General features: G+C 67.3%; 193 protein-coding genes, 5 tRNA genes, 3 rRNA genes, 1 other RNA gene and 2 pseudogenes (2 of these 204 cut by a window edge). 119 read left to right on the top strand and 85 right to left on the bottom strand.

What is annotated here, in order from left to right:
- The 9 genes and pseudogenes from CKW34_RS00830 to CKW34_RS24415 form a co-directional block, all read left to right on the top strand.
- On the top strand, positions 1–357 hold the final stretch of the coding sequence (locus CKW34_RS00830; protein ID WP_059382091.1) for a thiolase family protein. The gene continues 837 nt to the left of window position 1, outside the view; the window shows 357 of its 1194 coding nt (coding positions 838–1194); the start codon falls outside the window, past its left edge; its stop codon occupies positions 355–357.
- A 46-nt stretch (positions 358–403) separates the two neighbouring features.
- Positions 404–1165 carry a 3-hydroxyacyl-CoA dehydrogenase gene (locus tag CKW34_RS00835; RefSeq protein WP_059382092.1) on the top strand — a complete coding sequence of 254 codons (762 nt, stop codon included), beginning with the start codon at positions 404–406 and terminating at the stop codon, positions 1163–1165.
- Between the two features lie 30 nt (positions 1166–1195).
- Entirely contained in the window at positions 1196–1849 is a 654-nt protein-coding gene (locus CKW34_RS00840; RefSeq protein ID WP_059382093.1) for a TetR/AcrR family transcriptional regulator, read from the top strand.
- Between the two features lie 38 nt (positions 1850–1887).
- Positions 1888–2871, top strand: a complete 984-nt coding sequence (locus CKW34_RS00845) for an NAD(P)H-dependent flavin oxidoreductase (RefSeq protein ID WP_059382094.1) — start codon at positions 1888–1890, stop codon at positions 2869–2871.
- Between the two features lie 8 nt (positions 2872–2879).
- Positions 2880–4037 (top strand): annotated as a pseudogene (locus CKW34_RS00850) (acyl-CoA dehydrogenase family protein).
- 23 nt (positions 4038–4060) lie between these two features.
- A complete protein-coding gene (locus tag CKW34_RS00855; protein WP_059382095.1) occupies positions 4061–4819 on the top strand; it encodes an SDR family NAD(P)-dependent oxidoreductase in 759 nt (252 codons plus the stop codon).
- 49 nt (positions 4820–4868) lie between these two features.
- Positions 4869–5267: an NUDIX hydrolase gene (locus CKW34_RS00860; protein ID WP_170318549.1), complete on the top strand. Its 399-nt coding sequence runs from the start codon at positions 4869–4871 to the stop codon at positions 5265–5267.
- An 87-nt stretch (positions 5268–5354) separates the two neighbouring features.
- Positions 5355–5642, top strand: a complete 288-nt coding sequence (locus tag CKW34_RS00865; protein WP_059382096.1) for a putative quinol monooxygenase — start codon at positions 5355–5357, stop codon at positions 5640–5642.
- 122 nt (positions 5643–5764) lie between these two features.
- Positions 5765–5926, top strand: coding sequence for a hypothetical protein (locus CKW34_RS24415; RefSeq protein WP_016933301.1), 162 nt, complete (start codon positions 5765–5767; stop codon positions 5924–5926).
- A 27-nt stretch (positions 5927–5953) separates the two neighbouring features.
- Here the strand turns inward: CKW34_RS24415 and CKW34_RS00870 are convergent, their stop codons facing one another.
- Both CKW34_RS00870 and CKW34_RS00875 read right to left on the bottom strand, forming a co-directional pair.
- Positions 5954–6292, bottom strand: coding sequence for a metallopeptidase family protein (locus CKW34_RS00870; protein WP_059382097.1), 339 nt, complete (start codon positions 6290–6292; stop codon positions 5954–5956).
- Positions 6293–6305: 13 nt separating this feature from the next.
- Entirely contained in the window at positions 6306–7364 is a 1059-nt protein-coding gene (locus CKW34_RS00875) for a septum formation family protein (RefSeq protein WP_059382098.1), read from the bottom strand.
- Positions 7365–7400: 36 nt separating this feature from the next.
- Here CKW34_RS00875 and CKW34_RS00880 point away from each other — a divergent pair, with 36 nt between their 5' ends.
- The 10 genes from CKW34_RS00880 to CKW34_RS00925 all read left to right on the top strand — a co-directional run bounded on the left by CKW34_RS00880 (position 7401) and on the right by CKW34_RS00925 (position 17353).
- Positions 7401–7793 carry an ankyrin repeat domain-containing protein gene (locus CKW34_RS00880; protein WP_059382099.1) on the top strand — a complete coding sequence of 131 codons (393 nt, stop codon included), beginning with the start codon at positions 7401–7403 and terminating at the stop codon, positions 7791–7793.
- An 11-nt stretch (positions 7794–7804) separates the two neighbouring features.
- Complete coding sequence (gene serS, locus CKW34_RS00885; RefSeq protein ID WP_059382100.1) at positions 7805–9067, top strand: serine--tRNA ligase; 1263 nt, start codon at positions 7805–7807, stop codon at positions 9065–9067.
- 225 nt (positions 9068–9292) lie between these two features.
- Positions 9293–10051, top strand: a complete 759-nt coding sequence (locus tag CKW34_RS00890; RefSeq protein WP_059382101.1) for an ABC transporter permease — start codon at positions 9293–9295, stop codon at positions 10049–10051.
- The gene (locus tag CKW34_RS00895; RefSeq protein WP_155418940.1) at positions 10036–10929 is read left to right on the top strand and encodes an ABC transporter permease; all 894 of its coding nucleotides are present in this window, start codon (positions 10036–10038) and stop codon (positions 10927–10929) included. The genes CKW34_RS00890 and CKW34_RS00895 overlap by 16 nt, the downstream gene beginning before the upstream one ends.
- A complete protein-coding gene (locus tag CKW34_RS00900) occupies positions 10926–11744 on the top strand; it encodes an ABC transporter ATP-binding protein (protein WP_059382103.1) in 819 nt (272 codons plus the stop codon). The genes CKW34_RS00895 and CKW34_RS00900 overlap by 4 nt, the downstream gene beginning before the upstream one ends.
- Before the next feature lie 79 nt (positions 11745–11823).
- Complete coding sequence (locus CKW34_RS00905; protein WP_157742097.1) at positions 11824–12807, top strand: ABC transporter substrate-binding protein; 984 nt, start codon at positions 11824–11826, stop codon at positions 12805–12807.
- Positions 12808–12854: 47 nt separating this feature from the next.
- Positions 12855–13874 carry a TauD/TfdA family dioxygenase gene (locus tag CKW34_RS00910; protein WP_197700687.1) on the top strand — a complete coding sequence of 340 codons (1020 nt, stop codon included), beginning with the start codon at positions 12855–12857 and terminating at the stop codon, positions 13872–13874.
- 223 nt (positions 13875–14097) lie between these two features.
- Complete coding sequence (locus tag CKW34_RS00915) at positions 14098–15327, top strand: MFS transporter (protein WP_059382106.1); 1230 nt, start codon at positions 14098–14100, stop codon at positions 15325–15327.
- Positions 15328–15440: 113 nt separating this feature from the next.
- A complete protein-coding gene (locus CKW34_RS00920; RefSeq protein ID WP_080968221.1) occupies positions 15441–16823 on the top strand; it encodes an aromatic ring-hydroxylating oxygenase subunit alpha in 1383 nt (460 codons plus the stop codon).
- Positions 16820–17353, top strand: a complete 534-nt coding sequence (locus CKW34_RS00925; RefSeq protein ID WP_080968222.1) for an aromatic-ring-hydroxylating dioxygenase subunit beta — start codon at positions 16820–16822, stop codon at positions 17351–17353. The genes CKW34_RS00920 and CKW34_RS00925 overlap by 4 nt, the downstream gene beginning before the upstream one ends.
- An 80-nt stretch (positions 17354–17433) precedes the next feature.
- Here CKW34_RS00925 and CKW34_RS00930 read toward each other — a convergent pair whose 3' ends face one another.
- On the bottom strand, positions 17434–18519 hold the full coding sequence (locus CKW34_RS00930; RefSeq protein WP_059382109.1) for an acetamidase/formamidase family protein: 1086 nt from the start codon (positions 18517–18519) through the stop codon (positions 17434–17436).
- Between the two features lie 291 nt (positions 18520–18810).
- On the opposite strand from CKW34_RS00930, the gene CKW34_RS00935 reads away from it, so the two are divergent.
- The 3 genes from CKW34_RS00935 to CKW34_RS00945 all read left to right on the top strand — a co-directional run bounded on the left by CKW34_RS00935 (position 18811) and on the right by CKW34_RS00945 (position 21637).
- Complete coding sequence (locus tag CKW34_RS00935; RefSeq protein WP_059382110.1) at positions 18811–19635, top strand: VOC family protein; 825 nt, start codon at positions 18811–18813, stop codon at positions 19633–19635.
- A 154-nt stretch (positions 19636–19789) separates the two neighbouring features.
- A complete protein-coding gene (locus CKW34_RS00940) occupies positions 19790–20893 on the top strand; it encodes a zinc-binding metallopeptidase family protein (RefSeq protein WP_155418941.1) in 1104 nt (367 codons plus the stop codon).
- A 3-nt stretch (positions 20894–20896) separates the two neighbouring features.
- Complete coding sequence (locus CKW34_RS00945; protein WP_059382112.1) at positions 20897–21637, top strand: IclR family transcriptional regulator; 741 nt, start codon at positions 20897–20899, stop codon at positions 21635–21637.
- 54 nt (positions 21638–21691) lie between these two features.
- Here the strand turns inward: CKW34_RS00945 and CKW34_RS00950 are convergent, their stop codons facing one another.
- Positions 21692–22696 (bottom strand): NAD(P)/FAD-dependent oxidoreductase, encoded by a 1005-nt coding sequence (locus CKW34_RS00950; RefSeq protein WP_059382113.1) that lies wholly within the window; start codon positions 22694–22696, stop codon positions 21692–21694.
- Complete coding sequence (fdxA, locus tag CKW34_RS00955; protein ID WP_059382114.1) at positions 22689–23003, bottom strand: ferredoxin; 315 nt, start codon at positions 23001–23003, stop codon at positions 22689–22691. Before fdxA (CKW34_RS00955) ends, CKW34_RS00950 begins: the two co-directional genes overlap by 8 nt.
- A 290-nt stretch (positions 23004–23293) precedes the next feature.
- Between fdxA (CKW34_RS00955) and wecB the strand changes: the two genes are divergently transcribed.
- Positions 23294–24451 carry a non-hydrolyzing UDP-N-acetylglucosamine 2-epimerase gene (gene wecB / locus CKW34_RS00960; RefSeq protein WP_059382115.1) on the top strand — a complete coding sequence of 386 codons (1158 nt, stop codon included), beginning with the start codon at positions 23294–23296 and terminating at the stop codon, positions 24449–24451.
- An 81-nt stretch (positions 24452–24532) separates the two neighbouring features.
- Here the strand turns inward: wecB and wecC are convergent, their stop codons facing one another.
- Both wecC and CKW34_RS00970 read right to left on the bottom strand, forming a co-directional pair.
- Positions 24533–25789: a UDP-N-acetyl-D-mannosamine dehydrogenase gene (gene wecC / locus CKW34_RS00965; protein WP_059382116.1), complete on the bottom strand. Its 1257-nt coding sequence runs from the start codon at positions 25787–25789 to the stop codon at positions 24533–24535.
- On the bottom strand, positions 25782–26342 hold the full coding sequence (locus tag CKW34_RS00970) for a WecB/TagA/CpsF family glycosyltransferase (protein ID WP_059382117.1): 561 nt from the start codon (positions 26340–26342) through the stop codon (positions 25782–25784). Before CKW34_RS00970 ends, wecC begins: the two co-directional genes overlap by 8 nt.
- Between CKW34_RS00970 and CKW34_RS00975 the strand changes: the two genes are divergently transcribed.
- From CKW34_RS00975 to CKW34_RS00990, 4 genes and pseudogenes are all read left to right on the top strand, one after another.
- Positions 26329–27612 (top strand): polysaccharide pyruvyl transferase family protein, encoded by a 1284-nt coding sequence (locus tag CKW34_RS00975; protein ID WP_080968224.1) that lies wholly within the window; start codon positions 26329–26331, stop codon positions 27610–27612. The two genes, CKW34_RS00970 and CKW34_RS00975, sit on opposite strands and share 14 nt — an antisense overlap.
- Before the next feature lie 129 nt (positions 27613–27741).
- Positions 27742–28635, top strand: a pseudogene (locus CKW34_RS00980) (oligosaccharide flippase family protein); the annotation flags it as partial.
- Positions 28636–29294: 659 nt separating this feature from the next.
- Positions 29295–30503: a GNAT family N-acetyltransferase gene (locus CKW34_RS00985; protein WP_157742098.1), complete on the top strand. Its 1209-nt coding sequence runs from the start codon at positions 29295–29297 to the stop codon at positions 30501–30503.
- Between the two features lie 2 nt (positions 30504–30505).
- Positions 30506–31852: a glutamate-1-semialdehyde 2,1-aminomutase gene (locus CKW34_RS00990; RefSeq protein WP_059382119.1), complete on the top strand. Its 1347-nt coding sequence runs from the start codon at positions 30506–30508 to the stop codon at positions 31850–31852.
- Positions 31853–31855: 3 nt separating this feature from the next.
- Here CKW34_RS00990 and CKW34_RS00995 read toward each other — a convergent pair whose 3' ends face one another.
- Positions 31856–32356, bottom strand: coding sequence for a PaaI family thioesterase (locus tag CKW34_RS00995; protein WP_016692611.1), 501 nt, complete (start codon positions 32354–32356; stop codon positions 31856–31858).
- 92 nt (positions 32357–32448) lie between these two features.
- Here CKW34_RS00995 and CKW34_RS01000 point away from each other — a divergent pair, with 92 nt between their 5' ends.
- Positions 32449–33651: an MFS transporter gene (locus tag CKW34_RS01000; protein ID WP_059382120.1), complete on the top strand. Its 1203-nt coding sequence runs from the start codon at positions 32449–32451 to the stop codon at positions 33649–33651.
- 14 nt (positions 33652–33665) lie between these two features.
- Here CKW34_RS01000 and CKW34_RS01005 read toward each other — a convergent pair whose 3' ends face one another.
- The gene (locus tag CKW34_RS01005) at positions 33666–35216 is read right to left on the bottom strand and encodes a Rieske 2Fe-2S domain-containing protein (RefSeq protein WP_059382121.1); all 1551 of its coding nucleotides are present in this window, start codon (positions 35214–35216) and stop codon (positions 33666–33668) included.
- A 52-nt stretch (positions 35217–35268) separates the two neighbouring features.
- Complete coding sequence (locus CKW34_RS01010; RefSeq protein ID WP_059382122.1) at positions 35269–36084, bottom strand: hypothetical protein; 816 nt, start codon at positions 36082–36084, stop codon at positions 35269–35271.
- 63 nt (positions 36085–36147) lie between these two features.
- Between CKW34_RS01010 and CKW34_RS01015 the strand changes: the two genes are divergently transcribed.
- Together CKW34_RS01015 and CKW34_RS01020 are read left to right on the top strand one after the other, a co-directional pair.
- Complete coding sequence (locus CKW34_RS01015; protein WP_059382123.1) at positions 36148–36963, top strand: lysophospholipid acyltransferase family protein; 816 nt, start codon at positions 36148–36150, stop codon at positions 36961–36963.
- Between the two features lie 55 nt (positions 36964–37018).
- Positions 37019–37855, top strand: a complete 837-nt coding sequence (locus CKW34_RS01020) for a Cof-type HAD-IIB family hydrolase (RefSeq protein WP_059382187.1) — start codon at positions 37019–37021, stop codon at positions 37853–37855.
- Positions 37856–37880: 25 nt separating this feature from the next.
- Here CKW34_RS01020 and CKW34_RS01025 read toward each other — a convergent pair whose 3' ends face one another.
- Positions 37881–39989, bottom strand: a complete 2109-nt coding sequence (locus CKW34_RS01025; protein WP_059382124.1) for an N-acetylmuramoyl-L-alanine amidase — start codon at positions 39987–39989, stop codon at positions 37881–37883.
- Between the two features lie 273 nt (positions 39990–40262).
- On the opposite strand from CKW34_RS01025, the gene CKW34_RS01030 reads away from it, so the two are divergent.
- The 14 genes from CKW34_RS01030 (at position 40263) to CKW34_RS01095 (ending at position 63628) form a co-directional block, all read left to right on the top strand.
- Complete coding sequence (locus tag CKW34_RS01030) at positions 40263–41822, top strand: SpoIID/LytB domain-containing protein (RefSeq protein ID WP_059382125.1); 1560 nt, start codon at positions 40263–40265, stop codon at positions 41820–41822.
- 141 nt (positions 41823–41963) lie between these two features.
- On the top strand, positions 41964–42716 hold the full coding sequence (locus CKW34_RS01035) for a MerR family transcriptional regulator (RefSeq protein WP_059382188.1): 753 nt from the start codon (positions 41964–41966) through the stop codon (positions 42714–42716).
- A gap of 72 nt (positions 42717–42788) precedes the next feature.
- Positions 42789–44009, top strand: a complete 1221-nt coding sequence (glf, locus tag CKW34_RS01040; RefSeq protein WP_059382126.1) for a UDP-galactopyranose mutase — start codon at positions 42789–42791, stop codon at positions 44007–44009.
- A gap of 50 nt (positions 44010–44059) precedes the next feature.
- Entirely contained in the window at positions 44060–45958 is a 1899-nt protein-coding gene (locus CKW34_RS01045) for a glycosyltransferase (protein WP_059382189.1), read from the top strand.
- Between the two features lie 103 nt (positions 45959–46061).
- Positions 46062–46553 (top strand): phosphatase PAP2 family protein, encoded by a 492-nt coding sequence (locus CKW34_RS01050; protein WP_026061215.1) that lies wholly within the window; start codon positions 46062–46064, stop codon positions 46551–46553.
- Positions 46550–47455 (top strand): decaprenyl-phosphate phosphoribosyltransferase, encoded by a 906-nt coding sequence (locus CKW34_RS01055; RefSeq protein WP_059382127.1) that lies wholly within the window; start codon positions 46550–46552, stop codon positions 47453–47455. The genes CKW34_RS01050 and CKW34_RS01055 overlap by 4 nt, the downstream gene beginning before the upstream one ends.
- A gap of 4 nt (positions 47456–47459) precedes the next feature.
- The gene (gene zomB, locus CKW34_RS01060; RefSeq protein WP_080968225.1) at positions 47460–49406 is read left to right on the top strand and encodes a flagellar motor control protein ZomB; all 1947 of its coding nucleotides are present in this window, start codon (positions 47460–47462) and stop codon (positions 49404–49406) included.
- Between the two features lie 267 nt (positions 49407–49673).
- A complete protein-coding gene (locus CKW34_RS01065; protein ID WP_059382129.1) occupies positions 49674–50684 on the top strand; it encodes an alpha/beta hydrolase in 1011 nt (336 codons plus the stop codon).
- Positions 50685–50942: 258 nt separating this feature from the next.
- Entirely contained in the window at positions 50943–52859 is a 1917-nt protein-coding gene (locus CKW34_RS01070) for an alpha/beta hydrolase-fold protein (protein ID WP_059382130.1), read from the top strand.
- Positions 52860–52993: 134 nt separating this feature from the next.
- Positions 52994–53548: a DUF732 domain-containing protein gene (locus CKW34_RS01075; RefSeq protein WP_059382131.1), complete on the top strand. Its 555-nt coding sequence runs from the start codon at positions 52994–52996 to the stop codon at positions 53546–53548.
- Between the two features lie 20 nt (positions 53549–53568).
- Positions 53569–54528 carry a cutinase family protein gene (locus CKW34_RS01080; RefSeq protein ID WP_059382132.1) on the top strand — a complete coding sequence of 320 codons (960 nt, stop codon included), beginning with the start codon at positions 53569–53571 and terminating at the stop codon, positions 54526–54528.
- A gap of 684 nt (positions 54529–55212) precedes the next feature.
- A complete protein-coding gene (gene fadD32 / locus CKW34_RS01085; protein ID WP_059382133.1) occupies positions 55213–57102 on the top strand; it encodes a long-chain-fatty-acid--AMP ligase FadD32 in 1890 nt (629 codons plus the stop codon).
- Between the two features lie 53 nt (positions 57103–57155).
- Positions 57156–62078, top strand: a complete 4923-nt coding sequence (gene pks13, locus CKW34_RS01090) for a polyketide synthase Pks13 (protein WP_095091998.1) — start codon at positions 57156–57158, stop codon at positions 62076–62078.
- An 8-nt stretch (positions 62079–62086) separates the two neighbouring features.
- Positions 62087–63628 (top strand): acyl-CoA carboxylase subunit beta, encoded by a 1542-nt coding sequence (locus CKW34_RS01095; RefSeq protein WP_016692631.1) that lies wholly within the window; start codon positions 62087–62089, stop codon positions 63626–63628.
- Positions 63629–63664: 36 nt separating this feature from the next.
- On the opposite strand, the gene CKW34_RS01100 is transcribed toward CKW34_RS01095, so the two are convergent.
- The 4 genes from CKW34_RS01100 to CKW34_RS01115 all read right to left on the bottom strand — a co-directional run bounded on the left by CKW34_RS01100 (position 63665) and on the right by CKW34_RS01115 (position 71500).
- Entirely contained in the window at positions 63665–64306 is a 642-nt protein-coding gene (locus tag CKW34_RS01100; RefSeq protein WP_059382135.1) for a TetR/AcrR family transcriptional regulator, read from the bottom strand.
- A 63-nt stretch (positions 64307–64369) separates the two neighbouring features.
- Positions 64370–64801, bottom strand: a complete 432-nt coding sequence (locus CKW34_RS01105; protein WP_059382136.1) for a hypothetical protein — start codon at positions 64799–64801, stop codon at positions 64370–64372.
- 49 nt (positions 64802–64850) lie between these two features.
- A complete protein-coding gene (locus CKW34_RS01110) occupies positions 64851–68159 on the bottom strand; it encodes an arabinosyltransferase domain-containing protein (protein ID WP_059382137.1) in 3309 nt (1102 codons plus the stop codon).
- A 44-nt stretch (positions 68160–68203) separates the two neighbouring features.
- The gene (locus CKW34_RS01115; RefSeq protein WP_059382138.1) at positions 68204–71500 is read right to left on the bottom strand and encodes an arabinosyltransferase domain-containing protein; all 3297 of its coding nucleotides are present in this window, start codon (positions 71498–71500) and stop codon (positions 68204–68206) included.
- Between the two features lie 131 nt (positions 71501–71631).
- Between CKW34_RS01115 and CKW34_RS01120 the strand changes: the two genes are divergently transcribed.
- Positions 71632–74409: an FAD-binding and (Fe-S)-binding domain-containing protein gene (locus tag CKW34_RS01120; RefSeq protein WP_059382139.1), complete on the top strand. Its 2778-nt coding sequence runs from the start codon at positions 71632–71634 to the stop codon at positions 74407–74409.
- On the opposite strand, the gene CKW34_RS01125 is transcribed toward CKW34_RS01120, so the two are convergent.
- On the bottom strand, positions 74395–75144 hold the full coding sequence (locus CKW34_RS01125; protein ID WP_059382140.1) for a helix-turn-helix domain-containing protein: 750 nt from the start codon (positions 75142–75144) through the stop codon (positions 74395–74397). The two genes, CKW34_RS01120 and CKW34_RS01125, sit on opposite strands and share 15 nt — an antisense overlap.
- A 138-nt stretch (positions 75145–75282) precedes the next feature.
- Here CKW34_RS01125 and CKW34_RS01130 point away from each other — a divergent pair, with 138 nt between their 5' ends.
- A complete protein-coding gene (locus CKW34_RS01130) occupies positions 75283–75651 on the top strand; it encodes a phosphopantetheine adenylyltransferase (RefSeq protein ID WP_143543535.1) in 369 nt (122 codons plus the stop codon).
- Positions 75652–75661: 10 nt separating this feature from the next.
- Here CKW34_RS01130 and CKW34_RS01135 read toward each other — a convergent pair whose 3' ends face one another.
- Genes CKW34_RS01135 through CKW34_RS01160 form a run of 6 tightly spaced genes read right to left on the bottom strand, consistent with a single transcriptional unit; the run spans position 75662 to position 79373 of the window.
- Positions 75662–76297 carry a hypothetical protein gene (locus CKW34_RS01135; protein WP_059382142.1) on the bottom strand — a complete coding sequence of 212 codons (636 nt, stop codon included), beginning with the start codon at positions 76295–76297 and terminating at the stop codon, positions 75662–75664.
- Between the two features lie 20 nt (positions 76298–76317).
- Positions 76318–76980 (bottom strand): hypothetical protein, encoded by a 663-nt coding sequence (locus CKW34_RS01140; RefSeq protein WP_226950040.1) that lies wholly within the window; start codon positions 76978–76980, stop codon positions 76318–76320.
- Entirely contained in the window at positions 76974–77633 is a 660-nt protein-coding gene (locus CKW34_RS01145) for a hypothetical protein (protein WP_059382144.1), read from the bottom strand. The genes CKW34_RS01140 and CKW34_RS01145 overlap by 7 nt, the downstream gene beginning before the upstream one ends.
- A gap of 8 nt (positions 77634–77641) precedes the next feature.
- A complete protein-coding gene (locus CKW34_RS01150) occupies positions 77642–78802 on the bottom strand; it encodes a hypothetical protein (protein WP_059382145.1) in 1161 nt (386 codons plus the stop codon).
- Entirely contained in the window at positions 78799–79074 is a 276-nt protein-coding gene (locus CKW34_RS01155) for a hypothetical protein (RefSeq protein WP_019290342.1), read from the bottom strand. Before CKW34_RS01155 ends, CKW34_RS01150 begins: the two co-directional genes overlap by 4 nt.
- Positions 79071–79373, bottom strand: a complete 303-nt coding sequence (locus CKW34_RS01160) for an SAV_915 family protein (RefSeq protein WP_019290341.1) — start codon at positions 79371–79373, stop codon at positions 79071–79073. The genes CKW34_RS01155 and CKW34_RS01160 overlap by 4 nt, the downstream gene beginning before the upstream one ends.
- Positions 79374–79501: 128 nt before the next feature.
- On the opposite strand from CKW34_RS01160, the gene CKW34_RS01165 reads away from it, so the two are divergent.
- Entirely contained in the window at positions 79502–79942 is a 441-nt protein-coding gene (locus tag CKW34_RS01165) for a DoxX family protein (protein ID WP_059382146.1), read from the top strand.
- Here CKW34_RS01165 and CKW34_RS01170 read toward each other — a convergent pair.
- Positions 79917–81845 carry an arabinofuranosyltransferase gene (locus tag CKW34_RS01170; RefSeq protein WP_197700688.1) on the bottom strand — a complete coding sequence of 643 codons (1929 nt, stop codon included), beginning with the start codon at positions 81843–81845 and terminating at the stop codon, positions 79917–79919. The two genes, CKW34_RS01165 and CKW34_RS01170, sit on opposite strands and share 26 nt — an antisense overlap.
- 157 nt (positions 81846–82002) lie before the next feature.
- On the opposite strand from CKW34_RS01170, the gene CKW34_RS01175 reads away from it, so the two are divergent.
- Positions 82003–82323, top strand: a complete 321-nt coding sequence (locus CKW34_RS01175; protein WP_143533355.1) for a hypothetical protein — start codon at positions 82003–82005, stop codon at positions 82321–82323.
- Between the two features lie 60 nt (positions 82324–82383).
- On the opposite strand, the gene CKW34_RS01180 is transcribed toward CKW34_RS01175, so the two are convergent.
- Positions 82384–83145, bottom strand: coding sequence for a decaprenylphospho-beta-D-erythro-pentofuranosid-2-ulose 2-reductase (locus CKW34_RS01180; RefSeq protein ID WP_059382149.1), 762 nt, complete (start codon positions 83143–83145; stop codon positions 82384–82386).
- The gene (locus CKW34_RS01185; protein WP_059382150.1) at positions 83145–84569 is read right to left on the bottom strand and encodes an FAD-binding oxidoreductase; all 1425 of its coding nucleotides are present in this window, start codon (positions 84567–84569) and stop codon (positions 83145–83147) included. Before CKW34_RS01185 ends, CKW34_RS01180 begins: the two co-directional genes overlap by 1 nt.
- Before the next feature lie 19 nt (positions 84570–84588).
- Between CKW34_RS01185 and CKW34_RS01190 the strand changes: the two genes are divergently transcribed.
- Complete coding sequence (locus CKW34_RS01190) at positions 84589–85122, top strand: GtrA family protein (RefSeq protein WP_226950042.1); 534 nt, start codon at positions 84589–84591, stop codon at positions 85120–85122.
- Positions 85123–85216: 94 nt separating this feature from the next.
- Complete coding sequence (locus CKW34_RS01195; protein WP_059382151.1) at positions 85217–86092, top strand: DUF559 domain-containing protein; 876 nt, start codon at positions 85217–85219, stop codon at positions 86090–86092.
- Positions 86093–86139: 47 nt separating this feature from the next.
- Here the strand turns inward: CKW34_RS01195 and CKW34_RS01200 are convergent, their stop codons facing one another.
- The 3 genes from CKW34_RS01200 to rfbA all read right to left on the bottom strand — a co-directional run bounded on the left by CKW34_RS01200 (position 86140) and on the right by rfbA (position 88133).
- Positions 86140–86583, bottom strand: coding sequence for a hypothetical protein (locus CKW34_RS01200; RefSeq protein ID WP_059382152.1), 444 nt, complete (start codon positions 86581–86583; stop codon positions 86140–86142).
- Positions 86584–86654: 71 nt separating this feature from the next.
- Positions 86655–87257, bottom strand: coding sequence for a dTDP-4-dehydrorhamnose 3,5-epimerase (gene rfbC / locus CKW34_RS01205; RefSeq protein ID WP_059382153.1), 603 nt, complete (start codon positions 87255–87257; stop codon positions 86655–86657).
- Positions 87258–88133, bottom strand: coding sequence for a glucose-1-phosphate thymidylyltransferase RfbA (rfbA, locus tag CKW34_RS01210; protein WP_059382154.1), 876 nt, complete (start codon positions 88131–88133; stop codon positions 87258–87260). It lies immediately after the preceding gene.
- A gap of 33 nt (positions 88134–88166) precedes the next feature.
- Here rfbA and rfbB point away from each other — a divergent pair, with 33 nt between their 5' ends.
- The 3 genes from rfbB to CKW34_RS01225 all read left to right on the top strand — a co-directional run bounded on the left by rfbB (position 88167) and on the right by CKW34_RS01225 (position 92731).
- On the top strand, positions 88167–89174 hold the full coding sequence (rfbB, locus tag CKW34_RS01215; RefSeq protein WP_059382155.1) for a dTDP-glucose 4,6-dehydratase: 1008 nt from the start codon (positions 88167–88169) through the stop codon (positions 89172–89174).
- Positions 89175–89317: 143 nt separating this feature from the next.
- The gene (locus CKW34_RS01220; protein WP_059382156.1) at positions 89318–91222 is read left to right on the top strand and encodes a glycosyltransferase; all 1905 of its coding nucleotides are present in this window, start codon (positions 89318–89320) and stop codon (positions 91220–91222) included.
- A gap of 24 nt (positions 91223–91246) precedes the next feature.
- On the top strand, positions 91247–92731 hold the full coding sequence (locus CKW34_RS01225; RefSeq protein ID WP_229582251.1) for a glycosyltransferase family 39 protein: 1485 nt from the start codon (positions 91247–91249) through the stop codon (positions 92729–92731).
- Here the strand turns inward: CKW34_RS01225 and wzm are convergent.
- The gene (gene wzm, locus CKW34_RS01230; RefSeq protein WP_006553471.1) at positions 92719–93567 is read right to left on the bottom strand and encodes a galactan export ABC transporter permease subunit Wzm/RfbD; all 849 of its coding nucleotides are present in this window, start codon (positions 93565–93567) and stop codon (positions 92719–92721) included. The two genes, CKW34_RS01225 and wzm, sit on opposite strands and share 13 nt — an antisense overlap.
- 130 nt (positions 93568–93697) lie before the next feature.
- On the bottom strand, positions 93698–94129 hold the full coding sequence (locus CKW34_RS01235) for a DUF2628 domain-containing protein (RefSeq protein WP_231921780.1): 432 nt from the start codon (positions 94127–94129) through the stop codon (positions 93698–93700).
- 360 nt (positions 94130–94489) lie between these two features.
- On the opposite strand from CKW34_RS01235, the gene CKW34_RS01240 reads away from it, so the two are divergent.
- The 5 genes from CKW34_RS01240 to CKW34_RS24880 all read left to right on the top strand — a co-directional run bounded on the left by CKW34_RS01240 (position 94490) and on the right by CKW34_RS24880 (position 100244).
- Complete coding sequence (locus CKW34_RS01240; protein WP_059382158.1) at positions 94490–96037, top strand: type I restriction-modification system subunit M; 1548 nt, start codon at positions 94490–94492, stop codon at positions 96035–96037.
- Positions 96034–97203, top strand: a complete 1170-nt coding sequence (locus CKW34_RS01245) for a restriction endonuclease subunit S (RefSeq protein ID WP_155418942.1) — start codon at positions 96034–96036, stop codon at positions 97201–97203. Before CKW34_RS01240 ends, CKW34_RS01245 begins: the two co-directional genes overlap by 4 nt.
- 94 nt (positions 97204–97297) lie before the next feature.
- Positions 97298–97891 carry a hypothetical protein gene (locus tag CKW34_RS01250; protein ID WP_059382160.1) on the top strand — a complete coding sequence of 198 codons (594 nt, stop codon included), beginning with the start codon at positions 97298–97300 and terminating at the stop codon, positions 97889–97891.
- Positions 97892–98615: 724 nt separating this feature from the next.
- Positions 98616–99791, top strand: a complete 1176-nt coding sequence (locus tag CKW34_RS01255) for an ATP-binding protein (RefSeq protein ID WP_059382161.1) — start codon at positions 98616–98618, stop codon at positions 99789–99791.
- A gap of 165 nt (positions 99792–99956) precedes the next feature.
- Entirely contained in the window at positions 99957–100244 is a 288-nt protein-coding gene (locus CKW34_RS24880) for a DUF4357 domain-containing protein (protein ID WP_370670848.1), read from the top strand.
- A 20-nt stretch (positions 100245–100264) separates the two neighbouring features.
- Here CKW34_RS24880 and CKW34_RS01265 read toward each other — a convergent pair whose 3' ends face one another.
- The 3 genes from CKW34_RS01265 to CKW34_RS01275 all read right to left on the bottom strand — a co-directional run bounded on the left by CKW34_RS01265 (position 100265) and on the right by CKW34_RS01275 (position 103321).
- Positions 100265–101293 (bottom strand): HNH endonuclease, encoded by a 1029-nt coding sequence (locus CKW34_RS01265; RefSeq protein WP_059382162.1) that lies wholly within the window; start codon positions 101291–101293, stop codon positions 100265–100267.
- A 26-nt stretch (positions 101294–101319) separates the two neighbouring features.
- A complete protein-coding gene (locus CKW34_RS01270; protein ID WP_155418943.1) occupies positions 101320–101907 on the bottom strand; it encodes a hypothetical protein in 588 nt (195 codons plus the stop codon).
- A 118-nt stretch (positions 101908–102025) separates the two neighbouring features.
- Positions 102026–103321, bottom strand: a complete 1296-nt coding sequence (locus CKW34_RS01275; RefSeq protein WP_059382164.1) for a Fic family protein — start codon at positions 103319–103321, stop codon at positions 102026–102028.
- A 204-nt stretch (positions 103322–103525) separates the two neighbouring features.
- Between CKW34_RS01275 and CKW34_RS01280 the strand changes: the two genes are divergently transcribed.
- The 3 genes from CKW34_RS01280 (at position 103526) to CKW34_RS01290 (ending at position 110963) form a co-directional block, all read left to right on the top strand.
- Positions 103526–106966, top strand: coding sequence for a DEAD/DEAH box helicase family protein (locus tag CKW34_RS01280; RefSeq protein WP_059382165.1), 3441 nt, complete (start codon positions 103526–103528; stop codon positions 106964–106966).
- Positions 106967–107003: 37 nt separating this feature from the next.
- On the top strand, positions 107004–108305 hold the full coding sequence (locus tag CKW34_RS01285; protein ID WP_095091999.1) for a TerD family protein: 1302 nt from the start codon (positions 107004–107006) through the stop codon (positions 108303–108305).
- Between the two features lie 153 nt (positions 108306–108458).
- Positions 108459–110963: a response regulator gene (locus tag CKW34_RS01290; protein WP_059382167.1), complete on the top strand. Its 2505-nt coding sequence runs from the start codon at positions 108459–108461 to the stop codon at positions 110961–110963.
- Between the two features lie 4 nt (positions 110964–110967).
- Here CKW34_RS01290 and CKW34_RS01295 read toward each other — a convergent pair whose 3' ends face one another.
- Positions 110968–112749, bottom strand: a complete 1782-nt coding sequence (locus tag CKW34_RS01295; RefSeq protein WP_059382168.1) for an AMP-dependent synthetase/ligase — start codon at positions 112747–112749, stop codon at positions 110968–110970.
- Positions 112750–112902: 153 nt separating this feature from the next.
- On the opposite strand from CKW34_RS01295, the gene CKW34_RS01300 reads away from it, so the two are divergent.
- Together CKW34_RS01300 and CKW34_RS01305 are read left to right on the top strand one after the other, a co-directional pair.
- Complete coding sequence (locus tag CKW34_RS01300; RefSeq protein ID WP_059382169.1) at positions 112903–115362, top strand: molybdopterin oxidoreductase family protein; 2460 nt, start codon at positions 112903–112905, stop codon at positions 115360–115362.
- On the top strand, positions 115359–115847 hold the full coding sequence (locus CKW34_RS01305; protein WP_059382170.1) for a hypothetical protein: 489 nt from the start codon (positions 115359–115361) through the stop codon (positions 115845–115847). The genes CKW34_RS01300 and CKW34_RS01305 overlap by 4 nt, the downstream gene beginning before the upstream one ends.
- A 12-nt stretch (positions 115848–115859) precedes the next feature.
- Here CKW34_RS01305 and glfT1 read toward each other — a convergent pair whose 3' ends face one another.
- From glfT1 to CKW34_RS01320, 3 genes are all read right to left on the bottom strand, one after another.
- Positions 115860–116750: a galactofuranosyltransferase GlfT1 gene (gene glfT1 / locus CKW34_RS01310; RefSeq protein WP_016692663.1), complete on the bottom strand. Its 891-nt coding sequence runs from the start codon at positions 116748–116750 to the stop codon at positions 115860–115862.
- The gene (wzt, locus tag CKW34_RS01315; RefSeq protein WP_095092000.1) at positions 116743–117594 is read right to left on the bottom strand and encodes a galactan export ABC transporter ATP-binding subunit Wzt/RfbE; all 852 of its coding nucleotides are present in this window, start codon (positions 117592–117594) and stop codon (positions 116743–116745) included. Before wzt ends, glfT1 begins: the two co-directional genes overlap by 8 nt.
- A 77-nt stretch (positions 117595–117671) precedes the next feature.
- The gene (locus CKW34_RS01320) at positions 117672–118256 is read right to left on the bottom strand and encodes a bacterial proteasome activator family protein (RefSeq protein ID WP_059382172.1); all 585 of its coding nucleotides are present in this window, start codon (positions 118254–118256) and stop codon (positions 117672–117674) included.
- Between the two features lie 147 nt (positions 118257–118403).
- Between CKW34_RS01320 and CKW34_RS01325 the strand changes: the two genes are divergently transcribed.
- Complete coding sequence (locus tag CKW34_RS01325; RefSeq protein WP_059382173.1) at positions 118404–119603, top strand: cysteine desulfurase-like protein; 1200 nt, start codon at positions 118404–118406, stop codon at positions 119601–119603.
- Here CKW34_RS01325 and CKW34_RS01330 read toward each other — a convergent pair.
- Positions 119600–120586, bottom strand: coding sequence for an NAD(P)H-quinone oxidoreductase (locus tag CKW34_RS01330; RefSeq protein ID WP_059382174.1), 987 nt, complete (start codon positions 120584–120586; stop codon positions 119600–119602). The genes CKW34_RS01325 and CKW34_RS01330 overlap by 4 nt on opposite strands.
- A 119-nt stretch (positions 120587–120705) precedes the next feature.
- Between CKW34_RS01330 and CKW34_RS01335 the strand changes: the two genes are divergently transcribed.
- Complete coding sequence (locus CKW34_RS01335; RefSeq protein WP_033097821.1) at positions 120706–121176, top strand: MarR family winged helix-turn-helix transcriptional regulator; 471 nt, start codon at positions 120706–120708, stop codon at positions 121174–121176.
- A 51-nt stretch (positions 121177–121227) separates the two neighbouring features.
- Positions 121228–121315, top strand: a tRNA-Ser gene (locus CKW34_RS01340).
- A 49-nt stretch (positions 121316–121364) separates the two neighbouring features.
- On the opposite strand, the gene CKW34_RS01345 is transcribed toward CKW34_RS01340, so the two are convergent.
- The 5 genes from CKW34_RS01345 to CKW34_RS01365 all read right to left on the bottom strand — a co-directional run bounded on the left by CKW34_RS01345 (position 121365) and on the right by CKW34_RS01365 (position 125149).
- Positions 121365–121865 (bottom strand): hypothetical protein, encoded by a 501-nt coding sequence (locus tag CKW34_RS01345; protein WP_231921781.1) that lies wholly within the window; start codon positions 121863–121865, stop codon positions 121365–121367.
- A gap of 63 nt (positions 121866–121928) precedes the next feature.
- Positions 121929–122672: an MBL fold metallo-hydrolase gene (locus CKW34_RS01350; protein WP_059382176.1), complete on the bottom strand. Its 744-nt coding sequence runs from the start codon at positions 122670–122672 to the stop codon at positions 121929–121931.
- Positions 122673–122702: 30 nt separating this feature from the next.
- Positions 122703–123101 (bottom strand): flavodoxin domain-containing protein, encoded by a 399-nt coding sequence (locus tag CKW34_RS01355; protein WP_059382177.1) that lies wholly within the window; start codon positions 123099–123101, stop codon positions 122703–122705.
- 99 nt (positions 123102–123200) lie between these two features.
- Complete coding sequence (locus tag CKW34_RS24215; RefSeq protein WP_155418944.1) at positions 123201–123830, bottom strand: hypothetical protein; 630 nt, start codon at positions 123828–123830, stop codon at positions 123201–123203.
- A 56-nt stretch (positions 123831–123886) separates the two neighbouring features.
- Positions 123887–125149 carry a helix-turn-helix domain-containing protein gene (locus CKW34_RS01365; RefSeq protein WP_059382179.1) on the bottom strand — a complete coding sequence of 421 codons (1263 nt, stop codon included), beginning with the start codon at positions 125147–125149 and terminating at the stop codon, positions 123887–123889.
- Positions 125150–125296: 147 nt separating this feature from the next.
- Here CKW34_RS01365 and CKW34_RS01370 point away from each other — a divergent pair, with 147 nt between their 5' ends.
- Together CKW34_RS01370 and CKW34_RS01375 are read left to right on the top strand one after the other, a co-directional pair.
- On the top strand, positions 125297–127138 hold the full coding sequence (locus tag CKW34_RS01370; RefSeq protein WP_059382180.1) for an NAD(P)/FAD-dependent oxidoreductase: 1842 nt from the start codon (positions 125297–125299) through the stop codon (positions 127136–127138).
- Between the two features lie 175 nt (positions 127139–127313).
- Positions 127314–128312 (top strand): alpha/beta hydrolase, encoded by a 999-nt coding sequence (locus tag CKW34_RS01375; protein WP_059382181.1) that lies wholly within the window; start codon positions 127314–127316, stop codon positions 128310–128312.
- 21 nt (positions 128313–128333) lie between these two features.
- On the opposite strand, the gene CKW34_RS01380 is transcribed toward CKW34_RS01375, so the two are convergent.
- Entirely contained in the window at positions 128334–130031 is a 1698-nt protein-coding gene (locus tag CKW34_RS01380) for a bifunctional metallophosphatase/5'-nucleotidase (RefSeq protein ID WP_064059813.1), read from the bottom strand.
- 98 nt (positions 130032–130129) lie between these two features.
- Positions 130130–131209, bottom strand: a complete 1080-nt coding sequence (gene hisC / locus CKW34_RS01385; RefSeq protein ID WP_059382193.1) for a histidinol-phosphate transaminase — start codon at positions 131207–131209, stop codon at positions 130130–130132.
- Positions 131210–131357: 148 nt separating this feature from the next.
- Here hisC and CKW34_RS01390 point away from each other — a divergent pair.
- The 3 genes from CKW34_RS01390 to CKW34_RS01400 all read left to right on the top strand — a co-directional run bounded on the left by CKW34_RS01390 (position 131358) and on the right by CKW34_RS01400 (position 132549).
- Positions 131358–131449: transfer RNA gene (locus CKW34_RS01390), tRNA-Ser, on the top strand.
- Between the two features lie 37 nt (positions 131450–131486).
- Positions 131487–131559 (top strand) — tRNA-Arg (locus CKW34_RS01395).
- Positions 131560–131730: 171 nt separating this feature from the next.
- Positions 131731–132549 (top strand): RelA/SpoT domain-containing protein, encoded by an 819-nt coding sequence (locus CKW34_RS01400; protein WP_155418945.1) that lies wholly within the window; start codon positions 131731–131733, stop codon positions 132547–132549.
- Positions 132550–132869: 320 nt separating this feature from the next.
- Here CKW34_RS01400 and CKW34_RS01410 read toward each other — a convergent pair whose 3' ends face one another.
- Positions 132870–133763, bottom strand: a complete 894-nt coding sequence (locus tag CKW34_RS01410) for a TIGR03619 family F420-dependent LLM class oxidoreductase (RefSeq protein WP_059382196.1) — start codon at positions 133761–133763, stop codon at positions 132870–132872.
- Positions 133764–134119: 356 nt separating this feature from the next.
- On the opposite strand from CKW34_RS01410, the gene CKW34_RS01415 reads away from it, so the two are divergent.
- Together CKW34_RS01415 and CKW34_RS01420 are read left to right on the top strand one after the other, a co-directional pair.
- A complete protein-coding gene (locus CKW34_RS01415; protein WP_059382197.1) occupies positions 134120–135352 on the top strand; it encodes an acyl-CoA dehydrogenase family protein in 1233 nt (410 codons plus the stop codon).
- A complete protein-coding gene (locus tag CKW34_RS01420; protein WP_059382198.1) occupies positions 135352–136500 on the top strand; it encodes an acyl-CoA dehydrogenase family protein in 1149 nt (382 codons plus the stop codon). Before CKW34_RS01415 ends, CKW34_RS01420 begins: the two co-directional genes overlap by 1 nt.
- Here CKW34_RS01420 and CKW34_RS01425 read toward each other — a convergent pair.
- Positions 136487–136981, bottom strand: a complete 495-nt coding sequence (locus CKW34_RS01425) for a very short patch repair endonuclease (protein WP_059382199.1) — start codon at positions 136979–136981, stop codon at positions 136487–136489. The two genes, CKW34_RS01420 and CKW34_RS01425, sit on opposite strands and share 14 nt — an antisense overlap.
- An 11-nt stretch (positions 136982–136992) precedes the next feature.
- Positions 136993–138138 carry a DNA cytosine methyltransferase gene (locus CKW34_RS01430; RefSeq protein WP_059382200.1) on the bottom strand — a complete coding sequence of 382 codons (1146 nt, stop codon included), beginning with the start codon at positions 138136–138138 and terminating at the stop codon, positions 136993–136995.
- 631 nt (positions 138139–138769) lie between these two features.
- Between CKW34_RS01430 and CKW34_RS01435 the strand changes: the two genes are divergently transcribed.
- The 3 genes from CKW34_RS01435 (at position 138770) to rrf (ending at position 143956) form a co-directional block, all read left to right on the top strand.
- Positions 138770–140291 (top strand): 16S ribosomal RNA (locus tag CKW34_RS01435).
- Between the two features lie 302 nt (positions 140292–140593).
- Positions 140594–143725: ribosomal RNA gene (locus tag CKW34_RS01440) — 23S ribosomal RNA — on the top strand.
- Positions 143726–143839: 114 nt separating this feature from the next.
- Positions 143840–143956: ribosomal RNA gene (rrf, locus tag CKW34_RS01445) — 5S ribosomal RNA — on the top strand.
- Together the 16S, 23S and 5S rRNA genes form the textbook arrangement of a ribosomal RNA operon.
- A 138-nt stretch (positions 143957–144094) precedes the next feature.
- Here the strand turns inward: rrf and CKW34_RS01450 are convergent.
- Positions 144095–145255 (bottom strand): GIY-YIG nuclease family protein, encoded by a 1161-nt coding sequence (locus CKW34_RS01450; protein WP_059383249.1) that lies wholly within the window; start codon positions 145253–145255, stop codon positions 144095–144097.
- 112 nt (positions 145256–145367) lie between these two features.
- Here CKW34_RS01450 and CKW34_RS01455 point away from each other — a divergent pair, with 112 nt between their 5' ends.
- A complete protein-coding gene (locus CKW34_RS01455; protein ID WP_059383248.1) occupies positions 145368–146387 on the top strand; it encodes a hypothetical protein in 1020 nt (339 codons plus the stop codon).
- A 170-nt stretch (positions 146388–146557) separates the two neighbouring features.
- Positions 146558–147073 (top strand): putative glycolipid-binding domain-containing protein, encoded by a 516-nt coding sequence (locus CKW34_RS01460; RefSeq protein WP_059383247.1) that lies wholly within the window; start codon positions 146558–146560, stop codon positions 147071–147073.
- Here the strand turns inward: CKW34_RS01460 and CKW34_RS01465 are convergent.
- Together CKW34_RS01465 and CKW34_RS01470 are read right to left on the bottom strand one after the other, a co-directional pair.
- Positions 147070–148416 (bottom strand): amidase, encoded by a 1347-nt coding sequence (locus CKW34_RS01465; protein WP_059383246.1) that lies wholly within the window; start codon positions 148414–148416, stop codon positions 147070–147072. The two genes, CKW34_RS01460 and CKW34_RS01465, sit on opposite strands and share 4 nt — an antisense overlap.
- Positions 148404–149366, bottom strand: a complete 963-nt coding sequence (locus CKW34_RS01470) for a prephenate dehydrogenase (RefSeq protein WP_059383256.1) — start codon at positions 149364–149366, stop codon at positions 148404–148406. The genes CKW34_RS01465 and CKW34_RS01470 overlap by 13 nt, the downstream gene beginning before the upstream one ends.
- 48 nt (positions 149367–149414) lie before the next feature.
- Here CKW34_RS01470 and CKW34_RS01475 point away from each other — a divergent pair, with 48 nt between their 5' ends.
- The 4 genes from CKW34_RS01475 to CKW34_RS01490 all read left to right on the top strand — a co-directional run bounded on the left by CKW34_RS01475 (position 149415) and on the right by CKW34_RS01490 (position 151646).
- Positions 149415–149975 (top strand): tRNA adenosine deaminase-associated protein, encoded by a 561-nt coding sequence (locus CKW34_RS01475; RefSeq protein WP_059383245.1) that lies wholly within the window; start codon positions 149415–149417, stop codon positions 149973–149975.
- Complete coding sequence (locus tag CKW34_RS01480; RefSeq protein WP_006552538.1) at positions 149976–150452, top strand: nucleoside deaminase; 477 nt, start codon at positions 149976–149978, stop codon at positions 150450–150452. It abuts the gene before it with no gap.
- Between the two features lie 46 nt (positions 150453–150498).
- Positions 150499–150589, top strand: a tRNA-Ser gene (locus CKW34_RS01485).
- Positions 150590–150842: 253 nt separating this feature from the next.
- Positions 150843–151646, top strand: coding sequence for an alpha/beta fold hydrolase (locus CKW34_RS01490; protein WP_059383244.1), 804 nt, complete (start codon positions 150843–150845; stop codon positions 151644–151646).
- Here the strand turns inward: CKW34_RS01490 and CKW34_RS01495 are convergent.
- Together CKW34_RS01495 and CKW34_RS01500 are read right to left on the bottom strand one after the other, a co-directional pair.
- Positions 151600–152145, bottom strand: a complete 546-nt coding sequence (locus CKW34_RS01495) for a hypothetical protein (RefSeq protein ID WP_059383243.1) — start codon at positions 152143–152145, stop codon at positions 151600–151602. The genes CKW34_RS01490 and CKW34_RS01495 overlap by 47 nt on opposite strands.
- Positions 152146–152287: 142 nt before the next feature.
- Positions 152288–153085 (bottom strand): SDR family oxidoreductase, encoded by a 798-nt coding sequence (locus tag CKW34_RS01500; protein ID WP_059383242.1) that lies wholly within the window; start codon positions 153083–153085, stop codon positions 152288–152290.
- Between the two features lie 60 nt (positions 153086–153145).
- On the opposite strand from CKW34_RS01500, the gene CKW34_RS01505 reads away from it, so the two are divergent.
- Positions 153146–153649, top strand: a complete 504-nt coding sequence (locus CKW34_RS01505) for a metallophosphoesterase family protein (RefSeq protein ID WP_059383241.1) — start codon at positions 153146–153148, stop codon at positions 153647–153649.
- A gap of 11 nt (positions 153650–153660) precedes the next feature.
- Here the strand turns inward: CKW34_RS01505 and CKW34_RS01510 are convergent, their stop codons facing one another.
- Entirely contained in the window at positions 153661–154287 is a 627-nt protein-coding gene (locus CKW34_RS01510; RefSeq protein WP_059383240.1) for a maleylpyruvate isomerase family mycothiol-dependent enzyme, read from the bottom strand.
- A 73-nt stretch (positions 154288–154360) separates the two neighbouring features.
- A complete protein-coding gene (locus CKW34_RS01515) occupies positions 154361–154903 on the bottom strand; it encodes a TetR/AcrR family transcriptional regulator (RefSeq protein ID WP_059383239.1) in 543 nt (180 codons plus the stop codon).
- A 119-nt stretch (positions 154904–155022) separates the two neighbouring features.
- Between CKW34_RS01515 and CKW34_RS01520 the strand changes: the two genes are divergently transcribed.
- Together CKW34_RS01520 and CKW34_RS01525 are read left to right on the top strand one after the other, a co-directional pair.
- Positions 155023–156564 (top strand): MFS transporter, encoded by a 1542-nt coding sequence (locus CKW34_RS01520; RefSeq protein ID WP_370670860.1) that lies wholly within the window; start codon positions 155023–155025, stop codon positions 156562–156564.
- Positions 156565–156607: 43 nt separating this feature from the next.
- Positions 156608–157294, top strand: coding sequence for a YceI family protein (locus tag CKW34_RS01525; protein WP_059383238.1), 687 nt, complete (start codon positions 156608–156610; stop codon positions 157292–157294).
- On the opposite strand, the gene CKW34_RS01530 is transcribed toward CKW34_RS01525, so the two are convergent.
- Entirely contained in the window at positions 157275–158222 is a 948-nt protein-coding gene (locus tag CKW34_RS01530; protein ID WP_059383237.1) for a sterol desaturase family protein, read from the bottom strand. The two genes, CKW34_RS01525 and CKW34_RS01530, sit on opposite strands and share 20 nt — an antisense overlap.
- A gap of 221 nt (positions 158223–158443) precedes the next feature.
- Here CKW34_RS01530 and CKW34_RS01535 point away from each other — a divergent pair, with 221 nt between their 5' ends.
- The 6 genes from CKW34_RS01535 to CKW34_RS01560 all read left to right on the top strand — a co-directional run bounded on the left by CKW34_RS01535 (position 158444) and on the right by CKW34_RS01560 (position 166899).
- A complete protein-coding gene (locus tag CKW34_RS01535) occupies positions 158444–158908 on the top strand; it encodes an RrF2 family transcriptional regulator (protein ID WP_059383236.1) in 465 nt (154 codons plus the stop codon).
- 96 nt (positions 158909–159004) lie between these two features.
- Positions 159005–159598, top strand: a complete 594-nt coding sequence (locus tag CKW34_RS01540) for an acyl-CoA-like ligand-binding transcription factor (protein WP_059383235.1) — start codon at positions 159005–159007, stop codon at positions 159596–159598.
- A 76-nt stretch (positions 159599–159674) separates the two neighbouring features.
- Positions 159675–162011 carry an MMPL family transporter gene (locus tag CKW34_RS01545; protein ID WP_059383234.1) on the top strand — a complete coding sequence of 779 codons (2337 nt, stop codon included), beginning with the start codon at positions 159675–159677 and terminating at the stop codon, positions 162009–162011.
- A 93-nt stretch (positions 162012–162104) separates the two neighbouring features.
- Entirely contained in the window at positions 162105–163832 is a 1728-nt protein-coding gene (locus CKW34_RS01550; protein WP_059383254.1) for an ABC transporter ATP-binding protein, read from the top strand.
- Positions 163829–165718 carry an ABC transporter ATP-binding protein gene (locus CKW34_RS01555; RefSeq protein WP_059383233.1) on the top strand — a complete coding sequence of 630 codons (1890 nt, stop codon included), beginning with the start codon at positions 163829–163831 and terminating at the stop codon, positions 165716–165718. The genes CKW34_RS01550 and CKW34_RS01555 overlap by 4 nt, the downstream gene beginning before the upstream one ends.
- A gap of 203 nt (positions 165719–165921) precedes the next feature.
- Entirely contained in the window at positions 165922–166899 is a 978-nt protein-coding gene (locus tag CKW34_RS01560; RefSeq protein WP_059383253.1) for a MarR family transcriptional regulator, read from the top strand.
- Between the two features lie 159 nt (positions 166900–167058).
- On the opposite strand, the gene CKW34_RS01565 is transcribed toward CKW34_RS01560, so the two are convergent.
- Together CKW34_RS01565 and CKW34_RS01570 are read right to left on the bottom strand one after the other, a co-directional pair.
- Positions 167059–167913, bottom strand: coding sequence for a fumarylacetoacetate hydrolase family protein (locus CKW34_RS01565; protein WP_059383232.1), 855 nt, complete (start codon positions 167911–167913; stop codon positions 167059–167061).
- A gap of 5 nt (positions 167914–167918) precedes the next feature.
- Positions 167919–168959 carry a cupin domain-containing protein gene (locus CKW34_RS01570; protein ID WP_059383252.1) on the bottom strand — a complete coding sequence of 347 codons (1041 nt, stop codon included), beginning with the start codon at positions 168957–168959 and terminating at the stop codon, positions 167919–167921.
- Between the two features lie 114 nt (positions 168960–169073).
- Here CKW34_RS01570 and CKW34_RS01575 point away from each other — a divergent pair, with 114 nt between their 5' ends.
- Positions 169074–169853, top strand: coding sequence for an IclR family transcriptional regulator (locus CKW34_RS01575; protein ID WP_059383231.1), 780 nt, complete (start codon positions 169074–169076; stop codon positions 169851–169853).
- Positions 169854–169897: 44 nt separating this feature from the next.
- On the opposite strand, the gene CKW34_RS01580 is transcribed toward CKW34_RS01575, so the two are convergent.
- Positions 169898–171115 (bottom strand): FAD-dependent monooxygenase, encoded by a 1218-nt coding sequence (locus CKW34_RS01580; RefSeq protein WP_059383230.1) that lies wholly within the window; start codon positions 171113–171115, stop codon positions 169898–169900.
- 315 nt (positions 171116–171430) lie between these two features.
- Here CKW34_RS01580 and CKW34_RS01585 point away from each other — a divergent pair, with 315 nt between their 5' ends.
- The 7 genes from CKW34_RS01585 (at position 171431) to CKW34_RS01615 (ending at position 179659) form a co-directional block, all read left to right on the top strand.
- Entirely contained in the window at positions 171431–172615 is a 1185-nt protein-coding gene (locus CKW34_RS01585) for an acyl-CoA dehydrogenase family protein (RefSeq protein WP_059383229.1), read from the top strand.
- A 10-nt stretch (positions 172616–172625) separates the two neighbouring features.
- A complete protein-coding gene (locus CKW34_RS01590; protein WP_059383228.1) occupies positions 172626–174059 on the top strand; it encodes an MmgE/PrpD family protein in 1434 nt (477 codons plus the stop codon).
- On the top strand, positions 174056–175222 hold the full coding sequence (locus tag CKW34_RS01595; RefSeq protein WP_059383227.1) for a beta/alpha barrel domain-containing protein: 1167 nt from the start codon (positions 174056–174058) through the stop codon (positions 175220–175222). The genes CKW34_RS01590 and CKW34_RS01595 overlap by 4 nt, the downstream gene beginning before the upstream one ends.
- Positions 175219–176454 (top strand): CaiB/BaiF CoA transferase family protein, encoded by a 1236-nt coding sequence (locus CKW34_RS01600; protein ID WP_059383226.1) that lies wholly within the window; start codon positions 175219–175221, stop codon positions 176452–176454. The genes CKW34_RS01595 and CKW34_RS01600 overlap by 4 nt, the downstream gene beginning before the upstream one ends.
- Before the next feature lie 26 nt (positions 176455–176480).
- Positions 176481–177314, top strand: coding sequence for an enoyl-CoA hydratase/isomerase family protein (locus CKW34_RS01605; protein WP_080968318.1), 834 nt, complete (start codon positions 176481–176483; stop codon positions 177312–177314).
- A gap of 34 nt (positions 177315–177348) precedes the next feature.
- On the top strand, positions 177349–178806 hold the full coding sequence (locus tag CKW34_RS01610) for an aldehyde dehydrogenase family protein (RefSeq protein ID WP_059383250.1): 1458 nt from the start codon (positions 177349–177351) through the stop codon (positions 178804–178806).
- Positions 178807–178903: 97 nt separating this feature from the next.
- Complete coding sequence (locus tag CKW34_RS01615) at positions 178904–179659, top strand: IclR family transcriptional regulator (RefSeq protein ID WP_059383225.1); 756 nt, start codon at positions 178904–178906, stop codon at positions 179657–179659.
- Between the two features lie 109 nt (positions 179660–179768).
- Here the strand turns inward: CKW34_RS01615 and CKW34_RS01620 are convergent, their stop codons facing one another.
- Entirely contained in the window at positions 179769–180686 is a 918-nt protein-coding gene (locus tag CKW34_RS01620; RefSeq protein WP_059383224.1) for a LysR family transcriptional regulator, read from the bottom strand.
- 140 nt (positions 180687–180826) lie between these two features.
- Here CKW34_RS01620 and mdlC point away from each other — a divergent pair, with 140 nt between their 5' ends.
- From mdlC to CKW34_RS01640, 4 genes are read left to right on the top strand one after another with little or no spacing between them, the layout of a single operon-like run.
- Positions 180827–182407, top strand: a complete 1581-nt coding sequence (mdlC, locus tag CKW34_RS01625; RefSeq protein WP_059383223.1) for a benzoylformate decarboxylase — start codon at positions 180827–180829, stop codon at positions 182405–182407.
- Between the two features lie 39 nt (positions 182408–182446).
- Positions 182447–183568: an ABC transporter ATP-binding protein gene (locus CKW34_RS01630; RefSeq protein WP_064059877.1), complete on the top strand. Its 1122-nt coding sequence runs from the start codon at positions 182447–182449 to the stop codon at positions 183566–183568.
- On the top strand, positions 183565–185373 hold the full coding sequence (locus CKW34_RS01635; RefSeq protein ID WP_080968315.1) for an ABC transporter permease: 1809 nt from the start codon (positions 183565–183567) through the stop codon (positions 185371–185373). Before CKW34_RS01630 ends, CKW34_RS01635 begins: the two co-directional genes overlap by 4 nt.
- A 31-nt stretch (positions 185374–185404) precedes the next feature.
- Positions 185405–186502, top strand: coding sequence for an ABC transporter substrate-binding protein (locus tag CKW34_RS01640; RefSeq protein WP_059383194.1), 1098 nt, complete (start codon positions 185405–185407; stop codon positions 186500–186502).
- 81 nt (positions 186503–186583) lie between these two features.
- On the opposite strand, the gene CKW34_RS01645 is transcribed toward CKW34_RS01640, so the two are convergent.
- A complete protein-coding gene (locus tag CKW34_RS01645; protein ID WP_059383193.1) occupies positions 186584–187465 on the bottom strand; it encodes a LysR family transcriptional regulator ArgP in 882 nt (293 codons plus the stop codon).
- Positions 187466–187537: 72 nt separating this feature from the next.
- On the opposite strand from CKW34_RS01645, the gene CKW34_RS01650 reads away from it, so the two are divergent.
- Entirely contained in the window at positions 187538–188140 is a 603-nt protein-coding gene (locus tag CKW34_RS01650) for a LysE/ArgO family amino acid transporter (RefSeq protein ID WP_059383192.1), read from the top strand.
- Between the two features lie 5 nt (positions 188141–188145).
- Here CKW34_RS01650 and CKW34_RS01655 read toward each other — a convergent pair whose 3' ends face one another.
- Together CKW34_RS01655 and CKW34_RS01660 are read right to left on the bottom strand one after the other, a co-directional pair.
- A complete protein-coding gene (locus CKW34_RS01655) occupies positions 188146–189012 on the bottom strand; it encodes a cation diffusion facilitator family transporter (protein ID WP_174479646.1) in 867 nt (288 codons plus the stop codon).
- Positions 189013–189047: 35 nt separating this feature from the next.
- Complete coding sequence (locus CKW34_RS01660; RefSeq protein WP_059383220.1) at positions 189048–189467, bottom strand: pyridoxamine 5'-phosphate oxidase family protein; 420 nt, start codon at positions 189465–189467, stop codon at positions 189048–189050.
- A gap of 148 nt (positions 189468–189615) precedes the next feature.
- Between CKW34_RS01660 and CKW34_RS01665 the strand changes: the two genes are divergently transcribed.
- From CKW34_RS01665 to tgt, 3 genes are all read left to right on the top strand, one after another.
- Positions 189616–192357, top strand: a complete 2742-nt coding sequence (locus CKW34_RS01665) for a calcium-translocating P-type ATPase, PMCA-type (RefSeq protein ID WP_059383219.1) — start codon at positions 189616–189618, stop codon at positions 192355–192357.
- Between the two features lie 162 nt (positions 192358–192519).
- Entirely contained in the window at positions 192520–193758 is a 1239-nt protein-coding gene (locus CKW34_RS01670) for an MFS transporter (protein WP_059383190.1), read from the top strand.
- Entirely contained in the window at positions 193755–195014 is a 1260-nt protein-coding gene (gene tgt / locus CKW34_RS01675) for a tRNA guanosine(34) transglycosylase Tgt (RefSeq protein ID WP_174479644.1), read from the top strand. The genes CKW34_RS01670 and tgt overlap by 4 nt, the downstream gene beginning before the upstream one ends.
- Positions 195015–195088: 74 nt before the next feature.
- Here the strand turns inward: tgt and CKW34_RS01680 are convergent, their stop codons facing one another.
- The 5 genes from CKW34_RS01680 to CKW34_RS01700 form a co-directional block, all read right to left on the bottom strand.
- Positions 195089–195820, bottom strand: a complete 732-nt coding sequence (locus tag CKW34_RS01680; RefSeq protein ID WP_059383189.1) for a queuosine precursor transporter — start codon at positions 195818–195820, stop codon at positions 195089–195091.
- A 125-nt stretch (positions 195821–195945) separates the two neighbouring features.
- Complete coding sequence (locus CKW34_RS01685) at positions 195946–196716, bottom strand: RDD family protein (protein WP_059383188.1); 771 nt, start codon at positions 196714–196716, stop codon at positions 195946–195948.
- A 108-nt stretch (positions 196717–196824) separates the two neighbouring features.
- Positions 196825–197769, bottom strand: coding sequence for a DUF2189 domain-containing protein (locus CKW34_RS01690; protein WP_059383187.1), 945 nt, complete (start codon positions 197767–197769; stop codon positions 196825–196827).
- Positions 197770–197855: 86 nt separating this feature from the next.
- Positions 197856–198788: a tRNA glutamyl-Q(34) synthetase GluQRS gene (gene gluQRS, locus CKW34_RS01695; protein WP_059383186.1), complete on the bottom strand. Its 933-nt coding sequence runs from the start codon at positions 198786–198788 to the stop codon at positions 197856–197858.
- A gap of 9 nt (positions 198789–198797) precedes the next feature.
- The gene (locus CKW34_RS01700; RefSeq protein ID WP_059383185.1) at positions 198798–199697 is read right to left on the bottom strand and encodes a LysR family transcriptional regulator; all 900 of its coding nucleotides are present in this window, start codon (positions 199695–199697) and stop codon (positions 198798–198800) included.
- Positions 199698–199820: 123 nt separating this feature from the next.
- On the opposite strand from CKW34_RS01700, the gene CKW34_RS01705 reads away from it, so the two are divergent.
- Together CKW34_RS01705 and CKW34_RS01710 are read left to right on the top strand one after the other, a co-directional pair.
- Positions 199821–201209, top strand: a complete 1389-nt coding sequence (locus CKW34_RS01705) for an MFS transporter (protein WP_059383184.1) — start codon at positions 199821–199823, stop codon at positions 201207–201209.
- On the top strand, positions 201206–201943 hold the full coding sequence (locus CKW34_RS01710; RefSeq protein ID WP_059383183.1) for a 3-hydroxybutyrate dehydrogenase: 738 nt from the start codon (positions 201206–201208) through the stop codon (positions 201941–201943). The genes CKW34_RS01705 and CKW34_RS01710 overlap by 4 nt, the downstream gene beginning before the upstream one ends.
- Positions 201944–201997: 54 nt before the next feature.
- On the opposite strand, the gene CKW34_RS01715 is transcribed toward CKW34_RS01710, so the two are convergent.
- The gene (locus tag CKW34_RS01715) at positions 201998–202582 is read right to left on the bottom strand and encodes a TetR/AcrR family transcriptional regulator (protein ID WP_059383182.1); all 585 of its coding nucleotides are present in this window, start codon (positions 202580–202582) and stop codon (positions 201998–202000) included.
- Between the two features lie 53 nt (positions 202583–202635).
- Positions 202636–203301, bottom strand: a complete 666-nt coding sequence (locus CKW34_RS01720; protein ID WP_059383181.1) for a YoaK family protein — start codon at positions 203299–203301, stop codon at positions 202636–202638.
- Between the two features lie 139 nt (positions 203302–203440).
- Between CKW34_RS01720 and CKW34_RS01725 the strand changes: the two genes are divergently transcribed.
- Positions 203441–204511: a GmrSD restriction endonuclease domain-containing protein gene (locus CKW34_RS01725; RefSeq protein ID WP_059383180.1), complete on the top strand. Its 1071-nt coding sequence runs from the start codon at positions 203441–203443 to the stop codon at positions 204509–204511.
- A 45-nt stretch (positions 204512–204556) separates the two neighbouring features.
- On the opposite strand, the gene CKW34_RS01730 is transcribed toward CKW34_RS01725, so the two are convergent.
- Together CKW34_RS01730 and CKW34_RS01735 are read right to left on the bottom strand one after the other, a co-directional pair.
- Complete coding sequence (locus CKW34_RS01730) at positions 204557–204820, bottom strand: hypothetical protein (protein ID WP_059383179.1); 264 nt, start codon at positions 204818–204820, stop codon at positions 204557–204559.
- Positions 204821–204905: 85 nt separating this feature from the next.
- Positions 204906–204993 (bottom strand) — tRNA-Ser (locus CKW34_RS01735).
- A gap of 117 nt (positions 204994–205110) precedes the next feature.
- Between CKW34_RS01735 and ffs the strand changes: the two genes are divergently transcribed.
- The 4 genes from ffs (at position 205111) to CKW34_RS01755 (ending at position 208901) form a co-directional block, all read left to right on the top strand.
- Positions 205111–205205, top strand: an RNA gene (gene ffs, locus CKW34_RS01740) — signal recognition particle sRNA small type.
- 47 nt (positions 205206–205252) lie between these two features.
- A complete protein-coding gene (locus CKW34_RS01745; RefSeq protein ID WP_059383178.1) occupies positions 205253–206545 on the top strand; it encodes an aminotransferase class I/II-fold pyridoxal phosphate-dependent enzyme in 1293 nt (430 codons plus the stop codon).
- Positions 206546–206926: 381 nt separating this feature from the next.
- Complete coding sequence (locus CKW34_RS01750; protein WP_231921783.1) at positions 206927–208285, top strand: hypothetical protein; 1359 nt, start codon at positions 206927–206929, stop codon at positions 208283–208285.
- Positions 208286–208307: 22 nt separating this feature from the next.
- Positions 208308–208901: an HhH-GPD-type base excision DNA repair protein gene (locus CKW34_RS01755; RefSeq protein ID WP_059383217.1), complete on the top strand. Its 594-nt coding sequence runs from the start codon at positions 208308–208310 to the stop codon at positions 208899–208901.
- Positions 208902–208911: 10 nt separating this feature from the next.
- Here the strand turns inward: CKW34_RS01755 and CKW34_RS01760 are convergent, their stop codons facing one another.
- Complete coding sequence (locus CKW34_RS01760; RefSeq protein ID WP_059383176.1) at positions 208912–209310, bottom strand: VOC family protein; 399 nt, start codon at positions 209308–209310, stop codon at positions 208912–208914.
- Between the two features lie 125 nt (positions 209311–209435).
- Between CKW34_RS01760 and CKW34_RS01765 the strand changes: the two genes are divergently transcribed.
- The 3 genes from CKW34_RS01765 (at position 209436) to CKW34_RS01775 (ending at position 213169) form a co-directional block, all read left to right on the top strand.
- Positions 209436–211616: a DNA polymerase III subunits gamma/tau gene (locus CKW34_RS01765; RefSeq protein ID WP_059383175.1), complete on the top strand. Its 2181-nt coding sequence runs from the start codon at positions 209436–209438 to the stop codon at positions 211614–211616.
- A 255-nt stretch (positions 211617–211871) separates the two neighbouring features.
- The gene (gene fdxA / locus CKW34_RS01770) at positions 211872–212195 is read left to right on the top strand and encodes a ferredoxin (RefSeq protein WP_059383174.1); all 324 of its coding nucleotides are present in this window, start codon (positions 211872–211874) and stop codon (positions 212193–212195) included.
- A complete protein-coding gene (locus tag CKW34_RS01775) occupies positions 212192–213169 on the top strand; it encodes an NAD(P)/FAD-dependent oxidoreductase (protein ID WP_059383173.1) in 978 nt (325 codons plus the stop codon). Before fdxA (CKW34_RS01770) ends, CKW34_RS01775 begins: the two co-directional genes overlap by 4 nt.
- A gap of 39 nt (positions 213170–213208) precedes the next feature.
- On the opposite strand, the gene CKW34_RS01780 is transcribed toward CKW34_RS01775, so the two are convergent.
- Genes CKW34_RS01780 through CKW34_RS01790 form a run of 3 tightly spaced genes read right to left on the bottom strand, consistent with a single transcriptional unit; the run spans position 213209 to position 216181 of the window.
- On the bottom strand, positions 213209–213985 hold the full coding sequence (locus tag CKW34_RS01780) for an IclR family transcriptional regulator (RefSeq protein WP_059383172.1): 777 nt from the start codon (positions 213983–213985) through the stop codon (positions 213209–213211).
- Entirely contained in the window at positions 213982–215307 is a 1326-nt protein-coding gene (locus tag CKW34_RS01785) for a zinc-binding metallopeptidase family protein (RefSeq protein ID WP_059383171.1), read from the bottom strand. The genes CKW34_RS01780 and CKW34_RS01785 overlap by 4 nt, the downstream gene beginning before the upstream one ends.
- A complete protein-coding gene (locus tag CKW34_RS01790; RefSeq protein ID WP_059383170.1) occupies positions 215285–216181 on the bottom strand; it encodes a VOC family protein in 897 nt (298 codons plus the stop codon). The genes CKW34_RS01785 and CKW34_RS01790 overlap by 23 nt, the downstream gene beginning before the upstream one ends.
- A 194-nt stretch (positions 216182–216375) precedes the next feature.
- On the opposite strand from CKW34_RS01790, the gene CKW34_RS01795 reads away from it, so the two are divergent.
- Positions 216376–217464 carry an acetamidase/formamidase family protein gene (locus CKW34_RS01795; RefSeq protein ID WP_059383169.1) on the top strand — a complete coding sequence of 363 codons (1089 nt, stop codon included), beginning with the start codon at positions 216376–216378 and terminating at the stop codon, positions 217462–217464.
- Between the two features lie 68 nt (positions 217465–217532).
- Here CKW34_RS01795 and CKW34_RS01800 read toward each other — a convergent pair whose 3' ends face one another.
- A complete protein-coding gene (locus CKW34_RS01800) occupies positions 217533–218981 on the bottom strand; it encodes an aldehyde dehydrogenase family protein (protein WP_059383168.1) in 1449 nt (482 codons plus the stop codon).
- 100 nt (positions 218982–219081) lie between these two features.
- On the opposite strand from CKW34_RS01800, the gene CKW34_RS24220 reads away from it, so the two are divergent.
- Complete coding sequence (locus tag CKW34_RS24220; RefSeq protein ID WP_064059878.1) at positions 219082–220170, top strand: NAD(P)-dependent alcohol dehydrogenase; 1089 nt, start codon at positions 219082–219084, stop codon at positions 220168–220170.
- A gap of 63 nt (positions 220171–220233) precedes the next feature.
- Here the strand turns inward: CKW34_RS24220 and CKW34_RS01815 are convergent, their stop codons facing one another.
- The 8 genes from CKW34_RS01815 to CKW34_RS01850 form a co-directional block, all read right to left on the bottom strand.
- Complete coding sequence (locus CKW34_RS01815) at positions 220234–222435, bottom strand: cytochrome P450/oxidoreductase (RefSeq protein ID WP_059383166.1); 2202 nt, start codon at positions 222433–222435, stop codon at positions 220234–220236.
- A gap of 45 nt (positions 222436–222480) precedes the next feature.
- Positions 222481–223548 carry a TauD/TfdA family dioxygenase gene (locus CKW34_RS01820; protein ID WP_059383165.1) on the bottom strand — a complete coding sequence of 356 codons (1068 nt, stop codon included), beginning with the start codon at positions 223546–223548 and terminating at the stop codon, positions 222481–222483.
- A 56-nt stretch (positions 223549–223604) separates the two neighbouring features.
- Positions 223605–224519, bottom strand: a complete 915-nt coding sequence (locus CKW34_RS01825) for an ABC transporter permease (protein ID WP_080968312.1) — start codon at positions 224517–224519, stop codon at positions 223605–223607.
- Positions 224516–225676 carry an ABC transporter permease gene (locus CKW34_RS01830; protein ID WP_064059879.1) on the bottom strand — a complete coding sequence of 387 codons (1161 nt, stop codon included), beginning with the start codon at positions 225674–225676 and terminating at the stop codon, positions 224516–224518. Before CKW34_RS01830 ends, CKW34_RS01825 begins: the two co-directional genes overlap by 4 nt.
- Positions 225673–227277, bottom strand: a complete 1605-nt coding sequence (locus CKW34_RS01835) for an ABC transporter ATP-binding protein (protein ID WP_080968311.1) — start codon at positions 227275–227277, stop codon at positions 225673–225675. Before CKW34_RS01835 ends, CKW34_RS01830 begins: the two co-directional genes overlap by 4 nt.
- Position 227278: 1 nt before the next feature.
- Positions 227279–228349, bottom strand: coding sequence for a BMP family ABC transporter substrate-binding protein (locus CKW34_RS01840; protein WP_197700689.1), 1071 nt, complete (start codon positions 228347–228349; stop codon positions 227279–227281).
- A gap of 108 nt (positions 228350–228457) precedes the next feature.
- Positions 228458–229159 (bottom strand): flavin reductase family protein, encoded by a 702-nt coding sequence (locus CKW34_RS01845; protein WP_059383162.1) that lies wholly within the window; start codon positions 229157–229159, stop codon positions 228458–228460.
- A gap of 207 nt (positions 229160–229366) precedes the next feature.
- Positions 229367–230686, bottom strand: the 3' portion of a protein-coding gene (locus CKW34_RS01850) for an NtaA/DmoA family FMN-dependent monooxygenase (protein ID WP_059383214.1). The gene runs 33 nt beyond the window's last position; only the last 1320 of its 1353 coding nucleotides appear in the window; the start codon falls outside the window, past its right edge; its stop codon occupies positions 229367–229369.

The following is a 230686-nucleotide window of genomic DNA, read 5'->3' on the forward strand; positions in this document are numbered from 1 at the left end:
TTCCACTCGTTCTCCGTCGCCGGCGACGACCCGGTCTTCATGCTCACCGCCCCGATCCCGGCCACGCAGAAGGTCCTCGCCCGCGCCGGTCTGGGCATCGACGACATCGACGCCTACGAGGTCAACGAGGCGTTCGCGCCCGTGCCGCTCGCCTGGGCCCACGAACTCGGTGCCGACCCGGCCAAGCTCAACCCGTGGGGCGGCGCGATCGCGCTCGGTCACGCGCTCGGCTCGTCGGGCACCCGACTGCTGTCGACCCTCGTCAACCACCTCGAGGCCACCGGTGGTCGCTACGGCCTGCAGACGATGTGCGAGGGCGCGGGCATGGCCAACGCCACCGTCATCGAACGTCTCTGAAGTCCTGAGAAATTCCGAACCGCAACAACTCTCGAAAGGGTAATCAATGATCGTCAACGACAGCGTCGCCGTCGTCACCGGTGGTGCCTCCGGCCTCGGTCTCGCCACCGTCAAGGCCCTGCTGAACGACGGCGCGCAGATCGTCATCATCGATCTGCCGTCGTCCAACGGTGAGACCATCGCCAAGGAGCTCGGCGACCGCGTCCGCTTCGTCGCCGCCGACGTCACCGACGAGGCTGCCGTCACCGAGGCCCTCGACGTGGCCGAGTCGCTCGGCCCGCTGCGCGTCGCGGTGAACTGCGCCGGCATCGGCAACGCGATCAAGACCGTGAGCAAGAAGGGTGCCTTCCCGCTCGACGCGTTCAAGAAGGTCGTCGACGTCAACCTCTTCGGCACGTTCAACGTCATCCGTCTCGCCGCCGAGCGCATCGCCAGGACCGAGCCGGTCGACGGCGAGCGTGGCGTCATCATCAACACCGCTTCCGTCGCAGCCTTCGACGGACAGATCGGCCAGGCCGCCTACTCGGCGTCCAAGGGTGGCGTCGTCGGCATGACCCTGCCGATCGCCCGCGACCTCGCGTCGCTGCTCATCCGCGTCGTCACCATCGCGCCGGGCCTGTTCAAGACCCCGCTGCTCGGCACGCTGCCGGAAGAGGCCCAGGCATCGCTCGGCGCGCAGGTTCCGCACCCGGCCCGCCTCGGCGATCCGTCCGAGTACGGCGCCCTCGCCGCACACATCGTCTCCAACCCGATGCTCAACGGCGAGGTCATCCGCCTCGACGGCGCGATCCGCATGGCTCCGCGCTGACCGAGCACCGACTGTGAGAGGAGGGGGTCGATGACCCCGGCACACGAGGCCGAGGAATCCGACACGCCGCGCGCGGACGTGCAGTCCGCGAACTGGCGGGAGTTCCAGCCTCTGGGGCTCGACCCCATCCTCGAACATGCCCTGGAAGCGTTCAGCGAGAACGGCTTCCACGGCACCACCGTGCGCGACCTGGCCCGCCGGGTCGGCGTGACGGTGCCAGCGCTGTACTACCACTACGAGAACAAGGAAGCCGTTCTCGTCACGCTGCTCGACGCCGCCGTCCTCGACCTCATCGACCGTGTCTCGGCGGCGGTCGCGGACGGCGGCGACGATCCGGTCGCCCGCTTCGTCAACGCCGTCGAGGCGATCGTGCTGAACATGACCCACCGCGCACAGCGTTCGGGCCTGGATTCCGAAGTGCGCCACATCTCCCCGGAGAACCGCCGGACCTACGCCGCGACCCGCAAGCGCCTCGAGCTGATGATGCTCGACCTGGTGCGCGAAGGCGTCGAACAGCAGGTGTTCGACGTCGACGACGTCGATGAGGCCGTGCGCGCTCTCCTCGGGATGTTCCAGTCCATCGTCCGCTGGTACCAGCTCGACGGTCCCCTCACGCCCGCTCAGGTCGCGCAGCGGTACATCGTGATCGCGCTGCGGGTCGTGGGCCATCACCCGACCGCCTGAGAGTCGTTCGAAACACCTCCACGCAAGGAGCTCATGTCGTGCTGACCACCGCTTTCACCGAAACCTTCGGCGTCCGACATCCCATCGTGCAGGGAGGGATGCAGTGGGTCGGCCGCGCCGAACTCGTCGCTGCGGTCGCCAACGCCGGCGCGCTCGGCATGATCACCGCTCTGACGCAGCCGACGCCCGAGGACCTCGCGAAGGAGATCGCCCGCACCCGCGAACTCACCGACCAGCCGTTCGGCGTCAACCTCACGATCCTGCCGGCGATCGACCCGCCGCCCTACGAGGAGTACCGCCAGGTCATCATCGACTCGGGCGTGAAGATCGTCGAGACGGCCGGATCGAATCCCGCACCGCACCTGCCCGACTTCCACGCCGCCGGGATCAAGGTGCTGCACAAGTGCACCAGCGTCCGGCACGCCGTCAAGGCGCAGGACATCGGTGTCGACGGCATCAGCATCGACGGCTTCGAATGCGCCGGGCACCCCGGTGAGGACGACGTCCCCGGCCTCGTGCTCATCGCCGCCGCGGCCGAGAAGATCACCATCCCGATGATCGCGTCCGGCGGTTTCGGTGACGGCCGCGGTCTCGTCGCGGCCCTCGCGCTCGGCGCCGACGGCATCAACATGGGCACCCGCTTCATGTGCACCGAGGAATCGCCGATCCACCGCACCATCAAGGAAGCCATCGTCGCGGCGAACGAGACCGACACCGAACTCATCTTCCGTCCGCTGCGCAACACCGCTCGTGTCGCGAGCAACACCGTCAGCCGCGAGGTCGTCGAGATCCTCGACCGCGGAGGGAAGTTCGAGGACGTGCGCGAACTCGTCGCCGGCGCCCGGGGTCGCCTCGTCTACGAGAACGGTGATCCCGAGGCCGGCATCTGGACCGTCGGCACCGTCCAGGGGATCATCCACGACATCCCCACCGCGGGGGAATTGGTCGAGCGCATCGTCGCCGACGCCGAGAGCCTCATCGCGGAGCGTCTGAGCGGCATGATGTCCCGCGTGAACGCCTAGGAGAAGCCATGAAACGCACCCACTTCGACGACGACCACGAGGCGTACCGGGAGACCGTGCGCGAGTTCCTCGCCCGCGAGATCGAACCGAACTACGAACGGTGGGAGGAGGAGCGCCTCGTCGACCGGTCGGCGTGGATCGCCGCGGGCAAATCCGGCATCGTCGGCCTCGGCGTGCCCGAGGAGTTCGGCGGTTCGGGCGTGACCGACTACCGCTTCCGGCACATCGTGCAGGAGGAGATCGCGCGGACCGGTACGACCTCCTTCGGTGCGGGACTCGCACTGCAGGACGACATCGCGATCCCGTACATCCTCCACCTCGGCACCGAGGAGCAGAAGGCGCGCTGGCTGCCGGCACTCGCCACCGGCGAACGAATCGGCGCGATCGCCATGACCGAGCCGGGCGCCGGATCCGACCTGCAGGGCGTGAAGACCACCGCCGTGCGCGACGGTGACGAGTGAGTGATCAACGGACAGAAGACTTTCATCACCAACGGAATCCACTCCGATCTCGTCATCGTGGTGTGCCGCACCGATCCGAGCGCGGGGTCGAAGGGCTTCTCGCTCATCGTCGTCGAGCGCGACACCCCCGGTTTCAGCAGGGGGCGCAAACTCCACAAGGTCGGTCTCGCTGCGCAGGACACCGCCGAGCTCGTCTTCGAGGACGCCCGCGTCCCCGCCGGGAACCTCCTCGGCACCGAGGGTCGCGGCTTCGTGCATCTGATGGAGAACCTGCCCCTCGAACGCATCGGTATCGCCGTCAGCGCGATCACCTCGGCGCGGGCCGCCTACGAGTGGACCGTGCAGTACGTCTTCGAGCGCAAGGCGTTCGGCAAGCCCATCGGCGACCTGCAGAACACCCGGTTCGCGCTCGCCGAGATGCTCACCGAGATCGAGATCACCGAGTCGCATGTCGATCGGTGCGTACTCGCGCTCAACGCGGGGGAGCTCACCCCTGTGGATGCGTCGAAGGCCAAGTGGTGGGCGACCGAACTGCAGAAGCGCGTCGTCGACCGCTGCGTGCAGCTGCACGGCGGGTACGGCTACATGATGGAGTACCCGATCGGGCGCGCCTACGTCGATTCGCGCATCCAGACGATCTACGGTGGCACCACCGAGATCATGAAGGAGATCATCGGCCGCGACATCGCCGCCGGGTACGCGTAATCGTTTCAGGGAAGAGGGATTCGATGTTCGACCTCACAGGCAGGCGCGCTCTCGTCACGGGTGGTTCCGCGGGGATCGGTCTCGGTATGGCCCGGGGCCTCGCCCGTGCCGGCGCCGACGTCACCCTGTGGGGCCGGAGCGAGGACAAGCTCGCGAAGGCCGCGGCCGACATCGGGAGGTTCGCCGGCCGCGTGGCAACCCGCGCGGTCGACGTCTCCGACGAGCAGGCCGTGACCGACGGTGTCGCGGCGCTCGTCGACGACTTCGGTGGGCTCGACATCGTGGTGGTCAACGCCGGCATCGGGTCGTCGCTGCAGAAGTTCCACGAGTCGACGACCGAGCGGTACCGCGCCGTCATGGCGACGAACGTCGACGGCGCGTTCTTCACGATGCGGGAGACCTCGCGTGTGCTCGTCGAGCAGGGCACCGGGGGTTCGATGATCGTCACGTCGAGCCTCGGTGCGCTGCAGGGCGCCGGACGCAACCAGCCGTACGCGGCGAGCAAGGCCGCGGTGCTCGCGCTCGCGAACGGCTGTGCCGTCGAGTTCGCGCGTCACCGGATCCGGGTCAACAGCGTGCTGCCGGGCTGGATCGCCACCGACATGACCGGTCCGCTGCAGGAATCCGACGTCTTCAACTCGAACGTCATCGGTCGCGTGCCGCTCGGCCGGTGGGGCACCCCGGAGGATTTCGAAGGCATCGCCGTCTATCTCGCGAGCGATGCGTCGTCCTTCCAGACCGGCAGCACGACGCTCATCGACGGTGGCTACAGCATGTTCTGACCGGTCCTAGGATGGTCCGGTGAACCAGCACCCCGCGATTCGTGACCGTGTGATCAGAGTGAGCGCCGTCGTTCTCCGCAACGCCGCCGGTGAGGTGCTCACCGTGCGGAAGCGGAACACGTCGCGGTTCATGCTGCCCGGAGGCAAGCCGGATCCGGGGGAGACCCCGGCCGAGACTGCCGTGCGCGAGTGCGCCGAGGAACTGGGTGCCGAACTGGATCTGTCGTCGCTGCGTCTCGTCGGGGTCTTCGACGCCGAGGCCGCCAACGAGCCCGGCTACCGGCTCGAAGGAACCGTCTACGAACACCCGCTCGTGGAGGTCGCCGGTGCCGCCGCGGAGATCGCGGAGACGCGCTGGCTCGACCCGGCGGCCCTACCGCTGCCCGACGATCTCGCGCCGCTGCTCGAGCACCACGTCCTTCCCGCTCTCGCGTCGGCCTCCCGATAATCCTGTTTCCACAGAGGTATTGCGCAGTTCTCACCCATGGGGAAATGTGGTGAGGGCAGTCACATCGCACATCACGGAAGGTCTCCCATGGCGCTCACCGCTCTGCTCGAACTCGAATTCAAGGCCGACTCCCTCGACGACGCGAAGAAGGTCATGACCCGCGTGCTCGACGAGACGCGACAGTTCGACGGATGCGACGGCATCGAGATCCTCGTGGATCAGAAGAACGAGGCCCGCTGGGTGGTCGTGGAGAAGTGGCGCTCGGCCGAGCACGACGCCGCCTACCGCAAGTTCCGCGCCGGCGAGGGCGCCATCACCGACCTCGGACCCCTCCTTGCGGGAGCGCCGAAGCTCGAGCACTTCACCACCCTCTGAGTCCCCACCGGAGCGCGGGCGGAGTCGGTCGTCACCCGGCGGAACGCGGGCGGTAGGGTGACCCCCGGGGCGGACGTGTGCCGTTTGCCTCGAAGTGACATCGACTGTGGAGGTAACCGGGCATGTTGGAACTCTTCGGCGTCATCGTCGTGTGGCTCACCGTGGCCGTCGTCGCTGTCGGAACCGTCATCATGTTCGTCGTTTCGACGCTCAGCCCGCACTTCGGTCAGCGCAAGGCCAAGGGACCTCGCCTCGACAAGGCGACCGCGGCCCGCAACAAGTAGCACCCGGTACCGATCGCGAAGAGCGCCTCAGCCCCAGCCCAGCTGGTGGAGGCGCTCTTCGTCGATTCCGAAATAGTGCGCGATCTCGTGGACGACGGTGACGAGCACCTCGTGCACGACGTCGTCGTCGTCCTCGCAGATGTCGAGGATCGCGTCGCGGTAGATCGTGATCGTGTCCGGTAGCGATCCCGCGTAGTGGCTGTCGCGCTCGGTCAGCGCGACGCCCTGATACAGACCCAGCAGATCCGGTTCTTCGTCGTGGCGCGGCTCGACGAGGACCACGACATTGTCGATCGCCCGCGCGAGTTCGCGGGGGATCTCGTCGAGTGCTTCCGAGACGAGCTCCTCGAAGTGCTCGTCCTCCATGTGTACCGGCACGTCACGACCCCGGCAGGGGAACTGCGCCCGGCAGCGGCGTCGGCAGCGACCGGCCTTCCGGCACGGGCGGCGGCGGCACGGGCGGCTGGCCGTCGATGAGGATGTCGCCCTTGGCGCTGCCGGTGATCGACGAGAAGCCGCCACCCTCGACCTGCTTGCCGATCGAGCAGTTCACCTTGCGGCTGCCGGCGAGCCAGCTGTCGTAGTCGAGGTTGTCCCAGAACAGTGTGAGGGTCTTGTTGCGCAGAGCCTCGGGGTCGCCGAGGTACTCGTTGACCAGGCGCGTGCAGGTCTCCTCGAGATAGCCGTCCTGGTCCTCGATGCTCGGCAGGCCGCCGGGGAACTGCCCACCGAGGTCGACGACCGCGACGACCTCGAAGGCGTGCGGCTTGGAACACTCCACCGGGTCGGCAGGGACACCGTTGTTGATGCCGATGCAGACACCGACGTCCCAGGCCCGCGACTGGTCCTGATCGGCGACCCGGCCCTTGATGGGCAGCAGGTTGCCGGTGGTCGACGAGAACTGCAGACCGCACCGCAGCGTGCGTTCGCCGGCCGCCCAGCCCGCCTCGCCGGGGTTGATGAGGCCGATGCTGAACTTGCCGTGCGGGTCGAACCGGCCGTCGAGATAGTCCATCGCGGCGGGTGCGCACTGCTCGTCGCGCAGCTCGGTGAAACGCGTGACCGACGGGAAGCGCGATCCCGGTCCCCATTCGGTGCCGGGATACAGGCTCAGGTCGATGTCGGCGACCACCTCGAACAGATGCGTCTCGGCGCAGTCGACCTTCGCGAGGTCGCTCGCGTCGAGAGCACTCCAGGTCAGGCAGTCGCCGGCGGTGGCGGTACCGAACGCTTCCCCCGCGACCGCGCCGGTCGTGCTGATGCCGGCGCCGGCGCTGTCGTCCCCACCGTCGGCGCCCTGGAACCCCGCGACGACGAACGTCGCGATCGCCGCCAGGACGGCACCGGCTGCGACGAGCACGAGGGCGCGTCGGGTCAACCGCGCCGAGGGCGGGCGCCGGTCGGGCTTGGGCTTGTTGTCTTCGGCCATCACTTCCATCATGCCTGTTCGAGTGGACGCAGGTAGTTTCGGCTCATGGCCGACGACCCGATCGATCCCGAGATTCTCGAGATCGCCAAGCAGACCTTCGACGCCGCCCGCCGGGGAGACGTCGAGACCCTCACCGCGTACGTCGATGCCGGGGTACCGGTGAACCTCACCAACGAGACCGGCGACACGCTGCTCATGCTGGCGTCCTACCACGGTCATGCCGAGGCCGTACAGGCCCTGGTCGAGCGGGGAGCCGACGTGAACCGGCTCAACGACCGCGGCCAGTCACCTCTCGCGGGGGCGGTCTTCAAGGGCGTCGAGGCGGTCGTGCGGGCACTCGCCGAGGCCGGTGCCGACCCGCGTCACGGGCACCCCACCGCGGAGGACACAGCGAAGATGTTCGGGCGCGACGACTACCTGGAACTCTGGCAGCGGTAGGCTTCGATTCCGTGATCGACCTCAAGTTCCTCCGCGAGAATCCCGACGCCGTCCGCGAGTCGCAGCGCATGCGGGGAGAGGACCCGGGCCTCGTCGACGTGCTGCTCGAGGCCGACGCCTCCCGTCGCGCCGCTGTCCTCGCCGGCGACAACGCACGCGCCGAGCAGAAGGCCCTGGGCAAGAAGGTCGGCAAGGCGTCCCCCGAGGAGCGCCCCGCGCTGCTCGACGGCGCCAAGGAGCTGGCCGCGAAGGTCAAGGAACTCGAGGCCGAGCAGCACGCCGCGCAGGAGGCCTTCGATCGCGCGCACCTCGCGATCTCCAACGTCGTGCAGGACGGCGTGCCCGCCGGCGGCGAGGACGACTTCGTCACGCTCGAGACCGTCGGCGAGCTGCCCACCTTCGACTTCGAACCCAAGGACCACCTCGCGCTCGGCGAGTCGCTCGGGCTCATCGACATGGAGCGCGGCGCCAAGGTCTCCGGTGCCCGGTTCTACTTCCTCACCGGCTACGGCGCGCTGCTCCAGCTGGGCCTGCTGCAGCTGGCCGCCCAGAAGGCCACCGCGAACGGGTTCACCATGATGATCCCGCCCGTGCTCGTGCGTCCCGAGGTGATGCAGGGCACCGGCTTCCTCGGCCAGCACGCCGACGAGGTGTACCGGCTCGAGGAGGACGACCTCTACCTTGTGGGCACCTCCGAGGTGCCGCTCGCGGGCTACCACTCGGGCGAGATCCTCGACCTGTCGAAGGGCCCGAAGCGCTACGCAGGCTGGTCGTCGTGCTTCCGTCGCGAGGCGGGCAGCTACGGCAAGGACACCCGCGGCATCATCCGCGTGCACCAGTTCGACAAGGTCGAGATGTTCGTCTACTGCCGCCCCGAGGAGGCCGCGGCGGAGCACGAGCGTCTGCTGGCCTGGGAGCGCGACATGCTCGCCGCCATCGACGTGCCGTACCGCGTCATCGACGTCGCGGCCGGCGATCTCGGGTCGTCGGCGTCCCGCAAGTTCGACTGCGAGGCCTGGGTGCCCACGCAGGAGCGCTACCGCGAGCTCACATCGACGTCGAACTGCACGACCTTCCAGGCGCGTCGCCTCAACATCCGGTACCGCGACGAGAACGGCAAGCCGCAGACCGCCGCGACCCTCAACGGCACGCTCGCGACCACCCGCTGGCTCGTGGCGCTGCTCGAGAACCACCAGCAGGCCGACGGTTCGGTGAAGGTGCCCGAGGCTCTCGTCCCGTTCGTGGGACGCGAGGTGCTCGAACCCGCCGGTTGATCTCCGCGTCGTAGAACGGCTCCCCGTCACGCCGGCTGTGGCGGGGAGCCGTACTCGTACGCCGACCCCTCTTGCGAAGGACCCGCGACTCCGCGGGTCCTCGTTTTTGTTTCGGACGCGAAAACAAGTCCCCTCTCGTATTACGAGATAGTGTCACGCATTGCAGATCGCCAGCTGCCGTCTTAGCTTCGAATCGACCAATCAGGATCGATCGGACGGAGTCGGATGCGCACACGATCGGTATCGATGCTTCTCGCCGTCGCCGGCACCGGAACCCTTCTCGTCGCCTGGGCTCTCGCTGTGGCAAGCGGTTTCGTGTCCCGCGACTCCGTTCCCTATCCGTGGGAAGTGGCATCCCGGATCCCCGGGCTCGTCACCGATTCCGAGTTCCTGACCGGCCTCGCCGACACGATCTGGTCGTGGTTCGCGGCACTCGTCCTCGCGTCCCTCGCCGCGATCGTCTGTGGAACCGTGATCGGCACCGTTCGCCGGCTCTCGGCACCCGCGATGATCGTGGTGGACGCATTCCGGTCCATCCCCGCCACCGCTCTCATTCCGATCGCCATCCTTCTCTTCGGCCTCGGAATCGAGATGAAGGTCGCGGTCGCCGGGTTCGCCACCTTCTGGATCGTGCTGATCAACACGGTGTACGGCGTCGCCACCGTCGAGCCGATGCGCCTGGACGCCGCTCGTTCGATGCGGTGGAGTTGGATGCGGACCCGGATGCTCGTCACCCTGCCGAGTGCGCTGCCCTCCATCGTCACCGGGATCCGTATCGCCTCGGGCACAACGCTCGTCGTGGTTCTCAGTACCGAGCTGCTCGGTGCGAAATCCGGGGTGGGGACGTTGCTCGTCCAGTACCAACAGGCCCTCCGCACGGACATCATGTTCGCGGGGACGTTGATCGTCGGAGTACTCGGTGTCGCTCTCTACTCGGCGGTGACCCACATCGAAAGGAAGGCCCTGACGTGGGTGTATCAGTGACCGACGTCGCCATCGTCCGCGGCGCGACCGATGCCCGGGACGCGAACATGTCCAGGACACGGCCACGCTTTCCGGCCGTGCGGATCCGGCGCGCGGTGAACTCGCTCGCCCGATTCTGGCTCCTCGCACTGGTTCTGATCCTGTGGGAGCTCGTGGCACAGGCGAGTTCGAATGTGTTCTTCCCGCCTCCGTCCCGAATCGCCGAACAGTTCGTCGACGACTGGCTCGCACCGACTCCGTCGACGGCCTTCCTCTCGGAGCACTTCTACGCCACAGCGATGGTCAGCCTGAAGCGTCTCGCCGCCGGCTGGGTGCTCGCGGCCGTGATCGGAATCGCCGTGGGTGTACTCCTCGCGCGCAGCACGGTCGCCGCTCGGATGTACGGCCCCGTGGTCCGATTCTGGCTCGCCGTCCCGAACGCGATCCTCATCCCGATCGCGGTGAAGGTATTCGGGGTCACGGACGCCATGAACATCTTCATGATCGCCTTCGGAACGGTGTGGCTGATCATCGTCAACACGGCCGATGGTGTGTCCACGGTGGACAGTTCGTATCTACGCAGCGCTCGGAGTCTCCATCTCGGTGGGGTGCAGTTGTACTCGAAGGTCGTCATCCCTGCGGCACTTCCGCGCATCACGGCCGGCCTGCGAGTCAGTATCGGCATCGGATTGATCCTCATGATTGTCTCCGAATTCTTCGCCACCACAGCAGGACTCGGGTACGAGGTGCAGCTGAGCCAGCAGACCTTCCAGTACACACGCATGTGGTCGGCCTTCGTCCTGATCGCCGTGATCGGACTCGCTACGAATGCCGCGTTCGCTGTGGTCGAGCGCCGAATTCTGCACTGGCAGAGACGAGAAGGGTTGAAAGAACAATGATCGAACTCGAAACACGGATCGATCCGACCGGACACCGCGGCATTGCGCTCGAGGCGATCAACCTCACGAAGTCGTACGGTGAGGGGGAGGCCCGCAAGCTCATCCTCGAACCGACCTCGCTGGTGCTGCACGAGAACGAGCTCGTCTCCATCGTGGGGCCCTCGGGCTGCGGCAAGTCCACACTCCTCATGATGGTGGCCGGACTGCTCGCGCCGACCGACGGTTCCGTCCTGGTGAACGACAAGGAGATCGACGGCCCGCCGATGGGACTGGCCGTCGTCTTCCAGGACTACAGCCGATCTCTGTTCCCTTGGATGACCGTGCGCAAGAACCTCAGGGCCGCCACCTACGCCTACGGTCTCTCCCGTGCGGAGACCGACAATCGGATCGATCATGCGTTGAAGGCCGTGGGTCTCCCCGGTACGGCCGACATGTATCCCTGGCAGATGTCCGGTGGCATGCAGCAGCGTGTTGCGATCGCCCGGGCGCTCGTGGTGGAACCGAAGGTCATGCTCATGGACGAGCCCTTCGCCGCCGTCGACGCCCAGACACGGGCGGATCTCGAGGACCTGGTGCTGCAGCTGCGGGACGAGTACGGCATGGCCGTCGCCTTCGTCACCCATGACATCGACGAGGCCGTCTACATCGGCGACCGTGTCGTCGTCCTGGCGGCGAACCCCGGTCGTATCGTCGCGGACATCGTCGTGGACCTTCCGTCCGAACGCGACCAGGTGGAGACCAAACAGCTGACCCGCTTCGCAGAGCTGCGCAGCGAGGTGTTCCGCATGGTGATGAGGCCGAGAGCCGACATCTGACGTCGCGAATCGCTCCGGTCGGCCGTCGATGTCGCCGCCGACCGTATCGCTTCTGCATTTCCTCGAACAGGAGAACCATATGCACATCCGCCCCCACCTGCTCGCGGGTACCGCCGCGCTATCCGTCTGCGCCGCGGTACTGACCGGATGTTCGAGCAACTCGGACGCAGCGGTCGTCGAGGCCGCGGAGAACGGCCTCGTGCCTCTGCGCGTCACCACTCTCGGACTCTGCAACGAGGCTCTGCCTTGGGGTGTCGAAGAGGGAGTGTTCGCCGACCATGGGATCGATCTCGAACTGATCAACGTCCAGAGCGGCGCCGCCGGAATCTCCGCTCTGCAGGCCGGTGAGGTCGATATCGCCTTCGTGAACTCGTACAGCGCCATGCAGGCAGTGGCGCAGGGGATCGATCTCGTCGTGGCATCGGGTGGCGATCAGTCCACCGACGACGCGAACGCCGTCGTGGTTCCCGCAGGGGCCGGGGTCACCGAGCCGAAGCAGCTCCAGGGGAAGAAGGTCGGCGTCAACCAGATCGGCGGACTGGGGCACATCCTCACACAGGCGTGGATCGAAGCGGATGCCGGGGAGGCGTCGACCGCCGAGTTCGTCGCCCTGCCTTTCCCCGACCTGCTGCCCGGTGTGGTCGCGGGCTCCGTCGACGGTGCGCAGGTGACGGCAGCGCAGGCGGTGGCCGGCGAATCGGACGGCACCACCGTGTCGCTCGGTAACCCCTTCTTCGACGGAATCGGCAGCATCCCCACCACCGTCTATGCCTCGACGGGGGCCTTCACGGACGCGAACGCCGACACCCTGGCGTCCTTCGCCGACGCGATGACGGAGCTCGCGGACCTCGCGAACGACCAGGCGAACGACGAACAACGGTGGGCGTACACCGCGGAGTTCTGCAAGTCCACACCCGAAACGCTCGCACAAACGCCCGAACCGGAGTTCGCCGGCCGGGTCGACATCGCGTCCTTCGAATCCCTCGTATCCCTGCTCGTCGCCCGTGACTCGCTCACGGAGATCGACCTCGACAGTTTCGTACCGGAAGGAGTTCGGCAGTGAGTCACGTTCTGAGTCCCGTCGAGGGTCCCGCAGCATGGAGAGGTGACGTGCTTGGGCAGACCGAAACCTGGATCCATCACTTCACGGAGGAGGAACTCGACGAACTGGAGACCGTCGGAAAGCGTTTCCTCCGTGACGATCCAGATCTCAGATTCGTCTCCCGCGAGGATTACCCGCTACCGGTCTGCTCCGAGACCATCGCCGCGTGGGGGAACGAGCTCGATCACGGGCGAGGCTTCCTGCTGGCGCGCGGTCTGCGGGTCCAGGAGTATTCGCATGCCCTGTCGGCCTCGATCTATTTTCTGCTCGGATTGTACCTGGGAACTCCGATGCGCCAGAACCAACTCGGAGATCTGATCGACCACATCCGGGCGACCTCGAACAAGACGCAGGACGATCCGACCTCGCTGAGTTCACGCATTCGCAGTCGGCTCGGCTACCACTCGGACTCGTCGGATGTCGTCGCTCTGATGTGCCTGCATCCGTCGATGGAGGGGGGTGCAAGCAGTCTGGTCAGCGGAATGACCATCTACAACGAAGTGCTCAGGGAGCGACCGGATCTGGCGCCACTGATGTTCGAGAAGTGGTACTGGGACTGGTACAAGCAGGACCACGATGCTCCCGCTCCCGTCTACGATTCGCCGATGTGCGCCTACGAGGACGGTGTCTTCAGTTTCTACGGGGGCAACCGGATCCTCTACACCGCCCAGGACTATCCCGAGGTCCCCCGGCTGACGCCGGAACAGATCGAACTGCTCGAACTGCTCGAGGACATCGCGGCCCGTCCCGGAATCGCTCTGCACATGGACTTTCGGCAGGGCGACATCCAGTGGTTGCTCAACTACTCGGCGCTGCATGCCCGTACGGATTTCGTCGATTTCCCGGAGCCTGACCGTCGCCGCCATCTCATGCGGTTGTGGTTGCAGCGCAAATCCGGTCGTCCCGTTCCGGAAGGCTTCGGACGACACGTCGTCCGCGCGAGGCATCATGTCGAGCCCGACGACGAGGTGACCGGCAAGTTCAGCATCCACTCCGCGTCCATCCAGCGGCACGACTGGGGGCTGTAGACCTCTCTTGCGAGAGTGTTCGACGATCGAGCGACGTCCGGCGTCGCGGTACCACAGGATCCGGTATCGCGACGCCGGACGTTTCTGCGTGCAGGCGGTATCGAATCCGTTGGTGCAATCCAACTTTCGACGTCGGTCTATCGCCGTGGCGGCCAGGTTAACTCTGGAAGACGACCCACCGTCACGATTGACATGATGCTGTCCCGCATACCAATATCGATCTATGGTGCAGGTCGATCTGCAGTCCTCTTCTTCCTCCGATCCGGAACTCCCGCGGTACCGCTGGGTCGTTCTCGCCACCGGAGTCTTCGCTCAGGCGTCGGCAGCGACGGTGCTCCAGGGCATGCCGAGTCTCGCTCCGGCCCTGCGTGCGCGATTCGGTTTGTCGTTGGCACAACTCGGCATGGTGCTCGCGGCGAGCACCGTCGGTCTGCTCATCGCCCTGGTGCCGTGGGGTGCGCTCGCGGATCGGATCGGTGAGCGACTGGTCATGACGCTCGGGCTCGTCGCGACGGGTGGTGCACTCGTCGCCGCGGCTGCCGCGCCGAGCGTCGTGGGACTGTGCGTCGCTCTGGTGGCGGCGGGAGCTGCCTGTGCGAGCGTCAACGCGGCCAGTGGCAGAGCGGTACTGATGTGGTTCTCGCAGGGGGAGCGCGGCCTGGCGATGGGGGCGAGGCAGACGGCGATACCCGTCGGTGCCGGCCTCGCCGCGCTCGGGCTTCCTGCAGCGGAACGCGCCTGGGGACTCGGTGGTGCGTTCCTCGCCGCAGCGGTGGCGGTACTCACGGGTGCGGTAGCGGCTGTGGTGTTCATCAGGGAACCCCGGGTGCACGAGACGGCGGTCGCGCGGTCCGGGCTGTCCGCCGATCCCGGTGGGACCCGCTCCGTGGCCTGGTTGTGTGCTGTGTCGCTACTGCTCGTGGTGCCGCAGCTCGCTGTCGTCTCCTTCATGGTCGTCTACCTCGTCGACGAGCATGCGATGGATCCCGCTACAGCGGCCGCGCTGCTCGCGCTGGTGCAGTTCGGCGGTGGTGCACTGAGGATCGGCCTGGGTGCATGGTCGGATCGTTCCGGCCGTCGTCTGCCTCCTCTGATGGTCGTCTCCGCGGTGACGAGTGCGCTGTTCGCCGTGCTCGCGGTGGGGGCATGGCTCGGCGGGCCGATAGTGGTCCCGATCCTGATGATCGCCGGCCTGGCCGGGGTCAGCTGGAACGGGTTGGCCTTCACCGCGGTGGGGGAGGCGGCCGACCCCCGCCGTATCGGACTCGTTCTCGGCATCCAGAACACCGCTGTCGCAGCCGGAATGGTCCTCACCCCGCCTGTTCTGGGCGCCGTCGTCGAATCGGCGGACTGGCCGTTCTCGTTCGTCGTGGCCGGAGTGGCGGCAGCGACGGCGGCGACGATCCTCGCCGTCCTGCTGCGTGTCGGTGCGCGGCCGAGGTTACATCTGTGAATCGAGTCCGTTAAACCCCTCGTCCCGTGTTGACGGTATCCCCTCGACTGAACGACCATCTCGTAGTACGAGATGTCATCTTGCAATGAACAGCAACGTGATTGGGAGCGCTCATGACTGCAATTCTGCCCGGGGTGGGTGCGGCCCCGGACGCCGACCGATTGGAGGTCGGCAATTCCCTCGTGGTCCAGGACTGGGAGGCCCTCACCTTCCGGGTCCACAGGCGCGCCTACCGGGACGAGGAGATCTTCGCGCGGGAGCGGGAGAAGATCTGGGGCCGGACCTGGCTGTACCTCGGTCACGAGAGCGAGATTCCCGAACCGGGAGACTTCAAGACCCGCAGCCTGGGTGGACGTCCCCTGATCTTCGTCCGTGACAGTCACGGTACCGTGCAGGCCTATCTGAATGCGTGTCCGCACCGTGGGACGATCCTCTGCCGGGAACCGGAAGGAAGAGCGAAGAACTTCCAATGCTTCTACCACGCCTGGACCTTCCGCAACTCCGGTGAACTCGCCGCGCTTCCGGACAAGGATGCCTATCCGCAGGACAGTGCATTCGTCGAATCGCTGTCGTTGAGGCGGGTTCCGCGTCTGGGTATCCACGAGGGCTTCGTCTTCGTCGCCTTCACCCAGGAGGTTCCCGACCTGCTCGACCATCTGGGCGCTGCAGCCGACTACATGTCGATGACAGCGTCCATCGGCCCGGAGGGCATGACGACACTGCCGGGCGTCCAGAAGTACAGCGTCAAGGGGAACTGGAAGCTCGCCGTCGAGAACGCCATGGATGGCTACCATTTCGCTCCGACGCACAACACCTTCGTCGGCTATCTCCGCGAAACGGGTTTCGCCGTCACCGATCACGACCAGCACGCTCACGATCTCGGTAACGGACACGGTCTGCTCGTCCTCACCGGCCACAACGGCCGGATCGGCATGGTCTGGGAACCCCGATTCGGAGATACGGAGAAGGAACGGATCGTCGGGAAGCGGGCGGAGATGGAAGCTCGCCTCGGAACGGAACGAGCCGCACAGGTCGCGGACGCGTCCAAGATCCTCTTCGTCTTCCCCAATCTGCTGCTCTTCGATCTGGAGGCATTGACCATCCGGCAACTCGAACCTGTGGGTCCAGGGCAGACCGACGTGCGGGCATGGCAGTTCGTCGAGATCGGGGAGCCCGACGAGGTGCGGGCGCTACGTCTGAAGACGATGGCCAGCTTCGTCGGCCCCGGTGGTCTCGCCACACCCGACGACATCGAGGCGTACGAGGCCGTCCAGCGCGGCATCGTCGCGACGGCGGACGTCTCCGCCTACGCCGAGTTCGGCGACAGTGATCTGGACTGGAGCGATATGTCGCGCGGTATGGCCGACGATCTCGAAGGCCCTTCGGGCCGCTCGGTCGACGAAGGCGCGATGCGCAGTTTCTGGCGCCACTGGAGCAGGCGCATCGGACCGGTCGCAAGCGTGGATGCCGGCAATGCGGAAGGAACCACGGCATGACTCTCATGGAAACGACTCCCGGAACTGCACAGTCATCCGACGCCGGCGCGCCTGTCGTATCGCGCGCCGAGGTGGAGGACTTCCTCATCGCCGAAGCCGCGCTTCTCGACGAGTGGAAGCTCGATCGGTGGCTCGAGTTGTTCGTACCGGGTGCGTCGATGCAGGTCCCCACGACCGATCAATGGGCATTGGGGCCCGACGCCGCAGGCTATTTCGTCGCGGACGACTGGGATCTGATCCAGGCGCGTGTCAAACGTCTCAAGAGCAGGAAGGCACACGCGGAGAACCCGCATTCGCGCACCACCCGGCTCGTCGGGAACGTGAGAGTGCTCGAGCAGTCGGGTGACGCCGTGCGTGTCGCAGCCAACTTCGTCATCCACAGGTTCCGCGACGGACACGGTTTCACCTATGCGGGTCGCTACGACCACACCTTGGAGGTCGGCGACTCGGGGCTGCGTTTCGTGCTCCGTCGTGCCGTCCTGACCAACGAGGCGATGGCTCCCGGCGCACGGCTCAGCTTCATCGTCTGATCCCGCCCGCACGAACCCGGCCGCACGGGCCGTCGACGACAACGGGGTTCCCGGAGACACATCTCCGGGAACCCCGTTGCTCACGTCCAGGCGGGGAAGTCCTTCTTCCGGATCAGGCAGTGCACTCCCTTGACGTCGTCGACGACCTGGCTCACGGCGAGGTCACCGGCGGCACTCAGATAGAGATACGCGACCGACGGCGGAACCTCCGCCACCTCACCGAGGATCCTGATGGCCTCACGGACGCACTTCTTCACCGCTTCGTCCAGATCCCGGTCCATGCCGATCGCGATCCAGTGCTCCGAGGTCTCACCGAACGGCCCGCTCAGAGCTCCTGTCGATGCGAATGCCTCGTCCGGTGTGAGAACGGTGAGCCGTACCGTCGTGCGCAGGGATGCCTCCAGCGCCGTCAGGGAGACCTCGCCGTTGCCCTGCGCGAAGTGCGGATCGCCCATGTAGTAGCCGGCGCCGTCGACCTGCACGGGAAGGTAGAGGGCGGAACCACCGGCGAGATCACGCACGTCCATGTTCCCTCCGTGCGCGCCCGGCGGGATCGTGTTCAGTGCTTCCTCGGTGGCGGCCGTGACACCGGACAATCCCATGAACGGCGCGATGGGGAACGAGGCGCTACCGCTGTTCCACTCCATGGTGGCCCGTGCGCTCGCGAGGTCGACGGTGCAGAACTGGCTGATGATCGGAACCGCTTCGCCGGTGGTGTCGTCGACGGGACGTTCTCCTGCGAGACAACCGAGACCGTGACGGCTGGACACGACCCCGTAGGGAACGCGCGGTGTCAGTTCGAGGTATTCGACCTTGAGGATGTCCCCGGGCTGCGCCCCTTCGACATGGACCGGACCGGTGACGACGTGAGGGCCGTCCGGGCCGCGGGTGTGGACCACATCGGATGCGGCGAGATCGACGAGATCCGTCAGCACGTCGTCGCGTGCGACGCCACGTTCGCCGAAGTAGGCCAGGGGATCACGCCCCTGGTCCTCCATGAGTCCCTCGTGGGAGATGGTGTCGAAGGTGACGGTCTCGCCGGAGGAGATGGTGAGGACGGGTTTGCGGGAGGGGGTGGGCAGTCTGCCCCAGGTCAGTGCCCCGCCCTCCGCGGGGACGTAGTGCTGTCCGGGGATCGGACCGGTATGGGGCTGCAGAACGGTCACGGGGAGACCTTTCGGGCGGCCGCCACGATATGCGGACGGATTGCCGAATCGGACGGCAGGATACGGATTTTCGATTCAGACGCTAGGCCCCGAGAGTTCCGCTCACGTTACGAGCGTGTTGAATTATGAAACGTTGTCTCGTATAGCTTGACGCTCGCTGTTCCTGTTCCTAGGGTTCGACAACAAGGGCGACCGAGTGCCCTTGGAAGGAAGGCGAATTCGGTGAGTGAGAAAACACAGCGAAGGCTGGGTCCGTCGGGGGCAGCCTTCATCCGCCTGTCCGTACCGGACATGGCATCCACCATCGAGTTCCTCGAGTACCACGTCGGTTTCGCACTCGAGGAGCACGACGAGACGCACGCCTATCTCCGTGTCGGCACCGAGCATCACAGCCTCGAGCTCGTCCACGATCCTTCCCTCATGGCGTTCCGATACGACGGCGTGGGATTCAGGGTGGACGACGAGGCCGTCCTGTCGGACCTGGAGGAACGCGTCCGCGCCGCCGGCCACGAGGTTCTACCGCTCACCGAAGGCATGAAAGGTCTCTGCCGGCAGGGGTTCGCGGTGGTCGACCCGAACGGCACCCTCGTCGAATTGTTCACGGGCTTCCTCGAATATGCCGAGACCCCGTGGCCGGACCTTCGTCCCCAGCGCTTCGTGCATCCCTTCGTGGTCACCGACCGCTACGAGGAGACCCTGAACTTCTACATGAACGTCCTGGGATTCCTGGCTTCGGACTACGTCGAGGACTTCACCGCGTTCCTGCGCTGCGAGGATCGCTACCACCACAGCCTCGCCATCCGCCGAGCGGACCGGTACGCCCTCGAACACGCGTGCTTCATCATGGGTGATCTCGACGGAGTGATGCGACGCCGGGCTCGTGCCCAGCACAAGCAGGTTCGTATCCTCGGCGATGTCGTGAACCACTCGGCGTCCACATCCATCGCCTTCTATCTCTACGACGAGCGGCACGGGCCCCGCTGGGAACTGTGCGACGGGCATCGGGTGTTCACACCCGAGGAACACGAGACGCACAGACCGCGTCGGCTGAAGCGGGATCCCCGCAACATCGATGTGTGGCGCGCCGCTTCCGACGACCGCACCTGGGCGCACTGACATCGGCGGCCACGAAGAACCCGTCGTCGACCGTGCTGAGCTCCTCGACGTTCTGAGACTTCTGACCGGACGACCGACCCCTCACGGCGAGGAACTCGCGTCGGCGCGCGCGGTGCAGGGCTGGATCGCGGAACATCTTCCGGAGGTGTCGGCCGTGGTCCACCCTGCGGGAAGCACAGCAAATCTCGTCTGCAGTGTCGGTTCGGGTCCGGAGCTGGTGCTGTACTCGCACCTCGACACCTCACTGACCGGGCACGGTGACCGGGACGGTGGGGTCACGGGACACGATGACGACGCTCCACTCGGACTGGAGGAGAACGGAGATCTCGTCTCCGGTTTCGGGGTCGGAGTAGCGCGAGGACCGGCCTCCGCTGCCGTTGCCGCGTTCGCGGCCGCCGCACGTGCCACGGCCGACCGGCACCGACGAGGTCGCCTGACGCTGTTGCTCGCCGGTGGGGGCACGCATCGGGACGGAACCGGTGAACACGGAGCCGGTGTCCGCAGATTTCTGGAAGGCAGACCGCGTCCCGCTGCGGCGATCGTCGCCAAAGGCGGACCGGACGGTGTGCTCTACGCCGAGCCGGGGGCCGTCTACCTGCGGGTGCGGGTCGGGACCCGTCGCGGCGTCGTACTCGCCCGTGAGCACGCGACACCACCCGGCGGACTCGTCGTGCATGCCGGCACGGTGATCGCGGCCATCGAAAGGTGGCGCGCCGAGGTGGTCTTCGCTCCCGGCGCGGCCACCGGCCCGACCGCACGCGAAGCAGGTATCGGTGCACTGCACAGTGGTTCTCCGGCGAAACCGGATCTGCTGCCCGCCGTCCTCGACATACATCTCTACCTGGTCACCCTGCCGGGAGACGACGTCGTCGAACTCGTCGATGCACTGCGCCGGGTCCTGCACGACGATCTTGCGGCGAGTCCCCTGGCCGAGTGCACCGTCGAGGTCACTGCCGGGCCGCACCAGCGAGGCGGAGGGACGTCACCGACGGCCCCGATCGCTGTGCGGACACGGGCGGCGTGGATGCGTCACAGTCGAGGAAGGATGCCATCCGAGGTGCTCGGGTGGAGGGGGTCGACCGACGGTACCGTGTTCCGCGAGCATGGCATCGCTACGGTTCGGACGGGTCCGGCTGCAGCGCCCGATCCGGCGGATTCCGACCGGGACTCGGTCGCCGCCGGAGAACTGGTGCGCTATGCGCGAATCTACGCTCAGGTCGGTGCGCACTGGCTCACCGATCCCGACAGGGAGGGATAGACCGTGGGAGACGACGACAAGGGCGCACCGGCGATCCAGGCGGTCGAGCGCGCTGCAGTGATCCTGGCCGCTTTCTCGGGTGCGCGACCGCGCCTGACGCTGAACGAGATCACCGCCGTGCTCGGGACGAGCAAGGCCACCGCGCACCGGTACACGAAAGCATTGCGGGCGGTGAACCTCCTGCGATTCGATCCGGCCGAGAGCGTGTACACCCTCGGTCCTCAGGTGCTCGCACTGGCGGCCGCAGCGCGGGCCGGTCTCCCGGTGGTGCGTATCGCGGAACCGTTCATGGACCAGCTCCTGCGCGACGTTCAGGAGACCGTCGTCCTCTCGGTCTGGGACGGCGAGAGTCCGATCGTGGTCGCTGCAGCGGATCACACGGATGCGATCGCGCGGATCACCGTCAACGTGGGGACGAGGCTCTCACCCACGGCGACCGCTCAGGGCCGGGTCTTCTGCGCGCTCCTCCCCGAGGACGAGGTACCGATGCTGCGGCGGGAGACGAAGGCGAATCCGGACTTCGCCCGCGAACTGTCCGCTATCCGGGAGACCGGAATATCGTTGAAATCACCTGTTGTCAACGGTGTTCGGACACTGGCAGCGCCTGTCTTCCAGGGTGGAAGAGTGGTTGCTGCGCTGGCAGTCCTGTCCATTGCCGTACCCGGAGAGGTCGACATCGACCTGCAGGCACGCGAACTGCTGAAGACCGCGGAGAACCTGTCGGCAGAACTCGGCCGCGTCTGACGGGGGAAGACACCGTCTGTCGGGCGGGTGACGTTCTGCCGACAGGCCACGCCCTCATCGATCGGAGGAGTGCCCCGGTGTCGTCGACAGAGACGAATCGATCAGCGGGGCAAGGTTGTTCACCGCAGCCGCCGCTTCTCCGAAACCGACGCTCATCAATCTCACCTTGCCGGGATACTCGCTGATGTCACCGGCCGAGTAGACGCGCGGAAGCGAGGTCTGCTGATGGCGGTCGACGAGTATCCGGCGGCGCTCCTGGGCCAGCCCCCACGTGTCGAGAGGACCGAGATCGGCAATGAATCCGAGGGCGGCGACCACACTGCCGGCGGAGATGGTGATCGGATCGGCGCCGCGTTCACGGACGGTGACCGAGTCGATGCGCTCCTCGCCGCCGATCGCGACCACTTCGTGTGGGGTGAGAATCCGGACACTCGACTTCTGCAACGTCGCGACACTGCGCTCGTGGGCGCGGAAGACCGGACGCCGATGGACGAGCGTGACCGACGCAGCGACGGGTTCGAGACTCAGGGCCCAGTCGACCGCAGAATCGCCACCTCCGACGACCACGACGTCCTCGCCGGCGAGATCGTCCGGTCGCGGGACGAAGTACCGGAGCCCGCGCCCCAGATAGTCCGAGCCGACCGGGAGCTCACGAGGAATGAAGCTTCCCACGCCGCCGGTGATCAGCAGCGCCTTGGCTTCGATGCGATGCCCGAGATCGGTGGTGACGACGATTCCGTCGTCGACGTGTTCGAGAGTGGTGGCCGTGTGCCCGAGGAGCAGGACGGGTTCTGCCGACATGGCCTGGGCGTGGAGTCGGTCGACGAGTTCGCGGCCTTTCACCGACGGGAAACCGGCGATGTCGTAGATCGGCTTCTCCGGATACATGGCCGCGACCTGTCCGCCCACCTCGGGCAGGGAGTCCACGAGAACGACGTTCATCCCGCGGAAGCCGGCGTAGTAGGTGGCGTAGAGGCCCGCGGGCCCTGCTCCGACGACGAGCAGATCGGTGACGGTCGTGTTCGCCGTCGCCCCGACGGCCTGTGCGAGATCAGTCATCGGACCAGGACGCGACGACGGGATGGTCCACTCCGACACGCCCGATCTTCCGGGCGCCTCCGGGAGAGCCGACGGAGGAGAAGAACTCTGCGTTGATCTCGACGAACGCGCGGCGTTCGTCCGGTACGTCCTCCTCATGGAAGATCGAGATCACCGGGCATGCCGGTTCGCAGCGTCCGCATTCGACACACTCGTCGGGGTGGATGTACATCATCCTGTCGCCCTCGTAGATGCAGTCCACCGGACATTCCTCCATGCATGACTTGTCGGTTTCGTCGATGCAGGAACTGGTGATGACGTAGGCCATGCTGCCCCTTCGTCTCGTATTGCAAGTTGCTCTGTCGTAATACGAGATGGTTTCTGGGTGCGGACCGTCTGTCAATCCGTGCACGGCAGTCTTCACGGGAGTTCACGAAGTCGTAACGGTCGCCCCGATCGTCCGAGCGCGCAGCGTATTCGGGCGGAACGCGGGTCCGAACCACTGCGTGTCGCGTGCTGTCGGCGCGCGCAAACAGAGGGGCGGGATAAAATATACTCTAAGTTGGTTTTAAGCCTTTAAACGGTCCTAAAGTAGAGCAATTTCGCTACCATTGAGCGATGGAGAAGGTTTTGGTGGTCTACGGAACTCGTCCCGAGGCGATCAAGATGGCGCCCGTCGTCACCGCCCTGCAGAGATCGGAAGTACTCGAACCCGTTGTCGCAGTGACCGGCCAGCACCGCGAGATGCTGGACCAGGTCAACACCCTGTTCGGTATCGAACCGAGCCACGACCTCGACATCCTCACCCAACGGCAAGGGCTCGAGGCCATCACGGCCAAGGCTCTCGGCGGGGTGTCGGATGTGATTGCCCGGGAGGAACCTGGTGCGGTTCTCGTCCAAGGAGATACGACGACCTGCTTCGCCGCGGCCCTCGCGGCGTTCTACTGCAAGGTGCCACTCGTACACCTCGAGGCCGGGCTCCGGACCGGGGATCGCTACAACCCCTTCCCCGAGGAACTGAACCGGCGCCTGACCTCGCAACTGGCGTCGCTGCACCTGGCGCCCACCCCCACCTCCCGCGCCAATCTCCTGGCGGACGGGATCGATCCCGGCGACATCGTCGTCACCGGCAACACAGTGATCGACGCGCTCTACACGGTGACCTCCCAGTCACCCTCGCTCGACAACCCGGATCTCGCTCCGCTGCTGGGTCGTCCGATGGTCCTCGTCACCGCACATCGACGCGAGTCCTGGGGAGAACCCATGGCGTGTTCGGCGCGGGCCATCGCCCGTCTGGCCCACGCGTTCCCGCACATGACCTTCCTGTTGCCGGCACACCTCAACCCGGTCGTGCGGGAGGTGCTCCTGCCGCCCCTCGCCGATCTCGACAATGTGATAGTGACGAATCCGCTGTCCTACAGCGACTTCGCACTCGCGATGGCGGCGTCGACGATCGTGCTGACCGACAGCGGCGGCGTGCAGGAGGAAGCACCGAGCCTCGGCAAGCCGGTCCTCGTGATGCGCGAGACCACCGAGCGACCCGAAGCCGTCACGGCGGGAACCGTCCGGCTGGTGGGGACGGACGAGGAACTCATCGTCGAATGGGTCACCCGTCTGCTCACCCGGCCCGCGGCCTACGACGAGATGGCTCGCGCGGTCAATCCGTACGGCGACGGGAGTGCCGCCCAGCGTTCGGTTGCGGCGATCGAGCACTTCTTCGGCCTCGGACCCCGCCCCGCGGAGTTCGCGCCCGTCGAAGCGGTCGGCTCCTACTGACAGATCCGGATACCGCGTCATCCGAAAGGAATACGGCCGGTAGGTGTGAGAACACCTACCGGCCGTATTTCGTGGGTGGGTTCAGCGCCACACCCCGCGGGTGTCGTACACGACCTTGCCCGCCAGGAGGCTGCGCGACAGCGACCGGAACTGATCGTGGTCCACGAGTTCGACGACGATGTCCGCCGCGGCGATGGCGTCCCGGCACCGCGCGGTGCGCACGCTCTCGTATCCGAGGAGGGTGTCGGGAACCTCGTGCACGAACGGATCGGCGAGCAGCAGTTCGACGTCGGGCAGCGCCTTGGCGATGAGCTCGACGACGTGCAGGGCCGGGCTCTCCCGGATGTCGTCGACGTTGGCCTTGAACGTCAGCCCCAGACATGCGACCGTCGGATTCTTGAAACGCGAACAGGTTTCGATGACCTGCTGGGCCACGTAGTTCGGCTTGGAATCGTTGATCTCGCGTGCGGTGCGGATCAGCTTCGCCGAACCCGGCGATGCGCCGACGATGAACCACGGGTCCACCGCGATGCAGTGCCCGCCGACACCGGGGCCGGGACTGAGAATGTTCACCCGGGGATGGCGGTTCGCCAGACGGATGACCTCCCAGACGTCCAGTTCGAGTTCGTCCGAGACGTACGACAACTCGTTCGCGAAGGCGATGTTGATGTCGCGGTAGGCGTTCTCGACGAGCTTCGCCATCTCGGCGCTCGCGGCGTCGGTCAGGCAGATCTCGCCCTGGCAGAAGACGCGGTAGATCGAGGCGGCGCGCTGAGCGCACAGCGGCGTGATCCCGCCGACCACCCGGTCGTTCGTGATCATCTCGATCATGATGCGTCCCGGGAGCACCCGTTCGGGGCAGTGGGCGATGTGGATGTCCGGCAGACCCTCGTCGGTGTGGGGGAGACGGAGATCCGGTCGCAGTTCGGACAACCACCGGCTGACGCTCTCGGTGGTGCCGGGTGGTGACGTCGATTCGAGCACCACGATCTCCCCGCCGCGCAACTGCGGGGCGATCTGTTCGGTCGCCCGACGCACGTACGACAGGTCGGCGGTGTGGTCGGCGTTGAACGGTGTCGGGACGGCGATGATGTACGCGTCGGCGAGGGGGACGGTGTCGGTCGCGCTCAACGTCCCCATGGCCACGGCGCCGGCCAGGCTCACCGCGAGATCGAGTTCGGCGAACGGCACCTCGCCCCGCGAGACGGCCGACACGATACGGGGATCGATGTCCACGCCGATGACGTCGATGTCGCGGGTCGCGAGGACGACGGCCGTCGGCAGGCCGATGTAGCCGAGTCCGACGACGGCGACGGTGCCGCTGAATGTGTCAGCCATGATGCTTCCTCGGGGTCGGGAGTTTCTCGGGACGCGGATAGGGCGGGGTGGTGCGGAAACGTTCGCGGGCGAGCAGGATCAGGAACGCGGTGTTGGTAGTGAGATAGCGCCGCCACATCCGGCGCGGTTCCTGCAGGAGGCGGTAGGCCCACTCCATGCTGGCGCGTTGCCACCGCTCGGGTGCGCGCTTGGTGATCCCGGCGAGGACGTCGAAGGAGCCACCCACACCGTGACGGATCGGGACGTCCAGCACGTCCTCCCAGCGCCGCAGGAAGTTCTCCTTGCGAGGGGAGGGCATGCCGAGGAACAGCATGTCCGCCCGGGATTCGCGGATGGCCCGGGCGATCGCCTCCTCCTCCGATTCGTCGAAGTAGCCGTGGTGGGCGCCGGCGATCCGGAGTCCGGGGTACTTCGTGGTGAGGGCGTCGACGAGGGCGTCGAGCACCGACTGCTCCGCGCCGAGCAGATAGACGGAGCGGTGTTCGGCGTCGGCCGTCGCGAGCAGCGAGTACTGGCTTCGCAACAACGGCGACCTGGCGATGCTCGAGGTCACGATCACGCGCCTGCGTCGCAGATGGCCCGACGCGCAGATCGGCGTGCTCACCGACGTCCCGCTCCTGCTCCGCGCCTACCACCCGACGGCGAAGGGGATCACCGTCCTCTCGACCGACCCCTGGGCCGAACCGACGGTCGCGGAGGACTTCTTCGCCGCACTGGGACCGCGCATCGTCGGCCCGGTCGCCCTCGGCGCGGTCCGCTTCCGGGTGTGGTTTCCACAGAAGGCCCGCGGACTGCGCCGCCGGCTCGAGCGGCTCGCCCGCACGCGCCTCCCGTCCGAACAGACCGTGGAGGCCCCGGTCTCCGCGAGTGAAGCGGCTGTTCGCCGGCCGGTGTACCCGGGCAGCGCGGCCGCCGTCGAGAAGGCCTCCCTCCTGCTCGTGCTCGGCGGTGGCTACATCACCGATTCCGATGCCGCCCAGGCGCACCGTGTCTTCACCCTCATCGAGCACGCCTGCGACCACGGCGTTCCCGTCGCCATGGTCGGCCAGGGCCTCGGACCACTCGAAGACCCCCTGCTGCAGCAGCGCGCGGCCGAAGTGATGCCTCGCGTCGACTTCGTCTCCCTGCGGGAGGGCCTCCGCGGCCCGGCCATCCTCGAACGGGCCGGTGTGCCGGAGGACCGGATCCTCGTCACCGGCGACGATGCCATCGAACTCGCCTACACCGAATGCGACACCGGCCCCGGAAGCGACATCGGCGTGTGCCTGCGTCTCGCCGCCTACGCCCCCGTCTCGGGGATCGCCCGCGACACCGTCCGCAAGGTCGTGCAGGCCGTGGCCACCGAGTACTCCTCGACACTGGTGCCGTTGATCATCGCGGAATACCGTTCCCAGTACCGTCGTTCGACGCTGCCCATCGTGCGCGGAGCGGACTCGGTGGCCGAGCCCCCACCCCGCTACACCTCGCCCGGACAGCTCGTCGAGCAGGTGTCGAGGTGCCGCGTCCTCGTGACCGGCGCCTACCACCTCGCGGTCTTCGCGCTCTCCCGGGGAATCCCCGTGGTCGCCCTGTCGTCGACCCGTTACTACGACGACAAGTTCCGCGGCCTCGAGGACATGTTCGGCGGTGGTCTCACACTGCTGCACCTCGACGATCCCGCGCTGGGAAGCAGACTCGCGGATGCGATGCACACCTCCTGGCAGCAGGCGGACGAGGTCCGCGGTCGTCTGCGTGCCCGTGCCCGGGAACAGATCCGCATGGGGCACGTGGCCTTCGAACACGTCTTCGCGCTCGCCGAACGGGCGCGGGTCGAGAACCACTGAGATCCGGAACCGCTGGGATCACCGAACGGTGCAGGTCGGAAGGATGTCGCCGGAGTGAGCAGCACGACCCCCGAAGAAACGGACCCCGCGGGCCGGACGGTGGAGACCGGCCCGCCCGGGCGGTCGCTGATGTCCTCGATCGGACGGGTGGCCGGCGCGTCGACCGTCGCGCTGCTCTTCTGCGAACTGGTCTCGCTCGTCCAGACCGTCGCCCTCGCACGCCTGCTCACCCCCGCCGAGATCGGAATCTTCGTCGCAGGAACGGTTCTCACGACCTTCTTCGGGACGTTCGTCGAAGGCGGACTACGCTCGGGACTCATCCAACGCGACACCGACGTCGCCGACGCGGCCGAGACCGTCTTCCGTGTGACCCTGCTGGCCGGAATCGTCATGAGCATCGGCGCGCTCGCGGCCGCACCCGTGATCGGGGCGATCTTCGACAGCACCACAGCGGGTCTGGTCGCCGCCGCGACCTCCGGTGTGCTGCTCGTCTACTCGGTCGCCAACGTGCCGGAAGCCATGTTGCAACGCGAGTTCAGCGTCAAGAGGCGACTGATCGTCGGGCCCGCCGTAGCCGTCAGTTTTGCGACGGTCGCGGTGTCGACGGCCGCCCTCGGCTGGGGCGTGTGGAGCATGGTGGCCGGCACCTACGTCTCGTACATCACCCTGGTGATCTCCGTCTGGGCGATCACCAGTTGGCGGCCGGGTCGCGGCCGTGCCTCGTTCGTCCTCTGGCGCGAACTCGCCCGCTACGGAGCACCTCTCGTACTCGGAATGATCGGATCACGCGTGCAGGCGGCGACCGAGGCGGTGGTGGTCGGCCGAGGACTCAGCGCCTCCGACCTCGGTTTCTTCCGGTACGGCCAGCGGATCGCCCGGATCCCGGCCATGGCGATCATCGAGATCGGCTCGGTCGCACTGTTTCCCGCTTTCTCTCGGATCGCCAAGGATCCGGACCGACTCGTCTCGGCCTATCTGCGCGCCCTGCAGTGGGCGACCATCGGAGCCGCCGCGTGTTCCGGACTGATGATCGCCGCCGGCACGCCCGCCGTCGTCGTCGTACTGGGGGAGCCGTGGCGCGGCGCCGGACCGGTGGTCGTCGCCCTGGCCGGTCTCAGTCTCGGCAAGGCGTTCATCTGCGTGAGCGAGGAGATCATCAAGGGATGTGGCCGGACGGGCCTGCTGAACTGGTACACGCTCACCGAGGTCGGTGTGGGCCTGGTGCTCCTGCTCGTGTTCGTCGGTCTGTTCGGCCTCGTCGGAGCAGCGCTGTCGGTGTCGATCACGGCCATCGTCGTGGGGATCGTCGTCATGGCCCTCGCGAAGAGATGCATCCCCGTGTCGCTCTCGCAGCTCGCCGGCGCGATCCTTCCCCCGTTGCCCGCCGCGGCAATCGCGACGGTGGTGCTCTGGTTGTTCGAACACCATCTCGCGCACAGTGATACACACCCCCACCCTCGTTGCCGTCGCCTTGCTGGCACTCGACGCACTCGTCTTCGCAGCCGCCTATCTTCTGGCGCTCGGCGTGTTCGCGAGATCCGCCACGACCGACCTGGTCGGCACGGTCCGCCGACTTGTCGCAACCGCCGTCAGGACGAGGAGGGATACCCGTGTCGATTCCTAGAGCCCATCCCGAGAAACAGGGTTCCGCCGATCCCGCCGCGGTCGCGCGATCCGGGGAGGTGGTCCGGCTCCGGGCCCCGCGGTTCTCGGACCATCGGGAGTGGCGCCGGATCCGCCTGCGCGATCGGGCCATCATCGAACCGTTCTGGGCGTCGAGTCCGCTGTCCTGGGAGGCGCGGCACACCCAGGAGGAATGGGTGCAGGAGTGCCTGCACCTGCGCTCCTCCCGCCGGTCGCGCGGTTTCGTGATCGAGGTCGACGGGCATTTCGCCGGACAGGTCAACCTGTTCGGCATCGATCACGCGAGACGCTCTGCGGAACTGGGTATCTGGATGGATTCGGCGGTGGGCGGCCGGGTCATCGGGCACCTCGCGGTGTCCATCCTGATGGATTACGCGTTCACCACCTTGGGGCTGTACCGGCTCACCGCTCCGATCTGTGTCGACAACCTCCCGGCCGCCCGCGGCGCGGACCGGATCGGGTTCGTCCGGGAGGTGACGATGAAGAAGTCCTTCGCAGCAGGAGGTCGTCGCAAGGACCACATCCTGTTCGCCATGACGGCCGACCGGGTGCCCGGTGGGGGACTGACCGCGCGGTGGTCCGATCCCTCGACCCCCGTCGTCCTGCCGGTGTGTTCCGTCGACCGGCGCATCTCGCCGAGAAGTCTCACGACGGGCTGCCGCTACGTGCTCGGCACCGCGAAGCGGCTGGCTCCCGGGCGAACAGCGCTGCAGGCGGCGCCCGCCCACGTCGGTGGGCTGATCCTGCGACCGGTCCACGCCCTGTCTCCCCCTCCGCTGCGGCGACCCCGTCGGGACGACGAAGCCGTCCTGGAAGGGGTGTGGCAACCGAGCTCACCGTGGGCGGGCTGGTCGGGGCACGCCTTCGGTTACCGTGTCGAGAAGGCCGGTCGGCACCTCGGCACGGTCGGTTTCGAACCGATCGATCTCGTCCGGCGCGACGCCACGCTGCGGGTGGACGCGACCGGCGACGACAATCACCCGGCGCTCCTGCAGGCAGCGGAATGGCTGCTCGACCGGGCGTTCGGGGTGCTGAAGATCGAACGGGTGCAGACCGGGGTCGACTCCTGCAACGCGGTCGCGGCCGGTTTCGCGAAGGCGCTCGGGCTCACCCTCGAAGGCCGGATGCGGGGCATCACCACACCCGACGACCGGCTGCGCGATCTCGACCTGTGGGCGAAGGTCGCGGACATCCACTCCGACAGCGAGACACGCAGACTCGATCACGCGACCCCCGTGGGAGAATGACGATGACCGAATCCGTCGACATATCGGCCAAATTCGACAGGTCCGCGCGTCTCCAGCGGCGCCTCCACGAACTCGTGCCCGGCGGTGCCCACACCTACGCCCGCGGTCCGGACCAGTATCCCGAACACATGACGCCGATCCTCACCCACGGGGACGGCGCACACGTGTGGGACGTCGACGGGAACCGCTACGTCGAATACGGGATGGGGCTGCGGTCGGTGACGCTGGAACACGGCTACCGCCCGGTCGCCGAAGCCGTCACCGAGGCCGTGCGGCGTGGGACGAACTTCAGCCGCCCCACCCTCCTCGAAGTCGAAGCGGCCGAAGATTTCCTGTCGCTCGTGCCCGGCGCCGACATGGTCAAGTTCGCCAAGAACGGATCGGACGCCACCACCGCGGCGGTCCGTCTCGCGCGTGCCGCCACCGGGCGCGATCACATCGCCGTCTGCGACCACCCGTTCTTCTCCGTCGACGACTGGTTCATCGGCACCACGCCGATGAGTGCGGGCATCCCGGAGAGTTCGCGATCGCTCACGCTGCGCTTCCGCTACAACGACCTCGCCTCGCTCGACGCGGCCCTCACGTCGCACCCTGTGGCGTGTGGCGTCCTCGAAGCGGCCACTGCCACAGCAGAACCCGCACCCGGATTCCTCGAGGGGGTGCGCCGGCTGTGCGATCGTCACGGCGCGCTCATGGTGCTCGACGAGATGATCACCGGTTTCCGCTGGTCGGAGCGCGGGGCGCAGTCGGTCTACGGCGTGCGGCCCGACCTGTCGTGCTGGGGCAAGGCGATGGGGAACGGATTCCCGATCTCCGCGCTCGCCGGTCGCCGCGAGTACATGGAACTCGGCGGACTCGGCACCGACGCCGAACGGGTCTTCCTGCTCTCGACCACCCACGGACCGGAGACGGCGTCGCTCGCGGCCTTCCGCGCAGTGGTACGGGCGTACGAGACCGAGCGGCCGATCGAACGGATGGAGGCCGCCGGAACGCGCCTGGCCACCGCCGTGAACGCGCTCTCGGCGGAGATGGGACTCGACGAGTACGTGCGGGTGGAGGGCAGACCGTCCTGCCTGGTGTTCTCGACGCGAGGACCCGACGGGGTGCCCTCGCAGGAGTACCGGACACTGTTCCTGTCCGAACTGCTCGACCGCGGGGTCCTGGGCCAGTCGTTCGTCGTGTCGGCGGCGCACACCGACGACGACATCGACCTCACCGTCGCCGCGGTGGACGCCGCGCTCGTGGTGTACCGGAAGGCGATCGACGCCGGGAGCGTCCGGGGTCTGCTGCGCGGACGGCCGGTGGCGCCTGCCCTCCGCCGCTTCGCGACCCCGCGGCGGTTGCCGTAGAGGTCAGCGCAGGATCAGGCAGGTTGTCGAGCCCGTCGCGAGCAGTCGGCCCTCGGAGTCGCGGGCCTCGCCGCGCGCCGTCGCGGTGCGTCGTCCGGTGTGCTCGCAGAAGCCCTGCACGCGGATGACGCCCTTGCCGGTCTGCACCGGACGGACGTAGCGCACCTGCAGGTCGAGGGTCGTGTACCCGACCCCGGCCTCGAGGGTGCTCGACACGCAGAAGCCCATCGCGGTGTCGAAGAGGGTGGCGAGCACGCCGCCGTGGATGCTGCCCACCGCGTTGGCGTGGAACTCCTGCGGCTCGAGGGTGACCTCGGCGAAGCCCTCGCCGGCGTCGGTGACGGTGAAGCCGAGCGTGCGGGAGGTGGGGTGATGCGGGATCGTCCCGTCGATCAGCCCGCGCAGGAAGTCGAGTCCGTGCATGTCGCGGTTGGCCGCCGACGTCGGTGCCGGGTCCTCCCACGTGTAGGTACGCTGCCGCTGCTGTTGCTCGTCCGTGCTCACGATGACCGACCGTATCCCACCTCCGGAGGGGTGACATGTGGAGCCGAGCGTGCCATTCTCGATGCATGCGCCGTCGATGTTGATCCGATCCGGTGACCTCGCTGTCCGCGCGGGTGGTCGCGTACGCGTCCGTCCGCGAGTTCGTGCCGCTCTACGGCCTGTACGCGCTGCTGTTCGAGGACCACGGTCTCGACACCCGCTCCATCTCGTCGCTGTTCGTCCTGTGGTCGGTCGTCGCCTTCGTCTCCGAGGTGCCCTCGGGCGCGTGGGCCGACACCGTCTCCCGTCGCGGACTGCTGTTCGGCAGCGGTGCCCTGCTCACCGCCGCGTTCACGATGTGGCTCGTCTGGCCCGGCTACTGGGGGTTCGCGCTCGGCTTCGTCCTGTGGGGCGTCAGCGAGTCGATGAAATCCGGCACCTTCGAGGCCCTCGTCTACGACGAACTCGCCGCGCGCGGGTGCGAACACCGGTACGCGGCGATCATGGGATACGCCAACGCGGGTGAGATGACGTGTGTCTTCGTCGCGATCCTCACGGCGGCACCGCTGTTCGAACTCGGTGGTTACGCGCTCGTGGGCTGGGTGTCGGTCGCGATCACCGTCGTCGACATCGCGCTCGTGGGAACGCTTCCCGCCGCGCCGAAGGTGGAGGAGGCCGACGAGATCGCCGGCAGCGGAGACACCGTCCTCGTCCGGTACATGTCGTCACTGCGGTCCGGCACGTCCGAGATCCGCACCGACCGGGCGGTGCGACGATCGGTCGTCCTCGCGGCAGCCCTGCTCGCCTGCCTCGCCTTCGACGAGTACTTCGCTCTCCTCGCACGCGAATCGGGAGCCGAGACCGGATTCGTGCCGGTGCTGGTCGCGCTGACGGCCGTCGGACAGGTGGTCGGTGCCGCGACCGCCGGATGGACGGCGACGATGAGCGGCCGCACCATGGGTGCCGTCGTGATGGTCGGATCGGCGCTGATCGCCGGTGGCGCCCTCGCCGGAGGGATCGCCGGATTCACGGCGATCGGTGTGGGCTACGGCGCGCTGCACAACACGGCGATCGTCGCCGAGGCGCGCCTGCAGGACACGATGTCCGGTCGTGCCCGGGCGACCGTCTCGTCCGTCGTCGGCCTGACGAGCGAGGTGCTGTCGGTGGCGATCTTCGCCGCCTACGCGCTCGGCTCGCTGTGGTTGCCGATGGCGGTGCTGGTCGCGGTGACGGTGCTCCCGCTGGTCGGGCTGGGCGTGGTCGCGCCGAGGCTGTTGCCCGCGGCGCGACCCGCCGGGACCGAGCAGGGTCGGTGACTATCGGATGTGGATCACAGCTTGGTGCTGCGCAGTTCGTGACCCTTCGAGGTCTTGCAGCGGCCCGATTCGAGATCCCACTGCCAGCCGTGCAGATTGCAGGTCAGCGTGGTGCCGTCGACGACACCGAACTTCGACAGGTCCGCCTTCAGGTGCGGGCAGCGACGCTGGATCTCGTAGCCGCCCAACTCGATCGACGCCGAGTCGTCGTGCGCCTCGGCGAACCAGCCGTCGGCGTACGCGATGCGCTCGTCGGTCAGGCACTTGAAGAAGGTGTAGAGGAACTCGTTGTATCCACCGATGCGCCAGGCCGTGAACCGGGTGGACAGGAAGATCGTGTTGACCCAATCGGGCTCGTCGTCGCGCAGAACCGTGCGCACGAGCTCGGGAGCGATGCGGAAACCGTAGCGGTACTTGCCTTCTCCCTCGATGGGTTCGCGCACGACCCGCTTGGGGAAGTCGAGCACCACGGTCTCGTCGCCCATCACCAGGCCCACCGGATAACCGATGCCGTCGCAGATGAGATCGGACTGGGCCATGATCGGCTCGAACTTCGCCTTGAGCGCGGGCAGCAGCGGCTCGCCCTCGGCGGGAGCCCAGGTCGCCTTCTGCGCCGCGATCACCGGCGCGAAACGCTGCGCCATGTCCTCGATGTAGGCGGCCTTGTTCGTGAAGATCGCCTCGACCTGCTCGTCGGGGATCGGGTGCGTGAGCGTCATGTGCTCGCTGCCCTTCAGATCCACCACCGAACCCGGGATCATGAGCAGACCGCCGTCGCGGCCGTGGATGCGCAGCTGCTCGAGGAAGACCTGCTGGTCGGGGAAGATGTTGCCCTCGTCGCCGTGGTCGTCGTTGAGGTCGCGCAGGTCGTCGTCGAGGAAGACCGGCGGGCCGGCCGACGGCACGATCCACGTCGCGTCGACCTGGTCGATGTAGCTGCGGCAACGGTCCATGCCGCGCTGGCGCTTCTGCTTGCCGAAGTTGGCCTTGGTCTTCTTCGGGATGTCGTAGACCATCGGGTACCAGATGGCGCCCGAGTACTGCAGCAGGTGGATGTCGATCTTCCCGAACGCCTCGTGCATGACGTCCATGTCGATCGGCCGCGCATCGTTCATGTTGAACACGGTCGACTCGCCGTCGGAGACGATGAGGCCCGAGTCGCCGATCGGTCCGTCGGCCGGCGCGCGCAGCGCGATGATCATGATGTCCAGATCACCGCGGGGGCCGCTCACCGTGTGCTTGACGGAGTCGGTGGTCTCGAAGAACTTCGTGAAGCCGAGCTTCTCGAGTTCACGACGCAGATCCGGCACCGGGTAGTCGGGCAGCAGGACGGTCGCGTCCTTGTTCACGTACCTGCTCAGCGTGTCGGGATCGAAGTGATCCTTGTGCAGATGCGAGACGTACAGGTAGTCGACGTTGCCGAGAGCGTCCCAGTCGAGACCGGTGTTGTCCGGGAAGGGCACCCACGAGGCGAAGTACGCGGGCGTGACCCACGGATCGCACAGGATGGACCCCGCTTCGGTCTGGATGTGGAAACCGGCGTGTCCGACGCTGGTGATCTGCACTTCGTACCCTCCTGACGTGCTGACCGACGCCTACCAGGGTAGGCGCCGCCCATCAGTCCACTGCGCCCAGGCAGTACCCGTTGCTCCCCGTCGTGAGCAGGACCACCAGGTCACGGGGTGTACCGGCCTCCACGATCGGAATCGTCACACTCGCGTACGCCTCCGAGATCGGGGTGACGGAGGCGGCCGCGGCGTCGAAGGAGTCGAGGTCGCCGAGGACGTCGGGATCGGTGGCCAGCGGCGGCACTCCCGGGTTCCCGGTGCCCCACGGATCCCACGTGCCCCGCGCCTCGCACACCAGCGGGTACCGCTCCTCGGTGTCGTCCGGGTCCACCGGCGCACCGATCACCCGCCCGAGGAATCGTTCGACGGCGTAGCGGGCGTCCTCGTCGGTGTAGCCCGGCGCGCCGGTCGGGTTCACGTACGGGCATGCGTAGCCGGATGCGATCTCGCTGCGCAGGACGGACACGTCGACACCGCCGGCCGACCACGTCACCGCGTACTGGCCGTCCCTGCCCGGCTGCTGCACCGCTGCGGTGATCGCGTCGACGTCGGCGTACATCTGCCGGGCCCGTTCCGGGGCGATCGTCCAGCACCTGCCGACGACATCGGTGCCGGCGACGAGATCGTTCGTCCACGCCTGCAGCGCCACGGTGGCGGCGGGATTGCCGGGGACGTCCCCGACGACCACCGTGGGCGCCGCGGCGGAGGCGGTGGTCTCCTCGACGGATTCCACCGCGCTCGGTTCCGGACTCTCGGTCGGGATGCCGGACTGCCCGTCACCCTCACAACCGGTGACGGTGAGGACGACGGCGACGGCGAGACCGGCGAGGGCGAATACGTCGGGCTTTCGGGCGAGGGTGCGCACAGCATTGCCTTTCGACGATGATCACGGTCGTTCCTCCACCGGAGCCCCGCTAGGCTGACCGGCGTGGAACCCTTCTATCGGACCATCATCGGTGTCGCCCGCACGCTCTTCGCAGCGCAAGGGCTGAAATTCTCGATCACCGGGGAGGAGAACATCCCGGAGACGGGTGGTGCGGTCATCGCGATCAACCACACCGGCTACATGGACTTCACCTACGCCGGGATCCCCGCCCGCGCCACCAAGCGGTACATCCGCTTCATGGCGAAGAAGGAAGTCTTCGACCACAAGATCTCCGGCCCCATGATGCGCGCGATGAAGCACATCCCCGTCGACCGCGGCGACGCCGGCGAGTCCTATCGACTCGCCGTGGAGGCGCTGCGTGCCGGGCAGCTCGTGGGCGTGTTCCCGGAGGAGACGATCAGCCGCAGCTTCGAGCTCAAGGCATTCCGGTCCGGTGCGGCCCGGATGGCGAACGAAGCCGGTGTCCCGGTGATCCCCATGGTCATCTGGGGGTCGCAGCGGGTGTGGACGAAGGGCCATCCCAAGCGGCTCGGACGTACGAACACCCCGATCACCATCGAGGTGGGCGCCCCCATCCAGCCGTTCGAGCCGGCCGCGGAGATGACCGCGCAGCTCCACGCGACCATGGAGGAGATGCTCCACCGGGTCCAGGACGGCTACACCCACGAACCCGGTGCCTACTGGGTGCCCCGCCGGCTGGGCGGATCCGCGCCGACCCTCGAGGAGGCGACCGCCCAGGACGAGGCCGCAGCCGCCGAGCGCCGCGCGCGGAAGGCACGCGAACGTGCCGCCCGTGAAGGTGCCGCCGGTGACGGGAACGACGACGCAGGCGGCGACCGCGGTACTTCGGCACAATGACGGAGTGAACGCACAGTCGAGTCGAGAATCGCATCGGGACCACGGCACGGACGCGGTGCGTCCTGCGTCCACGGACGAGCCGCGTCCCGGGTTGGTGGCCACGGACGTGGACGGCACCCTGATCGACGACGCCGAGAAGGTGTCCGATCGGACCCGCGCCGCGGTGCATGCGATGGTCGACTCCGGTGTTCCGTTCGTCCTGGCCACCGGCCGCCCGCCGCGCTGGATCGCGCCGGTGGTCGAGGAGTTGGGTTACGCGCCGATGGCGGTGTGCGCGAACGGTGCCGTGCTCTACGACAGCTCCACCGACCGTGTGCTCAGCGCCGCGGTGCTCGAGGTCGACGAACTGGCGTGGATCGCCGAGGTGGCCTCATCGGTGCTTCCCGGTTGCGGTCTGGCCGCCGAGCGGGTGGGGGAGCGGGCCCACGACGCGGCGACGCCGCAGTTCGTCAGCGCTCCCGGTTACGAACATGCCTGGCTGAATCCGGACAACACCGAACTCGCCGAGCACGAGGTGATCGGTGAGCCCGCCATCAAGCTGCTCGTCCGGCTCCCCGGCGCGACCAGCCGGGAGATGGCGGAGGCTCTCGTGCCGAAACTGCACGGGCTGGTCGACGTGACCTATTCGACGACCCACGGGCTCATCGAGATCTCCGCGGCGGGGGTCACGAAGGCGTCCGGTCTCCAGGAGATGGCCCGGTTGCTGGGTGTCTCCCACGAGAATCTCGTGGCCTTCGGCGATATGCCCAACGACATCCCGATGTTGTCGATGGCACGCCACGGTGTGGCGATGGAGAACGCACATCCGGAGGCGAAGTCGGTTGCAGACGAAGTCACCGCCACCAACGTCGAGGACGGGGTGGCCCGCGTTCTCGAACGGTGGTGGCGGTGACTCGTTCCTACCGGTGCGCTGCGGGTCAGCCCGCGGGCGCCGGTTCGGGTGCCGGTTCCGGCGCAGGTGCCGGTTCGGGTTCGGGCGCAGGAGCACCCTCGGGTGCGGGTCCTGCGACGTCGGCCGGCTGATCCTGCATCGCCTGGTCGTAGGCGTCGTCGTAGGCGCGCAGCACCTTGGTGACGACACCCGTGACCTCGTTGAAGATCAGCGAGCCGAACTCGAAGTCCGAACGCCAACCGTCCGGCACCCGGTACTCGTCGCTGGTGGGCAACCCCAGCTCACCAGCGTCGAGTCCGTTCTTCTCCCACGCCTTGTAGATCTCGCCGAGTACCGTCCACGTGCCGCCGTTCGGTGAGGTGTAGATGGCACCGTTGACGAAATTCACTCGTTCGAAACCGCTCTTGATCGTGGGAAGGATCGAGGTCACCGCCTGTCCGAGCCGTCCGAGTTCGCCGCCCTCGGCGAGCCACTTCTGGACCACCGGGTGACCGCTGAGGCGGATCAGCTCGTCGACGACACCTTCCGCGGTGTCGGCCGAGCCCGAGGCGAGCGCGCCGACGTTGACGTCCGGCACGTTCGGCTTCGGGTTGGACGGTGACGGGTTCGACGGCTGCGGGTTCGAGGGTTGCGGGTTCGACGGCTGCGGGGCAGTGCCGCCGCCACCGCCCTTCGCCGCAGCGGCGGCGATGTCGCGGATCTTGCCCATCTGCGAGTACCCGGCATCACCCGGGCAGCTGGTGTTGCCCACGTCGCGGTGCGCGAAGATGATCGGCAGATCCACCGCCGCACCGCGCGGGTACGGGGTGAACGACGTGCCCTCGGAGTACATCGTGGTGCGGCCCTTGGGATTCAGTCCCGCGCGGGCCAGACGCCAGCCGAGGAACTTGCCGACCGACTCCACTGCAGCCTGCGGCGGGGTCTGGGTGGAGAAGTCGCCCATGATCGCGATGCCGTGGGTGTTCTCGTTGAATCCACCTGCGTGGGCGCCCTGGACGTTGCGCTCGAGACCGCCGGCGCGACCCTCGAAGATCTGGCCGTACTTGTCGACGAGCGTGTTGTATCCGATGTCGCACCAGCCGAGCGTGCGTGCGTGGTACGCGTAGATCGCGCGCACGATCTCGGCCGATTCGGCCTTCGAGTAGTTGTTGCTGCCCGCGGTGTGGTGCACGGTCGCGCCACCGAGGGAGTCGTCGTAGGTCGGGGTCTGGCAGCGCATCGACTCGTCGGCGCCCCACTGCTGGCGGGTGATCACCTTCAGGCCGGAGTTGCCGAGCGGGCTCGCGATGTCCTCGAGTCGCGCATCCGCCTCGCTGCTGCCGGGGGAGATGAGCACGGCGCTGACCGCTTCGGCGGCCGCCTGCAGCGGGTTCTCGCGCAGCGGCCTGGAGGAGGATGCGGGCACGTATCCGAGGTCGGGTGCATCGGCTGCGGGTGCAGCGACCGGTGCGGGTGCCTCGTCGACGGGGGTCGGGGCCTCCGCCGGCGCCTCGGGAGCAGGTGCCTCCGGAGCAGGTGCTTCGGGAGCGGGTGCTTCGGGTGCCGCCGGGGCCTCCGCGCCGGCGAGATTCGGTTCGGGGCCGGGACGCGGCGTCAGCAGCACCTGCACGGCACGCGTCGCACCGACGTAGATCGGCTCCGTGCCGGAGCGTCCTTCGTCCGTGGTGTCGTCGGCGCGGGTCTCGATCGGCTGGGTCGCGGTCCACGGACCCCAGCTGCCGTCGTCGTGCTGTGCGCGGATGAGCGCGTCGGTGGCGGCGACGTCCTCGGCGGCGAGCGCGACGAGGCTGAACGGGGTGTCGCGGGTGAGTTCCTTGACGGTCGCACCGACGCGCTGGACGAGTCCACCGTTCGGGTCGGGAGCAGTCGTGATCTGCGGGAGCCCGTCGACGATCTCCTTCAGGCTGAGGTCCGGCAGGTTGAGGCCGGTCAGTTCCTCGAGCGGGATGATCAGGTCGGGCACCGAGGCGAGCACGACTTCCGCGATATCGGGTGCTACGGCCTCGACGGTGTCGTTGGCAGGCCGGATCTCGGGAGCGGTGCTGGTCAGCCCGGTGACGGCGAAGGGCGTCGCGACGGCCAGGGCGGCGACGGCACCCAGGACGATCGACGGCTTGGGGCGGCGATGCGGCACTGTTTGCTACTCCCTGTCGTTGGTGCTCCAGCGGACGGTTCCGATTTCGGATAGTCCCTTATGTGTCGCTTCCGTAGTCCGGTTCGGACACGAAAGTTCTGTAACTCGTGATTCTTGTGTTGCTTCTGTGACATTTGTTGCCTAGCTCCGTCACTCTTGTCACACTAGACGCAGCAAACCTTAAGCCTCAACCTGAGCTTGAGGATCGGTCGAAATTGTCCGATATCGCGGATCACGAGTTCGCGCCTACAGCGACAACGAGGGAGCAACGTCATGTCACGACAGTCCATCGGGCGCAGAGGCAAGATCCGGAGGCGGCGCATCATCCTCGGCAGGCCGCTGCGCAACGGATGGCGTCCCTCCGTCGCCCGTGCTGCCGCGATCGGGGTCGCTCCCGCACTGCTCGTCGGAGCCGGCGTGGGCGCGCTCGTCCAGAGCAATCAGGCGACACCGGGTGTCGTGCAGGCGGTTTCGGCCGACACGCCCTTCACGTTCAGCGGCTTCGGTCACGGCCACGGTCGCGGCATGGGCCAGTGGGGCGCCTACGGCTACGCCCAGGACGGATGGACCGCCGAACGGATCATCGGTCACTACTACGGCGGCACCGAACTCGGCACGGTCGACGACGCGATGATCGCGGTGCGTCTCACGGCCCGCGACGACCACACCCTCGACGTCTACTCCGACACCGGCATGATCGTCGCCGGCAAGCAGCTCGCGCCCGGCGAGGCCGCGCACCTGACGCCCACCCCGGACGGCGGCGCGAACGTCGTCGTCACCGAGGGATGCAGCGGCGACGTGCTGTGGCAGTCCGCCACCGACCTGCCGTGGGTCGACCCGATCGACCTCGCCGAGGACCGTCCCGCTTCCGAGCACCTCACGATGTGCTCGGACGACAAGACCTACCGCGGTGCCCTCGGCGTGGTGCTCGACGGCACCGCCCCGCGCACCGTCAACCGCCTCCACGTCGAGGACTACCTGCGCAGCGTGGTCCCCGCCGAGGCACTGCCCGGCTGGGCCGACACCGGTGGCGCCGAGGCCCTGCGGGCGCAGGCCATCGCCGCGCGGTCCTACGCCCTCGCCGAGAAGCGTCACGAGAAGTGGCAGACCTGCGACACCACGGACTGCCAGGTCTACGGCGGGTCGGGCGTCGAGGATCCGCGCACGGACGACGGTGTGCGCACCACCCGCGGAACCGTCCTGATGAAGGACGGCGAGGTCGTGCGCAGCGAGTTCTCCGCCTCCACCGGTGGTTACTCGGCCGGCGGCACCTTCCCGCCCGTCGAGGACGAGGGCGACAAGGTCGCCCCGAACCGTGAATGGGCCAAGACCTTCACCGCGGCCGAGATCGGCAGCAAGTTCGGCGTCGGCGACCTCCAGGCCTTCGAGGTGCTCTCCCGCAACAATCTCGGTGCCGAGGGCGGCCGCGTGACCCGGGTCCGTGTGGTCGGCTCCGACCGCACCATCGAGACGACGGGCGCCGAGGCGCGGACCAGGCTGGGACTGCGTTCCGACTGGTTCACCGTCAAGGAAGGCATCGACGAGGACGCCCCGGAGGTCACTCCGGCGCCCGAACCCGGCCCGGAGACCGGCACCGATCCCTTCGGCAGCGGCAGCGGCACCTCGCCCATCGAGCAGGCCTATCTGGACCTCGGCGGCGTCGACAGCGTGCTCGGCTCGCCCATCGGCCCCGAGCTGATGCTGCCCGACGAGATCGGCAAGTTCCGGATCTTCACCGGCGGCGCGATCGTGTGGACACCGGATCTCGGTGCGCAGGTGATCGACGCGAGCTTCCTGAAGGACTGGTTCCCGAGCACGGGTAGCGCCGAGTAACCCGACGGCACATCCCGACCGGCCGGTCGCCCGAACAGGGCGGCCGGCCGGTGGCGTTCCGGGACCCTGACGACGAGTGTTGACATTGACGCAACGTCAAGATGCACGCTGGTCGTAGCCGGAAAGAAGGGGGTGGGGCAGGTGCGGGAATGGTCGATCCAGCAACTGGCACGCGCCGCCGGTGTCACCAGCCGCACACTGCGGCACTACGGCGACGTGGGGGTGTTGCGTCCGAGCCGCACCGGCAGCAACGGCATGCGGTTCTACGACGAGGACGCACTCGTGCGTCTCCAGCGCATCCTGCTGCTCCGCGACCTGGGGCTGGCCCTGCCCGCCATCCGCGACGTGCTCGCCGGTCACGACGACACCACGAGCGCACTGCGCACCCACCTCGACCTGCTCGAACACGAGCGCCGGCAGTTGGACCGCCGTATCGCGGCGGTGCGCACCACCTTGGCGAAGACGCAGAGAGGGGAGGAACTCGTGGCAGACGAAGTGTTCGACGGGTTCGACCACACGCAGTACCGGGACGAAGTGATCGAACGGTGGGGCAAGGACGCCTACGACTCGGGCGACCGTTGGTGGCGGGGCATGGACGCCGCCGCCAGGCACGACTGGATGAAGCAGGTCGAGCAACTGAACCACGACTGGATCGCCGCGGCCCGGGCCGGGCTGGACCCGGCCGGGCCCGAGGCGCAGGACCTCGCACGGCGGCACGTCGCCTGGCTGTCGTCGATCCCGGGCACCCCGGGAGGCGGCACTCCGGAGGGCAGTCCGCGCGAGTACGTGCTCGGTCTCGCCGACATGTACGTCGAGGACGAGCGTTTCGCAGCGAACTACGGAGGCCGGGAGGGCGCCGAATTCGTCCGTGACGCGCTCACCCACTACGCGTGAGTGTGACCGCCCTCTCGGTCCGCCCGGACCGAGAGGGCACCTTCGCGGCGGAGTCGCATACCCTGGTCTCCCGTGACTGCTGCATCAGCGCCCCAGCCCTCCACCGGTGAGTACGACCTGATCGTCGTCGGCTCCGGATTCTTCGGACTGACGATCGCCGAGCGCGCGGCCACGCAGCTCGGCAAGCGAGTGCTCGTGATCGAGCGTCGCCACCACCTCGGTGGCAACGCGTACTCCGAGCCCGAGCCGGAAACCGGAATCGAGATCCACAAGTACGGTGCCCACCTGTTCCACACCTCCAACAAGAGGGTGTGGGACTACGTGAACCAGTTCACCGATTTCACCAACTACCAGCACCGCGTGTTCGCGATGCACAAGGGCCAGGCCTACCAGTTCCCGATGGGTCTCGGTTTGGTGTCGCAGTTCTTCGGCCGGTACTTCAGCCCCGACGAGGCACGCGCCCTCATCAAGGAGCAGGCCGCCGAGATCGACACCGCCGAGGCGAAGAACCTCGAGGAGAAGGCCATCTCCCTGATCGGCCGCCCGCTCTACGAGGCGTTCGTCCGCGACTACACGGCCAAGCAGTGGCAGACCGACCCGAAGGAACTGCCCGCCGGCAACATCGCCCGGCTGCCCGTCCGCTACACCTTCGACAACCGCTACTTCAACGACACCTACGAGGGCCTGCCGGTCGACGGTTACACGGCGTGGCTCGAGAACATGGCGAAGGACGAGCGGATCGAGGTCCGGCTCGACACCGACTGGTTCGCGGTGCGCGACGAGATCCGCGCGGCCAGCCCCGACGCTCCCGTCGTCTACACCGGCCCGCTCGACCGCTACTTCGACTACGCCGAGGGTCGCCTCGGATGGCGCACCCTCGACTTCGAGACCGAGGTGCTGCCCACCGGCGACTTCCAGGGCACCCCGGTCATGAACTACAACGACGCCGATGTGCCCTACACCCGGATCCACGAGTTCCGGCACTTCCACCCCGAGCGCGACACCTACCCGGCCGACAAGACGGTCATCATGCGGGAGTACTCGCGGTTCGCCGAGAACGACGACGAGCCGTACTACCCGATCAACACCTCCGAGGACCGCGAGAAGCTGGGCGCCTACCGCGCCCTCGCGAAGCAGGAAGCAGCCGAGAACAAGGTGCTCTTCGGTGGCCGACTCGGCACCTACCAGTACCTCGACATGCACATGGCGATCGCCAGCGCGCTGTCGATGTTCGACAACGTCCTGGCCCCGCACTTCGAATCGGGAGCGCCCATCGCCGGGGATGCCTCGTGAGCGCCGCGAAGCACGCCGCGGCCGCGAACGCCGGCAAGCACGAGGCGGCCGTGAGTGCTCCCGTCGCGGAGCAGGACGGCCTGCTCGGCCGGTCGTTGCTGCAGCGCATCATCCTGCCGCGACCGGGCGAGCCCCTCGACGTGCGCACGCTCTACCTCGAGGAGTCGCCCACCAACGCGCGTCGCGCCCACGCGACGAGCCGGACGACGCTGGCGATCGGCGCGGAGTCCGAGGTGTCGCTGTGCACCTACTTCAATGCCTTCCCGGCGAGCTACTGGCGTCGCTGGAGCACGCTCGGTTCGGTGGTGCTGCGTCTCGAGCTCACCGGCCACGGCCGCGTCGACCTGTACCGCAGCAAGGCCGACTCGAGCCGCATCCACGTCACCGGCCGTGAGTTCCGCGGCGACGGGGTGATCGTCGAGATCGACGCCGACCTCGGTCCGTTCGAGGACGGCGGCTGGCTGTGGTTCGACGTCACCACCGACAGCGACGTCACCCTGCACGCCGCCGGCTGGTACGCACCCGTCGAGGCGCCCGGCCGTGCCTCGGTCGCCGTGGGCATCCCGACCTTCAACCGTCCCGCCGACTGCGTGAAGGCGCTGCGTGCGCTCGCGTCCGACCCGCTGGTGATGGACGTCGTCGACGCCGTCATCATCCCGGACCAGGGCACCCGCAAGGTGCGCGACGAGGCCGACTTCGCGGAGGCCGCCGAACCCTTCGGTGATCGCCTCGTCATCCACGACCAGGGCAACCTCGGTGGCTCCGGTGGTTACAGCCGCATCATGTACGAGGCGCTGAAGACCACCGATGCTCCCTACATCCTGTTCATGGACGACGACATCGAGATCGAACCCGACTCGATCCTGCGCGCCCTCGCCCTGTCGCGGTTCGCGCGGACCCCGATGCTCGTCGGCGGGCAGATGCTCAACCTGCAGGAACGCAGCCACCTGCACACCATGGGCGAGGTCATCCACCGCGCGAACTTCATGTGGGGTGCCGCCCCGAACGTCGAGTACGACCACGACTTCTCCACCAAGCCGCTGCGCGACCGGGAGAACTCGAAGCTCCTGCACCGCCGCATCGACGTCGACTTCAACGGCTGGTGGATGTGCATGATCCCGCGCGTCGTCGCGGAGGAGATCGGCCAGCCCCTGCCGTTGTTCATCAAGTGGGACGACGCCGAGTACGGCCTCCGGGCCCGCGAGGCCGGCTACCCGACGGTGACGATGCCCGGCGCCGCGATCTGGCACATGGCGTGGAGCGACAAGGACGACGCCATCGACTGGCAGGCGTACTTCCACCTGCGCAACCGGCTCGTCGTGGCCGCGCTGCACCAGCACGGCGACCCCAAGGCGATGGTGCTCGACACCATCAAGGCCACGATCAAGCACCTCGTGTGCCTCGAGTACTCGACGGTCGCGATCCAGAACAAGGCCATCGAGGACTTCCTCGCCGGCCCGGAGAACCTGTTCGATCTGCTGCCGCGCGCCCTCGGCGAGGTGCACGCACTGCGGAAGAACTTCCCCGACGCGGTGGTGCTGCCGTCGTCGACCGAACTGCCGATGGCATCCGGCGCCGAGGTCGGCGCCGTGGGCCTGCCCGAGGGTGCGGTCGCGAAGGTCAAGCGTCTCGCGAAGGGTGTACTGCACAACGTGCGCCCCGAGAACCGCGAGCACCACGAGCGGCCGCAGCTGAACGTGCCGACCATCGACGCGCGGTGGTTCCTGCTCTCGCAGGTCGACGGCGTGACGGTCACCACGGCGGACGGTCGGGGTGTCGTCTACCGTAAGCGCGATCGTGCGCAGGCCCAGGCCCTGCTCACGGAGGCGCTCCGGTTGCGACGCGAACTCGCTCGCCGGTTCCCCGAGATGAAGAAGCGGTACCGGGACGCGGTTCCCGCCCTGACCAGCAAGGAGGAGTGGGAGCGTGTCTTCGGTATCGGCAACTGACAGCAGCGCTGCGGCCACGACCGCAGACGGTGCGGCCGCGAACGGTGCAGCCGCGGACGGTGCGGCCGCACGTCACTGGAGGAGCACCGACACCGAGGTCCGGATCCTGCAGACCGTCCAGGCCACCGCCGGTGCCGTGCCCGCCGCGACGAAGATCGCCCGCGGCATGTCGCACTTCGGTGAGCACGCTCTCGGCTGGATCGCGATCGGCGCCGCCGGCGCCCTCGTCGACCGTCCCCGTCGCCGGAAGTGGGCGAGCGTGGCGGTCGGTGCGTTCGGTGCCCACGCGGCGTCCGTCGTGATCAAGCGGGTCGTGCGCCGTCCGCGGCCGGTCGATCCGACGGTGCAGGTCAACGTGTCCACGCCGAGCCGGTTGAGCTTCCCGTCGTCGCATGTGACGTCCACGACTGCGGCGGCCGTGCTGCTCGCCCGCACCACCGGGCTACCCTTTCCCGCGGTGCTCGTGCCGCCCATGATGCTGTCCCGCCTGGTGTTGGGCGTGCACTATCCGACGGATGTACTGGCGGGTGCGGCACTCGGTGCAGCGTCCGCGGCCGTCGTGGCGCGGGCAGAGACGAAGTGGGGAGATCGATGAGCGAGGAACCGGCGCCCGTCAAGGAGGCGCCCAAGAGCCTGGGCGCCGGGATCGTCAAGGCGGTCCGTCCCCGACAGTGGGTGAAGAACGTCCTGGTGCTTGCGGCCCCGATGGCGGCCGGCTCGGTCACCCAGGTCGACGTGCTGCTGCCCGTCGCGCTCGCCTTCGTCGTCTTCTGCATGGCCGCCTCGGGTATCTACCTCGTCAACGACGCGATGGACGTCGAGGCCGACCGTGCACACCCCACCAAGCGGTTCCGGCCCATCGCGGCCGGCGTGCTCCCGGTGCGAATCGCATACGTCCTCGCGGCGGTGCTGCTCGTCGGCTCGATCGCGCTGTCGTTCGTCGCGAACTGGCAGCTCGCCGTGGTCATGGCGGTGTACATCGGTATCCAGCTCGCGTACTGCTTCGGGCTCAAGCACCAGGCCGTGCTCGACATCTGCATCGTCTCGTCGGGCTTCCTGATCCGTGCCATCGCCGGCGGTGTGGCCGCCGAGATCCCGCTGTCGCAGTGGTTCCTGCTGATCATGGCGTTCGGGTCGCTGTTCATGGCGGCCGGCAAGCGGTACGCCGAGCTGCGCCTCGCGACCCGCACCGGTGCGAAGATCCGCAAGTCGCTCGAGTACTACACCGAGACCTACCTGCGGTTCGTGTGGACGGTCGCGGCGACGGCAGTCGTGCTCTGCTACGGCCTGTGGGCGTTCGAGCAGGACAACATGGCCGGTTCCAACTGGTACGCGATCTCGATGATCCCGTTCGTCGTCGCCATCCTGCGCTATGCGGTCGACGTCGACGGCGGTGAAGCCGGCGAACCCGAGGAGATCGCCCTGAAGGACCGGGTGCTGCAGTTGCTCGCAGTGGTGTGGATCCTGGTGGTCGGCGGTGCTGTCTACCTCTTCTGACGTCGTGCGCGGCGTCCACGACACCGAGGCCGGACCGTCCCGTACGGTCCGGCCCGTTCGGCGCGACCGCCTCGCCCGCGGCGTGTTCGCCGCCGGCGTGGTCGTCTCCGCGTTCCTGATGTTCTGGGGAGCGTGGGAGCGACGCTGGATCGCCGACGACGGTCTCATCGTCCTGCGGACCGTGCGCAACCTCCTCGCCGGCAACGGGCCGGTGTTCAACGCGGGGGAGCGCGTGGAGGCCAACACCTCCACGGCGTGGACGTACATCGTCTATGCCGGTGGGTGGCTCACCGGCATCCGCCTCGAATACGTCGTACTCACGATCGCGCTCCTGCTGTCGACGGGCGCGATCGTCCTCGCCATGTTCGGCGCGGCCCGCCTGTACCGGTGGCGGCTGCGCGCGACCACCGGGACGGTACTGCTCCTGCCCGCCGGAGTCCTCGTCTACATCGCAGTGCCTCCGGCCCGCGACTTCGCCACCTCGGGCCTCGAGTCCTGCCTGGTGATCTTCTGGCTGGGTCTGCTGTGGTTGCTCATGGCCCGATGGGCGACCCCCACGCCGGGAGGGGACGGATCGCTCCCGGGCACGGGGCAGATCCTCGCCACGGCGTTCGTCGCCGGACTCGGCCCGCTCGTACGACCCGAACTCGCGCTGGTCGCGGTGCTCGCGCTCGCGATGCTGTTCCTCGCACCCGGCCTCGACCTGCGCATCCGCGTCGCGATGGTCGCGGTCGCCGGGGCGATCCCGGTCGGCTACCAGATCTGGCGCATGGGCTATTACGGACTGCCCTATCCCAACACCGCGGTCGCCAAGGACGCCGGTGGTGCCAAGTGGTCGCAGGGCCTCGAGTATCTCGGCAATCTGGTCTCGCCCTATCTGCTGTGGCTGCCGCTGTTGTTCCTCACAATCCTCGCCGCGCTCGTCTTCGCGACCAGCCGTGACGCGGCCCGCCCCGGTGCCGCGGCCGCGCGTCCCGATCCGCGCGACGTGCGGGCGACACTGTCCTGGGCGCAGAACCTGTTGCGCACCCCGACCGCCGTCGTCCTGCTGTTCCTCGGTTCCGGTGTGCTGCTCGCGCTGTATTCGCTGCGTGTGGGCGGCGACTTCATGCACGGCCGCGTCCTCCTGCCGCCGCTGTTCTGCCTGCTCCTGCCCGTCGCCGTCGTCCCGCTGCGGATCCCGGACCGGACGGAGATCGGCAACAATCGGCCCACGCAGGTCGCGGGTGTGCTGGCCGTGCTGTGGCTGGGCACCGTCGTGTGGACGGCCGCCGCGGCCAACACCACCGGAATGACCGAAGGCGCCGTGGTCGGCCGCTCCGGCATCGTCGACGAGCGCGCCTTCTACGCTCTCAACACCGGGCATCTGCATCCCATCCTGGCCGAGGACTATCTCGACTACCCGCGCATGCGGGCCATGGTCGAGGCCATCGCGAACACCCCGAACGGTGGACTGCTGCTGCCGACTCCCTCCTACGACGCGTGGGACGTCGTGCCGCCGCCCGAGCCCATCCCGCCGGGCGGCGCCGGACATACGGTGTTCTTCCTGAACCTGGGTATGACCAGCATGAACACGGGTCTGGACGTGCGGGTCGTCGACCAGATGGGTCTGGCCTACCCGCTCGCCGCGCACACCGAGCGTCTCGAGGACGGCCGGATCGGCCACGACAAGATCCTGTTCCCCGACTGGGTGGTCGCCGATTCGGGCATGGTCGACGTGCATCCGTGGATGCCGGGCTATCTCGACGAGGACTGGGTCGCGATGGCGAAGACCGCGCTGACCTGTCCCGAGACCCGGGAGTTGATCGATTCCTCGAGTGCGGAACTGACCTGGCCGCTGTTCAAGAGGAACCTGCGCAACGCGCTCGACTACGCCTCGTACCGGATCGAACGGGTGCCGGAATACGAGATCCAGCGTTGTGACCTGCCGATGCCACCGCCGCGGGGGTGACGGCCGGACACCGAGATCAACTTGGCCCCCTTCAACCGTCTCGATAGGATCACGGCGCATCACGGATGGGTAACTTTCCGGCAGCGCGTGCTTGACCTACAGGTCAAGAGGTGCCCAAGAGCTGTTGAAACCAGGGTTTGTCAGAGATCACGCGGTCCTTTACAGTTTTGACCGCAGTGTGACTTGGGGCGGCCTTCCGCGGTCGTCATCGCCGGAATCCGGGGGACGCGAACGCGGACGCCGCAGACGAGAAAGAGAGCATTGTTCATGCGTTTTGTCCCGAGGTTGAGGCAGGGCCTTCGACGGCGACTGCTCGGCACCGCCGCCGCAGCTCTGGTCCTCCCCGTGGCTGCCGGCCTCGTCGGAACCACCGCCGCCGTCGCCGCGCCGGCGCAGGGAGCGCCGGTCTCGCACCGCGCACCTGCAGGGGGCTTCGAAGAGGTCTTCGTCGAGTCCGACATGGGCCCGATCAAGGTTCAGATCCAGTGGGCCGCGCGCGGTGGCGACGCGGCGCTCTACATGCTCGACGGCCTTCGCGCTCGGGACGACGCGAACGCCTGGACGTTCGAGACGAACGCCCTGCAGCAGTTCGCGAACGACAACGTCAGCCTGATCATGCCGGTCGGCGGACAGTCGAGCTTCTACACCGACTGGTACGCGCCGTCCAACCTGAACGGCCAGGACATCACCTACAAGTGGGAGACGTTCCTGACGGAGCAGCTGCCCGACTACCTCGCCACCCGTGGTGTCTCGCGCAACAACAACGGCATCCTCGGCCTGTCGATGGGTGGCTCCGCCGCTCTGACGCTGGCCGCCTACCACCGCGACCAGTTCAAGTTCGCGTCGTCGCTGTCCGGCTACCTGAACCTGTCGGCTCCCGGCATGCGTGAGGCCATCCGCGTGGCGATGCTCGACGCCGGCCGCTTCAACGTCGATTCGATGTGGGGCCCGCCGTGGAGCCCGTCCTGGCTGCGCAACGACCCGTTCGTCTTCGCTCCGAAGCTCGAGGGTCTGTCGCTCTACATCTCGGCCGCCAGCGGTCTGCCCGGTGAGCACGACAACCCGCAGGGCTTCGTCGGCTACTACAACACGGCCAACGGCATGGCGCTCGAGGCGCTGTCCCTCGCCCAGACCCGCGCGTTCCAGCTCAAGCTGGCCACGCTCGGCATCCCGGCCACCTTCGACTTCCCGGCGCGCGGCACGCACGCATGGAAGTACTGGGAGGATCAGCTGTGGAAGGCGCGCCCGCAGATCCTCGAGGCGCTGAACGCGTTCTGATCTCCGGTACGCACTGCTAGCGACGACGCCGCCCACTCATCATCCGAGGAGTGGGCGGCGTCGTAACTTTCTGCAACAATTTTCTCACCTGTCACAGCGCGGCACCCGCGATTCCGGGTGCCGTCGGTGTAGAAACAAAATCCGGGACTCCGATATCCCGGGTCGGCACACCCAGCCGGGGCGCCCTGCCACTGCCGCCGTCGCGGTCCACCCGAAGCCGCACTTCGGCAGGAAATCCGGCAACGCAGAAAGTGAGCGATGCAGATGCGAACTGAGCTCGAGCACGGGGAGCGACGGACTGGGCCGAGTAGGAGAGCGGCTCGCGTTGCGGGTGCGCGGAGCCGCAGATCCCGTGCGCTCGCGCTGATCGCCGCCGCCCTCGTCGCGCCCGTCGCCGCAGGTCTGACCACCGTCTCGGTGGCCACCGCCGATCCGCTCATCGCCCAGTCCGGCCCGACGAGTACCGCCGGTGTCACCGTCCGATCCGTCGATTGGCTCACCGATCGTCGTGTCGCCCTGTGGATCGACTCGCCGTCGATGGGGACGCCGATCCAGGTGCAGCTGCTGCTCGCGCGCGACTGGAACAGCAAGCCCGATGCGAAGTTCCCGTCGGTGTTCATGCTCGACGGCATGCGCGCCCGCGACGACGAGAACGGGTGGACGCTCGAGACCGACGCGGAAGCGTTCTTCGCCGACAAGAACGTCAACGTCGTGCTGCCGGTGGGCGGCCAGTCGAGCTTCTACTCCGACTGGATCGACCAGAACAACGGACAGAACTACAAGTGGGAGACCTTCTTGACGAAGGAACTTCCCCCGCTCCTCGAACGCGACTGGCGCACCACCGACAAGCGTGGCGTCGTCGGCCTCTCGATGGGCGGTACCGCCGCGATGTTCCTGCCCGCCCGCAACCCGGGCTTCGCGCAGTTCGCGGCATCGCTGTCCGGCATCCTCACCACGACCACCCTCGGCATGCCCGAGGCCATCCACTACGCCATGCAGGACGCCGGAGGTTTCGACTCCGAGGCGATGTGGGGTGCGCCCGGCTCCGACGGCTGGGAGTCGCACGATCCCTACCTGCTCGCCGACAAGCTCAAGGGCGTGAGCCTGTACGTCTCGAGCGGCAGCGGCACCACCGGCCCGTACGACGACCCGTCGGGCATCCCCGGTGTCAGCACCAACTACGCCGGCATGGGCCTCGAGATCCTCTCGCGCCTCACCTCGCAGGCGTTCGCGACGAAGCTCAAGAAGCAGGGCATCCCGGCCCAGATCGTGTACCGGCCGTCGGGCACCCACACGTGGAAGTACTGGGAGTTCGAACTGCACCAGCTGTGGCCGCAGCTCGCCAACACCCTCGGGGTCGGGGTCGACAAGCCCGAGTGCCAGGCCACCGGTGCCTTCGGCGACGTGGCGAACGCGAACGGCTGGCTCGGCGACTGCCTCACCGGTGAATACGACGTCGCCGGTGGCAAGGTGCAGGACTTCCGCTTCGGCCGCGTCTTCTCGTCCGAGGGCACGACGGTGCCGGTCGCGGGTGCGATCGGCGGCGCCTACCAGGGCGTCGGCGGTCCGGCCGGGCAGCTCGGCTACCCGACCACCGAGGAACGCGTCGCTCCCGACGGACGCGGACGGTTCAACCACTTCCGGAACGGCGCGATCTACTGGACGCCCGAGCACGGCGCCCACGCGGTCCGCGGCAAGATCTTCGAGGAATGGAAGAACCAGGGCTGGGAGGGCGGCCCCCTCGGCTACCCGATCCTCGACGAGGCGGCGACCCCCGACGGTCGCGGCGCGGTCCAGGGCTTCGAGATCGGTGCCATGTACTGGAGCGAGGACACCGGCGCCGACGGCGTGCAGGGCATGATCCTCGACAAGTACTCCCAGCTCGGCTACGAGACCGGCATCCTGGGCTACCCGACGAGCAGCGAGAAGCCCGCAGGGCGCGACGGTCGCTTCAACGAGTTCCAGCACGGCAACATCTACTGGAGCCCGCTCACCGGCGCCTGGCCGGTCCGCGGCAAGATCCTCGAGGCGTGGCTCGCCGAGAAGGGTGCCGAAGGACGTCTGGGTCTGCCGATCAGCGACGAGTTCCCGGCCGTGGACGGCAAGGGCGTGCAGCAGAACTTCCAGAACGGATTCATCACCCTCGACGGCGACGAGGTGAAGCTGCAGCCGTAAACGGAAAGACAGCGGGACGGCCCGTGCAGACCGGGGGAGGCGGGACGCTTCTACCGGTCTGCACGGGCCGCTCTGTAGCCTGGGGCGCATCTGACCAAGTTCGACCGACATCCCGGATGTGAGGACCCCACCACATGCCTTCACGGACCCGCTCGCGCTCGACCCGAGTCCTCGGCGCCCTCGCCGCGGCACTGACCGCCACGGCAGTTCTCTCCGCGTGCGGAAGCGACGACTCCACCGCGACGAACACGCCGACGACGTCTGCCACCACGGAGACCTCGACGTCGACATCGACCTCCGCGGCCGAGACGTCCACCGGCGCCGCGGGGACGGAGACCACGGACGAGGCCGAGACGAGCGACGCGTCCCCGGCTCCGTCGTCGCCCGGCGCCGGAGAGGACACGGGAGCCGGTGCGGGCACACCCGCTCCCTCGCCGGGCGCACAGGCCTTCCTCGACGGCCTCCGTGCCGAAGGTGTCGAGCCCAACGATGAGACCGGCGCGGTGAACATCGCCGACTACATCTGCAGCGCCCAGGCGCAGGGTGGGTCTCCGGAGGAGATCAAGGTGTTCGTGACCGCGCTCGTGGGTAGTGATGCTGCAGCCGGTGGTGTCGAGTTGTCGGAGGAGCAGGCCTCCTCGACGGCCGACACGTACATCGCCGTCGCCGGCGAGACGTACTGCAACTAGGAAACGCGGGGACAGCACGAATGGTCAGGACGAAGCAGCGTCGCGGACGCAGGATCGTGGTCGTGGGGGCGCTGCTCGTCCTGGCGATCGTGCTGGTGCTCTGGTACATGCTCGCGGGGCGGCTGGACATCCCGTCGCCCGTTCCCACCCCGCCCGGGCCGGAGGAGCCGCAGTCGCAGCCGGCCTCGTGCCCCGACGTGCAGGTCGTCGCGGTGCCGGGCACATGGGAGTCCGCGGTGGGCGACGATCCGTACGCTCCGGCCGCGAACCCGTACTCGCTCATGCTCAACGTGACGAGGCCGCTGCAGGAGCGTTTCGACGCCCAGCGCGCCGACGTCTACACGGTGCCGTACGTCGCGCAGTTCTCGAACCCCATCGCGATCCCGCCGGACGGCCAGCAGTCCTACAACAACAGTCGTAGTGAGGGATTCGCGGCAACCACCGACATCCTCGCGCGACGCTCGGCCGAGTGCCCGCTGACCACCTATGTGCTCACCGGCTTCTCGCAGGGTGCCGTGATCGTGGGAGACGTCGCCGCGCAGATCGGTGCCGGCAACGGTCCGGTGCCCGCCGACCGGGTGCTCGGTGTCGCGCTCATCGCCGACGGTCGCCGCGACGGGGCCTCGGGCACCGACATCGGTGCGCCCGTCGCCGGAGTGGGCGCCGAACTGTCGCTCGACGGCCTGAGACTGCCGGGTATCACGATGACCGGTGCGCGTCCCGGTGGCTTCGGGGAGCTCGACGACCGCACCATCCAGATCTGCGCGCCCAGCGACAGCATCTGCGACGCACCGCCGAACGCGCTGAATCCCGCCAATTGGATGTCGGCCGCTCCGCGCCTGCTCGAGTACGTCAACAACCCGATCCACGCGATGTACAACACCTATGTCGTGGACGAGAACGGCACGACCGCGACGCAGTGGATCGCGAACTGGGCGGCGGAGAAGATCGACGCCGCACCGGAACCCGCAGAAGAATGAGCTACGGCCGTCGCGACATGCGGCGACGGCGCGGGCCGAAGTGAGCCCTCCCACATATTACTCGCGAGTAGTGTCCGATCTCACCACCCGGTACACTCGAATGACGGGCTGCCTTTAGACTCATCCCTCGGCTGCGTGCCCGGCCGTCCGGGATCGTGGCGCACGACGACTGCCACAGGAGAAGAGGTTCATGGTGCCAGCGACGGCACGGCGAACGGCCGGCCCCCTCCGGGGGCGTAGCGACGGCCCGCGACGGGGAATGATCCTTGTCACGAGCTCTCGTGTCGGTCGGGCGTACGTACCGGGGCGCCGGTCCTGGGCGGCGGAGGGTGGCGGGTCGCATCGCCGGGGGGTATCGGCGTCGAAAAACCGTCGCACACAAACGGATCGTGTGCTCTTCTCATTCGACGGGCACGGAATGTGTGTGTGAAGACGACCATGTCGTATCTTTGTGTTTCCCGTGTGCAAGGGGAAGCGTTCCTCCCGGCGACCGCACTTTGCGAGGGTGCGCGTGATGCCGATCTGTAACATATTCGTGATCTGGGGTCGATGGACACGTTCGAGGAACGGACCGCCGGAAGCCGTGGGGGGCGGTATCTGTACGACGATCCGCCGGCGCGGAGGAAAAGTTAGTGGCGCAACCATGTCGAGTGGTTGTGGGATCGCTTCGACAGGGAGAAGGAATTGAGCGTCGGGTTCGAAGAGTTCATCGATGAGAACGGGCGGATCAGGCTGCCGGAAGGGCAGACCCTGCTCGATCACCTCGAGGGGAACTTCGCTTCAAACGGTGACGATCTCGCCTACCGGTACATCGACTACTCGCGGGAACGCGACGGCGAGGTACACGAGCTGACCTGGGATCAGTTCGGCGTGCGCATCAAGGCCATCGCCGCGCGCCTGCAGCAGGTCACCGCTCCCGGCGACCGCGTCGCGATCCTCGCTCCACAAGGCCTCGACTACGTCGTGTCCTTCTTCGCCGCGATCTACGCCGGCACCATCGCTGTGCCGCTGTTCGATCCCGACGAGCCCGGTCACACCGATCGCCTGCACGCCGTCCTCGGCGACTGCACTCCCAGCGCGATCCTCACCGCCACCTCGTCCGCGGCCGGCGTGCGGCAGTTCTTCCGCCCGCTCCCCGCTGCGCAGCGTCCCCGCGTGATCGCCGTCGACGCCATCCCCGACTCGGTCGCCGAGTCCTGGAACCGGCCGCCCATCGGCACCGACGACATCGCGTACCTGCAGTACACCTCCGGCTCGACCCGCGTTCCCGCCGGCGTCGAGATCACCCACCGGTCGGTGCTCACCAATGTCATCCAGATGGCCGACTCGATCGAGCTCAACGAGTCGTCGCGCGGCGTGACCTGGCTGCCGCTGTTCCACGACATGGGCCTGCTCACGGTGATCCTGCCCGCGGTCGGCGGCAAGTACATCACCATCATGAGCCCGCGCGCCTTCGTGGCCCGGCCGAGCCGCTGGATCCGCGAGCTCGCCGCCGTCTCCGACGGTGCCGGCACCTTCGCCGCCGCCCCGAACTTCGCGTTCGAGCACGCCGCGGCACGCGCCGTCCCGAAGCCCGGCGAAGAACTCGACCTGAGCAACGTCATCGGCCTGATCAACGGCAGCGAGCCGGTCACCACGGCGTCGATGCGCAAGTTCAACGAGGCGTTCGGCCCGTACGGTCTGCCCCGCACGGCGATCAAGCCGTCCTACGGCATGGCCGAGGCCACCCTGTTCGTCTCCTCCACCCGCCACAGCGACGAGGCAAAGGTCATCTACGTCGACCGCACCGCCCTCAACGCGGGCCGGGTCGTGCGCGTCGAGCCCGACGCCGAGAACGCCATCCCGCAGGTCTCCTGCGGTTACGTCGCGCGCAGCCAGTGGGCCGCGATCGTCGACGCCGAGACCGGCACCGAGATGCCCGACGAGCAGGTCGGCGAGATCTGGTTGCACGGCGAGAACATGGGCATCGGTTACTGGGGTCGCAAGGAAGAGACCGACAAGACCTTCCACAACCGCATCACCAAGCGTCTGGCCGAGGGCAGCCACGCCGAGGGCACCCCGGACGACAGCAAGTGGCTGCGCACCGGCGACTACGGCGTCTACATCGACGGCGAGCTCTACATCACCGGTCGCGTCAAGGACCTCGTGATCGTCGACGGCCGCAACCACTACCCGCAGGACCTCGAGTTCTCGGCGCAGGAGGCCAACTCCGCGCTGCGCCCCGGCTTCGTCGCGGCGTTCGCGGTTCCGGCCAACCAGCTGCCGCGCGAGGTGTTCGACAACGACGCCTCCGGCCTGCAGTTCGATGCGGACGATTCGTCGGAGCAGCTCGTGATCGTCGCCGAGCGTGCTCCCGGCGCCGGCAAGGCCGATCCGCAGCCGATCGCCGACGCGGTGCGTGCCGCGATCTCGTCACGGCACGGTGTGACCGCCCGCGACGTGCTGCTCGTGCCGGCCGGTTCCATCCCCCGTACGTCCAGCGGAAAGATCGCGCGTCGGGCGTGCAAGACCGCATATGTCGAGGGAACGCTGCGCGGTGGTTACCAGCAGCAGGCCTTCCCGGACAGCGTGTAAGAACGAATGTCCTCTTTCCCGGGTAGCGTGGTGGGTTGATGTCTGACACTGAAATGACGGTTGCGCAGCTGCGCGAATGGCTGCGCAACTGGATCGCCGACGCGACCGGGCAGCCGGTCTCCCAGATCTCGGACGATCGTCCGATGGAGGAGTTCGGACTGTCCTCCCGGGACGCCGTCGCCATGGCGGGCGAGATCGAGGAACTCCTCGGTGTCACGCTGAACGCGACGATCGCCTACCAGCACCCGACGATCGCATCGCTCGCGACGCGCATCATCGAAGGTGAACCCGAGGCACCTGCCGAGGACGACTCCGCCCTGTACACGGTCGGTGCCGTGGCGGGTTCGAAGGACGTCGCCATCGTCGGTCTGTCCACCCGTTTCCCGGGTCACGTCGACACTCCGGAACAGATGTGGGATCTGCTCGCGTCCGGACGCGACGGCATCTCCGATCTGCCCGAGGGCCGCTGGTCGGAGTTCGAGAACGACCCCGCCGTGTGGGAGTCGATCCGCAACGCCAACACCAAGGGCGGCTACCTCGACGACGTCAAGGGCTTCGACGCCGAGTTCTTCGCGATGTCGCCGCGCGAGGTCGAGATGGTCGACCCGCAGCAGCGCCTCGCACTGGAGCTGACCTGGGAAGCGCTCGAGCACGCGCACATCCCGCCGAGCGAGCTCAAGGGCGGCTCGGTCGGTGTGTTCATCGGCAGCTCGGCGAGCGACTACATGCTCCTCGCGGTCGGCGACCCGTCCGCAGCGCATCCGTACGCGCTCACCGGCACCTCCACCGCGGTCATCGCCAACCGCGTGTCGTACTTCTACGACTTCCACGGCCCGTCGGTCACGCTCGACACGGCGTGCTCGTCGTCGCTGGTCGCCGTGCATCAGGCCGTGCGCGCGCTGCGCAACGGTGAGGCCGACGTCGCCCTCGCCGGTGGCGTCAACATGTTGCTCGCCCCGGCCGGCACCCTCGGCTTCGACGAACTCGGCGTCATGGCACCCGACGGCCGCATCAAGGCGTTCTCCGCCGACGCCGACGGCATGATCCGCGCCGAGGGCGGCGGTCTCGTCGTGCTCAAGCGTCTCGAGGACGCCGAGCGCGACGGCGACAACATCCTCGCGGTCATCGCCGGTTCGGCCGTCAACCAGGACGGTCGCTCCAACGGTCTGGCCGCTCCCAACCCCGAAGCGCAGGTCGACGTGCTGCGCCGCGCCTACCGCGACGCGCAGATCCTGCCGTCCGGTGTCGACTACATCGAGGCGCACGGCACCGGCACGGTACTCGGCGACCCGATCGAGGCCGATGCGCTCGGCCGTGTCATCGGTCGTGGCCGCGAGGACGACAAGCCGGTCCTGCTCGGTTCGGCCAAGACCAACTTCGGTCATCTCGAGTCCGCCGCCGGTGCGGCCGGTCTCATCAAGGTCGTTCTCGCGATGCAGAACGATCAGCTTCCGCCGACGCTCAACTACACCGCCCCCAACCCGTACATTCCGTTCGACAGCGCGCACCTGAAGGTCATCCCCGAGGGTGCGAAGTGGCCGCGCTACACCGGTCGCGCCGTCGCCGGCGTGTCCGGATTCGGTTTCGGTGGCACCAACGCGCACGTCGTGGTCCACGAGTACACCGGCCCGGAGGGCCAGGAGGCCGCCGAGGTCGAGGTCCTGCCGGAGGAGATCCCCGCCGCCGCGGAGACCACCGAGCAGGCCCGCGAGCTGCCCGTCCTGCTCGCCGTCTCCGCCGCGATGCCGTCACGTCGCCGCCGTGCCGCCGCCGATCTCGCCGACTGGCTCGAGACCGAGAAGGGTAGCACGACGCCGCTCGCCGACGTCGCCCGCACGCTCTCCCGTCGCAACCACGGCCGGTCCCGCGCGATCGTCGTGGCGAGCAACCACGGCGAGGCCATCGCCGGTCTGCGTGCCGTCGCCGCCGGTAAGCCCGCGCAGGGCGTGTTCACCGCCGACGCTCCGGCTTCCAAGGGCGCGGTGTGGGTGCTGTCCGGCTTCGGTGCCCAGCACCGCAAGATGGCCAAGCAGCTGTACCTGGAGAACCCGGTCTTCGCGGCGGCCGTCGACGAGGTCGACGAGCTGATCTACGACGAGTCGGGCTACTCCATGAAGGAGAAGTTCCTCGACGACGCGCAGGACTACGACGTCGAGACGGCGCAGGTCGGCATCTTCACGATCCAGATCGGTCTCGCCGCGCTGCTGCGTCACCACGGTGCCGAGCCCGCCGCGGTCGTCGGCCACTCGATGGGTGAGGCCGCCGGCGCCTACATCTCGGGCGGACTGTCGCTCGAGGACGCCGTGCGCGTGATCTGCTCGCGCTCGCGTCTGATGGGTGAGGCCGAATCCGGCCTGACCGGCGACGACATCCGCCTCATGGCGCTCGTCGAGTACAGCGCCGCCGAGATCACCGACGTGCTGCCCGACTTCCCGCAGCTCGAGGTCTGCGTCTACGCGGCGCCCACACACACCGTCATCGGTGGCCCGCAGGAGCAGGTCAACGCGATCGTGGCGCGCGCCGAGGCCGAGGAGAAGTTCGCCCGGGTCCTGCAGACCAAGGGCGCGAGCCACACCTCGCAGGTCGATCCGATCCTCGGCGAGCTCGCGGCCGAACTCGCCGGCATCGAACCGCATCGCCTGAAGGTCGACCTGTACTCGTCGGTCGACCAGGAGACCCTCTACCGCGCAGGCCACGACGGCATCCACGACGTCGAGTACTGGACCAAGGGCATGCGCCACAGCGTGTACTTCACGCAGGCGATCCGGCAGGCCCTGTCCGACGGCCACACCACCTTCGTCGAGCTCAACGCCAATCCCGCGACGCTCATGTCGGTCGCGGCGACGGCCTTCGACGCCGGTGTGCAGGACGGCCAGTTCATCCAGACGCTCAAGCGCAAGGAGGACGAGTCCCTCGGCGTGCTGACCGCGCTCGCGCAGTTGTACGTGCACGGGCAGTCCGTCGACCTGAGGACGCTGCTGCCGGAAGGCGACTACGCCGACCTGCCGCGCACCGCCTTCCTGCGCAAGCCGTACTGGGTCGACGCCAGCATCGGCACCTCCGGCAACGGTCGCGCGCCCGGCGCCCGCGTCGCACTGCCCGACGGCCGCTACGTGTGGGAGGTGCAGGCATCCGCCGTCACCGATGCGGCCGAGCTGGTCGTCGCGGCGGCTTCGCAGGTGCTGTCGGATGTCACGCTCACCGCGTCCATCCCGCACACCGAGGTCCCCGCGACCGGCACCCTCACCACGACGCTCACCCGGCATCCGGGTGGTGCGTCGCTGCAGGTGCACGCGAACACCGGCGACGGTTTCACGCTCGTCCACGAGGGTGTCGTCACCTCCGGTGAGCCGCTGCCCGCGCCCGTCGCGGTGGCCGCGAAGCCGGCCGCGCAGGCCGAGGAACTGCCCGAGGTCGTCGAGTCGTTCGGCGACAAGTGGGATCCGAACGGATCGCAGACTCTCGACGACCGCCTGAGGCTGATCGTCGCCGAGTCCATGGGCTACGCACCCGAGGACCTGCCGGCCGAGATCCCGCTCATCGAGCTGGGCCTCGACTCGCTCATGGCGGTCCGTATCAAGAACCGCGTCGAGTACGAGTTCGACATCCCGCAGCTGCAGCTGTCGGCGGTCAAGGACGCGAGCCTGCGCGACGTCGCGAAGTATCTGCGGTACGCGGTCGAGAACCGCGAGGAGGTCGCGCAGCTCGCCGAGCAGCAGGCCGCGGAGAAGGCAGCCGAACGCGCCGCCGCTGCGGCGGATCAGGACGAGCTCCCCGCGATGGAGGACACCACCGCGGTGGGCGAGGCCGAGCAGATCCTCGCCGAGGCAGAGGCCGAGGTAGACGCAGAGGCACAGACCGCGCCCGAGACGCCCGAACCCGAGCAGGAATCGAGCGGAGTCGACGTGCCGCCGCGCGACGCCGCGGAACGACTGACCTTCGCCTCCTGGGCCGTGGTCACGGGCAAGTCGGCCAAGGGCATCTTCAACCCGCTGCCGAAGCTCGAGCGCGACGTCGCCGAGAAGCTCGCGGCACGACTGACCGAGCGGGCCGAGGGCGAGATCACTGTCGACGACGTGCTCGCCGCCTCGACCGTCGAGCAGCTCGCCGAGACGGTCCGTCAGCATCTCGAATCCGCCGATCGCATCGACGGACTCGTGCGCACGCTGCGGCCCCGCGCCGAGGGATCGGACGCCGTGCCGGTCTTCGTCTTCCACCCCGCGGGTGGTTCGACGGTCGCGTACGAGCCGCTGCTGCGCCGCCTGCCGGCGCACATCCCGGTGTTCGGTTTCGAGCGCACCGAGGGGCCGATCGACACCCGCGCCCAGGCGTACCTGCCGCTCATCGAGGAGATCCAGGGCGACGGCCCGTACGTGCTGTGCGGCTGGTCGCTCGGCGGTGTCCTGGCCTACGCGGTGGCCCGTCTGCTCCGCGAGGAGGGCAAGGACGTGCGTCTCGTCGGTCTCATCGACACCGTCATGGCCGGTGAGAAGGTCGAGGACACGCCCGACGAGATCCGTAAGCGCTGGCAGCGTTACTCGGCGTTCGCGAAGAAGACCTACGGGATCGACGCGCCGCTGCCCTACGACCTGCTGGCCGAGGCCGGCAGCGACGAGGAGCAGATCGGCATCCTGATGGGCCTGCTCGAGCTGAGCGGGGCGCAGATCCCCGGCGGCATCATCGAGCACCAGCGCACGTCGTGGCTCGACAACCGCGCCATCCAGACCGCGGAACTGCTGCCCTACGACGGCAAGGTCGTGCTGTACATGGCCGACAAGTATCACGACGACGCGATCGATCTCGAGCCGGCCTTCGGGACCCGGCAGCCCGACGGTGGGTGGGGTGAGGTCGTCGCGGATCTCGAGGTCGTGCACGTCGGCGGCGATCACCTGCAGATCGTCGACGAGCCGTACATCTCGAAGGTGGGGGAAGACCTGACCCGCAAGCTGGCCGACATCGAGGCCTCGAGGAGCTGAACGAAGAAGTGAGCACCACGGCACAGAAGCTGGCCGAGCTGCGCGAGAAGCTGGAGATCGCGAAGGAGCCTGCGGGCGAACTCGCGATCGCCAAGCGCGCGAAGAAGGGCATCCCGAGCGCTCGCGAGCGCATCGACATGCTGCTCGATCGGGGCAGCTTCGTCGAGATCGGCGCACTGATGAAGACGCCCGGCCGCGACGATGCGATGTACGGCGACGCCGTCGTCGTCGGGCACGGCACGGTCGACGGCCGCCCGGTCGCGGTGTTCTCCCACGACCAGACCGTCTTCGGCGGCAGCGTCGGTGAGATGTTCGGCCGCAAGGTCGCCGCGGTCCTCGACTTCGCCCTCAAGATCGGTTGCCCGGTCGTCGGCATCAACGACTCCGGTGGTGCCCGCGTGCAGGACGCCGTCACCTCGCTCGCCTGGTACGGCGAGATCGGCAAGCGTCACGAGCCGCTGTCGGGTCTGTGCCCGCAGATCTCGGTGATCGTCGGCAACTGTGCCGGTGGTGCGGTCTACGCCCCGATCAACACCGACGTCGTGGTGGCCACCGAGGGCTCGCACATGTTCGTCACCGGCCCGGACGTCATCAAGGCGGTCACCGGTGAGAGCGTGAGCCTCGAAGAGCTCGGCGGTGCCCGCCAGCAGGCCGAGTACGGCAACGTGCACCACGTCGCGCCCGACGAGAAGGCCGCCTTCGAGTGGGTGCGGCAGTACCTGAGCTACATGCCGTCCAACGCGCAGGAGAAGCCGCCGGTCATCAATCCCGGTCTCGAACCGGAGATCACGCCCGACGATCTCGAACTCGACACGTTCATGCCCGACGCCGACAACTCCGGCTACGACATGCACGACATCCTGCTGAAGATCTTCGACGACGGCGAGTTCCTCGAGGTCCGCTCGCAGACCGCGCCGAACATCATCACCGGCTACGCGCGCGTCGACGGTCATGCCGTCGGTGTCGTGGCGAACCAGCCGCTGTATCTGTCGGGTGCGCTCGACGCGGCCGCTGCCGACAAGGCGGCCCACTTCGTGCGCGTGTGCGACGCCTACGACATCCCGCTCGTGTTCGTCGTCGACACCCCCGGCTTCCTGCCCGGTGTCGAGCAGGAGAAGATCGGCGTCATCAAGCGTGGCGGCCGCTTCCTGTTCTCGTACGTCGAGGCATCCGTCCCGAAGGTGACGGTCGTGGTCCGCAAGGCCTACGGCGGCGGTTACGCCGTGATGGGTTCGAAGCAGCTCGGCGCCGACATCAACTTCGCGTGGCCCACCGCGCGTATCGCCGTGATGGGTGCCGAATCGGCTGTCGCGGTGATCGGCCGCCGGCAGATCGAGGCCGCGGGCGAGAACGCTCCCGCCGTGCGCCAGCAGCTCATCAACTTCTACAACGAGCACGTGGCGACGCCGTACATCGCGGCCGAGCGCGGATACGTCGACGCGGTGATCGAGCCGTCGACGACCCGCCTCGAGATCCGCAAGGCGCTGACCCTCCTTCGCGACAAGGAAGTGTTCAAGAACCCGCGGAAGCATCACCTGCTGCCGCTGTAGAACAGCCGGAGAACCCTCGCCGACGGGGTCTGTGCACTAGGACGTGCGCAGGCCCCGTCGCGCGTATCCGACGATCTGCTCGACCTCTGCGTCGGCGTCGAAGGTGGATGCGTCCCGCCACAGCAGATGCTCCATCACCGCGAGGAGCAGGATCGAGGTGGTGAGCGAATCCCGTTGCGGGTCGGTCGATCCCAGATCGGCGATGGGGCCGGCGAGCACCTCCGCGACCGCCTTCTCCAGATCCTCGCGCACCTTCGGTGCATGCGACCGGCCGCCGGCGGAGGACACGACGTTGCGGGTGGCGGCAGCGATCTCGGGATCGACGGCCTGGTTCAGGACGGCCGCGATGCCGGCACGCAGGGCGGCGTCGGGGTCGGCGGCCTGGTCGATCTTGTGACGCAGGTACCGGACGAGTCGGTGACCGCCCTCCTCGACGACGGCGTCGACGAAATCGCCCTTGCTCTTGAAGTAGCGGTAGAAGGCATCGTTGGAGAGTCCCGCGGCGGCCACGATGTCGGCGACGCGCGCGGGTTCGCCCCGGGTGAGCAGTTCGCGTCCGCACCGGATCAGGGTGTCGACGTCGCGGCTCGCAGCCTCCTGTCGGGGCGTCAGGCTTCGCTTCACGGCCTCGGAGGCGCGGGGGGACAGGGTCGACCCAGCTGAATTCTCGGTGGTCACCCGCTCATTCTAGATAACCGAAACCCGATTCTGAGATGCTCCGACCCTGCCTCGCCCGGAAGATCAGGGAACCGTCCAGCTGCCGACACCGGGCAGATAGGTGAAGCCCGGGGCGGTCACCACGGCGACGATCCGACCGGACCCGGTCTCGGCCACGGGATTGCCGGACAGTCCACCGCCGATCATCGGGCGGACGGGAAGCTCCACCGTGCCGCGCGCGCCGGTCGACAGGTTCGTCCAGTCGACGGTGCAGTAGCACCACATGCTCCCGTGGAATGTCGAGGTGCCGGGGCGCTCCGGATCGACGGTCACCGAGACCGTCTCGTTGACGAGCGCTCCGCCGTAGCCGAACGAGCCGGTGGAACCGGAACCGACCACCCGGGTGAGCGTGGTGGCGTCGACCGGAGCCGCCGCGGCCACTGGTGCATTGAGGACGCCGAGTACGAGCGCCACGCCGGTCGCAGTGGCAAGGCCGAACTTCCGTAACGCTGTCATGCCAGGAACGTCGTCCCGACAAGCACTTTCGTTACTTTCGCCCCACCCGTCACTCGTAGACGCGCATCGGCGCGGGCTTCCACAGACCCGACCGTGTCACCTCGGTGGTGGTCAGTTCGGCCGGCTGCGCATTCGGGTAGAAGCGCACGTACCGCTCCACCGAACCCCAGTCGCGACCCCAGTCGTTCTCCAGGTAGGTGGGCACCTGCTCGGGGCGCGCCAGGACCTCCGCGAAACCGAGCGGACCACCGTTGTCGGCGGACTGCCAGGTGTCGGTCGACGACACCGCGAGAGGACGGTCGGGGAGGACCCGGTAGTTCGGCATCTCGGCGACACCGGCCCAGTGGTCGAACGGCCGCTGGCACGGGAACTGCAGACCCACGGCCCAGTCCAGCAGGAGCGGCTGATCGGAGCCGAGCTGGGCGTCGAGCCGCTCGAGGGTCGGCACACGCGGCGGCGTGAACGCCAGCCACTGGTCGCCGGTGAGATTGGGATCGTTGGCGACGATGCGGACGGCGTCGACGTCGTCGGGCAGGTCGGCGAGCGGCACACGCAGGTTCCGCCACGACGGCGCGGGGCCGATGTCGCGCGGCAGGTAGGTGCCCTTCGCCTCGACGCTGCCGTCGGCCTGGCGGGTGCCGTACTCGACGAGCAGCGACTGGCCGTAGGTCAGTGCACCGGTGTCGTCGTACGACCAGATGCGACCGGCCGCGGAGATGATCACCAGCGGCGTCTCGTCGGTGATCTCGGGCAGGGCGTACCAGCTCGACGTGAGCGCGGCGGGTTCCTGCACACCCTCCTGGTAGCTGCCGAGCACCGGGGTGACGGACGGGTCGAGCCCGAAGGGCAGGCGCACGGTGCTGCCGTTGACGGTCTGCGCACCGGAACCACCCGTGGTGCCGCCGCCCGCGCCGGTCTCGAAGGTCGGACCGACGCTCTGATTGTCGGTGTTGCCCTGGCCCGGCTTGACCTCGACGTAGTCGGCGGTCAGGTCGGACGGCACGCCGTCGGGAGTGAAGCCGCGCGGGGACGCACCGGCGAGCGGGTCGTCGTTCGCCGGCGGGTTGGCGGAATCGATGATCGGTTCGAGGCGTCCCTCGTTGGGGTCGGCCTCGACGAGTACGTCGTTCGCGAGACCGCACGTCTGCCCGGCGACGGCCCCGATGTTGGAGCGGGCGAGCGAGTACGCCGGGTACTGCGACACCGCGCCCTTGAGCAACGACAGCACTTCGAACAGCACCATCGCCGCGGCGACGACGGTGAGCGGCGCGGCCGCGAGTGCGCGGATCCGCCGGCCCTTCTTCGTCTCGGGCGACTCCGGCGGAGGTGCGTAGCCCTCGCGGAGGTACTGCCACGCGACGAGCACGAGCGCGAGACCGAACAGGACCAGGAACAGCGAGCTGGATTGGTAGCCGCTCAGCGAGACGGTCTTGTCGAACCACGGCACGCCGTAGCTCGAGACGTACCACCAGCCGTTGATGCCGGCGAACGACACTGCCAGGACGAACAGCAGTCCGGCGAGGAAGATCGTGCGGTTGCGGCGCGACCGCAACGCGCTCGCGGAGACCACGACGGCCGTGACCGTCGCGAGCGAACCGGCGATGCCCGCGTACGCCCCGAAGTGGTGGGTCCACTTCGTGGGGTTGAACATCATGAAGAAGATCGTGCCGAAGACGATGCCGAGCAGACGCCAGGTCGGGCTCACGGCGACGCCGGGGATACGACGGCGGCGCAGTAGCACGAACAGCGTCGTGAACAGGCACAGCAGCATCGTGAGGAACGCGAAGCGGCGCGGCAGCGACCCGTCGACGGTCTGCACCATCAGGTAGTAGTAGCGGAGGAAGTCGTTCCACCACTCCTCGTTGGGGCCGATGATGGTGCGCACGCGGGTCGCCTCGAGGACCGCGGCGAGGGTCTGATCCGAGAACACCACGACGAGCACGAGCAACCCGGCGGCGCCGATCGGTGCGAGCAGCGGCAGGGTGCCCACCTCGCGGTGGCGGCGCACGATGATCCGCGTCATCGGCCGGATACCGGCGATGAGGGCGGCCACACACATCAGGCCGGTCGGTGCCGCGGCGAGCGTGAACGCACCGATGAACACCGCCGTCGCGGCGGGCAGCAGACGCCCGGTCGCGATGGCACGCTCGATCGAGCACCAGGTCAGCAGCGCACCGAGAGCGACGATCGGCTCGGGCCGCAGACCGTTGTTGTAGGGCAGCCAGAAGGCGAGGAAGACCAGTCCGCCCGTCCACAGTGCGATGCGGTTGTGTCGCACGGCCCGGCCGAGGCGCGGCACCACCTCGCGGCTGATGACCATCCAGCACAGGATTCCGGCGATCAGAGCGGGGATGCGCATCCACGGGCTGGCCGTGGAGATCTTCGCGAACGCCGCCAGCACGTCGTAGTACCAGCCGAAGGGAGCTTCGGGGACGCCGAACCAGCGGAAGTAGTTGGCCATGTAGCCGGAGTTCTCCGACACCCGGGCCATGGTCAGCAGGTAGCCGTCGTCCGAGGTGTTCGCGCCGAAGAAGTGCCAGCCGACGAGCGTGAGGACCACGACGACGTCGACGCCGGTGAACTTCCACCAGCGGGCGGGCAGGAAGCGACGGTGACCGCGACCGTCCGTGCCGTCGAGCTTGGCCAGCGCGCCGAGCGCGAGCGCCGTCGACAGCACCGCCAGGATCATCGCGAGGGACTTGACCAGTGTCGGCGACGACGTGAACCGGGAGTCGACATCGACGGTGACGTCGAGGCCGGGGACGGCGCTGGGCAGGTCGCTGAACACGCCCACGACGAGCGGTCGCAGGTCGCCGGTGAGTTCACCGGCCCGCGGGTTGCCGTTCTCGTCCGAGAGGCCGACGAACTCGGCGGTGGTGCGTTCGGAGTCGGAGAAGATCTGCAGTTCGCTGCACGCACCCGACTCGACGTCGGCGCGCGGCGCGGTCGCGACCACCACGTTGCGGTCGAGCACGTCGACGTTCTCGGCGCCGACCCGCACGAACATCGCGTTGAGCGCGGCGTCCTGCCCGTTGGTGGGGGCGGTCGCGACCAGCATCCCGCCGTCGCCCGGCATCTCCGCGACGGCGCTGCACGGCACGGTGGCACGGAACTGGAGGGGGACCTGCGACATCAACGGCAGTTCGACGTCGGTCGCCGCAGAATCCTGCGGCCACGACATCGTCGCCTCGGTCACGCGGACCGGGAGGAACGGTGTGGCCAGCGCCAGGATCATGCCGAGCAACCCGGCGACGACGGCGACGAGTCGCGCGGTCCGGTACCGAGTGCGAAGGTCCTCGCCCATCGACCGTGGGGCGGTCGGAGCAGGCGCGGGTGAGGTCGTCACGTCGTCGGGCACGGGAGTCGATGGTATCCGGCGACGTGGTGTGACGGCACTCGCCCTTACTCCAGCAGGACCGGGACCCCGTCACGGATGCGGCCCGGCGACCACAGGCCGGAGCGGGTCGTCACGTCGGTGGTGACCTCCGCGGGGGAGGCATCCGGGTCGATCGGACGGTACTGCTCGAGCGATCCCCAGTCGCGATCCCAGTCGTGGTTCAGATAGGTCGGGACGGCCTCGGCGTTCAGCAGCAGCGGGATCCAGCCGAGCGGCCCACCGCCGATGTCGTCCTGCCAGCCGTTCGTCGCGTCGGCCCCGACGCGGTCCGGGAGGATGCGGTACTCGGGGACCTCGGCGACACCGTTGCGATGTCCGAACGGTCGCTGGCACGGAAAGGCGAGACCCACCGACCAGTCGATGAGGACCGGGGCGTCGGATCCGACGACCTCCTGCAGGGTCTGCATGCGCGGCATCCGCGGCGGCGTGACCGCGACCCACTGGTCGGGGGAGAGGTCACCGTCGTCCACGACGATGCGCACGGCGTCGGCGTCGGCCGGGATCGCGTCGCTCGGCACGCGCAGGTTGCGCCAGGACGGCGACGGGCCGATGTCGATCGGGGCGAGCGTGGCCAGCGGCGTCACCTCGTCCCCGGACGACGAACCGAACTCCAGCAGCACGTCCTGACCCGGGGTGATGACACCGTCGGGGTCCACGTAGCGGACGCGTCCCGCCGCGGTCACGACCAGCAGCGGTGTCTCGTCGGTGCGCTCCGGCAGCGCGTACCAGCCGGATTCGAGCTCGGCCGACTGCTGCACGCCGGATCGGTAGCTGCCGAGGACGGGCGTGGTCTGCGGGTCGAGGCCGAAGGGGAGCTTCACGGTACTGCCGTTGATGCCCTCGTTGCTGGTGCGACCGCCCTCGGTGCCGGCACTGGTGGAGGTGGTGGTGCCGCCCTCCTCGCTGTCGACGGTGTTGGCGCCACCGGTCGTGGTGGTCTCCGCGTCGGCGGTCAGGTCGAGCGCCACGCCGTTCGGGGTGAAACCGACGGCGGTGCCGGCGCCCAGGGCCTCGCCCGGATCACCGTCGAGAGGCTGCAGCATCGTCGCGTTCGGATCGGACTCGACGAGCACCTCGTTGGCGAGACCGCAGTGATCACCGGTCAGGGCCGCCGCGTTCGACTTGGCGATCGAATAGGCCGGGTACTGCGAGACCGCGCCCTTGAGCAGCGACAGCACCTCGAACAGCACCACCGCCGCCGCGACCAGCGTCAGCGGCGCCGACGCCAGGGCCCGCACCTTGCCGTTGCGGTCGGGCCGCGGTGTCGTGAACGGCTCGCGCAGGTGGAACCACGCGGCGAGGAGCAGGGCGAGCACCGTCAGGCCGAGCAGTGCCGTGGAGAAGCCGAAACCGGAGATCGACGGCGGCTTGTCCCACCACGGGACGCCGTAGCTCGAGACGTACCACCAGCCGTTCGAGCCGGTGAACGCCATCGCCAGGACGAACAGCACCCCGGCGGTGAACAGAGCCCGGTTGCGGGCCGACCGGATGCCGACCGAGCCCACCCCGATCGCGGCGAGCGCAGCCACCGACGCGGCCAGGCCCGCGTACACACCGAAGTGATGCGTCCACTTCGTCGGAGTGAGCATCATGAGCAGCAACGACGCGAAGACGATGCCGAGGATGCGGCGCGACGGTCCGATCGCGGTGCCCGGGATGCGGCCCTTGCGCAGGATCAGCATGACGCACACGACCAGGCACAACAGCATCACGAACACGCCGAACCGGCGGGCCAGCGAACCGTCGGGAGAGACGGTGAGCAGCGCGTCCCAGCGCAACCGCTCGTCGAACCACGGCACGTTCGGGCCCACGGCCGACCGCACACGGGTCGCTTCGAGGACCGACGCGAGTGTCTGGTCGGCGAAGACCGCGATGAGCACGACCGTGCCCGACGCGAGGATCGGCGCGAGGGGCGCGACGACACCGACGAGATGCCGGCGCGCGACGAGCACCTTCACCAGCGGGCGCATCCCGGCGACGAGCGCGGCCACCGCGATCAGGCCGGTCGGGCCGGCAGCGAGGGAGAAGGCCGCGATGAGCACCGCGATCGCGGCGGGCAGCATGCGCCCGGTCGCGATGGCGCGTTCGACCGAACACCAGGTCAGCAGTGCACCGACCGCGATGATCGGCTCGGGCCGCAGACCGTTGTTGTAGGGGAGCCAGAAGGCGAGGAAGACCAGCCCGGCCGTCCACAGCGACACCCGGCTGTGCCGGACGGCGACACCGAGCCGCGGGATGACCTCGCGGCTGATGACCATCCAGCACAGGATCGCCGCGATCAGCGTGGGCACGCGCATCCACACGCTCGACGTCGAGACCTGCGCGAACACGACGAGCACGTCGTAGAACCAGCCGAACGGCGCCTCGGGCACACCGAACCAGCGGAAGTAGTTGGCCATGTATCCGGCCTCGTCGGACACCCGCGCCATGTTGAGGATGTAACCGTCGTCCGAGGTGTTCGCGCCGAGGATGTGCCAGAGCAACAGGGTGCCCACGACCACCGCGTCCACGAAGGTGAACCGCCACCAACGGGCCGGCAGGAACCGGCGGGCGCGGCGTCCGTCGATCCCGTCCAGGCGATGCAGGGCGACGAGGGAGACCAACGTTGCGAGCGCGCACACGATCATCGCGAGGAGCTTGAGCACCGTAGGCGTCGACGTGAACCGCGAGTCGAGCTCGGCGCGCACCGACAACCGTTCCGTGGAGTCGTCACCCTCGGGGTCGAAGGAGCCCGAGGGGCCGGTGAGGTCGCTGAAGACACCGACCATCTGCGGCCGCTCGTCGCCCTCGAGTTCGATCGCGACCGGCGGGTCCGCGCCCACGATCTCGGCGGCCGTGCGTTCGGAGTTCGATGCGACCGTCACCGCCGTGCACGGCTCGTCGAGCGGCGCGGAGACGAGCACCGAGTTGCGCAGGACGGCCTCCACGGTGCCGGGCGCACCGTCCTCGCCGGGTACCGCGCGGATCACGAGGCCCTCCGCCGTGGCGTCCGGGGAGCCCGACGGGATGGTCGAGACGAGGGTGCCACCGTCGGAACCGAGCTGCGATGCCGCCGCGCACGGCACACTCACCCGAAGCGTGAGCGGGGCGTAGGTGACGAGCGGCGCCTCGACACTGTCGACGCTGCCGTTCTGCGGCCACTGCAGTTCGCCGGTCTCCTGCCGGACCGGCAGGAACGGAAGGGTCAGAGCCAGCACGAACCCGAGCAGACCCGACACGATCGCGACGATCCGCGCTGTGCGGATGCGCGATGTCGGGTCGGACGAATCGGTTTTCCCGGGCGAAGCGGTATCGGCTGGCACAAGCGTCGATGCTAGGCGAGTCCCGTCACGGTCCGGCCTCGCGCCGCTCCGCTCGCACTACTCGCAGGTACTCCACGGGTTCTGTCGGACCACGTCCGGAGCGATACCTCCCGCAACTAGCATCGCTGTGTATGAAGACCTCCACCCCGATCGGGCGCGCTCTCCGCGCGGCGGGCATCGGGGAGGTCTGCGACGACTCGACCACACGCGCGCTGTACTCGTCCGATGCCTCTCTCTATCGCGTCCCACCACAGGCCGTGGTGCGCGCCCGGTCGATCGACGACGTCGCCACGACCCTCGACGTGTGCCGGCGGGAGGGCGTCCCCCTCACCTCCCGCGGCACCGGCACCTCGCTCGCGGGCAACGCCGTCGGGCCCGGCGTCGTCATCGACTTCTCGCGTCACCTGAACCGGGTGCTCTCCGTCGACCCCGAGACCCGGACCGCGCGGGTGCAACCGGGTGTCGTGCAGGCCGAGCTGCAGCGCGCCGCGGCACCGCACGGTCTGCGCTTCGGTCCCGACCCGTCCACCCACAACCGGTGCACGATCGGCGGGATGATCGGCAACAACGCGTGTGGGGCGCGCGCGCTCGGCTACGGCCGCACATCCGACAACGTCGTCGCGCTCGAGGTGCTCACCGGCACCGGGCACCCGCTGACGCTGCCCGGCGAGGACCCGACACTCGACCCGCTGCGGGGGATCGTCGCGCGCGATCTCGCGACAATCCGCACCGAATTCGGTCGCTTCGGCCGGCAGGTGTCGGGCTACGCCCTCGAGCATCTGTTGCCGGAGCACGGATTCGACGTCCGGAAACTGTTCGTCGGCAGCGAGGGCACGCTCGGGATCACGACCGAGGCGACGGTGCAGCTGGTCGCCGACCCCGCCGTACGCACGATGGTCGTGCTCGGCTATCCCGACATCGTCGCCGCCGGGAACGCCGCGCACGGACTGCTCGGTTTCCGGCCCACCGCGTGCGAGGGGCTCGACTCGCGGATCGTCGACATCGTCCGGCACCGGCGCGGACCGGAGGCGGTGCCGCCCCTCCCGTCGGGTGCGGCGTGGCTGTTCGTCGAGCTGGCCGGCGACGACGCCGACGAGGTGCGCGACCGGGCGAGGGCACTCGCGCAGGCCGCAGCCGCGACCGACGTCCTTCACGTCGAGGATCAGGCGCGGGCCGCCGCTCTGTGGCGTATCCGGGAGGAGGGGGCCGGCCTGTCCGCGAGAAGTCCGAAGGGGCTGCCCGCACACGCGGGATGGGAGGACGCCGCCGTCCCCGCCCACCGCGTCGGCGACTATCTCCGCGACTTCGAGGAACTGCTCGCCGGATACGACGTCACCGGCTATCCCTACGGGCACTTCGCCGACGGATGCATCCACATCCGTCTCGACATCCCGCTCGAGGTTCCCGGACTGTTCCGCGAATTCCTCTTCGAAGCAGGCAAACTCGTCGCCGAATACGGCGGGTCGATGTCGGGGGAGCACGGCGACGGCCGCGCCCGGAGCGAACTGCTGCCCCTGATGTACTCGCCCGACGCGCTCGCGCTGTTCGGGGCCGTGAAGTCGGTCTTCGATCCGGAGAACATCCTCAACCCCGGAGTGCTCGTCGACCCGCGCCCCGTCGACGTCGACCTCCGCGTCCCGGCCGCGCGGAAGGTTCGCGAGGACCTGGCCTTCCGCTATCTCGAGGACGGCGGCGACTTCACGCAGGCCGTCCACCGGTGCACCGGGATCGGCAAGTGCCGCGCCGACAACACCGGCACCGGTGGGGTGATGTGCCCGTCCTTCCTCGCGACCCGCGAGGAGAAGGACTCCACCCGCGGGCGTGCCCGGGCGTTGCAGGAAATGCTCAACGGGCACCTCGTCGACGAGTCGTGGCAGTCGCCGGAGGTACACGAAGCACTCGATCTGTGCCTGTCGTGCAAGGGATGCCTGTCCGACTGCCCGACCGGCGTCGACATGGCGACCCTCAAATCCGAAGTCCTGCACCAGACCTACCGGGGACGGAGGCGGCCCGCCAGTCACTACGGTCTCGGCAGGCTGCCGCAGTGGGCGGCGATCGCCTCCCGTGCGCCAAGCGCCGTCAACGCCCTTGTCCGCGCTCCGGGGGTCGCCCCGCTCGGGTTGACCGTCGCCGGTCTCGACCGCCGCCGCCGTGTACCGAGGTTCGCTCCCCGCACCTTCCGGAAGTGGTTCGCCGACACCCTCCCGCAACGATCCCGCACGGGCGACCCGGTGCTGCTGTTCGTCGACACCTTCACCGAATACTTCACCCCGGAGATCGGAGCCGCTGCCGTGCGTGTCCTCGAGACCGCCGGATACAGCGTGCACATCACCGACGAACCCCGCTGCTGCGGGCTGACATGGATCACCACCGGCCAGCTCGACCAGGCACGGAAGATCGTGGGCCGCACCGTCGCCGAACTCTTCCGCAGCGGCATGCCGATCGTCGGGCTCGAACCGTCGTGTACCGCCGTCCTGCGTTCCGACGCGGTCGAACTGCTCGGGTCCGCACCTGCTCGCCTCGTGGCCGACAGCACCACGACCCTCGCCGAACTCCTCGCCGACTGGGAACCGCCGTCGCTGGACGGCACACGGATCGTCGCGCAACCCCACTGCCACCACCACGCCGTCATGGGCTGGGGAGCCGACGCCGCACTGCTGCGACGCGCGGGCGCCGATGTGCAGCGCCTCGCCGGCTGTTGCGGCCTGGCCGGGAACTTCGGTGTCGAACGCGGGCATTACGACGTGTCGGTGGCGGTCGCGCAGACCCAACTGCTGCCGGCCGTCGAGGCGGCATCCGACGACGCGGTGATCCTCGCCGACGGGTACTCGTGCCGTACCCAACTGAGCGACCTCACGACGCGGCGCGGCACGCACCTGGCGGAGTTGCTGGCCTCACGACTGCCGTAGGGAATCGAGGCGCTCGTCGACGACGATGCTCACACCGGATGCGGTCAGTGCCGTGGCGGTGAGCCCGAACATGCGCAGGAAGGTGTCGCTGAAATGGGACGGCGACGCGAACCCCGCCGACATCGCGGCCGAGGTGAAATCTCCTCCCTCCGCGATAGTCCGGGCGACGGCGAGCATGCGGAGCCACAAACGGTAACGACGGAAGCTCGTGCCGGTCTCCCGTCCGAACAGTCGCAGGAAGTACGGCGTCGAGAGTGATTCCGCCCGTGCGAGATCGGTGGCGCTGCGTTCGGACGACGGATCGGATCGCATGCGTTCGACGGTCCGCGCGATCCGCGGGTCCAGGCGCCGTCGGGGCGGTCCCGACGCCGTCGCGGTGATGGCAACGCCGTCCGGAGCCGGCGCCTTGCACAGATCGATCAGTACGGACTCCTCACGATGACCGATACGGAACGGACCGCACCGATCCGATCTCCAGACCTCGTGCTCGCGGAGATATGCCTGGTTCACGTCCGCGTAGCAGAACAGGATCCTGTTCGGTGGAGGAGACACCACTCGGTGGACCAATCGTGGCGGAACCAGGGCACTGCGGGCGCTGATCTCCGTTCCGTCCTCGGCGGTCAGCGTGAACGGGGCGTCGACACCGACGACCACGCAGTACACCGACGTCGAGTGCGGATCGAGCTCGAGAGACGGGCCGAGATAGGCCGCTCGTCCGGGCCATACCCAGAGCATCGGATCCGGTGGCGATGAATCCGGAACAGCGCACGTTTCCGGAAGCGCGGCGGAGGCCATGCCGCGAGTCTAGGAGTGTCCGTCCCGAAGCCGGTGGTCTTCACCGATTCGGTCCGATCACGAAGCGAAGGAGTCGGAATGCGTTCATCGAGGATCGGTTCGCTACTCATGGCAGGAGTCGGCGTCGCTCACCTCGTTCCTGCGACGGCGGTGGTGTCGCGGCGGCGGGTCGAGGGTCTGTACGACGTCGACGCGAGGGACCGGAACGTCGAACTGCTTCTGCGGCACCGTGCGACCTTCTTCGGGCTCGTCGGTGCTGCGCTGCTCGCCGGTGCGGTCCACCCGCCCTACCGGTTGCCGGCCCTGCTGGCGGGGGTGCTGTCGCTGGGGTCGTTCGTCGGGCTCGTCGAGGCGGCCGGTCCTGCGAACGAGGAGCTCACCCGCATCGTCCGGGTCGACGTCGGTCTCCTCGGTGCCCTGGCCGGTGCGGCGGCCCTCACCCGGTGATCGACAGCGCTCACCCTCTGCTGTGTCGCCCTCTGGTGCGTTCGCTTCGGGTGGGGCGCGGACCGAGTTCGTAGGGGATCTTCAGGATGTGGCGGGTCTTGGCGTCGATGTCGCAGTTGCCCGACGCAATGGAATAAAGGATTCCGTTGTAGACCAGGTCCCACAGATCAGGGTTGCGCTGGATCTCGTTGATCTTGAACGAATGGATCTCGTTGCCGTGTACATCTTTCAAACGAAGAACGCGGTTGTAGCCGTCAGCGGAGAACTGGATGCGGGTGAGTTGGTAGGTGTCGACCCAATCTTCGCGCCATTGAACCCAGTTGATACCCGCTGCGGTCCAGTGATTCCCGATGCCTCGAAACAACAGCATGGCACTTCCGATGATGATGACCCACATGATCCACCAGTGGATCCAGCGGAAATCTCCGTTGATGACGGTGAGGTACACGATCAAGATTCCCGTTATCAGCAGTGCGCTGATGTATTTATCGCGGACGGTGGGTTGGAGCCATTCGAGGGTGGGGCCGAGATGGTCCGGTGCATCTGGTGGGTTCCGTGGGTTGCGGTCGAGCGGTGTGTATTCCGTGCCGTGGTAGATGCGGGGCGCCCGGGGTGGGCGGGGTTCGCCTGTGATCGAATCCGGCATCGATGGTAGGTCGGCAGCGTTCACCCTCTACGCCCCCGTCCTCTGATGCGCTCGCTACGGGTGGGGCGCGGCCCGAGTTCGTAGGGGATCTTCAGGATGTGACGGGTTTTGGCGTCGATGTCGCAGTTGCCCGACGCGACGGAGTGGAGGATGCCGTTGTAGACCAGGTCCCAGAGGTCAGGGTTTCCTTGAATGTCGCTGATCTTGAAAGAGTGGATCTCGTTGCCGTGGTCATCTTTCAACCGGAGCACACGGCTGTAGCCGTCTGCGGAAAAGCGGATGCGGGTGAGGTGGTAGGTGTCGACCCAGCTGCTGCGCCATTGCACCCAACTGGCACCGGCTGCGGTCCAATGGTTCGCGGTAGCGCGAAACATCATCCAGGCGCCTACCGCCATGATGACCCACATGATCCACCAGTGGACCCAGCGGAAGTCTCCGTTGAGGACGGTGAGATACACGACCAAGAGCAAGACCATGGAAAGGGCACTAGTGTACTTGTCGCGGACGGTGGGCCGGAGCCATTCGAGCGTGGGGCGGAGATGATCCGGTGCCTCGGGCGGCTTTCGTGGGGAGCGCTTGACTGGTGTGTATTCCGTGCCGTGGTAGATGCGGGGCGCCCGGGGTGGGCGGGGTTCGCCTGTGATCGAATCCGGCATCGGTGGTAGATCGATGGGGTTCACCATCTGCGGCGTCGTCCTCTGGTGCGTTCGCTTCTGGTGGGGCGCGGCCCGAGTTCGTAGGGGATCTTCAGGATGTGACGGGTTTTGGCGTCGATGTCGCAGTTGCCGGAGGCGACGGAGTGGAGGATGCCGTTGTAGACCAGGTCCCACAGGTCGGGGTTGCGTTGGATCTCGCTGATCTTGAACGAGTGGATCTTGTTGCCGTGTGCATCTTTCAAACGGAGAACGCGGTTCGGCCCGTCGGCTGAAAATCGTATGCGGGTGAGGTGATAGGTGTCAACCCAATCGTCGCGCCACTGCACCCAGGTGGATCCGACTGCGGTCCAATGGTTTCTGGTGGCGCCGAACATCACCCACGCACCCACAGCCATGATGACCCACATGACCCACATGTGGGTCCAGCGAAGGCCTCCGTCGACAAGGGTGAGGTACGCGACCGAGATGCCCACGATGAAGAGCGCGCTCGTGTACTGGTCACGGGCGGTGGGCTGGAGCCATTCGAGAACGGGTCCGAGATGTTCCGGCGCTTCCGGAGGCTTCCGTGGGGATCTGTCGGTCGGCGTGTGCTCGATTCTCTGGTAGATGCGTGGCGCACGGGGTGGTCGCGGCTCTCCGGTGTTTGGATCGGGAATCGCGGGCAGGTCGGTTGTATTCATTTATGTCCTCAGAAGAGATTTCCCACCCAGCGCGCCGCGGAACCGGCAGCGCCGGAGATATCGTCCCAGTGTTCGATCACTTCGCCCACACCGAACGCGACACCGACCCCGGCGCCAACAGCGAGAAGGGTGACAGGACCGCCTGCTGCACTCGCGAGTATCAACTCGGTCGCTACGGTTCCGGCGACGAAACCACCGACATCCTTCGCAACCGCTTTGACTGCGTCTCCGGTGGTTTCGGCATTTGCTACATCGTAGGCAGTCTGAAGTCCGGTGAGAACGCCTCCCACGACGGGCACCTTCGAGCCGAACTGTGCCAATGCCGAACCTTTTGGTAAATAGTCGCCGGCGGTGCGACCGAAGGATTCGATGAATTTGTTGTCACCGAGCCCCGCAAGCAAGCGAGAGTTCTCCGCAGCGAACCGCGCTGCATCGTCCGCTCCGCCCTGGAAGGCTCGAACAGCCCTGGCGGCTGTTGCTTCAGGGTACGGATCGCCAAGTCGCGCCGCTTCGGCAGCAAGCTCACGCAGCCGGGCGAGGGTCGCACCTCGCGTAGCGGCTTCGTTGCCCCATTTCGACAGCTCGGAGACTGTCGTCGCTATGTATCCGCCCACGGTATGCGCCAAGAGCCATTCCCACTGGGCTTCTGCGTCCTTCAGGATCGTCGTCGGCCCGCGCAAGGCTTCTGCGAGCGCGCTGTGCGCTCCGGTTTCGGCCGCGCGACCTTCCGCAACGAGCCCCGCAGCCGCCTCGTAGGCTGCGATCTGCTTCGTCCGAAAAACCTGGGGTGCGATGTCGTACGAGTTCGGATCGACGTTGAGTGGCTCACCGATCCCGACGCCGAACTCCACGGGAATACCGGCTTCCGCCGCTGTCGCCTCGGCCTGCGACATGCGTGACCGGGCGGTGACGAGTCTGTCGGCGAATGCGCGCAGGGCAGCGGCGATCACGTCGATCTGGTCTGCGGCCTCGGTCGTCCCCGTGATGACGCGGTCGAGCGTCGTGCGGAACGCATCTCCCGCGGGGCTTCTGAATTCGTACTCGGACTCGGTGCGTCCGTCGCGCGCCACCTTCAGTCGGTCGTGCACACCCGTGGCGAGGGCAGTGAGCGAATCCGCGCATGCGTAGCAGGAGGTGGGGTCGCCGAAGACTCGGGTGTCGAGGCTCATCTCTCACCGGCCTTCGCCATCTCCTGAGCAGTGTGCGACTCGGCGTCCTGGTAGGCGCGCAGACTGTCCTGGGTGGCGTCTGCTGCATCGGCCAGCGACCGGACCGCCGCGTCCAGCGCGGAAGCAATCGACCCGAGAGCGTCGACGAGCAGTGCGGTGGCGGCACCCGCGTCGGGTATCGGTGCGGGATCGGATCCGAGCTCGTCGATTCCCATTGCTCCGGTCGCCAGGAGCTTCGCGACCGTGTCGAGGTCACCGATGTCGATGCTCACCGGGTCGCTCTCCTGCCGAGCGGGTCCTCGAACGGACGGTCGTCGTCCTCGATCGGGGGTGGCGGTGGTTGTCGGCCGTCGAGCAGGACCACGTCGTACCCGGTGGTCCGGTGGATCTCCTGCAGCCCTGTGCTGTCGACGCCCATCCACGGCTGCTGCGGTCCGCAGCAGCGGGCCAGTTCCTTCGGTGAGGTGTAGGCGGGCAACGCCAGCCGGCCGTCGGGCAGTGTGCGCATCTCGAGCCGAACGTGCCCGGAACTGTCGCGGCGTCGGATCGGCACATACAGAACGTCGCTCATCGAATCCCCCGATTCCGTCGTACCCCCCGTACGACTCGCCGAGACCCTACCGCAGCCGCGATGAGTTTCCGGCTCCTGCCCGGTCGGTATCTGCGACAGCACCGCTGCCCACCTACCAGGAGGTCGTCATGAACACCTTCACCCCGTCCACCACCGGCACCCGCGACGACACCGCCGCGGCACCCTCACGCACCGCCCGCATCGCAGGCCTGATCGTCAGCGGCCTCGTCGTCCTGTTCCTGCTGTGGGACTCGATCATCCACATCGCCAACGTCTCGCAGGTGCAGGAAGCCATGGCCGATCTCGGATTCGATCCGAGCCTCAACCGCGTGTTCGGCGTGGTCCTGCTGATCTGCCTGATCGCCTACGTCCTGCCGCCCACCGCGATCCTCGGTGCCGTTCTGCTCACCGGTTACCTCGGTGGTGCCGTCGCGACGAATCTGCTCACCGAACAGCCGATCGTCAGCACGACCCTCTTCCCGATCTACACCGGCATCTTCGTCTGGGGTGGATTGTGGTTGCGCGACATCGGAGTTCGTCGGATCATGCCGATTCGCCCGTCGCGGTGACGACGACGAACGGCCCCACCTCGGTCACGGTGAAGCGGGGATCGTCGAAGAGTTCCTTGGGGAAGGTCACCGTGTACCGCCGAACATTGGGATCGTTCGGGTAGACGTCCTCGGCCAGACGCAGCGTGTAGCCCTCGGCGCCCTGTCGGAAGACGACGGCGTCGGGGGCTCGCCACGGCAACTCCTCCCACGCGGCGAGCAGTTCGTCGGGGGAGGAGAGCTCCGACCACTCCTCGATCGCTGCGGCCCGCGCGGAGAATTCCGCCAGCGGGTTGGCGTAGTGCGAGGTCAGGGCCTGGAAGCCGAAGTACGGGTAGTAGGCGAGGAAGGACGTGTCGGCCGTGAGGACCACATGGTCGTCACGCTCGCCGCCCAACTGGGACAGCAGGACGTCGTCCACCTCGGCGTAGTAGGACGCGGCACCGGCGGGTCGCTGGTCGGCGCGTTCACCGGCCCCGTCGGTGTCGGTGTAGGCGACGGTGATCTCACCCCCGAGCACCTGCGGGATGTTCTGGGTGAACGCCAGCGCACCGAGAGCGCCCACCGCCACGAGAACCCTGCGCACGCGCGGATTCTCGCTGGTCGCCAGGCTGATCCACCGCGAGAAGTCGACGAAGGCGAATGCGCCTGCCGCAGCGAGCAGTACGAGCAGGATCACCTCGAGACGGAACGCGAGCAGGGTGTTGCCCACGGCGGTCAACGCCATCGACGCGAGGTACCACAGGTAGACCGCGATCACCCCGAGCCCGAGCGCCTGCGCCCGATGCGACGACGACGCGCGGCCCACGAGCCACACGGTGCCCAGCAACGACAACAGTCCGATCAAGGACATGTGGAACATCGGCAACGGCAGTCGCGCACCGGTATCGGGGAGATAGTGCGTTGCGGTACCGGACTCGGACGGGGGATTACCGCCCAGCACGTCGAACACGAACGGCGCCCACACGATCAACGCGACGATCACCGCGATCACCGCGATCACCACGAGACGCACGAGCACCGGAAGGACAGCCCGCCACGACCCGGCGGCGCGACGCGCGAGGTACGCCGCGACGACGGCCATCACCGTCACCGCGAACGCGGCGATACCGAGATAGAGGGTGTAGAAGGTCGCGGCGAGGCCGAGGAACAAGCCCGTGCCCACGACGGCACCCCAGCCCTGCCGCACACGGCCACCACGCACGGCGGGCAGGAAACCGCCCCAGGCCAGCACCAACGCCGGCGCGACCAGCACAGCGATCACCGCTCCGTAGGGCTCAGGCGAACCGTAGGCCAGCACGACGAGCGTCGTCGCGGTGGCAGCGAGCACCGCCAGGTCAGAGCGGACGAGCTCGGACCACAACACCAGGGCGACGACCGCCGCGACCGCCAGCGAACCGATCGCATAAGGCTTGAACACTTCCCAGCCGTCCATGCCCAGCAGATTCGCGACACGCCCACCGATCCAGAACCACCCGGCCGGATAGAACGACGGCAGGTCGGCGTAGTTCATGTCGCGCAACGCCGCGCTGTCCGTCAGACGCGTGAGGAACTGGGTGCGGAACTCCTGGTCGACGGAGATGCCGTGGAGATAGAGGCGGGTCGCAGCCAACGGCATCCCGAGGGTCGCGGTGACCAGACCGGACAACGCCGCCCACGACAACACCCGAGCCCCCGTCACCCATCTGCGGCGACGCAGCAGGTAGATCGACAGGCCGAGTACGGCGAGCGCCGCGAACTGCAGGACGGTGGTGACGGCCTGCGTCACGTTCGACGAGTTGAACGCCGGCCACTGCACGCGGTCGAAGGCGAACAGCCCCACCGCCGCGACGAGCGCTGCGACGAGCGCTGCGCAGACGAACTGCACGAGCGTCGAGACGGCACGGCGTAACGGGGCTACTGCTACAGGAGTGTCGGCGAGCACCCCACGAGCATAGAGATGCGTCCGCGGGACGAGTGGCGGCCCGATCCGTGCTGCAAAAACGTCGTCATCCAGCAGTCGGGACCTTCATCCTGGAAGTTGCGTCGGGAAACCGGGCCGTCGGGTACGGCTCGGGGAATCCGAACGAAAGGCTCAGATCATGACAGGTAAGGCGGTTCGTGCGGCCCTTGCAATGCTCGCGACGGCACCTCTCCTCGTCTTCGGGGCGGCGCAGGCCTCGGCGTATCCGGTGATCGAACCGGGTGAGCCCGGCGGTCCCATCAACGGCCGGTTGTACGACCACCACGGCGTCCATCCCTACCAGTGCATCCTCCTCGGGGCGCCGGGTGTCGGCTACGCGACGAACGAGGCGGGACAGGACGGCATCGTGAACGGTGTCTTCGTGAACGAAGGGTCGATCAACCACTGGTGCTACGGGCCGCCCGGGATGATCCACAACGGGATCGGATACGTCAGGTAACACCTGAGAAGACGACTGCCCCGCCGGAACGGATCCGGCGGGGCAGCGGGTGCGCGTCTGTCAGATCGGCAGCTTGCGGAAGATCGCGCGCGGCAGGTGACGCAGCACGATCATCACGAACCGGAAGGTGCCCGGTGCCCAGACGATCTCTTTGCCGCGATCGGAGGCCGCGACCGCGAGCTTCGCGACGTCCTCCTTGTTCACGGTGAGCGGCGCCTCGTCGACGTGCGCGCTGAACTGCGTGCGCACCTGGCCGGGGCGCACGACCGTCACGCGCGGACCGAACGGACGCAGCGCCTCGCCGAGTCCGAGGTAGAAGCCGTCGAGGCCGGCCTTGGTGGAGCCGTAGACGAAGTTGGCGCGCTTGACGCGCTCACCGGCGACCGACGACATCGCGATGATGCGGCCGAAGCCCTGCGCCTTCATCCTCTCGCCCACCAGCACGCCCACGGAGACGGCAGCCGTGTAGTTGACCTCCGCGACCCGCACGGCCTTGCTCTGGTTCTGCCACAACTCCTCGGCGTCGGCGTCCAGACCGAAGGCGACGATCGCGATGTCGACGTCGCCGTCCTTCCATGCCTGATCGATGACGGCCGGGTGGCTCGCGGTGTCGAGGGCGTCGAAGTCGATCAGGTCGACCTGCGTCGCACCCGCGGCCTTCGCCTGGGCGACGGCGTCCTCACGACGCGGGTCGCCGGGCAGGGCCGCGAGGATCACGCGGGCCGGGGCCTTGCGGAGGTACTCCTCGACGATGGCCAGGCCGATCTCGGAGGTGCCACCGAGCAGCAGCAGGGTCTGGGGGTTGCCGACGGCGTTGATCATCAGTGGAGTTCCAACCTTCTGGACATATCGGAGGCGAAGACGTTCGTGGGGTCGACGGAGCGGCGCACCTTCAACCACTCGTCGATCCGCGGGTACATGGCGTGGAAGGTCTCCGCGTCGGTCCGCGAATCCTTCGCGGTGTAGAGGCGACCACCGAACTCGAGGACCCGCTTGTCGAGTTCGCGCACGAACTCGTTCAGGCCCGGCTTGATCCGGAAGTCGACGCAGATGTTCCAGCCGGGGATGGGGAAGCTGAGCGGAGCCTTGTTCCCTTCACCGAACAGCTTGAACACGTTCAGGAACGAGTGGTGTCCCGACGCCTGGATGTCGCGGATGATCTTCTTGAACTCGTCGACCGCTTCCGGCGGCACCACGAACTGGTACTGCAGGAAGCCGTTGGGTCCGTAGCCGCGGTTCCACTCCCCGAACAGGTCGAGGGGGTGGTAGAACGCCGTCAGATTCTGGACCTGGTTGTCGGCGTTCTTCGTCTTCCGGTAGTACAGCTCACCGATCACCGAGAAGTTGAACTTGTTGGCCAGCCCGTTCGGGAATACGTCGGGCAGGGTCAGCAGGGTCGGCGCGTCGAACTTGAGCGGGTCCTTCTGCAGCTTCTTCGGCAGCTGGTCGAGCTTCGCGAGGTTGCCTCGGGAGACTGCGGCGCGGCCGAGCTTCGGCTCCGGCGAGATGGCGTCGAACCATGCGCTGGAGTAGTCGTAGTTCGCTTCCGAACCGTCGCTGTGCAGGGCGATCGTCTCGTCGAGCGATTCGGTGCGGCGACTGTCGGCGATGAAGTACGCCGTCTCCGTGGGGGTCATCTCGATGGTCGCGCGCAGGATGATGCCTGTCAGACCCATTCCGCCCACGGTCGCCCAGAACAGCTTGGCGTTGCGCCCGGTGGGGGTGCACGTGCGGACCTGGCCGTCGGCGGTGAGCAGGTCGATGGACTTGACGTGGTTGCCGAAGCTGCCCGCGCTGTGGTGGTTCTTGCCGTGGATGTCGGCACCGATCGCACCACCGATGGTGACCTGGCGCGTGCCCGGCAGGACGGGCACCCACAGACCGAACGGCAGCGCGGCGCGCATGAGCTGGTCGAGGCTCACACCACCGTCCACCACGACCTTGCGGGAGTCACGGTCGATGCTGTGGATCTTGTTCAGCGCCGTCATGTCGATGACGAGCCCGCCCGCGTTCTGCGCCGGGTCGCCGTAGGAGCGTCCGAGCCCGCGTGCGATCACGCCGCGCCGCAGGTGCGACGGCTTCGACTCGTTGTCTTCCGCGACTCGCGCAACGGCCTTCGCGATCACGTCGACGTCGGGAGTGGACAGCACCTCTGCGGTGGTCGGCGCGGTGCGCCCCCAGCCGGTCAGGGTGCGGGTCTGGGTGGGGAGCGGCTCGCTCGCCTGCTCCGTAGCTGTCGTGGACATCGGGGTAAAGGCTACCCGTGTGTCCTGGTCACCCGGCAAGATGCTGTTCCTCACGGGCGTTACCCTCGTCTGCGTGCCGGAATCCCACGACCATGTGCAGCCGCTGCCGGAGCACCACGCCCCACTGGCTCCCGAACTGCCGTTGACCGATTCGACGGCCGACGAGGCGCTGGACCTGAAGACGCAGCTCACGCGGTTCGTCCTGACCGGCGGGTTCTCGGCGATCGTCGACTACGGCCTGTACGTCCTGCTCATGGCACTGGGCGTCACCCGCGACGTCGCGAAGGCCCTGTCGTTCGTGGCCGGCACCACCACCGCCTACCTGATCAACCGCCGCTGGACCTTCAAGGCCCCGCCGAGCCGCGTCCGCTTCGCGGCTGTGGTGGTCCTGTACGCCGTGACGTTCGCCGCACAGGTCGGCATCAACCGCGTACTCAACGAAGCCCTCGGCGACGAGTGGTGGGTCACGCCCTTCGCCTTCGTCGTCGCCCAGGGCACCGCGACGGTGATCAACTTCGTCGTCCAGCGGGTCGTGATTTTCCGCCTCCACTGACCGATTTGGTTGGTTCGACGGCGGTATGCGCGGTTGATCCAACCAAATCGCACAGGTGGGGAACCGTTCGGGAGCCTGTGGCGTCGAACCGGATATGTCACGCTCCCGAGCGCACGCGATCATGGCCCGGCAGGACGGTGTCGTCACCCGAGATCAGGCTGTGAGATGCGGACTGAGCATCGCGATCATCGACCATTACGTGCGATCCGGCGAATGGGTCTCCCTGGCGCCCGGTATCTACCTGCGCGCCGACCGGGAGCGTACTCCGTCGGTGCATTTGCGCACCGCGGTCTACAGCGCGGGACGTGCGGCGACGGCATGGGGTCCGAGCGCCGCGTGGTGGCACGGCATCCTCGACAGGCCTCCCGCCCGTTACTTCGTCACCGTCCCACACGGGCGGGCCATCGTGAGGAACGGGAATGTGCACCTCCGTCGCAGGGACCTGCCCGCCGACGACATCGTGACCGTGCGCGGGCTGCGGGTCACAGGTGTACCTCTCACGGTGTTGGAGGCAGCGGTCGAGCTGAAGGAGGGTTCCGTCCTCATGGACAGAGCACTTCAACGACACACGTCATTGGCTTTGATGGAGCGGTCCCACCGCCGGAATCCGGGACGTCGTGGGTCGCGCGCTGCGGAGACATTGTTGTGCACCGCCCGGAACGGCGGGCACTCCCAGGCCGAACGCATCTTCCATCGGCTGCTACGTCGGGCAGGGCTCACCGGCTGGCGTGCACACGTGATGAGCTGTGGCTACGAGATCGACGTCGCGTTCGAGGCCGAACGGGTGGCGATAGAGATCGACGGATGGGCGTGGCATCGCGACGCAGACCGTCACCGCCACGACATCGAAAGACAGAACGTCCTGATCAACGCAGGATGGCACGTCCTGCGATTCACCTGGCACATGTTGACGCAGGACCCGGACGGCGTCGTACGCCGGATCCGTGCGGCACTCGGCCGCACCCGATGATCCGGTTGTTCCGACCGCGCTGAACGCCGTCGGAACAACCAGATCTGCTATCGGGCGGTCCAGTTGGCGACGCCACGAACGGCGGTGACGCTGACGTTGCCGTCGATGGTGACGTATGCCGAGATCTCCCCGGCACCCGTTTCCGAGGGGAGCAGAGTGCTGTTGGCACGTACCTTGCCGCGCTCACCTGTGGTCTCGTTGTGCCAGTGCACGGTGCAGGGGCAGAACGGTGATCCGATTCCCCCGATCCAGAACGGCAGTTCGGGAGAGGCGGGGTCGGTTCGGAGCACGACCGGCGCATCGATGAACGGGGTTGCGTTGCCGGCATACCCGCTCGAACCCGTGTCGAGGTGCAGACCCACCGTATTGGTGAACGTGGTCCAGTTCGAGTCCGCGGAAGCGGTGGAAGGTCCGGCAACAGCGAGGCCGGCGGTAACGGCGGCTGCGACGCCGACGCCCGCTACCCGTCCGAGGGTGGTATTCAACTTCACGGTCGGATCCTGTCTCTTCGGTAGGTCGGTGCGGAAGCACTGCTCTGGCTATCGGCAAGAGTCCCAAGATGTTACGGATCGGCGACTGAGCCCTGTGCGTGCGGGAGACGGCCCGTTTCGCGGGCGTCGGCCAGGGTGGGGGCCGCCTGGTCCTTCGCCGACAGTTCGTAGGTCAGCGGGGTGCCGTCGGCACCCGTTGTGGGCCAGTCGATCCCGATCTCCGGATCGAGGGGGTGTACCTCGTGCTCGCGGTCGGGGTTGTAGCCCGTCGAGCACAGGTAGACGACGGTCGAGTTGTCCTCGAGGGCAAGGAAACCGTGGCCGAGGCCCTCGGACAGGAAGATCGCGCGACGGTCCTTCGTGTCGAGCAGCACCGAATCCCACTTGCCGAAGGTCGGCGATCCGACCCGCAGGTCGACGACGACGTCGAGCACCGACCCCGACACGCACGTGACGTATTTCGCCTGTCCCGGAGGGACATCCGCGTAGTGGATGCCGCGCAGTACCCCGGTGGCGGAGACCGAGCAGTTCGCCTGCGCCAACTCCAGAGGCCGGCCGGCGGCGTCGGTGAAACTCTCCTGCTTGAACCATTCGAGGAACACACCCCGGTCGTCGCCGAACTGTTTCGGCGTGATCTCCCACGCCCCGGCGATCGTCAGTTCGCGGTACTGCACCTAGCGGTCCTTTCCTCGTTCGAGCAGATCCAGCAGGTAGCTGCCGTAGCCCGACTTCACCAGCGGCTCGGCCGCGGCGCGCAACTGCTCGTCGTCGATGAACCCGAGCCGCCAGGCGACCTCCTCGGGTGCGCCGATCTTCAGGCCCTGGCGTTGTTCGATGGTGCGCACATAGTTCGACGCGTCGAGCAGCGAGTCGAAGGTGCCGGTGTCGAGCCAGGCGGTGCCGCGCGGCAGCACCTCGACCTGCAGTTTCCCCGCCTCCAGATAGGTGCGGTTGACGTCGGTGATCTCCAGCTCGCCGCGCGCCGACGGCGTCAACGAGCGGGCGATCTCGACGACGTCGTTGTCGTAGAAGTACAGACCCGGAACCGCGAAGTTCGACTTCGGGTCGTCGGGTTTCTCCTCGAGCGACAGGGCGCGACCGGTCGAGTCGAACTCGATCACCCCGTAGGCCGACGGGTCGGACACCCGGTACGCGAAGACCGCCCCGCCGTCGATGTGCGCGAAGCGTTTGAGCTGCGTGCCCAGGCCCGGGCCGTAGAAGATGTTGTCGCCGAGGATCAATGCGACCGGGTCGGTGCCGATGTGGTCGGCGCCGAGCACGAAGGCCTGCGCCAGACCGTCGGGGGAGGGCTGGATCGCGTAGGTGATGTTCACCCCGAACTGCGAGCCGTCGCCGAGCAACCAGTGGAACTGCTCGGCGTCGTGTGGGGTGGTGATCATGAGGATGTCGCGGATCCCGGCGAGCATGAGCGTCGAGAGCGGGTAGTAGATCATCGGCTTGTCGTAGACGGGCACGAGCTGCTTGCTCACGCCCTGGGTGATCGGATGCAGACGCGAGCCCGTCCCACCCGCGAGGATGATTCCGCGCATGTCGGACAGTCTCGCATGAGTAGGCTTGCCCCAATGAGGCTGCTCGTCACCGGTGGTGCCGGTTTCATCGGCGCGAACTTCGTCCATCAGACCGTCGCGGAACGACCCGACACGCAGGTCACCGTGCTCGACAAGCTCACCTACGCCGGCAACCGCGCCTCCCTCGACCCCGTCTCCGGCAAGATCACCTTCGTCCAGGGCGATGTCGCCGACGCCGAGCTCGTCGACCGGCTCGTCGCCGACACCGATCTGGTGGTGCACTTCGCCGCCGAATCCCACAACGACAACTCGCTGGCGAACCCCGCGCCGTTCGTGCAGACCAATCTGGTGGGCACCTTCACGCTGCTCGAGGCCGTCCGCAGGTACGACGTGCGCTATCACCACATCTCCACCGACGAGGTGTACGGCGACCTCGCCCTCGACGACCCCGCCCGCTTCACCGAGGCCACCGCCTACAACCCGTCGAGCCCCTACTCCTCGACCAAGGCCGGCTCGGATCTGCTGGTACGCGCCTGGGTGCGCTCGTTCGGCGTCCGCGCGACCATCTCCAACTGCTCGAACAACTACGGCCCCTATCAGCACGTGGAGAAGTTCATCCCCCGCCAGATCACCAACGTGCTCACCGGTGTGCGCCCCAAGCTCTACGGCACCGGCACCAACGTGCGCGACTGGATCCACGTCGACGACCACAACAGCGCGGTATGGACGATCATCGAACACGGGCAACTCGGCGAGACCTACCTGATCGGAGCGGACGGCGAGACCGACAACCGCACCGTCGTCGAAACCGTCCTCGAACTGTGCGGCAAGGACCGCAGCGAGTTCGATTTCGTCACCGACCGCCCCGGCCACGACCTGCGCTATGCCATCGACGCGACCCGCCTGCGCACCGAACTGGGCTGGCAGCCCCGCTACCGCGACTTCCGCGAAGGCCTGGCCGCGACCATCGACTGGTACCGCGCCAACGAGCAGTGGTGGACGCCACAGAAGCACGTCACCGAGGCCGGCTACAGCCGCACCGAGCGCGTTCTGGGCGGATAACCTGCGCCGTTCGGGGTGATCCCGGCACAATTCGCGAATGGGTCGAAACACTGGTGCACGACGCACACAACCGTGGAGCTCCTGTTTCCGCTGCTACTGTCGCATCGAAAACAGCGGATCGACCACGAGCGGGGAGTAGCCCGATGGAGCAGGCAGCTGCCGGCGACACAAGCACGATCGGACATGACGCGGACACGCTGGACGAGGTTCTCACCGAGCCGGTGCGTCGCGACCGGCTGATCGTCCAGCGCGGCGTCTTCGCATCCCTGTCGCCGCGCGTGCCGGAGAAGATGTACGTCCACACGAAGGGCGACGCGGCGTCCGACCGTTACGGGCTGCAGCTCGCCGACGGCGCGACCGCCCACACCAACACCTACTTCGGGCGTTTCCCCGCGACGTTCTGGCAGCGCTGGACCGACGTGAAGACCGTCAACCTGCAGCTCACCTACGGCTGCTCCGGTACCGCGAAGTTCACCGTGTGGGCCTCCGACGCCCGCGGACGCGAGCGGATCGTGACGGTCGAGACGGTGTCGGGTTCGGGCGAGCTCGACCTCGAGTTGCCGATCGAACGGTTCGTCGACGGCGGTGCGATGTGGTTCGCCGTCGACGCCAGCAACGGATCGGTGCTCGTCTCCGACGCGCGCTGGACGGTCGCCGCACCCGAGCGCCTGCGACCCGCCGCTGTCGTCATCTGCACGTTCAACCGCGCCGACGACTGCACCGTCACCGTCGGCACTCTCGCCTCGGACGATGGGGCGATGGCCGACATCGAAGCGGTGTGCATCGTCGACCAGGGCACCGATCAGGTGCGCTCGCGTTCGGCGTTCGCCGAGGTCGCTGACAAGCTCGGCGACAAGCTCATCTACCTGACCCAGCCGAATCTCGGTGGTGCGGGTGGCTTCTCGCGTGGCATGTACGAGATCACCGGTTCCGCCAAGGCCGAGCACGCCAACGTCATCGTCATGGACGACGACATCCTGTGCGAGCCCGAATCGGTGTTGCGTCTCAACGCTTTCGCGAACATGACGGTGCAGCCGACGATCGTCGGCGCCCAGATGTTGTCGCTGAGCAACCCGCAGGTCCTGCACGTCTCGGCCGAGCGTGAGGTGCTCGACGAGATCACCGCCGGCGCACTGACTCCGGGTGCGCGCATGGGCATCGATCTCGTGAAGAAGAAGCAGGACATGCGTTTCGACGCCGGCTGGAACGGTTGGTGGACCTGCCTGCTGCCCGCCGAGATCATCGCCGACTGCGGCCTGCCCATCCCGCTGTTCTTCCAGTGGGACGACATCGAATACGGCATCCGCGCCCGGTACGCGGGTCACCCGACGGTCACCCTGCCCAATGCGGGTGTGTGGCACGCCGATTTCTACCTCAAGGACTACGACGACTGGGCGCGCTACTTCAGCATCCGCAACGGCCTGATCGTCTCGTCCATCTACGGGCGCTTCGACGGCAACGACATCTCGAAGTACTTGTTCCGCAAGATCAGTGAGCTCATCGTCTCGATGCAGTACGGTCTCGCCGCGACCTTCATCAAGGCCGCGGAGGACTTCCTCGCCGGACCGGACTTCCTCCACGACGGCGGCCAGTCGGTGCTGAAGGAACTGCGCGAACTGCGCGACCGCTACCCCGAGACGAAGCCGTTGTCGGCCGCGCAGGTGGGCAAGGAATCCGACCCGCACACGCAGATGTCGGTGTGGCAGTTCGAGCCCGACAAGAAGCGTGAGGGCCTGGTGCTGCTCAAGCGTGCGGTGCAGCAGTTCGCCGGCAAGGTCGACCGCCGGACGGTCACCGTGCCCGCGCACTTCGCATCATGGTGGCACGTGTCGCTGTTCGACAAGGCCGTCGTCACCGACGCCTCGCAGAACGCCGTGCGGGTGCGTCACCGCGACAAGGACACTGCCGTCGAACTCGCAAAGCATGCCGCAAAGGTGTGCTGGCAGCTCCGCAAGGAAGCGCCCCGGATGAAGACGGTCTGGCAGGAAGCGCTGCCCGAGCTCACGAGCCGCGAGAACTGGGCGCGCCTGTACGGCATCGACGGGTAGACCGTGCGGGCATGGTCGTTTCCCGTGCTCATCGGGGTTGCGACCGTGCTCGTCGCAGGGGCGTTCTCGTGGGTGCCCTCGCTGTGGTGGGACGAGGCCGCGACCATCTCGAGTGCCGACCGGTCCGTCGAGGGGATGCTCCGCGTCCACACCCGGATCGACGCCGTCCACGGCCTGCACAACCTCCTGCTGCACTACTGGTTCTCCCTCGTGGGCGTCGACGAGTTCACCGCCCGCCTGCCCGGTGTGCTCGCGCTCGGGGCGGGTGCCGCAGCCGTCACCGCGACCGGCCAGGTGCTGGCGGGTCGTCGCGTGGGGATCGCCGCCGGGGTGCTGTTCGCGCTGTCCCCGCGGGTGACCTGGGCAGCAACCGAAGCGCGGTCCTATGCCTTCGCCGCGGCGCTGGTCGCGGTGTTGTCGCTGCTGGTCGCGCTCGGGTCCACGACCGACCGTAGACGCTGGTGGGGCCTGTACGCCGTCGTCCTGCCGGTCGCGACGGTGATGTTCGTGTACTCCGCGACGGTGGTCGTCGCGCATCTCCTCACCGTGCTGGTCCGTGGTCGTGGGCGCGGCGCGTTCCTGCTGTCCGCAGGGGTTGGCGCGGCCTTGTCGACGCCGTTCGTCCTGCTTGCCTACTCGCAGGCCAAGCAGGTCGCGTGGATCCCCCCGCTCGACTCGATGATCGTCCGCACGATCGCCCTCGACCAGTGGTTCCCGCAGGCCCCGTGGACGGCCGCGTTGTTCGCCGCGATCACCGTCGCCGGGGTGATCGTCGCGGTCCGTCGTGGTGTGGAGCCGGGGGAGCGCACCCTGCTCTGGCTCGCGGTACCGGGCTTCGCCGTGCCGATGGTGCTGCTGCTCGGCTACTCGCTGCTCGAGGACAACATGTACCTCGAGCGCTATCTGTCGTTCACGGTTCCCGCAATGGTGCTGTTGGTGGGCTGGGCCGCCACCCGTGTCGCGACCCGCTGGTGGTCGATGCTGATCGTGCTGACCGCGGTCGCCGTCAGCGTCGCGCCGGCCTACGTGCAGCAGCGACAGCCGTTCGGCAAGCCTGGCGGCATGGACTACAGCGTGATCGCCGACCGGCTCGTCGAACGCTCCGAACCCGGCGACTGTGTCGCCTTCGAACCGCGCGTCTCGTGGGCACCGACGTCACTGCGCGCCGTCGTCGACGCCCGGCCCGACGCGGTGGAAGGGCTCGACGACGTGGGGCTCGGGTACGACGCCGTCGACCGCGTGAACCTGTGGTCGACCGACGCCCCGCCACCGGAACTCGCCCGACGCGCGGCGACCCGATGCGAGGTGCTGTGGGTGATCGCCGACGGCGAGCGCGAGACCGGCTTCCGGGTGTGGCACCCGAACAACGTGTGGTGGCGGTTCGAACCCCACCGGTTCACCGAGACCGACACCTACCGGGAGCTCGAGGCCGTCGGTTTCCGGATCACCGACAGGGAGCCGATCCACCGTTCACAGCTCGTCCGGCTCGAACCGACTCAGACCCAGTAGGCGACGCGCGAGCGGTAGTTGCGCAGCGCGAGCAGGGCGATACCCCAGCCGACGACGGTGATGATCAGGACGATGACCCAGTGGTAGAGCTGCTGGTCGCCGCCGAGCAGCGGGGTCCGCACGATGTCGAGGAAGTGGTAGAGCGGGTTGATCTCGGCGATCCGCGCCCGACCCTCGTTGCCGGTGCCCTCGAGCGTCTTCTCCGTCCAGATGATCGGCGTCATGAAGAACAGCAGCTGGACGATGCTGCCGAGCAGCGGCGCGATGTCGCGGTAGCGCGTGGCGAGGATGCCGAACACCAGCGACACCCACACCGCGTTGATCGCGATCAACGCCAGCGCCGGGATGGCGAGGAAGGCCGTCCAGTACAGCTGACGTGGGAAGAAGATGAAGATGCCGATGTAGATGACGATGTTGTGCGCGAACAGGATCATCTGCCGCCACACCAGCCGGTAGACGTGCACACTCAACGGCGTCGGCAACTGTTTGATCAGGCCCTCGTTGGACATGAACACGTCCGCGCCCTCGAGGATCGACCCCTGGATCAGGTTCCAGATGATGAAGCCGAGCGCGACGTACGGTAGGAACTCCGGGACGTCGAGGTTGAACAGCGTGCCGTAGAGCACACCCATCGCGATCGCCGACACACCCGTGGCGATCGTGATCCAGAACGGGCCGAGCACCGACCGGCGGTAGCGCTGCTTGATGTCCTGCCAGCCGAGCAGCAACCACAGTTCGCGGTGGTTGAAGCCTTCGCGCAGATCCTGGAACGCGCGCCGGAACGAGCGTGAGGACGACTCGATGGGTTCGTCGTCGACGGTGAGGGCATCAGACACGGGTCCCGAGCCTACCCGCGACGCAAATGTGACCTGCCGGGGCGCGGGGTGAGCGGGACCGCCGTGCGTGTGCAGGTCCTGTCGATCTTGCGCGGTATTCACGACGAGAAGTGCGCGCCCGAGCCCGGGCCTACAGGCCCCACGTCTGACGGCCGAGCATCCGGTTCTCGTAGTGGTAGACGTTCACGCGACTCGCGACGTAGAGCCACAGGCCGAGTGTGAGAGTGGTGTCGACGGTCGAGGGCAGCGCCAGCGCGACGGCGAGGAGACCCAGCACGAGGCCGACGCCGAACACCACCAGTGCCTTCTTCCACAACCGCAGATGCAGCAGGTAGAAGATGCCGAACAGGAACCCGAGCAGATTCATGTTCAGCTTCATGCGCTGCCGCATCGGCAGGGCGCGGAAGGCGGCGGTGTATTCGGGAGACGTCTTCAGCGATCCCGGGACGCCGTATGCGGCGAAGAATTCGAAGCGGAACCGCCACGTCTCGCTCAGGCCCTCGAACCTGTCGGAGCCGGCTGCGGGCATGCTGAGGTCGGTCATGATCCCCCCGATCGTCATGGTCGCTCCCCCTGAACGACCGGCAACAGTATGCACACCTGTCACACGGGAAACACGATCGGGTGCAGTCGATACCGACGACGTTGTCGAGTTCCCGGCGCTTCGTCACCATCAACGTCGGACTCGATCGGCTCCTCGTCAGTCGCCGTCGTCCCTACGACCGGAGTCACCCAACCTCTCGTACAGTTCCGACGTCGGTTGCATCTGCACCTGCTGCGTCTCGCCGAGCCACGCACCGGCGACGAGCGCGCCGAGGGTGATCGCGTACTTGTTGCGATGGTGACCGGTCGGGACATGTCGGCTATCTCGTCTATACAGTTCTGTTGGTCTCCTTCGAGCAGGACAAGGTGGTAGCGCCGAGTGATTACTGGTGACGTCAAGAGCAAGGTCGACGCGGTCTGGGACGCGTTCTGGACAGGTGGCATCTCGAACCCGCTCGAGGTGATGGAACAGATCACCTATCTGCTGTTCATCCGGCGTCTGGACGACGAGCAGACCCGCGCCCTCAACAAGGCCAACATGCTCGGACGTGACCCGGAAGGCAATCCGTTCCCGATCGGCACCGACGAGGACGGTCGCGACTACAACGACCTGCGCTGGTCGGTGTTCAAGAACATGCAGGCCGACGACATGTTCTACACGGTCGGTGAGCGTGTCTTTCCGTTCATCAAGAACATGCGTGGTGAGGAGTCGACGTACGCGCACTTCATGAAGGATGCGCGTCTCACGATCCCCAACGCCGCAATGCTGGTGCGCGTGGTGGACCGGCTCGACAAGGTGCCGATGGAGAACCGCGACACCAAGGGCGATATCTACGAGTACCTGCTCGCCAAGATCGCCAGCGCGGGCCAGAACGGCCAGTTCCGCACGCCGCGCCACATCATCCAGTTGATGGTGGAGATGACGCAGCCCAAGCCGGGGGACCGTATCGTCGATCCCGCCTCGGGCACGTGCGGCTTTCTCGTGGCTGCGTCGGAGTACATGCGTGAGAACCATGCGGACGAGATCAACTCGGGTGCGGGTCGCGAGCAGTTCCATCACGACATGTTCCATGGTTTCGACTTCGACAACACGATGTTGCGCATCGGTTCGATGAACATGCTGCTGCACGGTATCGAACAGCCCGACGTTCGTTACCGGGATTCGCTGGCTGAGGCCAATACCGATGATGCGGGCGCGTATTCGCTGATCCTCGCGAATCCGCCGTTTGCCGGGAACCTCGATTACGAGAGCACCGCGAAGGATCTGCAGCAGATCGTCAAGACGAAGAAGACGGAACTGTTGTTCATGGCGCTGTTCTTGCGCCTTCTGCAGCCGGGCGGTCGTGCGGCAGTGATCGTGCCCGATGGCGTTCTGTTCGGTTCGTCGAAGGCGCACAAGACGTTGCGGAAGATCCTCGTCGAGGATCACAAGCTCGACGCTGTGGTGAAGTTGCCGTCGGGTGTCTTCAAGCCGTACGCCGGTGTGTCGACGGCAATCCTGTTCTTCACGAAGACGGATTCGGGTGGCACCGACAACGTGTGGTTCTACGACGTGCAGTCCGACGGTTATTCGTTGGACGACAAGCGCACTCCGCTGCTCGACGAGAGCAAGCTTGGTGTTCTCGCGGGCGAGCTGTCCGGCGAAGACCACCCGAAGAACAACCTGCCGGACGTGTTGAAGCGCTGGTTCGATCGCAACGACGGCGAGCTGGAACGTCCGCGCACGGAACAGTCGTTCTGCGTGCCGAAGGAAGACATCGCGGCGCAGGACTACGACCTGTCGCTGAATCGCTACAAGGAAATCATCCACGAAGAAGTGGAACACCGTGCACCCGAAGAGATCCTGGACGAGCTGGACCGGCTCGAGAAGGAAATCGTCAACGGCATGGCGCAGCTGCGAGAGATGCTGACGGGCGGTGCGGAGTGAAGAGCGTGGTGCGCCTCGCGGACGTTTTGGTTGAGTTCGCTGAACGACCAAAACCCGGCGCAACGGTCGAAGTGCTGACGTTGACTGAGCGCAACGGATTCGTGCGACAGCGTGATCGCTTCAACAAGCGATTGGCCACGGAGGATACGAGTAAGTATAAGGTGGTTCGCCCGTCTGACATAGCCTTCAACCCATACCTCCTGTGGGCCGGCGCGATTGCACAGAATCAGTCTCCTGACCCCGGCATAATTTCGCCGCTCTATCCGACGTTCCGTGTGCGAGAAGGTTTCGACCCGAAGTTCATCTACCGTCTGTTGTTAACAGCAGAAATGATCCAGAGATTTGACGGGATTGCATTTGGTTCGGTGCCTCGGCGTAGGCGGACATCGGTGAAAGACTTTTTGGAGCTTGAAATCCCGACACCTCCGAAATTGGAGGAACAGCGCCGAATCGCTTCAATTCTCGACCACGCCGATACCCTCCGCGCCAAGCGCCGCGAAGCGATCGCCCGCCTCGACGAACTGACCCAGTCGATCTTCATCGACATGTTCGGTGGAGTCTTCGCGGAAGCCTCGACTGAATCTGTGAAGCTTCGTGATCTTGGCGTAGCGTTCACCAGCGGACTAAACGTGGTGGCCGGTGCGGGTGAGCAGCATATAACGAACAGGGTATTGAAGGTAAACGCGATTTCACGTGGGACTTTCAACTCGGACGAGTTGAAGCCGATGCCAGCGAGTTACCAACCGCCCGAGTCTCATCGGGTTCACGCGGGCGACCTCCTCGCAACGCGTGCCAGTGGAACCGTAGATCTCATCTGCATTGCAACAGAGGCAATCGATCCCCTGCCTGACACCTTCCTTCCTGACAAAATATGGAAAATCGATACGGGCAACCTTGGCAAGAACTTTGTTATCGAGCTCTTCAGGCACCCGTACTTCCGGCGCTTTGTAAGAAACTCGGCGAGTGGAGCGAGTGGAGTGCGGAATATTTCTCAGGCGAAGGTGCTTGCTTTCGAGATCGCTGCGCCCAAGCCGGAAGACGTCGTGCGGTTTGAACGTGTGGTCGCAGCAGTAAGGTCTCAGGCATCGTTGGCATCATCCCAGGCCCGCTCGTTCGAGGCGGTACTTTCGTCGCTTCAATCCCGTGCTTTCCGGGGGGAGTTGTGATCTGGACTGTAGTAACAACACCAGCGACTAGCGCCGTAGGTACGTTCACCGTCGTCACGGTCGACCACGGCTACTTCGAATAGCAAGGAAAACAATGGCTTTGAACCCGGCAGCCTCGGAAGAGAACTTCCGCAGGCTCGAACGAGACGAAGATGTGTTCACGGGGTCCATCGGTCTCGTCGCCGCCTACCTCGAATCCGCATTCTCTGATCCGGCCTCCGAAGAGGTCGAGCGGTGGACACTCAGTTGCTTGCCGTCCACGAACCGTGGCTCGCGACTGTTCACTCTCAACATCGGCCCGATGGATGTGCTGTTTGTCGAGCGGGCCGATGCTGTGGGCGACGATCTCACAGCAGGTTTCATGTCGCTGTACGTGTCTCGCTCGGCGCTCGAAGAGGAAGCCGGCGCGTCGATCGAGGCGCTGGCGCTATCCGCGACGGCGGTCGAGTTTGTACCGAGCCGACTCGCATCGGCCGACGGGGACGCGATCAGATTGGTTGCCGATCTCGCAGATGAAGCTGCTACCGATGAACTCGACGCGCTCATCGGCAATGGACTCCCGATCCGTCGGCTGGCCGAAAAGCTGGTGACGAAGGGAAGGGGTCCGTACGAGCAGTACCACAACCGGTGGTTCGCTGCTGCCGTGCTCGAGGAGATCGAACGTAACGCTGAAGCCGAGAAGAGATAAAGAAGCGGGCGCCCTTCGGGCGGCTGCGCCCACCGATCGGAGACCCTACGGGTCCCTGAGTCTTCGGCCCCTTCCCCAACGCTGCCCGGTCGCCATACCCCGATAGACCGTCTCGGCCAGCACTTCTGGCCCCACGTCGCAGAGGACGTGCGGCTTGTACTGGACCCGGTCGTTCGTGTCGACCCTCACGATCGGGTGCTCCACCACCAGCTGCGGAGACGAAGGATACTGGTGCCCAGTCGGTTTCGAACCCGGGGAATGTCACCCGAAATTCGCAGCGTCGAGCGCTGACGTCGGACTGTGGGAGACGAGCGACGAATGCGCCGATGTGCCTCGGTTACCGGAACGGCCCTCGTGCACATCGAGGCGCAAGAAACGACTCGAGCCCTCCGACCACGGTGGTCGAAGGGCGAAACAGTCAGAGCGTCGGAGAGGAACCTGGTGGCCAGGTGAAGGAGCGGCCGGAGACGGCCGATTGCTGGTGCACGCCTCTGATGGGCGTGTGGATAGAATCCACCCTACGGTGCATGACAGGTCCTGTTCTGTCGTGTGCCCAGACCCCGGAGTGGTGTTCCCGCACCTTCCGGGGTCGACCTGTATTCAGGCCGGTGGAGGGATGATCGCACGGGGCTATATCCAAGGTCAACTCGAACACGCGTTCGTCCCGAGGGTGTTATCAACTTTTATATGGTCAGTCCTTATAAAGACTGATAAATTCTGATACATGGACCCGGTGCTCAATCCGTTCAAGCCCGGCGCGGGTCTCCGTCCTCCGATTCTCGCAGGTAGAGACTCTCTTTTCGCCGACTTCGACGTGGTTCGGCGGAAGATCGCAGAGCTGGGCGAGGGAGATCGAAGCTGGATCGTCACGGGTCTCCGTGGTGTCGGCAAGACCGTGCTCCTTGGCGAGCTCCAGCGGATCGCTCTCAACGAGGGATGGATCGTTGCCAAGTTCGAGGTCCGACGTGAGCATTCTTTCGCCGAAGAGTTGGCTACCGCTCTGTTCAGCAGCTTGCGGACTGCGAGACGGCAGGATAGGGAGGGAAAGCTGCACAACGCGCTGCGTGTGTTCAAGTCGTTCACTCTGTCGATGAATCTGGGTGTATTCGCGTCCGAGGCGGAGCTCGAACCCGCTGCGGGCTATGCAGCCTCCGGGCGCCTCTCGACAGACCTGACCGACCTGCTCGTCGAACTCGGCGACGCAGCACGATCTATCGGCATCGGTGTCCTGATCCTCGTCGACGAGCTGCAGGAAGCCGAGAGTTCCGAGATGGCGGCATTGAGTACCGCCGTGCACCAGATCAACCAGACATCGCCGGTGCTGCCCGTCTTCTTGGTCGGTGCAGGCCTGCCGTCCCTGCCCTCCCAGTTGGCATCGGCGAACAGCTACGCCGAACGGCTCTACCAGTTCCGCACGCTGTCCGTCCTCGGGGACCAGGATGCACGAGCTGCCCTGGTTCAGCCCGTCATCGAACGGGACGTCTCCTGGGATGAAGACGCTCTCCGGATCGCGCTCGATGCCGCTACCGGCTACCCATACTTCCTGCAGGAAGTGGGAAAGGCTGTATGGAACAACGCGCGAGGACCGGTATTCACGGTTGAGGATGCCGAGTACGGTACCGACGACGCCAGACGTGAGGTGAATGCCGGCCTGTATCAATCACGTTGGGATCGAGCGACTCCCGCACAGAAGGAGTTGTTGCGTGCGCTGGCGCAGGAAGGGGGAGGCGAGGGAATCGCAGTTCGTCAGCTTGCCTCGGCAATGGGTAAATCGAGCGCATCAGCTCTGTCGGTGCCGCGGGACGAACTGATCAAGAAGGGCCTTGTCTACGCTCCGGAACGAGGAGTACTGGCTTTTACCGTCCCGGGATTTCACGACTTCATCCTTCGCCAAGATTGACCGTAGTACCTTCGAACTTCGGTACCTCGCCCGAGCGGTGGATGCATCGTACAATTCGTGTACCGCTATGCAGCTCGGCCAGAGGTTCATCTCGTCAGCCGATGTGCAGCTAGGGCAGGGAGCCATGCGAACCAGTGCGCAAGGTTGCACCGTCCAAGTTCATCTGTGGGACGGAAACCCGCAGAAGACATGCAACTTCTCCTCCGCCTCGGGCTATTGAAGCCGAGCCAGGTACTCCGATTTCCGCAGCCACGAAAAGGATTGACACACAAGGCAATTGTGGAGTCAGACGGAACATTGAGGTTCCAGAACACTCGCTACCACTCGCCAACCGGTGCTGCCAATGCTGCGGCTGGAACCTCTAACAACGGCTGGCTTGCATGGCGTCTTGCGGATGGACGAAACCTTGATGCTCTGCGTGCCAAGGCTCGTAAAGAGATGAAGCGGAAGTAGCAGGCACGCCGAACGGATGGTCAGGATCGACGCCGCACTTCGATCGGGAACTCCGCCAAGCAAACCTCTCCGGAGGTCAGCCGCAGATTTACGATCCCAGGCCGGCTGACGGTCAAGGACACTCGCCCCACCAGAGACCGCCTGACAATCGCGTCGTCCCAATCGGGAACCTCGGCGTCGAGAGTGCCATCGGCCTCAGTGTCACCTTCCTCGGAGTCGGCCTCGACGCGCAACTGGAGCAGGGTGTTCGCAGCAATGGAACCGAAATCCACCACGGCGATCCATGCGGTAACGATTGTGGCTGGAAGGTGATCCACGGCGAAGTATGAAGGGCTGGAGCCGTGAGTGAACAAGAGACCTTCGGCAACACGGGCGGCATCTGCCGTAAAGAACGCTCGGACTGCTAGACCGGAAGTAATGTCGTCGATGCTGACGGGCCGACCTTGGAACCGAAGGACCCCTCCTCCGCCGCCTGCCCCACCGGGCCACTGACCGTATCCGCCATCGAGATCGACCTCGACACCCTCTGGGAGCCTGGAAACTCCCACAATGGTCAGTACTCCGCCGTTGCCTCCACCACCCCCGGCGTACCCGCCCTCACCGCCGACCTTGAAGATCGCGTTGCGGAAATCCATGTGCGTGGAGCCGGATTCGTACAAGGTGGCCGAGAGCTGAAGTGCGGCCAGGAGACCTTCGGGCTCAGGCGGTCGGGGGGCCTGCCGGGCTGCTGTTTCGTGTTCACGCTTCAGGTTGTGTAGGTACTCGGCGGTGAACCTATCGAGATTGTTCTCATCGTCGATGACCGCATGATGCACCTTGCACATGATGATCAGGTTGTCGAACCCCTGACGTTCTTCATCGGTTTGACCCGCGTCGTACCGAGGTCCGCCGACGCTGTGAGCATTGATGTGACATACCTCGGAGACGACCGTCCCAGTAGTGGTCTCGACGATCTGAGTAGTGCATCCGGGAAACGCGCAGCGATTCATCGACAGGGCATAGAGCCTCTTGATCGCCGAGTCCCGTGGACGGGTGGTTCTGCTGGCCATCAGGATTCAGATCCTCTCCGTCGAGTTCAGTTCACCAGAGACCATGTGCCGCAACGCTTGCTGGTGAAGGCAACATCGCTGGGCTGGATCGTCACAACCGCAGGTCCGCTCTCGTTACCGTTCGCGAGAATCTCACCGAATTCACCGCTGGTGCCGCTCGAACGCTGCCAGTAGCAGCGTGAACCGCCGCTGTTCCGGTAGGTGCCGGGATTGATGTCGACGCCCACCAGGAAGATACCGTCGCCGTTGATGACGTTCTTTGCTGCCTCGCGCTCCTTCGGCAACAATTCCTGCTCGCGTCGTGAGAGATCGGCGCCCTTCTCGTCGAGGGTCTTCCGCCTACTGTCGAGTGCCGCGTTCGAGGCCTCCTTCGCTTCTGCGAAATCTCGTTCGCGTTGTGCGATCTCCTCATCGCGCTGATCGGCGTCCTGCTCGCGCTGGTCCAGCGCAGCCGAACGACTGTCGAGAGGATCGGAACCCACAACGAAGCCGATTCCACCGCCAACGAGTAGTGCAGCGACGAGAGCGAGAATGGCCGGCCAACGTCGGCGCTTCCGAGGACTTACCGTCGTCGTTGCGGCAAGGTCGGCAGAGGGAGGGATGTACTCGGACAAGACGATTTCCTGTCAACGTCGTTACTCCGCGGATACGTGGTGTTTCGTACGGAGTGCCCTCGCCTGTACGAGAGCCGGACAGATTGACACAACCCTCCGACAAGTTCGTGACGGCTCTCTACTTCCCGCGGGGAGCCGCCGGCGCGCGACCGTGAGGTGGCGAGATTCGCGTGTCGAAACGGGTGCTGGCGAGTCGACGTTCGGCCAGTCCCACCAAGTCGAGGATCTCCCGCGCAATGTATCCGGTGGTACCGCGCTCGACGCTCTTACGAGAGAGGATGCCGGCTTCGGCGAGTTCCTCCAGAGAACCCCGTGCCGCCGGAAACGAGACTTCAAGAATTCTCTCCACCGTTCTCGCCGTCAGAACCGGGGCTTCAGGGAGACGATCCAGAAGTCGCGAGGTCGCAGAACCTGCACGCGGTTCGGGACGCAATCCCCGACTGGCCCGGAATGCGGTCAACCGTTCGGACCATGCCGATTGAAGCTCTGCCACGTCGTCGGCCAACCTTCGCGCCTGCTCGGTCGCGATGTGGGCGGCTTCGATGAAAAGGCTCAACCACAGGGAGATACCCTCGATCGCCTCGGGCGCGATGGCTTCACCGAGGTATCGGTACGCGGTGAGACCGTCGACGTACCGTTCGCTGAGGGTGGCCAGCACCAAACTGATCGGGAGCACGGCGTCGGGTGAAAGTCCGCGCCGCGCGAGAACGGTGTGGATCAACGCGCGTCCGACCCGGCCGTTGCCGTCGGTGAACGGGTGGATCGTTTCGAACTGGGCGTGGATCAGACCCGCCTGCACCAACGGTCCGTGAAGCCCGCCGTTCAGGTACGCGACGAGATCCTCCATGAGGCCTGGCACCAGTTCGGGAGTCGGAGGAACGAACTCGGCATCCAGTGGATGCCAGTTCGAGCCGCCGATCCAGTTCTGGACTCGACGTAATCCGTGATGCCGTTCATCGGGTAGGAGTGCGGCGTGGAGCGATTCGATGTCGCCGACTGTCACTGCCTCTGTGGAGACGAGTTCGCTCGAGGCGCGGCGAAGGATCGTGATGTTGTTTGCGACGAGCCGTGCTTGTGCACTGAATCCGCGCACGTCTTCGCTCTGGGCCAATTCGGCCAATGCCACTTGCTGGGGTGACGGTGCGATTCCTTCGATCATCGAACTTGCGATCGCCTCGGACCGCAGGAGCAAACGAGACAGAGCTGCCAAGCCGGCCGCGCCCGACCCGGTGCTGAGACTGCGGATCTCTCGCTCTGTGACCGCGGCTCGTGCGGTTACTTCCGGGGGTAACACCACCGCGCGGGTGACGAGGAGGTCCGGCTGGTAGGTCTCGTAGGTACCGCCGCGGCGATCGCGCGCCACCAGGCCCGATGTGAGGTCGGGCTCCCAGTAGTGCCTTCGGACGTCGGCCATGACGGTGATATCCCTACATCGTGCCGTGAACCATCAAAGTTTGATGCATCAAAGTTTAACAGCGTGGGCGCGGGTTGAAGGTTGATGAGCGGCGAGGCTCCACAAGCATTGTCGGACCTGCGGTGTAGCGTCCTGCGGCTCGGCACCGATACAGGCACGATGGGTCGAACAGGAACGACCCGAGCGCGAGGAGGACCAGAGGGCATGGCGGGGAACTTCGACTTCCTTCAGGCCGAGTGGCCACAGCTGCACGCCGAGGCGAAGAAGGCCGAGCGCGACGCCCTGTTCGACCCTCGCACCACCTGTTTCTACGCACGCCGCACCGTCGAACTCGTCGTCAAGTGGCTGTACCGAGTCGAAGAGATCCAGGTCCCCTACAAGAGCGATCTCGCAGCTCGCCTGCACGACCCGGTCTTCAAGACGGTCGTTCCTCCGCAGGTGCTTCCGAAGATGAATCTGATCCGGGAGTACGGCAACAAGGCCGTTCACGAAGCTAAGCCGGTTTCGCAGGATGTCGGTCGCCGAGTACTCGCCGAGCTCTTCCACATCCTGTCGTGGCTCGCGCGCACCTATGCCACTCAGCCCAGCAGCAAACCGGCCCCGACCGCGCAGTTCGACCCGGCACGACTCCCCAAGCCCGGCGGTGGGGCAGTGGTGGCGAAGTCACTGGCGCAACTCAAGAAACTCGAAGACCAGCTCGCCGAGAAAGACCAGCAGCTCGAGGACGCCGAAGAGCAGCGTCGCCTGCTCATCGAACAGCTCGAAGGGCGCAACGCCGAGATCGAGGCGAAAGAACTCGTCACCAAGAACCTCGAAGAGCTCGTCGCGCAGCTTCAGCAGCAGGTTGCCGCAGCGCAGGCGGCGGCCCGTGCGGTACCCGACACCCACGACTACGACGAAGCGCAGACCCGCCGCGACATCATCGATCTGCTCTTGGCCGAGGCCGGATGGTCGGACGACAGGGTGGGCAAGGAAGTGCCCGTCACCGGCATGCCCGACGGCAAGAACGGATTCGTCGACTACGTGCTGTGGAGCGCGGACGGCCTGCCCCTGGCTGTCGTGGAAGCCAAGCGCACGTCGATGGACGCTGTCGCGGGGCAGCAGCAGGCCAGGCTGTATGCCGACAGGCTCGAAGCGCAGTACGGCCAGCGCCCGATCATCTACTACACCAACGGGTTCGAAACCTACATCTGGGACGACCTGCACTACGCCCCTCGTCCGATCGAGGGTTTTCACACGCGCGACGAGTTGGCGCTCGAGATGCAACGCCGTCGCACCCGTAAACCGCTCGCGTCCATCGAAATCCCCAAGCACATCGCCGGCCGCCCCTACCAGGAAGCGGCGTTACGGCAGGTGACCGAACACTTCGAGAACGACCGCGAGCGTGCGGCGCTGCTCGTCATGGCGACCGGCTCGGGCAAGACACGTACGGTCATCGCGCTCACCGACATGCTCATGCGCGCCAATTGGGTCAAGCGGGTGCTGTTCCTCGCCGACCGCGTTGCTCTCGTCAAGCAGGCCGTGAACGCTTTCAAAACCCACCTACCCGACTCGGCTCCCGTCAACCTGCTCACCGACAAGAACACCGAAGGTCGCGTCTACGTCGCGACCTATCCCACGATGATGGGCCTGATCAACGAAATGGAGGATGGCAAGCGGCGCTTCGGCCCAGGGCATTTCGACCTCGTCGTGATCGATGAGGCGCACCGCTCGGTGTACCAGAAGTACCGCCGCATCTTCGAGTACTTCGACTCGCTTCTTCTCGGACTCACTGCCACTCCCAAGGACGAGGTCGACTACAACACCTACAAGTTGTTCAACCTCGAAACCGGCGTTCCCACAGGAAACTACGAACTCGACGATGCCATCGCCGACGGCTATCTCGTCCCGCCGCGTGCCGTGACGGTACCGCTCGCGTTTCCTTTGAAGGGGATCAAGCGCAGTGAACTGTCCGAAGAAGAACGCCAGCGGTGGGAGTCCACCGACTGGGGTGACGACGCGGACGAGGACGAACTGCCGGACGCAGTAGCCGCCGAAGCGGTCAACAAGTGGCTGTTCAACACCGACACCGTCGACAAGGCACTCGAAGTGCTGATGACCCGCGGGCACAAAGTTTCTGGTGGAGACCGACTCGGGAAGACGATCATCTTCGCGAAGAACCAGAAGCACGCCCAGTTCATCGCCGACCGATTCGACCACAACTACCCGCAGTACAAAGGCAGCTTCGCGCGGGTCATCACCCACGTGGTCTCCCACGGCCAGGACCTGATCGACAAGTTCTCGCAGCCCGACCAAGAGCCCCACATCGCCATCTCGGTCGACATGCTCGACACCGGCATCGACGTCCCCGAAGTGGTGAACCTCGTCTTCTTCAAACCCGTCCGCTCGAAGTCGAAGTTCTGGCAGATGGTCGGCCGTGGCACACGTCTGCGCCCCGATCTCTACGGACCTGGCCAGGACAAGGAAGACTTCTTCATTTTCGACCTGTGCGGCAACTTCGAGTTCTTCGATCAGTACCCTGACGCTTCCGAAGGTGCCATGACGCGTCCTTTGTCGGCGCGGCTGTTCGAAGCACGAACGGAAATGCTCGTCGCACTCGAGAAGTCCGCGGGCTATCCGGCCCTGCGGACCGAGACGGCCGACCGGCTCCACCGCACGGTCCTCGGCATGAACACCGAGAATTTCTTGGTGCGGCCCCGGCGCCGCGAGGTCGAGAAGTACTCGGATCGCACCGCGTGGGATTCGCTGAACGAGCAGAAGGCGGCGGAGATCGTCGAATCGCTGGCCGATCTGCCTACTGCAGTCCGTGACAGCGACGAGATGGCCAAGCGGTTCGACCTCGTCATCCTGCGAGGACAACTTTCGGTGCTCTACGGCGATGGTGCTCTGCCGAAGTACGAGACACCCGTCCGGGAGATCGCCGACGGACTGCTCGAGCAGTTGTCCATCCCCAAGGTGGCCGCCAAGGAGACGCTGCTCCGCGAAGTGGCTTCCGACGAATGGTGGGAGGACATCACCCCGCCGATGCTCGAACACGCCCGCAAAGAACTGCGGTCGCTCGTCGGTCTCTTGGAGAAGAAGAAGCGCACGATCGTCTACACGGACTTCCAGGACACCCTCGGTGAGGTTGTGGAACGCGATATGCCCGAGTTGCGATCCGGGACCGATACCGATCGTTTCAACGCCAAGGTGCGCGACTACCTCCGCTACCAGCCCGACAATCTGGCGTTGCAGAAACTGCGATCGGGTAAGGCCCTCACCGAAGCGGATCTGGCGTCCCTCGAGGAACTGCTCGTCCGCAGCGGTGCGGGGGAGAAGGAGGACCTCGAGCGTGCCGTGGAGAACGCGAAGGGCCTCGGTCGCTTCGTGCGGTCGCTGGTGGGGCTCGACAAGCAGGCCGTGCAACAGGCCTTCGCCGATTTCCTGGAAGGCCGGACGGCCACGGCCAGCCAGATCGATTTCGTCAACCTGATCGTCGCGCACCTTACGAAGCACGGTGCGATGGATCCGGGTCTGCTGTACGAGCCGCCGTTCACCGACTACGCGCCGCAGGGACCGGACCAGGTCTTCGAACCCGAACAGGCGCTGCGTCTCGTCCAGACCATCCGCGCGGTCAACGATTCTGCGGACGTGCGGACCGCATAAAGCCTTTGGTGGCCGACGAATGAGAGGGCGGCAGTACGTGGTTGCAGTATCGAAAGGGTCGAAGACCGATCTCACCGATGTCCGGTACGAGATCGAACTGGACGTCGCCACACACGGCGTGGTCGACGCGATGGTGGTCCTGCTCGCCGACAACGGGAGAGTGCGCAACGACGACGATTTCGTCTTCTTCAACAATCCGAAAGCGCCGGGCGTCCACCTCACCTCCGACGTATCTGTCACCGTCGACCTGTCGGAGGTGCCGGCGAATGTGCAGCGGGTTCTCGTCGCCGCAAGTACCGAAGCGCAAGGACGAAGCTTCGGGGACGTTCCGGGTGTGAGGGCGCGGGTGCGCGGAGCGAGCCAGCTGCTCGAGTTCGTCCCTCCAGGACTGGCCACCGAGACAGTTCTGCAAGTCGTCGCGCTCTACAGGCGGGGCGACGGATGGCGCCTCGATGCAGTCGGCCAGGGCTATCAGGAAGGACTCGCGGCGTTCGCGACCGACCACGGGATCGTCGTCGACGATTCGGGCGACGATTCGGACGTGGCCGCTCCCACCCCGGCGCCGGCACCGAAGGCTGCACCCGCGACGAGTCCGATCTCGTTCGAGAAGGTGCAGCTTTCACTCACCAAGGATTCGCCCACACAGACCGCCCGGATCGATCTGCGTAAATCTCAGGGCGATCCGAACTGGGTTCTCACCGTGGGGCTCGAATGGGACGGCCGTGGTGCGACATACGACCGGAACGGCAAGGTGAAGAAGTACGGTACCGGCGACCTCGACGTCTACTTCTACTGTCGCAACGAGGACACGAACGAGTACGTCGTCATCAGCGGGGACCCTGGGCATCGTGGCAGCCTCGACACGTGGCCGCACATCCACCACTACGGCGACAGCCAAGGTCCGGGCCGAGGGAAGAAACCTGCCGTCGAACAGGTTCGAGTGCTGCCGAACGAAAACGGTGACCTTCTCGTCAACATCTATCAGAGTGTCGACAACGGAGCCGGCGCCATCGACAAGTTCGGTAAGCCGCGTGTGGCGATCCGTTACGGCCGTGCCGGCCGGGACGGTCTGCCCGGCCCGGATGCGGACGAAATCCTGGTGTACGTCGGCAACGGAAAGAACTCCTACTGGGCGACGGTCGCACACATCGATGTGCAGGACGGCGTTCTGACCGTGGACGGTGAGACCCGATACAGCAGATTCGGAAGCGAACGCATGCCGGGACTGGATTCGTCGAGCACGTGGGTGCGCACACCGAAGGGCGGACCGACCGGGCGCAGCAAGAAGCGGAACAACGGTCTCGGCTTGGACCGCTACAGCGGCATGTGCCCGAAATAGCGGATCCATCGACGCCGTGACTCCGGCGGAAGATCGAATTCGGGAGCGAGCATTCGTTCGTCGCACGTCCCTCCTAACGGCCTCGGTCCGCACGATCTCAGGGAAGAATGTCACTCGTGTGTGCCCAGGTGCCTGAGACAGGAGTGCGCGGGGATGACGGCGACAGCTGATTCGGGAGCGACATGGTCGTCGGAACGGTTGTTCGCGGGCCCCGGGGACGCCCGGGAGCGGTTCCGCACCACCGACTGGTCGGCCACCCCGCTGGGGCCGGTCGAATCGTGGCCCGCGGAGCTGCGTATGGCGGTGCGCACGGTGATCCCGTCCGAGGTACCGATGCTGTTGTGGTGGGGACCCCAGCTGGTGCAGATCTTCAACGACGCGATGACGCCGATGCTCGGCGACAAATATCCCGCGGCGGTCGCGCAACCGGCTCCCGAGTGCTGGCACGAAGTGTGGGACGAAGTCGGTTCCCGCGTCGAACGCGCGATGGACGGCACCGCGACCTTCGCCGAGAACGAACTGCTGTTCATGCAGCGGCACGGCTATGTGGAGGAAACTTACTGGACCTTCTCCTACAGTCCGATCCGCGACGAGTCCGGCGGTGTGGCCGGAGTGTTCGTGGCCACCACGGACATCACCGCCCGGGTGCTCGGCGAGCGGCGGTTGGAGGCCCTGAGCCGTCTGGGCACGGTCGTGATCGTCGACTCCGGTGCGTCGGTGGTCGACACGTGCCGCAGTGCCGTGGAGGCATTCGTGCCGAGCCGCCGGGACGTTCCGGTCGCGGCGATCTACCTCGACAGCCGGATACTCGACGACGCGCCCGAGTCCACCCGCTGGACCCGCATCGCCTCGGTGGGCACACGACCCGGCGTCTCCTTCACGCTCGGCCCGGACGAGGATTCGGCGTTGTCGGAGGCGGCGGCCGCATCGGCACCGATCGTCGTGTCGGGGATCGCCGAGGCGTGCCCGGATCTGCTCGATCCTCGGCGAGCGCTCCGTGATCATCCGATCGACAGTGTGCTGCTCTCACCCCTGAGGATCTCCGGCCGCGACAGCCCGCTCGGAATTCTCGCGGTGGGTCTGAGTCCGTACCGGGTCTTCGACACGGCCTACGCCACCTTCCTCGAGCTCGTGACCACCAAGATCTCGGGTCTGCTGAGCGACGCCTCGGCCATGGATGCCGAACGCCGGCGAGCCGACGCGCTCGCGGCGCTGGATGCAGCCAAGACCCGTTTCCTCGAAACCGTCAGTCACGAATTCCGCACGCCGTTGACCCTGCTCCTCGGGCCCCTGCACAGCGTGCTCGACGGCGAGCCGGCCGTGACCGAGGAACAGAGGCAGTCGCTCGAGACCGCCCGGCGCGCCGCGATCCGGCTGCGGCGCCTCGTCGATTCACTGCTCGAAGTGACACGAGGGGAGGCCTATCCGACGCGGGCAGCCGTGCAACCGGCCGATCCGGCGGCTCTCACGTCGGAATGCGTCGATCTGTTCACCGAAGCGGCACGCAGAGCCGGGCTCTCCTTGAACAGCCGGATCGCCGACGCGACGGCCGAGCACATGCAGCTCGATCCTCAGATGTGGTCGCACATCGTGCTCAACCTGCTCTCGAACGCCGTCAAGTACACGCACACCGGATCGATCGATGTCGATCTGGACGTCGACGAGGACGACCGGCTGGTCCTGAGAGTCACCGATACCGGCGTGGGCATACCGGAAGCCGAACTCGACCATGTCTTCGAGCGATTCCACCGGGTGGAGAGTGCCGGTGGACGTAGCCGGGAAGGGATCGGATTGGGTTTGTCCCTCGTCTCGGACTGGGTCCGTGCCCTCGGCGGAAGGATGGCTGTCACCAGCGAAGTGGGACGCGGCAGTACCTTCACCGTGAGTGTTCCCCGCGTCCTCACGCCCGCCTCGAAGGGCGCGGCGGACAGGGTGCCGGTGGATCTGAGCGCGCTGTACCTCGGTGAGGCCGACCGCTGGGAGCCGGCACCCGGACGTTCTCGCGAGGCGGTGACCGAGTCCGCCTCACCGGAAGGGAAGGCCCCGGACCGGCCGCGGATCCTGGTGATCGAGGACAACCGCGACATGCGGGACTATCTGGTGCGGTTGCTGCGGCACGAGAACTGGGATGTCGACGCGGTGGGGGACGGCGATACCGCGCTGGATCGCATCCGGTCGCAGCCCCCGCACCTCGTCCTGAGCGACATCATGCTTCCCGGCCGGGACGGCGTGGCGCTGCTCGAGGAGATCCGCAAGGATCCCGCGACGTCCCGGCTGCCGGTGATCCTGCTGACCGCTCGAGCCGGTGCGGAGGCCGCGATCGGTGGCCTGCGCACCGGCGCCGACGACTACATCACCAAACCCTTCCACCCCGACGAGCTGGTCGCCCGTGTGCGCGTGAACCTCGAACTGTCCTGGCTGCGAGAGCAGTTGCTCGTCACGAGCGAGCGCGAATCCGACCAGTTGAGAGAAGCTCTGGAGACGCGCTCGACCCTCAGCAAGGCCGTGGGGTTGATGATGGCCACCTTCCGATGCGACGCCGAGACCGCCTTCGACAAGCTCGTCGGATTCTCCCAGCATCGCAATGTCAAGGTGCGTGAGATCGCCGAGCAGATCGTGGGCGACTACACCGCCTCGATCGCCGATTCCTCGGCGTGAGCGTTCAGGCCTGGGCGTACAGCTTGTCGATCTCCTCCGCGTACTTCGCGTCGATGGGCTTGCGCTTGAGCTTCATGGTCGGGGTCAGCTCGTCGCCGGAGGGTTCCCAGATCGTCGGCAGCACCGTGTACTTCTTGATCTGCTCGACCCGCGACAACTTGCTGTTCGCCTCCTCGACCGATTTCGCGATCGACTCGAGGACCACCGGATGCCGGGAGAGCTCCTCGTGGGTGCCGCTGAGACCGTGTTGTTCGGCGAAAACGGCCAGGGCATCGGGATCGAGCGCGAGCAGCGCGACGTTGTAGGGTCGGTCGTTGCCGATGGCGACGGCGCCACCGAGCATCGGGCAAGCGGCACGCAGGGCGCCTTCGATATTGGCGGGTGACATGTTCTTCCCCGCCGCGTTGACGATGATCTCCTTCTTCCGGTCGATCAACCGCACGTATCCGTCCGCGTCGATCTCACCGATGTCGCCGGTGTGCAACCAGCCGTCGGAATCGATTGCATCCGAAGTCTTCTCGGGGTCGTTGCGGTAGCCCTTCATCAACAGCGGACCCGAGACGAGCAGTTCGCCGTCCTCGGCGATCCTGAGCTGCGCACACGGCACGGCCTGCCCGACGGTGCCGATGCGGATGGCGCCCGGCCGGTTCATCGTGACCACGCACGAGGTCTCCGACATGCCCCACACCTCGGAGCACGGAATGCCCAGGGCGAGAACGAACTCGAGGACCTCCGGCGAGATCGCGGCGGCACCGGTGACAGCGGCCCGGACCTGATCGAGGCCGAGCTTGCCGCGGATCGCGGACAGCACCAGCCTGTCGGCCACCGCGTGCTGCACCTCGAGGGTGCGGGGGACCGGTTTGCCGTCGGACTGCAGCCGGGCACGCTTGCGTCCGACGTCGATCGCCCACAACGCGAGTTTCTTCTTGATCGGGCTCGATTCCTCGGCGAGGGTCTTGTCAATCGCGGCCTTGAGCTTGTACCAGACCTGGGGGACGGCGCCGAAGAGCGTCGGCCGCAGGCTCGGCAGCACGGTGATGGCCTGCTTGAGGTCGTCGAGCGTGGTGATCTGCATGCCGCTGTACAGGCTCGAGTAGTGCGAGCCCCAGCGGTTGGCGATGTGCGCGTCGGGCAGATACGACAGAATCCGGTCGTCCGGGCCGGTGGGCAGATACGAGCTCGTCGCCTCGAGTTCGGCGAGCAGGTTGGCGTGGGTGAGTTCGACACCCTTCGGCGGCCCGGTGGTGCCGGAGGTGTAGATGAGGGTCAGCAGGTCGGGCGGTTGCACGGCCTTCCACGAGGCCTCGAAGTCGAAGGACGGATCGGCGGCGGCCTCGAGGTCGTCGAGGGAGATGGTGCCTTCCGGTTTGCCGTCGATGCACACCAGGTGCTCGACCTTCGTGTCGCCGAGCGCCTGCCGCAGAACGGGGACGAACTGTTCCTCGGCGATCATCACGCGGTTGCCGGCGTTGCCGAGCACGTACGAGATCTGTTCGGCGGTCAACGAGTTGTAGATCGAGAACGGCACCGCGCCGAGGTGGATCGCGGCGGTGTCGAGAAGGTGGAATTCGGGCCGGTTGGTGAGCATGAGACCGACGGTGTCCCCGCGGCTCACGCCGAGGCCGGCCAGCCCGGCGGCGAGGCGTTCGACGCGCTGCGCGTACTGACGCCAGGTGTAGGAGACGGAGTCGTCGGGGGTGCGCAGCGCGACCTTGTCGGGGTACGCCGCGGCGGTGGTCTGGAAGGCTTCGCAGAGGGTCGACGGTGAGGCGGCACGAGGGGTCATCACTGGCTCCCGAGGTCGAGTGTGGCGAAAGTGTAGGACGAAGTGCGTACATCCGTGGTCGGATTTGCCGGATTGTTGCGACGGAATCGAGACCGCTGCCTGCGACGACGCGCGGGGTGTTTGGTACTGCCCACCCCGGGTACCGCCAGGGACATGACCACCGTGGATCGCATCGCGGATCCGTGGGGTTCGCGCACACCCTACGGACCCGGGCAACGCTGGCCCACCCGCGTCGACACCTATCTCGCCGACGGACTGACCGAGGACGATGTCGACAGGTGGGTGCAGTCGGCGACCATCCTGCATTCCAACGGCGACGGCCTCGACATCGCCGTCAAGGACGGGCGCATGGTGGGGGTGCGCGGACGCGCCGTGGATCGGGTGAACCACGGTCGGCTCGACCCCAAGGACCTGTTCGGCTGGCAGGCGAACCACTCGGAGGACCGGCTCACCGCGCCGTTGATCCGGCGCGACGGCAAGCTCGTCGAGACCGACTGGGACACCGCGATGGATGCCGTCGCCGGTCGTACAAAGGAGTTGCTCGACGAGCGCGGCCCCAGTTCGGTCGGCTTCTACACCACCGGGCAGCTGTTCCTGGAGGAGTACTACACCCTCGCGCTCATCGGTCACGGTGGCATCGGCACCAACCACATGGACGGCAACACGAGGCTGTGCACGGCGACGGCGGCAGCCGCACTCAAGCAGTCCTTCGGGTGTGACGGGCAGCCCGGCTCCTACACCGACATCGACCATGCCGACGTCATCGCGCTCTACGGACACAACATGGCCGAGACGCAGACGGTGACATGGACGCGGATCCTCGATCGGCTCGCCGGACCGAATCCACCGGCCGTGATCTGTGTGGATCCGCGGTGGACGCCGGTCGCGCGGGCCGCGACGGTGCACCTCGCTCCGCGCCCGGGCACCAACGTCGTCCTCATGAACGGGCTGTTGCACGAGATCCTGCGACGCGGGTGGATCGACGAGAAGTACATCGAGGAGCACACCGTCGGATTCGACGAACTGCGCACCCAGCTCGACGACTATCCCCTCGAGAAGGTCGCCGAGATCTGCGACGTCCCCATCGAGGATCTGCAGGAGGCCGCTCGACTGCTCGGCACGGCGGAGCGGCTGCTCTCGACGGTCCTGCAGGGTTTCTACCAGTCCCATCAGGCCACCGCGGCCGCCGTGCAGGTGAACAACATCCATCTCGTGCGCGGCATGCTCGGCAGGCCCGGGTGCGGAGTCCTCCAGATGAACGGGCAGCCCACCGCGCAGAACACCCGTGAATGCGGAGCCGACGGCGACCTACCGGCCTTCCGCAACTGGGCCAACGAATCGCACGTCGAGGACCTCGCCCGGGTGTGGAACATCGATCCGATGCGGATCCCGCACTACACCGCCCCCACCCATCTGATGCAGATGATGCGGTACGTCGAGGACGGCTCGATCCGCTTCCTCTACGTGAGCGGGACGAATCCGGCCGTGTCCCTACCGGAACTGCGGCGTGTGCGCGAGATCCTCACCCAGGACAGGCTTTTCCTCGTGGTGCAGGACATCTTCCTGTCGGAGACCGCGCAACTCGCCGACGTCGTCCTGCCCGCTGCGACCTGGGGTGAGAAGACCGGGACGTTCACCAACACCGACCGCACCGTGCACCTGTCGGAGAAGGCCGTCGAACCACCCGGGCAGGCCAGGCCCGATCTCGACATCTTCGTCGACTACGCGCGCCGGCTCGACCTGCGGGACAAGGACGGCGAACCGCTCGTGAAGTGGTCCACGCCCGAGGAGGCCTTCGAGGCGTGGAAGGAGTGCACGGCCGGGCGGCCCTGCGACTACACGGGCATCACCTACGAGAAACTCCGTGGCGGAAGCGGAATCCAGTGGCCGTGCAACGCCGACGCCCCCGACGGGACCGAACGTCTCTACGAGGGCGGAAAGTTCTGGGCCGCACCGGACTACTGCGAGAACTACGGACGCGACATGGTCACCGGAGCGCCGGTCGAACCCACCGAGTACCGGGCGCTGAACCCCTTCGGCAAGGCGATCATCAAGGCGGGTGAGTATCTTCCCCCGCACGAGACGGTCTCCGACGAGTATCCGTATCTGCTCACCACCGGCCGCACGCTCTACCACTTCCACACCCGCACGAAGACCGGTCGTGCCCCGCAACTGCAACGCGCGGCACCGGAGGTGTGGGTGGAGATGTCGGCGGGCGATGCCGAGCGGCACGGCTGGTCGGAGGGCGACCTGCTGCGGGTCGACACCCCGCGCGGGCACGTCACCGCTCGGCTGCGGATCAGCGGGATCCGGACCGGGGTGCTGTTCCTGCCGTTCCACTACGGATACTGGGACACCCCGGCCGGTCACGAACCGGCGCTCGAGGGGCGCGCGGCCAACGAACTGACCTTCACCGACTGGGATCCGGCGTCGAAGCAACCCCTGTTCAAGTCGGGCGCCGCGCGCGTCGAACGGGTCGCCGTCGCCGACGACGGGCCGTCCGCGGCGCCGACCACCACCGCCTCGGCACCGGTCTCCGGCAGCGTGCCCGCCACCTCGGGTGGACCGGACGCCGAGATCACCGAGACGCTCGACGGCGGAGGGCCGCGATGAACAAGGTGTCCCTGGCGATCCGCGAACTGCACCGATCGGAGAACGACCTGGCGACCGAACTGCTGCGCACGGCGGACCGGCACAAGGTCGACCACGAGATCTTCCACGTGGCGCGTGACATCGCCGGCTGGTCGCAGCAGCACGTGCGCGAACTCGCCCGCGTCGGTCACGACTACGACCTCGACCTCGACGACGAGCCCCAGGGCGTCCACGAGGTGCTCGCGGAGGTGCGGCGGAAGGGAAGCGAGATGCTCGGCCGCCGGCACGCCCCCAGCGTCCTGCTGCTGCGGGATCTGCGCACCGTGCACCGCATGGCGGCGGGCGTCTCGCTCGACTGGGAGATCCTTGCCCAGACGGCCCAGGCCCTGAGCGACCGCGAACTGCTCGCCCTCTCCGAACGCTGCCATCCCCAGACTCTGCGTCAACTGCGGTGGGCGAACGCGAAACTCAAGGAGATCGCCGCGCAGACGGTGGTCACCGACTGAGCGGCGGCACGGTCAGGGACGCTCGAACCTCTCCTCGCGCCCGAGCCTGCGTAGCCGGATCCACTCGCGCAGACCGGCCGGGTCGCGGCGGGTGATCAGGAAGTACCAGCCGAACCGCACCCATTCCTGGGGCAGCAACCGGCGCAGTCCCGGCTGCGACAGCAGGTAGCCGCGGTTGCGGTAGGTGAAGAAGCGCTTGGTGTCGTTGTCCGGATACTGCGTGTGCATCCGGCCACCGAGAATCGGCTTGAATTCGTCGGCACCGTCCGGGTGCAGGTAGGCCGTCTGCAAGCAGGTGCCGAACGGCAGTCCCGACCGGACGAGACGGCGGTGCACCTCGACCTCGTCGCCACGGACGAACAGACGCAGGTCGGGCACGCCCACCGCGTCGATCGCCGCGGCCGTGAAGAGCGCGCCGTTGAACAGCGAGGCGATACCGGGCAGCAGGTCCTCGTCGCCGAGTTCGTGCCGCCACCGCCGCCACACCACACCGCGGCGCAGCGGGAAAGCGAGGCGATCGGGCTGCGCGATGTCGCACACGACCGGCGACACCTCGGCCAGGCCGTTGCGCTGCGCGCAGTCGAGCAGCGTCGCGAGTACGTCCGGTCCCTCGGGGCGGCCGTCGTCGTCGGCGAGCCACACCCGGTCGGCTCCCAGCGACAGCGCGTACAGGATGCCGAGGGCGAAGCCGCCCGCGCCACCGAGATTGTGCTTCGAACCGAGATAGCTCGTGGGCAGGTCCACCGCGTCGACGAGCTCGCGCACCGCGTCCTCGTCGCCGTTGTCGACCACCACGAGATGGTCGAGCGGACGGGACTGCGAGGCAAGAACTTTCAGCGAATCCGCCAGCAGCTCACGACGGCGGTGCGTGACGACGACGCCGATGATCCGTTCGTCAGCCACCGTTCGAACCCGTCGAGGCCGCGGCGTCGGGGGCGGACTTCGCGGTCCGCTCACGCTCGAGCTCGTGGAGGATCGTGCGCACGTGATCGCCGGCCTCGTCGCCCTCGTAGGCGCGCACCACGTGCTCGATGTCGCCCTGCTCACGGATCCGGCCGTGGTCGATCCACATCGCCTGGTCGCACAGCTGGGCGAGGAACTCGTTGGAGTGGCTGGCGAACACGAGGATGCCCGAACGCGCGACGAGATCCTGCAGACGCACGCGCGCCTTCTTCATGAACTCCGCGTCGACCGCGCCGATGCCCTCGTCGAGCAGCAGGATCTCGGGGTCGATGCTGGTGACCACGCCGAGCGCGACGCGCACCCGCATACCGGTCGAGTAGGTGCGCAGCGGCATGTTGAGGTAGTCGCCGAGCTCGGTGAAATCGGCGATCTCGTCGACCTTGGCCAGCATCTGCTTGCGGCTCATCCCGAGGAACATGCCGCGGATGATGATGTTCTCGTAGCCGGAGATCTCCGGATCCATGCCGACGCCGAGGTCGAACACCGGCGCGACGCGGCCCTTCACCTGGGCATGGCCGCGCGTGGGCTCGTAGATCCCCGAGAGCAGACGCAGCAGCGTGGACTTGCCGGCACCGTTGTGGCCGACGAGCCCGACGCGGTCGCCTTCCTTCAGCGACATCGTGATGTCGCGCAGAGCCTCGACGACCACGACGTCGGAGTTGTTGCGGCCGATCGCTCCGCCCGCCTTACCCAGGAATGCCTTCTTCAAGGACCGAGTCTTGGCGTCGAAGATGGGAAAGTCGACGCACGCGCCGCGCGTTTCGATGCTGACCCGACTCACGATGCTGCTCCAGACGCTGACACGGGACCCGAGCGTACCCGTCGCGCCGATACCGGAGTCCCGGGGCGTACCCGGCGGGACTACAGGTACTGGCCGGTTCCGGGATGGGTCTGGCCGGGGATCTGCTGATCGTTCCGGCCCTGACCGCCGTGCACGGCACCGGACGGGAGGGCTCCCTGACGCATCTGCTCGAGCTGGGCGCGAGCCGCCATCTGCTGAGCGAACAGCGCAGTCTGGATACCGTGGAACAGACCCTCGAGCCAGCCGACGAGCTGGGCCTGCGCGATGCGCAGCTCGGCGTCGGAGGGCACCGCGTCCTCGCCGAAGGGCAGCGCGAGCCGCTCGAGTTCCTCCCGCAGGTCCGGGGCGAGACCCTGACCGAGTTCGCGGATGGACGACAGGTGGATGTCCTTGAGCCGGGTGCGGCTGGCGTCGTCGAGCGGCGCGGCCTTCACCTCTTCGAGGAGCTGTTTGATCATGGTGCCGATCCGCATGACCTTCGCAGGCTGCTCGACCATGTCGGCCAGGGATTCGCCGCCGTTCTCGGTCTTCTCCTCCTCCGGCCGGCCGTCGGCCTCCGCGCGGGCCGCCTCCTCACGGGAGACTCGGATGGGTCGGCCGTCGGGTCCGATCACGAGAACCTGGTCGTTGTCCGGATGCGTCATGGCTCCATTCTCCCTTTCCCACCCCGGGGGTGCCCGGTTACCCGAGGGACCCGGAGTGCCGGGTACCCCGATCGAGCCTACCGAGAGGGCAACGCCGAGTGCAGGTACGGCGCGTCCCGATTGACATCGGGACCTAGAGTGTCTGCCATGGCTTACGACGTTGCCCGGATCCGGGGGTTGATCCCCTCGCTCGGGGACGGGTGGATCCATCTCGATCCACGGGCCGGTATGCAGATCCCCGATGTGGTGTCGCGCACCGTGTCCACTGCCTTCCGCAACTCGGCCGCGTCGTCGACGGGACGGCACCTGTCGTCACGTCGCAGCGCCGCGATCCTCCAGGAGGCGCGCGTCGCGGTCGCGGAACTCGTGGGTGCCGATCCGGACGGCGTCGTCCTGGGCCCGAGCCACGCGGTGCTGCTCGCCTGGCTCGCCGAAGCACTCAGCTCCCGCCTCGGGCTCGGCACCGGCATGGTGCTCTCACGGCTCGACGACGAAGCGAACATCGCTCCCTGGTTGCGGGTCGCGAGCCGCTACGGCGCGCAGGTGCGCTGGGCCGAGGTCGAGATCGAGACGTGCGAGCTGCCCACCTGGCAGTACGAGGAACTCATCACGCCCACCACCCGGCTCGTCGCGCTCACCGCGGCGTCGTCGATCGTCGGCACCGCGCCCGACGTGCGGGTCGTCGCGGATCTCGTCCACGAGGTCGGTGGACTCATGGTCGTCGACGCCGCGGGCGCGGCCCCCTACGCCCACGTCGACATCGACGATCTGGGCGCCGACGTCATCACCGTCGACATCGCCTCGTGGGGTGGCCCGCAGATCGGTGCGCTCGTCTTCTCGGACCCCGCGCATCTCGAACGGGTTCCGGCCATGTCGCTGAACCCGCACGCGCGCGGCGCCGAACGCCTCGAGGTGGGCGGTCACCAGTTCGGTCTGCTCGCCGGTATCCCCGCGTCCATCGACTTCATGGCCTCGCTGGACGACGAGGCCACCGGTTCGCGTCGCGAGCGTCTCGACATCTCGATCAGCTCGATGCAGAACTATCAGGACGTGCTGTTCGACCGCCTGATGCGGCAGCTCGACAGTCTCACCGGCGTGATCGTGCTCGGCCGCGCGTCGAGCCGCGTCCCCACCCTCAGCTTCACCGTCGACGGCGTTCCGGCCGAGAAGGTCGCCGCGCATCTCGCCGACCGTCGCATCGCGACGGTGGCGAGCACCCGCGGATCGAGCCGGCTCCTCGACTCCCTCGGCGTCAGCGACGAAGGGGGAGCGGTGAGCATCGGCCTCGCCCCCTACACCACGAGCTTCGAGGTCGATCAGCTCGTCCGCGAGCTCCGCAACCTCTAGTTCCGCTCGATCCGCAGCACGACCTTCCCGACGGTTTCGGGGCTGTCGAGCAGTTCGTGGGCCCGGGCGGCCTCGGTGATCGGCAGCTCGGCGTGCACGACGGGATGGACCTTCGCCTCCTCGATGAGCGGCCACAGATTGGCGCGCACGGAGTCGATGATCGCGCTCTTGCCCGACGGCCCCGAGTCCGGACGGCCGCGCAGACCGGTCGCGATGACGTGACCGCGCTTGGCGAGCAACTTGCCGAGGTGCAGTTCACCCTTCGTGCCGCCCTGCATGCCGATGACGACGAGCCGTCCGTCCGGAGCGAGGACGTCGATGTTCCGGGACAGGTACTTCGCGCCCATGTTGTCGAGCACCACGTCGGCACCACCGAAGGCATTGCGCACCTCGGAGACGAAGTCCTGTTCGCGGTAGTCGATCGCCAGGTCGGCGCCGAGCTCGCGGCAGCGGTCGAGCTTGCCGGCCGAGGCCGTCACCGCCACCTTTGCGCCGAGCGCCTTGCCCACCTGGATGGCATGCGTGCCGATGCCTCCGCCGCCACCGTGGACGAGCAGGACGTCGCCGCGCTTCAGGCCGGCGGTCATCACGACGTTCGACCACACCGTGCACGCGATCTCGGGAAGCGACGCGGCGACCGCGACGTCCATGCCCTTCGGGACGGGCAGCAGCTGGGAGGCGGGGACCGCGACCTTCTCGGCGTAACCGCCACCGGTGAGGAGGGCACAGACCTTGTCGCCGATGTTCCAGCCCGTCACACCCTCGCCGAGTTCGGAGATCACTCCGGAGCATTCGAGGCCCAGGATGTCGCTCGCCCCCGGGGGCGGCGGGTAGAGGCCGCGCCGTTGCAGCAGGTCGGCGCGGTTGACCGCGGTCGCCGCAACATCGAGAAGTACGTGCCCGGGAGGCAGGTCCGGGTCGGGCTGCTCGGTCCACCGGAGAACTTCTGGACCACCGGGTTCGGTGGCGACGATTGCATACATGTGTTCGACGCTATCGCGTGCGGGGCAGTGAGGGGACGGTCACTCCGCTCGTGGCGCGCTCACCTGCTCGAAGCTACCGCGCGGTAACCGGATCGGGCCGTCGGCATTACACTCCCGGCGTGACCAGCGAACGAGACGAACCCAAGTGGTTGACCGCAAAGGAGCAGGAGGCCTGGCGTCTCTACATGGACGGCAACAACCGTCTCATGAGCGCCCTCAGTCGGTCCCTCAACGACCGACACGACCTGTCGCTGGCGGAATATCGGATCCTGGTCATGCTCTCCGAAGCCCCCGACGGCGCCCTGCGCATGAGCGATCTCGCCGACGGCGTGCTCTCCTCACGCAGCCGGCTCACCCATCAGATCCGGCGGATGGAGCAGGAGAAGATGGTCGTGCGCAGCTCGTGCCCCGACGACGGTCGCGGTGTGCTCGCCACCATCACCGACGAAGGCAGGCGACGTCTGGCGGAGGCCGCCCCCACCCACGTCGACGACGTGCGCAACTACCTCATCGACCTGCTGTCGGCCGACGAACTCGACATGCTGGCGCGGGTCTTCGCGCGCGTCGAGCACACTCTGGCCGACCGCTGAGGTCGCGAATCGGTTAGGCCCTGCTTGCGCGGAGCGGTTAGGATCTGCCACGGAAGCGTGGCAGAGCGGCCGAATGCACTCGCCTTGAAAGCGAGCTTGGGTAACACCAACGGGGGTTCAAATCCCTCCGCTTCCGCCACAGAAGAGGTTCCGGCACCCGAACAGGGAGTCGGAACCTCTTCTCGTTCCTACCGCCGGGTGGCGACCATCTTCTCCTCGAGGATCCAGGTGCGTCCCTCGTCGACGGAGTACTCGCCGAGCCAGACGAAATGATCGGCACCCACCTCCGTGAACCGCCACCGGAGGAACGGGTCGCCGTCGGTGCTGATCAGGTGCATCTCGTCGCCGGACGGTCGTCCGATGAATTTGCGGACACGCCCGTGGATCGGCTCGATCCAGGTGGAACGCCAGGCTCCGATTCCGTCGTCGAAGAACCGGATCGTCGTGCCGTGGAACGAATAACGCTCGTCCTCGGTCGACTGCTGATCACCGGCCGGGACGATCCACACGTCCTGGATCGCCCGCCCGCCGAGCACGGTGCCGAAGTGCACTTCTCCCCACAGCGACGCGGGTGCCTCCTCGTCCCCGGGGCGGCTCCACTGCAGATCCCAGCTTCCGTCGAACCGTGAGAAGGCCTCGAGCTTCGGATCGGCGACGCCGGTCAGGAGAGTGGCCTCGAGAGCATTCATGCGGCCAGTGTGCCCGCGCCGTGCGGGCATGTCCCCGGATCCCGGGGAGTCGATCGCGTCGCGTCAGCTCGGTCCGGCGGCCACCGCTCGTTCCACGGCCGCGGCCGCGCCGTCGTGCCAGGGTTCGCCGTGGCCGACGAGGACGTGTTTCGCGCCGGTACCGGCGATGGCCGCCAGCGAGGCGAGGGCGGTCGCGCTGTCGGCGGTCGCCGCACCCGAGACGATCTGCGGACCGTGCCTGCCCGTGTACGGATCGAGGGTGACGACGGCATCACCGACGATCACGGTGTCGCGATCGGGGAGATGCAGCGCGCAGTGCCCGTAGGTGTGGCCGGGGGTGTGCAGGGGCACGGGCCGGCCCGGCAGGTCGAGCGGTTCGGAGTCGTGGAAGAGCGTCACGTCGTCGACCCCGCGCACCCACAACGCACCGGCCACGGTCATGCGGGCGAGCACAGGGATGCAGGCGGGATACCGGACGGGATAGAGCAGCCGGTTGCGTTCGTGCTGGTAGCGGTAGGGATGGGCGGCGAGGAACTTCTCGTCGCGATGCGCCCACACCGGCACCCGCCACCGCTCACGCAGACGCTTCGCCGACCCGACGTGATCGAAATGGGCGTGCGTGAGGACGACTCCCTGCACGTCGTCGATCCGGCGACCGATGTGCGAGATCGCCTCCTCGATGCGACCGGCGGTCGCGGGCAGTCCCGTGTCGACGATGGTCACTCCGGCGTCGTCCTCGATCAGGTAGACGTTGACGTCGGCGTGCGCGAGGCGATGCACGCCCGGCGCGACATCCGTGTGCAGCATTGCGGCCCTTCGCTCGGGGAACGTGTGGGTTCAGCTGTGTCCGTCGATCTCGTCGGCGATGAAGGCGGCCCACGACCGCACCTCGTCCTCGGCCGCGGACGGACCGAACGACCGATAGTCGAGCGCGGCGAGTTCGGACACCAGATCGGGTGTGTCCTCGGCGCTTTCGTCGCCCACCGCGAACAACCACACGAGCTGCTGACTCAGCCCTGAGGCCCGCGACGACAACAGTTCGGCGGTATCGGGCGAGTACTCGCCGGCGTCGACCTCCCCTCCGAAGACGACGCCCTCGAACTCCTCCGACCGCTCGAGATCGGAGGTGTCACCGACGGTGACGTCGATGTCCCGCTCTCCCAGGGCGTCGGCGACGAGCCGGGCGATCTTCTGGCTCGGACCTTCGGGACTGTCCGTGACGACGAGAACGGTCATTGTGTCTCCAGCATGTTCGGCGGCTCGGGTTCACTGGTGCGTTCCCGGTCCCCGAGGGGCGGAAACATGTGCCCGGCCGTTGCGGGAGGTCGATCCGGTCTACGGGGTGCTGTCCGGGAAGATCTCGAAGGTCTTCGTGCCGACGGCGGTGGAAAGTCCTTCGGGTCCGACGACTTCGGTCGTGACCGTGTAGACACCGGGAGTCCCCAGCACGAGTTCGTTGGCGCGCATCCGCCCCGAACAGGCGGCGCTCCGGTCGTTGTAAACGTACCCGCCGGGGCCGGTCACCGTCGAGACCACCTGGCAGGTCTCCTTCCAGAGCTCACCGTCCGCGGTCAGCGCCCGCCACCGGAAGATGACGCCCGCCTTCCCCCACGAGGTCGCCTCGTACATGTCGGGTCCGATGAGGTGGCCGAGTCCTGAACGCTCGGTCAGGACGGTCACCGACGTGACGACGGGAACGGCCGGTGCTGCGGACGTGGTGGTCGACGGGGTCGCGACCGGCGAGGTGGTCGAGGGCGCGGCCGTATTCGTCGTGGTCGTTGCCGGCACCGACGTGGTCCGCGACGTGGTGGTGGCCGGGACCGTCTCGGTGACCGTCACGTACGAGGTGACCGTCGACGGAGGTGTGTCGGCCGCAGGGCTCGCGCCACCGCAGGCGGTCAGTGCGGTGAGGCCCGCGGCGCAGCCGAGCGCGAGCACACCTGTCCGGAACGGTCCACGATGCATGACGACCATGCTCGATCACATGGCCGTCCTGCACAGTCGTCCGATCGATCGACGTCTCAGCCGGCGATACCGAGTGCCCGCACCCCGGGTGCTCCGGAGCGGCGGACGAAGTCGGAGTCGGCGAGGCGTTCGTCCGCTCCGAGATCCAGCGACAGGTCGACGGTGCCGGCGAGCCGGTACGGCTTGCTCTCGATCACGTCCCCGATCGCGCGGCGCAGCCTCGACACCTCAGCGCGGACCGACACGGCGTGGTCGTCGTCCCCGTAGAGGGCCCGGCTGAGCGCCGCGACCGTCATGCCGTCCGGACCGCGCTCGTGCAGCAACAGCAGGATTTCGGCCTGACGCGCGGTGACGATGCTGCGCCACGTGTCGTCGTCCCCGAACACCTCCACCGTCGGCGACGACGACACGTGCAGCACCATCCGCATGCGCGACGACGAGGCTGCGCCGCGGATCAGCCAGCCGTGCGAAAGACGCTCGGGCACACACAGTCCCATACCGGGAACGGTCAGTGGGCGGGCATGCCGCGGAACCGCGACCCGTTCGGCGGCGATACCGGAGGCGTGTGCGACCCAGCCGTCCTCGTCGACGAGCAGCACCGGTCCCCGCGTCGACGACAGCAGGGGAGCTGCCTCGGTGCGCAGCCGTTCGAGCCGCACCTCGTGCCGTCGCCACAGTTGTGATTCGGCAAGCCTGACGGCGGTGTCGACGAGGGCGATGATGGCCGGATGCAGGGTCAGAGCGGGGCCGCTGACGTCGACGATGCCCAGCAGGTCGCCACGGATCGGATCGTGGATCGGCGCGGCGGTGCAGTACCAGGGGTGCTGGGTCGTCTCGAAGTGTTCTCCGGAGAACAGTTGGACGGGCGCGGCCTCCGCGAGTGCCGTCCCGATGGCGTTGGTGCCGACCGTCGACTCGGTCCACACCGTCCCCTCCTGGAATCCGAGGGCATCGGCACGCGAACGGATCGGTGCCGAACCGCTGCGCCACAGGATCACGCCGTCGGCGTCCGTCACCACCAGCAGTAGGTGGGAGGCGTCGGCGACAGGTGTGATCACCTGCTGCAGATCTTCGATCACCGCGGAGAGGGCGGACGCGCGGCGACGTCTCTCGACCTCCGCGGCCGACAACCGGCTGCGCTCGTTGATGCCGGTGGGATCGAGGCCCGCGTCGAGCACGCGCTGCCACGAGCGGGACACGAGCGGGCGGGGTCGCATGGGTGACCGGGCGCCGCCGATCACCGCGTCGTGCATCCGCGTCAACTCGCGCGCGTAGCGCGACAGGTCGGTGCCGGGCGCGATCGCGCTGAACGTGGTCACGGTCTCCTCTTCGTCGTGGTCCTCGGAGCATAGGTGGCAAATGTGTGCTGCGCCACAAATCGGATGCCGTGCAACGTGGCGCAACGCTTGCGGGCGTGCGGCCCCGCGGAGTGTCCTGGATCACATCACCACGGGAAAGGACTCACCATGACCGACACCCTCGACAAGCCGTCGACCTCCGGCACCGCGACGCCCGACGAACGCGTCGACGCCTGGTTGCAGGCTTTCGAAACCGCCCTCACACAGCGCGACGTCGACGCTGCTGCGGGCCTGTTCGGCACCGATTCCTTCTGGCGCGACCTGGTCGCCTTCACCTGGAACCTCAAGACCGTCGAGGGACGCGAGGGCGTCTCGGACATGCTGCATGCGCGCCTCGCCGACACCGATCCGAGCGGCTTCCGCACCACCGAACCGGCGAGCGACGACGACGGCGTGCTCAGCGCCTGGATCGCGTTCGAGACCGCGGTCGGTCGCGGCGTCGGTCATCTGCGTCTGAAGCGCGACGAAGAGAGCGGTGAGGACCGCGCCTTCACGTTGCTGACCACGATGCAGGAGCTGAAGGGATTCGAGGAGAACAAGGGCACGCGTCGTCCCCGCGGTACGAAGCACGGCGCAGACAAGCACCGCGTCACGTGGTCGGAGCAGCGCGAGATCGAGGAACGCGAACTCGGCTACACGCGTCAACCCTATGTCGTGATCATCGGTGGTGGTCAGGGCGGTATCGCACTCGGCGCGCGCATGCGTCAGCTCGGTGTTCCCGCGATCGTGCTCGACAGGTACGACCGCCCCGGCGACCAGTGGCGCGGCCGCTACAAGTCGCTGTGTCTGCACGACCCCGTCTGGTACGACCACCTGCCGTACATGCCGTTCCCCGACAACTGGCCGGTCTTTGCGCCCAAGGACAAGATCGCGGACTGGCTCGAGATGTACACGAAGGTGATGGAGGTTCCCTACTGGTCGAAATCGGAGTGCACCTCGGCGAGCTACGACGAGGAGACGGGCGAGTGGACCGTCAACGTTCTGCGCGACGGCGAACCGGTGGTCCTCCGGCCGAAGCAGCTCGTCATCGCGACCGGCATGTCGGGTAAGCCGAACATCCCCGACTTCCCCGGAATGGACCTGTTCCGCGGCGAACAGCACCACTCCAGCGCCCACCCGGGCCCGGACGCCTATGCCGGCAAGAAGGCCGTCGTGATCGGTGCCAACAACAGTGCGCACGATATCTGCGGTGCCCTGTGGGAGGTGGGCGCCGACGTCACCATGGTGCAGCGCTCGTCGACGCACATCGTCCGATCCGATTCGCTCATGGACCTCGGCCTCGGCGACCTGTACTCCGAGCGTGCCCTCGCCGCCGGCGTCACGACCCAGAAGGCCGACCTGACCTTCGCGTCCCTGCCGTACCGGATCATGCACGAGTTCCAGATCCCCATCTACGAGAAGATCCGCGAACGCGACGCCGAGTTCTACGACCGGCTCGAGAAGGCCGGTTTCCGGCACGACTGGGGTGACGACGGTTCGGGCCTGTTCATGAAGTACCTGCGTCGCGCATCCGGCTACTACATCGATGTCGGTGCCTCGGAGCTCGTCGCGAACGGCGACATCAAGCTCGCCCACGGCAACGTCCGCGAACTCACGGAGACGTCGGTGATCCTCGAGGACGGCACCGAGCTCGAGGCCGATCTCGTCGTCTACGCGACCGGCTACGGCTCGATGAACGGCTGGGTCGCCGACCTGATCTCGCAGGAGGTCGCCGACAAGGTGGGCAAGTGCTGGGGCCTGGGCTCCGACACCACCAAGGACCCCGGCCCCTGGGAGGGCGAGCAGCGCAACATGTGGAAGCCCACGCAGCAGGACGGCCTGTGGTTCCACGGCGGCAACCTACACCAGTCGCGGCACTACTCGCTCTACCTGGCGCTGCAGCTCAAGGCGCGTTACGAGGGCCTCCCGACCCCGGTCTACGGGCTGCAGGAGGTGCACCACCTCCGCTGACCGGCACAGCTCTCCCACGCGTCGCTCCCGCACCCCGGCGGGGGCGACGCGGCCGTGGATCCTCCGATTCGTCACGAATCGGAGGGCGAGTATTAGGGTCGCGTGCAGGTCCGCTTGACCGGGTACAGGTAGTGACTGTGAGATCACTGCAGGTCGTCGGGGGACGGGGAGTTCGATGGTGAAGAGACGCGCGGCGGCTGTAGCGGTGGCCCTGATGGTGCCGGTTTCCGGCACGACGATCGCCCATGCCCAACCGGTCCATGCCCAACCGGCGCACGTGCAGCCGGTGTCGGCCAGGATCGACCATGTCGAGCGGGTCGGCGACAGGCAGACGAAGCTGTTCGTCCACTCGGCCGCGATGAACCGGGTCGTGCCGGTGCAGGTGCTGCATCCGGCTTCGGCGGGGCCGCGCCCCACCCTCTATCTGCTCGACGGTGTCAGCGCCGGTGAGGAGTCCGAGTTCCGTGAGAGCACGTGGACGCAGCGCACCGACATCGAGGAGTTCTTCGCCGACAAGAACACCAACGTCGTCCTTCCCGTGGGTGGCACCGCGAGCTACTACACCGACTGGAACAACCCCGACCCCGTCCTCGGGGTCAACAAGTGGGAGACCTTCCTGACGGAGGAACTGCCCCCGCTGATCGACGCCGAATTCGACGGCAACGGAACCAACGCCGTCGCGGGCCTGTCGATGGGCGCCACCGGCGCGATGTCCCTGATCACCCGCAATCCCGACCTCTACCAGGGAGTCGCGGCGCTCAGCGGCTGCTACGACACCTCCAGCGACCGTTCCCGCGACACCGTCCGCGGAACCGTCGCGTACAAGGGTGGCAACCCCGACAACATGTGGGGACCGCCCGAGGACGCCCGCTGGGAGGAGCACGACTCCTACCTGCTCGCCGAGAAGCTACGCGGCAAGGAGGTCTTCCTCAGCACCGGCAACGGCCTGCTCGGCCCGCACGATCTCGGCGCCGGCCAGGACGTGCTCAGCGTCGGTGCGCCCCTCGAGATCGGTACCTTCGTGTGCACCGTCACCTACGACCGTCGCCTCCGCGAACTCGGCATCCCCGCGCAGGTCGTCTACCGCCCGTGGGGCACGCATTCGTGGGGCTACTGGCAGGACGACATCAAGGCCGCGTGGCCGACCCTCGCCGACGCACTCGGACTCCGCTGACCGCGCGTCGACGGCACCGTCTCAGTGGAGGCGGATGCGGTCGACGGACGGCGGCTCCACGCGTGAGCGGGTCGCCAGATAGCTGTTGAGGGCGTCGAGATCCTTGCCCGCGCCCACCAACCCGTGCGCTTCCGTGCACACGGTGAAACCGTCTCCGCCGCCGGCCAGGAAGTTGTTCATCACGACCTTGTACACACGCTCGGGGTCGACGGCCTCGCCGTCGATCGTGATCGAGCGGATCCGTTCGCCGCGCGGTGCCAGGCGGTCGAGCGTGTAGGTCAGATTGTGCGAGGGCGCCAGGATGCGTTCGATCTCCGAGCCGACCGGGCCGTCCTGGAACTGCTGCTCGAGCAGCACATCGAGTTGGGCTCCGGTGAGGTCGAGCACCTGCAGCATGTTCCCGAAGGGCTGCACGGCGTAGGTCTCGCGGTACGAGACGGTGCCGTCGCCGGCGAGGAGATCGCCGCGGAGTCCGCCGGGGTTCATCAGCGCGATCTGCGCGCCGAGATGCCGCGTCGCCGCGAGTTGTGCGTCGGCCACCAGATTGCCCAGCGCCGACTCTCCGCTCGGGCTCTCGCTGCGCGTGACGTCGGCACCGATGCGTGCGATGGACCGGTTCGCGACCTCCGCCGACTTCTCGACTGCCCGGTCGACGAACTCGAGAGTGGTCGGATCCGGATCGATGTCGTGCGTGACGACCTGCGTGAACACGACGGTCCGGTCGCGCAGCACCTCCCGGCTCTGCCGGTCGATGACGAGATCGGCGACCGACAGGATGCGCCCGTGCGAAGCACCCTGCACGACGGTGCGCGGCCTGCCCGCCGGGTCGGTGTAGGTGCAGTTGAAGTGCCGGTCGCCGTCGGAGGTGACGATGAGGTCCACGTCGGGGGAGACGGACGTCGCGATCGCCGCCGCTCCGCCGTCCCCGCTCGGACACGGATCGTCGCCGTCGATGGCCCCGATGTCGCCCTTGTAGAGCACCACGATCGAACGGACGCCCAGCGCACCGAGGATGTCGGCGGTGCGATTGACGGCGGCGATCTCGTCCTCGAACTGCAGTCCCGCGATCGCGTCGGGCCGGATGATGTCGGGGGTGTTGCTCGGCACGACACCGATGACGCCCACGGGCAGTCCGTCGACGTAGTCGATGCTGTAGGGGAGTGCGGCCGGTGTGCCGTCCGTCGTGGTGAGGTTGGCGCCGAGGATCGGGAAGTTCGCGCCCTCGAACGGTTCGGTGTAGAGGCACCCTTCCTTCGGGTGGCAGCCGCCGTCCCGCAGTCGCTCGAGTTCGGCGTAGCCGCGGTCGAGTTCGTGGTTACCGAGGGTCGCGGCGGTGAGATCGAGTTCGTCGAGCAGGGCGATGGTCGGCTCGTCGTGGAACAGGCCCGACTCGAGCGGCGACGAACCCCACGTGTCGCCCACGGCGTAGAGCACGGAGTTGTCGGCCTGTTCCCTGAGCTGCCGGACGTAGGCCGCGAGATAGGCCGCACCGCCCGCGGGGACCGAGACGCCGTCCGACCGGACGACCTCGCCGTGCAGTCCCTGCGGGGGCAGCAGATTTCCGTGCAGGTCGCCGAATGCGATCACCCGGAGCGGGACGGTGTTCGAGGGGATCGTGCTCGTCGGCGCGGCTCCGGCAGGTGCCGCACCACCGAAGGCGACCAGTGAGCCGACGACTGCGCAGGCCGACAGGGCGCGCCGCACCTTGCCTGCCCCCATGCAGTTCCTCCGCCCCGACCCGATCCGACCGCCCGAGTCTGTCAGGGCCGGATCACGCCACCGATACCCAGCCATAACGGTTGGGTCTCGTCACAGGGTCAGCCGATGCCGGCGAGTGCCCGTCCCTGCCCCGTCGCGAAGTCGAGGAACAGGTCGTTCTCGTGCGGGTCGCCGATCGTCACCCGGGTGCCCTCGCCCGTGAAGTTGCGCAGGACCACCCCTGCCTCCGCTGCGGCCTCGGAGAACGCGGCGGAGCGTTCGCCCAGCGGCAGCCACAGGAAGTTCGCGGCGCTCGCGGGCACCTCGTAGCCGGCCTCGACGAGTGCCGCGTGGACCCGTTCCCGCTCGGCGACGACACCCTCGGTGCGCGCGAGCAACTCGTTCGCGGCGGCGAGCGAGGCCACGACAGCCGTCTGGGCGAGCGAGTTGACGGAGAACGGGGTGTGGACCTTGCTCAGCGCCGTCACGACGGACGGGTCGGCGACCGCATATCCGACGCGGATGCCGGCGAGGCCGTAGGCCTTGGAGAAGGTGCGGAGCACGACGACGTTGCTGCGGCTCTCCGCGAGCTCGAGACCGTCGGGCAGATCCTCGCCGGGCTCGGGGCGGACGTACTCGAAGTACGCCTCGTCCAGGGCGACGACGATGTGCTCGGGGACGGCGTCGAGGAACTGCGCGAGCTCCTCCTTGCCCAGCAGCGACCCGGTGGGATTGTTGGGATTGCACACGAAGATCAGCCGTGTGCGGTCGGTGATCGCGGCGAGCATGGCCTTCAGGTCGTGACCGTGGTCCGCGGTGTTCGGGACGCGCACGGCGGTCGCGCCGGCGACGGCCGCGATGATCGGGTACGCCTCGAACGACCGCCACGCGAAGATCACCTCGTCGCCCGCGTCGCACGTGATCTGCACGAGCTCCTGGCACAGGCTCACCGATCCGCAGCCCACGGCGATCCGCTCGGTCGGGACGCCGAGTCGCTCCGACAGTGCCGCGAGGAGTTCGGTCGCGCCGTTGTCGGGGTAGCGGTTGAGGCCGGCGGCAGCGTCGGCGATCGCTTCCCGGACGCTGGGGAGCGGGCCGATGGTCGTCTCGTTGCTGGCGAGCTTCACCGCACCGGGGAACGAGCGGCCCGGAACGTAGGCGGGGATCGATTCGAGGTCGGGGCGGGTCCGTGGAGTCACGAGCCGATTATGCGCCTCGTCGTGGGACCGCCTGTCGGCAGGATGGGGGAGACCGTCCATCTATACGCCTCTGACCAGGCGTTTTGCGTTTCCCCTCGGGGCATGTGTAATGTTTCGATCCGGCGGTTCGAGAGCATCGAATCCCCGAGGAGGCGTGCCAGAGCGGCCGAATGGGACTCACTGCTAATGAGTTGTCCCCCTTACCGGGGACCGGAGGTTCAAATCCTCTCGCCTCCGCCAGTTGGTGTAGCGTCACCAACGACAATTGAATACACATGCGCCCGTAGCTCAACGGATAGAGCATCTGACTACGGATCAGAAGGTTAGGGGTTCGAATCCCTTCGGGCGCACATACGAAGCCCCCACCAGTGGAAACCCTGGTGGGGGCTTTCTCGTGCCTGGTTGCGGGTCGCCACGACACAGAATCGACACGGCCCGCTGACCGGCTTCAGCGACATCTTTGTGGCTATCTTCACTCCGCAAGGGACGTCACGTGACTCCCCCGGACTACAGGAGGGTGTGTGCAAGATCGGCCCTGGTCCAACAAACAGATGGAGATTCTTGCCCAGTGCCTCCGTGCCAATGTCGCGACACCGGAGGGCGCTCCCGACTACGACGACGTCATGATCTGGTACGACGAGTTGGCGGCAGAGGTTCATGGCATCGTCCATGCTCTGCCGTGGAAGACGATCTTGCCTCATTCACATTCCGAGGTGGACATCACTTATCGAACGAAGACGATCGACACGCTCCGTGACAAGCTGGTCCGCCTTTCCTCTGGACCTTTGAGCAACATCGTTGATATCGCCGGCGTCCGAGTGGACGCCGAGATGACGCTGCATGAGCAGGACAGAGTCGCTGCTGCCATCGCTCGGGCCTTCGGGATGGACCCCGAAAAGACAGTGAAAGATCTACGGGTCGAGCACCACAACGGGTACCGCGCCGTTCACGTCCATCTGAAGCTTCGGCGTGCGATGGCCGAGGTTCAAGTTCGTACACAACTCCAGAGCAAGTGGGCGAACACTTACGAACGGTTGGGCGACTTGGCGGGCCGAAGTATCAGGTATGAGCGAGTCACTGGGTCTGGTGGTTGGAGTGGGATTGCGTCGAAGCTTCAGGAGATCTCCTCGAATCAGATTCGGCTGATCGAAGAGGCGAAGGACAAGATTGCTGAGATGTGTCCTGATTCCGGCTATGTATGGAACAGTCTTGATGATCTGCCCGAAGAGGTTCGCCAGATCGGATACAAGGTGCTGGAAGACGAAGCCGAACTCTCTACTATGCTCGACGATGTAGAGAAGCTGCTTCGAGACGCACAGCGGAAGGGGATGGAACAGTGACGGCTTTCGTGATCGAGTACAACCGGAAGACTGCCGACCGGACGGTTACGTCATTCCCCGGCGTCGAGGGGCGACGTGCTGCTATGCGTCGGCGTCTGGAACTCGAAAAGTCTCGAACGGACGAGGATGTGGAGATTGTTTCGCTGGTGAGTGACTCCCTCGAGACGCTTCGTCGCACGCACTCCAGGTACTTTCAGGGCCGGGAACTGGCTGCAAACGCCTGACAAGCCAGGGTTCCGACCCTTCGGCGCACAGACCAGACCCTCACCGGTCCTGTCGGTGAGGGTTTCTCGTTCGAGGGTTGCTGTTTCCGGTTGCGCTCACGTGAGCTTCGCGATGATCCTCTCGGTGAAGTCCTCGATCGGCGCGCGGTACTGCTCGGCGGTGCCGAGGAGGTGATCGTGGTCGCCCGAGTGGGTGGCCTCCCAGTTCGCCCACGGCGACACCATGACGCCAGTGATGCCGATCTTCTCCGCCCGCCGGTACAGCTCCACGGACGGCTCGTCGCGCAGGCCGACGATGAAGTCGAAGGGCTCGTTCTCGCGTCCGTACTCGCGGCGGTAGCCGTTGATGCGGTCGATCCACTGCTCGGCGACGTCGATCGTGTAGGCGGTGCCGACCCAGCCGTCGCAGTAGCGCGCGGCGCGTCGGAGCGCCGGTCCGGATTCGCCACCGCACAGGATCGGTACCGGGCTCGGCGGGTGGGGTTCGATGGTCATCTCGGGGATGTCGTAGTACTCGCCCCGGAACGAGACCCATCCGCCCTTCCACAGTTCGCGGAGCGCCCGGATCATCTCGTTCAGCCGGGGTCCGCGATTGTCGAAGTCCTGGCCGAGCAGTTCGAACTCCTCGCGCATCCATCCCGCGGACAGCCCGATGGAGACGCGACCTCCGGCGATCGTGGCGGCGGTGCCCACCTGCTTGGCGACCTCGAGGATCGGCCGGGACGGCGCGATGTAGACGTTGTTGCCGAAGTGCAGGTTCTTCGTCACGGCGGCCATCGCTCCGATGAGCACCCAGGCGTCGGGCCACTCGGTCTCCGGTGACCAGAACGGCTTGCCGCTCTCGTGCCCGGGATAGACGGTCTTCATCTCCTTCGGGTAGATCAGGTGGTCCGAGACGAGCAGGCCGTGGAATCCGGCGTCGTCGAGCATGCGGGCGACGGCCGGCATCTCCGCGGTCTTCATGAATGCGGTCCCGCTCCAGAACTTCACTCGAATGCCCTCCGAATTTCGATGTCCGCCGATATCTACGTAGAAGAGTGACGTTTACATTATCAAGAACAAGGTTCTATCAGAGTGTGTGATCGCAGTCACCAGCCGAAACGCCCTTGTCTTCGATTCCTGCGCAACGAGTGAACGTTCCGTCTCCGTTTCGGATGGACCTTCGGCTCGGGAGCGGCCGCTCGATCGTCCGCGTCCTCGGCCCGGGATCGTGCCGGTGCCGCGGGTGAAATCCGTCTATTGACGAGCCCGCCGGGGCAGAAGTAGATTTCGTATCACTCTCGAAAAGTTAACGACAATTCGCACGGCAGCCCGGCAGCGGCAGTCGCGCTCTGCGGGGAGAAGACATGGAACTAGCGTGGTCAGAGGCCGACGCCGCCTTCAGAGACGAGGTGCGATCGTTTCTCGAGGAGAAGCTGACGCCCGAACTGCGGCGGGCCGGCCGACTCGCGACGAGCGTGTACTCCGACCACGAAGCGAGCATGGAGTGGCAGCGCATCCTCCATGAGCGTGGTTGGGCGGCGCCGGCCTGGCCGGTCGAGTACGGCGGCTGCGACTGGACGCAGACGCAGCACTACATCTTCAGCCGCGAGTCGATCCTCGCGGGCGCCCCGAACCTGTCGCCGATGGGCATCCGCATGGTCGCGCACGCGATCGTCGCCTACGGCACCGAAGAGCAGAAGAGTTACTTCCTGCCCCGGATCCTCACCGGCGAGGTCTTCTTCTGTCAGGGCTACTCCGAGCCCGAGGCCGGCTCCGACCTCGCCTCGCTCAGCATGGCGGCGGTCGACGACGGCGACGACCTGATCGTCACCGGCAGCAAGATCTGGACCACGCACGCCACCGAGGCGAACTGGATGTTCGCCCTCGTGCGCACCTCGAAGACCGGTCGCAAGCAGCAGGGCATCACCTTCCTGCTCATCGACATGACCTCGCCCGGCATCGAGATCCGGCCCCTGGTCATGACGTCCGGTGAGGAAGTGCAGAACCAGGTCTTCTTCGACGGTGTGCGTGTCCCGAAGAAGAACGTGCTGGGGAAGATCGACGACGGCTGGACCGTCGCGAAGTACCTGCTCGTCTTCGAACGAGGGGGAGCGGCGGCAGCGCCGGCCCTGCAGGTCATGGCCGAGCGGATCGCCGAGGCGGCCGCCGAACAGCCCGGCCCGTCGGGCGGCAGGCTCATCGACGATCCGGCGTTCTCCGCCAAGCTCGCCGAGGCGCGTATCCGCACCGAAGTACTCGAGATCCTCGAATACCGCACTCTCGCAGCGTTGTCCGCGGGCAAGAATCCCGGTCCTGCATCGTCGATGCTCAAGATCCTGGGCACCGAACTCAGCCAGACGATCACCCAGCTGACCCTCGAAGCGGCCGGTCCGCGCGGCCGGGTCTACCAGCCGCACATCACCGCGCCCGGTGGTCCGGTGGCCGATTACGTTCCGCCCGTCGACGGCTACGTCAGCGGTGAGGATTGGCAGGCCGCCGCGCCACTGCGTTACTTCAACGACCGTGCCGGGTCGATCTACGCCGGCAGCAACGAGATCCAGCGAAACATTCTCGCCAAAGCAGCATTGGGGCTCTGATGGACTTCGGTTTGAGCAAGGAGCAGGAGCTCCTTCGTGATTCGGTCACCAAGTTCCTCGCCGGTCGCTACGACCTGGCGCAAAGCCGGAAGGTCGCGACCACCGGCGAAGGTTGGCAACCGGAGGTGTGGCGGGCATTCGCCGAGGATCTCGGAATCCTCGGGGCCACGCTTCCGGAAGAGGTAGGGGGGATGGGCGGCGGACCGGTCGAGTTGATGGTGGTGTCCGAGGCACTCGGGCACGCACTCGTCATCGAGCCGTACGTCGACACGGTCGTCCTCGGGGGCGGGCTGCTCGGTCGCGCAGGGGTCGATCGAGCCAGGTCCGTCCTCGAGGCGATCGCTGCCGGTGAGGCCGTCACGGCGTTGGCCGCGATCGAACCCACCTCCGGATACGTCTTCCACGACGTGTCCACCACCGCGCGCCGCGAGGGCGACGAGTGGGTCGTCGACGGGGAGAAGACCGTCGTCACCAGCGCTCCGCTCGCGACGCACCTGCTCGTCACCGCCCGCACGTCGGGCGAGCGCACCGACACCGACGGCATCTCGCTGTTCCTCGTCGACTTCGACCCCGCGAACCCGCCGGCCGGTGTGGAGATCCACTCCTACCGCACGATCGACGACCGGCGCGCCTCCGACATCGTCTTCTCCGGCCTGCGACTGCCCGCCGACTCGCTGCTCGGCGAGGAGGGTGGCGCCTGGCTGTCCGTCTCGCGCGGCATCGACGAAGCGATCGCCGCCGTCTCCTCCGAAGCGGTGGGCCTGATGCGTAAGGTGCTCGCCGACACCGTCGAGTACGCCAAGCAGCGTCAGCAGTTCGGTCAGCCCATCGGCAGCTTCCAGGCGCTCCAGCACCGCATGGTCGACATGTACATGGAGGTCGAGCAGGCGGTGTCCGCCGCCTACCTGGCCGTTCTCCATCTCGACAGCGACGACGCCACGCGGGCACGCGCGGTCTCGGCCGCGAAGGCGACGATCAGCCGCGCGGCACGCTTCGTCGGCCAGAACGCCGTCCAGCTCCACGGCGGCATGGGCATGACCGAGGAACTCGCCGTCGGGCACTACTTCAAGCGACTGACCGCGATCGAGTACGAGTTCGGCACCGCCGAACAGCACGTCGCGCGGTACGCACAGCTCACCAAGGGTTGATCGGATCGGTTCCGGGGCCGGTGCGGGGGATCACCCCCCGCGCCGGCCCCGCATCCGTGTCCGGAGGAGGCGACAGAGCGTCCTCCACGCGCGTCGCGGCGACGACGGGGTCCTCGTGCTCCCACACGCGCACCACCGTCCAGCCCGCAGCCTGCAGGCGCGCGTCGGTGTCCCGGTCGCGCTGCACGTTGGCGGCGAGCTTGGCCGCCCACCACTCGGCGTTGTTCTTCGGGGAGGTCGCGTGCTGCGGGCAGCTGTGCCAGAAGCAGCCGTCCACGTAGACCGCGACCCGACGACGGGGGAAGAGGAGGTCGGCCCGGCGCCGCATGCCGGGCAGGGGAGCGCGGTCGACGAAGAACCGCCGTCCACGGCGATGCAGTTCCTTGCGTAACGCCACTTCGGGAACGGTGTCGCGTCGGCGCTGCCGGCTCATCCGCGCACTCGTACGCGGATCCGTCCCGGGCCGATCCGACGACGCCATCACCGCGTCCTTCAGGCCGCCACTCGCGGGAAGCCACCCATGCGTTCGAGGTGGTTCTCGACGTCCTCGAGGAATCCGGGCAGGAAACGCAGGTTGCCGGAGCGTGCACGTCGGAGGAAACCTGCGGTCGCCCGCGCCGACAGCAGACGGGCGTCGAGGAGGAAACCGCCGAGATCCTCGTAGGGAGCCTGGACGGGCCACTGCGACTCGTGCACGCGGAACGCCTGTCCGCGGGCACCCCACGCTGCGGTCGGCCAGGTGTCGCCCGGATGCAGCGGGGTCTCGTGGTCGGAGCTGTACGCGATCGGGTTGTTCAGACGGTGGCCCACCCACGAGGCCATCCGCACGCTGACGGCATTGCCGACCAGACGCCACCGATGCCCGGCCCGGACACCGGGCGCCTCGACGGCAGGTGCGGTCCAGTCGGCGTCGAATCCTTGGAGCCTCTCCGCATCGGTCAGGCCGGGGGTGACGATCTCGCCGGACGGCAGCCGCACGGCCGGAGGGCTTGCGATACCGAGAGTCGAACCACCCTTGAGCGTGGGCACGGCGTTGACGGCCCATCCGAGACCGCGCACACCCTCGGTCCAGTAGAAGCCGCACGGGAACAGATCGGGATTGCCCTCCATGGGCATGCCGGCGTCCTCGCCGAACAACACCGTGCGGGGATCGTCCGTGCGTGAGGCGACCATCAGGACGCGGTGCCGACGCTGGGGGAGACCGAACGCGCGGGCATCGACGACGCGATAGGCCCACATGTAGCCGAGCTCCTCGAGCGCGTCGGTGATGTGGCGCATCGCCGCACCGCGGCCGAGCTGCAGCATGAAGGGAACGTTCTCGACAACGAGCCAGCGCGGGCCGCTTTTACGCTTCACGAGACGGAACACTTCGTCGACCAGCCCGGACTTCGATCCCGTGATGCCGGCCGTACGTCCGGCCTGGGAGAGGTCCTGGCACGGGAAGCCTGCGGCGACCAGTTCCGTATCGCGGGGAAGAGAGCGGAGACGCGTGACGTCCGGATGGAGCGGAACGTCGGGGAAGCGCGTGCGTAGTACTGCCTGAGCACCCGGCTCGATCTCGCAGAGGAGTTCGGTGTTCCACCCGTGTCGCCCGAGTCCGAGCTCCAGTCCGCCGATACCGGCGAACAACCCCACCATGTTCCCCGTCGACGTCACGGCACCCTTCCTCGCTCAGCTCAACGGTGAACGTTACTCGAGAAGTAGGGGGATCCGTGAGCGGACGCGACGAGCACCACGATGGAGGGGTGGTCCTACCCCTCTCGTGACGGGCACCAGGTGGCCGAAACAGTCCTTGACCTGGCGATTTGGTGTTCTCGGACATGTTCGCGTAACTTATTCCAGGTCAGAGCGACACGGACACCGACCCGGGCCGAGAGGAACGGGACAACGAGGTTGGACGAAGGCGCCTGCGAATTTGATGGCCACGAACCTTCTGGTAAGGTTTCGAGCCGCCCCTGGTTCCGAAAACCACGCGGACTTGCGTTCGTGAGGATGAGGAAGTAGGCTGGAACAGTTGCCTCAGAGCGGGTCGGACGTCAGTCCGAAGCGCGATGATGTGCGCGTGTTCTTTGAGAACTCAACAGTGTGCCGATGAATGTCAGTGCCAAATAATATTTGGTGCGACCACTTCACTTTTTGTGGGTGGTTGTTGCTGGACATCGCATTCTTCCGTCTGCGGTGATCCAGTGTTTAGCTAGTTTGAGTTTTTATGCTAGTGATTTGACTCGATGTCTTTGACTGATTGCCCCTTCGGGGTGATTGTGAGTCTTCAACGGAGAGTTTGATCCTGGCTCAGGACGAACGCTGGCGGCGTGCTTAACACATGCAAGTCGAACGATGAAGCCCAGCTTGCTGGGTGGATTAGTGGCGAACGGGTGAGTAACACGTGGGTGATCTGCCCTGCACTCTGGGATAAGCCTGGGAAACTGGGTCTAATACCGGATATGACCTCTTGCTGCATGGTGAGGGGTGGAAAGTTTTTCGGTGCAGGATGAGCCCGCGGCCTATCAGCTTGTTGGTGGGGTAATGGCCTACCAAGGCGACGACGGGTAGCCGGCCTGAGAGGGCGACCGGCCACACTGGGACTGAGACACGGCCCAGACTCCTACGGGAGGCAGCAGTGGGGAATATTGCACAATGGGCGCAAGCCTGATGCAGCGACGCCGCGTGAGGGATGACGGCCTTCGGGTTGTAAACCTCTTTCAGCAGGGACGAAGCGAAAGTGACGGTACCTGCAGAAGAAGCACCGGCCAACTACGTGCCAGCAGCCGCGGTAATACGTAGGGTGCGAGCGTTGTCCGGAATTACTGGGCGTAAAGAGCTCGTAGGCGGTTTGTCGCGTCGTCTGTGAAATCCCGCAGCTCAACTGCGGGCTTGCAGGCGATACGGGCAGACTCGAGTACTGCAGGGGAGACTGGAATTCCTGGTGTAGCGGTGAAATGCGCAGATATCAGGAGGAACACCGGTGGCGAAGGCGGGTCTCTGGGCAGTAACTGACGCTGAGGAGCGAAAGCGTGGGTAGCGAACAGGATTAGATACCCTGGTAGTCCACGCCGTAAACGGTGGGCGCTAGGTGTGGGTTTCCTTCCACGGGATCCGTGCCGTAGCCAACGCATTAAGCGCCCCGCCTGGGGAGTACGGCCGCAAGGCTAAAACTCAAAGGAATTGACGGGGGCCCGCACAAGCGGCGGAGCATGTGGATTAATTCGATGCAACGCGAAGAACCTTACCTGGGTTTGACATGTACCGGACGACTGCAGAGATGTGGTTTCCCTTGTGGCCGGTAGACAGGTGGTGCATGGCTGTCGTCAGCTCGTGTCGTGAGATGTTGGGTTAAGTCCCGCAACGAGCGCAACCCTTGTCCTGTGTTGCCAGCACGTGATGGTGGGGACTCGCAGGAGACTGCCGGGGTCAACTCGGAGGAAGGTGGGGACGACGTCAAGTCATCATGCCCCTTATGTCCAGGGCTTCACACATGCTACAATGGTCGGTACAGAGGGCTGCGATACCGTGAGGTGGAGCGAATCCCTTAAAGCCGGTCTCAGTTCGGATCGGGGTCTGCAACTCGACCCCGTGAAGTCGGAGTCGCTAGTAATCGCAGATCAGCAACGCTGCGGTGAATACGTTCCCGGGCCTTGTACACACCGCCCGTCACGTCATGAAAGTCGGTAACACCCGAAGCCGGTGGCCTAACCCCTTGTGGGAGGGAGCCGTCGAAGGTGGGATCGGCGATTGGGACGAAGTCGTAACAAGGTAGCCGTACCGGAAGGTGCGGCTGGATCACCTCCTTTCTAAGGAGCACTTCTCCCGGCGAGGGGTCACACAGGTGACGTCCTCACGGGCAGAGACTGTTTCGTTCCCACAGGTGGAACGGCAGAAGCTCATGGGTGGAACGCTGACAACCTCATCCGCATATCAGCCGGCTACACGGTCGGTTGGTGGGTGATATATCGGTGCACTGTTGGGTCCTGAGAGAACACGCGAGTGTTTGATCAGCGACGATGACTTACGAAGACGGTTGGCCGTGTGGCCGGCGTTGGTAGGGGTTGTTGTGTGTTGTTTGAGAACTGCACAGTGGACGCGAGCATCTTTGTTGTAAGTGTTTATGAGCGTACGGTGGATGTCTTGGCACCAGGAGCCGATGAAGGACGTGGGAGGCTGCGATATGCCTCGGGGAGCTGTCAACCGAGCTGTGATCCGAGGATTTCCGAATGGGGAAACCCAGCACGAGTGATGTCGTGTTACCCGCACCTGAATATATAGGGTGTGTGGAGGGAACGTGGGGAAGTGAAACATCTCAGTACCCACAGGAAGAGAAAACAACATGTGATTCCGTGAGTAGTGGCGAGCGAAAGCGGATGAGGCTAAACCGAGTACATGTGATACCTGGCAGGGGTTGTGTATTCGGGGTTGTGGGGTTCGTTGTGTCGGCGCTGCCATGCCGGCCGACAGTAAGAAATCGTCGTGTTAGTCGAAGTGGTCTGGAACGGCCTGTCGTAGAGGGTGAGAATCCCGTAGACGAAAACACGGCGACTGTCGATTCGAATACCCGAGTAGCACCGGGCCCGTGAAATCCGGTGTGAATCTGTCGGGACCACCCGATAAGCCTGAATACTCCCTGGTGACCGATAGCGGACTAGTACCGTGAGGGAAAGATGAAAAGTACCCCGGGAGGGGAGTGAAATAGTACCTGAAACCGTGCGCTTACAATCCGTCAGAGCCTTCGAACACTTCGGTGTTGGGGGTGATGGCGTGCCTTTTGAAGAATGAGCCTGCGAGTTAGTGGCATGTCGCGAGGTTAACCCGTGTGGGGTAGCCGTAGCGAAAGCGAGTCCGAATAGGGCGGGTCAGTGGCATGTTCTAGACCCGAAGCGGAGTGATCTACCCATGGCCAGGGTGAAGCGATGGTAAGACGTCGTGGAGGCCCGAACCCACTTAGGTTGAAAACTGAGGGGATGAGTTGTGGGTAGGGGTGAAAGGCCAATCAAACTCCGTGATAGCTGGTTCTCCCCGAAATGCATTTAGGTGCAGCGTCGCGTGTTTCTCACCGGAGGTAGAGCTACTGGATGGTCTAGGGGGCCCACAAGCTTACCGAAATCAGCCAAACTCCGAATGCCGGTGAGTGAGAGCGCGGCAGTGAGACTGCGGGGGATAAGCTTCGTAGTCGAGAGGGAAACAGCCCAGATCGCCGGCTAAGGCCCCTAAGCGTGTACTAAGTGGAAAAGGATGTGGGATCGCTGAGACAACCAGGAGGTTGGCTTAGAAGCAGCCACCCTTGAAAGAGTGCGTAATAGCTCACTGGTCAAGTGGTCCTGCGCCGACAATGTAGCGGGGCTCAAGTACACCGCCGAAGCCGCGGCATTCACACAAGCCCGCTGATTCTCCACGGAGGGTCGGCCAGGTGTGTGGATGGGTAGGGGAGCGTCGTGTGGCCGTGGAAGCGCCGGAGTGATCCAGGTGTGGAGGCCACGCGAGTGAGAATGCAGGCATGAGTAGCGAAAGACGAGTGAGAAACTCGTCCGCCGGATGACCAAGGGTTCCTGGGCCAGGTTAATCCGCCCAGGGTGAGTCGGGACCTAAGGCGAGGCCGACAGGCGTAGTCGATGGACAACGGGTTGATATTCCCGTACCCGTGTATCCGCGCCCAATGGCGAATCAGTTGTGCTAACCGTCCAAAAGGTCGGTCGTCTCCTTCGGGAGTCGGCGGGCTGGCTGCACGGGACCCTGATTGTAGTAGTCAAGCGATGGGGTGACGCAGGAAGGTAGCTGGGCCAGGTGATGGAATACCTGGTGTAAGCCGGTAGGGCGAATGGTAGGCAAATCCGCCATTCATCAAGCCTGAGAGGTGATGCGTACCCGTTGAGGGGAATTCAGTGATCCTATGCTGCCGAGAAAAGCCTCTAGTGAGTTGGTACACGGCCCGTACCCCAAACCGACACAGGTGGTCAGGTAGAGAATACCGAGGCGATCGAGAGAACTGTGGTTAAGGAACTCGGCAAAATGCCCCCGTAACTTCGGGAGAAGGGGGACCACGCTCGGTGACGAGTCTTGCACTCTGAGCTGGGGGTGGTCGCAGAGACCAGAGAGAAGCGACTGTTTACTAAAAACACAGGTCCGTGCGAAGTCGTAAGACGATGTATACGGACTGACGCCTGCCCGGTGCTGGAAGGTTAAGAGGACCGGTTAGTCACTTCGGTGGCGAAGCTGAGAATTTAAGCCCCAGTAAACGGCGGTGGTAACTATAACCATCCTAAGGTAGCGAAATTCCTTGTCGGGTAAGTTCCGACCTGCACGAATGGCGTAACGACTTCTCTGCTGTCTCGACCACAGACTCGGCGAAATTGCATTACGAGTAAAGATGCTCGTTACGCGCGGCAGGACGAAAAGACCCCGGGACCTTCACTATAGCTTGGTATTGGTGTTCGGTTCGGTTTGTGTAGGATAGGTGGGAGACTGTGAAGCGGCCACGCCAGTGGTTGTGGAGTCGTTGTTGAAATACCACTCTGATCGTATTGGACCTCTAACCTCGGACCATGATCTGGTTCAGGGACAGTGCCTGGTGGGTAGTTTAACTGGGGCGGTTGCCTCCCAAAATGTAACGGAGGCGCCCAAAGGTTCCCTCAGCCTGGTTGGCAATCAGGTGTCGAGTGCAAGTGCACAAGGGAGCTTGACTGTGAGACTGACAGGTCGAGCAGGGACGAAAGTCGGGACTAGTGATCCGGCACCGGCATGTGGAAGCGGTGTCGCTCAACGGATAAAAGGTACCCCGGGGATAACAGGCTGATCTTCCCCAAGAGTCCATATCGACGGGATGGTTTGGCACCTCGATGTCGGCTCGTCGCATCCTGGGGCTGGAGTAGGTCCCAAGGGTTGGGCTGTTCGCCCATTAAAGCGGCACGCGAGCTGGGTTTAGAACGTCGTGAGACAGTTCGGTCTCTATCCGCCGCGCGCGTTAGAAACTTGAGGAAGGCTGTCCCTAGTACGAGAGGACCGGGACGGACGAACCTCTGGTGTGCCAGTTGTCCCGCCAGGGGCATGGCTGGTTGGCTACGTTCGGAAGGGATAACCGCTGAAAGCATCTAAGCGGGAAGCCTGTTCCAAGATGAGGTTTCTCACCCCCTCGAGGGGGTAAGGCCCCCGGCAGACCACCGGGTTGATAGGCCGGAACTGGAAGCACAGCAATGTGTGGAGGTGACCGGTACTAATAGGCCGAGGACTTACCACGAAGATGTTACGCGTCCACTGTGCGGTATCTGAAACAACACACACAGATATCCGATCGAGTTCTGCTGCGGCGGAACGCTATCGAGAGGTCTGCGTGGTTACTGTTTCATAGAGTTACGGCGGCCATAGCGACAGGGAAACGCCCGGTCCCATTCCGAACCCGGAAGCTAAGCCTGTCTGCGCCGATGGTACTGCACTCGACAGGGTGTGGGAGAGTAGGACACCGCCGAACACCCGTTCCGAAAGGGGACCCACATTGTGGGTCCCCTTTCGTGTTTCTGTATGCAGAAAATATGCCGGCCCAACGGTTTTCGAGGACCGACCCGAGCTGCTTCCCGGCCCGCAGGCGAACCGGGAAGCAGTCGAAGAATCAGGGGCGCGGTGCCTTCGGACGCGCGACCGGCCGCGGCAGTGCACGCGTCAGACGCGGAGCCCAACCGTGCGACGGCCAACGCTTGAGACCCAGCCGGTCCGGCGTGACGCGAGTGTTGACGAACTTGCCCTCGAGCTCTTCGTCGGCCTCCCCGACGAACCGGTAGAGAATCGTGCCGCCGTTCTCGTCCGTGCGAGCGGCCGCCTCCCACCCGGTGGCGCGATAGACCGCGCGGACGATGTTGTCGGCGACGACGATGATGGGCAGGCCGTCGATTCCGCGCGCTGCCGATCCTGCCGGCCACGGCTTGGACGCGAGTTCGCGCACCGCAGCCGGCGACGCCTTCTTCGCTTCGTTGACCCGCAGCACCACGCACGGCGTCGGCAGCTCGGGAGCAGGCGAGGCCGAGTACTGACGGACGAGCTCCGCGATCGGGATCGCCGTGCGATCGGCTTCGGACTCCTCGGTGGACCCCGCCAGGTTGGTGAGGACCCACTCGCCACGATGCGGCTCGGTCAGTCCCAGTGCCGCGATGACCGCTTCGGCCGTCACTGCGGCGGTGTGGTCACCGTCGGACTTCGGGTTCAACGCGTCGGCGACGATGTAGTGCTCCACCGCGTAGCCGGACTCGTAGACGGTTCGGATGCGCCGCAGAGCCGCCTCGGTCTCCGGTGTGGACATCGGCGCCTTCTCGCCGGCCTCGGTGAGCTTCGAGTTCTCCCCGAGAGCCGTCCAGACGAGCGTGAAGATGCGGTTTCCGCGTCCCGAGCCGACGTAGAAGATGCTGCGGTCACGAGGGTCGAGCAGGGCGTAGACGTAGGCGCCGAGCTGGTCGCAGATGTTCTTCGGAAGCAGTCTCGGGCTGGGTGCGCGGTCTTCGACCTGGTTCACGAGAGCCCGCAGAACGGTCAGGCGCAGCGCCACGGGGACCTTGCCGGCGGACCCGCCGAACAGTTCGCGGTTGGCTGCATCCACGGAACCGAAGGTGCGTCCGATGTGACGGCTGAGTGCGCCGAGCGCGTGGGTGAACTCCGCAAGTCTCTGGCGTGGATCGTCCGCTGTATCCGGCAACTCGTTGCTGGTCAGGAACATCTGGATCTCGGGAGATTCCAGCAGAGTTTGGGCAATGTTCGGAGGAACTGTCCACACTGTGCGCATAGAGCGACTCTAGGCCACACACAAGATTGGGGAGCCGCTCCGCGCAGGCGCCGCGCCGCCGAATCCGGAGGAAGAACCCGAGGAGAACCCGGGCGGGATAAGCTCGCGTGCCATGACAGCGGTGCGGACCCGTTCCCGTTCTCGGTTGTTGCGGGACACCGCGTCGTCCGCGCAGGTCGAAGCACTTCTGATCATTGCGATCGCGACCATCCTCGTCACGCGTCTGTACCTGCACCTGACGGGTTATCCGCAGGTCGGCGGATCGGTCCTGCACATCGCTCACGTGCTGTGGGGCGGTCTGCTCATGGTCGCCGCATTGATGATCTCGATGACCTTCATCGGCCGGGCGCCCGACCGCATCGCAGTGGTGCTCGGCGGTATCGGTTTCGGCCTGTTCCTCGACGAGGTCGGCAAGTTCGTCACGAAGACCAACGATTACTTCTACCGACCCTCGGTGGCGATCATGTACGTGGTGGTCGTGTTGCTGCTCGTCGTCAATCGAGCGGTGCACCTCCGCCGTGGGCCCTCGCCCGAGGAGTATCTCGCCAACGCTGCGCTCACGGCGACGGACGGGCTCACCCACGGCCTGACCCCGACCGATCGCGACCAGGCGCGCGTGCAGCTCGAACGCGCGCGGGAGGGTGGAGTCGACCCAGAGGTCGTCGAACAGATCGATCTTTTGCTCGCCTGGTGCCGGGAGGTGCCGTCGCGCTTCTCGTGGGTGTCGCTCCGGTTGCCGGAGCGACTGCGGGGTGAGCGCAGCGTCCGCGTCGCGGCAGCCCTGCTCACCGTCTTCTCCATCGGCATCCTCATCAATGCAGCCGCCACGCTGGAGGAGGATCTCGCCGCGCGGACGAGCAACGTGTTGACCATGATCCAGCTCATCGGTTCCGGTGTCACCGTCCTGTTGTGCGTGGTGGGATCGGTGGGCCTGTGGCGTCGGCAGAGGTGGGCGGTGCGTGCTCTGCGGACGGCTGCGTTGATCACCGTCTTCTTCGTCGACGTGCTGGAGTTCGCCGTGCAGGAGTTCGGGGCGTTGCTCAACGTCGCCGTGGGTGCCGCTGCTCTGTCGGTGTTCTCACACCACCTTCGTCAGATGTCCCGGCACGAGGCGCTGCCCGACACCGCGTGAGCAGGTGGGCTCTGTGTGGAGACAGTGGCGGACGAATCACGGCACCGCTGCCCACCGTGTGCGCTTCGTCGCATACCGTATAGACCGTGAGCACCCCAGCCCCTGACGCCACCGGTTCCGCGTCGACCTGGCCCGCGCTACTCACGTGGCGTGCGGTCGATCTGTCTCGGATGGAGTCGGTACGAGTACAGCTCTCCGGCCGCCGCATCAAGGCATCCGGTCGCATCGTGGCTGCGGAGTGCACCGACCATCCGGCCTTCAGCGCCTCGTACGACCTGGTGACGGACGAGAACGGTGTCACCCGCCGATTGTCGGTGCGCACCACCCGCGCTTCGGGTGAGCGGCACATGTCCCTCACCCGGTCCGAAGAGGGCATCTGGATGTCCGACAACGGCATCGACCATCATCGGTCCACCTTCGGCGGGGCGCTGGACGTGGACGTGGTGTTCAGCCCGTTCTTCAACGCCCTGCCCATCCGTCGGCACGACCTGCAGGCCGGAGCCGACGACGTGGAGGTGCCCGTCGTCTACGTCAATCTCATCGATCTCAGCATCGAGGAGGCCACGGTCGTCTACAGCAGTGCGTCCGACGGCATCCACGTGCTGTCACCGCGCTCGTCGTCGTCGGTGACCGTCGACGAGGACGGCTTCGTCCTCGAGTACCGAGGTCTCGCCTCCCGCATCTAGGGCTGTCCCGACGCCTCCACCGCCATCGCCACGGCGAACGCGGCCGATTCGGCAGGGTGGCTGCCGTGCCCGTGCGTGCCGCCGGTGAGGCCGACGATCTGGAGTCCGACCGGCGACGACCCGCCGTCAGGAGCCGGCACCGACACGGCCGGGACACCGAGGACGCTGAACGGGATACACATCTGCAGCAGCGGTGCGCGCAGCTCGACGGGATCGCTCGTCAGCGGCGCCGAACGCACGCCGGTGGTGACGGTGATCAGCGCATCGAGCTTGTCCACGGTGCGGAGGCGGTGCACGACGTCGTGCCGTAGTCGCGCCACCGCCCGGGCCGCGTGGATGTATTCGTAGGCCGGCCGGTCGCGTTGCGCGGCGAGCAGAGCGGCCGTCGGGGATTGGTAGCGGTCGGGATCGGCTTCGAACCAGGCGCGATGCGTCTCGTACGCTTCCGAGCCGGTGACCACGGGATACAGCGCGAGCATCTCGTCGGTCTCGGGCAGTTCCACGTCCACGACGCGGGCGCCCAGGTCTGCGAGGGTGCGGCACGCCGTCTCGACGGCCTCGTCGAACTCGGGTGACAGATCCCAGATGCCGCCCCGCAGGCGTCCGATGCGCAGTTCGGAAACCGGGGTACGCAGGTGCGCGATGCCCGGAAGGGCGCCCCATGCGAGTGAGGCGTCCAGAGCGTCGGCGGCGAGCAGACCGACGTGATCGAAGGTCGTCGACAGCGGGAACACGCCCTGCTCGGGAAGAGCGCCGAAGCCGGGCTTGAATCCGACGATCCCGCACAACGCCGCCGGGGTGCGGACACTGCAACCGGTGTCGGTTCCCAGCGCGACGGGCACGACGCTCCTCGCGACCAGCACTGCGGAGCCGGACGAGGAACCACCGCTGATCAGGTCCGGATTGTGGGGGTGGGAGGCCGCGCCGGACGCATTGATCAACCCGGTGGGCCCGTATGCGAACTCGTGGAGGTGGGTCTTCGCCACCACGACGGCTCCGGCTTCGCGGAGTTTCTCGATGACGCGAGCGTCGCGCCGCGCGGGAGGTGCATCGGCGAGGACCGCGCTGCCGCAGCGAGTGGGAAACCCGGCGACGTCGATGTTGTCCTTCACCGCGACCGCGACACCGTGCAGGGGACCGATCCAGTTCCCGGCGGCGATCTGCTCGTCGGCGAGGGCTGCGGCCTCGAGTGCTGCCTCGTCGTTGCGGGCGGCGACGGTGTTCTCCCAGGGGGTCCCGACGAGGGCGTCGAGTTCGGCGAGAACCGAGCGGACGTGTTCGGTAGGGGTCGTCTTGCCGGTGGTCAGCGCCGAGGCGATGTCGCGGAGGTTCATCGTGTCCACACTCCACCGCGTCGTCCGGCCTCGCGGAACGCTGCGATCCAGCCCTCGTCGCCGGGCTGCGTGCCGACGATGGGGTCGCGACGACGTTGTTCGTAGCGGGTCCGAGCCGTGTGACCGGCGCGGGTGAGTTCGGAGGTGCTGCGGTCGGCCAGTTGCTCCCGGGCCGTCCTCAGCACCTCGAGTGTCTCGTCCAGCGCGACCAGCAGGGCCTCGGCGTTGCCTTCGCACATCGCGTCGACCAGGGCCGGGGCCGTCGCGGCGACCCGCGTGCCGTCCCGGAAGGAGCCGGCGGCGAGACCGAGTGCGAGATCGCCGCCTCCGGCGCCCGAGAGGGCCAGCGCTTCGGCGAGGAGATGGGGGAGGTGGGAGACCCGCGCGACCGCCGCGTCGTGCTCCCGGGATTCGGCGGGCACGACGACGGAGCCGCAGTCGAGCGCGAGGTCGGCGACCTGCCGCCACACCTCGGGATCGGTGCCGTCGTCGACGGTCACCACCCACACCGCGTCGCGGAACAGGTCGGCGGTCCCAGCGGTCCAGCCGGACTCCGCCGTACCCGTCATGGGGTGTCCACCCACGAAACGCCGCGACAGGCCGTGAGCGGCGACGGCAGCGGCCACTTCCGCCTTGATGCTCACCACGTCGGTGAGCGCGACGTCGGGGGCGTGCTCGGCCATCGCCTCGAGGATGCTGCCCACTGCCGGCATCGGTACCGCGATCACCACAAGGGCGTCGGTGTCGGCTGCGCGACGCAGCGTGGCCGTGAGGTCGGTGGACGCGTCGAAGCCGTCGGCGACGGCGGCCTCCACGGCCTGCGACGACCTGTTGTAACCCCACGCCTGCCTTCCGGTCGCCGCGGCGGCGCGCAGCAGCGAACCACCGATCAGGCCGAGGCCGAGGACACAGACGGGCGGGGAAGAGACGGCTGAGGACACCTCATCAGGTTGGCATATCCCGCGCTGGGCTTCATTCACCGGACGTGGCCGACTACCGTTGCGCCCATGGCTGCACAGCGTGTAGGGAACAAGAGCCCTTCCGTGACCCAGGGCGGGAACCCCGCCGGGAGTTCGAGCGACGACCTCGACGGCTTCGCCGTCGCCGTGACGCGGGAGGAAGGTCGTTGGAAGTGCCGGGCGTTGTCCGGTGCCGCACTGACGAGTCTCGATACCGCAGTGACCGAGTTGCGGGAGCTGAGAAGCTCCGGCGCAGTGTTCGGTCTGCTGAACGTGGACGACGAATTCTTCATCATCGTGCGTCCCGCACCTGCGGGAACGAGGTTGCTGCTGTCCGACGCGACGATGGCCGTCGACTACGACATCGCCGCCGACGTCCTCGATGCGCTGAATGTCGAGATCCCCGACATCGATCCCGATGAGCTCGACGACATCGAGCCGTGGGAGGAGGGCGACCTCGGCATCCTGGCCGACATGGGTCTGCCCGAGCCGGTGCTCTCGGTGATCCTGTCCGAGACCGACCTGTATCCCGACGAGCAGCTCGACGAGATCGCGCAGCGACTCGGGTTCGACGACGTCCTGGGTAACACCCTGGACAAGCTCCGTTAGATGGGGCTGCGCGACGACGAGGCATTGATCCGGGTCGCGCTGGAGGCCGCCGCTGCCGCGCCCGCCGGTGACGTACCGGTGGGCGCGGTGGTGTTCGGACCGGACGGCACCGAGATCGCGCGGGCGGCGAACTCCCGCGAGGCCACCGGGGACCCCACAGCGCACGCCGAGGTGCTCGCTCTGCGCGCGGCAGCGCAGGTCTACGGCGACGGATGGCGTCTCGAGGGCGCAACCCTCGCGGTGACCCTCGAGCCCTGCACGATGTGCGCGGGCGCGTTGGTGCTCTCCAGGGTGTCGCGGGTGGTCTTCGGGGCGTGGGAACCGAAGACGGGCGCCGTCGGGTCGCTGTGGGACGTGGTGCGCGATCGGCGCCTCACACACCGTCCGGAAGTGCGCGGCGGTGTGCTCGAAGCCGAGTGCGCGGCCGTGCTCGAAGCGTTCTTCCGGGAACACCGAGGTCCGGCCTCGGAGCTGTGACCAGGCGATTTCGGGATGAGGCATGCAATCCGCTAGAGTCGTCAGCGGTGGCGTGACCGAGCGGCCGAAGGAGCGCGCCTCGAAAGCGCGTGACGGGTAACCCCCGTCCGTGGGTTCAAATCCCACCGCCACCGCCAGAAGCCCCTCACCTGTTCAAGCAGGTGAGGGGCTTTTCTCACCTCTGGAGGTCGCCAAGGGCCGGGGCCGGAAACATCCGCTACAGCTTTTGCCATCCGCTGCGGCAATTGCGGTAGCGGATAGCGAAAGCTGTAGCGAATGACTGGGAGAGGCGACGAGGTGCGCCTGAGGGAATGTAGATCGGGACGGCTGCACGCGCACAGGTCTTCCGATAGGTTCGCGCCTGCACGCTCGCCATCGGGAGGGAGAACAGTGGATCGCGTCAGCTCGACGATCGTCGGACCCGCCGAGTCCGACGTCCCGCCGGCCGTTCTCGTGCACGGGGTGCTGGCCTGGGGAGACGACGAGACCTACGGATTCGGGCGGCAACGACCTTTGGGGGCGTCACGTCGGCTCATCCTGATGGACCGCCGCGGGCACGGCGACTCGCCGGATCTCGACGGGGCCCATCGCACCGACTACGAGGTAGATGCCGCCGACATCGTCGAACTGCTCGGTGACGGTGCCCATCTCGTCGGACATTCGTACGGTGCGGTCGCAGCGATGCTCGCAGCGGCGGAACGGCCGGACCTGGTGCGTTCGCTGTGCCTGATCCAGCCCGGATGCCTGAAGGTTGCGGAGAGCGAACCGGTCGTCGCCGAGAACCTCGCCCGCGCCCGCGCGTCCCAGGCAGCGCTCCCGCCCGAGCTCACTGCGGAGGACTATCTGCGTCTCACCACGGAGAGCGTCGGCATGCCGCCGGCGGAACCCACCCCGAAGCGGCTACGCGCAGCGGCGACGTCGATGCGGGAGAGGCCTTGCTGGGACGCCGACATCCCCCTCGAGCCGCTCGCGGCGGCGCCGTGGCCGAAGCTCGTCGTCATCGGTGACTGGGCGGGCGCACCCGACGAGTACAAGCGACTGGCGGGAGATCCGCTGACGATCACGGCGCGGGTCGTCGCAAACCGGATCGATGGAGAACTACTCGAGGTTCCCGGCTTCTACCCGCACGTCCAGCAGCCGGAAGCTGTCAACGAGGCGCTCGACGAATTGTGGAGCCGGGCCGACGCCCGTTGACGAGAGGTCGGCCGACAGCGTCGGCGACCATCACGGCGAACATCCACAATCCCGCCGCGACGCCTGCCGCAGCGGCAACGGCGGATGATGCGAGACCACCTGCCAGACCGGCGATTCCGACCAGCAGCATTTCCCAGCCCATGACCCGGAACAACGCGCGGTCGAAGGCACGTGCGAACGGAACGAAGTGCGCACCGACGACGCAGACCACCCACGCGACCGTCAGTTCCGAACGATCGAACGACGCGAGAAGCCTTGCGCCACCGACGATCAGCACGACCATGGCCGCGACCGACACGAGGTAGATCGTCGACGCCTGCTTCGAGGGCGGCTCCAACTGCTCGAATCTCCGCGGCCGAACCAGCACGGTCCAGACGAAAACAACGATGGCGCAGACCCACCCGGCAACGACGATCCCGGTCCACGGCGATCCCAGAGCGGCGCCGTTCACGAGCATGAAGGCCGACGCGCCGCCCGCGCCGATCAGCGCTCCCCACACCTCGGGACGATGGGTCGCTCGGTAACCTCTTGCCGTTCCCGCTCCGAATCGCTCCGCAGGCGGTGTCGTGCGCATCCAGTTCCCCCAACTCCGAGTCGACCACCGGTCCTGTGGACGCTAGCGGATGGGTGGTCGGTCGTCGTCAGAGTTCGCGCCAACTCCCGTCGTTCATGTCGTGTCCGTGCGCGGCCATCAACATGAGACCACCGTCGACAGGGATCGAGCGGCCCGTCAGATACGACGAGCGTGGGGACGCGAGGAAGGCGACGACGGAGGCGACCTCGTTGACGTGCCCGGGGCGCCCGGTGGGGTTGCCCGGCCGCTCCTCGTGGAAGGCCTCGGATTCGTCCATGCCGGTCATCGGCGTGGAGATCTCACCGGGAGCCACAGAGTTGACCGTGATGCCGTACCGGGCCCATTCGAGGGCGAGACACTGGGTGAGCATGCCGAGACCGGCCTTCGCCGTGCAGTACGCGGAGGCCCCGTAACGGGGAACGTGCTCGTGGACGCTCGTGATGTTGACGATGCGGCCGCCGCGCCCGGAGTCGATCATGTGTCGCGCGGCGCGCTGGGAGCACAGGAACGGGCCGTCGAGGTCGGTGGAGAGCATCTCCCGCCACCGTTCGAAGGACAGGTCGAGCACCTCGTCGCGGTGACCGGTGCCGGCGTTGTTGACCAGCACCCCGAGGCCGCCGAGTTTCTCGGCGAGCTCGTCGATCACGTCGGCGGTGTCCGGGCTGGTCAGGTCCTGCCGGGCCACGAAGCACCGCTGCCCGCGCTGTTCGACCGCGGCGCGGGTGTCCTCGGCCCCTGCCTCGTCGGTGTGGAAGGTGATACCGACGTCGAACCCCTCGGCGGCGAGCAGTTCGGCGGTCGCCTTGCCCATCCCCGAGTCGGCGCCGGTGACGATGGCGAGTCTGTCGTGAGCTGGAGTGGTCATGGGTCGTGGTTACCCGTGAGTGCCCGCGGCACACTGTGAACCCACGGCAGACTGGGGGCCATGCGTCTGTTGCTGCTCGCCGACACCCACGTACCGACGCGCGCCCGCGACCTGCCGTCGCAGGTGTGGGACGAGGTGGACCGCGTGGACGTGGTGATCCACGCCGGCGACTGGATGGACGTGGCACTGCTCGACGTGCTGGAGGAACGGTCGCGGCAGCTGGTCGCGTGCTGGGGCAACAACGACGGTCCGATCCTGCGGGAACGGTTGCCGGAGGTCGCGCGGGTGGCCCTCGACGGTGTGCGCATCGCGGTGGTGCACGAGACAGGCGCGTCGACCGGGCGCGACAAGCGGATGGCCGCGGCCTATCCCGATACCGACGTCCTCGTCTTCGGCCACTCGCACATCCCCTGGGACACGACCGCGCCGAGCGGACTGCGCCTGCTCAACCCGGGTTCACCCACCGATCGGCGTCGGCAGCCGTACTGCACCTACATGACCGCGAGCATCGTCGACGGCACGCTCCGCGACGTCGAACTGCATCGGCTTCCGAAGAAGGCATGACGCCGAGCCGCTCAGCCCAGCCGGTCGGTGAGGATCGTGGCACCCGGGCCCGACAGCTCGCGCGCGATCCCGCGTCGCCCCGCCATGGTCATGAGCACAGCTTCTCCCGGACCTGCGGCCTCGGGACCCCGTCCACGTGACCAGCCGACGTCGGTCGCGACGAGCCGAACGCCGCGGGCCTTCCAGAATCCACGCAGAGGCACCGCGGTGACGGCGAACGGCAACGCGACACGCAGACGCTCGGCAGGCACCGTGCGGGCGAGGCCGAGCGGTCGTCGGATGTCCTGGTGGTGGATGAGGGCGTCGACGAGACCGACGCGACCACCGAACGCTGCGGTGGAGCCCTGCGGATCGAGGTGGTTCCGCAGGAACCGGACGAGTTCGTCGGGCCCGAGGTCCGCGTAGTCGGCGAGTGCGGCCTCGTTGAGTTTCCACGGGCGGAACCGGGTGGCTGCCAGTCGTCGCACCAGGTCGCGAGGTCCGTGCTCCTCGTAGCTGATCATGTGGGCGACGACGTCCCGCACCGTCCACCCCTCGCAGAGGCTCGGGTGCTCCCACTGTTCCGGCGACAGTGTCTCCAGGAGATCGGCGAGGTCGGCGCGCTCGTCGTGGGCCGTCGCCAGGGCGGACCCGGTCATGGCCACAAGGTAGGCGATTCGAGGGAGGTTGTGTTCGCTTTTTCGCGAACGGACGCACACAACCTCCCCGAACTCAGTCGTTCGGGCCGATCAGTTTCCGTACGACCTTCAAGAGTTCGTCGACGTCCTCGGGGGGCGTCGTGCTCGTCTCGCCCGACATGGCGGCGCCGTAGTAGAGACCGTCGCCGATGAGGGCCACAGCCCGTGCCGCCGCGGGATCGGTGACCTCCTCCGCCAGGGCGTCGAACCACCCCTGATGGATGTGGCGCAGCGCCTGCTGAGCTCGCGGATTCGCGGTCTGGCTCAGACGGGTGAGGGCGACGATGGCCCGGTCGATCGGGGTGTCGGCGAAGACCGAGGTGCGGATGTAATACGCCGCCGGTCCCTCGGGAGCCGCCCGCATGCGTTCGACGTCCTCGGCCCCGAGCGCTTCGACGTGCTCGGCGAGGCCCTCGACCAGAGCATCCTTCGACGGGAAGTGATAGAGCAGGCCACCCTTCGAGACGCCGGCGGTCGCGGCGACGGCCTCGAGGGTCGCGGCGCGCTCGCCCTGCTCGAGCAGGATCGTCACGAAGGCGTCGAGAAGTTTGGCGCGGGCGGCAGGGGCAGGTGGCACGGCCCGATCGTACGACGTCGTTACTGTACCGTCCAGCTGGTACAGTAACGGGGGTCCGATTCCTCTCTCGCGAAAGTTCGATATCCGTGGCGACATATGTGCCTGTTTCGGAACCCACCGTGACGAAGGCGGCTCCTCGGGACTGGGTCGCCCTCGCGGTGCTCATGCTGCCCGTGCTGCTCGTGTCGGTGGACAACACCGTCCTGGCCTTCGCGCTGCCCGGGATCTCGTCCGCGCTGCAGCCCACCGCTGCGCAACAGTTGTGGATCATCGACATCTATCCACTGGTGCTCGCGGGCCTGCTGGTGGCGATGGGCAGCCTCGGCGACCGCATCGGACGACGCCGGCTGCTGCTCGTCGGCGCGACCGGGTTCGCCGCCGTCTCGGTGGCCGCCGCCTATGCACCCTCCGCGGAACTGCTCGTGACGGCACGCGGCGTGCTCGGCTTCTTCGGGGCCATGCTCATGCCGTCGACACTGTCGTTGCTGCGCAACATCTTCCTCGACGCCGCCCAACGTCGCCTCGCCATCGCGATCTGGGCCTCGTGCTTCGCGGCAGGCGCCGCCCTGGGGCCCATCGTGGGCGGGTTCCTCCTCGAACATGCCTGGTGGGGTTCGGTCTTCCTGCTGGCGGTGCCGGTACTGATCCCGCTGCTCGTGCTCGCGCCGATCTTCGTCCCCGAGTCGAAGGACCCGAATCCGGGCCGCATCGACGTCATGAGCATCGCGCTGTCGATGCTGGCTCTGGCCCCGATCGTCTTCGCGATCAAGAAGATTGCCGACAGCGGCCTCGGCGCCGTCGTCATCGTCCCGGCCGTCGTCGGGGTGGTCGCGCTCGTCGCCTTCGTGCGCCGGCAGTTGCGTCGCCCGAATCCGATGCTCGACGTCCGCCTGTTCCGCGTGCCCACCTTCTCCGGTGCCGTCGCGGTGAACCTGCTGTCCGTCGTCTCCCTCGTGGGCTTCCTGTTCTTCGTGTCCCAGCATCTGCAACTGGTGATCGGGCAGAGCCCGATGGAGGCCGGTCTGAGCCTGGTCCCGGGGCTGGCGGTGATGGTCGTGGCCGGGATGTCGGTGGTCGCGCTCGTGCGGTGGGTGCAGCCGTCGTCGATCATCGTCTGCGCGCTCCTGCTCTCGGCGACCGGCTACGCGCTGGTGCTCCTGCTGGCCTCACCGTCGGCGCTCGCACCGATCATCGTGGCGTTCGCGGTTCTCGGTGCGGGTATCGGTGCGGCGGAGACGTTGTCGAACGACCTCATCGTCTCGAGCGTCCCGCCGACGAAGGCCGGTGCCGCGTCGGCGGTGTCGGAAACGGCCTACGAGATGGGTGCCGTGCTCGGTACGGCGATCCTCGGGTCGGTGCTGTCCGCGTCCTACAGCGCGCACCTCCTGCTCCCTGCCGGGTTGAATCCGGAGCAGGCGCAGGCGGCCCGCGAGACGCTCGGCGGCGCCCACGCCGTGGCCGGGACCCTGCCCGCCGACCGGGCCGACGCGTTGCTGGCCGCAGCGGGATCGGCGTTCGACAGCGGTGTCACCATCACGTCCGGGATCGGCGTGGCACTCATGATCACCTCCGCCGGAATCGCGTGGTGCACGCTGCGCCGGAATCGCGTGGTGCACGCTGCGCCGGAATCGCGTGGTTCACGCAGCGCCCGCGCGACGTGACGTAGCACCCCACTCAGAATCCGACATCGTTTAAATTTGCAGAATGCGGAAAGCGGTATGGGTCCTCGTCGCCGTCGTGGTCGTGGCGCTGCTCGGCTTCTTCGTTGCCCCATGGGTATACGGGACGTTCATCGCCGAGGACGACGCACCCGCCGCGACCGTCTCGACCGAGGGCGCCGAAGCCGCGACCGGTGAGCTCGACGGTGAATGGACCGTCGTCGAGGGGGTCGAACCGAACCGCACCGCCGCCGGCTACACGGTGCACGAAATCCTGCGCGGCGCCGACGTCACCGTGGTCGGCAGCACCGACCGGGTCTCCGGTTCGGCGACGATCACCGACGGCACCCTCGAGGCCGCCGAGGTCGTCGTGCAGGTCGAGGGCATCACCACCGACAGCGGCCAGCGCGACAACCAGTTCCGCACCCGGGTGATGGACACCGCGACGCACCCGACGGCGACGTTCGCCCTCACCGAGCCGGTGGACCTGTCGTCGCTTCCCGACGACGGCAGCATCGGTTCCGTCACCGCGACCGGCACACTCACCCTGCGCGGCACCGAACGACCCGTGACCGTCGACGTCGACGTCCTCCGCACGGGTGAGCGGCTCGTGGCGTCGGGGAGCATCCCCACCACCTGGACCGACTACGGTGTCGAGCCGCCGAACCTCGGATTCGTGACGGTCGACGGCGCGGGCAGCGTCGACTTCCTCGTCACGCTCGAGCAGAACTGACGCTCTCGGTCTCCTCTGCGCCGGTCTGCTTCGGCGTCCAGCCGGGCGGGCCGAAGGCGTAACCGAGCTTGTCGCGGAACTTCCCGGCCGTACGCCAGTCGCGGGCGATCGCCCGGTACTCGTGCGTCTGCAGGTCCCAGATGTTGTACGTGCCCACGGGCTTGGTGAGCCCGTAGGTGGGGCGGTGGTCCTCGGCCTTGAAGGTGCCGAACATCCGGTCCCAGATGATGAGGATGCCGGCGTAGTTGCGGTCGAGGTAGTCGGGGTCGGAGCCGTGGTGCACCCGGTGGTGCGACGGCGTGTTGAACACGAACTCGATCGGGCGGGGAAGCTTGCCGACCCGCTCGGTGTGCACGAAGAACTGGTAGACGAGGCTGACGGAGAAGCCGACGAACACCATCCACGGAGGGATGCCGATGAGGGGGAGCGGCAGCCACATGATGATCTCGCCGCTGTTGTTCCACTTCTGGCGCAGCGCGGTCGCGTAGTTGAAGTACTCGCTCGAGTGGTGGGCCTGGTGGGTCGCCCAGACCAGGCGGACGCGGTGCGCCATCCGGTGGTACCAGTACCAGAGGACGTCGATGCCGACGAGCAGGATCACCCACGTGTACCAGGCATCGGCGGGCAGGTGCCAAGGGGCGACGTAGACCCACAGGGCCGAATATCCGACGAGGGCCAGCACCTTCCAGGCGGCGCTCGTGACGATGGAGACCAGGCCCATGGAGATGCTCGCGCGCGCGTCACGCTTCTCGTAACCGCCGCGCGGGGGACGGGTGCGTCCGTCGGGGCCCGGTTCGACGTGTTCGAGGGTGCGGGCCGCGATCCATTCGAGGATCAGGAAGGTGAGGAAGGCGGGGATCGCCAGGGTCACCGGATCGTGGAGCGGCTCGAGCAGCGAGCCCCACGATTCCTGCAGTGTCTCCCACATCGCAACGACCTCCGATAGCTGTGAACAACCGTCCACGTTACCGCTCGTGTGGCATGGATCACCAGAGCCCTCGGTCGTGACCCGGGTGGCGACTCGCGTCCGCACGATCCGGGTGGTTCGGTATTGCTGGTAGGAATTGACCGTCCCCCGTCGAGGCGGGCACGCCGAGGGCATCTCGGGACGGGCCGGCCGGGCACATCAGGCAGCGCGAGAGGCATGGCATGCACATCACCGCGAGGGTCGACTACGCCGTGCGGACCATGCTCGAACTCGCGGCGATCGAGGACGGTCGACTGACGAAGGCGGAGACCCTCGCGACGGCGCAGAACATCCCGCACAAGTTCCTCGAGGCGGTCCTCGCCGACCTGCGTCGCGGTGGGCTGGTGAACAGCAGGCGGGGACCGGAGGGCGGCTACTGGCTCGCGCGACCCGCGGCCGAGATCTCCATCGCCGACATCATCCGCACGGTCGAGGGCCCGCTGGCGTCGGTACGCGGCGAGCGGCCCGAGGACGTCGTCTACAGCGGAGCGGCCGAACGGTTGCAGGACGTGTGGATCGCGGTGCGTGTGAACCTGCGCGCCGTGCTCGAAGAGGTGTCGCTCGCAGACGTCGTCGCAGGGGATCTCCCGGGTTTCGTGGAGGACCTCACAAAGGATCCCGGGGCCTGGGAGCGTCGCCGGGTGTGAAGTCCGCAATAGCTCCGGGTTGCGTGTGGGGGATGTCACAACTTTGCACGACTCTGCAAACTTACAGAGATCTGCAAAATCGGTACCTTGGATGAAGTGACCACCACTCCCGGCCTGCGCGACCGCAAGAAGGCAGCCACTCGTGCGGCTCTCGCGACCGCCGCAGCCGAACTGGCCCGCGAACACGGTCTGCCCGCCGTGACGGCCGATGCGATCGCAGCGCGCGCGGATGTCTCGACCCGCACCTTCCACAACTACTTCGCCAGCAAGGAAGACGCCGTCCTCGCCTATCTCGAGACCCGGGTCGAGGAGTGGATCGACCTGCTGCGCGATCGTCCCGCCGACGAGGACATCATGGACTCGCTGCTGACGGTGGCCCTGGACGTCGTGCAGAACGCCGACTGGCCGTTCGACGAGATCGTCGCGTGCATCACCCTCCTCGAGGAGAGCAACGTGCTGCTGTCCCGGCAGATCGAGGTCGAGCGCCGCTCGTCGCAGTTGCTGGTCGAGATCATCGCCGAACGCACCGGCACCGACCCCGCGTCCGACCTGTATCCCTCGCTGCTGAACTACGCGGCCATGGGCGCCGTGCGCGCGGCCATGGAGACACACGCGACCGGGACGACGGACCGTTCGGTCGAAGAGCTCATCCGCGAGGCGTTCGACCGGCTCCGCCGTGGTTTCCCGTAGCCGTAGCCCCGCCCGACCGCTGTAACCGCCCCACCATCCGACCCCGCAGGATCTTCCGACATAGAAAGGGTGCCCCGTGGCGACCTACCTGTACCGGCTGGGCAAGTTCGCCCACAGACGGAAGGGCGCAGTGCTGTCCTTCTGGATCGCGCTGCTCGTGCTCTTCGGGGTCGGTGCAGCAACTCTGTCCGGGCCCACCACGGACGCGTTCACGCTTCCGGGCACCCCCGCGCAGAAGACCCAGGACCTCATGGCCGAACGGTTCCCGTCGACCGAGGATCCGATGAACGGGCTCAGCGCGCGCTACGTCTTCGCCGCGCCCGACGGGCAGACCCTCGACGACCCCGAGAACATGGCTGCCGTCGACGAGGTCCTCGCCGCGGTCCGCGGCATCGACCGCGTCTCGCCGCCCGCGAAGGTCGACCCCGCCACCGCCTCGCCGGAGGAACAGGCCGGAGCGCTGGTGAACCCGGTCCTCGCCGACGCCGGTCTCGTCGAACAGATGAAGGCCGTCGCCGCGCAGCAGGGCACCCCCGAAGAGGCTGCGCTGTCCGACGCCCAGGCCCTGTCGCCGCTGAGCGCCGACCGCACCGTCGGCTTCGTGACCGTCCCGTTCGAGGGCGAGATCACCGACGTCGACCAGGCCCTGCGCGACCAGATCTTCGACGCTGCCGAGATCGGCCGTGACGCCGGCCTGACCGTCGAGGTCAGCGGTACGGCCGCAGCCGAGATGGGCATGCCCGGCGGCACCTCCGAACTCATCGGCATCGGTATCGCCGCGATCGTGCTCACCCTGACCTTCGGTTCGCTCGTCGCCGCCGGACTCCCGCTGATCACCGCGCTCGTCGGCGTCGGCATCGGCAGCCTCGGCATCACCATCGCCTCCGGCTTCGCCGACCTCAGCTCGATGACCCCGACGCTCGCGGTCATGATCGGCCTGGCCGTGGCGATCGACTACTCGCTGTTCATCGTCTCTCGGTTCCGGCACGAACTCACCGTCACCTCGGATCGTGCCGAGGCCGCCGGCCGTGCCGTGGGCACCGCCGGTTCCGCGGTCGTCTTCGCCGGTCTCACGGTCATCATCGCCCTCATGGCGCTGAGCGTCGTCGGCATCCCGTTCCTGTCCGTCATGGGCTACGCCGCTGCGTTCACCGTGCTCATGGCCGTGCTCATCGCCGTGTCGCTGCTGCCTGCCGTGCTCGGCCTGTTCGGCGAGAAGGCCTTCGCCGGCCGCGTCCCGTTCCTGAACAAGCGTGGTTCCGACGACGACACCCCCAAGGCCGGCGCCAAGTTCGTCGGTCTGATCACGCGCCGCCCGGCCATCCCGCTGGTTGCCGCCGTGGTCGTCCTCGGCGCGCTCGCGCTGCCCGCCACCGGACTGAACCTCGCCCTGCCGTCGGAGGCCACCTCCGACCCGGCGACCAGCGCCCGCAAGGCCTACGACCTGGTCGACGAGGGATTCGGTCCCGGACGCAACGGTCCGCTGGTCGTCGTGGTCGACACCCAGGACGCCGACGTGGAGGCTCCGGTCGCGTTCGGTGCCGTCGTCGGCAAGCTCTACGAGAACGACGAGGTCGTCAACGCCCAGATCGTCGCGGTGAACGAGGCGGGCGACACCGCCCAGATCCTCGTCACCCCGCGCAGCGGCCCGACCGATCCCACGACGATGGACCTCGTCCAGAGCATCCGCGACGGCGAGACCGAGCTGAACGAGGAGTTCGGCCTGTCCTACGGCGTGACCGGCCAGACCGCGCTCGAGGGCGACGTCTCCGACAGCCTCCAGAGCGCACTGGCTCCGTACCTCGCGGTCGTCGTCGGCCTCGCCTTCATCCTGCTGATGCTGGTGTTCCGCTCGATCCTGGTCCCGCTCACCGCGACCCTCGGCTTCCTGCTCAGCGTCCTGGCGACCTTCGGCGCCACCGTCGCGGTCTTCCAGGAGGGCTGGGGCGGCCTGATCGCCAACCCGCAGCCCATCGTGAGCTTCATGCCGATCATCCTCATCGGCGTCGTCTTCGGTCTCGCGATGGACTACCAGGTGTTCCTGGTGACGCGTATGCGTGAGGACTACGTCCACGGCGCGAGCGCACTCGAGGCCGTCCGTAGCGGCTTCGCACACGGCGCCCGCGTGGTGAGCGCGGCGGCGATCATCATGATCTCGGTGTTCGCGGCCTTCATCGCCGAACCGGACTCGCTGATCAAGTCGATCGGTTTCGCACTGGCCGCGGCCGTCTTCTTCGACGCCTTCATCGTCCGCATGGTCATCATCCCATCGGTGATGGCGCTGCTCGGCGACAAGGCGTGGTGGCTGCCGAAGTGGCTCGACCGGATCCTTCCGAACGTCGACGTCGAGGGCGAGAAGCTCACCCGCGAGCTCGGTGCCACCGAGTCCGCACCGGAATCCGCACGAGTGTGACGAACCCCCGGCGGCCACGTACCCGACGCGGTACGTGGCCGCCGGGGTGGTTCGTGAAGATTGCTGCAGGGAGTCGCAGGTAGCGTAATGCCCATGTTGCTACGGCTGTTGCGCCGCTTCATGGCGCCCTATCGGGGTGCCCTCGCGGGGGTCGTACTCCTGCAGCTGGTCGCGACCGGGGGCATGTTGCTGCTCCCGAGTCTCAACGCCGACATCATCGACAACGGCGTGGCGACCGGGGACATCGACTACATCGTCCGGACCGGTCTGCTGATGCTCGTCATCAGCGCCGTCGAGGTCGGCGCCGCGACCGGTGCCGTCTACTTCGCGGCGCGTGCCGCGATGGGCTTCGGCCGCGACGTGCGGCTCGCGCTCGTCCGGAGTGTGGGGCGGTTCTCGGCGCGCGAGTTCGGGACGTTCGGTGCCCCGTCGCTGATCACCCGCAACACCAACGACGTGCAGCAGGTCCAGATGCTCGTGCTGATGACCTGCACCATCGTCGTGACCTCCCCGATCATGGGGATCGGTGGCGTCATCATGGCGATCCGCCAGGATCCCGGCACCTCGCTCGTGCTGGTCGTCGCCGTTCCGGTGCTGATCTTCACCATGGTCACGCTCATCGCGCTCATGCTGCCCGGCTTCCGGGTCATGCAGAAGCGCATCGACTCTGTGAACCGGGTGCTGCGCGAGCAGATCACCGGCATCCGCGTGATCAGGGCATTCGTGCGCGACGAGACCGAGAAGGCCCGCTTCGACGGCGCCAACGACGACCTCACCGCCACCGCCCTGCGCGTCGGCCGCGTGAACTCCGTGCTGTACCCCGCGGTGCTGCTGATCTCGAACGTGAGCACCGTCGGCGTCCTGTGGGTGGGCGCCCACCGCATCGACTCCGGTGCGATGCAGGTCGGTTCCATCACCGCGATGATCACCTACATCGCCCAGATCCTCATGGCCGTGCTCATGACGTCGTTCGTCGCCATCATGGCTCCGCGCGCCGCGGTCTGCGCCGAGCGCATCCTCGACGTGCTCGACACCGAACCGACGGTGTCCTCGCCCGCCGAACCGGTCCGCGAACTCCCGCCCCGCGTCACCCTCGAACTGCGCGATGCCGGTTTCTCGTATCCCGGCGCCGACGCTCCCGTGCTGAGCGGGGTGTCGTTCCGCGCCGACCCCGGCTCCACCACCGCGATCATCGGCGGCACCGGATCGGGCAAGAGCACCCTGATGCGCCTCGTGCCGCGGCTCATCGACGTCACTGCAGGGCAGGTGCTCGTCGCGGGTGTCGATGTGCGGGCACTCGACACCGACGTGCTGCGCTCACGCATCGCCGTCGTGCCGCAGAAGGCCTACCTGTTCTCCGGCACCATCGCCGACAACCTCCGATACGGACGTGCCGATGCCACCGACGACGAACTGTGGCACGCTCTCGAGGTCGCGCAGGCCGCCGACTTCGTCCACAAGACAGAGGACGGGCTGAACACGGTCCTCTCCCAGGGTGGCACCACGGTCTCCGGCGGGCAGCGGCAGCGACTCGCGATCGCCCGCGCCCTCGTCCGCCGGCCCGCCGTCTACCTGTTCGACGACGCCTTCTCCGCACTCGACCCGGCGACCGACGCCCGCCTGCGCGCGGCGCTCGAACCCGAGACGCGCGACGCGTGCGTGCTCATCGTCGCGCAGCGGGTCTCGACCGTGCAGGACGCCGACCGCATCGTCGTCCTCGACAACGGCGTGATGGTCGATTCCGGAACGCATCTCGGCCTGCTCGGCCGGTGCCGCACGTACTCGGAGATCGTCGAGTCGCAGAGGATGGCCACGGTATGACGACTCCGGAAGCGGCGGCGCCGTCGCGTCTGCGCACCATCCGCCGGGTGCTCGGCCTGCTCCACCCGCACCGCTACGCCGTCTACTCGGTGTTGTTCTCCGCCTTCCTCGGCGTCGTGAGCATGTCGGTGGCGCCCTTCGTGCTCGGCCGCGGCACCGACGTCATCTTCGATGGGGTGGTGGGCATGCAGCTCCCCGCCGGACAGACCAAGGACGAAGCCGTCGCCGGTCTGCGCGCCGAGGGCCGCGACCAGTTCGCCGACATGGTCTCGGGGATGGATGTGGTGCCCGGGCTCGGCATCGACTTCCCGGCCCTCGGGCGGATCCTCGTCATCGTCCTCGCGCTGTACCTGCTCTCGTCCGGTCTGATCTGGGTCGCCGCCTACGGCCTCAACGAGATCGTGCAGCGCGTCGTGCGCGACATGCGGTCGCGTGTCGAACGCAAGATCCACCGGTTGCCGCTGCGGTACTTCGACACGCATTCGCGCGGCGACCTGCTCAGCCGCGTCACGAACGACATCGACAACGTCGCGGCGGGTATGCAGGAGTCCATCTCCCAGCTCGTCCTCGCGGTCCTGACCCTGCTCGGTCTCGTGGTGATGATGCTGTTCATCTCGCCGCTGCTCGCGCTCGTCGCGATCCTGACCGTCCCGGCGTCGGTCGTGGCGACGGCGGTGATCGCGCGACGCTCACGCAAGCACTTCCTCGCGCAGTGGGAGACGACCGGCAAGCTCAACGGGCAGATCGAAGAGGCCTTCACCGGGCACGAGCTCATCACCGCCTACGGCCGGACGGAGGAGGTGCAGCGCCGCTTCACCGACACCAACGAGTCGCTGTACCAGGCGTCCTACCGCGCGCAGTTCGTGTCCGGACTGGTGATGCCGTTCGTGACCTTCCTCGGCAACGTCGGCTACGTCGTCATCGCGGTGCTCGGTGGTCTGCGGATCGCGTCGGGCACCGCGACGCTCGGTGAGATCCAGGCGATGATCCAGTACTCGCGTCAGCTCGTGCAGCCGCTCGCGCAGATCGGCGCGATGGTCAATCTGCTGCAGTCGGCGTCGGCGTCGGCCGAGCGGGTGTTCGCGGTGCTCGACGAAGCGGAGGAGGAACCGGAGGTCGCGGCGCCGACGATGCCGTGGAGCCGGCACGGACTCGTCGAGTTCGAGAACGTCGCCTTCTCGTACACCCCCGACCGGCCGCTCATCGAGAACCTGTCACTGCGGGCAGAACCGGGCCAGATGATCGCGATCGTCGGACCCACGGGCGCCGGCAAGACCACCCTCATCAACCTGATCCTGCGCTTCTACGAGGTCGACGAGGGCCGGATCCTCGTCGACGGGGTGGACATCCGCTCGATGTCCCGCGACGAGCTGCGCTCGCGCATCGGCATCGTCCTGCAGGACACCTGGCTGTTCGGCGGCACCATCCGAGAGAACATCGCCTACGGCAACCCGTACGCCACCGAGAACCAGATCATGTCCGCCGCGAGGATGAGTTACGTCGACCGTTTCGTGCGGGCCCTGCCCGACGGCTACGACACCGTCATCGACGAGGAGAACGACGGCAACCTCAGCGCCGGCGAGCGTCAGCTCATCACGATCGCGCGGGCGTTCGTGTCGAAGCCGTCGATCCTCATCCTCGACGAGGCGACGAGCTCGGTCGACACCCGCACCGAACTGCTCGTCCAGCAGGCCACCGCGCGGTTGCGCGACGATCGCACCAGCTTCGTCATCGCCCACCGCCTGTCGACCATCCGCAACGCCGACCGCATCGTGGTGATGGAGGACGGGCGGATCGTCGAACAGGGCACGCACGAGGGGTTGCTCGAGGCGGCCGGTGCGTACGCGCGGCTGTACGACGCGCAGTTCAAGGCACTCGTGGAGTGAACGCGGGAGACTTCGGCGCGGCCTGATACAAACCATTCCGTCCTCGCGGGCGGACCGGGACACTTCTGGCCATGACGGGGGTGCGGACAACAGCGGTGCGGTCGCCTCTCGAACTCGTGCGCTCGGCACGACCGGGGGGTTCGGTGCGCTCGGTACGACCGGGGGTCTTCCGAGTCGACGAGACCACCCCGGCGGGGTGGATCATGCAGCACCTGCGAGGTGGGGGGCCGGCGACGCGCACGATGCTCGCCGAGTCCACGGGCCTGTCGGCGTCGACGGTCAACCGGGCGGTGACGGCGCTGCTCGAGCACGGCTTGCTGCGCGACCGCCCCGATCTCGCTCCGCGGGGACGGGTGGGCAGGCCGCACGTGCCGGTGGAGGTGGACACCGAACGAGGCTTCCTCGCCGGCATCCATCTGGGGGAGCGGGAGACCTGGGTGGTCTCCGGCGACCTGCTCGGGCGGGAACTGCACCGGACCACCTTCGCGACACCGGCGTCGGCGTTCGACGTGTTCGCCGCGATCGGCGCGGCGCTGCGGGTGCACGAGTCGGAACTGCAGGGCAGGCAACCGTTGTGGGCGGGCCTGGCGGTGGGCGGCCTGTACGACGAGCACCGAGGCGCGCTCGATCACCCGCGACTGGGTTGGTGCGAAGCGCCCGTGGATGTGCTGTTCCGGGCGATCGTGCCCACGCCGTACACGGTCGTTCCGTACGTGGAGGCGGTCGCGGAGGTCGAATACCGCCGGTTCGAGAGCGTCTTCCGACGACGGCCCGAGAGCTGGCTGTATCTGTGTGCGGAGGAGTCGGTCTCGATGGCGTGGCTCGTGGACGGTCTCGCACGGTCGTCGGCCGACGACATCGAATCGTTCTGTGCCGCGCTCGGTCCGGAAAGGTTCGACGACGCCGGCCCGTCACCGAACAGGGCGGTGCTCCTCGGCCGCGCGGTCGCGTCGGTGCGCGACGTCGTGAATCCCGACGTCGTGACCCTCGGTGGTGAGGCGTTCACCCGGCACGGAGCGGAGCGTGAGGGCGTGTCCGACGGTTACCGGCAACGGTCGTCGTACAGCGATGTGCCGCTGCGGTTCTCGGAACCCGACGACGATCTGCGGTCGGCGGCGGCGCTCGGTGCGGCGTCGCGGGTGATGTACATCGACCCGATCGGCGCGATGCAGGCGCGGTGAGACGAGAGCGTCGGTGACCCGTTCGAGTCGGATTCGTGGTCCGATCGACAGGCGCTCGATATCCCGAACGGGCCACCGACGCACGGGCTCCGGAATACCGGAGTCCGAGGTGTCACGGACTCCGGTATCCCGGAGCCCGAGGTCTACTGCGGTCGAACTCTAGGGACGCGCGACGACCGGCATGGTCAGCTCGCCGATCGCGGGGATGGTGAGCACGACGGTGTCGCCGGGAACGATCTGCGCGACGCCCTCGGGGGTACCGGTGGCGATGATGTCACCGGGCTGCAGGGTGATCACCTGCGAGTACTCCGAGATCAGCTTCGCGATGCCCCAGATGAGGAAGGACGTGTTGGACTTCTGTCGCATCTCACCGTTCACGGTGAGCCAGAAGTCGAGGTTCTCCGGGTCCTCCACCTCGTCGGCGGTGAGGATGTAGGGGCCGATCGGGGTGAAGGTGTCCATGGACTTGCGCCACGACCGGTCCTCGTCGCCGCGCAGCGTGATGTCGAGCAGCGGGGTGTAACCGAAGACGTAGTCGAGTGCCTCCTCGACGGAGACCTGCTTCGCCTCCTTCGAGATGATGATGCCGACCTCGGCCTCGTGGTCGAAACGCCGGTCCTCGTAGGGGAGTTCGATCGCGCCGTCCGGTCCGACGATGGACGTGACGGCCTTGAGGAAGCCCTTGCGGACCGAGACGTCGAGGATCTTGCGATCGGTGTAGACGCCCTTCTCCCCACCCATCTCCTGCTGGTGCTTGTGGTAGTTGACCGGCGCGGCGAACAGGTTGCGCGGCTGGGGCTGCGGCGCCCGGACGGTCACATAGTCCAGTGCCTGCCCGCCGCCGGCGGCGACGCGGGACGAGACGTCGGCCGAGACCGTCGACCAGGCGCGGATGAGTGCGTTCGTGCGCTCGCGCGGTTCGGTGTGCTCGGGGACGAGATCGGTGATGTCGACGAGGGTGCCGTCGGTGGCCTCGACGCCGAGTCGGTAGTCGTTGTAGACGTAGAGCTTCATGATTCCTACTCGCTGGGTCGGATGCGGCCGATTCCGAGCGCATCGATGGCGGGCTTGTCGGTGTACGAGAACAGGATTGCGTCCTCGCCGGTCGGATTGTGGTGGGAGTGCTCGTACCACAACGGAATTGCGATGGTGTCGCCCTTGGTCCAGTCGATACGCCGGCCGTCGACGATCGAGTATCCGGATCCGCGGACCACGTGGTAGACGGTCGAGTGGGTGTGCCGGTGGGCGCGGGTGTCGACGCCCGGGCGGATCAGCTGGAGGTAGGCGCCGATGGTGGTCATCACCGGTCCGCCCGTGATCGGATTGCGGTACTCGACGATGATGTCGTCGAAGGGATCGCCTTCGCGCGTACGCAGGTACTCGATGGTCTCGAGTGCATCCGCGAGCTTGTACACCAGTGGCTGCTCGACCTTTTCGGGTTCACCCCAGGGCTTGGCGAACAGTCCGTTGCCGTAGGCGGCGGGGAGCGGTGCGTCCACCTCCTGGCATTCGGGGTCCTCTTCGATGATGTACTGGTTCAGCCGCGACATCAGCGGGGAGTCGAGTCCGTCGAGCCAGATCATCGGACCCTCGCCGGTGTGGCCGTGCTCGTGCCAGTGCCCGTTGGGAGTCAGCAGGAAGTCGCCCTCGTCCATCGGGACGCGCTGGCCGTTGACGACGGTGTAGGCGCCGTCGCCCTCGACGATGAAGCGCAGTGCGGACGGGGTGTGGCGGTGTGCCGGGGCGACCTCGCCGGGGAGCACCAATTGCAGTGCGGACCAGAGGGTATCGGTGGCTCCGGTGCGCTGGTGCGGGAGGCAGCCGGGGTTGCGGAAACCGAGAACGCGGCGGAGTGCGTCCTCGAGCGGGACGATCTCGCCGGCCTCGACCATCAGTCGACGCGCCTGCTCGTAGCGCCAGATATGCGGAACCAGAGTGGTTTTCGCTTCCGGACCCAGGTTGCCCATGAGCTGCCAGAGCGGGGAGTAGTGGTTGTCCGCGAGTTCGGCGTAGAAGTCGTCGTGCACCGTCTCGTCGGACCGGGTGGTGTCGACACTCATCGCACGATCCTCTCTGTTCTGCATTGCGGAGGTGGATTCCTCGATACAGAACTAATACGGGATTTGGGGTGGTTGGTCAAGGAATAACGGTGAATCGTTCTGTTATAAAGAATCATGGCCACTGACTCTGCGCGTCGAGACGCACCGGCATATCCGGTCGGATCGGTCGACAAGGCTCTCCGACTGCTCCTCGTGGTCGCCGAGCGACCCGACGGATTGCGGGTGGGCGATGCCGCCGCCCTGCTGGGGATCGCCCCGTCCACCGCGCACCGCTTGTTGCAGATGCTGGCGCACTACGGCTTCGCCGAACAGGATCCGGAGTCCAAGATGTACCGGGCCGGTCCCACCATGGAGCGGTTGTCGAATTTCCGAGGCCGGGTGATCGACCTGGCCAGGCCGATCCTCGAGCGGCTCGTGGCCCTCACCCAGGAGACGGTGCACCTCGCCACCCTCGACGGGGATCGGGCCCTGACGCTGCTCTCGGTGGAGAGCCCGCATCTGCTGCGCGTGGGCGACCGGTCGGGTCATTCGCAGCCTGCCTATTCGAGCGCCATGGGTAAGGCGCTGCTCGCCGGGATGGGCGGGGATATCGAGCCCCATCTGCCGAGCGGCCTGGAACAGTCCGAACGGCAGGCCCTGCTGTCCCAGCTCGAGGTGATCCGGGAGCGGGGTTACGCCGCGCAGGACGGCGAGGTCGAGTCGGGTGTCAGCGCGGTGGCCGTCTCGGTGGGTTCCGCCTCCGCCGGGATCTCCGGGGCGGGAACCTCGGGCTTCGCCATCGGCATCACCTTCCCGACCGGACGGATCGGTGTCGACCGCTGGGGCGAGGTGCTCGCCGCCGCGCGGAAGGCGGCCGACGAACTCGCCGACGCCCTGGCCGGTTCCGGGCGGTAGCCCCGTCGCCGGCCGGATGGAGGTCCGGCCGGCGACGATGCAGGTCAGTACGGGTAGTTGCGGGTGTCGCCGGCCACCGACAGCGGCATGAACATCCAGTCGAGGTTCTCGTAGTCGGTGGGGTTGTGGTCCTTGAAGGAGTAGTTGCGCAGCGCCCGCCCGACCCCGTCGATGTGGAACAGCTCGCCGGCGACCCGCGCGAGGCGCTGGATGTTGCCGGTGTGCGGAGCCCGTCGTGCCTCGAAGGTCTTGAACGCGGCCTCGACGTTGGGCTCGGTCACGAGCGCGTCGACCATCGCGAGCGAGTCGTCCAGTGACTGTGCGCCACCCTGGGCGAGGTACTGGAGCATCGGGTGGGCGGCGTCGCCGATGAGGCTCACCGCGCCCGAGGTCCAGGTGGTGACCGGCTCCCGGTCGTACATCGGCCAGCGGATCTCGCGGTTGAGGTACTGCCCGGCCTCGCGGACCTTGTCGCAGCACAGGCCGAAGCGGGCGTCGAGCTCCTCCTCGGTTCCCCAGTTCTCGTGATCGGGGGAGTAGAAATCCGAGCGGAAGACGGCGACGTTGTTGTAGAGCTTGCCGCCGCGCAGCGGGTACTGGATCAGGTGCATGTGCGGGCCCAACCAGCACAGCACCATCGGGGTCTCCACGGCGTCGGCCGGCACCATCTCGATGGGCACGGTGCCGCGGTAGGCGACGTACTCGGAGGGGACGGGCTCGTCCTCGACGATCAGCGGACGGATCGCCGAGCGCAGTCCGTCGGCGCCGACCACGGCGTCGGCGACGTATTCGGTGCCGTCGGCGCAGACCACCTTCGCGCGGCCGTCGGGCAGGTTCTCGGCGCGGAGGACCTCGCGGTTCGTCTCCAGGGTGACGAGATCGCTCGCGCGGCAGCCCTCGAGGAGGGCGCCGTGCAGGTCGGCCCGGTGCGTGACGACGTAGGGGTAGCCGTAGTGTTCGACGAACTCCGGTCCGAGGTCGACGGTGCCGATCTCCTCGCCCGTCACGGCGTCCATGTACCGCTTCTTCTGCGGGAGGACGGCGTCCTTCATGATCGCGTCCATCACGCCGAGGCTGTCGAGGACGGCCATGGCGTTGGGGGCCAGCTGGATGCCGGCACCGACCTCGCCGAACTCGGGAGCGCGCTCGATCACGTGCGCCGGGCGGCCCTTGCGGGCGAGGCCGAGGGCCGTGGCCAGGCCTGCGATGCCGCCGCCGACGATGAGCAGGGGGACGTCGATGATTTCTGCCGAGGTGCTCATAGGGCAACCTTTCCAGGGGATCACAGAGATGTTCTGTATCGAGGAATTCGATTCTGCAGGACAGATTAGGTCCGCGGGAATGGCTGGTCAACCCTCGACCGTTCGATTCCTGCGATTCTGAAAACGATCTATCACTGAGTGACAGTCGCCGTTGTTCGACCGCGCCGGACGGTCCTAATCTCACGGCTACCGTCCGTCGGGAGTTCCCGACCACCGATTTCCACGAACCATTTCACTGGGTGATAGATGGGCTTCTGCGCCGCTCCGGCGTCGGATTGGCTGTCATCACACCCACGACATGCAGGAGAGGTCGCCGTGACCGCAATCGAATCGTCCGCCTTCAGTCTCACGGAAGAACAGCGCGCCATCCGTAGCGCCATCGACGAGCTGTGCGAGCCGTTCGACAACGACTACTGGCGTGCCTGCGACGCCGCCGGTGAGTACCCGGAGAAGTTCGTCGACACGCTCTACGAGACCGGCTGGATGGGCATGCTCGTCCCCGAGGAGTACGGCGGAGGCGGAGCCGATATCCGCGATGCCGCAGTCGTTCTCGAGCAGCTCGAACGCAACGGCTGCCACGCCGGTGCAGCGCGCGCCGGCATGTACACCATGGGTGCCCTGCTCCGTCACGGCAACGACGAGCAGAAGCAGCGCTTCCTGCCGAAGATCGCCTCCGGCGAACTGCGTCTGCAGTCCTTCGGTATCACCGAGCCCGATGCAGGCTCCGACACCACTCGCATCCGCACCTTCGCCCAGCGCGAGGGCGACGAGTACGTCGTCAACGGCAACAAGATCTTCATCTCCCGCATCCAGCACTCCGACCTGCTGCTGCTGCTCACCCGCACCAAGAAGCGCGAGGAGGCCACCAAGCCGTCCGACGGCTTCACCGTGCTGCTCGTCGACCTGCGCAAGGCGATCGAGGACGGCACCATCCGGGCCACCCCGATCAAGACCATGGTCAACCACGAGACCAACGAACTCGCCATCGAGAACCTGCGCGTGCCGGTCGAGAACCGGATCGGCGAGGAGCACAAGGGCTTCAAGGTCATCCTCTCCGGCATGAACTCCGAGCGCATCATCGTCACCTCGGAGTACATCGGTGCCGGCTTCCACCTCATCGACCGCGCCGTCCAGTACGCCAACGAGCGGCACGTCTTCGGCCGTCCGATCGGCATGAACCAGGGCGTCCAGTTCCCCATCGCCCAGGCCTACGCGAACCTGCAGGCCGCCTCGCTCATGCGCTGGCGCGCCGCCGAGATGTACGCCGCCGGCGAGAACCCCCGCTTCGAGGTCAACGGCGCGAAACTTCTCGCCTCGCAGGCACTCTGGCAGGCAGCGCAGGCCGCCTTCGACACCTTCGGCGGATACGCCGCGGCCGAGGAGTACGGCATCGAGCGCAAGTGGCGCGAGGCCCGCCTCCCCTCCACCGCACCGATCTCCAACAACATCGTTCTCGCCGGCATCGCGCACGCGACGCTCGGCCTGCCGAAGTCGTACTAGGAGAAGCACGATGGGTGCACCCATGCCGCTGCGGACCGACACCGACGGACTGACGTCGGTGCTGGCCGCCTTCGCCGCGGGCGACGAGACCGCCCGCGACGAGCACGAGGACCTTCTCGGCCGCATCCTGGTCGACACCGTCGGCTCGGCTCTCGCCTCCGCGCACGAGCCCGCCGAACGGATCCTGCAGAACTGGGCCGCGGCCGAGGGAACCTCGGGCCGGGCAACGGTATGGACGACGGGCCGCACGGCGAGCGCTGCCACCGCAGCGCTGCTCAACGGCACCGCCGGGCACCAGCTCGACTACGACGACATCTCGCCGAGCATGCCCATCCACCCCAGCACGGTGATCGTTCCCGCGCTGCTCGCCGTCGCCGAGCAGCGCGGGGCCGACACCCGCCGGCTGGTGCAGGCGTACGACGTCGGTGCTGCCGTCTTCCGCGCGGTGGCGGACCTGCTTCCGCAGCACGTCCACTACGCCCGCGGCTGGCACACCACCTCCACGGTGGGCAGACTCGCCGCGGTCGCGGCAGTCGCGCGCCTGGTGGAGATGTCGTCCGAGCACGCGGCGCACGCCCTGGGCATCGTGGCCTCGATGGCTGCGGGCTCGCGTCCCAATTTCGGTTCGATGACCAAGCCGCTGCACGCAGGCCTTGCCGCCCGCGACGCCGTCACGGCCGTCGACCTCGCCGAGGCCGGCTTCACCGCCAACCCTCGTGAGCTCGAAGCGGACGCCGGATTCTTCGACCGCTACGGCGATCCCGAACTGGCACCGCTCGGCGATCCGGACGAGACCCTCGCCGAACGCCTCGAATACTGGCTGGACGCCTGGCCCACCGACTGGGGTATCAAGCGGTATCCCGCCTGCTACGGCACGCACCGCAGCATCGACGCGAGCCTGGCACTGCGCGAACGCATCGCCGGCGCACCGATCCGCGAGGTTCGCATCACCGTGCACCCGAGGGGAACCCGTGCGCTCGTGGCGTTCCCGCCGGCCTCGGCCACGGCCGCGAAGTTCAGCGCCGAATACGCCGTCTCGGTCGCCCTGCAGCGCGGAGCCGTCGTCCTGGCCGACTTCACCGAGGACGCATTCGCCGAGCCCGAGACCACGCGCCTGATGAACGCGGTGAGCATCACCGAGAGCGCCGAGCCGCCCGCCGGCGCACCGACCTTCTCGGGCGGGTACTCGGTGGTCGAGGTCGTCACCGAGGACGGTGCACGACACACCGAACGCGTCGACATCACCCGCGGCGACGGACGCAACCCACTGAGCGACGAGGAACTACGAGACAAGTTCGACGACTGCTGCGCCACCGGCGGACTCACCGCCGAAGCGGCATCGACCCTGCACACCGCGCTCGTCGCATCGGCGCGCGGCGGAGCCCTGCAGCAGGTCGCCGCGGCCCTGGCGCCGGAATACCGTACGGAAGGACGACTGGCATGACCGCCACACAGCGCTCGCACCCGCGGGTGGAGATCGTCGAGGAAGGCATGCGCGAGGGCATGCAGATCGAGAGTGCGCACATCCCGGTCGAGGACAAGATCCGACTGCTGGACGCACTCTCGGCCACGGGCCTGAAGACCATCGTGGTCGGCTCGTTCGTCTCACCCAAGTGGGTGCCGCAGATGGCGGAGATCGAGAAGATCGTCGAGGGTTTCACCCCGGTCGAGGGAGTGCGCTACACCGCCCTGGCACTCAACCAGAAGGGTGTCGAACGGCGCGCGTCGTTCGCTCCGAAGATCACCCCGCCGGATCCGCGCATCGGGCAGTCCAAGATCCACCTCGACGACGTCTTCGTCCAGCGCAACACCGCACGCTCGATGCAGGACGAGATCGACGCGCTCGACGGTGTCATCGCCCGCGCCGTCGAACGCGGTGCGAAGGAGGCCCAGGTCTCCGTCAACGCGTGCTGGGGATCGAACTGGACCGGTGAGATCGGCGAGGACCGCCGCATGGAGATCCTGCAGCTGCAGATCGACAAGTGGACCGCCGCGGGCGTTCCCGTCACGCGCGTCCACCTCGGTGATCCGATGAGCTGGAACACGCCCGCCGCCATGCGTTCCCAGATCCGCCGGATTCTCGACACCTGGCCCGAGATCTGGCACTTCCAGGTGCACCTGCACAACGCGCGCGGCATGGCGCCGCTGAGCGCCTACGCCGCCTTCTGCGAACTCGACGAGCGCCACACCCTCGTCGTCGACACCGCCATCGGCGGACTCGGCGGCTGCCCCTACTGCGGCAACGGCCGGCTCACCCGCATGATCCCCACCGAGGACTTCGTGCACTTCCTCGAGAGCGAAGGCATCGACACCGGCGTCGATCTCGCGGCTCTCATCGAGGCCGTCGTGCTCGCCGAGGAGATCGTCGGGCACGAACTGTGGGGCCACGTCTCGAAGGCGGGTCCGCGTCCCTACGGCAGTGACGTCTACGCGATGGACATGCCGTTCATCGAAACCTTCGAGCAGGCACAGCATTTCCGGCTCGGACCGCAGGTCTACGAGGGTGCGCTCTCGCCCTGGAAGACCGAGATCCGCTCGGCCGCCCGCGACGACTTCGAACGCACGCTGCTCACCGGTGCGTCGTCCCGAACAGGAGATTCCGCATGAGCACTCCCATCCAGGAGCCCACGCCCGGTTCCCTCACCGGCCTGCGCGTGATCGAGATCAGCACCTCGGTCGCCGCACCGTTCGGCGGTCAGATCCTCGGTGATCTCGGCGCCGAGGTCATCAAGATCGAGCGGCAGGCCGGGGACGACACCCGCAAGTGGGCCCCGCCCGCGTGGAACGGCGAGTCGATCGCGTTCATGTCGTTCAACCGCAACAAGAAGTCCGTCGTGCTGGACTACAAGACCGACGAGGGCAAGAAGATCCTCATCGATCTGCTGCGCGACGCCGACGTGCTCGTCCAGAACCTCCGTCCCGGCGCACTCGCCAAGGCGGGCTTCACGTGGGAGTACCTGCACGAACTCAACCCGCGCCTGATCTACTGCGAGATGTCCGGCTACGGCCACACCGGTCCTCGCGCCATGCAGCCCGCCTACGATCCGCTGCTGCAGGCGTTCTCGGGCATCGTGTCGATGACCGGCGAGGACGGCGGCGAGCCCGCCCGCGTGCCCGTCTCGCTGCTCGACATGGGCACCGGCATGTGGATGGCGATGTCGGTGCTCGAGGCGCTGCGCCGCCGCGACATGACGGGCCACGGCTGCCACGTGCAGAACTCGCTGCTGCAGACGGCACTGACCTGGATCACCTCGCCACTGATCGGGATCGCCGCCGGCAACCCCGCCCCGCGCCGCCTGGGCTCCGGCTTCCGCGGCGTGGTGCCCTACGGTGCCTTCCCGACCGCCGACGGCCACATCTTCATCTCGGCCGGCAACGACGACATCTTCCGTCGCCTGCTGGGCGCCATCGATGCGCAGGACCTGGGGGAGCGCGAAGGCTTCACCACCAACCCCGAACGCGTCGAGAACCGCAAGCTCGTCCAGGACGTCCTCGGCGAACGCACCTCGCAGTTCACCCTCGACGAATTGCTCGTCCGGTTGAAGGCCGCCAATGTGCCGCACTCGCCGGTGAACACCGTCGACATGGTGTACCGCGACGAGCAGGTCAAGGCGACCGGCATGCTGCAGCCGCTGCCGCATCCCGTCGTCGAGGACCTCGAGGTCGTCAACCTGCCGGTCACCTTCGACGGGCAGTACCCGCCGCTGACCAAGTGCCCGCCCGCCCTCGGTGAGGACACCGTCGAGGTGCTTGCGGCGCTCGGACGCAGCGAGGACGAGATCCGCGCACTGATCGCCGACGGTGTGGTGCGAGCCGCCACCGAGCAGGCCCCGGCCTGACGAGACCGCGAAAGGAACGAAAGAGCATGACCACCACAGAAGTCGGTTCCGTCGACAACGCCGCATCCACCGAGCCGGACTACTCCGACGAGGTTCTCTACGAGGTGCGCGGCAACGCCGCGTGGATCACGATCAACCGCCCGCATCGCCGCAACGCGATGGCGCGCCGCACCGTCAACCAGCTCACCGAGGCGTTCGTCGAGGCGGGGGAGGACCCCGACGTCTTCGCCGTCGTCATCACCGGCGCCGGTGACAAGGCGTTCTGCGCCGGCGGCGACATGAAGGAGATGGACGACATCGCCCGCTCGGGGCGTCAGGTCCACGTCCCGATGACCGGCCTGTACCGCGCGCTGTTCGAGGTGATGCTCGAGACGTACAAGCCCGTCATCGCCGCGATCAACGGCCACGCCATCGCGGGTGGTTGCGAGATCGTGCTCTCCAGCGACGTCCGCATCGCCGTCGAGGGCGCCACGATCGGCCTGACCGAGGCACGCCGCGGCATGGGCGCCAACCTCGGCTCGGTGCTGCTGCCGCGCCTGGTGCCCCGCGCCGTCGCGATGGACCTGCTCTACACCGCGCGGACCATCCCGGTCGAGGAGGCCAAGGAGATGGGCCTGATCAACCGCGTCGTCCCGCGCGAGGACTTCGAGGCCGAGGTCCAGAAGTACGTCGACGACATCCTCGCGAACTCGCCGGTGACGCTGCGCCGCTACAAGGAGATGGCCACCAAGAGCTGGGGCCTGCCGCTTCCGAGCGCCCTGCGCCTGAACGTCGGCCCCAATCCGTACCTGAGCGAGGACCGCGTCGAAGGTGTCCGCGCCTTCCTCGAGAAGCGCGCACCCGTGTGGAAGAACCGCTGACCGACCGAACGCCGCGGCGCCTGCAAGGAGCATGATGAACCTTCTCGATCCCGGCCGCTGGGCCGGCAACATCCACAGCGGTGGCTGGATCCCCGGAGCGGCGGGCGACCAGCCGGCGCTCGAGGCCGCCAACGGCGCGGAGCTCGGCCGGATCGGTGTCGCCGACGCCGATCAGGTCCGGGCTGCGGCCACCGCCGCGGCCCGTGCGCAGGGGGCGTGGGCCGCGGCGAAGCCCGCCGACCGGGCCGCCGTGCTGCGCCGCGCCGGCGACCTGTTCGCCGAGTACGCCGGGGAGATCGAGGAGTGGCTGGTCCGCGAGTCGGGTGGCACCCGGCTCAAGGCCGGTCGGGAGCTCGCGGCAGCACGTGCGGAATGCTATGAGGCAGCAGGTCTTCCGACACATCCGTCGGGAGAGATGCTGGCCACCGACAGCGACCGCTGGTCGTTCTCGCGTCGCCGTCCCGCGGGTGTGGTGTCGGTGATCGCACCGTTCAACTTCCCGCTGACACTGTCGATCCGCTCCGTCGCACCGGCGCTTGCGCTCGGCAACAGCGTGCTGCTCAAGCCCGATCCGCGTACGTCCGTGAGCGGCGGGGTCGTTCTCGCGCGGATCTTCGAGGAGGCCGGCCTCCCCGAGGGTGTGCTCCACGTGCTCACCGGTGGCGCCGACGTCGGGGAGGCCGTGGTCTCCGCACCGGAGGTCGCCGTCATCTCGTTCACCGGTTCCACCGCAGCCGGACGCCGGGTCGGGGAGGCCGCGTCGCGCCTGCTCAAGCGCGCTCACCTCGAGCTCGGCGGCAACAACGCGCTGATCGTGCTGCCCGGTGCGGACCTCGACCGCGCCGCCTCCGCCGGGGCCTTCGGATCGTTCCTGCACCAGGGCCAGATCTGCATGGCGACCGGTCGCCACATCGTCCACCGCGACATCTACGACGAGTACGTGGCGAAGCTGGCCGCGAAGGCCGACGCGCTGCGGGTCGGCGACCCGTTCACCGACGACGTCGACCTGGGCCCGATCATCGACGAGCGACAGCTGAAGTCGATCGACGCGATCGTGCGCGATGCCGTGGACGCCGGTGCCCGGGTGTGTGCCGGTGGCACCAACGACGGGCAGTACTACCGGCCCACCGTGCTCGCGGACCTCGACCTGTCGATGTCGGCGTGGACGGACGAGATCTTCGGACCGGTCGCTCCGGTGGTGCCGTTCGACGACCTCGACGAGGCCGTCGCACTGGTGAACGCGAGCGAGTACGGACTGTCGGTGGGCATCCTCGGCGAGGTGGGTCTGGCGATGCAGCTGGCCGATCGCATCGACTGCGGCAAGCTGCACATCAACGAGCAGACCGTCGGCGACGAGGCATACGCACCGATGGGCGGAACCGGTGCATCGGGAACGGGTTCCCGATTCGGCGGACCGGCGGCGAACTTCGAGGCCTTCACCGAAACCCAGTGGGTCACAGTGAGGTCGGAGATCGCTCCGTATCCGTTCTGAGAACGATCGACGGTGCGCGACACGGCTGTCCGGGACGGTGCGTGCGGGATGTGATTCGATGTTGTCGTACACATCCCGCACCACCCCAGGACGAGCCATGAGCAACAACGACGACGGCAAGCGGTCGGTCCTGGGTCGTGCCTTCGAGATCCTCGACTGCTTCGCCGGGGGCGCCGAGATGACGGTCGCGGGGATCTGCGAGCGCACGGGGCTCCCACCGGCCACGGTGCATCGGATGCTCGCGGCGCTGGTGCGGTGGGAGGGCGTCGAACGCCTGTCCCACGGCCGCTACCGTCTCGGACGGCGGATCTGGAGCCTGGGAATCGGTGCGCCGCAGGTGCGTCGTCTACGGGAGCTCGCGCAGCCCTATCTCGTCGACCTGCACGTCGCCACACGCGGCACCGTCTACCTGGGTGTGCGGGACGGATCGGACGGGATCTTCTCCGACCGGATCACCCGCGTCAAACCCACCGCCAACTCCTCCCGGGCGACCCGCAGACTTCCGTTGCACCGCACCGGTGGTGGGCGGGTCCTGCTCGCCTACAGTCCCGAGGCCTGGGACGAACTCGTCGCCGATTCGGCGTCGGATCCGGAGATGACGGCGCGTATCCCGGAACTGCGTGCGCAGCTCGCGGAGATCCGCCGCACGGGTGTGGGGATCGCCCGCAACGACGGCCTGCCCGGCCGTACCTCCGTCGCGGCGGCCGTGCTCGATTCGCAGGGCGCCATCGTCGCCAGCGTGACCGTGGCCTTCCCCGAGTCCCGGATTCCGCAACCCCAGCAGATCGTGCCGCGCGTGATCGCCACGGCACGAGCGATTTCCCGCGATCTCGCGGCCACCGGCGAATTCTGACCGGCGTATCCCGCCGTCGGCTGTATCCGACAATCGACGGTAACCGCTACCGTCCCGGTCATCCGCTGCAGTCATTGCCGTAGCGGATGGCGAACAGGCGAGCGGACGGCTACGTCGGGTCGGGGGTCGAGCCGTCGCCGAGGACCTCGACGACGAGTTCGCGCAGCCAGTCGATCTCGGGGGACGGCAGGTCGCGCCGGATCGTGTACAGCGACACCACCGATTCCGGGACCTCGAAGGGCAATTCGTACAGGCCCACCTCACCGAGACGGGCGGAGCGCTCGGCGTAGACGCGCGGGGCGAAACCCAGATAGGTGGTCGAGGTCAGCACGCCGGCGATACCGGTGAAGCTCGGGAGGGTCACTGCGACGTCGCGGTGGATCCCGAGTTCGCGGATGCGCAGATCCACTGCGGTGTGTCCGGTTTCGACCGCGACCGACACGTGACGTTCCGCCTCGAATTCCTCGAGGCTCGGCGTCGATCCGATGCGTGGATGGTCGGGTCGGCGCACTCCGATGTACGGCTGAGTGAACAGCGGCGTGCGGTCGAGATCGTGCCCGTTCAGAACCGGGGTGCACACCACCGCGTCGGCGGCCCCGAGCCGCAGCGCCTCGCCCGCGTGCGAGAGGGCGAGCGGAACCACGTCGACGCTCGCGAGGGGAGCCCGAACGGACAACGCGGTCATGATTTTCGGCAGAAGTCCCGTAACGCCCACATCGGACAACACCAACCGGAAGGTCCGGGTCGTGGCAGCCGGGTCGAACACCTCGGCGGCGTTCATGACGGCATCGAGACGCTCGAGGATCTCCCGCAGGCGGGGATAGAGTTCGTCGGCCAGGCGCGTGGGTACGAGTTGCTGGTGGCGGCGGACGAACAGCTCGTCGCCGAATCGCTTGCGCAGCTTGCCCAGTGCGTAACTCACGGTCGGCTGGGCCACGAAGAGGTTCTCGGCAGCGAGCGTGACGCTTCTGGTCTTGTAGACGGACACGAACACCCGCAGCATACCGAGGTCGTAATTGTTCGCCATTCGGTTGACTATAGATGTATTGAATAATGCGATCGGCAGAATCTATTGGATCTATGTGACCGCCCTAACATAGTGTTCTGACAAGTGGTCGTCCCGACCCTACGAATTCTCTTCTCGTCCTGTTGTAAGGGGACCTCTGCATGCCCACGATTCGCGAAGTGACCTTCGAGCTGCTGCGCCGGCACGGTATGACCACGGTCTTCGGCAACCCCGGTTCGAACGAGCTTCTGTTCCTCAAGGACTTCCCCGAGGACTTCGACTACGTCCTCGGTCTCCACGAGGGTGCCGTGGTGGCGATGGCGGACGGTTACGCGCAGGCGAGCGGACAGCCGGTCTTCGTGAACCTGCACGCCGCAGCCGGCACCGGCAACGGCATGGGTGTACTGACCAACTCGGTGTACTCGCACTCGCCGCTGGTGATCACCGCGGGTCAGCAGGTGCGCGACACCATCGGCCAGGAGGTCATGCTGGCCAACGTCGATGCGGCGAGCCTGACCCGTCCGCTCACCAAATGGAGCGCCGAACCGACCTGCCCCGAGGACGTGCCCCGCACCATCAGCCAGGCCGTCCACATGGCGACACTGCCCGCGCCCGGCCCGGTCTACGTCTCGGTGCCCTACGACGACTGGGAGCGCGAGGCCCCGGCCAACACCGCTTATCTCGCCGAGCGACGCGTCACCACGACGACCGAGCCGTCCGAGGCGATGACGGCCGAACTCCTCGCCGCCCTCGACGGTGCCGCCCGTCCTGCGCTGGTCCTCGGACCGGACGTCGACGCGGAGCGCGCGAACGGCTTCGCGGTGCAGCTCGCCGAAGCGCTCGGCGCCGCGGTGTGGATCGCACCGTCGCCGTCGCGGTGCCCCTTCCCCAACACCCACCCGCTGTTCCGCGGGGTGCTGCCCGCCAACGTCATGTCCATCCACGAGGCACTGGCCGACCACGACGTGGTGCTCGTCGCCGGTGCCCCGGTCTTCCGCTACCACCACTACCGTCCGGGTCCCTTCCTGGCGGAGGGCACCCGCGTGCTGCACCTGTCCGAGGACACCGGTGAGGTCGCCCGCGCTCCCTTCGGCGAGGCCTACCTCGCCCCGGTCGGCGCGACGCTGCGCATCCTTGCCGAGCGGGTCCACCGCCGCGACGTTCCGGCCGAGCCGGCCCGGGAGGCGTTCGCACGCGGAGCCGATCGCACCGAGGCCATGCACCCCGACACGGTGTTCGCCACCATCGCCGAGATCGCTCCCCGCGACGTGGTCTACGTCAACGAATCGACCTCCACGGCGGACGCGTTCTGGCGGCACACCCAACTCGTCGAACCGGGTTCGTTCTACTCGCCGGCCTCCGGCGGTCTGGGCTTCGGCCTGCCCGCCGCCGTCGGCGTCCAGCTCGCCCATCCGGAGCGTCGCGTGGTCGCGACCATCGGTGACGGATCCGCCAACTTCGGGATCACCGCACTGTGGACCGCGGCCCGCCGCGACGTGCCGGTGGTGTTCGTCATCCTCAACAACGGCACGTACGGCGCGCTGCGCCGGTTCACCCGCGCTCTGGACACCGGCGAGACCCCAGGACTCGACGTGCCCGACATCGACTTCGTCAAGATCGCGGAAGGCTACGGCGTGAAGGGCGAACGGGTCACCGGTGCCGAGGAACTGAAGGCGGCCCTGCACCGAGCCTTCGAAGGCACCTCCCCGGTGCTGATCGAATCCGTCACGTACTTCGAGTAGGACCCGCCACCCGCCGGAAAGACAACCTGAGGAACCACTATGAAGATCACGATCGAGAACCTGCAGCTCCGCTACGGGAAATTCACGGCCATCGAGAACCTCAACCTCGAGATCGACGAGGGCGAATCGGTTGTGCTGCTCGGCAAGTCGGGTTGCGGCAAGACCAGCACCATGCGCTGCATCGCCGGTCTCGAGGAACCCACCGCCGGTCGCATCACCATCGGCGACACGGTCGTCTTCGACGCCGCGAAGGGCATCAACCTGCCGCCGAACAAGCGCAACGTCGGCATGGTCTTCCAGTCGTACGCGGTGTGGCCGCACATGACCGTCTTCCAGAACGTGGCCTACTCGCTGAAGCTGCAGAAACTTCCTGCGGCAGAGGTCAAGTCGCGTGTCGCGGAGGTACTCGAACTCGTCGGTCTGTCGGACTTCGCGCAGCGTGGCGCGAGCCTGCTCTCCGGTGGACAGATGCAGCGTGTGGCACTCGCCCGCTCGCTCGTGATGCGCCCCTCGGTGCTCATGCTCGACGAGCCGCTGTCGAACCTCGACGCCCGCCTGCGCGACCGTCTTCGGGTGGAACTGCGTGAGATCCAGCTGAGCCTCGGCCTGACCACGGTCTACGTCACGCACGACCAGCAGGAGGCATTCGCACTCGCCGACCGCATCGCGCTCATGCAGGGCGGGCGGATCGTGCAGATCGGCGGCCCCACCGCCATCTACAACGAGCCGGCGAGCGCGTCGATCGCACACTTCCTCGGCGTGTCCAACATCTTCGACTGCACCGCCACCGTCGGCGCCGACGGCTACGTCACGGCCGTTCGCACCGGGGGAGAGGTGATCCGTACCGAGCAGCGCGGTCTCGCAACCGCTGACGACTTCAAGGCGTGCATCCGGTCCGAGGACCTGGTGCTGTCGAACGTGTCCGGCGGGGGCACCAACGAGTTCTCGGGCCGCGTCGCCGTCACGAGCTTCCAGGGTTCGAGCATCCGCTACGCCGTCACCCTCGACAACGGAGGCGAGCTCGACGTCTTCGCCCCGACGAAGGGCGCCGAGCGCTTCGCGATCGGCGATCGCGTCTTCGCTTCGGTCGCACCGGAGAACGTCCAGGTCCTGCCGGCCGATGTGGTTCGCCAGGCACGACTGCAGGAGGTCGCGGCATGACCCAGCTGGCCACTCCCCCCGAGACACGTCCGGTCGACGACCTCGAGCCCGACGCCCCGGTATCGGCGCCGTTGTGGCGTAGGGGAATCCTCCGCAAGAACGGCGCGGCGCTGGTGGTTCTCGCCGTGCTGGCCGTACTGGTGATCATGCCGATGATCCTGGTGCTCGTGGCCGCGATCGCCACCGAGGTACCGCGCCCGGGCAACGGCGGCCTCGGTGCTCTCACGCTCGACAACCTCAAGGTGCTCACGAGCCCCGACGCGGTCAAGGGCCTGGTGAACTCCCTCATCCTCGGCCTCGGAGCGACGGCCATCGCGCTCGTGATCGGTGCGACGCTCGCGTTCATCTGCGCCCGCACCGACGCGCCCTGGCGCCGGTTCATCTTCTTCATCGGCATGGCGCCGGTGTTCGTGCCGGCTCTCGTCGGTGCGCTCGCCTGGTCGCTGCTCGCTTCTCCCAGTGCCGGATTCGTCAACATCATGCTCGCCGACATGGGCCTGGACATGACGATCAACATCTACAGCATCCCGGGCCTGATCTTCGTCCTCGGCCTGTTCTACGCGCCGTACGTGTTCATGCTCGTGCACAGCTCGCTGTCGATGATGAACGCCGACCTCGAAGAGGCCTCGACCGTCCACGGCGCGTCCCTGAAGACGATGTTCCGGACGGTGACCCTGCCGCTCGCCATGCCGGCGCTGCTCGGTTCGGGCATCCTCGTCTTCGCACTGAGCATGGAGAACTTCCCGGTCGCGGCGGTTCTCGGTAACCCCGCGGGGATCGAGACCCTGCCCACCTACATCTTCCGGCTCATGGGTGCGGCCCCGGCCCAGGCGAACGCCGCCGCCGGTATCGCCATCCTGCTCACGCTCGGCCTGGTCTTCGTCACCATGGGCCAGCAGTGGATCGTCAACCGCCGCAAGTTCACGACGATGACGGGCAAGGGTGCCCGTCCCCGTCAGGTGCCGCTGCGCGGTTGGCGCTGGCCGGCAACGATCTTCGCGCTCGTGTACTTCCTGCTCGCGATCGCGCTGCCGATGGGTGCGCTCTTCCTCGCCGCGACCCAGGACTCGCCGTACCTGTACAGCATGTCCCAGATGTTCCAGGGCGGAATGTCGTTCGACAACATCGTGAAGGTGGCCTCGGCGGCCGACTTCCAGAAGGCACTCGTGAACTCGGTGGTCGTGGCCGTCGTCGCCGCCTTCGCCGGTACGACGATCAGCTTCTCCGCCTCGTACATCCGCTACCGCACCAAGAGCCGTCTCGGCGCTCTGCTCGAGCAGATCGCGACCGCACCGCTCGCCATCCCGTCGATCGTGCTCGGTATGGGCATCCTCTGGACCTGGCTGAGCCTGCCGATCCCGATCTACGGCACGCTGATCATCCTCGCCGTCGCCTGTGTCGCCGTGGCACTGCCGCAGGGCTACCGCTCGATCTCGTCGTCGATGCTGCAGCTGCACAGCGACCTCGAGGACAGTGCCGTGATGCTCGGCGCCCGCCGGTCGCGCGCCATCGTCAACGTCACCGTGCCGTTGATGCGCGTCGGTATCGTGTCGACCTTCCTGCTCCTGCTCATGCTGGCGATGCGCGAACTGTCGGCCTCGCTGTTCCTGTTCACCTCCGACACCCGGATCCTGTCGATCCTGGTCTTCGACAACTTCGAGAACGGGCAGACGGCGGTCGCGGCCTCCATCAGCGTGCTGTTCGTCCTGGTGATCGCCGTGCTGGCCGTCCTCGCCCAGCTCGCCGGCAACCGGGAGAAGAAGCAGCTCGCCGAAGCGTCGGACTCCGGAACCAATTCGCTCTGACCGGACTTTTCGAGAAACGAAAGGCCTCACCATGAAAACGCGCAAAGTAGCGCTCACCGCTCTGTCGGTCGTCCTCGCCACGACACTCGCGGCGTGCGGCGGCGGAGATTCCGGCGGCGTCACCTCCCAGGCCGAGGTCGACACCTCGGAGGGTCTGGTCATCGACGGCGAGACCATCGCCGACAAGGAGACCTACGAGGCAGCGAAGACGCAGACGCTGAGTCTGTACTCGAGCTACCAGGAATCCAACGAACAGGCCTTCATCGAGGCATTCACCCGCGACACCGGCATCAAGGTCGACCTGATGCGCCTCGTCCCGGCCCGGCTGGCCGAGCGCGTGCTCTCCGAGCAGGGTGCCGGTCGCCTGAACGCCGACGTGATCCGCACGTCCGACTACGACATCGTCGACAGCTTCACCGAGGCCGGCGTGTGGAACCCGTACGTCGTGCCCGGCACCGAGGAACTCGAGGAGGTCGTGATCCAGGACGGCAACTTCTCCCGGGTCACCAACGTGGTGCAGACCTTCGGTTACAACACCCGCGCCGTCCCCGAGGAGGAGGCACCCACCTCGTGGGCCGACCTGCTCGACGAGAAGTGGCGCGGCAAGATCGGCATCTCGCAGGGTGCGACGGGCGGTTCCAACGTCGCACTCAACTGGTTCGTCGAGGAGAAGCTCGAGGACGGTTACTGGGAGAAGCTCGCTGCGCTGCAGCCGACGATCTACGACGGTGCCGGCCAGAAGCTGACGGCCTTCGCCCGCGGTGAGGTGCCGGTCGCGACCACGGGTTCGGCGTCGGTGAACGTCACCGCCACCGAGGACAAGGCGCCGATCGACTTCGTCGTGCCCGAGGAAGGCTTCGTGACCTTCGACTACTACCTGGGCAAGACCGCCGCCGCCAAGAACGCGGAAGCGGCCGAGGTGTTCATGAACTACAACTTCTCGCAGCGTGGCCAGGAGCTGTTCACCGAACTGGGCGACTACAGCGTGCGCCCCGACGTCGCACCGCCGACCGCGCTCGGCCGTGAACTCCCGCCGATCGACTCCGACAAGGTCTGGCGTATGCCGCTGACCGAGGTGGAGCGTCAGGCCGAGTACTCGCAGCACTGGGCAGAGGCGTTCAACTACTGATCCGCATCACCACCAGCGGGGCCCGAACCGGAGCGATCCGGTTCGGGCCCTGCTCGTTCCGGGAGATCGGGTGCCGGGAGATCAGTGCAGCACTTCGCGCGCGGTGCGACGGACCGCATCGGTCAGCGCGTCGAGTACGGGGGAGTCCAGCCGCCACCGCTGCCAGTACAGCGGCACGGCGATCGGGTCGTCCGGGGCCAGGCTCACCAGATCGGTCGTGTCGGCGACCATCGCGTCGGGAAGCATGGCCCAGCCCAGCCCCAGCCGCGCCGCCTCGACGAACTCGAGAGCGCCCGGAACGTAATTGCGCGGCGGATTCAGCCGCCGCCGGGTCCGCTTGCGGACGAAGCGATCCTGCATGTCGTCCTTGCGGTCGAAGGTGAGCATCGGGGCCTCCCGCAGTTCGGTGGGGGTCATGCCCTCGGGGAACCAGCGTTCGGCGAAGTCCACGCTCGCCATCGCGTGATAGCGCATGGCGCCGAGCTTCTCGGACGTGCAGCCCTGCACGGGTTCGGGGACGGAGGTGACCGCCGCCATGACGGTGCCGTCGCGCAACAGATCCGTGGAGTGGAACTCGTCCTCGCGGTGCAGTTCGAACAGTGCGCGATAGCGCACGGGCATCCGGGCCAAGGCGCGCAGCATCCAGGTGGACATCGAGTCGGCGTTGACGACGAGCGGGATCGTGGCGTAGCTCCCGGTGTCGGCGCCGAGGCCGAGTTCCTCGGAGGTGTCCTGTTCCAGGCGTGCGACCTGCCGGGCGAGTCGCATCACCACCTCGCCGGCCGCGGTCGCGCTGACGGGCCGGGTGCGTCGCAGCAGCACCTGACCGACGTGTTGCTCGAGCGACTTGATGCGCTGGCTCACCGCGGACGGTGTGACACGAAGAACAGCCGCCGCACCCTCGAAAGTGCCCTCGTCCAATACCGTTGCAAAAGTGCGAAGTTGAGCAAAGTCGAGATCCACATTAAGAAACTCTAATGCAGGTACAGCAAAATCAACTGTTCTTATCCGGATGGGATTCCTAGCGTCGATGCCATGTCACTCGTCGCCGCCGGATTCGTCACAGGTCTGTCCCTCATCGTCGCCATCGGTGCGCAGAACGCCTTCGTGCTGCGCATGGCCATCGCGCGACGATTCGTGCTGCCTGTGATCGCGATCTGCGTGATCTCCGACGCCGTGCTCATCACCGCCGGCATCGCCGGGATCGCGACGATCCTCGACCGTGCACCCGGCGCGATCGACGTGATCCGTTGGGCGGGTGCCGCTTTCCTCATCTGCTACGGACTGTTCGCGGCACGTCGCGCGTTGAAGCCGTCCGCGCTGTCCGCCGCGCCGGGCGGTGCCGTGACCATCGGCGCGGCCCTGCTGACCTGCCTGGCGCTGACCTGGCTCAACCCGCACACCTATCTCGACACCGTGCTCATGCTCGGTTCGGTGGCCAACCACTACGGCAATCCCGGCCGGTGGTGGTTCGGTGCCGGGGCGATCACCGCGAGCGTCGTGTGGTTCGCCGCCCTCGGATACGGCGCCCGCTACCTGCGCGCCTGGTTCGCCAAGCCGTCCTCGTGGCGCATCCTCGACGGCGGCGTCGCGGTCCTGATGCTCGGCCTCGGTGCCGGACTGGTCGCCTCGGCCTGATCACCTCATCTGCGTCCCGTGGGGGCGCGATCCGGCTCGAGGTGGCTGAACACCATGACTCCGGGCAGCGCCTCGGCGAGATCGGCCTCGATGCGGTCGAGCAGGTCGTGGCCGGCCCGCACCGTCCAGTCGCCCGGCACCTGCACGACGAGGTAGACGAAGCGTTGACGTCCTGATTCGCGGGTGCGTGGCGGCAGGATCGTCACCACCCCCGGTTCCCGATAGCGGTCGAGCACGGCGGTCACCGCCGTCACGTCCTCCTGGGGAAGAACCGCGTCGAGCATGCCGACGACCGCCTGCCGCACGAGCCCGAAACCGATCCGCAGGATGTTCAGGGCGACGAGGATCGCCACGATCGGGTCGAGCACGTCCCACCCGGACAGTGCGACCAGCGCGACGCCGACGAGCACGCCCGCCGACGTCCACACGTCCGTCAGCAGGTGTTTCCCGTCGGCGACCAGCGTGATCGACCGGTGTGCGCGGCCCTGCCGGATGAGCAGCAGACCGACCACGAGATTGAGTGCCGACGATGCGGCCGACAGCACGAGACCGAGTCCGACCTCGATCACCGGCTGCGGGGAGATCAGTCGTTCGACCGAGGTCCACAGGATCACCGTCGCGGCGGCGAAGACCATGGTGCCCTCGACCGCGGCGGAGAGGTACTCGGCCTTCCCGTGCCCGAAGTCGTGGTTCGCGTCGGCCGGTTTCGCGGCGAGTCGCAGCGCCGCGAGACCGACGAGCGCCGCGACGAGGTTGACCCCGGATTCGAGCGCGTCCGACAGCAGACCCACCGACCCGGTGATCCACGCCGCGGATGCCTTCAGCAGCATCGTTGCGAGCGCGGTCGCCACCGACAGCAGCATGAACCGCATCAACAGGCGGTGCTGCTGCGCAGAGGGCGTCACCGTCAGCGCTTGACGAGCTTCAGCCGCATCCCGGTGAGGTCGGTGGCCGTCAGCGCGACGTAGTCGTACTTCGGGGTGGGAACCCACGGCGACAGTCCGAGGGCGTCGATCCTCGCCGCGTCGTCGAAGCTCCGCAGGATCCGGGCGTGCCCGTGCAGCACGACGCTCCACGCGGAGTCCTCGCTGATCTCGTCCACCTCGAACGCGACCTGCAGATGCACCGCCAGCTCGGAGAGCTTGCTGCCCTCACCGCTGCGGAAGTACACCGTGCGGTCGTCGGTGACGTAGTTGACGGGATAGATCTCCGGTCGATCGCCGACGACGGTGACGAGGCGGCCCACCTTGCCCGTCGCGAGCAGGTCCCAGCACTGGTCCTCGTCGAGTGGGACGACAGGATCGTCGGTGTTCGGGTTGTCGCTCATCGCGTTCACTCCTCCGGTTCCGCTGCCGTATCCAGCACATCACGAACCGGCTTCCGGCGCAGTGGAACGCTCCGCCGGTTACGGTGAAACCGGCCGTCAGGACCGCATTCGCCCGATCCGCCGAGAACCGCCCGAACGAGGAGTGCCGATGTCCGCACAGGCTCCCGCGACCACCTCGAGTTGGCACACCCGCGCCGCGACCGACGTCGCCGAGGCGTTCGAGGTCGATCCGCAACGAGGGCTGAGCGCGGACGAGGTCGAGCGACGGCGCGGCGAATACGGCCCGAACCTGCTCGACGAGGCGAAGAAGGTACCGACCTGGCGACGCGTGTTGTCGCTGCTCGCCGACAGGATGACCCTCGTTCTGGTCGTGGCGGCGGTGGTCAGCGCCACCGTCTCCCGCGAGTGGGAGACCCCCATCGTCATCTTCGCGGTCATCGCGCTCAACACCGTGCTGAACTACGTGCAGGAATCCCGGGCCGAGAGCAGCCTCGCGGCGCTGAAGAAGATGTCGGTGTCCACCAGCCGGGTGCTCCGCGACGGTCGCGGGACGGAGGTGCCCCGCGCCGAACTCGTCCCCGGAGACGTGGTGCTCCTCGAGGCCGGCGACACCGTCCCGGCCGACGGCCGGCTCGTCACCGCGGTCCGGCTGCAGGTCGCCGAGGCCGCCCTCACCGGTGAATCCCAGCCCGTCGACAAACGGGTCGACGTCGTCGACGATCCCGACGCGCCGCTCGGCGACCGCACCGACATGCTGTTCATGAACACCGAGGTCACCCGCGGCCGTGCCGCGATGATCGTCACCGGCACGGGCATGCGCACCGAGATGGGGGCGATCGCAACCCTTCTCGGATCTGCCGGTGTCGAACAGACGCCGCTGCAACGGCGCATCGGCCAGCTCGCCCAGACCCTGACGATCATCGCGATCGTGACGGTGACGCTGGTGTTCGTCCTCGGCCTGCTGCGGGGACAGACCTGGTCGGATCTTCTCGTCACCGCGGTATCGCTGGCGGTCGCCACCATCCCCGAAGGGCTCACGGCCGTCGTCGCCTTCACCCTCGCGATGGGCGCCTCACGCCTCGCGGCCCGCGGTGCGATCGTCAAACGACTCGCGGCGGTCGAGACGCTCGGCAGCACCACCCACATCTGCACCGACAAGACCGGCACCCTCACCCTCAACGAGATGACGGTGCAGCGACTGCTCGTCGCGGGCCGCGCCTTCCGCGTCACCGGCACCGGATACGGAACCGACGGCAAGATCCTCGTCGGCGACGGCCTGCCCGCACCGGACTTCACGGACGCACTGCTCGGGATGGGACTGTGCAACGACGCGACCGTGCGCAACGGAGTGCTGGTCGGCGATCCCACCGAGGGTGCCCTCGTGGTGCTCGCCGAGAAGGGCGGCATCGACGTCGAGGGTGCACGGGCGGCGCTGAACCGCATCGCGGAGGTGCCCTTCGACTCGGATTACAAGTACATGGCCACCTTCCACACCCTGCCGAACGGCGGATACCGCTGCTTCGTGAAGGGCGCGCCGGGTGTGCTCCTCGAGCGTGCCACCTCGATCGCCGGTGCCGACGGTCCGATCCCGCTCGACGACGACGGTCGCGGAAGGATCCACCGGGCGGTGGAGGCGCTGGCGTCGGAAGGCCTGCGAACCCTCATGATCGCCGGTCGCGACCTCGACGCCGTTCCCCGCGGCGACACCGATGCCCTGCAGGAGAAGGTGACCGACCTGACGATCCACGCGATCGTCGGCATCGTCGACCCACCGCGGACCGAAGCCGAGGATGCGATCGCCGTCGCCCACGAGGCGGGCATCTCGGTGCACATGATCACCGGCGACCATCTGGTGACGGCCTCCGCGATCGCCGAGGAACTCGGAATCCGCGGGTCGGCTGCCTCCGGTGCCGATCTCGACAAACTCACCGACGACGAACTGCGCCGGAGAGCAAAGGAATTCGGTGTCCTCGCCCGCGTGGCGCCCGAACACAAGATCAGGTTCGTCGAAGCGCTGCAAGCCGACGGGCAGATCGTCGCGATGACGGGCGACGGCGTCAACGACGCTCCCGCACTCGAACAGTCCGACATCGGTGTGGCCATGGGCATCACGGGAACCGACGTCTCCAAGGGCGCCGCGGACATGATCCTCACCGACGACAACTTCGCGACCATCGTCGCCGCCGTGGCCGAAGGACGCGGAATCTACGACAACATCGTCAAATTCGTGAAGTTCCAGCTCACCACGGCGTGGGGCTTCGTCCTGATCTTCCTGACGGCCGGTGTGCTCGGACTCGCGGGCGGGGCGCCCTTCAGCGCACTGCAGATCCTGTGGGTGAACATCATCATGGACGGACCACCGGCGCTCGCCCTCGGCGTCGACCCGACCGCCCCCGACGCGATGAGGCGACGACCGCGGCCCGCGAACGAGGCCCTGCTCGAACGCTCCCGGGTACAGCGCATCCTCGGCCTCGGCATCGTGATGACGGTGGGCACGATCGCCGTGCTGTACTTCGGCCCGGAACTGTTCCCCGACAGCGCATCCGACCCACTGTTCGCCACCACCCTCGCGTTCACGACGTTCGTCTTCTACCAGGTGTTCAACCTGTTCAACGTGCGCTCGGATCTCGGATCGGTGTTCTCGGCGCAGACGTTCACCAACCACACCATCTGGATCGCGATCATCGCCGTCGTCGTCCTGCAGATCTGCGTCGTCCAACTCGGCGCCCTGCAGGGAATCATGGACACCACCTCGCTCACCTCCGAACAGTGGCTGCTCGCGATCGCCGTCGGCTCGTCGGTGCTGTGGGTGGACGAGATCGGCAAGTTCGTCGCCAGGAGGATCGAGGCACGCAGGGCCGAGCGGGCGGATACGACCTTCCTCACCTGACGATCGGGAGATGGCGGAACTCACGTCGCCGCGGGGAGAAGTGCGAGGCCGGACTGCCCCAGAATGGAGGCTGCCCCCGCGTCGCTCCCCGAGCGCGCCCGCGTCCCGGCCCGCACGACCTCCGGCTCCGGGACCATCGACAGATCGAAGGTTTCCGCACCGATGACCACCACGGCTTCCGGCCGCCCACTCGACGATCCTGCCCACACCGACTCCGGACATCCCGCGCGCACGCTGGTGATGTGGGCGCTCGCCCTCGGCGGGTTCGGCATCGGAACCACCGAGTTCGTCGCGATGGGATTACTCCCCGAGATCGCGACGAGCATCGGGGTCTCCGAACCCACCGCGGGTCACGTCGTCTCCGCCTACGCGGCCGGTGTCGTCGTCGGTGCCCCGCTCATCGCGACGATCGCCGCCCGCGTGCCGCGCAAGACACTGCTGGTCGCGCTGATGGTCGCGTTCACCCTCGGGAACGCCGCCACGGTGCTGGCCCCGAACTACGGTCTGCTCGTCGTCTCCCGGTTCGTCGCCGGCCTGCCGCACGGCGCGTACTTCGGGGTCGCCGCACTGGTCGCGGCGCATCTCGCCGGACCCGGCCGCCGCGCGCGGGCGGTGTCGCTGGTGATGATGGGGCTGTCGGTGGCGAACGTCGTCGGGGTGCCCGCCGCCTCGTGGCTCGGCATGGCGCTGGGCTGGCGCGCGGCGTTCGTGCTGGTCGCGGCGATCGGAATCGCGACCGTTGTAGCCCTCACCGCCTGGGTGCCGACACTGTCGATACCGACGACCAGCGTGCGGGTCGAACTCGGGGCGCTGAAGAGCAGCACCGTCTGGCTCACGCTCGCCGTGGCCGTCATCGGCTTCGGTGGTGTGTTCGCGGTGTACACCTACATCAGCACCACGCTGACCGACGTCGCCGGAGTGTCGCGATCGCTCGTGCCGGTCGCGCTGATGCTCTTCGGTGTGGGCATGGTCGTCGGCAACGCGATCGGTGGTCGTGTCGCCGATCGCGGTGTGATCCCCGGCGTCTACGCGTCGATCACCTCGCTCGCGGTGCTGCTCGCGCTGTTCGTTGCCGCGGCCCACAACCCGTGGACCGCCTTCGTGATGGTCTTCGGCCTGGGTGTCGGATGCGCCGCCGTCGGTCCGGCACTGCAGGTGCGGTTGATGGATGTCGCCGAGGACGCCCAGACGCTCGCGGCATCGCTGCACCACGCCGCGTTCAACCTCGCCAACGCGTTCGGCGCGTGGATCGGCGGGGTGGTGATCGCGGCCGGTTTCGGTTACACCGCGCCCGCCGCGGTCGGCGTGCTGCTGGCGCTGGCCGGTGTCGCCGTGTTCGCGATCTCCGTCCGCCGCCGTGAGAAGGCCGCACATTCCCGACGTGATTGGATACGGAAGTGACCGATTCCAGCATTCCGACCCCGCCCGACCCCTTCTTCACGGTCGGAGCGCGTCTCGACAACGGACTCGGCCGCACGGGCACGATCCACACCCCGCACGGAGACATCCGCACCCCGGCCTTCGTCCCGGTGGGCACGAAGGCGACGGTCAAGGCCGTGCTGCCGGAGACGATGGCCGAACTCGGCTCGCAGGCGCTGCTCGCCAACGCCTACCACCTCTACCTGCAGCCCGGCTCCGACATCGTCGACGAGGCCGGCGGGCTCGGGAAGTTCATGAACTGGCCCGGCCCGACCTTCACCGACAGCGGCGGTTTCCAGGTCATGTCGCTCGGGGCCGGGTTCAAGAAGGTCATCGCGATGGAGTCCGTCGGCGTCCAGAACGACGACGTCATCGCCAAGGGCAAGGAACGGCTCGCCCACGTCGACGACGACGGGGTGACCTTCAAGTCGCATCTCGACGGGTCGCGGCACCGGTTCACCCCCGAGGTGTCGATGCGCATCCAGCACGAGCTCGGCGCCGACATCATGTTCGCCTTCGACGAGCTCACGACCCTCATGAACACCCGCGGTTACCAGGAACGCTCCCTCGAGCGCACCCAGGCGTGGGCGGTGCGGTGCATCGCCGAGCACGAGAAGCTCACCGCCGAACGTGCCCACCGCCCCTACCAGGCGTTGTTCGGGGTCGTGCAGGGCGCTCAGTACGAGGACCTGCGACGACAGGCCTGTCGGGGCCTCGAGTCCATCGTCGGCGAGACCGGACGCGGGTTCGACGGCTACGGCATCGGCGGTGCGCTCGAGAAGCACAATCTCGGCACGATCGTGCGGTGGTGCACCGAGGAGCTGCCCGAACACAAGCCGCGTCACCTGCTGGGCATCAGCGAACCCGACGACATCTTCGTCGCGGTCGAGCACGGCGTCGACACCTTCGACTGCGTCAATCCGTCGCGGGTCGCGCGCAACGCCGCGATCTACCACCCGGACGGCCGGTTCAACATCAACACGAGCCGCCACCGGCGCGACTTCACGCCGATCGACGAGAACTGCGACTGCTACACCTGCCGGAACTACACGCGCGCGTACATCCACCACCTGTTCAAGGCGAAGGAGATGCTCGCCTCGACGTTGTGCACGATCCACAACGAGCGGTTCACGGTGCGGCTCGTCGACGACATCCGGGCGAACATGGAGAACGGCACCCTCGCCGAGTTCAAGGCCGAGACGCTCGGCCGCTTCTACGCGAGCCGGCGTCAGGCCTGAGTCGTCCGGCGTGAGCCGTCACGCGGGTGTCGTCGGGCGTGAGCCGTCACGCGGGTGACGTCGGGCGTGAGCCGTCACGCGTAGGAGGGTTCGCGCTTCTTGACGTACGCGATCACGCGGTAGGTCACCGGGAGCACGACGATCTCCACCAGCGTCTTCCAGAGGAATCCGACAATCACGAAGTTGACGAAGTCGCCCCAGGTCGTGATGCCGATGACCCCGGCGGCGATCGAGCAGAAGATGAGGGTGTCGGCGAACTCGCCGACGACGGTCGACCCGATCAGCCGCGCCCACAGGTACTTCTCCCGGGTGCGTTCCTTGATGCGGACGAGCACGTACGAGTTGAGCAGCTGCCCGACCGCGTAGCCGGCGAGGCCGGCGATCAGCATCCGGGGCACCACACCGAGCACGTTCTCGAAGGACTCCTGACCTTCGTAGAAGTCGGCCGGGGGTAGCTGCTGCGTGATCCAGAAGCACAGCGCGGACAGCGCGACCGCCCCGAAACCGTAGAGAACGGCCCGGCGGGTGGCCGCGAAGCCGTACACCTCGCTAAGCACGTCGCCGAGGATGTACGCGAGGGGGAAGAGGAAGAATCCGCCGTCGGTGATGATCGGCAGGATCTGCAGCGGACCGACGGCGAACTCGGAGTCGGTGAAGAAGGCGATGCCCTTCGTCGCAGAGATGTTGGAGATCATCAGCACCGCGGTGAACAGCACGACGATCCCCGTGTACGGGCTGCGGCCCACGCGCGCGAATGCCGCGTGGTCGAAGAGGGCGGGGGAGGTGTTCGGTCCGTGCTCGGTCACTCGGACATCCAAGCATCACCACACGGCGATCACGAAGTTGCCGACGGTCTGTACGTGCGCGAACACCCCATATACGACGAACGGGTCCCGTCCTGACGAGAACGGGACCCGGAACGCGCGGGAGATCAGGACTTGCGTACCTGGGTGCCGCCGGCGAACTTGTCGTGGAAGCCCTGCTTGTTGCCGTCCTGCTCGATGGTGACCGCGATACCGATGTACGCGGCGAGCGACAGCAGACCGGCGAGGAAACCCAGCAGCGGGATGCCGGTGAGGATCTGCAGCGCGACGAAGGCGTTGCGCTTGGCGGCCTGCTCGATGGTGGGGTTACCACCGGCAGGGCCGGCGACCGACAGGCCGAGGAGCTTCTTGCCGATGGTCGCGCCCCGAGCGGACTCCATGTACGTCCAGTAGCCGAATGCGACGACACCGCTGACGACCGTCATGAAGAAGTCCACGAAGCCGCTTCCACCGCTCGCGATGATCATGATCGCGCTCAGGATCCCCATGGGGATACCGACGATGAGGCCGTCGATGATGCGGGCGCCGAGACGCGGGAGCAGCTCCCCCGGGGTGCCGGCACCGGAATTCGGATCCGGGCCGGGGAATCCCGGGCCGCCGAACCCACCGTCCTGCGGCGCCCCGTACTGGGGTGCACCGTACTGGGGTGCACCGTACTGAGGAGCGCCGAACTGGGGCGCACCGAATTGGGGCGTCCCGTTCTGCGGGGTTCCGTACTGAGGAGCGCCGTACTGGGGGTCACCGGTCTGGGGCGCGCCGTACTGCGGGAACTGCTGGGTGTAGTCGGGCGGGGTGGCGCCGTAGGACGGGGCGCCGCCGGGATTACCGCCCGTCGCCCGAGGATCCTGCTGAGGGGGTGGATAGCCACCAGTGGTCACTTATGTCTCCCTTGTCGCGATCGGCATGGCAACGCGCCACGGTACAGCGTGCCGTGGCGCGTCGGTAGATGCCTCCGGATGCGACGGGAGGGTCCCGCCGGAGTTCTATCAGGCCGCTACGGGACCACCCGTGGTGACCCGGTAGGCGTACGTGACGGCGATGATCGACACCGGCACGGTGACCAGCAGGCCGATCAGGCACAGCAGGGCGCCGACGATGTTGATGCCGAACAGGGCGAGGGCGAGCAGGAACAAGGTTCCCGCATTCGATTTGACCGCATTGAAGCTCGACTTGATCGCGGTGACGGCGTCCTGATTGCGATCGATGACGAACTGCATCGTCCACCACGCGAAGAACGCGAACACCAGGCCCGGGATGATGCACAGCACGAGACCGATCGACGTGCCGATGCCCACGAGCAGACCTGCGAGGATGACCGCGCCGATCGGGCCGACCTGGAGGAACGTTCCGAAAGCGGGTCGCTGCCCATCGGTTTCGGCCAGTGCACCGCGCACGAAGGCGGCCTGGATCAGGTATCCGACGATCGCCGTGACGATGCTGCCGACGGCGTTCAGGAGGGTGAAGTCCGTCGCCTCACTGGTGAAGTCGAACCCGTTGAAGATGCCGCTGATCAGGCCCTGGATGACGAACGCGGCGAGCATGAAGACGATCCACACGCCGGCGTTGCCACTGAACTTCGACCAGCCGTAGGAGATCGCGTCGCCGACACTCAGCTGATTCGGGGGCGGACCACCGAAGTTCCCGGCACCGTATGCACCCGGCGGGGGCGGGTAGTCACCACCCGACGGGGGCGGCGGATAGTTCCCCGGCGGCGGGTAGGACCCACCCGGAGGCGGATAGTTGCCGCCCGAGGGCGGGGGATAGTTCCCCGGAGGCGGGTAGTTTCCGGGCGGCGGATAGTTCCCACCCGACGGGGGAGTGCCACCGCCCGACGGCGGCGGATAGTTCCCGCCCTGCGGGTAGTTTCCGGGTGGCGGATAACCACCCGGGTTCTTCGGATCCTGATTCGGGTCGTAACCACCGGTGGTCATGGCTGCCTCTCGTCTCCGGGATCGGACACTTCCGAGAGAGTACGGACATCACCTCGGGTCCGCATCCGCTATGTCCGCATCGTGTCCTATCGGATGCCGTCCTCGGACGGCGTGAACACCCACGGATCCCGGGGAAGACGCACGGGATTCCAGCGGTCCAGCAACAGCTCCGGCGACACGGGTTCGCCGGGGTCGGCGAGCCGCAGCGACACCGCGATCGTGCCCAGCACGTCGGCGGCCGTGTGTCCGAGCGCGAGCTGATCGGCCAGCGTCACCGCGCCGTCCCGCTTGGCGAGTCGCTTGCCCTCCGTGTTGAGCGCGAGCGGCACGTGCGCGTAGACGGGCTCCGACAGTCCGAGAAGGTGTGCGAGATAGGCCTGTCGGGGCGCGGAGGTGAGCAGGTCGTCGCCGCGCACCACCTGATCGATGCCCTGGTCGGCGTCGTCCACCACCACGGCGAGGTTGTACGCGGGAGTTCCGTCGTTGCGGCGCAACACGAGATCGTCGACGATGCCCGTGAAATCGCCGTGCAGCAGGTCGTGGACCGTGAACCACTCCTCGGTCGCCCGCAGCCGGATCGCAGGCGCGCGGCCGGAGGCCCGGCGCTCGGCCCGCTGCTCGTCGGTGAGGTTGCGGCAGGTACCCGGATAGGCGCCCGCGGGAGCATGAGGCGCGGAGGTGGCCTCGAGGATCTCGCGTCGGGTGCAGTAGCACTCGTAGGTCAGACCCGCCTGCTCGAGCCGCGCGATGGCCTCGTCGTACAGGCGCCGGCGGCGGGACTGGTGGACCACCTGGCCGTCCCAGTCGAGACCGATCGCCGCGAGATCCGCGAGCTGGCGTTGCTCCGCGCCGGGACGCACCCGGTCGAGATCCTCGACGCGGACCAGGAACCGGCGGTTCGTCGACCGCGCGAACAACCACGCCAGGACGGCGGTGCGCAGATTGCCGAGATGCAGGTCGCCGGAGGGACTCGGTGCGAAGCGACCCGCTCCTGCTTCGTCCTCGTCCGAAAATGACACCCGTGCACTCTATCGAGCGGCCCCCAGGAGCACTGCTCGCTGGGCGTGCACGACCTCCCGGATCGCCGCGACCGCGGCCGCGACCTCCGGCCGCCGCAGTGTCTCCGAACGCGCGACGAGCCAGTAGGCCAGGCGGGCCTCGACCTCACCGGGCAGGACACGGACGAGATCGGGGTGCCGGTCGGCCATGAAGCACGGCAGCAGGCCGAGACCTCCGGCGGCGCGGGTCGCCTCGACGTGCACGAACACGTTCGTCGAGCTGATCGAATCCTGCATGTCGGGGGCGATGCGCCGCGCGACGTCGAGATCGTCGACCTGCAGCATCGAATCGATGAAGTACACGAGGGTGTGCTCGCGCAGGTCGCGGACCGACGACGGGGAGCCGTGCGTGGCGAGATAGTCGCGCGAGGCGTACAGGCCCAGGTTGTAGTCGGCGAGGCGGTGCGCTTCGGCCCGATGCACCTGCGGGCGTCCGACGACCACCTCGATGTCCATGCCGGACCGTTGCTGCGAGGCGCGACGGGTGGTCGCGACGATCTCGACGGAGATACCCGGGTGGCGTTGCCGTACGAGAGCGCCGGCCGGGGCGGCGACGTAGGCGCTGAATCCGTCGGTGGCGGAGATGCGCACGACACCCTCGAGGCGACGCTCGCCCCGGGGGTTCCGGAGGCTGCCGACCGCAGCCTCGATGCGTTCGGCAGCCTCGAGCGCCTCCCGACCGAGGTCGGTCAGCTCCCATCCCGTCGCCGATCGCGTGAGCACGCGACCATCGAGGTTGCGCTCGAGCGCGGCGATCCGTCGGGAGATCGTGGTGTGGTTGACGCCCAGGTCGTCGGCGGCGCTGGTGAACCTGCCGCTGCGTCCGACGGCGAGCAGGACGAGGAGGTCATCGGCCGAGGGCACGCTCATATGTGCAGTTTTGCAGATCGCATCTGCGAATCGCGTCATTGTGGATGCATATGTGCGTATCGATACTCGGCATATGTGTTTGGAAGTGTTCCCCGTCACAGAGCGTCCCGGGAGGGTGCAACCATGAGCGTCGAACAGGCACGAACGGATGGGCCGGAGAGCTCCCCGTCGGCATTGCGCAGGGTCGTCGGTGCGTCCATGGCGGGCACCGTCGTCGAGTGGTACGAGTTCTTCCTCTACGGCACCGCCGCCACCCTCGTCTTCGCCAAGGTCTTCTTCCCCGACGGCGGCAACGAACTCGACGCGATCATCGCGGCGTTCGTCACCTACGCCGTGGGCTTCGTCGCCCGGCCGCTCGGCGGGATCGTCTTCGGTCACTTCGGTGACCGGTTCGGACGCAAGCAGCTGCTGCAGACCAGCATCATCATGGTCGGCGTCGCGACCTTCCTCATGGGCTGCCTGCCGACCTTCGGTGCCATCGGATACTGGGCGCCGGCACTGCTCGTGACGCTCCGGTTCGTCCAGGGCTTCGCGGTCGGCGGCGAGTGGGGCGGCGCGGTGCTGCTGGTCGCAGAACACAGCCCCAACCGCTCCCGCGGGTTCTGGTCGTCGTGGCCGCAGGCCGGCGTGCCGATGGGCAATCTTCTCGCGACGATCGTCCTGCTCGTCCTCACCACCACGCTGCCCGAGTCGGCTTTCCTGTCGTGGGGCTGGCGAGTCGCGTTCTGGCTCTCGGCCGTCATCGTGCTGATCGGCTACTACATCCGCACCAAGGTCACCGACGCCCCGATCTTCCTCGAGGCGCAGCAGGAGGCCGACAAGCTCAAGGAGACGTCGTTCAACGTCTTCGAGGTGCTCAAGCGCTACCCGCGCGGCGTGTTCACGGCCATGGGCCTGCGGTTCGCCGAGAACGTCATGTACTACCTCGTCGTCACCTTCTCGATCACCTATCTGAAGATCGTCGTCGGTGCCGACACCAGTCACATCCTGTGGTGGATGCTCGCCGCCCACGCCGTGCACTTCGCGGTCATCCCGATGGTCGGACGGCTGTCGGACACGCTGGGACGCCGCCCCGTCTACATGATCGGTGCCGTCACCGCCGGTGCCTGGGGCTTCCTCGCCTTCCCGATGATGGACACCGGCAACAGCGCGTGGATCGTCTCCGTGATCGTCATCGGACTCGTCTTCCACTCGTTCATGTACGCCGGGCAGCCCGCGATCATGGCAGAGATGTTCCCGACCCGCATGCGCTACTCGGGTGTCTCGCTCGGCTACCAGGTCACCTCGATCGTCGCCGGGTCGCTCGCCCCGATCATCGCCGCGAGCCTCCTCAGCCGCTTCGATTCGTCGGTCCCGATCTCCTTCTACCTGCTCGGCTCGTCGCTGATCACGATCGTCGCGGTGATCGTGGCACGTGAGACGAAGGGCATCTCGCTGCGCGACATCGACGCCGCGGACGCGGAAACGGTCGCCCAGGAGAAGGCCGCCGAGAACGCCGGGGTCTCCGCATGAGGGCCCGCACCGCACTCGTGACCGGTGGAGCCGGCGGGATCGGGGCGGCCTGCGCTCGCGCCCTCGCCGGTCAGGGAGTCCGAGTGACCGTCGCCGACGTCGACGAGGTCGCCGCGAAGACGCTCGCCCACGAGATCGGAGGAGAGGCGTGGGGCGTCGACCTGCTCGACACCGACGGCCTCGCCGGTCTCCGCCTCGACGTCGACATCCTCGTCAACAACGCCGGCATCCAGGTCGTGCGGCCGGTGGAGGACTTCGCCCTCGCCGACTTCCGCCGCATCCAGACGCTCATGGTCGAGGCGCCCTTCCTGCTCGTGAAGGCCGCGCTGCCCGGCATGTACGAGCGGGGCTTCGGCCGGATCGTGAACATCTCGTCGGTCCACGGGCTGCGGGCGTCGGCCTTCAAGGTCGGGTACGTCACCGCCAAGCACGGCCTCGAGGGGTTCTCCAAGGTCGTCGCGCTCGAGGGTGGTCCCCGCGGTGTGACGAGCAACTGCGTCAATCCGGGTTACGTCCGTACCCCGCTGGTGGAGAAGCAGATCTCGGAACAGGCCCGTGCACACGACATCCCGGAGGATCGCGTGCTCTCGGATGTGCTGCTCACCGATCAGGCGGTGCCCCGGCTGGTCGAGCCGGAGGAGGTGGCCTCGCTCGTGTCGTGGCTGGCCTCCGACGAGGCCGGGATGGTCACCGGCGCGTCGTACACGATGGACGGCGGCTGGTCGGCCCACTGACCGCGTGGCGGTCGGTCGCATTCCTGACCCGCGTCCCGGATTCCGGGGCGCGGGTCAGTGCGCGTCGGCGCCGTCGAGGACGAGCTGGACCTGGGCGTGCAGAGCGTGGGTCAGATACTCGCGCGGGTACAGATCGGGGCTGGCCGCCGCGTCGAGCGCGAGCCCGTTCGCGGCCGAGAGCAGCAGGGCGGCCCGGGTCTCCGGATCGGGTGTTCCCGCGCGGATCAATACGCGCGCTATGCCCGTCCGGATCGTGAACAGGGTGGCGGTGCGGACGGCGCTCAGGGTGGGGGAGGTGACCGCCCGCACGGCGAACGCCGACATCACGTGTACCTCGCTGCCGCGTTCCTCGTCGAGCGGGAGCAGCTGGCTGAGCGCGGAGAACAGGGTGCGCGCCGGATCGATGTCGGGATCGACGTTCGTCAGCCGGTTCAGCACCCGGTCCGAGAGGGTGCGGAACGAGTACGCGAGCATCTCGTCCTTGGTCGGGAAATGGTGCTGCACCGCCCCGATCGAGACCCCTGCCTCGTTGGCCACCTCCCGGACGCTCGCCGCGTCGAGACCGTTGCGTGCGGCCACGTCGAGCAGGGCCGCAGCGAGCCTTGTGGGGCTGGTGGTGACGTAGGGGCGCGTGCGCATGGGGAGCACCGTAGCCGAGCCCTCCACCGTACGAACGTACGGGGAGGTGGGAATCACACCCCGCCGGTGAGCTCGTGATCGGAGAGGAAACGGACCGAGACCGTCAGCGTGGCTGCGAACGCCGCCGCGATCCACAGAGCGTGCAATCCCAGCGCCCGATGGGCGAGCGCGCCGAGAACGGCACCCGTCACAAGGCCGCCCCACAGACCCAGATAGGGCAGCCAACTCCAGCGCGGACCGCCGAAGAACGCCGCCGCGATCCGCTGCCCGATCTTGACCAGTGCACCCGTCATGTAGGTCAGGGCGACGGTCGTCTCCCCGTGGCGCCGGAACACCGAGTTCTCCGTTCCCATGGCCAAGGTCATCGCGATCACGGAGACCGGCGTCCAGTCCACCAGGACGGCCGCAGCGGCGACCGTCAGCAACACCGTCACGGTTGCGAGGACCGCGATCTTGCGGGTCCGCCGGTCGCGGTCGGTCAGTTCCGCCACCACGCTGCCGAGGATCACCCCGAGCACGAACAGCGCGAGCACACCGCCGATGAGCGCCACCGTCTGCCACGCACCGTCGGCCGTGCCGACCGCGAAGCGCGTGGAGTTGCCGCTCATGAACGACACGAACACACCGCCCAGGGTGATGAACCCGAGGGCATCGATGAACCCTGCGAGAGAGGACAGCGCGATCGCGAGTCCCTGCAACTGCCTGCCGTAACCGACCACCAGACGATAGTAGGAACCGTTCCCTCCGGGATGCCGACCACGTCGGCTCCCGGATGCTTACGTGGTGTAACGACCGGGCGTCGTGGGCGCGATGGACAAGGGGAGCCGTCCGGCGCCGTCGTTCTCAGGAGTTCCCTCGATGTCCTTGCCCCGCCTGTCGTCCCGGCTGTCCCTGCTCGTCGTCGCGACGGTCGCGGGTCTGACCCTCACCGGTTGCGACTCGACGGCCCAGGACACCTCCGCCGCTCCGGCGGCGACCTCCGAACAGTCCCCGGCGCCGAGCTCCGAAACTCCCACGACGACATCGTCACCCACCGCGACGCGCCCCTCCTCGACGACCGCATCGAGTCCGGCGGCGTCGAAACCGGCAGCGTCGGCGGATTCGTCGGAGGCCCTGGCCCGGCTGGCGACCCTGCCCGTCAAGGGGCGCGCGCCCAAGACCGGGTACAGCCGCGACCTGTTCGGTCAGGCGTGGAGCGACGACGTGTCGGTGGAGTTCGGGGGCAACGGCTGCGACACCCGCAACGACATCCTGCGGCGCGACCTCGTCGACATCGTCTACCGGCCCGGTACCCGCGACTGCGTCGTCGCGTCGGGAACCCTGAACGACGTGTACACCGGCACGACGATCGCATTCACCCGCGGACAGGACACCTCGACCGCGGTGCAGATCGACCACGTCGTCGCGTTGTCGGACGCGTGGCAGAAGGGTGCGCAGCAGCTCGACGCGGGCACCCGTGCCGATTTCGCCAACGACCCGCGCAACCTCCAGGCCGTGGACGGGCCGACCAACCAGCAGAAGAGCGACGGTGACGCCGCGACCTGGCTGCCGCCGAACCGCGCGTACCGCTGCACGTACGTCGCGCGGCAGATCGAGGTCAAGGCGATCTACGGCCTGTGGGTGACGCAGGCCGAGCACGACGCGATGGTGCGGGCCCTCACCGAATGCGGAGGTGGAGCTCCCGCAGCTGCACCCGCTCCCGTACCCACCACGACGACGCGACCGGCCCCCGCGCCGGCTCCTGCTCCGGCGCCCGCGCCCGCGCCCGCGCCTGCTCCCGAGCCGGCCCCACCTGCCCCTGCTCCGGCGAGCGTGTACTACGAGAACTGCGCGGCGGCCCGCGCTGCGGGAGCTGCACCCCTGTATGTGGGAGAGCCCGGCTACCGGCCGAAGATGGACGGTGACGGGGACGGCGTCGCCTGCGAGTAACGCACCACAGCGCCTGCGAGTAACGCACCGCCGCGATCTCTCCGATCAGCTGAAGCGGTCGGTGAGATTGCGACGCATGCGGTGCAGATCGCGGAGCTGGGCGCCCAGTCGCTCGACCTCGGCGTCGAACCTGCGCGCTCGGTCCACGGCCCCCACCCGATGTTCGGCGAGGGCCTTCTGTTCGGTCTTCTCGATGGCTGCGGACACCTCGTCGATCTCCCGGTCCAGCATCTCAACCCAGACCGAAGCCTGCTCGTGGTCGGCGTTGCCGGCGAGCGGGAAATTGTCGTCCGCAGTCACGAGACGCATCGTGCCCGAGATCGGCCCGGTACGCGAACAGAGGACGGAGAAAAGCAGAAACCCCGTGGGACGCTGTGCGCCCCACGGGGTTCCGTGGCGGAGGATAGGGGATTTGAACCCCTGAGGGCGTTAACCCAACCCGCGTTCCAGGCGAGCGCCATAGGCCACTAGGCGAATCCTCCGTGGGGAAGCATACCGAATGGAGACCCCAACTTGCCAAACGGGCACGTCGCACCCTGATTCCGGGGGTGCTGCGGGGGCGGGTTCGCCGCCGGGGCGCTCGTTCCTCTACACTTGCCGATGGATCCCGCGCGGCGCGCATCCTGTGAACTCCCCCAGGGCCGGAAGGCAGCAAGGGTCAACGGGCTCTGCCGGGTGCGCGGGGTCCTCTTAATTTCCGCCGATGCCCGTGTCGCCGTGCACGGTGAAAGGTCCCTCCGCATGCCTACGCAGACCCAGTACGGGTTGATGAGCCATGAGGAACTCGTTGCAGAGCACGAGCGCCAGTCCGCCAACTACGACCGGTTGAAGTCGGAGAAGCTGACGCTGGACCTGACCCGCGGCAAGCCCTCGCCCGAGCAGCTCGATCTCTCCGCGGAGTTGCTGTCGCTGCCGGGTGCCGACGACTTCCGCGACGGCAACGGCACCGACACCCGCAACTATGGCGGCCTCACCGGCCTGCCCGAGCTGCGCGCGATCTTCGCCGAGCTGCTGAACATCCCGGTCGAGAACCTCGTCGCCGGCAACAACGCGAGCCTCGAGATCATGCACGATCTCGTCGTCTGGTCGCTGTTGCACGGCACCGTCGACTCGCCGCGCCCGTGGTCGCAGGAGTCGGTCGTCAAGTTCCTGTGCCCGGCGCCCGGCTACGACCGGCACTTCGCGATCACCGAGTCGCTCGGCGTCGAGATGATCCCCGTGCCGCTGCGCGAGGACGGCCCCGACGTGCGGTTCATCGCCGATCTCGTCGCGAACGACCCGCAGATCAAGGGCATGTGGGCCGTGCCGACCTACTCGAACCCCACCGGTGCGGTGTACTCCGAGGAGGTCGCCCGCGAGCTGGTGTCGATGCCGACGGCCGCTCCCGACTTCCGCATCTTCTGGGACAACGCCTACGCGGTGCACCCGCTCACCGAGCACCTCGCGCCTGCGATCGACATCCTCGGTCTGGCCGCGCAGGCCGGTCACCCGAACCGCGTGTTCGCGCTGGCGTCCACCTCGAAGATCACCTTCGCCGGTTCGGGCGTGAGCTTCTTCGGCAGCTCCACCGAGAACCTCACCTGGTACCAGAAGCACCTGGGCATCAAGACCATCGGCCCCGACAAGGTCAACCAGCTGCGTCACCTGCGTTTCTTCCGCGACGCCGAGGGCGTTCGTGCCCACATGGCCAAGCACCGCGAGATCCTCGCGCCGAAGTTCGCGCTCGTGCGCCGCATCCTCGAGGAGCGTCTCGGCACGTCGAAGGTCGCGTCCTGGACCGAGCCCGAGGGCGGCTACTTCATCAGCCTCGATGTCGTCGAGGGCACGGCGGCCCGCGTCATCGCCCTGGCGAAGGAAGCGGGTATCGCGCTGACGGGTGCCGGTTCGGCGTTCCCGTACAAGAAGGACCCCGAGGACAAGAACATCCGCCTCGCACCGAGCTTCCCTTCGCTCGGTGAGCTCGAGAAGGCCATGGACGGTGTCGCAACCTGCGTGCTGCTGGCCGCGGCGGAGAAGGCGCTCGCCGACAAGTAGTGCGCGGGTAGGTACGCAACGCGAGGACGAGGCTCGCAACATCGGCAGTCACTGCCGGCGTTGCGAGCCTCGATTCTTTGTTGCGTACCTCCGTCGACAAGAATCTGCACTCCGGGTGTGAGTTTGTTCCCAACCTGTGGATAAAGTTGTGTACAACACGTGGACGGGCGGTGGACAACTCGGATCGGCCCTGGTCGGGGCCTTATCGGTGCCCGCCGTCACCACGACTTGCTTTCCCCTACCGACCTGACATACTCGCTGGTCAGGGTCGCCGCATACCGTGCGGCGGGTTCGGAAGTGGTGAGTGTGATGGAAAACCGCGCTCTCGTGAATTCCGGAGTCGGCGCATCGGCCGTCGGATCTGTCACGGGGTGTCTCGGTGTGCTGAAGGTGTTCCTCCTGGCGCTCGACATCGAGGCGGCGCCCGAGACGCCACCGCGGGTCCCACCCGTCGAGAAGGTGGAGCCCTTCCTGCCGGCACGCATCGCCGAGCAGCCCGAGACGGACCACGGTGTGCGTCCGCCGTGCCTGCTCGCGTTCCGGCACGTCGTCGACCCGACACGGCCGGAGATCTCGTTCGGTGCGTCGACGGGGTCGCTGCGTGAGGCGCCGGACGCGACCCGACCGTATGTGGGACACCCCGCGACGTGCGTGTCGCTGTGGGACGTCCCCGGCCACGGTCTCGTCCTGGCGTTGGAGTCGCTGTCGGATCACGGGTCGCCGCTCGTCGACTGGCGCAGCGACCCGCTGCAGGACCGCGACGGCGCCGGTCTGCGCCCGGTGCTCGGTGAGTTCCTCGCGCCCTTCGAACTGACCGCCGACGCCTGCCTGAACGATGTCTTCCCCGGGCTGAACAGGCGGTTGTGCGCGCCGACGACCTATCAACCCCTGCACGAACTCGTCGTCCACCGCCACCGGGGAGTCGGCGATCGCGAGGTCGCCGAGGGCATGGTCGTGGAAGTGGTCTCGAGCGGCGGCGAACGCGTCCGCTCGCTCGTCGACGGCCCGCGCATCGGACCGGAGGCCCGCGCCGCGGCACGGTCCTGGGGTGTGTTGTGGAAGTGGGACCGGGTTCCGCTGGTGGACCGGCCCGTGCAGCCGGGGGCCGCCATCGCCGTGCGGGAGGACTCCGGTGCGGTGCTGTTCGACCTCGAGGCCACCGCCCTCGGCAGCGACTATGTCGGGCACGGCACCCGCGAGATGATCTACGGGCTCATCCCGTGGGTGGCGGTGCGGGCACGGGCCTCTGCCGACTACTGGACGACTATGGAGCATCTGCGCCACCCCGATGGTCTCGGCGGCGATCGGCTGGCCACGGTCCTCGACGACATCGCGATCATGCAGTCCCGCCGGATGGAACGGGCCCTGCTGCGCAAGGAATCGATCCACGACGACAGGTTCCACTCGTGGACACAACCCACCCAGCTGCGAGCACTCATGGCCGGCCGGGTCGCCGACGAGATGGCCGAACTCGACGCAGAACTGTCCGAGGCCGTGGACGTCGTCGAGCACGCCCTGCTGCGCAGTGCCGAGTTGCGCGGTGCGAGGCACACCCGCCTGGCCCAGGGCTGGTCGGCGGCGGCCTCGGTCATCGCCGTCGTGGCGTTGTTCGCCGCCCTGGCCGCCGTTCCGGACACCTCGCAACCGACGCTCTTCCCGCACTGGGTGCACGCGCTGACCACGTCGATCGCGCTCACGCTCGGCATCGTGATCGCGGTGGTCGTGTGGCGCCGCCCCTGACGCGCAGGGCATGATCGTCTGCATGTCATCGACGCTGAACCTGGTCGGAGATCCCGACGCCGACGCACTGCTGGCCGAGAACCCGCTGGCGCTTCTCATCGGCATGCTGCTCGACCAGCAGGTGGCGATGGAGATCGCGTTCGCGGGACCGAAGAAGCTCGCAGACCGTCTCGGTGGCCTCGACGTGCACGCCGTCGCCGCGATGAATCCGGACGAGTTCATCGCGGTGTGTGCCCAGCCACCGGCGGTGCACCGGTTCCCGAAGTCGATGGGGGAGCGGATCCAGTCGCTGTGCCAGTACCTGGTGGAGCACTACGACGGTGACACCGCCGCGATCTGGACATCCGGGGAGCCGGACGGCAAGGAAGTGCTGAAGCGGTTGAAGGCGCTGCCCGGCTACGGGGACCAGAAGGCGCGGATCTTCCTGGCGCTGCTGGGCAAGCAGGTCGGGGTGCAGCCGGCCGGGTGGCGGGAGGCCGCCGGGGCCTACGGCGACGAGGGCGCGCGCCGGTCGATCGCGGACGTGGGCGACCGGCAGACGCTGCTCGAGGTGCGCGAATTCAAACAGGCGGCCAAGGCTGCGGCGAAGGCAGCGAAGGCAGCGAAGACGCAGTAGCAGCCACGGATCAGCCGGGCGGCGCGAAGAACTCGAGCGCGATGTCGTCCGGATCGCGGAACGACAGCCCCGATCCGTAGCTCGCGGTCTTGATGCCGCCGTGAGTGATGCCGAGGTCGTCGAGCCGATCGCGCCACCGGGGCAGTTCCTGGGCGGTACACGCGAACGCGAGGTGATCGAGACCCACCCGGCGTTCGTCGAAGCCGGTGTCCGGCGTGGCACCGGTGTGGGTGTGCAGGCCGAACATCGTGCCGCCGCCGAGTGCGAAGACGGCGTGGTGGAACGTGCCGGACTCCTCGTCCTCGTCGAGCACCGGCGGTGCGCCGAACAGTCGCGTGTACCACTCGATGCTGGCCGGCAGGTTCGAGACGGTGACGGCGACATGGGTGAGTGCGGGAAACGGTGCCATGCGGGCACCTCCTCTGGAGTGGGCCTGGAGACCAGGCTAGGCGGTCTCCCCGGCCGCGTCGGTGTCCCGCGTGCCACGGCACGGTCCTGCGGCACGCTGTCGGGCGTCGCCGGTACTCTTTCGCCGTGGCCCTGTACCGGAAGTATCGACCAGCTTCGTTCGCGGAGGTGGTGGGTCAGGAGCACGTCACCGAGCCCCTGAGCACCGCCCTCGATGCCGGACGCATCAACCACGCGTACCTGTTCTCGGGGCCGCGTGGTTGTGGCAAGACGTCGTCCGCCCGCATCCTGGCGCGCTCACTCAACTGTGCGCAGGGGCCCACGTCCCGCCCGTGTGGGGAGTGCGCGTCGTGCATCGCCCTCGGCCCGGGCGGCCCCGGCAATCTCGATGTCATCGAACTCGACGCCGCCAGCCACGGTGGTGTCGAGGACACCCGTGAACTGCGCGATCGGGCGTTCTACGCCCCGGCCGAGTCGCGGTACCGGGTGTTCATCGTCGACGAGGCGCACATGGTCACCACGGCCGGATTCAATGCGCTGCTGAAGATCGTCGAGGAGCCGCCGGAGCACCTGATCTTCATCTTCGCCACCACCGAACCGGAGAAGGTACTGCCGACCATTCGGTCGCGTACGCACCATTACCCGTTCCGGCTGCTGGCGCCGTCCACCATGCGGGGGCTGCTCGAGAAGATCTGCTCGCAGGAGAACGTGCCGGTCGAGGACGCCGTCTACCCGCTGGTCATCCGTGCCGGTGGCGGCTCGCCGCGTGACTCGCTGAGCGTGCTCGACCAGTTGCTCGCCGGTGCCGGCGATGAGGGCGTCACGTACGCGCGTGCACTCGCGCTGCTCGGCGTCACCGACGTCGCCCTCATCGACGAAGCCGTCGACGCACTCGCTGCGAACGACGGGGCCGCACTGTTCGGCACCGTCGAGAAGGTGATGGATGCAGGGCACGATCCGCGCCGGTTCGCCGTCGACCTGCTCGAGCGGTTGCGTGACCTGATCCTGATGCGGGCCGTCCCCGACGCTGCCGAACGCGGTCTGGTCGACGCCCCCGGCGACGTCCTGGAACGGATGCGAGAGGAGGCCGAGCGGATCGGCCCCGCGACTCTTGCCCGCTACGCGGAACTGGTGCATGCCGGTCTCGGTGAGATGCGCGGCGCGACAGCACCGCGGCTGCTGCTCGAGGTGATGTGCGCCCGGATGTTGCTCCCTTCCGCATCGGACGCCGAATCGGCTGTGCTGCAACGCCTCGAGCGAATCGAGCAGGGCGTCGTACCGCTCGCATCGTCGGCCCCTGCCGCTGCTCCGACCGCCGCGACGCGGCCCGCGGTGGCCGAGTCTCCGTCGTCCGGGCCGGTCTACCAACGTCCTTCCCAGCGCCAGGCCACCGAGGCGGCGCCGGAACCCGAGGCAGCGCCGGAGCCTGCGAGAGCGGTACCGAGCCCGGAACCGGTCGCGCAGGCACCTGTCCGGCAGCCGTCGCCCGAGCCTGCGGAACCGGCGCCGGTCACAGTCGCCCCTGCGGCACCGTCGGGGTCCGTGCCGCAACCGGTCGTGCGTACCCCGCAGCCGGAAGCCGCGGCGCAGCCCGCGCCCGTCCGTTCACCCGAACCGGTGCGAGAGGTTGCGTCGGGCGCCGGCCCGGCCCAGCCCGGTCCGGCACAGCCGGAGTCGGGTGCCCGACCCGACGCGGCCGCCCTGCGGGCGGTGTGGTCCGAGGTCCGAACCAAGGTTCGGGAGCGGAGTCGCACCGTCGAGGTGATGCTCTCCGGCGCGACGGTGCGATCTGTCGACGGTGCCCGCGTCGTGCTCGGGCACGACTCGGCGCCTCTCGCGAAGCGCCTGGTCGAACCCCGCAACAGTGACGTCATCCGTGCCGCCTTGCACGACGTGTTCGGTGGGGACTGGGAGGTCACGTGCGAGCACGGCGCCGCCGCCCCGGCTGCTGCTGCAGCCGCCGTGTCCACGCCGACGCAGGCCAAAGCGCCTGCGGCTCCGCGTTTCTCCCGTCCCAGCCAGGGACGTGCCGCCGTCGCACCGCTGGCGCGGCCGACTTCGCGATCGGCCGCGCCGGACGTGGACGACATTCCGCCGCCCGAAGCTCCCGACTACCCGGACGACCCGGGTCCGCCGCCCGTCGACTACGACTACGACGCTCCGCCGCCTCCGACCACCCCGGAGGACGAAGAGGAGATGATGGCGGAGGCTGCGGTGCCGGTCGAGCAGTCGAGCCGGCGCGATCCGGACGAGGTGGCCGGCGAGATGCTGGTCGAGGTGCTCGGCGCCCGCAAGCTGGACAGCTGACGTCGGTTCGCCGACTCCTCGATAATCTGTCGAGCCAATTCGTCGATACGTCATCTCTTCATGCGATAACCAGTGGAGGGTGTGTGCTGCGCGCACGCCCTATTAAGAACACGTGAAATCAGCCTGACGCCGCCTCCTTTGTGTTGACACGGCTTTCCGCTGCCACCAGGCTATCTCGCATAGCGAACTACCGACTCGAATTGAGAGATATTTGGGTCGGCTCGCGCAGGTTGTCGGACGACATCAGGAGTTGCGTTGGCCTACGTAATCACGAATGCGTGCATCGACGAGACGGACAAGTCGTGCATCGAGGAATGCCCGGTCGACTGCATCTACGAGGGCGATCGGATGATGTACATCCAGCCCGACGAGTGCGTCGAGTGCGGGAGGTGCGAGCCGGTGTGCCCGGTGATCTCGATCTTCCACGAGGAGGACGTGCCGGAGGAGCGTCGCGCGTTCGTCGAGATAAATCGGGAGTTCTTCGCCGAGATCGGCTCCCCGGGCGGCGCCCGCAAGGTCGGTCCACGGGGCTCCGACCACCCGGTCGTCGCGGCGTGGGACAAGGCGGCCGAACGATGAGTGCCCCGGTGGTGCAGGTGGACCTGCTGGTCATCGGCGCCGGCCCGTCCGGGCTGTACGCCACGTACTACGCCGGCTTCCGTGGGATGCGGGTCGCGCTTCTCGACTCGCTCCCGCAGGTCGGTGGGCAGGTTGCCGCGCTGTACCCGGAGAAGGAGATCTTCGACATCGCGGGGTTCCCGGCGGTACGGGGACAGGAACTGGTGGACGCGTTGACCGCCCAGGCGCAGCAGTCCGATCCGGTCCTCGTGCTCGGTGAGACCGCCACCGAGATCGAGCACCACGACGACGGGGTCGTGGTCATCACGGACGCCGGGCGGCGGATCGAGACGAAGGCCGTGTTGATCACCGGCGGCGTCGGCAGCTTCATTCCGCGTGAACTACCGGTCGGCGAGGACTACCTGGGGCGCGGACTGCGGTACTTCGTACCGCGACTGGACGAGCTCGCGGGCCACGACGTGGTCATCGTCGGTGGCGGGGACTCCGCTCTGGACTGGGCGCTGGGGCTCGAATCGATCGCGCGGAGCGTCACACTTGTGCACCGGCGGACCGCGTTCCGCGCGCACGAGCGCAGTATCGCGTCGCTGCACGCGTCGAGCGTCCGGGTCCTGACACCGTACGAGGTGATGGGTATCGCCGGCGACGGGCAGATCCGCGAGGTGACGGTCGCGAGCCGGGACCACGGATCGATGACCTTGGCTGCGGACACGGTCGTGGCGGCGCTGGGATTCATCGCCGACCTGGGACCGCTCGACACGTGGGGGCTCGAACAGTCCCGGCGGCGGATCGTCGTCGACCGGCACATGCAGACGTCCCTGCCGAGGGTGTATGCGGCGGGAGACATCACCGAGTATCCCGGCAAGGTCCGGCTGATGAGCGTCGGCTTCGGTGAAGCTGCAGCGGCGGTGAACAACCTTGCACCGCTGATCGATTCGAAGATGTCGACGGTGCCGGGGCACTCCTCGGACCGATGACGGAGACGGTGGCCGGTGAGTTCTCCTCACCGGCCACCGTTACGCGCGTCCGAGTTCTGCGGAGAGGTTCTCGGCAGCACGCCGCAGTTCGTGGATGTGACGTTCGACGACGTCCTCGCCGGGAATGGCGATAGCGACGACAGCGAGTGCCGCTACCACCTGGCCGCCCTGGAAGACGGGTGCAGCCAGAGTTCGGATGCCGTTCACCACAGGGGATTTCACCGAAACTCCGCTCTCGCGGATAGCATCGAGTTCCTCGGCGAACTCGGGATCGGTCTGGATCTCGCGGCGCAGCATGGGTACCTCGGCTTCGGGCAGGAAGGCGCAGAACACGCGCCCCTGTGCCGAGGCGGTGGGGGACAGGCGGGCGCCCACCGACACGGTGATCCGCGCGACCACGTCGGTGTTGTCGTTGGAGGCGACGACCACGGGGCTCTCGCCGTCCCACACGCTGAGGACGACCGTCTCCTTGACCTCCTGCAGCAGACGCTCCATGAACGGTTCGGCGATGCGGATCACCGGCAGCCCTGCCCGCGCGGCCGCGGCCAGGGCCAGGACCTGGGGGCCCAGCGAGTAGACGGTCTCGGCGGTGTCGTAGCGCAGCAGGTTCGCAGCCCGCAAGGCCTTGGTGTAGCGGTGCGCGGTGGCCTTGCTGGTGCCGAGCGCCGCCGTGATCTCGTTGAGGGTCAGGCGCGGCTTGGCCGCCGAGAAGGTGGAGAGGATGACGGCAGCGCGATCGACTGCCTGGATGGCCGGCGCGCTCTTCGTCTCCCCGTTCAATTCGCCTGACGCCTGGCCGTTCTCGGTGGCAGTCATCGATTCTCCGCTCTCTCGTCCTCGCCGTCCGGCGCTGTCGCCGCCGGTGCGGTGCCCGGGTGCCGGGCCCATTCTGCTGCAGTGTCAGCGTATATCCGCGCGAATCGCACCAGGTCGGCCACGTGTACGGCGTCGAGGTCGCCGTCCTCGGGGTCGGGGACGGCGACCGGGCCCGTTCGGACGGTGTCGATCCCGGCCGCACGCAGAACCGACCCGTCTGTCGACCCGGTCCAGCCCTGCACGGGAGGAGGGGCGGTGCCCGAATGCCGCGCCCACGCCCGGCCGGCGAGCTGGACCACCCTCGCGTGCGGGGAGGTGGCACCGGCCGGGTCGGCGGGCCCCACGGTCACCTCGACGCCGCACTTCTGCAGCGGGCCGCCGGCAAGCTCGGAGACGATCGTCCTGCGGAGAGCGGCGGTCAGGTCGTCGACGCGGTCGCCGTGCACAGTCACGAGGTAGACGTGGACGTCCAGGGCGGCGGGGAGGAGATCGGGTTTCTCCGGCGATCCGCACTCGACGGCGCCGATGCCGGCCTCCCGCGCGATCTGCCCCACACGACTGCCGGGGCCACGCACCACATCTCGGCGCCATCGCTCGACGGCAGCGCAGACCGGACCGATGTGGGCGGGCAGGCCGCCCGGTGGTCGCGCGTGGTCGCGGGCCAGGACCACCGATCGCGGCGCGGTGATCCGCACGCGCAGATACAGGGCGCCGGGCTCCTCGTACAGCAGACCGTCCGGCCCGCCCTTGGCGACGACGGCCGCGGTGGGCCGCGGGTGCCGGGCGAGGTGGTGACGGATGCCCGAGGCGCCCCTCGCATCGGGGAGGTTGCGGTGCGTGCCGCCACCGGCGAGCAGCAGCGTCAGCCGGTGCGGCACGTCTTCGGCGCGCAACCGGCGGACCGCTGCGGCGAATCCCACCAGAGCGGCGGCCGCCGGTCCGCGGGCGACGCCCAGACCGAAACCTGCGACCGTGCCGTCCGTTTCCCGGAGCCCGGTCGGCGCGTCCCGGCGGTGCCCCGTCACGAGGCGGTCGCGCCTCCCGAGTCCGGTGAGCGAGGTGTCGAGGTGGGAGTACAGGAGCAGTTCGTTGCCGGTGTCGGAACCGCTGCGGCACAGCAGGTTCGCTCCGGACTCGCCGACCTGCTCGACGGTGGGTTGCAGGTCCGGCCAGCGGTCCGCGATCCAGTCGCGCAGCAGCGACGCCGCCGCGAGTTCGCCGCCGCGGGGTGCGGGCACGGCCGTCGAGGCCCGCAACGCCGCACGGATGTCGTCGGCCGCGACCGGATCGGCGTCCAGATCAGTGCGCCCAGGTGCGGTCATCGGACTCCGCGCGCCAGACGTCGATGTTCCGGGGATCGCGCTTGAGTCGGCGCGGGCGATGGGTCTCGTGCTCGGCGGTGGTGAAGATGCGGTGGCCGTCGCACAGTTCGTAACGCGGACCGTGCTTCTCGTCGAACAGGTAGAACGCGATCGAGGTGGACGCGGAGTGGTTCACGACATCGCCGAGGATCTTCACCTGCTTGTACTGGGCGCGGGCGCGGCGCCGCATGACGCCGTCCAGGCTGCCCATGATGAAGCACAGGTGCTCGAGCGAGAAGCGGTCGGCCCGTCGCACCGCCAGGCTGTGGTGGTAGCGGTCCTCGCAGCGCAGGAACACCGTGAAGTCCTCGACGTAGTCGGAGGCCAGGAACCCGAGGACGTCCATGTAGAAGGCGATCGTCTCCTCGTACCGGTCGGTGACGACGAACGGATGGACCAACGTTTCCGGGCGCAGGTCCGGCCACGGCGCCTCGGCGTACTCGACGAAGTCGACGAACAGTTCCACGAGCGTGCCGTTGGGGTCCTCGACTGCGAAACCCTTCTGGCACAGCCCCTTCATCTGGTCGGTCAGCGGCAGCACCGGGAGGCCGGCGGCTTGCACGCGCTCCTCGATCCCGGCCAGTACCTCCTCGTTCTCCACGCTGTAACCGACTCCGTCGTAGCGGAACCGGTCCAGCGAGGGGTCGTGGACAAGTTCGATGCTGTGATGCTCGGTCCCGACGCGGAGGAAGGCACGCTCCTCGTCGTGCTCCTCGAGTGCGAGGCCGACGTGGTATTCGAGGAACTCGATGGTCGCGGACATGTCCGGAACCGCCAGTCGCACGAATTCCGCGCTCAGGGGGCCATGGGGGCGGGCCGTCTGTGGATCGGACACGAATACACCTTCCGTCGTAACACCCTTCGGTATTCCTGGAACTGTAGGAAGCCACCCCCATGCCGTCAAGCTATGCGAGATGCCATTGCATAATGCAACATCGACGTAACGTGGATGGAACCGTTCGAAACTACCTTCGGGTCCGAGGCGGACTCTCGTCTCAGCTTCCCGGTCCCATTCGAAAGGTTCCAGAATTGACTGTCCTGCAACCGCATACCGGACCGATTTCCGGTCAGCACTATCTTCCGGCGTCGGGCGCGGCGCTGTCCTGGGGCCGGCTCCCCACCCCGGACCGCAAGCCCATGCTCACCGTCCGCTCGGGCGACACGGTCACCGTCGACACCATCTCCCACGAGGGACTGATGGAAGACCAGGGCCGAGATCCGTTGACGTACTTCGGTGAACGCGGGGTCGCGGCGTCCGACGTTCTCGTCGACCTGGTCGATCTCGCAGGCTCCGACGTCGTGCACACCCGCGGCCCCGACGGGCCGCACGTGGTGACCGGCCCGATCCACGTCGAGGGCGCCCGTCCCGGTGACATCCTCAAGATCGAATACCTGGAACTGCTGCCGCGCGTGCTCTACGGTGTGGTGTCGAGCCGGCACGGGCTGGGCTGCCTGGCCGGCGAGCGGCCGGTGAACGACGAGACCGGCGAGGCGGTCCCGATCCTCAGTCAGTTCTGCACGGTGGACCTGGACTCCGGTGAGGCGACCATGGCGTGGGGTTCCGGGGGTCGAATCGACTTCCCCATCGCCCCGTTCATGGGCCTGTCCGGTGTCACCGCGGCCACCGACGAGGCGCTCAACACCATCCCCCCGGGTCGGCACGGCGGCAATCTCGACGTGCGGGATCTCGGGCACGGTGCGGCCATGTACCTGCCGGTGCAGGTCGACGGGGCCGGCTACTACATGGGTGACCCGCACTTCGCCCAGGGCAACGGCGAGGTGTCGCTCACCGCGCTCGAGGCATCGCTGCGCACCACCGTCCGGTTGACGGTTCTCGAACCGGATGCAGCCTTCGCCGCGGTCGGTGGGCTGGACGGCCCCGTGGGGGAGACGGCGACGCACTGGATCGCGATCGGTCTGGATCGAGATCTCGACGAGGCGATGCGCAAGTGTGTGCGCGAGGCGATCCGGGTGCTGGCCGAGGTGGCCGAGGTTCCCCCGTCCGTCGCTTACCTCTACCTCAGTGCTGCAGGTGATTTCGTAGTCAGTCAGGTGGTGGACGACGTCAAGGGCGTGCACTGCCTCATCCGCAAGCGCGACTTCCCGGCCTGGCACTAGGCGGCTGCGCCACCCGTGCGCACTTTTGGTAGCCAGAGCTACCAAAAGTGCGCACGGGCGCGAAGCGCCTAGATTCGGATGCTGACGGCCTTCTCCGACGTGTACTCGCGCATCGCGGTGTACCCGCCGCCGGCGTTGAAGCCGCTGTCCTTGGTCACGTTGAACGGCAGGCCGATCACCCCGACGTTCGAGGCCTCGTTCACCGAGACCTGACCGCTGCGGACCTCCCGGACGACGCGCAGCGCGCGCGAGAGATCCCGGGTCCACACCCCCACCTGGAGGCCGAAACCGGTGTCGTTGACCAGGTTCACGGCCTCCGGGGTGTCGTCGAACCGCTGCACGGTGAGTACCGGGCCGAACACTTCCTCACGGACCACGGCCATCGAGGGGTCGACGCGGTCGATCAGCGTCGGCTGCACGAAGTGCCCGGCGGCGAAACGTTCGCCCTCCGGCCGGGATCCACCGGTGACGATGCGGGCGCCGGCCTCCCGCGCGCCCGCGATGTGGCCCTCGACCTTGGCGCGCTGTGCGGCGTTCGCGACCGGCCCCATGTCGAGATCGTCGTCCCAGTGTCCGATCTTGACGTCGGCGAAGATGGTGGCGAGGCGCTCGGTGACCTCGTCGGCCACGGACCTGTGAACGAGCAGGCGCGATCCCGCGTTGCAGTTCTGGCCGGCGTTCTCGACGATCGACGCCGCGATGGCGGGAAGTGCGCTGTCGAGGTCGGCGTCGGGAAAGACCACGTTGGGAGACTTTCCGCCCAGTTCGAGTTTCACCGGGACGAGTCGTTCCGCGGCGCCGCGCACGATGGCGCGGCCGGTGGCGGTCGACCCGACGAAGCTGACGTGCCGCACCCCCGGGTGGCTCACCAACGGCTGCCCGGCGGCCGGGCCCAGCCCGGTGACCACGTTGAGCACTCCCGGCGGCAGTCCGGACTCCGTGCCGAGTCGGGCCAGTGCGAGGACGACGAGGGGTGCGCATTCGGAAGGCTTGACGACCAGGGTGTTTCCCGCTGCGAGGGCGGGTGCGGCCTCGGCCATCATCAGCAGGGCGGGGACGTTCCAGGCGGTGATGAGGGCGCACACTCCGTGCGGTTCGGCGAGGGTGAATCCGAAGCTCTCCTCGAGCCGGGAGGGCAGGGTGGCGCCGGTGACCTTGTCGGCCATTCCGGCGAAGTAGACGAGCATGTCGTGCGCGATCCAGATGTTCCGGCGGGCGTCGCCGAGCGGCTTGCCGACGTCCCGGGCCTCGGTCGCGGCCAGCTCCTCGCTGTGTTCGGCGATGGCGGCCGCCCAGCGGCGCAGGACGGCGCCGCGCTCGGCCGGCGATGTGCGGGCCCACGGGTCGGCCGCGGCCTCGGCGGCTCGCACCGCGCGGTCGACCTCGTCGGGGCCGGCCGCGGCGATCAGGGCGAAGGTCTCACACGTGGCCGGATCCTCGACCGGCAGGGTTTCGCCGGTGGCGGTGGGGACCCAGTCCCCGTCGATGAGGAGCCGAGATTCAGGAAGCGACAACATGATTGGACGATGGCATAATCCATATCGTCAAGCAAGACGATATCTCGCATTTAACAACGATGTTTCCTGCGGGCCCTTACCACCGAAAGGAGACCGTTCGGTGTCTCGTGAAGTTGTGGCGGCGGTCGTGACCGAACCGGGCCGGCCACCGGAGTTGCAGAAGGTCCGTATCGACGATCCGCGCGAGGGAGAGGTGCTGATCCGATTGGGCGCCACCGGGATCTGCGCGACCGATCTGCATTTCTCGCACATGATGTCGAAACCCGCGGTGCTCGGGCACGAGGGCGCGGGCTGGGTCGAGGAGTGCGGTCCCGGAGTCACACGGTTCGCTCCCGGCGACGCCGTGATCGCGACCTTCGCACGTTGCGGGACCTGCGCCAACTGCCGCGCAGGCGAGCCCGCGTACTGTACTCGTTTCGACGACCTCAACTTTGGCGGCACGCGTGAGAACGGCTCGTCGGCAGTGGAGTTCGACGGTGATGCCGCGTACGCGCACTTCCTCGGTCAGTCCAGTTTCGCGACCCACATGGTGGTGCGGGAGAGCAGTCTGGTCGACTTGCCGCCCGGTGCCGATCCACGGGCGGTGGCCCCGTACGGGTGTGGGTTGATGACCGGCGCCGGTGCCGTCCTGAACGTCCTGCGGCCGGGGCCCACCGACACGGTGGCGGTCTTCGGGGCGGGCACGGTGGGTCTGGCGGCCGTCATGGCTGCTGCCGCCGCCGGAGCCCGCGCGGTGATCGCCGTCGATCTCAGCCCCGAGCGCCTCGCCCTGGCGTCCGCGGTGGGGGCCACCCACGTCGTCGAGGCGGGCGGCGGTGACGTGGTCTCGGCCATCGACGAGATCGTACCCGGTGGTGTCGATTTCGCTGTGGAGAGCACGGGAGTGGGCAGCGTCCTGACGGCCGCCGTCGAGGCGTTGTCGCGGCGTGGCACCTGCGCGGTGGTGGGTATCGGATCGGAGTCGACGATCTCGCTGGACTGGCGCACGCTGCTCAACGGGCGGACCGTCACCGGTGTGATCTCCGGGAGCAGTCTGCCCGAGGTCGCCGTGCCCGATCTGCTGAACCTGGCAGACGCGGGCCGGTTCCCGGCCGAGAAGCTCGTCCGGAACTACGCGTTCACCGACATCGCCGAGGCCTGGGAGGCCGCCCGCAGCGGCGGGGTGGTCAAGGCCGTGCTGCAGTTCTGACGCGATGCCACACAGCAGGCGGGCCCGGACTCCTGTCGAGTCCGGGCCCGCCTGCTTCGCTCGTCAGAGATCGAGCACGAGTTTCTCGCCCGCACAACGACTCACGCACAGCATCATGGTCTTCGACGAGTCGCGTTCGGCGTCGGTGAGCACGCTGTCGCGGTGCAGCGGAGTTCCCTCGAGGACCCGCACCTCGCACGATCCGCAGTAACCCTCCTCGCAGTCCGAGGACACCGTCGGTACGCACTCCCGGACCACATCGAGGGCGGTTCGGGTCGCCGGCACGGTCAGCGACCGTCCGCTGCGTGCGAGCACCACCTCGAACGGCTGCGGATCGGGACCGAGCGGATCGACCGAGTCCCCGGCGCCGAACCGCTCGACGTGCAGTGGATGTCCGGACGGGGCGAGCACCTGTGCCACGCCGTTCATGAGCGATTCGGGGCCGCAGCAGAATACCGCGGCACCGGGCTGCAGCCCCCGGGCCCAGCCGGTGAGGTCGAGGATGCCGTCCTCCTCGTCCACATGGACGCGGACCCGGCCGAACGAACCCAGCGCCGTCACCTCGTCCAGCAGCGGCATCCCGTCACGAGTCCGGCCGCAGTACACGAAGTCCCACCGGGTGTCACCCGCGGCGATCAGTTCGCGCACCATCGTGACGATCGGGGTGATGCCGATGCCGCCCGCGACGAACGTCCGCCACGGCGCCGGCACGAGCGCGAAGCGATTCCGCGGAGCGGACAGCGACAGGGTGTCCCCGGGCCGGACCTCGTCGTGCAGTTCCGACGAGCCGCCCCGGCCGTCGGGCTGGCGACGAACGGCGATCGTGTAACGGCTTCCGTCGGCCGGCGCACTGCACAACGAGTACTGGCGGACCCGTCCGGAGGGGAGCGTGACCGCGACGTGTGCGCCCGGGAGCCACGGAGGTAGCACTCCGTCCACCGGCGTGAGGTCGAGGGCCACCACGTCGTTCGCCCACATCCGGCGTTCGGCTACGACGACGTCGACACGCTCCGGGGTGGTCCCCGGAGCCGGTGCCGTGCCCGAAAGCCGTGTGCCGGGCATGAAGGTGGCCGGAATGGAATCCCAGCCCGCCTGGCTGCCGCAGGATTCGTACCGTGTCGCGGCCGCGGCATCGACCCGGAAATCCGGGAGCCGGGTCAGTACGGCTGTGATCATCGAGTGGAACATCGCGCGGGCGAGGTGTGCACCCGCGCACCGGTGGGACCCGGTCCCGAAACTTAGGTGTCCGCGCGGGGCGCGGTCGAGAATCACCCGGTCCGGCTCCGGGAAGACCTCGGGATCGAAGTTCCCCGCCACCCACGGGATCAGGACCCGTTCGCCGCGGCTCATCGGACATCCGCCCACCTCGGTGTCGGTGGTGACCGTGCGGGCCATCGACTGGGACGGTGAGAAGACCCGCAGGAACTCCTCCGTCGCCACGTCCAGCAGAGCGGGGTCGGCCCGGAGCCGTTCGCGGTCCTCGGGGTGGGCGGAGAGGTACACGAGTGTGGATCCGGTGAGCGAGGTGGTCGTGTCGACCCCACCGGCGATCAACAGGAACGCCACCGACACCAGTTCGTCGTCGCTGAACGGAGTCCCGTCGGGGCGGGTGGCGGCGACGAGGTGGCTCAGCGCGTCGTCCCGGGCCTCGATCCTCCGCTCGGCGAGAAGGCTGCGGATCCGAGTCTCCATCCAGCCCAGTGCCTTCCCACCGCGGACGGCCCGGTCGCTCCCGGGCGCGGCCGCGAAGATGTCGTGCACCGGACCGGCGAGCCGCTTCCAGTCCTCGCGCGGGAACCCCAACCAGTCCAGCGTCACCGCGGTCGGCAACGGATTCGTCAGCTGGCGGACGAAATCGACGACACCCTCCTCGACGAAGTCGTCGATCACCGCGTGCGTGTGCCGGTCGATCATCGGTCGCAGCCGCTCGACGGCCTCCCGGCTCAGCAGCGGATTCACCAGATCCCGGTAGACGGTCGCCTCCGGCGGATCGAGTTCGATCGGGTACTGGACGAGCCCGGGTCCGCGCGGCACCACGATCGCGGTCCCCAGTTCGGGGGTCTCGCCGCGGGAGGAGGAGAACGTCGTGTCGTCGCGGGCGATGCGGACGATGTCCGAGTAGCGGGTCGTCACCCAGAAGCCCCCGTGCGACTCCGTCCACGCGACCGGACAGGTCTCCCGGACACTCGCATAGACGCCCGGGGCGTCGTCGCGGAACTCCGGGCGGTGATGGTCGAAGTCGATGACGGGTCCACTGCGGGCCATGCCGGATCTCCTTGTCGGTGAGGGTGTTCGGACGCGGGTGCGGGGTTACAGACCCCACGTCTCCTTAGGGATGACGGCGTCGCCGATCGTGAAGGCGCCACCTTCCTGCACCGGTGCGGTGTCCGCGGTGACCGGCTTGCCGAACCCTTCGACGAGCGGGCGGGGCTCGTGACGGCGCAACCACAGGCGCAGCAGGTGCCGCCGCTTCTGCAGGACCGGATAGTCGACGAACTCCCGACGCGAGTGCAGCGCAGCGTAGTTGAGCAGCCACTGGATATCGCCCGGCTGGAACTGCATGTCCAGCGGGAGATCGTCGTCGGCGGTGAGTGTCGGGATCAGGTCGAGCAGTTCGCGCTGCGCCTCGGTGAGCCGGGGCACCTCGTCGTAGTCCTGGGCGCTACGGATCATCGAACCGCCGGCGTAGATGCTGAACACGCCGTCGACGTCGCTGACCATGGGGGAGACGTAGGTGCGCGACGGGGCGTCGTGGTCCTGCTTGTACCAGTCCCAGTACCACGGTTCGAGCATGAGCGGGGCCAGGTCGGGACGCAGTTCGAGGACCCGGTTGTACAGCGCGGCGCCGCTGACGAGACGGCTCTCGCCGCCGCTCGCGGCGCCCCGCAGGCAGATGAGTCCCACGACATCGGAGGAGTCGGAATGGAACTCGAGCTTGTCCCGGACGCGCGAGGGCAGCGCCTCCGGGTCGTCCATCGTCTTGTTCGACGTCGCGACCACGTGGTCGAGGAGGTCGCCGTGCTGGTTCTGCGGCATCGGGACGCCGAGGTGCAGGCCGAGCAGGAAGAAGATCGCCCCGGAGACGGCATCGGAGTACAGCTCGGTGCGCAGGCCGCGGACCAGGACGAACCCGCGGCCACGGTCGAGGTCGTTGCTCCACCGAGCGATGCCGTCGGCACACACCGGAAGCGGATAGTCGTCCTTGGTGACGGTTCGCAGGTCCGGGTTCTCGGTGACGAATCGGCGCCCGGCGGCTTCGAGCTCGGCGATCTCCGCTTCGGTGAGCAGGTACACCCAGTCGGTGCGCCCGCGCAGTTCGGCACCGGTCCAGGCTGCGGGTCCGGTGACCGGCCGCAGGCCAGGTGTCGTGACTGTCATGTCATCTCCTTGTGTTACTGAGGTTTTCGCCGTGTTCCCGGTCGATCGTCGGGGTGTCATGTCAGGCCGCGGCTGAACGGCTGGCCGAGCGAACGCGGCTCACGTCCGGTCTGGGTCATCAGCACCATGGCGGCCAGCGCCAGGACGTACGGCGCCGCGATGAGCATCTGCGAGTTGAGTTCGAAGCCGAGCGCGGGCAGAGCGAGTCGGAGTGCATCGGCGAGACCGAACACGAAGCAGCCGACCAAGGCGCCCTTGAGTCGCCAGCATCCGAAGATCACTGCCGCGAGCACGAGGAAGCCGCGTCCGCCGGTCATGTTGGCGTTGAACGAACCCACCTCGCACACTGCCAGGTACGCGCCACCCATACCCGCCATCAGGCCGCACCACAGCAGGGCCTGCCGGCGCCGCCGGTTGACGTCGATGCCGGTGGCGTCGCACGCCTGCGGATTGTCGCCGATCGCCCGCAGTTCGAGACCCCAGCGGCTGCGTTCGACGAGCCACCACGTGAGCGGCACGATCAACACCAGCAGGTACATGGGCCATCGGTTCGAGAACAACGCGTCGCCGATGACGGGTATGTCGCTGAGCCCGGGAATGGTGAGCATGCCCACCTGGTGACTGTCGAAGTCCGCCAGTGAGATCAGGTAGCTGGTCAGCCCGAGCGCGAGGGTGTTGAGGACGAGGCCGATGACGAAGGTGTTCACTTCGAGTCGGTGGGAGAGTTGACCGTGGATCAGGCCGACGACCAGGCCGACGAGGGCGCCGCCGACCAGACCGATGAGCGCGTTGCCGGTGAGGCTGGCGATCGCGACCGAGCCGAACGCCCCGGACAGCATCATCGACTCGACGGAGATGTTCTGCGTGCCGGCCCGTTCGGCGAGATACTCACCGCACGCGGCGAACGCGAGCGGAGCGGTCAGGCGTATCGCGCTCGACAGGATGACCTCGGCGTTGTCGACCATGCTCATGACTGCACCTCTCGGCTGATTCTGCGGCGCTCGAGGACCGCGGTGATCGCAGGGGCAATGACGAAGGCGAGCACCAGGAGCGACTGCACGACGTTGACGAGGTAGATGGGGACACCGGTCGCGGCCAGGAAGTTCGATCCCGTGCGCAGGGCACCGAACGCGAGCGCGACGGGGATGGCGACCAGCGGACGGTTACGGGCGATGAGCGCGACGAGCAGCCCGTCCCAGCCGTAGTTGTTCGAGACCGCGGGTTGCAGGCGGAACGCCGACGATTCGACGATGACCGCGCCGGCCAGACCCGCGAACGCACCGGAGGCGACGAGCGCACCGGTTCCGATCAGAGCGACGCGGACACCGGCGTGCCGGGCGGTGACCGGGTTGAGCCCGATCATGTCCAGGCGGAAGCCGAGGGTGCTGCGCGAGAGCAGGGCCCAGACGGCGACAGTGGCGACCAACGCCAGTACGAGCCCGAGTCCGATGCTCAGTCCGGGGGACTGGCCGAAGGCAGGCATCCGGTAGTCGGCGGGGATGAGCGCGGACTGAGCGGCCGCGGTGGCATTGGCCGAGCCGCGCGGTTCCTGCAGGAGCCACGGGGTGCTGACCGCGAAGCTCACCACCTGGACTGCGACGAAGGACAGCAACAGTGTGCTGACGACGATATTGACCTGCCGGATGCGGTACAGCAGGGCGCTGACGGCGGCGAGGAGGCCGCCGAGCGCGGCGCCGGCGAGCAGGCTGACCGGGATCACGAGCAGCGGCGGGCCGGGCAGGCGCAGGGCGATGAAGGTGCCGCCCATCGCGCCCAGAAGCACCTGGCCCTCCTGCCCGATGTTGAACACTCCGGCGCGGCTGGCGATGCACGCGCCCAGTGCGACGAGCAGCAGCGGGGCGGTGGCGAGCAGTGTCTGGGTCCACGCGGCGCTGTCGCCGAGGCTGCCGCGGACGATCGCGGCGGCGACCGCGGACGGGGACCCACCGGTCGCGGCGACCAGCAGCGTCGACAGCAGCAGGGCCACCGCGACGGCGAGCGTCGTGATGCCGATCTGCCCGGTCGTCCCGCGGTCGGGACGCAACCACGACGGGACGCGCGTCCGCTGCGGCGGACGCGGCGGCAGGGGCGGTGCCGGGGTCTGGGGTGCGAGGCCGGTGGTGCTCATGCGGCCTCCCCGCCGAGCAACATGCCGAGACGTTCGCTGGTCGCCTCGGCACGTGCGAGGACTCCCGTGATGCGACCACCGGAGAGCACTGCGACGCGATCGCTGAGCGCCATGACCTCCTCCAGTTCCGTGCTGACGAGCAGCACTGCCACGCCGGCGTCGGCTGCCTCACGCAGCCGGGTGTACATGTCCTCGATGGCGCCGATGTCGAGGCCGTGTGTCGGTTGCGCTGCCACCAGGACTGCCGGGCGCGCCGACAGTTCGCGGGCCAGCACCACCTTCTGCTGGTTGCCTCCGGAGAGGCTGCGCAGCGGCACGTCCACCGAGGGCGTCGCAATGTTGTACTGGCGCACCAGTTCCGCTGCTCGATCCCGGATTGTGCGACGGTCGAGCCAGCCCCGGCGGGACACACTGGCGAGGTCCTTCATCACCAGGTTGTCGGCAATGCTCAGGTCCAGTACGACGCCGCTGCGGTGCCGGTCCTCGGGGATCACTCCGACCCCGGCGGTGGCCATCGCCCCGGGGGCGGTCAGGTCGACGGTCCTGCCGTCGACGGTGACCTGACCCGAGACGTCCGAGCGCAGACCGGACAGCAGGTCCCCGAGTTCGGACTGGCCGTTTCCCTCGACTCCGTACAGTCCGACGATCTCACCGGCGTGGACGTCGAGTGACAGGTCGTCGAGCAGTGCCCGACCGTCGCTGTTACGCAGGGTGATCGACGAGAGCCGGAGAGTCGGCACGGTGTCGGTGACGAGTTCGACCGGGGCCGGCGACACCACCTCGAGCTGGTCGGGGTCGGCTCCCAGCGCCCCGCCGTGGTGGAGCGAGACCTCGCGGCCCACCATCTGCCGGGCCAGTTGTTCGGGAGTGGTCTCCGCGGTGATCCCGCGGTACACCACCCGTCCCCGACGAAGCACGGTGACCCGGTCGGTGGCGGCCGCGATCTCCGAGAGTTTGTGACTGATCAGGATCACCGAACGCTTCTCGGCCACCACCGCATTGCGGAGCACCGTGAACAGTTCCTGGGACTCCGCCGAGGTCAGCACCGATGTGGGTTCGTCGAGGATCAGCACCTGCGGATCACGCCGCAGGCACTTGACCAGTTCGACGCGCTGGCGCTGACCGGCGGAGAGTTCCGACACCGTCGCGAGCGGGTCGATCGGCAGACCGTACCGAGCGCCGACCGCCTCGACGTCCGCACATGCCCGGGCTCGGTCGACCTGGCCGCGTTCGCCGAGGACGACGTTCTCCCAGACCGTGAGGGCGTCGATGAGGCTGAAGTGCTGGTGCACCATGCCGATCCCGAGACCCTGTGCAGCGTAAGGGCTGTCGATGTTCACCCGCTTGCCCGACCGGAAGATCGCACCGTCGTCGGGGCCGACCAGCCCCAGCAGGATCTTCATCAGGGTGGACTTGCCGGCGCCGTTCTCGCCGAGCAGGCCGTGGATCTCGGCGGCGTGCACGGTGAGGTCGACGGCCTCGCACGCAGTGACCGGTCCGTACCGCTTGGTGATGCCGCGCAGCACCAGTGGTTCGGGTTCGTCGGAGATCGTCGGTGGCTCCGACAGCGGCCCGTCCGTGACGATGTCAGGTCCGCTCATCTCATGCGCCAGCCTGTGCGATCACGTCGTCGGGCACGATCTCTCCGGCGCCGACCTTCTCGATGAACTCTGCGAGCTCGGCGTTCTGGGCGTCGGTGCCGTTGCACAGGACCACGGTCGGTACGGAGTCCACACCCAGGTGCCACTCACGGAGCTCACCCATCTGCAGCTTGCCCTCGGAGAAGTCGGCGAGTGCGGCGGCGAAGTACTCGCCCGGATCGAAGATCACCGAGACGGACCAGTCGATCGCCGTCTCACCGCACCGGTCGGTACCAGGGGTGGAGAGGATCACGCCCTTGTCCGATCCGAGCTGCGCGACGGCGTCGGTTGCACCACCGAGGTACGGGTAGAGCGCCTCGACGCCCTGGCTGATCTGGGCTTGCGCCGCCTCACGGGCCTTCGCGGAGTCGTTGAAGTCACCGGTGAAGGTGGAGACCACGGTGGCTTCCGGGACGACCATCTGGATGCCGACCTCGAAGCCCTTCGCCGCCATCACCGAGAAGTCGAGTTCCGGTCCGGAGATGTACCCGGCCTTGGTCATTCCCGCATCGCGCATGAGGATGCCGTTGGCGTAACCGGCAGCGAGTGCGGTCTCGTTGACGAAGTCGCGGGAGCGGGCGATGTAGGGGGTGCTCTCCAGGTCGGCGCTCGACGGTACGTACCAGGCCGTGTTCGCGCAGTCCGGTTCCGCGGCCACCGGGATCGCGTCCTTCATCTCGGCGGCCGCCAGCGCGACGAGGTCGACCTTCTGGCGGCACAGGTTGCGCGCCTGTTCGGCCGCGTTGGCCGGGTTGACCTGTCCCATCTTGATGAGTTCCCAGCCGTTGTCGTCCGCGAACTTCTGGGCGCTGACGACGAAGCTCTCGTAGTAACCGTTGTCGTTGAGGTCACCGGGACTGATCACACCGACGATCACCTTGCCGTCGCCGTTGACGTCGGGCTGGGTGTCGGAGGAGCGGGCTTCGCTGGTGTCGGCGGCGGCCGATTCGGTGGCGCGGTCGGAGCAGGCCGTCGCGCCGAGCAGCAGGGCGCAGGCCCCGGCCATCAGGGCAGACACTCGGGTTCGTCTCACGATGAATTCCTCCGTTGTGGTGAAGCACGGTTGAGGTGAAGAACTGTGGTGCAGAACTTGGGTGAAGAACTTCGGTGCCGAAGGACTTCCGGCGAGCGCCGGACCCGGTCAGCGAGCGTCGGCGGGGAGGTCGGCGTACTCGATGCGTTCCTGCTGGAACAGAGCGTCGCCCGTGGCGGTGACGAAGTAGGGAAATCCCATGCGGCCGATGGGGGTGACCTTCTCGGGGTCGATGCGTCCCGGTTCGGCGAGGAGTGATTCGTCGACGGTGATGCACAGCACCTCGGCGAGCACGAGATGGAATCCGGAGAAGCGGACGTCGAGGTCCCCGCGGTCGATGACTTCGCGGACCCGGCACTCGAGGTGTGCCGGACTCTGAACCAGCGAGGGGGCGGCCACCATTCGGGACGCAGTGCCTTCCCAGCCGGCGATCGCGGCCTCGTCGACGCCCACCGGGTACTCGCGGGCCACCGTCTCGATGTACGGCGCCAGTGCGTCGTTGGTCAGGTTCACGACGAACTCACCGGTGCGTTCGATGTTGGACCAGGTGTCCTTCGGCTCGTCGGTGGCCGTCCGGATGCCGCCGATGGTGATGGCGATCGTGGGCGGTTCGCCGCACACCGGCATGTAGTAGCTGTAGGGGGCGACGTTCAATTCGCCGGCAGGCCCGAGTGTCGTGATCATCGCGATCGGCCGCGGCACGACGAGATGGGAGAGCAGTCCCTGCTTCTGGGCGGCGGTCCGGTCGTCGAATTCGATCAGGGACCAGGTGGCCGGGGTGGGCGCCAAGCCTGCCGAGGGATTCCCCATGGACAGTCACCTCTTTCATTGTGCGATACGGCATTGCGTGTAACGAGATGCTTGTTGGGTGCACACCCGCTGTCAATGCCCGGAAGCCTGGATCGATGGTTTGGAAACACACTGTTAAGAGCGGTAACCGGGCCGAAACGGCGGAGTGGGTGCAAATCCCGCTATGAGGTATGCCGTATCGCAGATTCTGCAGAGGGGGCGGCCGTCTCAGGACAGTCGGCAGGACAGTGGGCGCCCCAGGAGGTTCTCTGCCAGGGTGGACCCGGGGTACGAATCCGGGCGCAGGCCACGGCGCCGCAACTCCGGAACGAGAAGGTGTGCAACGTCGTACAGCGATCCCGGCATGCACACCGGGTTGGTGATCATGAAGCCGCCGCGGCGACCGGTCGCCTCGAACTGGTCCTCGAGCTGATCGGCGACGTCCTCGACGGTGCCCGCGATCGTCTGGTCGTATCCCGTGCTGTGTCGCCAGCCGGCGTCGAAGAACTCCGCACGGCTGATCCGGGTGTCGGCACCCAGACGCTCGACGAGTTCGGCGACGAAGCCCGCCTGCGTCGACTGCGCGGCCTCGATCTCGGCCGCGATCTCGCCCAGCACGAACGACGACGGCAGTCCCGAGAAGTCGAAACCGGAGTTGTACGACAGATACGTGCCGATCCCCTCGAGGGACAGGCCCCCGAGCAACTCGGCTCGGCGCTGTTGCGCCTCGGCGGCCGTGACGCCCACGATCACCTGGACCGCCCACAGGATGCCCACCGTCGCAGGGTCGCGTCCGGCGCGCTCGAGGGCCGCATCCAGATCGGCCCGGTGGCGGACCTGCCGGTCACGGTCGCCGCCGACCCCGAAGACGATGTCCGCGAACGACGCCGATGCCGCGATGCCGCGTGGGGAGGCTCCGGCCTGGACCAGGACCGGACGGCCCTGCGGGCTGGGTACCGTCGGCAACGGCCCCCGCACGGCGAAGTGCTCGCCGCGATGATCGATCCGGTGCAGTTTCGTCGGATCGCCGTACTGGCCGGTGGTGCGATCCTCGACGACCACACCCGGTTCGGCCGAGGCCCACAGGCGCCGGCACACCTCGACGAACTCCTCCATCCGCTCGTACCGCCGGTCGTGCGGCATGAGGGTGTCGAATCCGTAGTTCGCCGCATCGGAAACCCGTCCCGAGGCAACGACATTGAGGGCGATCCGGCCGCCGGTGACGTGATCGAGCGAGTTCATCAACCGGGCCAGGTAGAACGGATGCAGGTAGGTCGACGAGTAGGTGAGGCCGAACCCGATCCGCGTCGTCGCCTGCGCGGCCGCGGCGACCACCGGGCTCATGTCCTGCCGCGGCCACTGGATCCCCCAACGCACCGCGGCATCCATCGAACCCTTCCAGGTGTCCGGCACGCCCACGCCGTCGCCGAAGAAGAGCATGTCGATTCCTGCGCGTTCCGCAGTGACCGCGATCTCGGTGAACATCCGGTGGTCGGGATAGCTGGTTCCCACCCACGAACCCGGTGCCTGCCAACGGCCCTCGGTGTG

The sequence above is a fragment of the Rhodococcus rhodochrous genome (assembly GCF_900187265.1).
In the GTDB taxonomy this organism is placed as follows: domain Bacteria; phylum Actinomycetota; class Actinomycetes; order Mycobacteriales; family Mycobacteriaceae; genus Rhodococcus; species Rhodococcus rhodochrous.

Excerpts from the sequence above, each read along its gene's own strand:
- CKW34_RS00835 (WP_059382092.1), top strand. The coding sequence starts at position 404 with ATGATCGTCAACGACAGCGTCGCCGTCGTCACCGGTGGTGCCTCCGGC.
- CKW34_RS00840 (WP_059382093.1), top strand. The coding sequence starts at position 1,196 with ATGACCCCGGCACACGAGGCCGAGGAATCCGACACGCCGCGCGCGGAC.
- CKW34_RS00855 (WP_059382095.1), top strand. The coding sequence starts at position 4,061 with ATGTTCGACCTCACAGGCAGGCGCGCTCTCGTCACGGGTGGTTCCGCG.
- CKW34_RS00865 (WP_059382096.1), top strand. The coding sequence starts at position 5,355 with ATGGCGCTCACCGCTCTGCTCGAACTCGAATTCAAGGCCGACTCCCTC.
- CKW34_RS24415 (WP_016933301.1), top strand. The coding sequence starts at position 5,765 with ATGTTGGAACTCTTCGGCGTCATCGTCGTGTGGCTCACCGTGGCCGTC.
- CKW34_RS00870 (WP_059382097.1), bottom strand. The coding sequence starts at position 6,292 with ATGGAGGACGAGCACTTCGAGGAGCTCGTCTCGGAAGCACTCGACGAG.
- CKW34_RS00875 (WP_059382098.1), bottom strand. The coding sequence starts at position 7,364 with ATGGAAGTGATGGCCGAAGACAACAAGCCCAAGCCCGACCGGCGCCCG.
- CKW34_RS00880 (WP_059382099.1), top strand. The coding sequence starts at position 7,401 with ATGGCCGACGACCCGATCGATCCCGAGATTCTCGAGATCGCCAAGCAG.
- CKW34_RS00890 (WP_059382101.1), top strand. The coding sequence starts at position 9,293 with ATGCGCACACGATCGGTATCGATGCTTCTCGCCGTCGCCGGCACCGGA.
- CKW34_RS00900 (WP_059382103.1), top strand. The coding sequence starts at position 10,926 with ATGATCGAACTCGAAACACGGATCGATCCGACCGGACACCGCGGCATT.
- CKW34_RS00905 (WP_157742097.1), top strand. The coding sequence starts at position 11,824 with ATGCACATCCGCCCCCACCTGCTCGCGGGTACCGCCGCGCTATCCGTC.
- CKW34_RS00915 (WP_059382106.1), top strand. The coding sequence starts at position 14,098 with ATGGTGCAGGTCGATCTGCAGTCCTCTTCTTCCTCCGATCCGGAACTC.
- CKW34_RS00920 (WP_080968221.1), top strand. The coding sequence starts at position 15,441 with ATGACTGCAATTCTGCCCGGGGTGGGTGCGGCCCCGGACGCCGACCGA.
- CKW34_RS00925 (WP_080968222.1), top strand. The coding sequence starts at position 16,820 with ATGACTCTCATGGAAACGACTCCCGGAACTGCACAGTCATCCGACGCC.
- CKW34_RS00935 (WP_059382110.1), top strand. The coding sequence starts at position 18,811 with ATGGCATCCACCATCGAGTTCCTCGAGTACCACGTCGGTTTCGCACTC.
- CKW34_RS00950 (WP_059382113.1), bottom strand. The coding sequence starts at position 22,696 with ATGACTGATCTCGCACAGGCCGTCGGGGCGACGGCGAACACGACCGTC.
- fdxA (WP_059382114.1), bottom strand. The coding sequence starts at position 23,003 with ATGGCCTACGTCATCACCAGTTCCTGCATCGACGAAACCGACAAGTCA.
- wecB (WP_059382115.1), top strand. The coding sequence starts at position 23,294 with ATGGAGAAGGTTTTGGTGGTCTACGGAACTCGTCCCGAGGCGATCAAG.
- wecC (WP_059382116.1), bottom strand. The coding sequence starts at position 25,789 with ATGGCTGACACATTCAGCGGCACCGTCGCCGTCGTCGGACTCGGCTAC.
- CKW34_RS00975 (WP_080968224.1), top strand. The coding sequence starts at position 26,329 with ATGCTCGAGGTCACGATCACGCGCCTGCGTCGCAGATGGCCCGACGCG.
- CKW34_RS00990 (WP_059382119.1), top strand. The coding sequence starts at position 30,506 with ATGACCGAATCCGTCGACATATCGGCCAAATTCGACAGGTCCGCGCGT.
- CKW34_RS01030 (WP_059382125.1), top strand. The coding sequence starts at position 40,263 with ATGTCACGACAGTCCATCGGGCGCAGAGGCAAGATCCGGAGGCGGCGC.
- CKW34_RS01055 (WP_059382127.1), top strand. The coding sequence starts at position 46,550 with ATGAGCGAGGAACCGGCGCCCGTCAAGGAGGCGCCCAAGAGCCTGGGC.
- CKW34_RS01065 (WP_059382129.1), top strand. The coding sequence starts at position 49,674 with ATGCGTTTTGTCCCGAGGTTGAGGCAGGGCCTTCGACGGCGACTGCTC.
- CKW34_RS01070 (WP_059382130.1), top strand. The coding sequence starts at position 50,943 with ATGCAGATGCGAACTGAGCTCGAGCACGGGGAGCGACGGACTGGGCCG.
- CKW34_RS01075 (WP_059382131.1), top strand. The coding sequence starts at position 52,994 with ATGCCTTCACGGACCCGCTCGCGCTCGACCCGAGTCCTCGGCGCCCTC.
- CKW34_RS01080 (WP_059382132.1), top strand. The coding sequence starts at position 53,569 with ATGGTCAGGACGAAGCAGCGTCGCGGACGCAGGATCGTGGTCGTGGGG.
- pks13 (WP_095091998.1), top strand. The coding sequence starts at position 57,156 with ATGACGGTTGCGCAGCTGCGCGAATGGCTGCGCAACTGGATCGCCGAC.
- CKW34_RS01105 (WP_059382136.1), bottom strand. The coding sequence starts at position 64,801 with ATGACAGCGTTACGGAAGTTCGGCCTTGCCACTGCGACCGGCGTGGCG.
- CKW34_RS01120 (WP_059382139.1), top strand. The coding sequence starts at position 71,632 with ATGAAGACCTCCACCCCGATCGGGCGCGCTCTCCGCGCGGCGGGCATC.
- CKW34_RS01125 (WP_059382140.1), bottom strand. The coding sequence starts at position 75,144 with ATGCTCTGGGTATGGCCCGGACGAGCGGCCTATCTCGGCCCGTCTCTC.
- CKW34_RS01130 (WP_143543535.1), top strand. The coding sequence starts at position 75,283 with ATGCGTTCATCGAGGATCGGTTCGCTACTCATGGCAGGAGTCGGCGTC.
- CKW34_RS01135 (WP_059382142.1), bottom strand. The coding sequence starts at position 76,297 with ATGCCGGATTCGATCACAGGCGAACCCCGCCCACCCCGGGCGCCCCGC.
- CKW34_RS01140 (WP_226950040.1), bottom strand. The coding sequence starts at position 76,980 with ATGGTGAACCCCATCGATCTACCACCGATGCCGGATTCGATCACAGGC.
- CKW34_RS01145 (WP_059382144.1), bottom strand. The coding sequence starts at position 77,633 with ATGAATACAACCGACCTGCCCGCGATTCCCGATCCAAACACCGGAGAG.
- CKW34_RS01150 (WP_059382145.1), bottom strand. The coding sequence starts at position 78,802 with ATGAGCCTCGACACCCGAGTCTTCGGCGACCCCACCTCCTGCTACGCA.
- CKW34_RS01160 (WP_019290341.1), bottom strand. The coding sequence starts at position 79,373 with ATGAGCGACGTTCTGTATGTGCCGATCCGACGCCGCGACAGTTCCGGG.
- CKW34_RS01165 (WP_059382146.1), top strand. The coding sequence starts at position 79,502 with ATGAACACCTTCACCCCGTCCACCACCGGCACCCGCGACGACACCGCC.
- CKW34_RS01175 (WP_143533355.1), top strand. The coding sequence starts at position 82,003 with ATGACAGGTAAGGCGGTTCGTGCGGCCCTTGCAATGCTCGCGACGGCA.
- CKW34_RS01180 (WP_059382149.1), bottom strand. The coding sequence starts at position 83,145 with ATGATCAACGCCGTCGGCAACCCCCAGACCCTGCTGCTGCTCGGTGGC.
- CKW34_RS01185 (WP_059382150.1), bottom strand. The coding sequence starts at position 84,569 with ATGTCCACGACAGCTACGGAGCAGGCGAGCGAGCCGCTCCCCACCCAG.
- CKW34_RS01195 (WP_059382151.1), top strand. The coding sequence starts at position 85,217 with ATGTCACGCTCCCGAGCGCACGCGATCATGGCCCGGCAGGACGGTGTC.
- rfbA (WP_059382154.1), bottom strand. The coding sequence starts at position 88,133 with ATGCGCGGAATCATCCTCGCGGGTGGGACGGGCTCGCGTCTGCATCCG.
- rfbB (WP_059382155.1), top strand. The coding sequence starts at position 88,167 with ATGAGGCTGCTCGTCACCGGTGGTGCCGGTTTCATCGGCGCGAACTTC.
- CKW34_RS01220 (WP_059382156.1), top strand. The coding sequence starts at position 89,318 with ATGGAGCAGGCAGCTGCCGGCGACACAAGCACGATCGGACATGACGCG.
- CKW34_RS01235 (WP_231921780.1), bottom strand. The coding sequence starts at position 94,129 with ATGACGATCGGGGGGATCATGACCGACCTCAGCATGCCCGCAGCCGGC.
- CKW34_RS01250 (WP_059382160.1), top strand. The coding sequence starts at position 97,298 with ATGGCTTTGAACCCGGCAGCCTCGGAAGAGAACTTCCGCAGGCTCGAA.
- CKW34_RS01255 (WP_059382161.1), top strand. The coding sequence starts at position 98,616 with ATGGACCCGGTGCTCAATCCGTTCAAGCCCGGCGCGGGTCTCCGTCCT.
- CKW34_RS01265 (WP_059382162.1), bottom strand. The coding sequence starts at position 101,293 with ATGGCCAGCAGAACCACCCGTCCACGGGACTCGGCGATCAAGAGGCTC.
- CKW34_RS01275 (WP_059382164.1), bottom strand. The coding sequence starts at position 103,321 with ATGGCCGACGTCCGAAGGCACTACTGGGAGCCCGACCTCACATCGGGC.
- CKW34_RS01280 (WP_059382165.1), top strand. The coding sequence starts at position 103,526 with ATGGCGGGGAACTTCGACTTCCTTCAGGCCGAGTGGCCACAGCTGCAC.
- CKW34_RS01290 (WP_059382167.1), top strand. The coding sequence starts at position 108,459 with ATGACGGCGACAGCTGATTCGGGAGCGACATGGTCGTCGGAACGGTTG.
- CKW34_RS01295 (WP_059382168.1), bottom strand. The coding sequence starts at position 112,749 with ATGACCCCTCGTGCCGCCTCACCGTCGACCCTCTGCGAAGCCTTCCAG.
- CKW34_RS01300 (WP_059382169.1), top strand. The coding sequence starts at position 112,903 with ATGACCACCGTGGATCGCATCGCGGATCCGTGGGGTTCGCGCACACCC.
- CKW34_RS01305 (WP_059382170.1), top strand. The coding sequence starts at position 115,359 with ATGAACAAGGTGTCCCTGGCGATCCGCGAACTGCACCGATCGGAGAAC.
- CKW34_RS01320 (WP_059382172.1), bottom strand. The coding sequence starts at position 118,256 with ATGACGCATCCGGACAACGACCAGGTTCTCGTGATCGGACCCGACGGC.
- CKW34_RS01325 (WP_059382173.1), top strand. The coding sequence starts at position 118,404 with ATGGCTTACGACGTTGCCCGGATCCGGGGGTTGATCCCCTCGCTCGGG.
- CKW34_RS01330 (WP_059382174.1), bottom strand. The coding sequence starts at position 120,586 with ATGTATGCAATCGTCGCCACCGAACCCGGTGGTCCAGAAGTTCTCCGG.
- CKW34_RS01345 (WP_231921781.1), bottom strand. The coding sequence starts at position 121,865 with ATGAATGCTCTCGAGGCCACTCTCCTGACCGGCGTCGCCGATCCGAAG.
- CKW34_RS01350 (WP_059382176.1), bottom strand. The coding sequence starts at position 122,672 with ATGCTGCACACGGATGTCGCGCCGGGCGTGCATCGCCTCGCGCACGCC.
- CKW34_RS01355 (WP_059382177.1), bottom strand. The coding sequence starts at position 123,101 with ATGACCGTTCTCGTCGTCACGGACAGTCCCGAAGGTCCGAGCCAGAAG.
- CKW34_RS24215 (WP_155418944.1), bottom strand. The coding sequence starts at position 123,830 with ATGCATCGTGGACCGTTCCGGACAGGTGTGCTCGCGCTCGGCTGCGCC.
- CKW34_RS01370 (WP_059382180.1), top strand. The coding sequence starts at position 125,297 with ATGACCGACACCCTCGACAAGCCGTCGACCTCCGGCACCGCGACGCCC.
- CKW34_RS01375 (WP_059382181.1), top strand. The coding sequence starts at position 127,314 with ATGGTGAAGAGACGCGCGGCGGCTGTAGCGGTGGCCCTGATGGTGCCG.
- CKW34_RS01380 (WP_064059813.1), bottom strand. The coding sequence starts at position 130,031 with ATGGGGGCAGGCAAGGTGCGGCGCGCCCTGTCGGCCTGCGCAGTCGTC.
- CKW34_RS01415 (WP_059382197.1), top strand. The coding sequence starts at position 134,120 with ATGGAACTAGCGTGGTCAGAGGCCGACGCCGCCTTCAGAGACGAGGTG.
- CKW34_RS01420 (WP_059382198.1), top strand. The coding sequence starts at position 135,352 with ATGGACTTCGGTTTGAGCAAGGAGCAGGAGCTCCTTCGTGATTCGGTC.
- CKW34_RS01425 (WP_059382199.1), bottom strand. The coding sequence starts at position 136,981 with ATGGCGTCGTCGGATCGGCCCGGGACGGATCCGCGTACGAGTGCGCGG.
- CKW34_RS01430 (WP_059382200.1), bottom strand. The coding sequence starts at position 138,138 with ATGGTGGGGTTGTTCGCCGGTATCGGCGGACTGGAGCTCGGACTCGGG.
- CKW34_RS01450 (WP_059383249.1), bottom strand. The coding sequence starts at position 145,255 with ATGCGCACAGTGTGGACAGTTCCTCCGAACATTGCCCAAACTCTGCTG.
- CKW34_RS01455 (WP_059383248.1), top strand. The coding sequence starts at position 145,368 with ATGACAGCGGTGCGGACCCGTTCCCGTTCTCGGTTGTTGCGGGACACC.
- CKW34_RS01460 (WP_059383247.1), top strand. The coding sequence starts at position 146,558 with ATGGAGTCGGTACGAGTACAGCTCTCCGGCCGCCGCATCAAGGCATCC.
- CKW34_RS01475 (WP_059383245.1), top strand. The coding sequence starts at position 149,415 with ATGGCTGCACAGCGTGTAGGGAACAAGAGCCCTTCCGTGACCCAGGGC.
- CKW34_RS01480 (WP_006552538.1), top strand. The coding sequence starts at position 149,976 with ATGGGGCTGCGCGACGACGAGGCATTGATCCGGGTCGCGCTGGAGGCC.
- CKW34_RS01500 (WP_059383242.1), bottom strand. The coding sequence starts at position 153,085 with ATGACCACTCCAGCTCACGACAGACTCGCCATCGTCACCGGCGCCGAC.
- CKW34_RS01505 (WP_059383241.1), top strand. The coding sequence starts at position 153,146 with ATGCGTCTGTTGCTGCTCGCCGACACCCACGTACCGACGCGCGCCCGC.
- CKW34_RS01510 (WP_059383240.1), bottom strand. The coding sequence starts at position 154,287 with ATGACCGGGTCCGCCCTGGCGACGGCCCACGACGAGCGCGCCGACCTC.
- CKW34_RS01525 (WP_059383238.1), top strand. The coding sequence starts at position 156,608 with ATGCGGAAAGCGGTATGGGTCCTCGTCGCCGTCGTGGTCGTGGCGCTG.
- CKW34_RS01530 (WP_059383237.1), bottom strand. The coding sequence starts at position 158,222 with ATGTGGGAGACACTGCAGGAATCGTGGGGCTCGCTGCTCGAGCCGCTC.
- CKW34_RS01535 (WP_059383236.1), top strand. The coding sequence starts at position 158,444 with ATGCACATCACCGCGAGGGTCGACTACGCCGTGCGGACCATGCTCGAA.
- CKW34_RS01550 (WP_059383254.1), top strand. The coding sequence starts at position 162,105 with ATGTTGCTACGGCTGTTGCGCCGCTTCATGGCGCCCTATCGGGGTGCC.
- CKW34_RS01555 (WP_059383233.1), top strand. The coding sequence starts at position 163,829 with ATGACGACTCCGGAAGCGGCGGCGCCGTCGCGTCTGCGCACCATCCGC.
- CKW34_RS01560 (WP_059383253.1), top strand. The coding sequence starts at position 165,922 with ATGCAGCACCTGCGAGGTGGGGGGCCGGCGACGCGCACGATGCTCGCC.
- CKW34_RS01565 (WP_059383232.1), bottom strand. The coding sequence starts at position 167,913 with ATGAAGCTCTACGTCTACAACGACTACCGACTCGGCGTCGAGGCCACC.
- CKW34_RS01570 (WP_059383252.1), bottom strand. The coding sequence starts at position 168,959 with ATGAGTGTCGACACCACCCGGTCCGACGAGACGGTGCACGACGACTTC.
- CKW34_RS01575 (WP_059383231.1), top strand. The coding sequence starts at position 169,074 with ATGGCCACTGACTCTGCGCGTCGAGACGCACCGGCATATCCGGTCGGA.
- CKW34_RS01580 (WP_059383230.1), bottom strand. The coding sequence starts at position 171,115 with ATGAGCACCTCGGCAGAAATCATCGACGTCCCCCTGCTCATCGTCGGC.
- CKW34_RS01590 (WP_059383228.1), top strand. The coding sequence starts at position 172,626 with ATGGGTGCACCCATGCCGCTGCGGACCGACACCGACGGACTGACGTCG.
- CKW34_RS01595 (WP_059383227.1), top strand. The coding sequence starts at position 174,056 with ATGACCGCCACACAGCGCTCGCACCCGCGGGTGGAGATCGTCGAGGAA.
- CKW34_RS01600 (WP_059383226.1), top strand. The coding sequence starts at position 175,219 with ATGAGCACTCCCATCCAGGAGCCCACGCCCGGTTCCCTCACCGGCCTG.
- CKW34_RS01605 (WP_080968318.1), top strand. The coding sequence starts at position 176,481 with ATGACCACCACAGAAGTCGGTTCCGTCGACAACGCCGCATCCACCGAG.
- CKW34_RS01610 (WP_059383250.1), top strand. The coding sequence starts at position 177,349 with ATGAACCTTCTCGATCCCGGCCGCTGGGCCGGCAACATCCACAGCGGT.
- CKW34_RS01615 (WP_059383225.1), top strand. The coding sequence starts at position 178,904 with ATGAGCAACAACGACGACGGCAAGCGGTCGGTCCTGGGTCGTGCCTTC.
- CKW34_RS01620 (WP_059383224.1), bottom strand. The coding sequence starts at position 180,686 with ATGGCGAACAATTACGACCTCGGTATGCTGCGGGTGTTCGTGTCCGTC.
- mdlC (WP_059383223.1), top strand. The coding sequence starts at position 180,827 with ATGCCCACGATTCGCGAAGTGACCTTCGAGCTGCTGCGCCGGCACGGT.
- CKW34_RS01630 (WP_064059877.1), top strand. The coding sequence starts at position 182,447 with ATGAAGATCACGATCGAGAACCTGCAGCTCCGCTACGGGAAATTCACG.
- CKW34_RS01635 (WP_080968315.1), top strand. The coding sequence starts at position 183,565 with ATGACCCAGCTGGCCACTCCCCCCGAGACACGTCCGGTCGACGACCTC.
- CKW34_RS01640 (WP_059383194.1), top strand. The coding sequence starts at position 185,405 with ATGAAAACGCGCAAAGTAGCGCTCACCGCTCTGTCGGTCGTCCTCGCC.
- CKW34_RS01650 (WP_059383192.1), top strand. The coding sequence starts at position 187,538 with ATGTCACTCGTCGCCGCCGGATTCGTCACAGGTCTGTCCCTCATCGTC.
- CKW34_RS01655 (WP_174479646.1), bottom strand. The coding sequence starts at position 189,012 with ATGCGGTTCATGCTGCTGTCGGTGGCGACCGCGCTCGCAACGATGCTG.
- CKW34_RS01660 (WP_059383220.1), bottom strand. The coding sequence starts at position 189,467 with ATGAGCGACAACCCGAACACCGACGATCCTGTCGTCCCACTCGACGAG.
- CKW34_RS01665 (WP_059383219.1), top strand. The coding sequence starts at position 189,616 with ATGTCCGCACAGGCTCCCGCGACCACCTCGAGTTGGCACACCCGCGCC.
- CKW34_RS01670 (WP_059383190.1), top strand. The coding sequence starts at position 192,520 with ATGACCACCACGGCTTCCGGCCGCCCACTCGACGATCCTGCCCACACC.
- CKW34_RS01690 (WP_059383187.1), bottom strand. The coding sequence starts at position 197,769 with ATGACCACCGGTGGTTACGACCCGAATCAGGATCCGAAGAACCCGGGT.
- CKW34_RS01700 (WP_059383185.1), bottom strand. The coding sequence starts at position 199,697 with ATGAGCGTGCCCTCGGCCGATGACCTCCTCGTCCTGCTCGCCGTCGGA.
- CKW34_RS01705 (WP_059383184.1), top strand. The coding sequence starts at position 199,821 with ATGAGCGTCGAACAGGCACGAACGGATGGGCCGGAGAGCTCCCCGTCG.
- CKW34_RS01710 (WP_059383183.1), top strand. The coding sequence starts at position 201,206 with ATGAGGGCCCGCACCGCACTCGTGACCGGTGGAGCCGGCGGGATCGGG.
- CKW34_RS01715 (WP_059383182.1), bottom strand. The coding sequence starts at position 202,582 with ATGCGCACGCGCCCCTACGTCACCACCAGCCCCACAAGGCTCGCTGCG.
- CKW34_RS01725 (WP_059383180.1), top strand. The coding sequence starts at position 203,441 with ATGTCCTTGCCCCGCCTGTCGTCCCGGCTGTCCCTGCTCGTCGTCGCG.
- CKW34_RS01730 (WP_059383179.1), bottom strand. The coding sequence starts at position 204,820 with ATGCGTCTCGTGACTGCGGACGACAATTTCCCGCTCGCCGGCAACGCC.
- CKW34_RS01745 (WP_059383178.1), top strand. The coding sequence starts at position 205,253 with ATGCCTACGCAGACCCAGTACGGGTTGATGAGCCATGAGGAACTCGTT.
- CKW34_RS01755 (WP_059383217.1), top strand. The coding sequence starts at position 208,308 with ATGTCATCGACGCTGAACCTGGTCGGAGATCCCGACGCCGACGCACTG.
- CKW34_RS01760 (WP_059383176.1), bottom strand. The coding sequence starts at position 209,310 with ATGGCACCGTTTCCCGCACTCACCCATGTCGCCGTCACCGTCTCGAAC.
- CKW34_RS01775 (WP_059383173.1), top strand. The coding sequence starts at position 212,192 with ATGAGTGCCCCGGTGGTGCAGGTGGACCTGCTGGTCATCGGCGCCGGC.
- CKW34_RS01780 (WP_059383172.1), bottom strand. The coding sequence starts at position 213,985 with ATGACTGCCACCGAGAACGGCCAGGCGTCAGGCGAATTGAACGGGGAG.
- CKW34_RS01785 (WP_059383171.1), bottom strand. The coding sequence starts at position 215,307 with ATGACCGCACCTGGGCGCACTGATCTGGACGCCGATCCGGTCGCGGCC.
- CKW34_RS01800 (WP_059383168.1), bottom strand. The coding sequence starts at position 218,981 with ATGTTGTCGCTTCCTGAATCTCGGCTCCTCATCGACGGGGACTGGGTC.
- CKW34_RS01815 (WP_059383166.1), bottom strand. The coding sequence starts at position 222,435 with ATGGCCCGCAGTGGACCCGTCATCGACTTCGACCATCACCGCCCGGAG.
- CKW34_RS01820 (WP_059383165.1), bottom strand. The coding sequence starts at position 223,548 with ATGACAGTCACGACACCTGGCCTGCGGCCGGTCACCGGACCCGCAGCC.
- CKW34_RS01825 (WP_080968312.1), bottom strand. The coding sequence starts at position 224,519 with ATGAGCATGGTCGACAACGCCGAGGTCATCCTGTCGAGCGCGATACGC.
- CKW34_RS01830 (WP_064059879.1), bottom strand. The coding sequence starts at position 225,676 with ATGAGCACCACCGGCCTCGCACCCCAGACCCCGGCACCGCCCCTGCCG.
- CKW34_RS01835 (WP_080968311.1), bottom strand. The coding sequence starts at position 227,277 with ATGAGCGGACCTGACATCGTCACGGACGGGCCGCTGTCGGAGCCACCG.
- CKW34_RS01845 (WP_059383162.1), bottom strand. The coding sequence starts at position 229,159 with ATGGGGAATCCCTCGGCAGGCTTGGCGCCCACCCCGGCCACCTGGTCC.